The organism is Spirosoma sp. KCTC 42546 (genome assembly GCF_006965485.1).
Lineage (GTDB): Bacteria > Bacteroidota > Bacteroidia > Cytophagales > Spirosomataceae > Spirosoma.
Map to the genome: position 1 here is coordinate 402,988 of NZ_CP041360.1, position 230,686 is coordinate 633,673.

The 230,686-nt window shown below is 47.4% G+C and carries 195 protein-coding genes, 1 tRNA gene, 1 pseudogene and 1 riboswitch (2 of these 198 running past the window's edge); of the genes and pseudogenes, 90 read left to right on the top strand and 107 right to left on the bottom strand.

Annotated elements, in window-relative coordinates:
* The 8 genes from rpsC to tnpA all read right to left on the bottom strand — a co-directional run.
* A protein-coding gene (gene rpsC / locus EXU85_RS01780) for a 30S ribosomal protein S3 (RefSeq protein ID WP_142770427.1) crosses the window boundary here: on the bottom strand, positions 1 to 811 show its 5' portion. The gene continues 95 nt to the left of window position 1, outside the view; the window shows 811 of its 906 coding nt (coding positions 1–811); its start codon is at positions 809 to 811; its stop codon lies off the left edge, out of view.
* A 7-nt stretch (positions 812 to 818) separates the two neighbouring features.
* Positions 819 to 1,205 carry a 50S ribosomal protein L22 gene (rplV, locus tag EXU85_RS01785; RefSeq protein WP_142770428.1) on the bottom strand — a complete coding sequence of 129 codons (387 nt, stop codon included), beginning with the start codon at positions 1,203 to 1,205 and terminating at the stop codon, positions 819 to 821.
* A gap of 81 nt (positions 1,206 to 1,286) precedes the next feature.
* On the bottom strand, positions 1,287 to 1,565 hold the full coding sequence (gene rpsS, locus EXU85_RS01790) for a 30S ribosomal protein S19 (protein WP_018618700.1): 279 nt from the start codon (positions 1,563 to 1,565) through the stop codon (positions 1,287 to 1,289).
* Positions 1,566 to 1,574: 9 nt separating this feature from the next.
* Positions 1,575 to 2,399: a 50S ribosomal protein L2 gene (rplB, locus tag EXU85_RS01795; RefSeq protein ID WP_142770429.1), complete on the bottom strand. Its 825-nt coding sequence runs from the start codon at positions 2,397 to 2,399 to the stop codon at positions 1,575 to 1,577.
* A gap of 30 nt (positions 2,400 to 2,429) precedes the next feature.
* On the bottom strand, positions 2,430 to 2,717 hold the full coding sequence (gene rplW / locus EXU85_RS01800) for a 50S ribosomal protein L23 (protein ID WP_012930240.1): 288 nt from the start codon (positions 2,715 to 2,717) through the stop codon (positions 2,430 to 2,432).
* A 2-nt stretch (positions 2,718 to 2,719) separates the two neighbouring features.
* Positions 2,720 to 3,349, bottom strand: a complete 630-nt coding sequence (gene rplD / locus EXU85_RS01805; RefSeq protein ID WP_142770430.1) for a 50S ribosomal protein L4 — start codon at positions 3,347 to 3,349, stop codon at positions 2,720 to 2,722.
* 3 nt (positions 3,350 to 3,352) lie between these two features.
* The gene (gene rplC, locus EXU85_RS01810) at positions 3,353 to 3,973 is read right to left on the bottom strand and encodes a 50S ribosomal protein L3 (RefSeq protein WP_142770431.1); all 621 of its coding nucleotides are present in this window, start codon (positions 3,971 to 3,973) and stop codon (positions 3,353 to 3,355) included.
* A 578-nt stretch (positions 3,974 to 4,551) separates the two neighbouring features.
* Positions 4,552 to 5,013: an IS200/IS605 family transposase gene (gene tnpA, locus EXU85_RS01815; RefSeq protein ID WP_142770432.1), complete on the bottom strand. Its 462-nt coding sequence runs from the start codon at positions 5,011 to 5,013 to the stop codon at positions 4,552 to 4,554.
* 211 nt (positions 5,014 to 5,224) lie between these two features.
* Here tnpA and EXU85_RS01820 point away from each other — a divergent pair, with 211 nt between their 5' ends.
* Positions 5,225 to 6,169: a sugar phosphate isomerase/epimerase gene (locus EXU85_RS01820; protein ID WP_142770433.1), complete on the top strand. Its 945-nt coding sequence runs from the start codon at positions 5,225 to 5,227 to the stop codon at positions 6,167 to 6,169.
* Here EXU85_RS01820 and EXU85_RS01825 read toward each other — a convergent pair.
* From EXU85_RS01825 to EXU85_RS01835, 3 genes are read right to left on the bottom strand one after another with little or no spacing between them, the layout of a single operon-like run.
* Complete coding sequence (locus EXU85_RS01825; RefSeq protein WP_142770434.1) at positions 6,166 to 6,939, bottom strand: SDR family oxidoreductase; 774 nt, start codon at positions 6,937 to 6,939, stop codon at positions 6,166 to 6,168. The two genes, EXU85_RS01820 and EXU85_RS01825, sit on opposite strands and share 4 nt — an antisense overlap.
* Positions 6,940 to 6,985: 46 nt before the next feature.
* A complete protein-coding gene (locus tag EXU85_RS01830) occupies positions 6,986 to 7,534 on the bottom strand; it encodes a hypothetical protein (protein ID WP_142770435.1) in 549 nt (182 codons plus the stop codon).
* A 17-nt stretch (positions 7,535 to 7,551) separates the two neighbouring features.
* Positions 7,552 to 7,905: a PadR family transcriptional regulator gene (locus tag EXU85_RS01835; RefSeq protein ID WP_142770436.1), complete on the bottom strand. Its 354-nt coding sequence runs from the start codon at positions 7,903 to 7,905 to the stop codon at positions 7,552 to 7,554.
* A gap of 216 nt (positions 7,906 to 8,121) precedes the next feature.
* On the opposite strand from EXU85_RS01835, the gene EXU85_RS01840 reads away from it, so the two are divergent.
* The 7 genes from EXU85_RS01840 (at position 8,122) to EXU85_RS01870 (ending at position 17,656) form a co-directional block, all read left to right on the top strand.
* Complete coding sequence (locus EXU85_RS01840; RefSeq protein ID WP_142770437.1) at positions 8,122 to 9,465, top strand: pitrilysin family protein; 1,344 nt, start codon at positions 8,122 to 8,124, stop codon at positions 9,463 to 9,465.
* Positions 9,466 to 9,537: 72 nt separating this feature from the next.
* The gene (locus EXU85_RS01845; RefSeq protein ID WP_142770438.1) at positions 9,538 to 10,914 is read left to right on the top strand and encodes a pitrilysin family protein; all 1,377 of its coding nucleotides are present in this window, start codon (positions 9,538 to 9,540) and stop codon (positions 10,912 to 10,914) included.
* A 93-nt stretch (positions 10,915 to 11,007) separates the two neighbouring features.
* Positions 11,008 to 11,293, top strand: a riboswitch (cobalamin riboswitch).
* 206 nt (positions 11,294 to 11,499) lie between these two features.
* Positions 11,500 to 13,311, top strand: a complete 1,812-nt coding sequence (locus EXU85_RS01850; RefSeq protein ID WP_246859399.1) for a TonB-dependent siderophore receptor — start codon at positions 11,500 to 11,502, stop codon at positions 13,309 to 13,311.
* A gap of 3 nt (positions 13,312 to 13,314) precedes the next feature.
* The gene (locus EXU85_RS01855; protein WP_142770440.1) at positions 13,315 to 14,370 is read left to right on the top strand and encodes a YncE family protein; all 1,056 of its coding nucleotides are present in this window, start codon (positions 13,315 to 13,317) and stop codon (positions 14,368 to 14,370) included.
* Positions 14,367 to 15,098, top strand: coding sequence for a diphthine--ammonia ligase (locus EXU85_RS01860; protein WP_142770441.1), 732 nt, complete (start codon positions 14,367 to 14,369; stop codon positions 15,096 to 15,098). The genes EXU85_RS01855 and EXU85_RS01860 overlap by 4 nt, the downstream gene beginning before the upstream one ends.
* Positions 15,099 to 15,314: 216 nt before the next feature.
* Positions 15,315 to 15,845, top strand: coding sequence for a gluconate 2-dehydrogenase subunit 3 family protein (locus EXU85_RS01865; RefSeq protein WP_142770442.1), 531 nt, complete (start codon positions 15,315 to 15,317; stop codon positions 15,843 to 15,845).
* A 98-nt stretch (positions 15,846 to 15,943) separates the two neighbouring features.
* Entirely contained in the window at positions 15,944 to 17,656 is a 1,713-nt protein-coding gene (locus EXU85_RS01870) for a GMC oxidoreductase (protein WP_142770443.1), read from the top strand.
* Positions 17,657 to 17,825: 169 nt separating this feature from the next.
* On the opposite strand, the gene EXU85_RS01875 is transcribed toward EXU85_RS01870, so the two are convergent.
* The 3 genes from EXU85_RS01875 to EXU85_RS01885 form a co-directional block, all read right to left on the bottom strand.
* Complete coding sequence (locus tag EXU85_RS01875; protein WP_142770444.1) at positions 17,826 to 18,377, bottom strand: RNA polymerase sigma factor; 552 nt, start codon at positions 18,375 to 18,377, stop codon at positions 17,826 to 17,828.
* 188 nt (positions 18,378 to 18,565) lie between these two features.
* On the bottom strand, positions 18,566 to 18,838 hold the full coding sequence (locus EXU85_RS01880) for a hypothetical protein (RefSeq protein ID WP_142770445.1): 273 nt from the start codon (positions 18,836 to 18,838) through the stop codon (positions 18,566 to 18,568).
* A 956-nt stretch (positions 18,839 to 19,794) separates the two neighbouring features.
* Entirely contained in the window at positions 19,795 to 20,028 is a 234-nt protein-coding gene (locus tag EXU85_RS01885) for a hypothetical protein (RefSeq protein ID WP_142770446.1), read from the bottom strand.
* Between the two features lie 291 nt (positions 20,029 to 20,319).
* Here EXU85_RS01885 and EXU85_RS01890 point away from each other — a divergent pair, with 291 nt between their 5' ends.
* On the top strand, positions 20,320 to 20,880 hold the full coding sequence (locus EXU85_RS01890; RefSeq protein ID WP_142770447.1) for an RNA polymerase sigma factor: 561 nt from the start codon (positions 20,320 to 20,322) through the stop codon (positions 20,878 to 20,880).
* 42 nt (positions 20,881 to 20,922) lie between these two features.
* On the opposite strand, the gene EXU85_RS01895 is transcribed toward EXU85_RS01890, so the two are convergent.
* The 3 genes from EXU85_RS01895 to EXU85_RS01905 form a co-directional block, all read right to left on the bottom strand.
* On the bottom strand, positions 20,923 to 22,401 hold the full coding sequence (locus tag EXU85_RS01895) for a TonB-dependent receptor (protein ID WP_142770448.1): 1,479 nt from the start codon (positions 22,399 to 22,401) through the stop codon (positions 20,923 to 20,925).
* 87 nt (positions 22,402 to 22,488) lie between these two features.
* On the bottom strand, positions 22,489 to 23,934 hold the full coding sequence (locus tag EXU85_RS01900) for a S41 family peptidase (protein ID WP_142770449.1): 1,446 nt from the start codon (positions 23,932 to 23,934) through the stop codon (positions 22,489 to 22,491).
* Between the two features lie 106 nt (positions 23,935 to 24,040).
* The gene (locus EXU85_RS01905; protein ID WP_142770450.1) at positions 24,041 to 24,394 is read right to left on the bottom strand and encodes a YraN family protein; all 354 of its coding nucleotides are present in this window, start codon (positions 24,392 to 24,394) and stop codon (positions 24,041 to 24,043) included.
* A 95-nt stretch (positions 24,395 to 24,489) separates the two neighbouring features.
* Between EXU85_RS01905 and lipB the strand changes: the two genes are divergently transcribed.
* The 5 genes from lipB (at position 24,490) to EXU85_RS01930 (ending at position 29,244) form a co-directional block, all read left to right on the top strand.
* The gene (gene lipB / locus EXU85_RS01910; protein ID WP_142770451.1) at positions 24,490 to 25,251 is read left to right on the top strand and encodes a lipoyl(octanoyl) transferase LipB; all 762 of its coding nucleotides are present in this window, start codon (positions 24,490 to 24,492) and stop codon (positions 25,249 to 25,251) included.
* Between the two features lie 28 nt (positions 25,252 to 25,279).
* The gene (locus EXU85_RS01915; protein ID WP_142770452.1) at positions 25,280 to 25,684 is read left to right on the top strand and encodes a hypothetical protein; all 405 of its coding nucleotides are present in this window, start codon (positions 25,280 to 25,282) and stop codon (positions 25,682 to 25,684) included.
* A gap of 20 nt (positions 25,685 to 25,704) precedes the next feature.
* Positions 25,705 to 26,442 (top strand): 3'-5' exonuclease, encoded by a 738-nt coding sequence (locus tag EXU85_RS01920; protein WP_142770453.1) that lies wholly within the window; start codon positions 25,705 to 25,707, stop codon positions 26,440 to 26,442.
* A 168-nt stretch (positions 26,443 to 26,610) separates the two neighbouring features.
* Positions 26,611 to 29,091: a ribonuclease R gene (gene rnr, locus EXU85_RS01925; RefSeq protein ID WP_142770454.1), complete on the top strand. Its 2,481-nt coding sequence runs from the start codon at positions 26,611 to 26,613 to the stop codon at positions 29,089 to 29,091.
* 81 nt (positions 29,092 to 29,172) lie between these two features.
* A tRNA-Arg gene (locus EXU85_RS01930) sits at positions 29,173 to 29,244 on the top strand.
* Between the two features lie 467 nt (positions 29,245 to 29,711).
* On the opposite strand, the gene EXU85_RS01935 is transcribed toward EXU85_RS01930, so the two are convergent.
* Positions 29,712 to 45,848: a T9SS type A sorting domain-containing protein gene (locus tag EXU85_RS01935; RefSeq protein WP_142770455.1), complete on the bottom strand. Its 16,137-nt coding sequence runs from the start codon at positions 45,846 to 45,848 to the stop codon at positions 29,712 to 29,714.
* 489 nt (positions 45,849 to 46,337) lie between these two features.
* Here EXU85_RS01935 and EXU85_RS01940 point away from each other — a divergent pair, with 489 nt between their 5' ends.
* Both EXU85_RS01940 and EXU85_RS01950 read left to right on the top strand, forming a co-directional pair.
* On the top strand, positions 46,338 to 46,913 hold the full coding sequence (locus tag EXU85_RS01940) for a DapH/DapD/GlmU-related protein (RefSeq protein WP_142770456.1): 576 nt from the start codon (positions 46,338 to 46,340) through the stop codon (positions 46,911 to 46,913).
* 340 nt (positions 46,914 to 47,253) lie between these two features.
* The gene (locus tag EXU85_RS01950; RefSeq protein WP_210422429.1) at positions 47,254 to 48,318 is read left to right on the top strand and encodes a carboxymuconolactone decarboxylase family protein; all 1,065 of its coding nucleotides are present in this window, start codon (positions 47,254 to 47,256) and stop codon (positions 48,316 to 48,318) included.
* 88 nt (positions 48,319 to 48,406) lie between these two features.
* Here the strand turns inward: EXU85_RS01950 and EXU85_RS01955 are convergent, their stop codons facing one another.
* The 20 genes from EXU85_RS01955 to EXU85_RS02050 form a co-directional block, all read right to left on the bottom strand.
* On the bottom strand, positions 48,407 to 49,327 hold the full coding sequence (locus tag EXU85_RS01955; RefSeq protein ID WP_142770457.1) for an AraC family transcriptional regulator: 921 nt from the start codon (positions 49,325 to 49,327) through the stop codon (positions 48,407 to 48,409).
* 18 nt (positions 49,328 to 49,345) lie between these two features.
* Entirely contained in the window at positions 49,346 to 50,233 is an 888-nt protein-coding gene (locus EXU85_RS01960) for an SDR family oxidoreductase (RefSeq protein ID WP_142770458.1), read from the bottom strand.
* A 418-nt stretch (positions 50,234 to 50,651) separates the two neighbouring features.
* Positions 50,652 to 51,989, bottom strand: coding sequence for a serine hydrolase (locus tag EXU85_RS01965; RefSeq protein ID WP_142770459.1), 1,338 nt, complete (start codon positions 51,987 to 51,989; stop codon positions 50,652 to 50,654).
* A 120-nt stretch (positions 51,990 to 52,109) separates the two neighbouring features.
* Positions 52,110 to 53,354, bottom strand: coding sequence for a hypothetical protein (locus EXU85_RS01970; protein ID WP_142770460.1), 1,245 nt, complete (start codon positions 53,352 to 53,354; stop codon positions 52,110 to 52,112).
* A 53-nt stretch (positions 53,355 to 53,407) separates the two neighbouring features.
* Positions 53,408 to 53,746: a potassium transporter KefB gene (locus EXU85_RS01975; RefSeq protein ID WP_142770461.1), complete on the bottom strand. Its 339-nt coding sequence runs from the start codon at positions 53,744 to 53,746 to the stop codon at positions 53,408 to 53,410.
* A 100-nt stretch (positions 53,747 to 53,846) separates the two neighbouring features.
* Positions 53,847 to 54,149 (bottom strand): transcriptional regulator, encoded by a 303-nt coding sequence (locus tag EXU85_RS01980; RefSeq protein ID WP_142770462.1) that lies wholly within the window; start codon positions 54,147 to 54,149, stop codon positions 53,847 to 53,849.
* Positions 54,146 to 54,772 (bottom strand): hypothetical protein, encoded by a 627-nt coding sequence (locus EXU85_RS01985; protein WP_142770463.1) that lies wholly within the window; start codon positions 54,770 to 54,772, stop codon positions 54,146 to 54,148. Before EXU85_RS01985 ends, EXU85_RS01980 begins: the two co-directional genes overlap by 4 nt.
* 307 nt (positions 54,773 to 55,079) lie before the next feature.
* Entirely contained in the window at positions 55,080 to 56,375 is a 1,296-nt protein-coding gene (locus EXU85_RS01990) for an MFS transporter (RefSeq protein ID WP_142770464.1), read from the bottom strand.
* A 70-nt stretch (positions 56,376 to 56,445) separates the two neighbouring features.
* On the bottom strand, positions 56,446 to 57,099 hold the full coding sequence (locus tag EXU85_RS01995) for a bifunctional 4-hydroxy-2-oxoglutarate aldolase/2-dehydro-3-deoxy-phosphogluconate aldolase (protein ID WP_142770465.1): 654 nt from the start codon (positions 57,097 to 57,099) through the stop codon (positions 56,446 to 56,448).
* Between the two features lie 5 nt (positions 57,100 to 57,104).
* The gene (locus EXU85_RS02000; RefSeq protein ID WP_142770466.1) at positions 57,105 to 58,112 is read right to left on the bottom strand and encodes a 2-dehydro-3-deoxygalactonokinase; all 1,008 of its coding nucleotides are present in this window, start codon (positions 58,110 to 58,112) and stop codon (positions 57,105 to 57,107) included.
* A 25-nt stretch (positions 58,113 to 58,137) separates the two neighbouring features.
* On the bottom strand, positions 58,138 to 60,390 hold the full coding sequence (locus EXU85_RS02005) for a PQQ-binding-like beta-propeller repeat protein (RefSeq protein WP_142770467.1): 2,253 nt from the start codon (positions 60,388 to 60,390) through the stop codon (positions 58,138 to 58,140).
* Between the two features lie 66 nt (positions 60,391 to 60,456).
* Positions 60,457 to 61,371 (bottom strand): hypothetical protein, encoded by a 915-nt coding sequence (locus EXU85_RS02010; RefSeq protein ID WP_246859401.1) that lies wholly within the window; start codon positions 61,369 to 61,371, stop codon positions 60,457 to 60,459.
* A 205-nt stretch (positions 61,372 to 61,576) separates the two neighbouring features.
* Positions 61,577 to 63,049 carry a RagB/SusD family nutrient uptake outer membrane protein gene (locus EXU85_RS02015; RefSeq protein ID WP_142770468.1) on the bottom strand — a complete coding sequence of 491 codons (1,473 nt, stop codon included), beginning with the start codon at positions 63,047 to 63,049 and terminating at the stop codon, positions 61,577 to 61,579.
* Between the two features lie 101 nt (positions 63,050 to 63,150).
* The gene (locus tag EXU85_RS02020) at positions 63,151 to 66,141 is read right to left on the bottom strand and encodes a TonB-dependent receptor (RefSeq protein ID WP_142770469.1); all 2,991 of its coding nucleotides are present in this window, start codon (positions 66,139 to 66,141) and stop codon (positions 63,151 to 63,153) included.
* Between the two features lie 57 nt (positions 66,142 to 66,198).
* Complete coding sequence (dgoD, locus tag EXU85_RS02025; RefSeq protein WP_142770470.1) at positions 66,199 to 67,446, bottom strand: galactonate dehydratase; 1,248 nt, start codon at positions 67,444 to 67,446, stop codon at positions 66,199 to 66,201.
* Between the two features lie 168 nt (positions 67,447 to 67,614).
* Positions 67,615 to 68,970: an enolase C-terminal domain-like protein gene (locus EXU85_RS02030; protein ID WP_142770471.1), complete on the bottom strand. Its 1,356-nt coding sequence runs from the start codon at positions 68,968 to 68,970 to the stop codon at positions 67,615 to 67,617.
* 134 nt (positions 68,971 to 69,104) lie between these two features.
* Complete coding sequence (locus tag EXU85_RS02035) at positions 69,105 to 70,640, bottom strand: SusD/RagB family nutrient-binding outer membrane lipoprotein (RefSeq protein ID WP_142770472.1); 1,536 nt, start codon at positions 70,638 to 70,640, stop codon at positions 69,105 to 69,107.
* 116 nt (positions 70,641 to 70,756) lie between these two features.
* Positions 70,757 to 73,891, bottom strand: a complete 3,135-nt coding sequence (locus tag EXU85_RS02040; protein ID WP_142770473.1) for a SusC/RagA family TonB-linked outer membrane protein — start codon at positions 73,889 to 73,891, stop codon at positions 70,757 to 70,759.
* A 102-nt stretch (positions 73,892 to 73,993) separates the two neighbouring features.
* Positions 73,994 to 75,238: a mandelate racemase/muconate lactonizing enzyme family protein gene (locus tag EXU85_RS02045; protein ID WP_142770474.1), complete on the bottom strand. Its 1,245-nt coding sequence runs from the start codon at positions 75,236 to 75,238 to the stop codon at positions 73,994 to 73,996.
* Positions 75,239 to 75,292: 54 nt separating this feature from the next.
* Complete coding sequence (locus EXU85_RS02050; protein ID WP_142770475.1) at positions 75,293 to 76,327, bottom strand: LacI family DNA-binding transcriptional regulator; 1,035 nt, start codon at positions 76,325 to 76,327, stop codon at positions 75,293 to 75,295.
* A 936-nt stretch (positions 76,328 to 77,263) separates the two neighbouring features.
* Here EXU85_RS02050 and EXU85_RS02055 point away from each other — a divergent pair.
* Positions 77,264 to 78,967, top strand: a complete 1,704-nt coding sequence (locus tag EXU85_RS02055; RefSeq protein ID WP_142770476.1) for an AMP-binding protein — start codon at positions 77,264 to 77,266, stop codon at positions 78,965 to 78,967.
* Between the two features lie 99 nt (positions 78,968 to 79,066).
* On the opposite strand, the gene EXU85_RS02060 is transcribed toward EXU85_RS02055, so the two are convergent.
* Positions 79,067 to 79,519: a LytTR family DNA-binding domain-containing protein gene (locus EXU85_RS02060; RefSeq protein WP_142770477.1), complete on the bottom strand. Its 453-nt coding sequence runs from the start codon at positions 79,517 to 79,519 to the stop codon at positions 79,067 to 79,069.
* 278 nt (positions 79,520 to 79,797) lie between these two features.
* Here EXU85_RS02060 and cysM point away from each other — a divergent pair, with 278 nt between their 5' ends.
* From cysM to EXU85_RS02080, 4 genes are all read left to right on the top strand, one after another.
* A complete protein-coding gene (gene cysM, locus EXU85_RS02065; RefSeq protein WP_142770478.1) occupies positions 79,798 to 80,670 on the top strand; it encodes a cysteine synthase CysM in 873 nt (290 codons plus the stop codon).
* A gap of 52 nt (positions 80,671 to 80,722) precedes the next feature.
* Positions 80,723 to 81,781 carry a quinone-dependent dihydroorotate dehydrogenase gene (locus EXU85_RS02070; RefSeq protein ID WP_142770479.1) on the top strand — a complete coding sequence of 353 codons (1,059 nt, stop codon included), beginning with the start codon at positions 80,723 to 80,725 and terminating at the stop codon, positions 81,779 to 81,781.
* Positions 81,782 to 81,919: 138 nt separating this feature from the next.
* Entirely contained in the window at positions 81,920 to 84,493 is a 2,574-nt protein-coding gene (locus EXU85_RS02075; RefSeq protein WP_142770480.1) for a DNA translocase FtsK, read from the top strand.
* A gap of 95 nt (positions 84,494 to 84,588) precedes the next feature.
* Entirely contained in the window at positions 84,589 to 85,230 is a 642-nt protein-coding gene (locus EXU85_RS02080) for an outer membrane lipoprotein carrier protein LolA (RefSeq protein ID WP_142770481.1), read from the top strand.
* Between the two features lie 80 nt (positions 85,231 to 85,310).
* Here the strand turns inward: EXU85_RS02080 and upp are convergent, their stop codons facing one another.
* A complete protein-coding gene (gene upp, locus EXU85_RS02085; RefSeq protein ID WP_142770482.1) occupies positions 85,311 to 85,958 on the bottom strand; it encodes a uracil phosphoribosyltransferase in 648 nt (215 codons plus the stop codon).
* Between the two features lie 134 nt (positions 85,959 to 86,092).
* Here upp and EXU85_RS02090 point away from each other — a divergent pair, with 134 nt between their 5' ends.
* Both EXU85_RS02090 and lpcA read left to right on the top strand, forming a co-directional pair.
* A complete protein-coding gene (locus EXU85_RS02090; RefSeq protein ID WP_142770483.1) occupies positions 86,093 to 87,886 on the top strand; it encodes a hypothetical protein in 1,794 nt (597 codons plus the stop codon).
* Positions 87,887 to 87,905: 19 nt separating this feature from the next.
* Positions 87,906 to 88,478, top strand: coding sequence for a D-sedoheptulose 7-phosphate isomerase (gene lpcA / locus EXU85_RS02095; protein ID WP_142770484.1), 573 nt, complete (start codon positions 87,906 to 87,908; stop codon positions 88,476 to 88,478).
* A gap of 128 nt (positions 88,479 to 88,606) precedes the next feature.
* Here the strand turns inward: lpcA and EXU85_RS02100 are convergent, their stop codons facing one another.
* The 4 genes and pseudogenes from EXU85_RS02100 to EXU85_RS02115 all read right to left on the bottom strand — a co-directional run bounded on the left by EXU85_RS02100 (position 88,607) and on the right by EXU85_RS02115 (position 92,994).
* Positions 88,607 to 90,949, bottom strand: a complete 2,343-nt coding sequence (locus EXU85_RS02100) for a carbohydrate binding family 9 domain-containing protein (RefSeq protein ID WP_142770485.1) — start codon at positions 90,947 to 90,949, stop codon at positions 88,607 to 88,609.
* A 116-nt stretch (positions 90,950 to 91,065) separates the two neighbouring features.
* Positions 91,066 to 91,901, bottom strand: a pseudogene (locus tag EXU85_RS02105) (YgcG family protein).
* Between the two features lie 7 nt (positions 91,902 to 91,908).
* Positions 91,909 to 92,337, bottom strand: a complete 429-nt coding sequence (locus tag EXU85_RS02110; protein ID WP_142770487.1) for a TPM domain-containing protein — start codon at positions 92,335 to 92,337, stop codon at positions 91,909 to 91,911.
* Between the two features lie 75 nt (positions 92,338 to 92,412).
* Complete coding sequence (locus EXU85_RS02115; protein ID WP_142770488.1) at positions 92,413 to 92,994, bottom strand: LemA family protein; 582 nt, start codon at positions 92,992 to 92,994, stop codon at positions 92,413 to 92,415.
* 226 nt (positions 92,995 to 93,220) lie between these two features.
* Between EXU85_RS02115 and EXU85_RS02120 the strand changes: the two genes are divergently transcribed.
* Complete coding sequence (locus tag EXU85_RS02120; protein ID WP_142770489.1) at positions 93,221 to 94,009, top strand: SDR family oxidoreductase; 789 nt, start codon at positions 93,221 to 93,223, stop codon at positions 94,007 to 94,009.
* A gap of 59 nt (positions 94,010 to 94,068) precedes the next feature.
* Here EXU85_RS02120 and EXU85_RS02125 read toward each other — a convergent pair whose 3' ends face one another.
* The 6 genes from EXU85_RS02125 to galE form a co-directional block, all read right to left on the bottom strand.
* Entirely contained in the window at positions 94,069 to 94,728 is a 660-nt protein-coding gene (locus tag EXU85_RS02125) for a response regulator transcription factor (RefSeq protein WP_142770490.1), read from the bottom strand.
* A gap of 63 nt (positions 94,729 to 94,791) precedes the next feature.
* Complete coding sequence (locus tag EXU85_RS02130; protein ID WP_142770491.1) at positions 94,792 to 95,598, bottom strand: sensor histidine kinase; 807 nt, start codon at positions 95,596 to 95,598, stop codon at positions 94,792 to 94,794.
* An 848-nt stretch (positions 95,599 to 96,446) separates the two neighbouring features.
* Positions 96,447 to 96,863 (bottom strand): hypothetical protein, encoded by a 417-nt coding sequence (locus tag EXU85_RS02140; protein WP_142770493.1) that lies wholly within the window; start codon positions 96,861 to 96,863, stop codon positions 96,447 to 96,449.
* Between the two features lie 398 nt (positions 96,864 to 97,261).
* Positions 97,262 to 98,122 carry a glucose-1-phosphate thymidylyltransferase RfbA gene (rfbA, locus tag EXU85_RS02145; protein ID WP_142770494.1) on the bottom strand — a complete coding sequence of 287 codons (861 nt, stop codon included), beginning with the start codon at positions 98,120 to 98,122 and terminating at the stop codon, positions 97,262 to 97,264.
* Between the two features lie 78 nt (positions 98,123 to 98,200).
* Complete coding sequence (gene rfbB / locus EXU85_RS02150) at positions 98,201 to 99,262, bottom strand: dTDP-glucose 4,6-dehydratase (RefSeq protein ID WP_142770495.1); 1,062 nt, start codon at positions 99,260 to 99,262, stop codon at positions 98,201 to 98,203.
* 99 nt (positions 99,263 to 99,361) lie between these two features.
* A complete protein-coding gene (gene galE / locus EXU85_RS02155) occupies positions 99,362 to 100,396 on the bottom strand; it encodes a UDP-glucose 4-epimerase GalE (RefSeq protein ID WP_142770496.1) in 1,035 nt (344 codons plus the stop codon).
* Positions 100,397 to 100,526: 130 nt separating this feature from the next.
* Between galE and EXU85_RS02160 the strand changes: the two genes are divergently transcribed.
* Entirely contained in the window at positions 100,527 to 101,402 is an 876-nt protein-coding gene (locus EXU85_RS02160; RefSeq protein ID WP_142770497.1) for a transglutaminase-like domain-containing protein, read from the top strand.
* 94 nt (positions 101,403 to 101,496) lie between these two features.
* Here EXU85_RS02160 and EXU85_RS02165 read toward each other — a convergent pair whose 3' ends face one another.
* On the bottom strand, positions 101,497 to 102,054 hold the full coding sequence (locus EXU85_RS02165; RefSeq protein ID WP_142770498.1) for a 4'-phosphopantetheinyl transferase superfamily protein: 558 nt from the start codon (positions 102,052 to 102,054) through the stop codon (positions 101,497 to 101,499).
* 184 nt (positions 102,055 to 102,238) lie between these two features.
* Here EXU85_RS02165 and EXU85_RS02170 point away from each other — a divergent pair, with 184 nt between their 5' ends.
* From EXU85_RS02170 to folB, 3 genes are all read left to right on the top strand, one after another.
* Positions 102,239 to 103,162 carry a WD40 repeat domain-containing protein gene (locus tag EXU85_RS02170; RefSeq protein WP_246859403.1) on the top strand — a complete coding sequence of 308 codons (924 nt, stop codon included), beginning with the start codon at positions 102,239 to 102,241 and terminating at the stop codon, positions 103,160 to 103,162.
* Between the two features lie 117 nt (positions 103,163 to 103,279).
* Positions 103,280 to 104,194 carry a DivIVA domain-containing protein gene (locus EXU85_RS02175; RefSeq protein WP_142770499.1) on the top strand — a complete coding sequence of 305 codons (915 nt, stop codon included), beginning with the start codon at positions 103,280 to 103,282 and terminating at the stop codon, positions 104,192 to 104,194.
* A 25-nt stretch (positions 104,195 to 104,219) separates the two neighbouring features.
* The gene (gene folB / locus EXU85_RS02180; RefSeq protein ID WP_142770500.1) at positions 104,220 to 104,570 is read left to right on the top strand and encodes a dihydroneopterin aldolase; all 351 of its coding nucleotides are present in this window, start codon (positions 104,220 to 104,222) and stop codon (positions 104,568 to 104,570) included.
* A 98-nt stretch (positions 104,571 to 104,668) separates the two neighbouring features.
* Here folB and ytxJ read toward each other — a convergent pair whose 3' ends face one another.
* Together ytxJ and EXU85_RS02190 are read right to left on the bottom strand one after the other, a co-directional pair.
* Positions 104,669 to 104,998: a bacillithiol system redox-active protein YtxJ gene (ytxJ, locus tag EXU85_RS02185; RefSeq protein ID WP_142770501.1), complete on the bottom strand. Its 330-nt coding sequence runs from the start codon at positions 104,996 to 104,998 to the stop codon at positions 104,669 to 104,671.
* Positions 104,999 to 105,052: 54 nt separating this feature from the next.
* A complete protein-coding gene (locus EXU85_RS02190) occupies positions 105,053 to 105,361 on the bottom strand; it encodes a phosphoribosylpyrophosphate synthetase (RefSeq protein ID WP_142770502.1) in 309 nt (102 codons plus the stop codon).
* A 58-nt stretch (positions 105,362 to 105,419) separates the two neighbouring features.
* On the opposite strand from EXU85_RS02190, the gene EXU85_RS02195 reads away from it, so the two are divergent.
* Positions 105,420 to 106,691, top strand: coding sequence for a 3-deoxy-D-manno-octulosonic acid transferase (locus EXU85_RS02195; protein ID WP_142770503.1), 1,272 nt, complete (start codon positions 105,420 to 105,422; stop codon positions 106,689 to 106,691).
* A gap of 56 nt (positions 106,692 to 106,747) precedes the next feature.
* Positions 106,748 to 107,674, top strand: coding sequence for a ribosome small subunit-dependent GTPase A (gene rsgA / locus EXU85_RS02200; protein ID WP_210422430.1), 927 nt, complete (start codon positions 106,748 to 106,750; stop codon positions 107,672 to 107,674).
* A gap of 68 nt (positions 107,675 to 107,742) precedes the next feature.
* Here rsgA and EXU85_RS02205 read toward each other — a convergent pair whose 3' ends face one another.
* Positions 107,743 to 109,134 carry a cystathionine beta-synthase gene (locus EXU85_RS02205; protein WP_142770505.1) on the bottom strand — a complete coding sequence of 464 codons (1,392 nt, stop codon included), beginning with the start codon at positions 109,132 to 109,134 and terminating at the stop codon, positions 107,743 to 107,745.
* Positions 109,135 to 109,382: 248 nt separating this feature from the next.
* On the opposite strand from EXU85_RS02205, the gene EXU85_RS02210 reads away from it, so the two are divergent.
* A complete protein-coding gene (locus EXU85_RS02210) occupies positions 109,383 to 109,790 on the top strand; it encodes a hypothetical protein (RefSeq protein ID WP_142770506.1) in 408 nt (135 codons plus the stop codon).
* Positions 109,791 to 110,042: 252 nt separating this feature from the next.
* On the opposite strand, the gene EXU85_RS02215 is transcribed toward EXU85_RS02210, so the two are convergent.
* The 4 genes from EXU85_RS02215 to mce all read right to left on the bottom strand — a co-directional run bounded on the left by EXU85_RS02215 (position 110,043) and on the right by mce (position 114,090).
* Positions 110,043 to 110,660, bottom strand: coding sequence for a hypothetical protein (locus EXU85_RS02215; protein ID WP_142770507.1), 618 nt, complete (start codon positions 110,658 to 110,660; stop codon positions 110,043 to 110,045).
* Positions 110,657 to 111,844 carry an AAA family ATPase gene (locus EXU85_RS02220; RefSeq protein ID WP_246859405.1) on the bottom strand — a complete coding sequence of 396 codons (1,188 nt, stop codon included), beginning with the start codon at positions 111,842 to 111,844 and terminating at the stop codon, positions 110,657 to 110,659. Before EXU85_RS02220 ends, EXU85_RS02215 begins: the two co-directional genes overlap by 4 nt.
* A 72-nt stretch (positions 111,845 to 111,916) precedes the next feature.
* Positions 111,917 to 113,584 (bottom strand): M1 family metallopeptidase, encoded by a 1,668-nt coding sequence (locus EXU85_RS02225; RefSeq protein WP_142770509.1) that lies wholly within the window; start codon positions 113,582 to 113,584, stop codon positions 111,917 to 111,919.
* A gap of 98 nt (positions 113,585 to 113,682) precedes the next feature.
* Positions 113,683 to 114,090 (bottom strand): methylmalonyl-CoA epimerase, encoded by a 408-nt coding sequence (gene mce, locus EXU85_RS02230; protein WP_142770510.1) that lies wholly within the window; start codon positions 114,088 to 114,090, stop codon positions 113,683 to 113,685.
* Positions 114,091 to 114,170: 80 nt separating this feature from the next.
* On the opposite strand from mce, the gene EXU85_RS02235 reads away from it, so the two are divergent.
* Together EXU85_RS02235 and EXU85_RS02240 are read left to right on the top strand one after the other, a co-directional pair.
* Positions 114,171 to 114,497 (top strand): iron-sulfur cluster assembly accessory protein, encoded by a 327-nt coding sequence (locus EXU85_RS02235; protein WP_142770511.1) that lies wholly within the window; start codon positions 114,171 to 114,173, stop codon positions 114,495 to 114,497.
* A 172-nt stretch (positions 114,498 to 114,669) separates the two neighbouring features.
* A complete protein-coding gene (locus EXU85_RS02240; protein WP_142770512.1) occupies positions 114,670 to 115,233 on the top strand; it encodes an acyl-CoA thioesterase in 564 nt (187 codons plus the stop codon).
* Between the two features lie 119 nt (positions 115,234 to 115,352).
* On the opposite strand, the gene EXU85_RS02245 is transcribed toward EXU85_RS02240, so the two are convergent.
* From EXU85_RS02245 to EXU85_RS02265, 5 genes are all read right to left on the bottom strand, one after another.
* Positions 115,353 to 116,381 (bottom strand): methionine synthase, encoded by a 1,029-nt coding sequence (locus EXU85_RS02245; RefSeq protein WP_142770513.1) that lies wholly within the window; start codon positions 116,379 to 116,381, stop codon positions 115,353 to 115,355.
* 136 nt (positions 116,382 to 116,517) lie between these two features.
* A complete protein-coding gene (locus tag EXU85_RS02250) occupies positions 116,518 to 117,942 on the bottom strand; it encodes a Gfo/Idh/MocA family protein (protein ID WP_142770514.1) in 1,425 nt (474 codons plus the stop codon).
* 73 nt (positions 117,943 to 118,015) lie between these two features.
* On the bottom strand, positions 118,016 to 118,522 hold the full coding sequence (locus tag EXU85_RS02255) for a GNAT family N-acetyltransferase (RefSeq protein WP_142770515.1): 507 nt from the start codon (positions 118,520 to 118,522) through the stop codon (positions 118,016 to 118,018).
* Between the two features lie 12 nt (positions 118,523 to 118,534).
* The gene (locus EXU85_RS02260) at positions 118,535 to 119,317 is read right to left on the bottom strand and encodes an SDR family NAD(P)-dependent oxidoreductase (protein WP_142770516.1); all 783 of its coding nucleotides are present in this window, start codon (positions 119,315 to 119,317) and stop codon (positions 118,535 to 118,537) included.
* A 165-nt stretch (positions 119,318 to 119,482) separates the two neighbouring features.
* Complete coding sequence (locus EXU85_RS02265; RefSeq protein WP_142770517.1) at positions 119,483 to 120,676, bottom strand: Gfo/Idh/MocA family protein; 1,194 nt, start codon at positions 120,674 to 120,676, stop codon at positions 119,483 to 119,485.
* 74 nt (positions 120,677 to 120,750) lie between these two features.
* Here EXU85_RS02265 and pnuC point away from each other — a divergent pair, with 74 nt between their 5' ends.
* The 4 genes from pnuC to EXU85_RS02285 all read left to right on the top strand — a co-directional run bounded on the left by pnuC (position 120,751) and on the right by EXU85_RS02285 (position 123,367).
* Positions 120,751 to 121,425 (top strand): nicotinamide riboside transporter PnuC, encoded by a 675-nt coding sequence (gene pnuC, locus EXU85_RS02270; RefSeq protein ID WP_142770518.1) that lies wholly within the window; start codon positions 120,751 to 120,753, stop codon positions 121,423 to 121,425.
* Positions 121,426 to 121,518: 93 nt separating this feature from the next.
* On the top strand, positions 121,519 to 121,926 hold the full coding sequence (locus EXU85_RS02275) for a lipocalin family protein (protein ID WP_142770519.1): 408 nt from the start codon (positions 121,519 to 121,521) through the stop codon (positions 121,924 to 121,926).
* A gap of 1 nt (position 121,927) precedes the next feature.
* A complete protein-coding gene (locus EXU85_RS02280) occupies positions 121,928 to 122,899 on the top strand; it encodes an AAA family ATPase (protein WP_142770520.1) in 972 nt (323 codons plus the stop codon).
* Between the two features lie 159 nt (positions 122,900 to 123,058).
* Complete coding sequence (locus tag EXU85_RS02285; RefSeq protein ID WP_111344898.1) at positions 123,059 to 123,367, top strand: isoamylase early set domain-containing protein; 309 nt, start codon at positions 123,059 to 123,061, stop codon at positions 123,365 to 123,367.
* Between the two features lie 115 nt (positions 123,368 to 123,482).
* Here EXU85_RS02285 and EXU85_RS02290 read toward each other — a convergent pair whose 3' ends face one another.
* Both EXU85_RS02290 and EXU85_RS02295 read right to left on the bottom strand, forming a co-directional pair.
* Complete coding sequence (locus EXU85_RS02290; protein ID WP_142770521.1) at positions 123,483 to 124,433, bottom strand: hydroxypyruvate isomerase family protein; 951 nt, start codon at positions 124,431 to 124,433, stop codon at positions 123,483 to 123,485.
* A 117-nt stretch (positions 124,434 to 124,550) separates the two neighbouring features.
* Positions 124,551 to 127,658, bottom strand: a complete 3,108-nt coding sequence (locus EXU85_RS02295; RefSeq protein WP_142770522.1) for a PVC-type heme-binding CxxCH protein — start codon at positions 127,656 to 127,658, stop codon at positions 124,551 to 124,553.
* Positions 127,659 to 127,851: 193 nt separating this feature from the next.
* Between EXU85_RS02295 and EXU85_RS02300 the strand changes: the two genes are divergently transcribed.
* Entirely contained in the window at positions 127,852 to 128,088 is a 237-nt protein-coding gene (locus tag EXU85_RS02300; protein WP_142770523.1) for a GlsB/YeaQ/YmgE family stress response membrane protein, read from the top strand.
* 84 nt (positions 128,089 to 128,172) lie between these two features.
* Here EXU85_RS02300 and EXU85_RS02305 read toward each other — a convergent pair whose 3' ends face one another.
* Positions 128,173 to 128,493 carry a thioredoxin family protein gene (locus EXU85_RS02305; protein WP_142770524.1) on the bottom strand — a complete coding sequence of 107 codons (321 nt, stop codon included), beginning with the start codon at positions 128,491 to 128,493 and terminating at the stop codon, positions 128,173 to 128,175.
* 280 nt (positions 128,494 to 128,773) lie between these two features.
* Between EXU85_RS02305 and EXU85_RS02310 the strand changes: the two genes are divergently transcribed.
* Entirely contained in the window at positions 128,774 to 130,393 is a 1,620-nt protein-coding gene (locus EXU85_RS02310) for a PAS domain-containing sensor histidine kinase (protein ID WP_142770525.1), read from the top strand.
* A gap of 23 nt (positions 130,394 to 130,416) precedes the next feature.
* Here EXU85_RS02310 and glgP read toward each other — a convergent pair whose 3' ends face one another.
* Together glgP and EXU85_RS02320 are read right to left on the bottom strand one after the other, a co-directional pair.
* The gene (gene glgP / locus EXU85_RS02315; RefSeq protein ID WP_142770526.1) at positions 130,417 to 132,084 is read right to left on the bottom strand and encodes an alpha-glucan family phosphorylase; all 1,668 of its coding nucleotides are present in this window, start codon (positions 132,082 to 132,084) and stop codon (positions 130,417 to 130,419) included.
* 100 nt (positions 132,085 to 132,184) lie between these two features.
* A complete protein-coding gene (locus EXU85_RS02320) occupies positions 132,185 to 133,312 on the bottom strand; it encodes a L,D-transpeptidase family protein (protein WP_142770527.1) in 1,128 nt (375 codons plus the stop codon).
* A 201-nt stretch (positions 133,313 to 133,513) separates the two neighbouring features.
* Between EXU85_RS02320 and EXU85_RS02325 the strand changes: the two genes are divergently transcribed.
* Positions 133,514 to 133,759, top strand: a complete 246-nt coding sequence (locus tag EXU85_RS02325; protein WP_142770528.1) for a hypothetical protein — start codon at positions 133,514 to 133,516, stop codon at positions 133,757 to 133,759.
* Between the two features lie 53 nt (positions 133,760 to 133,812).
* Entirely contained in the window at positions 133,813 to 136,452 is a 2,640-nt protein-coding gene (locus tag EXU85_RS02330; protein ID WP_142770529.1) for a hypothetical protein, read from the top strand.
* A gap of 218 nt (positions 136,453 to 136,670) precedes the next feature.
* Here EXU85_RS02330 and EXU85_RS02335 read toward each other — a convergent pair whose 3' ends face one another.
* Positions 136,671 to 137,498 (bottom strand): universal stress protein, encoded by an 828-nt coding sequence (locus EXU85_RS02335; RefSeq protein WP_142770530.1) that lies wholly within the window; start codon positions 137,496 to 137,498, stop codon positions 136,671 to 136,673.
* A gap of 172 nt (positions 137,499 to 137,670) precedes the next feature.
* On the opposite strand from EXU85_RS02335, the gene ppsA reads away from it, so the two are divergent.
* The 5 genes from ppsA (at position 137,671) to EXU85_RS02360 (ending at position 143,560) form a co-directional block, all read left to right on the top strand.
* Positions 137,671 to 140,067 (top strand): phosphoenolpyruvate synthase, encoded by a 2,397-nt coding sequence (gene ppsA, locus EXU85_RS02340; protein WP_142770531.1) that lies wholly within the window; start codon positions 137,671 to 137,673, stop codon positions 140,065 to 140,067.
* Between the two features lie 12 nt (positions 140,068 to 140,079).
* The gene (locus EXU85_RS02345; protein ID WP_142770532.1) at positions 140,080 to 140,769 is read left to right on the top strand and encodes a hypothetical protein; all 690 of its coding nucleotides are present in this window, start codon (positions 140,080 to 140,082) and stop codon (positions 140,767 to 140,769) included.
* 129 nt (positions 140,770 to 140,898) lie between these two features.
* The gene (locus tag EXU85_RS02350; protein ID WP_142770533.1) at positions 140,899 to 141,891 is read left to right on the top strand and encodes a 2-hydroxyacid dehydrogenase; all 993 of its coding nucleotides are present in this window, start codon (positions 140,899 to 140,901) and stop codon (positions 141,889 to 141,891) included.
* A gap of 21 nt (positions 141,892 to 141,912) precedes the next feature.
* Positions 141,913 to 143,034, top strand: a complete 1,122-nt coding sequence (locus EXU85_RS02355) for a DUF6544 family protein (RefSeq protein WP_142770534.1) — start codon at positions 141,913 to 141,915, stop codon at positions 143,032 to 143,034.
* A 79-nt stretch (positions 143,035 to 143,113) separates the two neighbouring features.
* The gene (locus tag EXU85_RS02360) at positions 143,114 to 143,560 is read left to right on the top strand and encodes a 5-fold beta-flower protein (protein ID WP_142770535.1); all 447 of its coding nucleotides are present in this window, start codon (positions 143,114 to 143,116) and stop codon (positions 143,558 to 143,560) included.
* 153 nt (positions 143,561 to 143,713) lie between these two features.
* On the opposite strand, the gene EXU85_RS02365 is transcribed toward EXU85_RS02360, so the two are convergent.
* Positions 143,714 to 144,547, bottom strand: coding sequence for a universal stress protein (locus tag EXU85_RS02365; protein ID WP_142770536.1), 834 nt, complete (start codon positions 144,545 to 144,547; stop codon positions 143,714 to 143,716).
* A gap of 185 nt (positions 144,548 to 144,732) precedes the next feature.
* Here EXU85_RS02365 and EXU85_RS02370 point away from each other — a divergent pair, with 185 nt between their 5' ends.
* The 7 genes from EXU85_RS02370 (at position 144,733) to EXU85_RS02400 (ending at position 149,978) form a co-directional block, all read left to right on the top strand.
* Positions 144,733 to 145,167 carry a pyridoxamine 5'-phosphate oxidase family protein gene (locus EXU85_RS02370; protein WP_142770537.1) on the top strand — a complete coding sequence of 145 codons (435 nt, stop codon included), beginning with the start codon at positions 144,733 to 144,735 and terminating at the stop codon, positions 145,165 to 145,167.
* A 26-nt stretch (positions 145,168 to 145,193) separates the two neighbouring features.
* Positions 145,194 to 145,694: a hypothetical protein gene (locus EXU85_RS02375; protein ID WP_142770538.1), complete on the top strand. Its 501-nt coding sequence runs from the start codon at positions 145,194 to 145,196 to the stop codon at positions 145,692 to 145,694.
* Positions 145,695 to 146,008: 314 nt separating this feature from the next.
* Entirely contained in the window at positions 146,009 to 146,782 is a 774-nt protein-coding gene (locus tag EXU85_RS02380) for a TIGR00730 family Rossman fold protein (protein ID WP_142770539.1), read from the top strand.
* Between the two features lie 176 nt (positions 146,783 to 146,958).
* Entirely contained in the window at positions 146,959 to 147,828 is an 870-nt protein-coding gene (locus EXU85_RS02385) for a universal stress protein (RefSeq protein ID WP_142770540.1), read from the top strand.
* Positions 147,829 to 147,842: 14 nt separating this feature from the next.
* A complete protein-coding gene (locus tag EXU85_RS02390; protein WP_142770541.1) occupies positions 147,843 to 148,727 on the top strand; it encodes a universal stress protein in 885 nt (294 codons plus the stop codon).
* Positions 148,728 to 148,740: 13 nt separating this feature from the next.
* Positions 148,741 to 149,136 carry a hypothetical protein gene (locus EXU85_RS02395; protein WP_142770542.1) on the top strand — a complete coding sequence of 132 codons (396 nt, stop codon included), beginning with the start codon at positions 148,741 to 148,743 and terminating at the stop codon, positions 149,134 to 149,136.
* A gap of 437 nt (positions 149,137 to 149,573) precedes the next feature.
* On the top strand, positions 149,574 to 149,978 hold the full coding sequence (locus EXU85_RS02400) for a LytTR family DNA-binding domain-containing protein (protein ID WP_168207723.1): 405 nt from the start codon (positions 149,574 to 149,576) through the stop codon (positions 149,976 to 149,978).
* A gap of 36 nt (positions 149,979 to 150,014) precedes the next feature.
* Here EXU85_RS02400 and EXU85_RS02405 read toward each other — a convergent pair whose 3' ends face one another.
* From EXU85_RS02405 to EXU85_RS02415, 3 genes are all read right to left on the bottom strand, one after another.
* A complete protein-coding gene (locus EXU85_RS02405; protein WP_142770543.1) occupies positions 150,015 to 151,040 on the bottom strand; it encodes a sensor histidine kinase in 1,026 nt (341 codons plus the stop codon).
* Positions 151,041 to 151,150: 110 nt separating this feature from the next.
* Complete coding sequence (locus tag EXU85_RS02410; RefSeq protein WP_142770544.1) at positions 151,151 to 151,702, bottom strand: RNA polymerase sigma factor; 552 nt, start codon at positions 151,700 to 151,702, stop codon at positions 151,151 to 151,153.
* 325 nt (positions 151,703 to 152,027) lie between these two features.
* A complete protein-coding gene (locus EXU85_RS02415) occupies positions 152,028 to 152,621 on the bottom strand; it encodes a hypothetical protein (protein WP_142770545.1) in 594 nt (197 codons plus the stop codon).
* Positions 152,622 to 152,696: 75 nt separating this feature from the next.
* Here EXU85_RS02415 and EXU85_RS02420 point away from each other — a divergent pair, with 75 nt between their 5' ends.
* The 3 genes from EXU85_RS02420 to EXU85_RS02430 all read left to right on the top strand — a co-directional run bounded on the left by EXU85_RS02420 (position 152,697) and on the right by EXU85_RS02430 (position 156,090).
* Entirely contained in the window at positions 152,697 to 152,966 is a 270-nt protein-coding gene (locus EXU85_RS02420) for a helix-turn-helix transcriptional regulator (protein ID WP_142770546.1), read from the top strand.
* A 104-nt stretch (positions 152,967 to 153,070) separates the two neighbouring features.
* Complete coding sequence (locus tag EXU85_RS02425; RefSeq protein ID WP_142770547.1) at positions 153,071 to 154,180, top strand: alkene reductase; 1,110 nt, start codon at positions 153,071 to 153,073, stop codon at positions 154,178 to 154,180.
* Positions 154,181 to 155,775: 1,595 nt separating this feature from the next.
* Positions 155,776 to 156,090 carry a hypothetical protein gene (locus tag EXU85_RS02430; protein WP_142770548.1) on the top strand — a complete coding sequence of 105 codons (315 nt, stop codon included), beginning with the start codon at positions 155,776 to 155,778 and terminating at the stop codon, positions 156,088 to 156,090.
* A 277-nt stretch (positions 156,091 to 156,367) separates the two neighbouring features.
* Here the strand turns inward: EXU85_RS02430 and yiaA are convergent, their stop codons facing one another.
* Complete coding sequence (yiaA, locus tag EXU85_RS02435; protein WP_142770549.1) at positions 156,368 to 156,766, bottom strand: inner membrane protein YiaA; 399 nt, start codon at positions 156,764 to 156,766, stop codon at positions 156,368 to 156,370.
* Between the two features lie 360 nt (positions 156,767 to 157,126).
* Here yiaA and EXU85_RS02440 point away from each other — a divergent pair, with 360 nt between their 5' ends.
* The 3 genes from EXU85_RS02440 (at position 157,127) to EXU85_RS02450 (ending at position 158,950) form a co-directional block, all read left to right on the top strand.
* On the top strand, positions 157,127 to 157,468 hold the full coding sequence (locus EXU85_RS02440) for a LytTR family DNA-binding domain-containing protein (RefSeq protein WP_142770550.1): 342 nt from the start codon (positions 157,127 to 157,129) through the stop codon (positions 157,466 to 157,468).
* Positions 157,469 to 157,866: 398 nt separating this feature from the next.
* Complete coding sequence (locus EXU85_RS02445) at positions 157,867 to 158,379, top strand: RNA polymerase sigma factor (RefSeq protein ID WP_142770551.1); 513 nt, start codon at positions 157,867 to 157,869, stop codon at positions 158,377 to 158,379.
* Positions 158,369 to 158,950, top strand: coding sequence for a hypothetical protein (locus EXU85_RS02450; protein WP_142770552.1), 582 nt, complete (start codon positions 158,369 to 158,371; stop codon positions 158,948 to 158,950). The genes EXU85_RS02445 and EXU85_RS02450 overlap by 11 nt, the downstream gene beginning before the upstream one ends.
* Positions 158,951 to 159,205: 255 nt before the next feature.
* Here EXU85_RS02450 and EXU85_RS02455 read toward each other — a convergent pair whose 3' ends face one another.
* The 3 genes from EXU85_RS02455 to EXU85_RS02465 form a co-directional block, all read right to left on the bottom strand.
* Complete coding sequence (locus tag EXU85_RS02455) at positions 159,206 to 161,923, bottom strand: ABC transporter permease (RefSeq protein ID WP_246859406.1); 2,718 nt, start codon at positions 161,921 to 161,923, stop codon at positions 159,206 to 159,208.
* A complete protein-coding gene (locus EXU85_RS02460; RefSeq protein ID WP_142770553.1) occupies positions 161,911 to 162,249 on the bottom strand; it encodes a PadR family transcriptional regulator in 339 nt (112 codons plus the stop codon). Before EXU85_RS02460 ends, EXU85_RS02455 begins: the two co-directional genes overlap by 13 nt.
* A gap of 295 nt (positions 162,250 to 162,544) precedes the next feature.
* Positions 162,545 to 163,552 carry a methylenetetrahydrofolate reductase gene (locus EXU85_RS02465; protein WP_142770554.1) on the bottom strand — a complete coding sequence of 336 codons (1,008 nt, stop codon included), beginning with the start codon at positions 163,550 to 163,552 and terminating at the stop codon, positions 162,545 to 162,547.
* 225 nt (positions 163,553 to 163,777) lie between these two features.
* On the opposite strand from EXU85_RS02465, the gene EXU85_RS02470 reads away from it, so the two are divergent.
* The 5 genes from EXU85_RS02470 to EXU85_RS02490 all read left to right on the top strand — a co-directional run bounded on the left by EXU85_RS02470 (position 163,778) and on the right by EXU85_RS02490 (position 168,730).
* The gene (locus tag EXU85_RS02470; protein ID WP_142770555.1) at positions 163,778 to 164,977 is read left to right on the top strand and encodes a sensor histidine kinase; all 1,200 of its coding nucleotides are present in this window, start codon (positions 163,778 to 163,780) and stop codon (positions 164,975 to 164,977) included.
* On the top strand, positions 164,977 to 165,681 hold the full coding sequence (locus EXU85_RS02475) for a LytTR family DNA-binding domain-containing protein (protein WP_142776591.1): 705 nt from the start codon (positions 164,977 to 164,979) through the stop codon (positions 165,679 to 165,681). The genes EXU85_RS02470 and EXU85_RS02475 overlap by 1 nt, the downstream gene beginning before the upstream one ends.
* A gap of 435 nt (positions 165,682 to 166,116) precedes the next feature.
* Positions 166,117 to 167,244 carry a DUF3500 domain-containing protein gene (locus tag EXU85_RS02480; protein ID WP_142770556.1) on the top strand — a complete coding sequence of 376 codons (1,128 nt, stop codon included), beginning with the start codon at positions 166,117 to 166,119 and terminating at the stop codon, positions 167,242 to 167,244.
* Between the two features lie 3 nt (positions 167,245 to 167,247).
* Positions 167,248 to 167,388 (top strand): DUF3500 domain-containing protein, encoded by a 141-nt coding sequence (locus EXU85_RS02485; RefSeq protein WP_142770557.1) that lies wholly within the window; start codon positions 167,248 to 167,250, stop codon positions 167,386 to 167,388.
* 115 nt (positions 167,389 to 167,503) lie between these two features.
* Positions 167,504 to 168,730 (top strand): HupE/UreJ family protein, encoded by a 1,227-nt coding sequence (locus EXU85_RS02490; protein ID WP_142770558.1) that lies wholly within the window; start codon positions 167,504 to 167,506, stop codon positions 168,728 to 168,730.
* Positions 168,731 to 169,139: 409 nt separating this feature from the next.
* Here EXU85_RS02490 and EXU85_RS02495 read toward each other — a convergent pair whose 3' ends face one another.
* Together EXU85_RS02495 and EXU85_RS02500 are read right to left on the bottom strand one after the other, a co-directional pair.
* Entirely contained in the window at positions 169,140 to 170,363 is a 1,224-nt protein-coding gene (locus EXU85_RS02495; protein ID WP_142770559.1) for an ATP-binding protein, read from the bottom strand.
* Positions 170,360 to 171,184 carry an alpha/beta fold hydrolase gene (locus tag EXU85_RS02500; protein ID WP_142770560.1) on the bottom strand — a complete coding sequence of 275 codons (825 nt, stop codon included), beginning with the start codon at positions 171,182 to 171,184 and terminating at the stop codon, positions 170,360 to 170,362. Before EXU85_RS02500 ends, EXU85_RS02495 begins: the two co-directional genes overlap by 4 nt.
* 837 nt (positions 171,185 to 172,021) lie before the next feature.
* Here EXU85_RS02500 and EXU85_RS02505 point away from each other — a divergent pair.
* Positions 172,022 to 172,252: a hypothetical protein gene (locus EXU85_RS02505; protein WP_142770561.1), complete on the top strand. Its 231-nt coding sequence runs from the start codon at positions 172,022 to 172,024 to the stop codon at positions 172,250 to 172,252.
* A gap of 369 nt (positions 172,253 to 172,621) precedes the next feature.
* Here EXU85_RS02505 and EXU85_RS02510 read toward each other — a convergent pair whose 3' ends face one another.
* The 6 genes from EXU85_RS02510 to EXU85_RS02535 all read right to left on the bottom strand — a co-directional run bounded on the left by EXU85_RS02510 (position 172,622) and on the right by EXU85_RS02535 (position 178,748).
* The gene (locus tag EXU85_RS02510; RefSeq protein ID WP_142770562.1) at positions 172,622 to 173,365 is read right to left on the bottom strand and encodes an IS982 family transposase; all 744 of its coding nucleotides are present in this window, start codon (positions 173,363 to 173,365) and stop codon (positions 172,622 to 172,624) included.
* A gap of 445 nt (positions 173,366 to 173,810) precedes the next feature.
* Positions 173,811 to 174,593, bottom strand: a complete 783-nt coding sequence (locus EXU85_RS02515; RefSeq protein WP_142770563.1) for an alpha/beta fold hydrolase — start codon at positions 174,591 to 174,593, stop codon at positions 173,811 to 173,813.
* 53 nt (positions 174,594 to 174,646) lie between these two features.
* Positions 174,647 to 175,402 carry an SDR family oxidoreductase gene (locus EXU85_RS02520; RefSeq protein ID WP_142770564.1) on the bottom strand — a complete coding sequence of 252 codons (756 nt, stop codon included), beginning with the start codon at positions 175,400 to 175,402 and terminating at the stop codon, positions 174,647 to 174,649.
* 48 nt (positions 175,403 to 175,450) lie between these two features.
* Positions 175,451 to 176,953: an aldehyde dehydrogenase family protein gene (locus tag EXU85_RS02525; protein ID WP_142770565.1), complete on the bottom strand. Its 1,503-nt coding sequence runs from the start codon at positions 176,951 to 176,953 to the stop codon at positions 175,451 to 175,453.
* 101 nt (positions 176,954 to 177,054) lie between these two features.
* Positions 177,055 to 177,879, bottom strand: coding sequence for an alpha/beta fold hydrolase (locus tag EXU85_RS02530; RefSeq protein ID WP_142770566.1), 825 nt, complete (start codon positions 177,877 to 177,879; stop codon positions 177,055 to 177,057).
* Positions 177,880 to 177,917: 38 nt separating this feature from the next.
* Positions 177,918 to 178,748, bottom strand: coding sequence for an alpha/beta hydrolase (locus tag EXU85_RS02535; RefSeq protein WP_142770567.1), 831 nt, complete (start codon positions 178,746 to 178,748; stop codon positions 177,918 to 177,920).
* Between the two features lie 563 nt (positions 178,749 to 179,311).
* On the opposite strand from EXU85_RS02535, the gene EXU85_RS02540 reads away from it, so the two are divergent.
* Complete coding sequence (locus EXU85_RS02540; protein ID WP_142770568.1) at positions 179,312 to 181,585, top strand: sensor histidine kinase; 2,274 nt, start codon at positions 179,312 to 179,314, stop codon at positions 181,583 to 181,585.
* The gene (locus EXU85_RS02545) at positions 181,569 to 183,620 is read left to right on the top strand and encodes a sigma 54-interacting transcriptional regulator (RefSeq protein ID WP_142770569.1); all 2,052 of its coding nucleotides are present in this window, start codon (positions 181,569 to 181,571) and stop codon (positions 183,618 to 183,620) included. Before EXU85_RS02540 ends, EXU85_RS02545 begins: the two co-directional genes overlap by 17 nt.
* A gap of 396 nt (positions 183,621 to 184,016) precedes the next feature.
* Here EXU85_RS02545 and EXU85_RS02550 read toward each other — a convergent pair whose 3' ends face one another.
* The 6 genes from EXU85_RS02550 to EXU85_RS35720 all read right to left on the bottom strand — a co-directional run bounded on the left by EXU85_RS02550 (position 184,017) and on the right by EXU85_RS35720 (position 188,393).
* Positions 184,017 to 184,418 carry a hypothetical protein gene (locus tag EXU85_RS02550; protein WP_142770570.1) on the bottom strand — a complete coding sequence of 134 codons (402 nt, stop codon included), beginning with the start codon at positions 184,416 to 184,418 and terminating at the stop codon, positions 184,017 to 184,019.
* Positions 184,419 to 184,534: 116 nt separating this feature from the next.
* On the bottom strand, positions 184,535 to 185,038 hold the full coding sequence (locus EXU85_RS02555) for a mechanosensitive ion channel family protein (RefSeq protein WP_142770571.1): 504 nt from the start codon (positions 185,036 to 185,038) through the stop codon (positions 184,535 to 184,537).
* Between the two features lie 36 nt (positions 185,039 to 185,074).
* Positions 185,075 to 185,635 (bottom strand): hypothetical protein, encoded by a 561-nt coding sequence (locus EXU85_RS02560; protein ID WP_142770572.1) that lies wholly within the window; start codon positions 185,633 to 185,635, stop codon positions 185,075 to 185,077.
* Positions 185,636 to 185,793: 158 nt separating this feature from the next.
* Positions 185,794 to 187,125 carry a DUF2254 domain-containing protein gene (locus tag EXU85_RS02565; protein ID WP_142770573.1) on the bottom strand — a complete coding sequence of 444 codons (1,332 nt, stop codon included), beginning with the start codon at positions 187,123 to 187,125 and terminating at the stop codon, positions 185,794 to 185,796.
* Between the two features lie 38 nt (positions 187,126 to 187,163).
* A complete protein-coding gene (locus EXU85_RS02570) occupies positions 187,164 to 187,694 on the bottom strand; it encodes a fasciclin domain-containing protein (protein ID WP_142770574.1) in 531 nt (176 codons plus the stop codon).
* A 393-nt stretch (positions 187,695 to 188,087) separates the two neighbouring features.
* On the bottom strand, positions 188,088 to 188,393 hold the full coding sequence (locus EXU85_RS35720) for a response regulator (RefSeq protein ID WP_371731980.1): 306 nt from the start codon (positions 188,391 to 188,393) through the stop codon (positions 188,088 to 188,090).
* Positions 188,394 to 188,978: 585 nt separating this feature from the next.
* Between EXU85_RS35720 and treS the strand changes: the two genes are divergently transcribed.
* Both treS and treF read left to right on the top strand, forming a co-directional pair.
* Complete coding sequence (gene treS / locus EXU85_RS02580) at positions 188,979 to 192,329, top strand: maltose alpha-D-glucosyltransferase (protein ID WP_142770575.1); 3,351 nt, start codon at positions 188,979 to 188,981, stop codon at positions 192,327 to 192,329.
* Between the two features lie 255 nt (positions 192,330 to 192,584).
* On the top strand, positions 192,585 to 194,195 hold the full coding sequence (treF, locus tag EXU85_RS02585) for an alpha,alpha-trehalase TreF (protein WP_142770576.1): 1,611 nt from the start codon (positions 192,585 to 192,587) through the stop codon (positions 194,193 to 194,195).
* A 183-nt stretch (positions 194,196 to 194,378) separates the two neighbouring features.
* On the opposite strand, the gene EXU85_RS02590 is transcribed toward treF, so the two are convergent.
* From EXU85_RS02590 to EXU85_RS35930, 3 genes are all read right to left on the bottom strand, one after another.
* Positions 194,379 to 194,726, bottom strand: a complete 348-nt coding sequence (locus EXU85_RS02590; RefSeq protein WP_142770577.1) for a hypothetical protein — start codon at positions 194,724 to 194,726, stop codon at positions 194,379 to 194,381.
* Between the two features lie 93 nt (positions 194,727 to 194,819).
* Positions 194,820 to 196,577: an alpha-amylase family glycosyl hydrolase gene (locus EXU85_RS02595; RefSeq protein WP_168207725.1), complete on the bottom strand. Its 1,758-nt coding sequence runs from the start codon at positions 196,575 to 196,577 to the stop codon at positions 194,820 to 194,822.
* A gap of 13 nt (positions 196,578 to 196,590) precedes the next feature.
* Positions 196,591 to 196,722, bottom strand: a complete 132-nt coding sequence (locus EXU85_RS35930; RefSeq protein WP_256366025.1) for a hypothetical protein — start codon at positions 196,720 to 196,722, stop codon at positions 196,591 to 196,593.
* A 245-nt stretch (positions 196,723 to 196,967) separates the two neighbouring features.
* Between EXU85_RS35930 and EXU85_RS36095 the strand changes: the two genes are divergently transcribed.
* Together EXU85_RS36095 and nhaD are read left to right on the top strand one after the other, a co-directional pair.
* The gene (locus tag EXU85_RS36095; protein ID WP_371731982.1) at positions 196,968 to 197,120 is read left to right on the top strand and encodes a hypothetical protein; all 153 of its coding nucleotides are present in this window, start codon (positions 196,968 to 196,970) and stop codon (positions 197,118 to 197,120) included.
* A 60-nt stretch (positions 197,121 to 197,180) separates the two neighbouring features.
* Positions 197,181 to 198,248 (top strand): sodium:proton antiporter NhaD, encoded by a 1,068-nt coding sequence (gene nhaD / locus EXU85_RS02600; protein ID WP_371731983.1) that lies wholly within the window; start codon positions 197,181 to 197,183, stop codon positions 198,246 to 198,248.
* Positions 198,249 to 198,297: 49 nt separating this feature from the next.
* Here the strand turns inward: nhaD and EXU85_RS02605 are convergent, their stop codons facing one another.
* The 11 genes from EXU85_RS02605 to EXU85_RS02655 form a co-directional block, all read right to left on the bottom strand.
* Positions 198,298 to 198,561, bottom strand: coding sequence for a hypothetical protein (locus EXU85_RS02605; protein ID WP_142770579.1), 264 nt, complete (start codon positions 198,559 to 198,561; stop codon positions 198,298 to 198,300).
* A 45-nt stretch (positions 198,562 to 198,606) separates the two neighbouring features.
* On the bottom strand, positions 198,607 to 199,551 hold the full coding sequence (locus EXU85_RS02610) for a sterol desaturase family protein (RefSeq protein ID WP_142770580.1): 945 nt from the start codon (positions 199,549 to 199,551) through the stop codon (positions 198,607 to 198,609).
* 100 nt (positions 199,552 to 199,651) lie between these two features.
* A complete protein-coding gene (locus tag EXU85_RS02615; protein ID WP_142770581.1) occupies positions 199,652 to 199,915 on the bottom strand; it encodes a hypothetical protein in 264 nt (87 codons plus the stop codon).
* A 115-nt stretch (positions 199,916 to 200,030) separates the two neighbouring features.
* Positions 200,031 to 200,498 (bottom strand): hypothetical protein, encoded by a 468-nt coding sequence (locus EXU85_RS02620; protein WP_142770582.1) that lies wholly within the window; start codon positions 200,496 to 200,498, stop codon positions 200,031 to 200,033.
* Between the two features lie 270 nt (positions 200,499 to 200,768).
* Positions 200,769 to 201,263, bottom strand: a complete 495-nt coding sequence (locus EXU85_RS02625; RefSeq protein ID WP_210422431.1) for a GNAT family N-acetyltransferase — start codon at positions 201,261 to 201,263, stop codon at positions 200,769 to 200,771.
* Positions 201,264 to 201,540: 277 nt separating this feature from the next.
* Positions 201,541 to 201,993 carry a YHS domain-containing (seleno)protein gene (locus EXU85_RS02630; RefSeq protein WP_142770583.1) on the bottom strand — a complete coding sequence of 151 codons (453 nt, stop codon included), beginning with the start codon at positions 201,991 to 201,993 and terminating at the stop codon, positions 201,541 to 201,543.
* Positions 201,990 to 202,907 carry an alpha/beta fold hydrolase gene (locus EXU85_RS02635; protein ID WP_142770584.1) on the bottom strand — a complete coding sequence of 306 codons (918 nt, stop codon included), beginning with the start codon at positions 202,905 to 202,907 and terminating at the stop codon, positions 201,990 to 201,992. Before EXU85_RS02635 ends, EXU85_RS02630 begins: the two co-directional genes overlap by 4 nt.
* A gap of 37 nt (positions 202,908 to 202,944) precedes the next feature.
* Positions 202,945 to 203,580: a LysE family translocator gene (locus EXU85_RS02640; protein ID WP_142770585.1), complete on the bottom strand. Its 636-nt coding sequence runs from the start codon at positions 203,578 to 203,580 to the stop codon at positions 202,945 to 202,947.
* Between the two features lie 438 nt (positions 203,581 to 204,018).
* Positions 204,019 to 204,519, bottom strand: coding sequence for a DinB family protein (locus tag EXU85_RS02645; RefSeq protein WP_142770586.1), 501 nt, complete (start codon positions 204,517 to 204,519; stop codon positions 204,019 to 204,021).
* A 51-nt stretch (positions 204,520 to 204,570) separates the two neighbouring features.
* Positions 204,571 to 205,005 (bottom strand): DoxX family protein, encoded by a 435-nt coding sequence (locus tag EXU85_RS02650; RefSeq protein WP_142770587.1) that lies wholly within the window; start codon positions 205,003 to 205,005, stop codon positions 204,571 to 204,573.
* Between the two features lie 36 nt (positions 205,006 to 205,041).
* Entirely contained in the window at positions 205,042 to 205,515 is a 474-nt protein-coding gene (locus tag EXU85_RS02655) for a YHS domain-containing (seleno)protein (protein ID WP_142770588.1), read from the bottom strand.
* A gap of 378 nt (positions 205,516 to 205,893) precedes the next feature.
* Here EXU85_RS02655 and EXU85_RS02660 point away from each other — a divergent pair, with 378 nt between their 5' ends.
* The 11 genes from EXU85_RS02660 to EXU85_RS02710 all read left to right on the top strand — a co-directional run bounded on the left by EXU85_RS02660 (position 205,894) and on the right by EXU85_RS02710 (position 216,685).
* Positions 205,894 to 208,266, top strand: coding sequence for an ATP-binding protein (locus EXU85_RS02660; RefSeq protein WP_246859407.1), 2,373 nt, complete (start codon positions 205,894 to 205,896; stop codon positions 208,264 to 208,266).
* Positions 208,263 to 209,777 (top strand): sigma-54 dependent transcriptional regulator, encoded by a 1,515-nt coding sequence (locus tag EXU85_RS02665; RefSeq protein WP_142770589.1) that lies wholly within the window; start codon positions 208,263 to 208,265, stop codon positions 209,775 to 209,777. The genes EXU85_RS02660 and EXU85_RS02665 overlap by 4 nt, the downstream gene beginning before the upstream one ends.
* Before the next feature lie 226 nt (positions 209,778 to 210,003).
* Positions 210,004 to 210,789 carry a hypothetical protein gene (locus tag EXU85_RS02670; RefSeq protein ID WP_142770590.1) on the top strand — a complete coding sequence of 262 codons (786 nt, stop codon included), beginning with the start codon at positions 210,004 to 210,006 and terminating at the stop codon, positions 210,787 to 210,789.
* Positions 210,776 to 211,891: a hypothetical protein gene (locus tag EXU85_RS02675; protein ID WP_142770591.1), complete on the top strand. Its 1,116-nt coding sequence runs from the start codon at positions 210,776 to 210,778 to the stop codon at positions 211,889 to 211,891. The genes EXU85_RS02670 and EXU85_RS02675 overlap by 14 nt, the downstream gene beginning before the upstream one ends.
* A gap of 64 nt (positions 211,892 to 211,955) precedes the next feature.
* The gene (locus tag EXU85_RS02680; protein WP_142770592.1) at positions 211,956 to 212,651 is read left to right on the top strand and encodes a phosphopantothenoylcysteine decarboxylase; all 696 of its coding nucleotides are present in this window, start codon (positions 211,956 to 211,958) and stop codon (positions 212,649 to 212,651) included.
* 26 nt (positions 212,652 to 212,677) lie between these two features.
* Entirely contained in the window at positions 212,678 to 213,199 is a 522-nt protein-coding gene (msrB, locus tag EXU85_RS02685) for a peptide-methionine (R)-S-oxide reductase MsrB (protein ID WP_142770593.1), read from the top strand.
* 16 nt (positions 213,200 to 213,215) lie between these two features.
* The gene (gene msrA, locus EXU85_RS02690; protein WP_142770594.1) at positions 213,216 to 213,860 is read left to right on the top strand and encodes a peptide-methionine (S)-S-oxide reductase MsrA; all 645 of its coding nucleotides are present in this window, start codon (positions 213,216 to 213,218) and stop codon (positions 213,858 to 213,860) included.
* 82 nt (positions 213,861 to 213,942) lie between these two features.
* The gene (locus EXU85_RS02695; RefSeq protein WP_142770595.1) at positions 213,943 to 214,737 is read left to right on the top strand and encodes a hypothetical protein; all 795 of its coding nucleotides are present in this window, start codon (positions 213,943 to 213,945) and stop codon (positions 214,735 to 214,737) included.
* A gap of 4 nt (positions 214,738 to 214,741) precedes the next feature.
* Complete coding sequence (locus EXU85_RS02700; protein ID WP_142770596.1) at positions 214,742 to 215,191, top strand: DM13 domain-containing protein; 450 nt, start codon at positions 214,742 to 214,744, stop codon at positions 215,189 to 215,191.
* 135 nt (positions 215,192 to 215,326) lie between these two features.
* A complete protein-coding gene (locus EXU85_RS02705; protein WP_142770597.1) occupies positions 215,327 to 216,250 on the top strand; it encodes a hypothetical protein in 924 nt (307 codons plus the stop codon).
* Between the two features lie 27 nt (positions 216,251 to 216,277).
* Positions 216,278 to 216,685: a hypothetical protein gene (locus tag EXU85_RS02710; protein WP_142770598.1), complete on the top strand. Its 408-nt coding sequence runs from the start codon at positions 216,278 to 216,280 to the stop codon at positions 216,683 to 216,685.
* A 105-nt stretch (positions 216,686 to 216,790) separates the two neighbouring features.
* Here EXU85_RS02710 and EXU85_RS35240 read toward each other — a convergent pair whose 3' ends face one another.
* Both EXU85_RS35240 and EXU85_RS02715 read right to left on the bottom strand, forming a co-directional pair.
* Positions 216,791 to 216,967 carry a hypothetical protein gene (locus EXU85_RS35240; RefSeq protein WP_168207726.1) on the bottom strand — a complete coding sequence of 59 codons (177 nt, stop codon included), beginning with the start codon at positions 216,965 to 216,967 and terminating at the stop codon, positions 216,791 to 216,793.
* A 214-nt stretch (positions 216,968 to 217,181) separates the two neighbouring features.
* A complete protein-coding gene (locus tag EXU85_RS02715) occupies positions 217,182 to 218,042 on the bottom strand; it encodes an AraC family transcriptional regulator (RefSeq protein ID WP_142770599.1) in 861 nt (286 codons plus the stop codon).
* 390 nt (positions 218,043 to 218,432) lie between these two features.
* Here EXU85_RS02715 and EXU85_RS02720 point away from each other — a divergent pair, with 390 nt between their 5' ends.
* From EXU85_RS02720 to EXU85_RS02755, 8 genes are all read left to right on the top strand, one after another.
* On the top strand, positions 218,433 to 219,794 hold the full coding sequence (locus EXU85_RS02720) for a fucose isomerase (protein WP_246859408.1): 1,362 nt from the start codon (positions 218,433 to 218,435) through the stop codon (positions 219,792 to 219,794).
* Between the two features lie 4 nt (positions 219,795 to 219,798).
* A complete protein-coding gene (locus EXU85_RS02725) occupies positions 219,799 to 221,421 on the top strand; it encodes a ribulokinase (protein WP_142770600.1) in 1,623 nt (540 codons plus the stop codon).
* Positions 221,414 to 222,964 carry a sodium:solute symporter gene (locus EXU85_RS02730; RefSeq protein ID WP_142770601.1) on the top strand — a complete coding sequence of 517 codons (1,551 nt, stop codon included), beginning with the start codon at positions 221,414 to 221,416 and terminating at the stop codon, positions 222,962 to 222,964. Before EXU85_RS02725 ends, EXU85_RS02730 begins: the two co-directional genes overlap by 8 nt.
* Positions 222,965 to 222,969: 5 nt before the next feature.
* Complete coding sequence (locus tag EXU85_RS02735) at positions 222,970 to 223,896, top strand: dihydrodipicolinate synthase family protein (protein ID WP_142770602.1); 927 nt, start codon at positions 222,970 to 222,972, stop codon at positions 223,894 to 223,896.
* A gap of 71 nt (positions 223,897 to 223,967) precedes the next feature.
* Positions 223,968 to 227,018 carry a TonB-dependent receptor gene (locus EXU85_RS02740; protein WP_142770603.1) on the top strand — a complete coding sequence of 1,017 codons (3,051 nt, stop codon included), beginning with the start codon at positions 223,968 to 223,970 and terminating at the stop codon, positions 227,016 to 227,018.
* 5 nt (positions 227,019 to 227,023) lie between these two features.
* Complete coding sequence (locus tag EXU85_RS02745; protein WP_142770604.1) at positions 227,024 to 228,499, top strand: RagB/SusD family nutrient uptake outer membrane protein; 1,476 nt, start codon at positions 227,024 to 227,026, stop codon at positions 228,497 to 228,499.
* A gap of 5 nt (positions 228,500 to 228,504) precedes the next feature.
* Positions 228,505 to 229,689 (top strand): sialidase family protein, encoded by a 1,185-nt coding sequence (locus EXU85_RS02750; RefSeq protein WP_142770605.1) that lies wholly within the window; start codon positions 228,505 to 228,507, stop codon positions 229,687 to 229,689.
* Between the two features lie 95 nt (positions 229,690 to 229,784).
* Positions 229,785 to 230,686: the 5' portion of a DUF3748 domain-containing protein gene (locus tag EXU85_RS02755; protein ID WP_246859409.1), read on the top strand. The gene runs 424 nt beyond the window's last position; 902 of the gene's 1,326 nt are visible here — the first part of the coding sequence; it begins with the start codon at positions 229,785 to 229,787; the stop codon falls past the right edge of the window.

The following is a 230,686-nucleotide window of genomic DNA, read 5'->3' on the forward strand; positions in this document are numbered from 1 at the left end:
CGCCACCGCGATTGCCACCCTGACCTCCCCGATCGTTACCACCGCGGTCTCCACGACCACGACCACCACGGTCGTTGCCATCACGGTCGCCACGAGGGCCCCGACGATCGCCACGGTCGTTAGCAGATGCTGTACGTTCTCCGGCTTGTGCCTGGCTCATCATAGCTGATGGCGATAGATCGCGCTTGCCATAAACTTCACCTTTGAAAATCCACACTTTGATGCCGATTTTGCCGTAAACGGTTTGGGCTTCAGAGATAGCATAGTCGATGTCGGCACGGAGTGTATGAAGAGGCACGCGACCTTCTTTGTACTGCTCTGAGCGGGCAATTTCAGCACCACCTAAACGACCCGATACTTTTACTTTGATACCTTGTGCACCAACCCGGAGAGCGGACTGGATAGCCTGCTTCATAGCACGACGGAACGAAATACGAGCCTGTAACTGCTGAGCGATAGCTTCGCCAACCAATTTAGCATCGATTTCTGGCCGTTTGATTTCGAAGATATTGATCTGAACATCTTTGCCCGTGATCTTTTTCAGCTCTTCTTTGATCTTGTCGACCTCGCCACCGCCTTTACCGATTACAATACCCGGACGGGCTGTGTGAATCGTAAGGGTTACCCGCTTCAGGGTACGCTCGATAACTACCCGAGCAATGGCTCCTTTCGGAATACGGGCTGCTACGTATTTGCGGATTTTCTCGTCTTCAACAAGTTTATCTGCAAACTCTTTGCCGCCGTACCAGCTCGATTCCCAGCCCCGAACAATACCAAGTCGCAGGCCAATTGGATTTATTTTTTGTCCCATTTCCTAATTATTGTTCGTTTTCAGGGGTTTCTGCTGATTCCAGTACAGATTGCGCTGCGCTGTCAACTACAATAGTAATGTGGTTGGACCGTTTCCGAATCCGGTGACCACGACCTTGTGGAGCTGGACGCAGACGCTTCAGCATCGGACCTCCGTCAACAAAAATCGTTTTTACATACAGATCAGCGTCTTCTATGCGCTCATCTACATTTTTCTGTTGCCAGTTGGCAACGGCCGATAAAAGCACTTTCTGCAATACATCGGCACCAGCCTGTGGCTGATATTTTAATAGACCCAACGCCCGGCTAACGCGCTGACCACGAATCAGGTCGGCGATTAACCGCATCTTACGGGGCGACGTGGGCACATCTTTAAGTCTCGCTACTGCTTCCATTTTTTTTATGGCTCGGTGCTCGGTGCTCAGCGCTCGGTTTTTTACAATACCATGCTCCTTGCTCTCTGCCCCATGCTGGATTTATCGTTTGCCCTTGTCTTTCTTTGCGGTGTGTCCCCGGAAGTTACGCGTTGGTGAAAATTCACCGAGCTTGTGACCTACCATGTTCTCCGTTACATAAACCGGGATAAACTTGTTGCCGTTGTGAACAGCGAAGGTATGGCCTACGAAATCCGGCGAAATCATCGAACGACGCGACCAGGTTTTGATGACCGATTTCTTGCCCGAATCATTCTGGGTCTGAACCTTATTGTCCAGACGGAAATCAATATATGGGCCTTTTTTGAGTGAACGTGCCATTGTTATCTGTTACTTTTTGCGTCGGCTAATAATCATGCTTTCAGATGCCTTGTTCTTGTTGCGGGTCTTCTGACCTTTGGCGAACTGGCCATTGCGTGAACGTGGGTGACCACCGGATGCCCGGCCTTCACCACCACCCATTGGGTGATCGACAGGGTTCATGACAACGGCACGAACACGTGGGCGACGGCCTAACCAACGGCTACGGCCTGCTTTCCCTACGACAACGTTCATATGGTCGGGGTTTGATACCGAACCAACCGTTGCCATACCAGCACTTAATACCCGGCGGGTTTCGCCCGAAGGAAGACGCAGGATAGCGTACTTATCTTCACGACCAACCAATTGTGCGTAGGTACCAGCTGAGCGAGCCATTGCGCCACCTTTACCAGGTGTCAACTCGATATTGTGAACGATTGTACCGATTGGCATCAGAGCCAGTGGTAATGCGTTACCAACATCTGGTGTCGACCCTTCGCCTGACTGAATCGTCTGACCGACAACAATGCCTTGAGGGGCGATGATGTAGCGTTTCTCACCGTCAACGTATTGCACCAGAGCGATGCGTGCCGTGCGGTTTGGATCGTATTCTACAGTCAAAACTTCGGCAGGTTGGCCGACTTTGTCGCGCTTGAAATCAATAATACGGTATTTCCGCTTATGACCTCCTCCAATGTAGCGCATAGTGCGGTGACCTTCGTTATTGCGGCCGCCGGTTCTCTTGATGGGCTCCAGCAGACTTTTCTCTGGCTTGGAGGCTGTTATTTCCGCAAAGTCGGGTGCCACGCGAAAACGTGTACTCGGCGTTATTGGTCTTAGTTTTTTAACTCCCATGACTGATTAATTGGTAGAGCAAGGCTCGGTTTACAGGTCAGCGTAGATATCAATTACTTCGCCTTCTGCCACCGTAACAATTGCTTTCTTAGTGGTTGGGGTCTTGCCCGATACAACACGTCCGTTGATGTTCTTGCTGCGTTTTTTTCCGTAAACCCGGAAAGTATTGACAGCCTCAACGTTTACGCCGTACATTTTCTCGATGGCTTTGCCGATCTCGAGTTTGTTGGCTTTTAGTTCAACCTCAAAAGCATACTTCCCTTGCTTGTTAAGGCCCGTCATTTTTTCAGTGACGATTGGTCGTTTCAGTACGCTCATGATTATTTTTCGAACAACGTTTGGATGGTTGACAGCGCTTCTTCGCTGATGAGCAGTTGATCGGCATTCATCAGATCGTAGGTATTCACCTGCGAAGCTGTGGTCACCTTCGCTTTCTGCACGTTCCGGCTCGACAATACAACATTTGTATTTACGTCGGGCAGAATGAGCAGCGTTTTACGACCCGTTAGGTTCAGATCATTCAGGAATTGAATGTAATCTTTGGTGCGGGGAGCTTCCAGCGTGATGCTGTCGATAACTGAAATCTTCTCAGCTTTTGCTTTTACAGCGTAAGCCGACTGGCGAGCCAGTGATTTCACTTTTTTGTTCAGTTTGAAGCTATAATCCCGGGGGCGAGGTCCGAAAATTGTACCACCACCCACGAATACGGGTGATTTGGCACTACCAGCGCGAGCACCGCCCGTACCTTTTTGCTTCTTCAGTTTGCGAGTCGAGTGTGCATTTTCAGCGCGCTCTTTCACTTTGTGCGTTCCCTGACGTTGATTAGCCAGGTATTGTTTCACGTCGAGGTAAATCGCGTGTTGGTTCGGTTCAATTCCGAAAACCTCCTCCGGAAGGGTGACCTTTTTGCCTGTGTCTACGCCCTTGCTGTTATATACGATTACTTCCATGGCCTATTTCTCAATAATAACGTATGAATTTTTGGCTCCGGGAATCGAACCGCTAACAACGAGCAGGTTTTGCTCAGGCAGAACACGCAATACGCGCAGGTTTTGCACCTTTACGCGGTTACCGCCCATCCGGCCAGCCATACGAAGACCTTTGAACACGCGCGATGGGAACGAACAGGCACCGATCGAACCTGGGTGACGACCCCGGTTATGCTGACCGTGCGTTTGACCGCCAACCCCAGCGAATCCATGACGTTTCACAACGCCCTGGAAACCACGACCTTTTGCTGTTCCAACTACGTCAACGAAGTCAGCTTCTGCAAATACGTCGGCTACCGTGAGGGTTTCACCTAAATTCAGCTCTTTCTCGAATTCTTTGAATTCAACCAGTTTGCGCTTAGGTGTGGTGCCAGCTTTTTTGAAGTGGCCCAACTCAGGCTTGTTACTGTGCTTTTCTTTTTTGTCGCCATAACCCAGCTGCACAGCTGTGTAGCCATCTTTCTCGACGCTACGAACTTGGGTTACAACACAGGGACCCGTCTCAATCACTGTACATGCCAGAGCCTGCCCGTCCGCATTGTACACGCTGGTCATCCCGATTTTCTTGCCAATTAAACCAGACATTTGTGTTTGTTTAAAGTAAGCAGGTAAAAAATAGGTACTCATTTTCCGTATCGGACCTTCCGAATCGGGCCGCAAAATTAGACAAATATTTGAATGAATCCTATATCTGCTTAACAATCAGCCAAAAAACAACATAAAAAAAGGTCGGGTGCGCTGCACCTGACCTTCAGAGGCATACAAAGCCATGCAATGCAAGGATTGTTTGCCAAAAAGTCAGATGTGGTTTCCTTGCGGACCTTCACCCTCGTATGTCGTTAGACTCGATGTTCCGAGTTTGGGACTGCAAAAGTAGAGAATAATTAGCAGAAATGGAAAATTTATTTTAAAGAAAGTTTTGTGGAGATGTTGATGTGTGTTTCGGAAAGCCTTGGGCAATAAATTGTTTGGTCGCTTTGGGACTAAACAATTATGATATGTTTATGATTTTCCACAAACATGCCGTCGCTAACGCGACTAAGCTAGCTCATTTCTATAGCCTGAATAATGAGCGACGTTGCTCGTTCGGTCGCGTAGCGACCTAATGTTTGTAGCAAAATCATCACCGCGCACTTCTAGTCGCGTAGCGACGGAATGATGACTTATTCTATCTGATTGAATATGTATCGCTCGTCATAAGGCACATTGAATTTGTTTAAAAACGCCGTATATCCTTCTAGGAACGTTCGCTTTCTATGATGTTCTTTCTGGTTGCTAATGTATTGGACGACTTCATCAATTTGAGAGTGGCTATAAGAGAAAGCTCCATAGCCCGTTTGCCATTCGAAATGCCCTTTTACTAATCGCTTGTCATTAATCCATTTCGATGAATCACCTTTTAAATCCTGCATCAAGTCAGAAATGGATTGTTTGGGATTAATGCCAATAAAAGCGTGGATATGATCGGGCATTCCGTTAATGGAAAGGAGCTTATGCCCTTGATTCTGAATAATGCCAGTCATGTAGCGGTATAAATCTTCTTTCCAGGCTGATTGAATAAGTCCGTAGCGGTGTTTGACCGCAAAAACGGTGTGTAAGTAGATTTGGGTGTAGGTGTTTGGCATACGGATTAGACGGTGATTTATTGGTTTGGTCGCTATGCGACCAGAAAAAAGGGTAGCCGATTCATGTGCTACAAACATTTAGTCGCTATGCGACTTTGGGACGAATTAACGCTTGAAATGAAGGATTTTTAAAATTGCCCTATACAGTAGGTTTACCCATTTTCTTCATTTAACTAGTATTATCGCAAAACGCTCGAATTCTTTACCGTTCATGTCTCAATCTGTAACTCGTCGTCAAACGCTGGCAGCCCTGACTGCCTCTGTAGGCGCAACCCTCTCGACTAATTCGCTGCAAGCCATGCCTGCGCCAACCGCTCAGTCTCCTTTTACGATTTGCCTGAACATGAGTACGATTCGAGGGCATAAGCTTGGATTTGTTAAGGAACTGGAAGCTGCTTCCAAGGCGGGATTTCGGTCCGTCGAAATATGGATTGAGACACTACAGACCTATCTTAAAAACGGTGGAACGACGGCTGAAGCCCGAAAGGTCCTGGCAGATAACGGTATAAAAGTTGAAAATGCGATTGGTTTTGCGCCCTGGATCATTGACGATGAAGCGGCTCGCGCCAAAGGGCTCGCTCAATTGAAGAGTGAGATGGAAATGCTGGCCGAAGTAGGATGCAAACGAGTGGCAACTCCGCCAATTGGGGCGCAGTCGCCAGGTAGTCCTAAAGTTGATTTATATAAAGCGGCCGAACGATATCGTGCGATTCTGGAAATAGGCGATAAAACGGGTGTTGTTCCTCAATTGGAGCTATGGGGTTTTTCGCCTAATCTAAGCCGGTTGAGTGAGGTTATGTTCGTGGCAATTGAGAGTGGTCACCCCTCTGCCAGGGTGTTGCTGGATATTTATCACCTCTACAAAGGTGGTTCAGGTAATACGATGCTTCCGCTGGTGGGAAAATCGGCTATTGAAGTATTCCACGTGAATGACTATACGGCCAATTTCACCCGTGAAAAAATAGTTGATGCGGATCGTGTATTTCCGGGTGATGGTGTTGCGCCTATTCGGGAGACATTGAAACTCATTAAACGAACTGATCAACCTATCGTTGTCTCGCTGGAGGTTTTCAATAAAGACTATTATGCACAGGATGCGCTGACTGTCACAAAAACGGCAATGGCGAAGATGAAAGCTATGGTGGCTGGGCTTTAATAAGCCCAGGCCATTAGGCCACCATCTGCCGCAATAGTTTGTCCACTGACATAGCCAGAGGCAGGCATACATAAAAACGACACTACAGAAGCTACTTCTTCCGGCTCGCCGACGCGGTTCATGGGTGTGCGTTTCAGAATGCCAGCTAGTTTTTCTGGATTAGTGAGTACAGGTGTTGCCAGGGGTGTTTTTATGTACCAGGGTGCAACCGCATTTACCCGAATGCCATCAGGGGCCCACTCAACAGCCAGATTGCGGGTTAGCTGGAGCATGGCCGCTTTAGTCATACCATATAATGATCCGCTACTGGTATGGGCTAAACCCGATACGGATGAGACCATCACAAGTTTGCCGCCCTTGCTGGATGCCTTAAGCAATAGATAGGCCGCCTGACTCATTTCGTAGGCCGACCGCAAGTTGGTATTCAGTATGTAGTCGTACTCGGCAGGGCTATACTCAGCTGTAGGCTTACGGATATTCGTTCCGGCGTTGTTGATCAGAATATCCAAATGCCCCCACTTTTTCTGGACAATCTCCATAATTTGAACTGCGGTGCCCGGCTGGCTCACATCGGCGGCTAGGCCATCAACTGTGTGGCCTTGTTGCTGGTAATCAGTCAACTGTTGTTGAAGCAACTCATTATCTCGTGCGATAATAAAAACAGATGCGCCGAGGTCCAGAAATTGCCGAACAATGGCTTCGCCAATTCCTTTGGTTCCGCCCGTTACAAGAGCACGTTGGCCACTGAGCGACCAGAGTGATGGGGTCATATAGATTTGTAGTTCTAGGTTGGGCTATAAAACTACAAATCATGCGTTATAAACCATAACGTTCACTCGCCTTGCGGTTGGGCACGGGCTCCCATCGTTCCTGTTGTAGGAAATACATGACTACGGCTATTGTGACGGCTCCAACACCAACTATCCAGACCATTCCCCACGGACTCCAATAGGACCAGGTTCGCTGGCTGATCAAATGCAGTAAGGCCACCATCATAAGGCCAAGCCCTAAGGCTCCGAAAAGTGCATATACTAACGTTTTCTGATAGGATTGTCGCAATGAATAGGCTCCGTATGATTTATTGCGAAACTGAAATAGAATATCATCTAAACTGGCTTCTGCAAGCTGGGCATCTGAAAAGGCTAACTCTCGCTGATAGAGTTTACGAAGTTTTTGAACCGAGTCGGCATTGGCATCCATCAGGGTTTTTTCGAGGGCTGACTCAAACGGGAGGCCGATCCACAGATAGTGTTCAATTTCGCACACAAGATGGTCGAGAAGTTCAGTAAGCAGTTCGTCAGAGAGACCACTTTGGAGCAGGTACTTGTGGATATGGTCTATTTGTTGGGGAGTTAGCTTTTCCATAAACGTACAGGATTAAGTTAATTGCCAAAAGCCAGATTCGGAGGTGTTTGAAATAACTGCTGCATGTAGTCGACAAATCGCTCAAATTCAGAGATCTTCTGAATGGCCATTTGTGTGCCGCTGTCTGTTAAGGAGTAATATTTACGTAGGCGGCCGTCCACCTCAATGGACTCGTTTATCAATAAGCCTTCCTGCTCCAGCTTATGAAGAACTGGATAGAGCGCCCCGAAGGTCAGCGTCAGCTCACCATGAGTACGCTCTTTAACGGCCTGTGTAATCTGGTAACCGTACATTTTATCTTGTTCGGAGAGCAGTTTTAATACAATTGTCTTCAACGTTCCCCGTAAAAACTCACTACTGACTGGTTCCATAAATGCCAAAGGCTTATCGCCCAATTTTGTAGTACGAATATATGTAAGAAAATTAAATATGCAAGCAACTCGAATTTTATTTTTTTAATCCGTTTCATCGAGTAGAAAGCAACACAGAGAGTTTATGACGTGTCTGTTAACCAACTACCATTGCATCATTTTTGGCAATACCCTATTTCGCCAGTAATTTTAGATTTCCCATTTAAAACTCTACTCATGAACAAACGAATCGGGCTGCTGGTCGGGTTAACGTTTGCGGCTGGCATTGGGCTGGCGCAGAATAAACCCAAGCCGGAAGACGTGCAGACGTTTACGCTCAAAAATGGCATGAAATTCATGGTCCTCGAAGACCATTCGATCCCTAATGCCAATTTCTACTCATTCTGGAAAGTCGGTTCGCGTAATGAAGTCCACGGTATCACGGGACTCTCTCATTTCTTTGAGCACATGATGTTCAATGGCGCAAAAAAATACGGGCCTAAGCAGTTTGACCGTGTTATGGAAGCCAACGGGGGGTCGAACAATGCCTACACCACCGAAAATACAACAGTGTACACAGACTGGTTTCAGAGCGGAGCCCTCGAAACAATTTTTGACCTCGAAGGCGATCGTATCCGGGATTTGGCCATTGATCCCAAAATGGTTGAAAGCGAACGAGGGGTTGTCTTATCGGAGCGGAGTACTGGTCTGGAAAACAGTAATTATCGGGTTATTAACGAATTGGTGCAATCCGTAGCTTTTGTGGAGCATCCATACATGTTCCCGGTGATTGGCTTTGAATCGGATATCAAAAAATGGACGCAGGCAGATCTGGAAAAATATTTCAAGACCTATTATTCGCCCAATAATGCGGTAGCCGTTGTGGTTGGCGACGTAACAGCAGCTCAGGTGAAGAAACTAGCCGAACAGTACCTCGAATCGATTCCAGCCCAGAAACTACCGGATAGCTTACGCACAGTCGAGCCTCCCCAAAACGGAGAACGGCGTGCAACGACCTATAAAGATGTGGCGACACCCAATATTCTGCTGGCTTATCATACCCCCGCCACGCGCCACCCCGATTACTATGCCCTCGATCTGCTTAGTGGCGTATTGAGTTCGGGAAATTCGTCGCGTTTAGTGAAGTCATTGGTGCTGGACTCGACTGTTGCATCGCGGGTGTTCACTAATATGGATCAGTCGTTCGATCCAAGTTTGTTTTCGATCTATGCCATTGCCGCCAGTAGTATTTCGGCGGAGCAGTTAGAACGGTCGGTACTTCATCAGATTGATAAGGTAATTAATGAGGGAATTACGGATGTAGAACTGCAAAAGCTGAAGAATCAGAAATTGATGGAGTTTTATCGTACCATGGAAACCATCAATGGGAAGGCAAATTCGCTGGGCACATATGAACTGTTTTTCGGCGACTATAAAAAACTATACGAAGCGCCCGCCCTGTATGAAAAAGTAACTAAAGAAGACGTACAGCGGGTAGCTAAAACGTATCTGACAGCCCGCAATCGAACTGTTGGGTATCTACTGCCAGAGCCTAAGAACAACCCTGCTAAAAACAATTAATTATAAACAGCTAACCCAAACCTATAAGCTGGGCCGCCGTTGCGGTTGTTTAAGCCTTATAGGTTTCGCTATATGAAATCTATACTTACCCTTATCACCGCTCTACTTATCGTGAGCGCGTCGTTGGCACAAACCTTCAAGGTGCCGCCCTATCAGAAATTTAAGCTTAAGAATGGCCTGACGGTTTATTTGATGGAGCAGCATGAAGTGCCGCTGATCAATATTTCGGCGGTATTCGATGCAGGTGCTGTGCAGGATGGAACCCGCTATGGCGTAGCCAATATGACGGCTGAAGCTCTCTTATTTGGGAGCTCGAAATACACGAAAGCCCAATTGGAAGAAAAGACTGAATATGTTGGGGCCAGCGTCGATACTTATGCAGGAAAAGAAGTTGCTAAACTAACGGCCTCTTTTGCCGTAAAAGATCAGGATTTACTGTTCGATATTATCCAGGATGTTATTACCAAGCCAACCTTCGATCAGGCTGAATTCGATAAATATAAACAACGGCAACTGCTTCAGTTAACGCAACAGAAAGAAAGCCCGCGTGGAGTGATTAACTCCTATTTCAATCGGTTTGTGTACGAGGGGCACCCCTATGCCAATCCACTCACAGGTACACCAAGCTCAGTGTCGGCCGTATCGGCATCCGATGCCCGGCAGTTCTACCAGAAAAACTACACCACCGACCGGGCTGCGATCGCTATCGTGGGCGATTTTACGACGGCGGAAATGAAAAAACGGATCACCGACTTGTTTGGAAACTGGAAAACGGCAGCCGCAACATCACCTGCCCTGACAGAGCCAACGTTCTCATTCGATAAGAATCGGGTTTTATTAGTGAACAAGGATGATGCCCGTGAAACAACCTTTTTGATTGGGGGTAAAGGCATCACGCAGAGTAATCCAGATTTTATTCCAGTAACCGTTGTTAATACAATTTTGGGTGGACGATTTACCTCCTGGCTGAACGATGCTTTGCGCGTAAATTCAGGTCTGACCTATGGTGCAGGCAGCCGTTTCGGTACGTATCGTAAGAGCGGTACTTTTGCCATTTCGACATTTACTAAAGTCAGTACCACCACGCAGGCCATTGATATGGCGTTGCAGGTGCTTGATAGCCTGCATAAAACGGGCATCGACGAAAAGACGCTCGCATCGGCTAAAAACTACGTTAAAGCAGACTTTCCACCGAAATACGAATCCGCTAGTGAGCTATCAAATCTGCTGACGGATATGTTCAGCCTGGGCTTTGATGAATCGTTTATCAATAACTTTCAGAAGAATGTTGATGGGTTAACCGTGGCTAAAACGCGCCAGATCATTGATCAATATTTCCCGAAAAATAACCTCCAATTCGTGTTGGTCGGTAAGGCTGAAACTATTCGGGATAAAGTGAAAAAATACGGAACCGTTACCGAGAAAGAAATAAAAGCCGACGGGTTTTAAACGTACTTGAACACAGAGGAGCGGAGTACACTGAGAGGGTTTGCCTGACAGATTTCTTTTTGTACTCTGTGTCTCTGTGTTTAAATTCCCCTACCTTTGCCCTGAGTTTTTGGTGCCTTATGTCGCTTCATAGCGACTTTCAAGGCTTAAAAGGGAAGTTGGTGCAACGCCAACACTGTCCCCGCAACTGTAAGTCTTATTGAATGTATAATTTATAATGTAGAGTGAATAATGGTGTTACAGCCATTTTACATTGATCATTATTCATTGTCCATTAAAAATCGGTTCATTCTTCGTAGCCACTGTGCTGATTATCAGTATGGGAAGGCCAGAGCCGACGAGACGAGTCAGGAGACCTGCCAAAGACCATCCGTTGTTCTGGTGTTCGGAGGAAACGCCCCAACCGCGTGCTGTTGACGCACAATTTGTTCAGAAGTTATAGTGGTAAAACAAGCCCTTCATTGGTGGGTACTGATTCTGGTTACTGGCCTGTTAATAGGTCATACCGGTTTCGCACAAACGGATTCCTCTAGGGTCACGTCTAGGAATCAGTTGGGAACAGTTGTGTCGCTATCGGCAGTAACTGTGCGTGCTATTGCACCCGAACGGTTCCTGGCGGGCCAGAAACTTCAGCGTATTGATTCAATAACGCTAGTTCAATTTCGATTTGGCTCCTTAACCGATCTATTAGCGCTTAATACACCTTTGGCCTTTAAAAACTATGGGCCCGGACAATTGGCTACGGTTGCCTTTCGCGGTACATCGGCCAATCATACCGCCGTACTTTGGAATGGTATCAATATCAACCAGCCTAATCTTGGCCAGACGGATTTCTCTACCCTACCCGTTGCCGGTTTCGATCGGTTAGCCGTTCAATATGGTTCCTCGGCCAGCACAGTTGGTTCCGATGCGGTAGGAGGGAGTATTCTCCTCGGCAGTACTCCCGGCTGGCAATCAGGCGTACGAGCAACGACTGGTCAACAGTTTGCTAGTTTTCGGAATAATAAGATGCAGCTAGGTATTCGCTATGCATCGGCATTGGGGCAGAGTTGGAAACTGTCGGGTAAGACGTTTGCGTATCTAAACCAGTTCAGTAACGACTATCCGTACACCGAACGGCAGCATTATTTTCTGGAACCCTCGACAACGGCGCAACGTGGATTCATACAGGATCTTTATTTTCTCCATAAAAGTGGTCGGCAAATTTCAGTCAATGCCTGGTTGACCGACAATGACCTGATTATTACTCCCCAGGATACCATAGCCCGGGAACGTACCCGAACGAAATCGGCGCGACTGCTGGCTACTTATGAAGCGAATCGTATGACTTTCCGGGTAGGCTGGATTCGCGATGTGCTGGACTATGCGAAAGGCAACTTCGATACGCCAAGCCATACCGAAACGGAGCGGCTTATTAGTCGGGCCGAGCGTGAGTTTTCGCTCGTATCAACGAATACCAAACAACTGAACCTACGGATTGGGGGCGAGTGGTCGCATTACCGTACCCGAACGGATGGCTATGGTGGACAACTAATTCAGGAAGATCGGGGGGATATATATGCGCTACTACGTTTTCAAACAACACGTTGGTTAGTGTCAGCTAATATTCGGCAAGCGTTTGTAATGCGGTTTAATCCACCGCTTACGCCTTCGCTTGGGGCTGAATACCAACTTGTTCAGCATAGTCGATTTAAGCTCACTGCCAAGGGTTCGATAAGTCGAAATTACCGCGTACCAACTTTGAATGAACGCTACTGGATTGAGTTAGGCAACCCAAATCTGTTGCCTGAAAGTGGGCTGAATTTCGAAGCTGGCTTGGCCGCAAATGCATCCTTGTCTGATCGGGTTAACCTAACTGCAGAGTTAACAGGCTACCATAACCGGGTTGATAACTGGACATATTGGAATCCGACTACCAATTACCATGTCGAAAATCTGCAATTAGTCGTTGCGCGAGGGTTCGAATTTAACACCAGTTTGACCTATGCACAGAATATCTGGCGAATGGGACTGCGGCTCGGTTACGCCCTAACGCGTTCCTCACAGGAGCGAGCCTATAACGCCTATTCTCAGGATGTTATCGGGAAGCAGTTGGTCTATGTGCCCATTCACACTGGTACGCTCAATACATATTTACAATATGGACAAACACGCCTTAGTGTACAAATGCAGGCCAATTCGCGCCGGTACATAACCTTTGACAATAGCCAGTTTTTTAAAGGGGTAATGCTAACCAATGTGCTTTTAGAGCATACCGCTAAACTAGGGCCAGCGCCGATTCGCATTCAGGGACAAGTCAATAATGTATTCGATGCACTGATACTGGGAGTGAGTCGAAACGCGTTTCCGGGCCGAAACTGGGCAATAAATCTCATTATCAATTTTCCTTCTTTATAATTCATGAAAAATCAATTGACGAAATCAATTGCAATTGGGCTGGTGGCCTTAAGTGTCTGGAACTGTAAAACCTCCGATCCAGAACTAATGCCCTATGAATCAGGTGTATTTATTTTGAATTCAGGTAATTTCTCCAGTAATAATGGAACGGTTTCGTTTTTGTCGCGTAACAGTAACACGGTTGCTACTAATATTTTTCAAACGGCCAATCCTTCCTTAGCCTTAAGCGGAGGAGTACAGGGTTATACAGAAGTAAACGGTAAAGGGCTGATTCTGGTGGACAACAGCACAACCGGGCAGGATAAAGTTGAGATTGTTGAGGCTGGCACATTTGTATCTCGCGCAACGCTAAAAACACCAGATATCGAAAACCCCCGTCAGGTAATTCAGGCCGGTCCGAACAAAGCCTACATCAGTTGCTGGGATGTCTCGGGCGATTTCTCTAATGGAACCTTCTATAAAGACCCAGGCTATATCGCTGTAGTCGATTTGAACACCGGCACCGTTTCCAAAAAGATACCAGCAGTAAAAGGTGTCGAGCGGATGGTTTTGGTTGGAACCGAAGTATTTGTGGGTAGTACGGGGTATAGTGGCGACAAAACCCTGATGATTATCGATGCCAATACGGATGCAGTAAAAGAGAAAATAGATTTCGGTACTACACCCGAGCCGATTGCTCTTGATGGAGATAGCAGACTGTGGATTCTTGCCGGTAAGGATATGGTTCGGATTAATCCACAAAGTCGTTTGGTCGAGAAACGCCTGACCTTCTCAGCTGTGCCTGGCTCGGTAACGCTTGGTGCAGATAAGCGGACGTTTTATTACATATTGAGTGGCAAAACATACCGGTTCACTGTGGATGCAAATACATCGGCGGGCAGCGTGTTTGTTAATCGTTCGTTTAGCGCACTGGGGGTCGATCCACAAACCAAGCGAGTCTATGGCAGCGTAATTCCGTCCTATGCCCAGGCTGGCTATGTGTTGCGTTACGAAGATGGTGGTTCACTGGTTGATTCCGTTAAGGCTGAAATTGCTCCTTCTGGATTTTATTTCCGATGAGCCATCAACGGGCAATCATGAACTGGAGCGGAGGAAAGGACTCCGCGCTGGCGTTGTATCATAGCCTTCGGTCGGAGCGGTGGGCTATACAAAGCCTACTGACATCGGTGAATGATCAACATGAACGGGTGAGTATGCATGGCGTTCGTGTCGATCTACTGGAAGCTCAGGCTAATCGTTTAGGATTGCCCTTGCAGCTCTTACGGTTACCCGGCAATGTTTCGATGGAAGCCTACGATACTCGCATGCATCAGGCGTTACAACTAGTTCGGCAGCAGGAAGTGACTCACTCTATTTTTGGCGATATTTTCCTGGAAGATCTGCGGCAGTATCGCGAAACCCAGTTGAGTCGGGTAAATCTAATCGGCGAATTCCCGCTCTGGCAGCGAAACACGACTGAGTTGATTCATGAATTTGTTGACCTGGGTTTCCGGGCGGTACTTGTCTGCGTGAATGAAAAGCAACTGAATGCCGAATTTGTAGGCCGTGAGCTGGATCTGGATTTATTGAAAGACCTGCCTAAATCTGTTGATCCTTGTGGCGAAAATGGGGAGTACCATTCGTTTGTGTACGATGGACCTATCTTTTCGAATCCTGTTGGGTTTTCCAGGGGCGAAATTGTCCGGCGAACCTACACCCTGTCGGGCGGAACAGATTGCCATACCGATGATGCTGACCGTAGTTGGGACACGGGCTTCTGGTATCAGGATCTGATCTTTCAGGAATGAGATAAGTTGTTTAGATTTTAGCGGGAATATGTGTGGCAAAAAGGCGTAAAGCAGGGCCGAAATTTAAATTTCGGCCCTGCTTTACGCCTTTTTGCCACACATATTATTTATCTGAAAAGTAACTCGTATTTTAGCCTTCTGACGTTTAATGTCCATCGCATAAGGATATTTTATTCCTCTACCCCTTTTACATTTAAACATAATACTCACATACCTATGAAACGTAGAGAAGCCTTGCAACAAGCGGCTCTGATGATGGGCGGCATCTTGTCGGCGCCCACACTGGCAGGCGCTATGGGGCGTATTACCAACACCGGGCCAAGCATGGCTGTTTCGGCTGAACAGGAGACCCTACTTGCTGAAGTGGCTGATGTGATTATCCCAACCACCAGCACTCCGGGAGCAAAGTCCGCTGGTGCCGAGAAGTTCATTGTGCGTGTCATGCGCGATTGCTACCCGAAAGCCGATCAGGAGAAATTTTATGCCGGATTGGCCAAACTGGATGCTGATAGTAAAACCAAATTCGGCAAAGGGTTTGTGGAATTAGATACGGCGCAGAAAAACGAAATGGTAAAGCAGACCATGACCGATGATAAGCCTTTCTTCCTCCGTATGAAAGAGCTGACTACAACGGGCTATTTTACATCGGAAATTGGAGCCACAAAAGCGCTTGAATACTTACCTGTACCGGGCCAGTTCAATGGCTGCATGACCCTTAAACCCGGCCAGAAAACGTGGGCGCTCTAATGTATAATGAATAATGCACAATGAATAATTGAATTGAGATGTGTGCTATTGCATAGCCATTATCAATTTTCCATTATTCATTATCCATTCAAAAGATCATGAACCTTAACATAGATTCCATAAAAGAACAAACCTACGATGCCATTGTCATCGGATCGGGTATATCGGGTGGCTGGGCTTCCAAAGAGCTGACCGAAAAAGGATTACGGGTACTGATGCTGGAAAAAGGCCATCAGCTCGAACACGTAACGGGCTACGAAAACGCCATGAAAGATCCCTGGCAGACCAAATACAATGGTCGGCTGACGATGGCGCAAAAGGAATCGCACCCGAAGCTGGCCCGCGATTACCCGTACAATGAAATGACCGAAACCTATTGGATGAAAGACGCCGACTCGCTGTATAAAGAAGACAAGCGATTCGACTGGTATCGTCCTAATATTGTTGGCGGTAAATCTATTATGTGGGGGCGACAGTCGTACCGACTGAGCGACATCGACTTTGAGGCCAATTTGAAAGATGGCATCGCAATTGACTGGCCAATTCGATATAAAGACGTTGCGCCCTGGTACTCGTATGTGGAGAAATTTGTCGGGATTTCAGGCGAGAAACTGAACCTGCCCCAATTGCCAGACAGTGAATTTTTGCCACCAATGGAAATGTATTGTGTGGAAAAAGAAGTTCGGAAGCGAATTGAAAAGAATTTTCCGGGCCGGGTTATGACAATAGGTCGCGTTGCCAACCTCTCGAAAGCGGGGGAGGCTCAACTAGGCGTTGGCCGTGCTCCTTGCCAATACCGTAATAAATGCTCACTCGGATGTCCCTATGGCGCCTACTTCAGTACCCAATCGTGTACATTACCTCCGGCTGCTAAAACAGGTCGGTTAACGCTTCGGCCCGATTCGGTTGTAACGGAGATCCTATACGACGAGAATAAAAAACGGGCAACGGGCGTCCGTATTGTTGATGCAGTTACACTCCAGAGTAAGGAGTATTATGCTAAAGTAGTTTTCGTATGTGGCAGTACGCTGGGCTCAACATCCGTTCTGCTCAATTCAAAATCGAACCGTTTTCCAAATGGTTTTGGTAATGACTCAGGCGAACTAGGTCATAACTTAATGGATCACCACTTCCGTACTGGTGCATCGGGACTTTGGGAGGGCGATCTGGATAAATATTACATCGGCCGACGGGCTAATGGGATTTATGTGCCGCGCTACCGGAATATAGGAACCGACAAACGTGATTATATACGTGGGTTTGGATATCAGGGCGGAGGCAGCCGAACTGGCTGGCAGCGTAATATTGCCGAAATGAGTTTTGGTGCCGACTATAAAGAAGAGCTGACTAAACCCGGTCCCTGGACGATGGGCCTGGGTGGGTTTGGCGAAACGTTGCCTTACCACGAAAACCGCATGTATCTCGACAAAAACGAAAAAGATAAGTGGGGCATGCCGCTTGTGGTGTTCGATGCTGAACTGAAAGAGAACGAGAAGAAAATGCGCGTGGATATGATGAACGACGCCAAAGAAATGCTAGAGGCATCGGGCTTGAAAAATGTTAAGTCTTATGATAATGGCTCCTACTTAGGAATGGCGATTCATGAGATGGGAACTGCCCGGATGGGCCGTGACCCTAAAACATCAATCCTGAATGCAAATAATCAGGTTCATGGCGTTAAAAACGTGTTTGTAACAGACGGTGCCTGCATGGTTTCAGCTTCGTGCGTAAACCCCTCGCTGACCTACATGGCCCTGACCGCCAGAGCTGCGGACTTTGCTGTAAAAGAAATGAAGAGACAGAATATATAAAGTCGATTGACTGATAAGTAGAAGCCCCGATGTGCCGAGAGAATCGAGCACATCGGGGCTTCTGTCAGAAAAGCTAACAAGTAACCACAGAGGTACTGAGAAACGAAAAAGAATTGGTTAGCTAAGTTAAAACCTACAACTCTTTCTCAGTCTCTGTGCTAATAATATATTAGATCGAATATTGTTGTAAGCAAAAATGGTGTACTTTTTCTCGCCCACGCTTAAGACGCATTTTTACTGCACTAGTCTTTAGGCTGTACAATTGAGCAATTTCGTCAATACTTTTCCCTTCTTCATATTTGAGCTTCAGTATTGTTCGCTCATTGGCAGACAGAATACTGAGCGCTTGTTTGACTAATTGAAGCGTCTCTTCATGTAAATAGGCTTCTTTCGACTCTGATATAGATTGCTCAAGGGTTGAGTTAATAGCAATCGTGTTGAATCGTTTAGATAACCGAAGTTGATCTGAACAGTAGTTGAAAGCAATTGAATACAGCCAGGTAGAGAAGCTGGATCGCTCCTGAAAGGCATTCAACTTATCGAACATTTTTAGGAAAATATCATGCGTAAAGTCTTCTGCTTTGTCAGAATCTTTCGTCATTGACAAACATTGACGATAAATCTTGTTTACGTATCGATTATAAAGAGTCTCGAAACATTGATTTGGTTCACTAAATAGATACTGTCGGATTGTTTCTTCGTCGGTTAAGGTAGTGTTCATGGTGAAGGTAGTGAATTAAAGTACTGAATTGTGTACTAAAATAAGGGTATTGTTGTTTTTTGTTGTCGATACATGCAATGTAGTAAATTATCACATCAAAAATATATTTAACGGTATTTTATGTTGGTAAATAGAGGTTTACGCTATTAAGGATTGTTTCTTCTACGCATTGTTAGTAAAAAAGTTACCTATTTTGTTGAGTCGAGGTTCATGTATTTGGCAATCATCTGCAATGACCGAGCCTGTTTATCAGGAGTTCTGGCATCAAAGGCTAACTTTTCAATGGCTGGAAGTGGAAATATCCAGCTTTGCTTTTGAATGTCCCACTCAGTGGAGCAATGGATAATTTCTTCAAATTCAGGTTCGGTCCACTTATCAAGTGCATTCAATTCGCTGAGCCGCTTTCTTTGCCGATGCAAAATCAGGGAAACCTCTTTTGGTATTGACTGTTTCGTTCTCATGAGGTTTGCCTAGCTTGTTTCAAGTAAATGCTAGCAAAACCAGAGCCAAACTGTTTCTGATTAATTCGCCTAATTATCAACTGCTTAGTCCTTCGTTTTAGCGTATATCGTAGACAGCAAAAGCCCGAGCAGTGAGCCTTAATGAATGGGTTAGACTGGAGATCTGGAAAAAGTAACAGGTATATTTTTGGCTGGGAGCAGCTTATTCAACCTTACCAGTTTTATTAGTATTACCTCCGTTTTTAAAGTCAGACCTGCCTGCTATATAGTCTCTATTATTAGCGCTTGGGGACTCTATTAATTTTGAATTGCTATTGAAGCACAAGGCCTTGTGTAGTAGTAGCCCTTCTGTACCTCATAAGTTTGCACTTATTTATTTAAAACAATTTCTAGTTTAATCGTATGATCGCTTCTAAGGAGAGATACGGAATAGGAGTGCCTCTATTAGCTGATTGCTTGCCTACGAAAACAGCTACTGGCTGATTGTGGATAGGTAAAGTCTATGAACAACAACTGGCAATTTTTGAACAAAGAGAGCTAATTAGTTATGGTAAATAAAATCTATATACGCTTGTTATACCCTCAATCCTGCTAAGTATTCATTTAGGATGGCTTTTTGAGGACTGAAAAGGCAATTTAGTAGCGTAAACACATGATTAATTTTGAACAATGGTATTGGAACGACTACATCGACTCTGTATTTCTTTACTCGTTATAGCCGGTTTCTTACTTGGCTTTACATGTTATTGCGCAGCTCTTGTTCACTGGGTGAAAACGATTTCGAGCAGTACGTTACGCAATCACCCTATGCAAATCATTTTAGAGACTGTTATACTTTTACTTTATACATACCTGGGCATTCGCTTTTGTCGTAAAAAGATTAATTTCTTTTAGGCATTGCCTGTCAAGTCAAGATGTTGCCAATTGCTTGCTTCTAGTAATGGCTTGATGGCTTCCTATACGCCGTTAGTAGAGCTGCCAAACTGCTCTTCAATATCTTGTACCGTCTTTATTGCATCCACCACGGAAACTCCCTGATTCTGAGCAACCCATAACACGGTGTCAACAATTGAGTAAGCATCTGGATACGCGCGGTATATTTCCCAAATAGTATAAGCATCCGCATAGGGATGTCCCGTTTGGCTGGCGATCTGAACTAGTAATTCAATATTGGCAACTGGTTGATTCATATCTGCTAGGCAATGAGTATAAGCCTGCTTTTTAGATATAACTGCTTATTTATACTAGTCAGTGAGTTACAGGCGCAACATAAGATACCAGTTTAAGTTGCTACCAGTTCCAGTCAATTGTTTTTTCGAATCAGTACAGATAGATACTATTAGTGGTTAACCACCAATCTGAAATACCACTTAATATATTTTTAGTATCTTATTGGGGGGGTGTCCGTCCTAGGCTCATTACTAACCTGAATTACGTTCAGCTTGACCGGATTTGCAGGCAAGACAAGCTGATTTTTACTTATGGATGCTTCATTAACTGACGAAGAAATGATTCGGCAATACCTGACCAGCCGACCCAACCAATGCTTTGAGACACTTTATAACCGATATGTAAATAAGGTCTATCGGCGCTGCTTATCCATGACGAAAGACAGCGATAAAGCAGAGGACTTTACGCATGATATCTTCCTGAAAGTGTTTGATAAGTTAGACGGTTTTCAGGAGCGGTCCAGCTTTTCGACCTGGCTATATTCGATTGCTTTTAACTACTGTTCGGACCAGCTTCGGAAGGTGAAGCGATTTCATTTCGCTCCTATTGAAGAAGGCCTCAGGCAGGATATTCCCGATACTGAAGATTCCCAATATCATGAAGAAACGCTCTTGTTGGTCAAACAGGCCATGGCTTCTCTATCCGAAAGTGAACAGACGTTACTTCAGCTAAAGTATGAACAGGAACTAAGTATCGATGAAATCGCTAAGGTGTATAAAATTAATCCTGGCACCGTTAAAATGCGCCTAAAACGAAGCCGTGACAAAATCCATCGATTATACCTAAAACAGTATACTGCCGGACACCAATAATGAACCTAATACACTATAAATGATTAGGATACTGACTGTGATTTAGCGTGAAGTGGTTTGCTCTTCTACCTGCTCCTGTTGTTGACGGACTTGCTGACCAATAGGAACATACTCAACTTCGCAGGGGTAACCAAACAGACAATTTGCTTTGATCTGTTCGGCCACACGAGCTGGTACCATATTCTCCCAGCCATCTTCACCCAGTTGAATCATCTCCAGCACGTGGTCGGTTGATATGTGCAGATTCTGTTCGTTGTAATCGGTAATATCCTCAATTTTGTCGTTTCGCACCAGATACTGGAACAGGGGCTCCAGGGTGGCGGGTAATTTGAATTCATTACAGGTATAAATAGCCCCTTCTTTCAGCGTTGGGTACACAAATAGCTTAACCTTCCGGCTGAATAAGGTGGCGAACGATTCCAGAATCCCACCCGGTAAAAACTCGTAGTGACCTTCTTCAAAGATGTATTCCAGGTTCGGAATGCCCACAATCAGGCCAATCTTGAGTCGCGTTAGACGAGCCAGATAAGCTACCAGTTTATAGTATTCCAGGTAGTTGGAGATCATCACCGTCTGACCCATAGAGCACAGAATATCTACCCGATCCAGAAAATCTTTCTCGTCAATACCCTGCTCATTGGCTTTCAGATTATGGAGTGTTAGCTCCGCCATCGAAATTACCCGACTCGAATCTACATCGGGTTCGTCCTTAAACTGCTTCAGGCCATTTTCAATCATATCCATCTGGACATTCGTAACGGGTCGTAATCGCCCGCGCATGACCAGAATATGTTTTTTGTAGAGGGCTTCGGAAGGTTGTAGCACCTGCCCATCAGCACCGAAAAGGGCGGCATCTGTAAAGCCATTCTTAACCAGATGCAGGCTCATGAGCCGGTTATCTACATCCGAGAAGTCAGGTCCGTTAAACCGGATCATGTCAATCTGGATACGCTCGGGAGCCAGATCGTCCATGAGCGACAATACTAGTGTTTCGGGCGATTTAGCGTAATAGTAACAACCATAAATCAGGTTAACGCCAATAATGCCAAGTGCCTGTTGCTGAAGGATATTCTCGTTATCGATCATTCGGACGTGGATAATCACGTCATTGTAGCCAGATTGTGGGTTTAGCTGAAACCGGCAACCCAACCAGCCATGCGCTTCGTTGGTTTTCTGGTAATTGAGAGCAACCACTGTATTGGCAAACGCAAAAAACGTGGTGTCTGGGCCACGTTTTTCAGCTAATCGTTTCTCTAACAGGCTATATTCCTTACTCAGCATTTTTACGAGACGAGACTCGACCACATATCGGCCGCTTTCTTCAACGCCGTAAATAGAATCACTGAATGTCATGTCATACGCAGACATTGTTTTGGCAATTGTACCAGATGAGCCACCTGCTTTAAAAAACATGGCAGCTGTTTCCTGACCTGCACCAATTTCTGCAAAGGAGCCATAAATACGTCGGTCCAGATTAATACGTAATGCTTTTTGCTTCGTACCAATATTCTTTTCGTACATAGTGATGGGAGCTTGTTACTGCTAAGTTACAATATAAAACACCAAAAGCAGCCTTTAGAGCCGCCTTTGTGTCAAAATAATGCAATCTTAATGTTGTACATTAGAAAGTTTATCCGTGAAGAACATGTTGCCTCCACCGGCCTTGCCGTCGAGAGATGAGCCAAGGATCGGCTGCGTAACATCTGTAGATGCCGCACGGCGTACCGTTCGTGTCCCTGAAATCTGGAAAATAGCCTCGCTTAACATGGGTTCGGTTACGTCGCCAAACGCTTTCATGGCATAGCTGGGCTCTTTCACTTCTACGGACGGCGTAAATCCACCTGCATAATCGGTAAAACCCTGCGCATTTGCCGATTTGAACGTGATGGGTTGTATACCCCATTTAATACGACCTGTTTCATCCGAAATCGTAATTGAGCCAACATTCTTGCCAACGGTGGTTGTGCCGATGGTAGTCACAGTCATGAAAGGGCGTAAGCCATTAATAACCAGCTCACTGGCCGAAGCCGTACTGCCTGTTGTCAGGACAAATACACGACTTAAATTAGCCCCAATATTCGCGGCTTTCACCAGAAAATTCTGAGTATTCCAGCCCACACCGCGCTGCTTGTCATTTTGCGCCGTTACAATACTATTCCACTTCTGCGTATAGTACACCTTGGAGGCATCGATATTTTTACCAATTAAACTGGCAAGGTTAGTGGACGAACTCACATAGCCACCCCGGTTATACCGTAAATCAAGAACCAGTTCGTTAACACCCTTCTGTTTGAACTTGACAAAAATATTATCCAGCTTCAAATCATAGGTATTATCTAACGATGAGCTCCCTGCTTTATACAGGCCGGGAATGAACTGATTGTAGATCACGTAGCCTATTGTTTTTCCGCCGATGGTATAGGTTGTATCCAACAGAACAGGGTCTTCCTGAAAAACGACTGCCGTAACCTGTTTGGTTTGAGCATTGTCTGTTAGTGCGCCATTGCTGACTGTAGCAAACCCATATGTATATGTATCGCTACTACCAGCCAGCATAGTCTGATAATTAGTGCCCGTTAATGCCTCTCCGTTGACTTTTGAGATGATATCTCCCCGCTTAATGCCCGCTTTAGCCGCTGGGGATCCAGGTAGTACGTAAATAATTGACGCAACGACATTCGTCCTTGTCTGATCTCGATAGTATAGATTATACTCGATACCCGTTGTCTTCGATTGGCCACTTAGCGAAGCCTTAAGCTCGTCGGCACTGGCCTGAATCCAGGAGAAACGATCACGGTCTGCATTTGCCGTGTTAGCACGGTCGTAAAGCAATGACAGAAAGAATTGATCGGGCGTTAGGGAAGTATCTGGCTTAGCTGGTAGTTTGTCGTTCCAGAAGTAATAGTTCTTCATATTCTCCAGAACCCAATTATTCACTTCTCCATTACTGGTAGGCCCCGAGGGTGCCACGTCTTCCTTTTTGCAGGAAGTCATTAGGAAAGAGCTGGAAATTACCAGAGAAAGTGCCGTTCGCCAGGCAAAAGATGTGTTCATTCGTGTTTGTTGATGTGAAGTTTTTATCCGTATTAACAACGTACTAATCACCTAAATAATTTACTGAAAGCCGAAAATGCAGGCTGTTTTAGCGAGCCCAATCAGTTTAGCAAAAGGCATCCTCAATGTGTTTCACCCGGAGTTCGTTGCCTGCAATAGTTACGGCAATAATGTCAAACCGGATGTCGTGCAGCCAGTCGTTAGCGAAAATATACTGTTCGGCAGCCTTCATGACCAATTTCGCTTTCGTATAGGAGACAAACTCCTCGGGGTTACCGTAACTGAGGTTCGTTCGCGTTTTCACCTCCACAAATACTAGTAGTTTTCCTTTTTTGGCGATGAGGTCAATCTCAGCGTGTTGGTATCGAAAGTTTCGGAACATGATTTCGTATCCTTGCTCGCGGAGATAGCGGGATGCTTCGGCTTCGCCCTGCTTACCTGTTTCGTTATGTTGTGCCATTTGTTTGCAATAAAGTCACAAATAACGACAATCGAACGAAACTTACCGACCTCATTGTTAGTAAACTAGCGGAAGACTTTTCCGTCCAGGATGAAATGAATAGTCGCATTAATAAACAAGTTGAAGTTCGGGCATTAGGGCTAATGGATTATCAGGCTGCCTGGGATGAGCAGGAACGCCTGTTTTCCACGATTGTTAGTCAGAAACTACTAAATCGAACCTGCCCTGCCGACGAGCAACAACTGACCCCAAATTATTTGCTGTTCTGCGAACATCCGCCTGTATATACGCTTGGTACCAGTGGGCATGCCGAAAACTTGCTGGTTGATGAAACCCGGTTAGCCACTGAGCTTGGTGCGACGTTCTTTAAAATCCGCCGGGGTGGCGATATTACGTTCCATGGTCCTGGTCAGCTGGTGGGTTATCCAATTCTGGATCTGGATAACTTCTTCACCGATATACATCGGTACATGCGTCTGCTCGAAGAGAGTATCATTCTGACGCTTGCCGAGTATGGGCTGGATGCCGGACGAATTGACGGGTTAACAGGTGTTTGGCTTGATTATGGTATGGGTGCTAATCCGCGGCCCCGAAAAATTTGTGCAATGGGCGTAAAAGCCAGCCGTTGGGTAACGATGCACGGATTTGCGCTGAATGTGAATACAGATTTAGGTTATTTTAACCATATTGTCCCCTGCGGCATTACTGATAAGGCAGTTACGTCACTGGCGGCTGAGTTAGGGCATGATGTATCACTGGATGAAGTGGCCAATCATGTTCAACGCCACCTGGCCGCTTTGTTTGAGATGGAATTAATAGAGGGCCGGGCTGGCGTACCCGTAGATGCCCGTAGTTGAATGGCGGTGGAAATCCGTGCTATATTGAATGAAAAAAGACATTAATTTTTTGCCGGTTGAGGGCGTACAGATCGTTATCGCCCGGAAAGAGAATATCGTTAGTGGTTACGATTGGCAGGTATTTTTGATCAACCAGAACGATGTGCCCATCAAAACTGTGTTTGTTACGTCGAAAGGGTACGGATTGAAAAATGACGAAGAGCAGAAAACATCCGTATTGCGGCATTTCTTTGTCGAGGTTCAGCCGGGTGCCTACGAGGTTGTTGAAAGTATCATGCCCGATGTATTTCACCTGAACAATGAGTATTGGGTAAGTTACTTCATCGGCGACCAGATTTTCGATAAGAAGTTTATCTTCGTGCCAGACAGCATCGTAGAAGAAAATCTGGTACCTGTACCTGCATTAGGGCTAGAGGGAATTTTACACGCATGATTTCTTGACCCCTAAATCGTATGGCCCAGCCCACTTCCTGGAAACGTCGGCTTAAAAACCTTCTGTTTATTGACCTTAAAACGGTGGCGGGCGAGCCGTCGCTGCTGTCCGTTGAGCCGAGGTTGCAGCGGCAATGGGAAGAGAAAAGTCGGTATTTCAAAAACGATGATGAGATGTCGGCGGCTGGCTGGTATGACCGACGAGCCTCGTATTTCGCTGAATTTGGTAAGATTATCTGTATCGGCGTGGGCGGTTTGTTTTTCGATGACGACGACAAGCCGCATCTGAAGGTCAAGCTAATCAGCAATGATGATGAGTTAGCTCTCTTGCAGGAGTTTCTGGTTATTGTGAACCGCTATCCGCCCGGAGAGCTAACCTTATGCGCACACAACGGCAAGGAGTTTGACTTCCCCTATCTGTGTCGCCGATTAATGGTAAATGGCCTGCCACTTCCGCCTGCTTTACAGATTTCAGGCAAGAAACCCTGGGAAATTCCGCATCGGGATACGCTCGAACACTGGCAGTTTGGCGACAAACGGCATTTTGTGCCGCTCGATCTGCTGGCCGCTGTCTTAAATATTCCAACCCGCCCACTCGAATGGACCGGCGACCGTACCAGTGAAGTGTATTACCGCGAACACGACTGGCCCCGAATTGAGCAGTACGCCCGCGATTCGATGGTGATGCTTGTACAGGTCTATTTGAAAATGGTGGGTGCCCCGCTCGTGGCCGACGAGCATATTGTATTAAGTGATTGAGGTTTTAGAAATGAATAATATTTAATGAGTAATGTAAAATGAATAATGGACAATGCGTTAAGCTACCTATGCACATTATCCATTATTCATTTTACATTACTCATTAAACAACCTCTATCCACACTGTATTTAAACATTTTAGCCTGACGAATGAGTTAGGCAAACAACATGAGAGGAAAACCAAAACAAGATAAATATTCTAAGCCCTCATCTGGTAAACCCAGTACGGGGCAGTCGCCAACGACTCGCCCGCGTGAGAAAGGCTTTGAGAAATCAACGAAGGTAAGGCCTATTCAACAGGCCGACTCCTTTTTAGATGAAATGAAAAACGACCTGCTGGCGTTTTTTCAGATTAACGATGAACAATCCTTTACGCAGGAGCAGGTACTCGACCATTTCGGTACGGGCGACCGACGCATGAAACTCATCATGCACGGTCTGATCGGTGAATTGACCGAAGAAGGCGCTTTAGTGCGACAATCCGACGGTAGCTACCGGGCAGATGCCAATTCAAACCTGATTGACGGGGTTGTTGATCACGTAAATTCACGCTTTGCATTCGTTATCCCCACTACGGCCAGTGGTATTCGGGGAGATCGGGATAATGATATCTGGGTTTCGACCGATGACCTTGCCGGAGCGGTTGATGGCGACCGGGTTCAGGTAGTTCGCTTTTCGGATTCCCGTAATCGCGCCCGCCGGGTTGAAGGGAAAGTGGCCCGTGTCGTTGAGCGGGGGCGTGCTGAGTTAGTCGGCCGTATTGAAGTCTGGCCAACTTATGGCTTTGTTGTTCCTGACAGCAAGAAGATTTACGACGACATTTTCATTCCTAAAGAGAAACTTGGCGGGGCTGCCGATGGCGAAAAGGTTATTGTTCGGCTTACGAAATTCCCTGATCCCGACAGCCACAAACAACGTTTTGAGGGCGAAGTGATTACGGTGTTGGGAATGGCCGGGCAGAACAATACCGAGATGCACGCCATTCTGGCGGAATTCGGGCTGCCTATTGTATTCCCGCAGGATGTGGAACAGGAGGCCGAGACGATCCCAACCCAAATTCTGGATAAGGATATTGCCAATCGCCGTGACATGCGTGAGGTAACCACCTTTACCATTGACCCCGTTGACGCCAAGGATTTCGATGATGCCTTGTCTGTACAAGTGCTTGAGAACGGCAACTATGAAATTGGCGTACACATCGCCGATGTAACGCATTACGTGTTGCCTGGTTCGAAGCTGGAAGCAGAAGCCTACAAACGGGCCACCTCCGTTTATTTGGTAGATCGGGTTGTACCGATGCTTCCCGAAAAACTGTCGAACGGTCTTTGCTCGCTCCGGCCTAACGAAGATAAACTGACGTTCTCGTCTGTATTTGAGCTGACACCGAATGCCCAGATCGTGAAGGAGTGGTTTGGGCGCACTATTATTCATTCAAATCGGCGGTTTGCCTACGAGGAGGCCCAGGACATTCTGAATAATAGTAGTGGCGATTACCTGGAAGAACTCCGATTACTGAATGAACTAGCCTACAAACTCCGCGACGAACGGTTTAAAAACGGAGCTATTAACTTCGAAACGGTTGAAGTGCGGTTCCGATTAGATGAAAACGGAGTTCCGTTGGCTGTATACCCTAAAATCCGGCAGGACACGAACAAGCTGATCGAAGAGTTTATGCTGCTGGCCAACAAGCGAGTAGCTGAATTTGTGCATTCGCTGTCAAAGCGCAACAAGAATGGCGAAGAGAATACGATGGTGTATCGCGTTCATGAAGGCCCAGCCGAAGACAAGCTCCGCAGCTTTTCAGATTTCGCTCGTAAACTAGGGTACAAACTTAATGTAGACGACGAGCATTTATCCAGTTCGATGAACCGCTTTATGGCGAGTATTGAGGGCAAACCGGAAGCGGGTATGCTCCAGCAACTGGCCGTTAGAACGATGTCGAAAGCTCGGTATAGTACGGAAGATTTAGGCCACTTTGGTCTGGCATTTAAGCGCTACTCGCACTTTACCTCGCCCATTCGTCGATACCCCGATATGATGGCGCACCGGTTGCTTCAACATTACCTGGATAAGGGCAAACCGGTTGATCGCGAAGAGTATGAAGACAAGTGTCGCCATTCATCGGAGCGGGAACGCATGGCTGCCGAAGCCGAGCGGGCCAGCATCAAATACAAACAGGTTGAGTTCATGAGCCGAATGGCTCCCGATCAGGTATTTGAGGGCGTTATTTCGGGCGTTACGGAGTTCGGTATTTTTGTTGAGATCACGGAGAATAGTTGCGAGGGTCTGGTTCGAATGCAGGACCTTAGTGACGATTACTACGAGTTCGATAAAGACAATTATCGGATAATTGGTCAGCGCCATAAGAAAATGTACACCTTTGGCGACCCCGTTGTTGTCAAAGTAAAAGATACCAATCTGGCGCGCCGGAGCATGGACTTTGCCCTAGTGAGCGACAAAGCAGGTCGTGCAACGGATGCAGACACGCGGGGGTTGGGCTCAGACAAAGGCAAGGACAGTCGCAGCTCACGTTCCGGTAGTTCCAAAGGAACATCTGCGTCGTCTTCCCGTCGGTCTGGCAGTGCAAGCTCCAAACAAGGTGTTGCGGCAAAAGGTGAAAACCGGCGTGGTGGACGCGGGAGACGGTAAAAAGTAAAGACTTGTTTAGTAACGGGCTTGCGTTTTAGTGTAGCAATCTGCTATATTTGCACTCCCAAACGGGAAACGTCTGCTTCCGTAGTTCAATGGATAGAATTTCGGTTTCCGGTACCGACGATAGGGGTTCGAATCCCTTCGGGAGCACAGATAATTCAATAAAAATCCCTGCAATTCTCAGATTTGCAGGGATTTTTTTGTTTATAGTCAATTAGTTAGGTGTGACAGCGTTAGTATGTTAAAGCCCGTGTTAATCCTAGCTTATTCGACTTTACACCTTTTGATAAAGAAGATTATGTGATTCCACAAATGTTTGTTTGTGTCGTATTTAGAATCATAGTGCTGTAAAAGCAACCAAAGTAAACTATGAAGCTGTTTAAACTTTTCAAATTAACCGCAAAGAACGCTAAGGCAAAGCGCAAAGACCGCAAAGAAATTCAGTCAGCAAACTCAGCGTTCTTTGCTACTTTGTCTCAGCGCTCTCTGCGGTTAAACTAAAGCGCATTGGAGATATAAAAAATAAAGTTTAAACAGGTTCTATAAGCCGGAGTATCTAACAAAATAGTGACAATAAAAGTAGCCCCTGTTTTGTTAGATACTCCGGCCCTCACTCATTACTGCTTTTGTATTCGTTTGACGAGTTTCTCTCTATCTCCTCTGACCTCCAGCAGATAAATGCCTGCCGGTAGGCTACCTAACTCGAGAGTTGTCTCTCCCTGACCATTCTCAAGTCCAATGACCCAATCCCCCAGCTTATTGGTCAGTACATCATACAACTGGAGCTGTACAGTGGGTTGTTCACCACCACCCCTCACTCGAACTATTACTTTGTCTGAGGTTGGGTTGGGATAAGTCGATACGGTAAAGGCCAATGGATTGACTGGTTCCCCTGCGCCTAATCGGCTCTGCGGGCTACTTATCGTTAGCCGAGCGTTCAATGACATCACACTTCCACACAAACCACTCACTCGGCACGTATACAATCCCGCATTGGCTGGTGTGACTCCAGCTATAGTTAGTGTAGCTGAAGTTTGGTCATTAAGTGGTGTGTTACCTCCATAATACCATTGGTACCTTAAACTGCTTCCACTAGCCTCCACACTGGTAGTGAATGATTGACCAACTGCGACAGTCGCACTAGCAGGTTGCGTGATAAGCTGAGTGGCCGGGTTGATTGTCAGAGTAAATAAGTTGGAACTGACCGAGCCACAATCCGAAGAGACGACTACATAATATGAACCCTCATTAGCGACAGTAACCGACGGTAATGTCAGCGTACGAGAAGTAGATAAGACAGTAGTACTTCCACTTTTCATCCATGCATAGGTCAGGTTGCGACCCACAGCCAACACGCTGGCAACTACATTAGTACCCATACACACAGCTGAACCTGAAACAGGTTGTTGCGTTAGTTTAGCTGACGGATTGATGGTAAGCACGAAACTAGCTTTGTTAGAGACACAACCATTGGCCCCGATGGCCGTCACTGAGTAAGTACGGGTGGTGGTAGTAGTCAGGCTCAAACCGCTGGTAGAGATTGGCAACGTGCTTGCCTGGGTACCCGGTACGCTCCAAACATACGTGTAAGGGGCTGTACCACCGGTAGTGGTAGCCAGTAAATCATAGCTTGCTCCTTCGCAAACGCTGGCACTCGCTATTACCGATGCGATTGGTGCTATCTTCTCCACCTCAATGAGCTGAGTTGTTACAGCGGTACACCCGTTGGCTCCTCTAGCCGTCACCGAGTAGGTGGTTGTTGTGGTTGGACGCACCGTGATCGATGAGGTGGTAGCCCCTGTGCTCCATCTGTAGCTACTACCTCCACTGACTGTCAAACTGGCGGTTGGGCTAGTACAGTCGACCCGAGTGCGATTAGCTGCAATAACCGGCGTAGGGGGCGTCTGATCCACCGTGATGCTACGAGTGGCCACCGTAGTACATCCGGTTGCCCCTGTGACGGTGACCGAGTAGGTGGTGGTCGTGGTGGGGGTAACACTGATGAGATCCGTGGTTTCTCCCGTGCTCCACAGGTAACTACCTTCTGCAACAACCTTTATTCGCACCACCGGATTAGTACAGTTAGCGACTGTACCCCCTACCAGTGTAACGGATGGGCTCGTTCGGTTAACGCTAATACTGCGTTTGAGTTGAAGGCTACACCCATTGGCTCCTGTCACCGTCACCGAGTAGGTGGTGGTGTTCAGTGGGCTCACATCCACCGTTTCCGTCGTGTCCCCCGTGCTCCATCGGTAGCTAACGCCCCCCGAAGCACTCAGGGAGACGGTTGGACTAGCACAGGTAAGAGCGGTTTGACTGGCTACCAGCGATGCGACGGGAGCTGTTTTATCCACCTCAATGAGCTGAGTTGTTACAGCGGTACACCCGTTGGCTCCCCTAGCCGTCACCGAGTAGGTGGTGGTCGTGGCTGGACTTACCGTGATCGATGAGGTGGTAGCCCCTGTGCTCCATCTGTAGCTACTACCTCCACTGACTGTCAAACTGGCGGTTGGGCTAGTACAGTCGACCCGAGTGCGATTAGCTGCAATAACCGGCGTAGGGGGCGTCTGATCCACCGTGATGCTACGAGTGGCCACCGTAGTACATCCGGTTGCCCCTGTGACGGTGACCGAGTAGGTGGTGGTCGTGGTGGGGGTAACACTGATGAGATCCGTGGTTTCTCCCGTGCTCCACAGGTAACTACCTTCTGCAACAACCTTTATTCGCACCACCGGATTAGTACAGTTAGCGACTGTACCCCCTACCAGTGTAACGGATGGGCTCGTTCGGTTAACGCTAATACTGCGTTTGAGTTGAAGGCTACACCCATTGGCTCCTGTCACCGTCACCGAGTAGGTGGTGGTGTTCAGTGGGCTCACATCCACCGTTTCCGTCGTGTCCCCCGTGCTCCATCGGTAGCTAACGCCCCCCGAAGCACTCAGGGAGACGGTTGGACTAGCACAGGTAAGAGCGGTTTGACTGGCTACCAGCGATGCGACGGGAGCTGTTTTATCCACCTCAATGAGCTGAGTTGTTACAGCGGTACACCCGTTGGCTCCCCTAGCCGTCACCGAGTAGGTGGTGGTCGTGGCTGGACTTACCGTGATCGATGAGGTGGTAGCCCCTGTGCTCCATCTGTAGCTACTACCTCCACTGACTGTCAAACTGGCGGTTGGGCTAGTACAGTCGACCCGAGTGCGATTAGCTGCAATAACCGGCGTAGGGGGCGTCTGATCCACGGAGATGCTACGAGTGGCAACAGCCAGGCAACCAGTAGCCCCTGTGACGGTGACTGAATAGGTGGTAGCGGTGGTAGGCGTGACACTAATGGTTGCCGTAGTCTCCCCGGTACTCCAGCGGTAGCTTACTCCGCCGGAAGCAACCAGGGAGGCTGATGCATTAGTACAGTTGAGAACTGTTTGACTGGCCGTTATGGTTGCTACCGGTGGCGTCTGGTTAACGCTGATGGTGCGAGTTGCCACAGCAGTACAACCGTTAGCCCCTGTGACAGTGACGGAATAAGTAGTTGTAGTAGTGGGACTCACATTCACTGTTTCACTAGTTTCCCCGGTACTCCACCAGTAGCTGACGCCACCCGAAGCGGTCAGCGAGCTTGATGGGATAGTACAGTTGAGGGTTGACTGGCTCGCTATCAATGAAGCTGGAGGAGGAGTCTTGTCTACAGCAATGAGTTGACTGGCTACGCTCGTACAACCGTTAGGGCTCGTGACAGTCACGGAGTAGGTAGTGGTTACTGTGGGGCTTACCGTGATCACGGCTGTGGTGGCACCTGTGCTCCACTTGTACGTACCTCCACCGGAAGCAGTTAAACTAGTGATGGGGCTGGCACAGGTTAACGTGGTTGAGCCCGGCAGGATGCTGGCAATAACCAGGTCACTACCTCCGCCGATTACCGTGCTGGCCGTGGCTGTACAACCGTTAATTCCCGTTAGGGTGAGCGAGTAGGTGCCTGCCGTGCTAACAGAAATAGAGGGAGTCGTTTGCCCGGTCGACCACACTACACTACCGGTACCAATGGCTGAAACACTCACCGCTGGACTACTACAGGTTAGCGTAGCATCAGTTGGACTGAGACTAAGTGCTGGTGTAGTTTGATCACTTAGTACAGTCGTGCTCACCATGTTCGTACAGCCGTTGGCGCTTGTCAGAGTAACCGAGTAAGTACCGGTGGCGCTGACCGAAATTGATGAAGTCGTCTGCCCGGTCGCCCATACTAAACTACCACTGCCAACAGCCGATAGAGTTACCGTTGGATTGGCACAGGTCAACGTGGTTGATCCTGGATTAATCACCAACTCAGGTAGTGCATAGACCGTTGTCGTTTGAGAAACAGGCTGCCCATCTTTAGTATAGGTTATCGTATGGGTACCTGCCCCTGCCACAGCCGGATCAAAACTATTTCCTGTAATACCAGGTCCACTAAATACACCACCCGAAGGCGCACCGACTAGTGTTTGGGAGGCTGCATTGCTGCAATAGCTACTGGCCAGGCCGGTAAAGCTTATAGTAGAAGACCGGCTGACGACCCAGGAGATCTGCTGAGTACCTACCCCTGCATTTCCGGTACTGTCAATAACACTGCCAAGATTTACTGAAAATATATAGTTGCCTTCTGGATAAGTAAGTAGCCCGAAATTCCCCGCCGTCCAGTTCTTTGCATCACGATAAATTAGCTGAGTACTGGTAATGGGAACTAGCTGGCCATTTCTTAACAATTGAAACGCAGACGTATTGAGGCCAACCACACCTTCATCGAACTTAATATTGACGAATGGAATGTGTTGCGAATCAAGGGCGCCCTCTGTTGACTTTTCAAGAAGCAGTACCACTGGCCCGGCATTGTCGACGGTGAGCGTGACAGACTGTGTTTGCAAGCCCGGAATACGATCCTCCGACTTTATATTGGGAAGATCTACCCTTAGTTCATAGGCACCGTTTTGGGTTAATATAGTTTGCAAGCCAGACAATTTGAACAGTTTATGGTCTGCGCTTACCGAATCAATAGTTAGCGAACCCGCCTGCAGAACACCATTCTTATAGATCGCAAACCTGGGTGGAGTTACAGTCGTAACATCAATTGGCAAATTGAACAGGAGCTTAACCGTGCTGTAAGCAGAGGCCATGTGGTTTGCAGGAATGCCCTGGAAAGCCTCGACAATAGGGACGCCCAGGAATTGTGACCAACTGACATTTTTGCCAACAGTTCCGGAAATTCCATAGATATCTTCAATAGCAGCGGCTTGTACGGTAAAGATGTAGTTCCCGTTCCCGGTAGTAATCGCAGACAGATCTACATTGAAGGTGGTTGGATCAATCTGGGTAATTATGACAGATGAATTGGCAATATTCGGACCGCCCTGAAACGAGAGGCTCAGATCTTCATACGTAAACGTAGCCGGATTAATTGGCTTGCTGAAGTAAACCTTGAGGTTATTGACCGGGGTCGATACTGACTGAACAGGAGCGCCAGTTATACTGTCAACTTTTGGCACATTGGCATTGACAGGTTTCCACACTACGGTATACGTAGCTGGTCCTGCGGAGGTAAAGCGATCTACGATGTGAAACTTGTTTTCATAAATCGGCGATCTGGCCACTGGTAAGGTAACAAAAGTAAGCCAGGCATTATCCAGCGGAATGACCTGTCCATCGCTACGGGTTACGCTAACAAGCTCGTAAAGCCTGTTACCCGGATCGTCGAGTTTGATATAATTGAATCCCGTGTCCGATGGGGTTACCGTCAGTGTATTGGTAAAGGACGGTGCCGATACAAGTGAGCTAAAGTTTCCGCCTGAAGCTGTAGTTACTTTGGCTGTTCTATTGCCTTGAGAGAAGTAAATTATATCGGGCTGATCATTGACATCAAAAATGTCATTCACCAGAAAGTCATTGATACCATCTTCATGCTCTCCATACAGGTGGATACTTTTTGTCAGTTCGTGCAGTTGCACGCCCTGGATCAGGCTCAATTTGGAGTTTCCATAGCTGTTGTCATGAACAACGTTAGACGTATAGCTTACAAATTTTCCAAGTAACGTACTAGTAAAATACCATTCTCCAACCCGTGTTTCTAAAGCAGGAATAGTACCAAACGGAATGTCAGTAAGACTTAAAGATTGAGACTGACCGTTGAACTTAGTACCAACCAGATTGAAATCAATTGCCAGTCCTTGCACATTGTCTACGACTTTGGGTTTGGCCGATGAAATCGTCACATTGGTTGCCTGACCGTACCCTTTATTTTCAATCATCACCGCTAATTCGGCCGGAATCGATGGCTCTACATCAGGAGAAGTAAGTGCATCGTCCCCCAATATATTTCGTTGCATAAAATAATGGAGCATCAGGCTTGGGCTCGGATTGACCGTGATGGGAACAGGTATTAACGGCATCGTCACCATTGCATTCGCATACGGGTCAAAATAGGTTACCGATCCACCGAATTTATAGACCTTTGGCGTTTGTGGCGCGGCACCAGATTCGGGGATAAAAAGATACCTGACCGATCCTTTTTGCTGGGCGCTGATCTGTCCAGTACCCGTTACGTCGCTAAGGTTGGTAAAGCCCTGGGTCTGAATCTCAAAAAGACCGTTGCTTGGCGTTCCGTTGGCGTCGGTAATCTGTAGGTTCACTGCGATCATCTTCATCGCATCAGTCGGGTGCCCGTTAAAAATTTCCAGTGTTCCCAAGAAGGCTTCCCGCGTCATGGTCACTTTCTGGCTGAATTGAACGGATACCGATGCACAAACGTCCGTTTTCTGGCCATCAATGATTGTATTGAGCGACTTGATCGACTCTTTGTGCATATCATCAATGGTTTTAAAATTTCTGCTAACTGCGTGATTATGCGCTTCGATCAACGTTGCCACATAGCCATCGACCAGATTCCAATTGATGATATTGGGATACGTACTGTTAGGCGCAAAGACGTTTTGCGCTTTGGCCTCCAGTGACGTATTCCAGCGGGTAAAAAATGCGGTGAGGGCAGATGACTGAATGTCGTAGCCTGCCATTGCAGCAATAATATTGCTTTGGGCCATTGCAGGAATAGGCGTTTGATCATTTAGGTAGGTGCTGACCAGCGGAAACAGAGCCGTCCAGCCTTCTTTTGTGATCAAGTCGCCAAAATACTGGATCATCCAGTTATTCAGCGCAGTATAGCCATTCACGACCATCTGTAGATTACCCGAGATTTCATTGAAAACCGCATAGGGCAGATTGCCTTCGGCATTCTTACACGTCTCGATGGCACTTATCACGCCGGTTACACAAAGCACCTGTCCAGTACCAGGCACCTTACCCGAGAGCAAGGCAACTGCTTCATTACCCGCACATTTTAGCAAGCCTCTGCCCTTATCGTGAGTGGCTCCATCAAGGGATACACTTGTATAACAGGGCAGTATGCTAGTTGTATTACCAGCTGGTGTACAGGCCGTTATGGCGTTGCTTATATCGGCGATACACGCCACGCAGCTGGTTTTCTGTTGCTCGATTACAGGAGTTGACCCTGCCGTTCCTTCTGATGATCCGGTTGATCCACAATTAACGCAGGGAGCATCACCCCCACTTGCCTCAATACTGGCAATTCCAGACGACCAGGCGTCGTAGAGTGCGCTATATTGCGCAGGGGTTACAGTCCCTTCAACCACGACAGGAGCCGGTCCTGGCTCGCAATTGCGGCCTTCATAAATAAAGGAAGCCCCGGTTTTATCCCCTAAGCTGGTTGTTGCATTTAACTTATACGAATACGACACACCAACGAAGTCCACACATGGCGCTTCATTGGGGCCTGGGCTGGCGGCTCCGCTTCGCCTGCGCATGATTACCGGAATCTGAATGCTTTGATTGGCAAGCAAATCGGCCGGAGTGTAATTAGTTATGAATTCATACTCAGGATCCGTGGTGGGCAGCTTTAAGGTTACTTGCTGGGCGGCAATGAGCCCATGGTTTGTCAGAACGATGTTAAATAGATAGTCCTGCCCCGTAGCCAGGTGAGGCATCGTTTTCGGCATTTCCATAGTCACTACCGGTGCCGGTACGTTCGTCTCGAATTTGGCCTCCAGCACTACGGTATATTGATCCTGCACAGCCGTGGGTACCACCGTCCAGCTAAAGGTTATGGCCTGGTAATTCAGAAATACAGTGGATTCTACCGTACTGCCAGGATTGATCTCCAGCACATTGCTGTAGGAGGTATGCTTCTCTTTTTCTACCGTAATACGGTGTTTTCCTTCAGGAACATTCGTGGCTAAAAACACGCCCGTTGCATCACTGTAGCCTTGGGCATATACCTCACCCGTAAAATAGTTGGTTATTTTAACCAGCGCGCCTTCTACTTTTGGTCCTCCTTCGGTGTAATAGGTAAATTGGTCTGTTACCGTAATTCGCGCTGTGCCTGCCGATTCGGAAACCCTTTGGAAGGTAAAAGGAATGGAGAAAGTGTTGCCGTTTGTCGAATTGATGCCAATGCTTCCGCCTATAGGATAGTTAAAAGGAACCTCATCCAGTGCAAGGAATTTCAGGATTACACTCGTCGAATCGCCAGGTGCCAGAGAGGGTAAGTTTTTGGCTGTAACACTACTCAGCCAGTTTGCCTGAGGAAGGCTGATTGTAATATTACCCGTTACGCCCTTCCCTTTATTGACCAGTTTGATTTCGACCCGGCGTTCGCCCGAACTTTGCGAAACACTGGCCTGAATAGCCGATACATTGGCAACCAGATAGCCATTGGCGGCCTGGCAGTAGTAATAAATGTTCGTGTTTTGAATAACCCCCTCATCAGATTTTGCCTGGAAGCGCGCTGTTTCAAAGCTGTTTCCGCTGGTTAAGACCGATCCCGTAACGGTATAGCCAATATTTGTCGATGCGTTGCCCGCTAAGGTCGGTAGCGTCGCAAACTGGATAGACGCCCCGTTTGGCAGTGTTACGGGGGCCAGTGTAAAATTAGTCAGGCTTTTGTCGCTCAGGTTTTCCAGTGATAGTGACCCCGTCAGTGGCTCGTTCAGGGTAACTTTAAACTGTGCGGTAGTTCCCCCATTGATGCGAACGCCAAGAACATCAAACGCATCCTGTTCGGTGGTTTGATTTAGACCCGGCGAGCTTGCACCAACTACATAATGTCCCGACTCGCTGGAAAGGGGGGCGAACTGTACTGAATAATTACCCGAGGCATCAGTTAGCGTTAATACTTTTCGTCTAATGCCTTTGGTAATCACGTATACCTCAACCGGTGAATTAGCCACGGTTGAGCCATTGCTTCTTGTCGCCGTTCCCGTAATCGAGACGCTATTGCCCTGCAAAAAATAAGTTGGGCCTACCAGGGCCGATGCGGTGTAGGCTGGCTCAACCGTTAGGCTGGCTGGTTCCGATACGTTATTGGTAAAGAGCAGTTCTGTTAGTGTCGCTGTCGGGTTTACCCAGAACAGCAATTTGTATACGCCTGGTGCATCTGGCGCTTTAAACGAGTTGGCAAGTACCTTAGTCTGGCCTGCTGGAATGGCTTCGCCGAATAAGTTGTCGTAAACCAGCACGTCTGATCCATCGATCGTATTATCGACTGACAAATACCCACGAATCAGTGTTCCGCCTGGCGCAGTGGCAGAGCCCGTATTCTTTATCGAAACCTGATAATTGACGGTAGCGGATGCGGGGACCGTGTTGCTGGCTACCTGGACCGTTGGAATCTGCAAATCGGGTTTATTCAGATCGGTAACGATCACCCAGGTTGAACCTGGTGAGAAACCAGGGGCAGTTGCCGTGAAATAGACTTGCTGGTTGCCGTCGGTAGTACTATCATCCAGTGTCGTTATAATAACGTCAACGAATGACTGGCCAGCGGGTATCTCAACGGTGGCTGGAACGGTGGCCTCGGTTAAATCGGAGGAAGTCAGCGTTACGGAAAGTGCATCGGTCGTGGCTGTGTTTCGGGTGATGCGTAATGAACCTGCATTGGCCAGGCCTTCTGGCAGGGTTTGCTGAGAGGCTGTCAATACGAGTGATGGGCCGTCGTCGTCATTCACAGTAAGCGTAGCCGAAACCGAACCAGAAGAGGTTGGCGGTGCGTTACAGCCGCAGGAGGACACAAATAAGGACGCGTTGATGGTAACAAGGCGCGCGCCATCAACTGCCGTGTTATCAACGACACCGATGGTAAACGTCTTCTCATTTTCGCCTGCCGCCAGCGAAATAGCCCCCGGCAGTATAAGCGTATTGGGCAAGCTGGCCGATAAATTGGCGGTGAAGGCAAGCGAATTGCTTGATGCCGTTCGCCGGAGGGTAGCCTGGGTAGCATTCAACCCGCCAGATTCAGAAATCGTATTTGTTTGCAGGACTAGCTCCAGATGAGGAAAATCATCATCGGTTATTACGATCGTTTTGCTGTCTGGACTGTGGTTTGCTGCGCCCGCAGCAAGCGTAACGTCAAGATCCAACTCCGGAATCTCATCTTGCTCCAGTATGACCGGCACATCAACGTAAAGAGCACCCGCGGCAATCGTGACAGACGCAGGGGCAGGGAAACGAGTTGGGCTACTGGATTGAAGGAAAACCGTTAAAGGACTGGTTGGGGCCAGATTGGTCGCTAGTCTAAATTTGACTGTATCTCCTTCCACACTACTGGCTGGCAGATTGGTTATGGACAATGACGGTAAGTCATTATCAATAATTAGCAGCCCAGCCTGAGCCCCCTGATAACCGGATGCCGAAACCTGCACCTGATCTGTTATTGGCCCTTCGACTGTGGTGTTATCTGGGGCCGAAATCGTGAATGATATGCTGGAATAGCCCGCCGGAATAACTACGGAAGTGGGATAGGAAAGTCTGGCCGAGTTCGTAAGGCTAACCGTTACGGTAAGTTCAGCTGAAACGGAACCGGTCCTGCTTACAGTTGCCGAAATTCCACTGCTATTACCTTCGGTTATTTCGCTCGCAGATAGCGAAAGGAGAAGTCCTTTTTGAATTGTCCAGGCAGTTGGCTGAACAGCAATATTATTGGCCTGTGTGCCTGGCATTTCCTGAACGGTGGGGCCAGGAATTACTTCGACAACAAAAACAGCCTCGTCGCCAACAAGTAAATGGGACGGAATGCTAACGGTGCTGCTTCTGGTAATACGTTGACCAATAGCGAGTGAACTACTGGTCGCATACGTAACCTCTTTAATCAGCGTGCGGTTGCTGCCAGATGGAGACTGTACATAAATCCGCTCTGTCCAATTGATCGGAGAAGCGGCAATTCCATCATTAGCAATATCCCAGGAAACCGTAATGGTATCACCTAAACCAACAACGGTCTTATCGGAACTAACATTTTTTACGGCCAGATCCGGGAGTCGTTCATACACAACAAAGCTCTGTTGTATTGAGTTAGCTGGATCGTATACGTTATTTCCGACTTGTCTTGCTTCCACCAGGACAGTACCTGCCGCTGTCAGCGTAAGTGTATCCCCGTTTACTGTTGCGGGACCCGAAACAACACTGAACGTGACAGGCAAGCCCGACGTTGCCGTAGCCGTTAGGCTGAAAGGCGCATCCCCGAATGTTTTTGGAGAGACTGTAGTAAAGAAAATACTCTGACTACGCTTTGAAACAGAAAACGTTCGCTGTGCTTCGGCAGGTTTAAAATATTCGTTCCCAGCCTGGGAGGCTACCACCGTTACCTGGCCAACTGTTCCCTGAAACGTAATGGTATCTCCGCTAAGTGTTGCCACGCCGGAGGCAGGCGTCGTAGTGATTGTAAAGCTTACTGGCAAACCGGACGTTGCCGTAGCATTGAGCACCACGGGTTCATCTACATATTTGTCCGCAATGGCAGGTAAATTGACCGACTGCTCCACCTGAATTAACTGTTCTATCCACGGTACAAATAGCACTTTATCCGATACCCGGTTTCCCGTACCAGTTGGATTTAATGTTGGATGAAGAGGTCCTGTTGGTGTGCCCCAATACGTACTTCGAGCATCGAGTGTATCACTACCAGCGTTAATTATTCCATAATTTGAATTGCTGTAAATTTTGTTGCTCTGAAGAATAGGCTTTCCGGCTATATTGGCGATACCCGTTGCATTTCCATATATAGTCGATGAAGTAATCGTCGGTGAGGCCGCGTTATTGTAAATTCCATTTTCCTCGCTATTACGGATGGTCGATTTAGAAATACGAATCGAAGAGGTGTTGTTAATGAGGGCAGCACCAGGACTACTAAAGGAAGCTTCTCCCCATCGATCCATAATTACATACTCTAGTTCCGAGTTTGTGCTATTATTGTCAAAGTAGAGCTTCCCTCCATGAGTGGCAGAGGAGCCCATGCCAGGGTTAGCAAAACCCAGAAAACGAATTGAATCTGTAGCTGTCCCCTTGGAGATTAGAGTTCCAAAGACAAAGATTTGATCATAGTAATATTTAGAGCGGATCTCTACCCCAGGCTGAATAGTAGCGACTGCATTAGCCGAGATAGCAAATCCCCCATTGAGCATATAATAGGAGCCTGGCCCTGACTTGGGAATGGTACAATTGGTCCCAATGTCATTGTTCCGCAACTGAATATCGGCATTGGTTAGGTTGCTGAATCCCCCCACACTGGAGGGTGGTGCATCAATGGCTCTACCATTGGCCGCAAACGTAACGCCAGAAATCACCGGACTAACTGAGGCTGACTCAATGCGAATACCAGCTCCTTCACTATTGAGAACGGAGGAGTTAAGTACACTTAGAGAGGACGTATTGCTAACCAAAGCTGCATTATTCGCATTAAAGGAGGATTCCCCCCATCGATCCATACTCACGTATTCCAGTACTGAGTTAGTACTGTTGTTATCAAAGGAAAGCTGGCCTCCGTGAGTGGCAGCGGAACTTACGGCTGGATTGGCAAAACCTACAAATCGAATGGAATCCGTGGCTGTGCCTCTGGCAATCAGCGTACCACTTACAGCGATATTATCGTAGTAATAGCGGGAGCGAATCTCTGTTCCAGCCTGGATAGTGGTGACTGTATTGGCCGAGATAGCAAATCCCCCATTGAGCATATAATAGGAGCCTGGTCCTGGCTTGGGAATGGCACAGGAGATATCTGTACTAGTGGGCCGTAATTGAATATCGGCATTGGTTAGGTTGCTGAATCCCCCCACACTGGAGGGTGGTGCATCAATGGCTCTACCATTGGCCGCAAACGTAACGCCAGAAATCACCGGACTAACTGAGGCTGACTCAATGCGAATACCAGCTCCTTCACTATTGAGAACGGAGGAGTTAAGTACACTTAGAGAGGACGTATTGCTAACCAAAGCTGCATTATTCGCATTAAAGGAGGATTCCCCCCATCGATCCATACTCACGTATTCCAGTACTGAGTTAGTACTGTTGTTATCAAAGGAAAGCTGGCCTCCGTGAGTGGCAGCGGAACTTACGGCTGGATTGGCAAAACCTACAAATCGAATGGAATCCGTGGCTGTGCCTCTGGCAATCAGCGTACCACTTACAGCGATATTATCGTAGTAATAGCGGGAGCGAATCTCTGTTCCAGCCTGGATAGTGGTGACTGTATTGGCCGAGATAGCAAATCCCCCATTGAGCATATAATAGGAGCCTGGTCCTGGCTTGGGAATGGTACAGGAGATATCTGTACTAGTGGGCCGTAATTGAATATCGGCATTGGTTAGGTTGCTGAATCCCCCCACACTGGAGGGTGGTGCATCAATGGCTCTACCATTGGCCGCAAACGTAACGCCAGAAATCACCGGACTAACTGAGGCTGACTCAATGCGAATACCAGCTCCTTCACTATTGAGAACGGAGGAGTTAAGTACACTTAGAGAGGACGTATTGCTAACCAAAGCTGCATTATTCGCATTAAAGGAGGATTCCCCCCATCGATCCATACTCACGTATTCCAGTACTGAGTTAGTACTGTTGTTATCAAAGGAAAGCTGGCCTCCGTGAGTGGCAGCGGAACTTACGGCTGGATTGGCAAAACCTACAAATCGAATGGAATCCGTGGCTGTGCCTCTGGCAATCAGCGTACCACTTACAGCGATATTATCGTAGTAATAGCGGGAGCGAATCTCTGTTCCAGCTTGGATAGTGGTGACTGTATTGGCCGAGATAGCAAATCCCCCATTGAGCATATAATAGGAGCCTGGTCCTGGCTTGGGAATGGCACAGGAGATATCTGTACTAGTGGGCCGTAATTGAATATCGGCATTGGTCAGGTTGCTAAGCCCCCCTACACTAGAAACTGAAGCCTCAATGGCCTTTTCATTGCCCATAAAGACTACCGAGGAGATCACCGGACTGATCGAGGCTGCATCGATGCGAATACCGGTGTTACCACTGTTGGTCACCGATGAATTGGTGACCTGCACGCCCGATGAACTGATGGATATTCCCAACCCTTCGCTGCCATGAATCGAGGAGTTGTTGATGGTCAGTGAGCTAACCCCTGCATTGATATTAATGGCACCTGTAGTCGAAGAATAGTCCCGATCTCCCCATCGGCTCATGGCCACATAGTCCAGCACCGAGTTGGCACTTCCGCTAGAAAATGAAAGCCGTCCTCCATGAGTGGAAATCGATGTATAATTAGGATTAGCAATACCCACAAAGCGGATCGAGTCGGTAGCAGTGCCTTTGGCAATCAGCGTACCATCGATAGAGACCTGATCATAGTAATATTTAGAGCGGATTTCGGTCCCAGGCTGGATAGTAGTGACTGTATTGGCCGAGATGGTAAAGCCCCCATTACCAAAACTATAATAGGAGCCCGGTCCTGGCTTGGGAATGGTACAGGATGTGCCAGTGGCATCAGCCCGTAATTGAATATCGGCATTGGTCAAATTGCTGAAACCGCTTACACTGGAGGCTGGAGCCTCAATGGCCTTTTCATTGCCCATAAAGACTACCGAGGAGATCACCGGACTGATCGAGGCTGCATCGATGCGAATACCGGTGTTGCCACTGTTGGTCACCGATGAATTGGTGACCTGCACGCCCGATGAACTGATGGATATTCCCAACCCTTCGCTGCCATGAATCGAGGAGTTGTTGATGGTCAGTGAGCTAACCCCTGCATTGATATTAATGGCACCTGTAGTCGAAGAATAGTCCCGATCTCCCCATCGGCTCATGGCCACATAGTCCAGCACCGAGTTGGCACTTCCGCTAGAAAATGAAAGCCGTCCTCCATGAGTGGAAATCGATGTATAATTAGGATTAGCAATACCCACAAAGCGGATCGAGTCGGTAGCAGTGCCTTTGGCAATCAGCGTACCATCGATAGAGACCTGATCATAGTAATATTTAGAGCGGATTTCGGTCCCAGGCTGGATAGTAGTGACTGTATTGGCCGAGATGGTAAAGCCCCCATTACCAAAACTATAATAGGAGCCCGGTCCTGGCTTGGGAATGGTACAGGATGTGCCAGTGGCATCAGCCCGTAATTGAATATCGGCATTGGTCAAATTGCTGAAACCGCTTACACTGGAGGCTGGAGCCTCAATGGCCTTTTCATTGCCCATAAAGACTACCGAGGAGATCACCGGACTGATCGAGGCTGCATCGATGCGAATACCGGTGTTGCCACTGTTGATCACCGATGAATTGGTGACCTGCACGCCCGATGAACTGATGGACATCCCCAACCCTTCGCTGCCATGAATCGAGGAGTTGTTGATGGTCAGTGAGCTAACCCCTGCATTGATATTAATGGCACCTGTAGTCGAATAAAAGTCCCGATCGCCCCATCGGCTCATGGCCACATAGTCCAGCACCGAGTTGGCACTTCCACTGGCAAAGACAAGTTGCCCTCCATGAGTAGAAACGGGCGTATAATTGGGATTGGCAATACCTACAAAGCGGATCGAATCGGTGGCTGTACCTCTGGCGATCAGCGTGCCATTGATTGTGATGTTATCGTAATAATAATGAGATCGGATCTCCACCCCCGGATCAATGGTGGTGATTGTATTCGCTCCGGTAGAAAAGCCTCCATTGAGCATATAGTATGAGCCCGGCCCTGGCTTGGGAATGGTACAGGAGGTTGTTGTGGGATCCGTTCGTAATTGAATATCAGCATTGGTCAGGTTGCTGATCCCTCCTACACTGGAGGCTGGGGTATCAATGGCTTTGTTATTGCCCGCAAATACTACCGAGGAGATCACTGGATTAATTGAAACGGCATCAATACGGATACCGGTGTTGCCGCTGTTGGTTACTAAGGAATTGGAGACCTGTACAGCCGAGGAACTGATATTAATCCCCAGCCCTTCGCTGCCATGAATCGAGGAGTTGTTAATGGTCAGTGAGCTAACCCCTGCATTGATATTAATGGCACCTGTAGTCGAATAAAAGTCCCGATCGCCCCATCGGCTCATGGCCACATAGTCCAGCACCGAGTTGGCACTTCCACTGGCAAAGACAAGTTGCCCTCCATGAGTAGAAACGGGCGTATAATTGGGATTGGCAATACCTACAAAGCGGATCGAATCGGTGGCTGTACCTCTGGCGATCAGCGTGCCATTAACGGTGAAGTTATCGTAGTAATACTGAGAGCGGATTTCCACCCCTGGCTCTATAATAAGCGTTTGCCCAGTGGGTATATTTACTGAACTGTTAATAACGTAGGGACTGTTCGCTTTTGTTAAGGTACCAGCTACGGAGCCGCTTAACGGAGTTTGGGCAAAACTGTTGTAGAAAGAAGAAAGTACGACAAGAAAGGGAAAGAGAAAGGTATACTTTGTTAACATAGTTGTTACATTAAGGTGTAGATATTTTCCAATGCAAACAACTATATATTTGTTGACAATCAAATACTTGAGGTTATTACGTATATTAGTTAATTGTGGAATTTATTAAACGGCGATGGGCGAAGGAGCTTATTATTTCTTGAGATAGTCATATTTTTCCGAAAAATAAATATAGGTTACACTGAAGCGGTACAGCCCAGTTTTGTAACGGTATTTCCAGCTACCAACAACGTACTTTATTTTGAAGCAATGTGGTTTCAATAAGGCTATTTTTGAGTAAAAAGGCTCCAGCACCGGGCATGCCTTTTTGATCTGATCATTGCAAAATTCGATAGTAAAAACCTTCGACTGCGTTAGTCTTATAAATCACCCTGGAAATGGTGGTCGGGTATTCAAACAAGTGGGAACCTACTTAATGGCATGCTTTGACAATGTAACGGTCAGCGTTGGATTAGAGTAAAATAGCAACTGGCAAGATCAGGTAACGATATGAGTAATCACCCAGAAGAAACAGACATTTTTGAGCGAATGCGGGCTGGCGAACCTCTTCGCAAGGAGGATCCTGAGTACGGTAAATTTAGCGAAATCGTAGCGCGCTCGATCCGGTTGTGCGTCGAGATGAACGCAACCGCAACTGATGTAGACCAGGTAAGAAACCGACTGAGCAATATAATTGGAACGGAGATTGATGCGTCTACCACCATCTTTCCCCCGTTTTATACCAACTTTGGCCGGTTTATTCGGCTTGGGAAAAACATCTTCATCAACCATGCATGTTCGTTCCTGGATATTGGCGGTATAACAATTGAAGATGATGTGCAGATTGGCCCCAGAGTCAATATTACCTCCGAAAATCACCCGATAAACCCCGGCGATCGCAAAACAGTTATTCTCCAACCCATTCTGATTAAACGGAATGTCTGGATTGGTGCAGGAGCCACTATCTTACCCGGCGTTACGATTGGCGAGAACGCCATTGTGGCCGCCGGAGCTGTTGTGAGTCGGAATGTCCCCCCAAATACCGTGGTCGCTGGCATTCCGGCGAAGGTGGTAAAAACAGTTTAGAAATGACACCAGATAGAAACACGCCCCTTTTTCTAAAAAGTGAAAAACGAACGAACGGTTATTTTATCGGAGATACCTTTCTGACTCCCCTTTTAGCGAGAGATAAGAATAATGATTTTGCACTGGGTAATGTAACGTTTTAACCCGGCGCCAGAACCAGCTGGCATACCCACCCGAAAGGATAAGTAGTACTGGTGGCATAGCGTATTGGCTACTTATAAACTGATTCATATCGCCATTACCAATTACCAGGGAGAGACCAGCGTAGTTTGGGATAAATCTGTTTCGGATGAAGAATACACAGAAGCCAGTACATCCTACTAAATAATAACGATCAACAATGAGCAAAAACAAATTACTGTCAGGAATACTTCTTTTTGTTCTCATAGCATCGACAACGGCCATGAATGCACAGCAGACAACAGCCATTAATCAGGAACTAAACGCGCAGCAGCAACGCATTGTGGCTATATCTGCTCTTGCTGCCACCGGCGATCTGGATGGATTGAAAGCACAATTGGGCGCAGGACTTGATGCCGGTCTTACGATCAATGAAATCAAGGAATTACTGGTGCAACTATATGCCTATTGTGGTTTCCCGAGAAGTTTGAATGGCATCAGTACATTTATGAAGGTGTTGGAAGAACGAAAAGCAAACGGCATTCAGGACCCGATCGGAAAGGAAATCCTATTGACCAACGACCTTTCTGACAACTATGAACGAGGCAGAAAGCTGTTGGAAGTATTGACTAAAAAACCGCAGCCAAAGCCCGCACCTGGCTTTGGGGAATTCGCTCCGCGGATAGATGCTTTTTTGAAGGAGCATCTTTTTGCCGACGTATTCGACAGTGATGTGCTTAGCTATCAGCAACGGGAATTGATAACTATAGCTGCCTTAGCCGCCATGCCGGGCGTCGCATCCCAATTACAGGCTCACCTGAAAATGGGGATGAATACAGGCCTTACCGAAAGCCAATTGGTTCAGGTGGCGGGGGTAATTGAAACGTTCATTAGCCGGACACAGGCAAACTCACTCAGGGAAATACTGGCAAAGCCAATCGTCTCTGTCATCGAAACGGATATGATGATACGCATCGCTGAACTTGAGATCGTGCTGGACTATCTGGGCGAATATAAAGCTATCCTGAAAGAAGAAGCGGCTAGATCTGTGCAACTTGAGCCGGGGGTAATTGCCATCTTTCCGATGTATGAGAAAGAAAAACCAACCCAAATCAGGTTAATAGAAGTATATGCTAACCAAGCGGCTTATCAATCGCATTTAAAAACACCCCATTTTCAGCATTATAAAACATCTACTCTGAAAATGGTGAAGTCATTAAAGCTGATTAATATGGCTGGCCTTGACCCTGAAACAATGTTGAACGTATTTAAAAAGTTAAAATGAGTCTTGACTGGCGCTTTGGAAAGTAGAGTCGGCTAACTTAATGAGACGATCCAGTGAGCGTACCGTGCGTTGCAATCCGTTTGCCTGTTCAATTAAACGACTGCCTGAATTCCAGGGGCGAAACATCGGTTTTTGTCTTGAATAATTTGCTGAACGACTGCGGATGCTCAAAGCCTAACTGATAGGCAATTTCACTGACGGACAGCCCCGTAGTCGATAACTTCTCTTTTGCTTTTTCAATCAATTTTTGGTGGATGTGCTGCTGGGTGTTCAAGCCAGTCAGGGCTTTAAGCAACCCACTTAAATAGTCCGATGATACATTTAGGGTTTCAGCAATGGAACTAACAGTGGGTAAGCCTTTCTGGCTAATAGCCTCACTATCAAAATAGACGGCCAGTAAGTCCTCCAGCCGATCCAGAATCTGATGATTGGCTACACGCCGGGTAATAAACTGACGATGATAAAACCGGTCCGTATACTTGAGCAACAACTCCAATTGTGCAATCATAACATCCTGGCTGAATTTGTCCAGGTTGGCGTGGTATTCCTGCTCCATATGCTGCGCAATGTCGGTAATCATGGTTTCTTCCTTATCGGAAAGGTGCAGGGCTTCATGGACCGAATAGCTGAAATAATCATAGTGACGGATGGTTTTTGCCAACGGCGTGTTCCACAAAAAATCGGGATGGAATAGTACCATCCATCCCGAAGGTTCATGGGTTGCGTCTTTGTTAAACTCGATACTTAAAACCTGACCGGGCGCCATGCAAAACAACACGCCTTCATCAAAATCATGGGACTGCTGACCATATTTCATCTTGAGCTTAAAATTCTTCTTCATCGAGACAGAATAAAAATCAAAGATCAAACTGATCGGCCCATCAATAGACGGACGTTGAAAGGATTCCAAATTGATCACACTGATTAAGGGATGTTCCGGCTTGGGAAGCTCCAGCATCCGGTGATAGTCAGTGATCGATTTAAGCCGGTAAGGTTGCATACTTGTCATAGCTCAATATACTGATACTTAGTTGAAATAGATTCCTTGTTCCATATCAGCAAGAAGAGTTGACTGCGCAGGATGCCAATTCAGGCGCTCCTGAGTTAGTTTGCTCGATGCCGGGCAGTCCAACCCTGCGAAACCCGTAAACCACCCAAAATTCGCTGCTGCTGTTTCAGGTGCTATGGATACCACCGGAATGTTGAGGTGTTTGCCGATAGTCTCAGCAATAGTTTTGAATGCAATTGACTCTTCGGCAACCGCATGAAACCTCGCTCCCGTTGCCGCATTCTCTAAAGCCAGCCTGTATAGATGCACAGCGTCCAGCCTGTGCACAGCATTCCAGCGGTTGAGCCCATCGCCTATGTATCCCGAAACTCCCTGTTCACGGGCAATGTTAATCAGCATCGGCACAAAGCCATGATGATCACCTTCTCCGTGTACGGAGGGCGAAAGACGGATCACCGAAACGCGTACACCCCGCGCGGCCACAGCATCCGCTGCCTCTTCCGATAACCTGGGGTGTACGCCAGGAGTAGGTATTATATCTTCCGTGCCTAAACGCCCCGGACTAACAAGCGCAGTGCCGGAAGTCACGATAAAAGGACGATCCGATCCAACGAGTGCCTCACCGATGGCTTCAATAGCCAGCCTGTCTAGTTCACATACTTCTTTAAACCGGGTAAAATCGTGGATAAAGCCGGCGTGAATGACGCCATCTGATTCGGTAGCTCCACTTCGCAAACTATCCAGATCCTCCAAATCACCCCGATGAACGTCAGCGCCCACTGCGGTAAGCGCTTTTGCCGCGGATTCTGAGCGGGCAAGGCCTACCACCTGGTGGCCAGCACCCATTAATTCCTGAACAAGGGCAGAACCAACGAAACCGGTGGCTCCTGTAACAAATACTTTCATAACCTGACGTGTCTGTAAATTGAAATTTGTTTTTTTATTGGTGCTGTTTACCTGTTTTTATTGATCCAGTGCCACGGCAGCCTGCTGCTATTCCCTAATGAACCGGTGACTACAATCTTCATGTTGCTGCTTGGTTTTGATGGTACAAATATTCAGCGCAGTTAACCTTTAGATGTAGTCAAATCCGGGGTCGTTGTAGTCAAAATAGGAGTGGTTCTGATCAGGTTGTACAATATGACCTGATTGGGCTAATGCTGATGCATGTTGATCTTTTCGTACAGCTTATAAGCAGGCTGATTCCAGTACAGTCCCTTCCAGTCAGTTTGCCATCCTCATTTAATCTGCATCTCCTCACTATTGTCACCTTCCTTTGGATATGTTACGATTTCGCACTTCCATAATGCCTTTGCATAGCTGGTTAATTTTCTTTTGTCAAAACACGCTCCCCACCATTCCTTTTTATGGTCATCTGGTTTTTCGTCGTATCGAACTCGATGGCTATAGCTACACCTTCTATTCTAAATTTGTCCTGGGCTGTCGCTTCGAGTGGAACCGCAGATTGACCGGGCGGCTGTGCGTACAGTGTAGCGCCTTCTCTGCTGATCATAAATTTGGCAGGAGCGCCCGGGAATGAATAAGCACCTACGTATTTGTCCAGAATTTCTGGGCTGATAGTGAGGGATTCGAAGGTGGGAATTTGAAAGGGTTTATTGTAGTAAATGTCAATGATGCCATTCATGATATTGACCACCGGGTAAACCTTCGCATTCGTTGTATAGGCGACTGCCAGCTTTTCTTCCGGCAGATAAGCCAGCCATGCTCCGTAGTTGTCGCCCCCGCCCGTGTGCCCATAGAAGGTCTTGCCCGCGAACGTGAAGGGTTCCATGCCCAATCCGTCGCCATCCCGTATCGTTTTCATTTGATTGAGACTCTCCTGAGAAATCAGTTTTCGGTCGAATAGTGCCTGGATGAACTTGATCAGGTCGTTCGGTGTCGAAATAATCGACCCCCCACCAAAAAGGATGCTTGGATGGGTTTCGGGCACCTGTTTCCACTCTCCGAGGTGCCTATAGGTAAGCGCTTCGTTTTTGTTCACATCGATGTTTCCGGTCGCTATGTATGTATCCTTGAGCCCGATTCTTGAGGTGATTCGTTCCTTGAGTGCTTCCTCGTAGGGTTTGCCGGTTAACTTTTCAAGGATAAGGCCCAAAATGGCATAGCCAGAATTGCTGTAGGAATGCTTTGTGTCTGGCTCAAAATCAGGTGTGCCTTTGGCGATGAGGGAGAGCAGTTCATCCTTCGTCAGTAGGTTCGTCTTCGACGAGGGGCGTAAATTTCTGTCTAGTAGGGAGTCATGGATACCACTGCGATGCGCGAGTATATGCGCAATGGTAATCTTACTGGCATTTGGGATTTGTGGGAAGAATTTGTCGAGCGTATCGGTCAGCTTTAGCTTTCCTTCCTCAACGAGCTGAAGGATCATTGCAGCGGTGAACATTTTTGTGATCGACCCTATCCGGTAGCGGGTTGTCATGGTCAACGGGTTCTTTCCGGTTCCGTTAATCTGGCTGTAACCGATTGAGCGGCTGTAAAGAACGTTGCCTTCCCTGGCAATGACCAGACTGCCCATTGCCTTATTCTTTTCGGCGAGCTGGTCAAAAAACTGGTCAAGTTTAGCGTTGTCCAGCGTCTGTGCGTAGCTGGCAGTAACTAAAAAAAGGGCCAGTGCGGTTGCGACTAGTAAGTTAGATTTCATGGCGTCTGAAAGGACTTTGAATTTCAAAGTTTGTAGGTAAAAAAATAGGGTAAATGGGGCTGGCGCTGGTCAGCGTTGATTCATCCGAAAAAAGCAAGGGTTGCTGTATAACAGGATTCGTTATCTAAACCCAAATAGGAACGGAAATAGAAACGTGACAATAATTGCCCATAAGACGTAAACAGGCAGATAGAATGCCATGATTTTTCCAACCCCAACTGGGCTAACCTTCTTTGAAACTACCTTGTAGAGCTGGGCAGTTACCAGCAAAAGATTGATAAGGATGAGCACATTGCTACCCAGAATTACAGTCCTATTGGGCGTAAATCCCCATTCTGAGATCCTGAACAGGATAGCAGACAGTGCAATACCATTAACAAGTATCGTTACAATAGATAGCAGAAAAAGCACCCAGATTTCTGCCTGGCTTTTCGATGTCTTCGATGTTTCGGCAACAGAAAAGAAAATGATGGCCATCACGCCAATTAATAGCGCATTGAAAATCAGTAAAAACTCCCGGTCGTTGTACGGATCCTTATCTGAATAAACCATGGCTACGAGATAAATTACCAGCATTACTAGTACCAGCGGACTGAATATCCTGGCAATTACCGGGGAAACTTTACCAACTAATTGCTGATTGGTTTGGGTGAGGTAGGTGCCTACAATAGGTGCAGCGGAAAGCCCAAAAATTCCAACATAATCGAAATAGTACTTCTCAATTTTAAAACCGATTAATCCGAAAAGATTAATGGTTATGCCGGTCATGAGTGCGCCTGCTATCAGGATGAGGGTTGTCATAACGACCAGGTCGCCATTATACCTTAAATAGCTAAGCCGTTTTTCATCATTAGTTCTCGTTTCGCCAACAAAAGAAAAACCTACTATCGCCCATAGAAATAAGACTAAATGGATGCACGATAAAATTAAGGTATCGCTTTTTTTTGCGTCAGGAAGTGAATTAATAAAAATTGACCCAACGAGCATTGCGCCAGCTATAAACGTGATTTTACCTATTGATAATTGATTCTTCCAGGCGAAGTACGTTGCCAACGCGGGGAAAACGATAAAGCCGATGTTTCTGGGATAGAAAAATTCCTGGCTTATCGATAAAATTACCGGCAGCTTTGCAATGAAACCTGCCACCAGCGAAGCGATTAGTACAAATACTAATTCCCCGCCTGTACCCCAGTTAAGCTCATCGGGTTCATAATTGAGTCGTTCATGCCAGCAATCAGCAAGGGCATTGCCTTTAAGCTCTGGATAGAGTGTACTGAACGCTCGCCTAAACGGCACTTTGTTCGCTCGGTACATCTTTTCAAGTTGTCCGGGGTTGTTCAGATAATGGAGTATTTGCTCTTTCATGAGTGTATAGATGGTTACTTTTTAGTCAAAATTCTCAAGCAGTTAGCGCCGTTTTAATGCCACAGCGTGCCAGCTAATCCCAAAACAATTCCAAGCCATAAGCCGATACTACCTACCAGTACACTGACGATCACAGCAATTGACTTATTTACCCCGATCTGGTTGTGAAAATGAAGAATGACGTAATTGCATAAGCCTCCTACGGCTCCGGCTAAGGGAACGATAAGCAGGGGTCTAATCATCCAAAGCGTTCCCCAAGCTGGATTAGGCTCACGAACGCCAAGCAGAAAAATTGAGATCAGTACTAAACCAATGCCTGCACCTACTACCATTCGTTTACCTACTGAAACTGGATGAATTGGCGGTGTAGTTAACTTGTTGCTCTGTGTCATAATCAGTTAGTTTTAAGCGTTATAACTAGTTTTTAGGTAATCCATTTAGGTACTTTGAATTTCAAAGTGTACATATAAAAAAATAGCCGTTGTCACCTGACTATTCAGCAACCCCTTTAATTAGTTTTTCCAAAGCGTTAAGATGGTCGCTAAATGCTTTCCGGCCAAGCTCGGTAGCGGCATAACTGGTGTTCGATTTTTTGTCAACAAATGATTTTTCCACCCGAATAAACTCGTCTTTCTCCAGGGCTTTCAGATGGCTTGCCAGATTACCATCCGTCACATCTAGAAATTCCTTCAGCGAATTGAAATCAAGCGTCTGATTAACAGCCAGGGCCGCCATAATGCCAAGCTTGATCCTGCTTTCAAATGCTTTATCTAAACCATTGATCGATATTTTCACCTTTCGTACCGGTAATGCATATAAATGCCATACATAATATGGGCTACGCCAAACCCTAACGCCCAACACACTAACCCGTATTCAATGAAGTAGGCACTCAGTAAGCCTAGCCCTATCTGGATAAGTCCTAAACTTTTCACTTCTTCATAAGTGAACTGGCTGGCATTATATAAGGCCAGTCCATAAAATACTAGCGTAAACGGGGCTAGTAAGCCAATCAATCCTTTAGTGATCAAAACAAGGATTAGAAGGCCACCCACAAGTAACGGAACTGCCATATTGATCAGTAATCGCTTTACAATGGCATTCCAGAGTTTTTCTCCCCGTTTAGTCGCCTTGTTGTAGGAAAGAAGAATAGCCGTACCCATAGCCAGTACCAAAATGGCGCTAGCTAAAGCAATGACTTGTACTAGACTAAAAGATGATCCGCTTGAATTAGTGCTACTATACACCAGTTCATCAGGATTAAAGCCAAGAACTTCATAGGCAATGTAAGCCCCTGCCAATGCATACAGACCTGCCATGATGCCTGCCCAACCGGCCAGCGACAGAAACTTGGAAGAACGCTCCATGATGGCGCGTATCTGGGCTATATCCCGAATATAATCCTGCTCTTCGTTCATTTAAAAGCACTTTGAATTTCAAAGTAACAGCAGGAATCACAGTTATGCAAGCGTTTTTAGATTTTTTATAATTGTTCAGGTAAATACGGCGCATACATCCATTGAGCCATCCTATAAATCCCTACCAGGAAAAAGCTTATTTCCTCAACGATTGCTCAATGAGTAGTGAGAGGTGTACGCTTCGGACGCTCTGCTTACTAACTACTGGAAGGCGGGTCAAACCCGTAGGGTAGTCTCGTATGTTTAGGTTGGTCAGAAGCAACCTGAGTTTACTGGTAGCCATGGCTCGTCCAATACGTATGGCTCCTTACGTCAACTGGTTTATGTGAACGACTTTGGGGTTTCGGGTTAGCAAATGGATAATTCCATACGCAATTAGGTAGGTACATCCACAAACAGTGAACAGTACGTTATAGCCACCAGCTAAATTCCCGGCTGCTTTATAGGTATCCAACAAACTGCCAACCAGAATAGGAAACAGGATGCCACCTACAGCCCCCGCCATACCGGCAATCCCCGCAGCCGAGCTGACCGCCTGTTTGGGAAACAGATCAGAGGCCAGGGTAAATACGTTGGTGGCCCAGGCCTGGTGCACAGCAACGGCCAGACTTATCAGCCCGACGGCGACCCAAACACTGGTGGCAAACTGCGTTAAAATAATGGATAACTCTAAAAAGGCAAAGACTAACAGCACTAGTTTTCGGGCTTTCAAAGTAGGCCAGCCGCGTTTGATAAGCCACGAGGATAAGGCTCCGCCACCAATGCTGCCAACGGTTGTGGCCGTGTATATTAACATGAGCTCCAGGCTCGGTTTCTTGAGGTCTAATTGAAACGACGAGGAGAAATAGGAAGGTAGCCAGAACAGAAAAAACCAGTAAATAGGGTCAATCAGGCCTTTGCCGGTAATGAGTGCCCACGTTTGTGGCAGGGTGAATAACCTGGCCCATTTTATGGCTACTTTCCCCTCGGTTTCTGTTTCCTGTCCGCTGATGATGTAGGCGTATTCGTCGGCAGATAATCGTTTTTGTCGGGCTGGTATATCGTAGAAAATAAGCCAGAAAAATAGCCACACAAAGCCTAACGCCCCCGTAATCCAGAAGACTTCCTGCCAGCCGTAGTGCGTTAAAATCCAGGGCACAATGAGTAACGCTGCCACGACACCAATACTGGTTCCGGCATTGAATAGGCCAGTTGCTAAAGCCCGCTCTTTCTGCGGAAACCATTCCGCCACCGTTTTTACAGCTGCGGGGTAATTACCGGCTTCGCCCAGGCCTAACCCAACGCGGGCCACGCCAAACCCAAAAGCCGAGCGGGCCAGCGCGTGAAGCATCCCGGCCACACTCCACCAGATAATCGTAACAGAGTACCCTAGTTTTGTTCCTACTTTATCAACAAACCAGCCAACCAGCAGTAGACCAATGGCATAAGCTGCTGTAAAGGCGATTACGATACGGGCGAAATCGGTTTCAGTCCAGCTAAATTCTTTCTCCAGAATGGGCTTTAATAAACCAATTATCTGCCGATCAAGATAATTGATCGTTGTGGCGGCAAACAATAAAAAAACAATGAACCAGCGATAATTCCTTAGTTTAAAATTGAGCATTTTATCATGAATGATGAATGATGAATGATGAATGATGAATGATGAATGATTTACCTTTTTAGCGCATTCATCACCGCGCGGGTGACCCCGTCATCATTTCGTTGACGAAGTGCTGAAAGTGTTCTTTCAAGCCTGACCAGTTTTGCTGTTGGATGAGCGTCTTGTCGAATAAGTGGCTACCAATGCCTACGCCATCAGCTCCGGCTTTAAAGTAGGCTGCCATGTTGTGGAGGCTAATGCCGCCGGTTGGAATTAGTTTCAACTGATTCATGGGTGCTTTTATGTCTTTAATGTAGTCGGGGCCCAGAGACGTAGCGGGGTAAACTTTTACCATTGAAGCCCCTAATGACCAGGCCTTATAAATCTCAGTGGGGGTGAATGCGCCGGGAAAAATGGGCACGTTACGTTTTACACAGGCTTTAATCACTTTTTTGTTGACAATTGGGGTGACTATAAACTGTGCCCCGGCTTCTAGTGCCCGATCAAGATCCTCCAGCGTACAAACGGTACCTGCGCCAATATTGAGCCCATTAGTAGTTGTTTCAATTGCCTGTTGAATCATCGTTTCTACCCCCACTGTATTCATGGTTATCTCGATGGTTGTCAGACCAGCTTCCTGGTAAATAGGGAGAATCTGGCTTACGACCTCAGCCGGGAGTCCTCTGATAATTCCGACGAGCGGTGCTTTTAAATACAATTCCCAGGAGAATGCGTGTTGTGCCATATGGTTTATTTGCTTAGAAGTACGAGCTGGTTCTGCGCTACTTTAACCTGGCCAGCAATGGTGGCTTTATCAAGTAAATCGACAGAAATGGTCATGGTTCGTTCCGATAAATTCAGTTCATCCATGGCCAGTTTGTACAGTTCGTATAAATTGTTTCCACTGCACAGAATCAATTGCCAGGTAGGTTGGTGACTAAGTGACTGAAGCTCGTTGCCAATTAATAATCCACTTAAATAAAGTGCATTCTGGCGTTTGGTTAATTGATTGAATAATTGATTGGTTCTAACCCGGAATAAGCTATTCAGAATGGATGACTGATCCGATTGGTTGACCCCACGTTTAAAGGCGTCTACTTCGCTTTCGTCAAAAACGGTCAGGCCAGTGGGTTCTACAGAATCTTTCAAAATGCTGTAGTTCGACATGAGGTTAAAGACCTCGCCTGTCATAAAGGTTTGGAAGTCGGTTACCAGCTGATTCCGGATGTAGATATGTTTCGAATGCGTTCCTGGGAATATCAAAATCGACTCGTCACTATTATAATGCAGCATATCCAATAACGAGAGCAGACCAATTAACTGAGTTTCTTCACCCCGCATAACATCGTGCTGCGTTTTAATGCCCGATATAAGGATAATGTCGTGCGGAAAATCAGCCTGTGAGCCAAGCCGTTTGATATTGGCCAGACTTCCATCAATTGGAAACGGTAACGTAGCGTACGGAACTTCGTCCATGCCAATAGAGGAGGAGGCCATCCCTGAAACAACGATCGGTATATCATCCAGATTAATAGCGAGTTGCTTTGCCAGTAGATTAATCTGACGCTTTAGTTGTACCCGAAAAAACTGCTCTCTGGAAATTCCATTCATTTCGCCATTTTCCTTCCAGGAAGTAAACATAGTTGCTACGCCTTCCTGTGAGGTAACTTCGCCAATAAGCTGGCTATCAATACTGTTGATGAGTCGTAGCCGAAAAGAGGATGTCCCCCAATCGCAACCTAACAGATAATTTTTCATTCGTTCTATCAGTTTCAAGTACTACTTACGGTAACGCAAAGGCAACATAAGACCCCCCTGACTTTAAGCCATATCGGGTGCCACCCGCAGCAATGACAATATATTGCTTTCCGTTGGCCATATAGGTTATCGGCGTCGCAAAGCCTCCGGCGGGTAACTTGTACTCCCATACCACTTTACCGTTTTTTTTGTCAAAAGCTCGAAGTTTTTCGTCATAGGTAGCCGCAATAAACAGTAAGCCCCCAGCTGTTACAATTGGACCACCGTGATTTTCGGTGCCGGTGGGTGGCAGTCCTTTTTTGGTCAGGTCGGGGTATTCGCCGAGTGGCACTTGCCAGAGGTACTCGCCCGTGTTCAGATTAATGGCGTTCAGCGTTCCCCAGGGCGGTTTAATGGCCGGGTAATTGTCCTGATCCCGAAATTGGGTGTTACCATTATTCAGATATGGCGGCATGTACGGGAAGTCGGCATCCCTGACCACGGGCGACGTAACCACCGAGCTATGCATATCGGGCACAGCCTCAGACTTGGTTTCGCTCTTGAGCAAAAAGTTGACGAGGGCGTCGCGATCTTCTTTAGACAAGTGACCAAAGGACGGCATACGTCCCCGGCCGGTTGTCAATAAGGTGTTGATCTGCTCACGATCCAGTCGTTTTCCTACGTCGGTCAGGTCGGGGTAGGCTTGGGATGCACTTGCTGAAGCCGCACTACTACCTGTCCGATTCAAGTTGTGACAGGCCGAACAATTCTGGTTAAACAAGGACGAGCCGCGTGTTTGGACTACGTTCGTTCCCTGCATCCGGCTATCGCGCATTTTCAGCCACCACAGCATAGTATTGGCATTCTGATACAAAATACCGTCGGGGTCGGCAGCATTACCACCCCACTCGGCACCCCCACCAAAGCCAAAATACAAGCTCCCTTCTTCGCTGGGGGGCATATACTTGCTACCTACCCGACTGTTTTTATACTGGTTCAACACATAGGCGTGGGCTTCGGGGGTACGGGTCGTGATTTCCTTTTCCGTTAACTCCTGCCGGACAAAAGGCGCAGGCTTGCTTGGAACGGGTTGGGTAGGCCAGGGCTTCTCGCCGGGTAATGCCGGTGAGGTAGGAACGGGTACCTCCTTCACGGGGAATAAGGGTTTGCCCGTATCCCGGTCAAACACAAACACATAGCCGTCTTTGGTTGCCTGTGCCACAGCATCAACCAGCCGGGGCCGACCGTCGGGGCCATTGTGTTTAACGGTTACCAGGTTGGGTGGGCAGGGCAGATCACGATCCCAGAGGTCATGATGGATGGTTTGGAAATGCCACACCCGCTTACCCGTTTCTGCATTCAGGGCAATTACGCAGTTGGCAAACAGATTCTGTCCCGGGCGGGCACCCCCGTAGAAATCAACAGAGGGCGATCCTGTTCCCGCGTAGACAATACCCCGCTTTTCGTCGATGACCATACCGGCCCAGCAGTTCGCTCCGCCCAGTTTTTTGTAGGAGTCTTTGGCCCAGGTTTCGTACCCAAATTCACCCGGCAGCGGGATGGTGTGGAATACCCAGGCCAGCTTGCCCGTACGCACATTAAACGCCCGAATGTAACCCGGAGGAGCATCTCCCCCTTCGTTCACGGCTGAGCCCGTAATCAGTAAGTCTTTGTAAATAACACCGGGGGTGGTAACACGGATTGAAAAGTTGTTGACGTCGTAGCCAAGTGTTTCTTTGTCGCCAAGGCCCTCATGCAAATCAACTTCGCCATGCCGGCCAAAGCTGTCAATTAGCTTACCCGTCGAGGCATTGATGGCGTACAGAAACGAGCCAACAGAATATAATATACGTTTGTCCGGTTCGCCGTTGCGAGCACCATCTTCCCAATACACAACCCCACGGATGGGGTGAAACCGGGGCTTTTTTTCGGGATTGGCGAAGGGATCAAATTGCCAGTGCTGCTTACCCGTAGCTGCATCGACGGCAAAGAGCTTCATGCGGGGCGACGTGCCGTACAGCACCCCGTTTACAACAATCGGCTGACATTGAATGTCCATCCCACGTTGGCCCGCTCCCGTATTGTCGCCCGTGTCGTAGGTCCAGGCAAGCGTCAGGTCTTTGACAGTCTGGGTGTTGATCTGGTTCAGTCGCGAGTATCGATTTCCCGCATTGTTTCCACCATACGTAGGCCAGTCATCGGCGGGTAACTGCGGCTTGATTACACTCGTCTCCTGATTTGCCGACAGGAAACAGCCCAGAATCAGAATTCCAAAAGAAGATTTAAGTAAGAAATTCATTGACAAGTTGAGTTAGGAGTAGGTTAAGAGGGGTTAATAGAATCTAAAGAATCAAGCCTTAGCTGCTCACTTCATTTTTTCATAAAACTCATAGGCTATTTTCCATTTTACTTCCTGTCCGGGTGCTGCTTTCAGTTGTATGTATGGCTCGGGGCAGGAGGTTGTTGCGCAGGCCCAGTATACTAACTTTTGTAGCGGCTGATCGCTCGTGATGTGTACCCCCGCACCTGTTTTCTGGTTTTCGATACGGATATCGTAACTCGCTGGAGTGGTGCCAAATCCTTGCAAACCAGCACTATACACCTGCTCCTTTTTCTCTAATTCGCGGGAATAAAGCAGCCGTTTTCCCTGTGCCAGAATTGTGGTGCCAAAGCCTTTTCCCTCTCCCTGCACATCAAATGGGAACTCGATGTTCACGGTTGGGCCCGTGGGTTGTTTGTCGATGATGAAGAAGTTATGATCGTAGGCGCTCGTCTCGATGGGCAAGGTGCCAGTATTTTTCAGGCTGTGTTCCAGCACAAGTTCAGGCTTGCCTTTTGTGAGCTTTACCGTTTTGCGATACACGTAGGCATAGCCTGTTGGGCTGGTAAGGGTATGGGTAAAGTCAATATGGTCTTTGTACCTGTTTACGTTCCAGGTTCCCTGATCCATGATGTCGTAATACTTCCCGAAGGCATAGGTTTTATCATCGGGCTTCCGAAGCATACCCACGCCTATTTTCATAAACGTATCGCCCGGTTTGGCTTCCGTATAGCCCAGTGGAGTAAACTCTTCTACCGGTCCACTGATGGCATCGTGCAGTTTGGGGTCGTAGTTCTCAAACCAGGGTTCAATAAAGCTGTGCCCTTTATACGTCAGATCGTTAAACGCCCCCGACCAATCGAACCGAGTACCCTGATAATAGCCCTTGCCTGCATCGGGCAAGTACAAGCTCGTTTGAATGAGGTCGTTGGATAACTCAGCCTGTGGCCAGTCGGCCATTGGCATAGTGGTGCTACACAAACCGCATACAACAAAAGTGGAGATGAGTGCCTTTTTCAACTAAATATGATTTGTAATGGCAGTGGACAACAACAGAGATGAAAAGATGGAACGCAGATTTTTATGATCATTACGATTATTTAAGATTCTGATAATTAGATAGTAATCATAATCATCATAAAAATCTGCGTTCTATCTTTTTATGCTACAAATTCGGATTAATCGACGTGTCGGTGTACGGCAGAGGAAACCAGTAATTTGCTTTGGTGATCGGCTTGATCGGTTGCAGATCGTCCGGGCTTTTAGCTGCATTAGCTTCCTCAACTTTTTCGAGACGAATCAGATCAAACCAGCGGGTGCGTTCGCAGGCAAATTCCCAGGCACGTTCCTGCACCACCGCGTCAGCAAACTGGGCGGCTGTTAGTCCGTCGCCGGGCGAGAGTGCTTTTGCGCCCGATGGCAAGCCCCGTAATCGGACAGCATTGAGGGCGTCATATGCTGCCTGATCCGGGCCACCCGTTCCACGCGCTTTCGCTTCAGCATAAATGGTCAATACGTGCGGATAGCGCATCATGACGGAGGGCAGCGAAATGCTGGAAGTTACAATATTCCCCTTGATGTACCATTTCTTGTAATAGGGGTGTTTGGTCAGGCTGTTCTGCCAGGGGATTGTGGTAGCACCTAACCCAAACTGAGTGCGAAAAGTGGCATCTTTGCGCGGCCCTTCGGGGAAGTTTTTGAAGAAATTAAGCTCCGCAAACATATCGTCCCAGCCGCCCTCTTCGCCGGGCATTGTGGTGTTGCCATAGGTAGCGTTGGCCGTACCACTACCCCCCGTAAATCCATTGATCTGAAACACCGATTCAGGAATAATAGCCACCGCCGGATCATTGTCGAAAACGGCGGCAAAGGTTGGCATCAGCGAGAACCCATAGGTAGCGCGGTTGTCAATCACTTCTTTGGCTTTGGCCGCAGCCAGATCATATTTGTCGGTTTGTTTCAGTGGCCAGCCAGCCATCGTCAGGTACACATCCGCCAGAAATGCTTTGGCCGAACCCGCATTAGGCCGACCCGGATCGCGCCGGGTGTTGGGCAGCATGGTTTCAGCTTTCTTCAGGTCTTCGACGATTAGTGCATAGACTTCCGCGGGTGTCGATTTTTTGATTGTGAGCAGATCGGCTGAGTATTCACCCGCCAGCACCAGCGGAATATTGCCATAAAAGCGGGTTAACCAATAGTAGGAAAAGCCACGAATGAAAAAGGCTTCGCCCGCAATAATGTCAATTGTTGCTTTGGTACCAACCGTTTTTGTGTAATTATTGATCACGTTGTTGGCAGCCTGAATGGCTTTGTAACAGCCATTATACACGGCTCCTGAGCGTTGGTTGGTGGTCGACACGTTAAACTGATCGAATTCACGCCAGTCCGCTTTATTACTGGCTGGGTGTGTGGTCACGTCATCACTACCGATGGTAGCCGCATTGGCCGATGGGTGAAGGAACCCGTATGTCCACTGATTACCCAACCCCCGGTAGGCTCCGGTCAGAGCTGACTCTAACCCATCCTGGGTCGCGAGAACGTTACCGCCATACAATAGCCCGGTTGTATCTTCTTCGAGATAACCTTTGCAGCCTGCGGTGAGCATAGCCGCCAGTCCAATTATTAGTAACTTTTTCATGATTCATCAAATGAGGTTTATGGTATTCGGTTTACGGGTTACGGTTGGGCGGATACGTTCATGCGTCAGCCACCGAAAACAAAAAACTGAAAACCGTTTTTTTAGAAGCCCAGGTTGATGCCGAGCGTATATTGTTTTGCATTAGGATAGGAACCGTAGTCAATACCGATGGCGGTGTCGGTGTTCGAACCAACCCGAGCCGACTCCGGATCTGGCCCTTTGTATTTGGTGATTGTAAGCAGGTTCGTTGCACTCGCAAATACCCGGATGCTGGCTTTATTATGAATGAAGCCGGTGGGTACCGTGTACGAGAGACTTACGTTTTTCAGGCGAACGAAGCTACCATCTTCCAGGAACCGGCTCGACTGGGTGAAGGGCTGATAGGTTTTCGTAAAGGCCGGAACGTTAGAGGTTTCATTGCCTGGCCGGTAGTAATCCCGGATTTCGGCCAGGATGAATTGCCGCGCATCGCCCGAACCCGACAGCGCAGCCGCCCGCGTGTAATTGAGCTTATCGACACCAAAGACGCCATTGAAGAATACGTTCAGGGTCAGTCCTTTATACGTAAAGGTGTTGTTCCAGCCTCCCGTTGCTTTCGGGAAGGCCCGGCCAATGATCTGAAAATCATCCGTTGTGATCGAATTGTCGCCGTTCAAATCCTGGTAATGTGGATCACCGGGTACACGCCCCTGTTTGGCTGCCTGATCGGCTTCGTTTGGTTTCCAGGTGCCCAGGTAATTCAGGCCCCAGTAAGACCCCAGCGGCTCACCCGGCATTAGCATAAACTCATTGGTTGTCGACATGCCGGCACCAACACCCGTACCCTGCCCCAGCCGTGGCAAACCGCCCAGACTGATTACGCGGTTCTGTAAGGTGGAAAAATTCAGGTTCGTTTCCCAGCGGAAGCCACCCAATACCAGGGGCGTACCAACAATCGAGAATTCGACCCCTTTATTTTCAATTTCGCCCACGTTTCGGGCTTGTGTACCGCCCCCCGCATAGCTGGGAATGGCTACGTTCAGGAGCAGATCTGAAGTGTTTTTCTTGAAGTAGTCAGCTTCGATACGTAAACGACCATTCAGGAATTCCATTTCCAGACCCACATCGACCTGCTTGGTTGTCTCCCATTTGAGATCGGGATTGCCGGGATTACCTAAAATCACACCAGATGTAGCCGCCGTGTTATTAAAGGCAACCTGGGCTGAACTATAGGCCGATATGGTCGAGTAGGGGCCGAGTGCCTGGCTACCCGTCATACCCCAGCTTCCCCGCAGTTTCAGGTTGTTGAATACGTTGAGTTTCTTGATGAACTCTTCCTCTGATAAACGCCATCCAAGCGCCACAGATGGAAAAACACTGTACTTGTTACCCGCTGCAAACTTGGACGATCCATCGCGACGAACGGCCGCTGATACCAGGTATTTGTCTTTGTATCCATAGTTTATACGTCCCAGCAATGACAATAGCGTCCATTTCTGATAGCTCGATGCCACGGTAGCGGCTGTATTGCCACCAATGTTGTCGTATCCCAATTGCGGAAACCGAAGCCCCGACGCACTGGCCGTAAAGTCTCTATTGGTGAATTGCTGGGTCTCCAGTACGGCAACCGCGGTAATGGAGTGATTACCTAGTTTGACATCGTAATTCAGATTATTCGTGTTTTGCAGGGTTACCTGTTCCGCCGAATATCGGCTTGCCGTTGGTACGTTGTTGGAAAGTCGCTTGCCGTTTAAATTCAGGTTTTGTGCATTCAGGTAATTGACGGCGTACTGCAAGTCGATGGACAACCCTTTGATCGGAAGCTTATAGTTTATCCCCCCATTGATGTTGATACCGCTCTTATTCGCATCCACCGACTGATCATACAGATAATCCAGCGGATTGCGGTAAACGGAACCAATCGGGTCTGTAAACGTCGGTTGACCATCGGCACCGTAAGCAGGCGTAGTGGGTGCCCAAGCCAGTGCCTGTACAATGGCGCCCCCATCGAGGGTATTGTGGTTTTGTGACCGCGTACCCCACAGATTCAACCGAAACGAAAGCTTATCGTTGATCTGCGTGTTTATGTTGGTACGCAGGTTATACCGCTTAAACCCACTGTTATTGACGATGCCGTTCTGGTTTAAATAGTTTCCTGACACCAGAAAGGTCGTTTTGTCATTACCGCCCGACAGGGTAATCTGGTGCTGCTGACCCGTTCCGTTTCGGAAGACCAGACTCTGCCAGTCGGTACCGCCGTTTTGTTTGAACTGCGCAATCTGATCTGTGGTGAACGGTAACCCGGAACCGACAGCCGTAGCGCGGGCATTAACGATTTCGGCGAATTCCCCGGCCTGCAATACGTCGTATCGTTTGATAACCTCCGAGGTGCTGAACTGGCCTTCGTAGTTGACTTTGAGGCCTTTCGCTCCTTTTTTAGTCGTAATGATCACCACGCCATTCGCTCCACGACTACCGTAGATGGAGGTTGACGCGGCATCCTTCAAAATCTGGATGGTCTCAATATCGCTGGGGTTTACAAAGTTGAAATCCGCCCCAACAAACCCATCGACAACATACAAGGGGTTGTTATTGCCCAATACAGAGTTGGCCCCTCTGACCCTTATCCGGGCGTCGCCACCCGGCGCCCCGTTTGTCTGGCTTACCTGTACACCCGCAGCACGTCCCTGAAGCACCTGATCCAGACGTGTAACGGGTTGCTGGGCAAACTCCTTGGTTGAAATGGCCGTCAGAGCGCCCGTTACGTCGGTTTTACGCTGTGTACCGTATCCAACCACAACCACTTCATTCAGCGTTTTCTGATCTTCGGCCAACTGAACATTAACCACCGAACGTCCATTGACAGGCACTGTCTGACCAACGTAACCGATGTTTGAAAAGACCAGCGACGCATTGCCGGCCGCATTTAGCGAAAAGTTTCCTGAGGCATCGCTGGAGGTACCCGTTGTGGTACCACTTACCTGAACGTTGACACCAGGTAATCCCTGATTGTCTGGACCGGTCACTTTACCGGTAACCCTGGCCGTCTGGGCGAAGGCGTAGCTATGCCCCAGTAGCAACAGGATAACGAAGAGTTTTACAGTTTTTTTCATGTTTAGAGGTTTATTTGGGGGAGTTAAATTTGCTTAACGTAACGCGGACGGTCGGCCTTACCAATCCACTACCGAGCCATCCAGCGCATTATAGGATTCTGGGTTTTTCCAGTCGTGGCCAATTTTGTCCTTCATAAGTGCGTCATCTAGTTCAACGCCCAGCCCTGGCCCTTTGGGAATCATCACCGTACCATCGCTTTGCAGCTTGAACGGATTTTTTACATAGCCTTCACCCAGGGAGACCTGCTCCTGGACCAGAAAATTGGGTATGCTGGCTGCCAGATGCAGCCCCGCTGCCAGGGAGATTGGCCCCATTGGGTTATGAGGGGCAACGGGAACGTAATAGGCTTCGGCCATACCCGCAATCAGGCGGCCTTCAGTGATGCCTCCGGCGTGGCAGAGGTCGGGCTGGACAATGCTAACGGCTTTCTTTTCCAGCAGTTCGCGGAAGCCCCATTTGGTGAAAATACGTTCGCCAGCGGCAATGGGCAGATGAGTGCCCCGCGCAATGTCGGCCAGGATATCCACGTTTTGCGCCTGACAGGGTTCTTCGACGAACATGGGTTGAAAGGGCTCCAATTGTTTGATGAGCACCTTGGCCGTTTGGGGCGAAATATTTCCGTGAAAGTCGATGGCAATGTCCATGTTCGGGCCACCCGCTTCCCGCAATGAGGCAAAATTCTCGACCGCGTAGTTGATGAATTGTGGGTTCTCGACAATGTTGGCCGGGTTCTTATGCGCAACCCCCGTTTTGATAACGGTGTAGCCTTCGGCCTTGCGCTTCTTTATGTCCTCCGCATTGCTGGCCCGTCCATAAATCCGAACCCGATCGCGCGTAGGACCGCCCAGCAATTCATAAACCGGTACGTTTAGCAGCTTGCCTTTAATGTCCCACAGGGCATGATCGATGCCGCTCAATGCACTGGTCAAGATGGGGCCGCCCCGGTAAAACGCATGGCGGTAAATAGCCTGCCAATGGTGGACAACATGGCGCGGATCTTTACCAATCAGGTACGGTTCCACTTCTTTAATAGCGGTCTGGATCGTTAGTGCTCTGCCTTCGAGCAGGGGTTCCCCTAAGCCATGAACGCCTACATCGGTATGGATTTTCAGGAAAACCCAGCGGGGCTTCACCAGAAAGGTTTCGAGTTTTGTAATCTTCACCTTGCTGTAATCGGCAAAGTGCCCGGGACTGGCTGCGTAAGACGTTTGTGGCAATACCATCGTGCCCATGCCGGCCACACCCAATACAGATTGTATGGCAGAACGGCGCGATATGCCGGATTTTTTAGCTGGATGTTTCATTCGGGTTTGGTTAAATCGTGATGGTTAATCGTTTAAGCAAGTCTGAAAAAAAAGGAATTAGCTGGTTTTTGATGTACAGTTTATGGTTTTCGGTGCCGACCGCACCCGCCTGTCTTACGCTGGCCTGCCAATGCGATATCCACCGAAAACCATAAGCCAACTATCGGCCTACGGCCGAATAATCGTCCCGTCTATTTTACGAACCTGCCAGTTGGACTTGGTCGTGATCGGATACTTGGCCGCTTCCTTTTCATCAATATCGACGCCCAGCCCGGGTACTTCATTGACCGACATATACCCTTTGTTCATGGTGGGGCAGCCACTGAATACTGCCTGCGTCTTATCCGAAAACTGCACCGCTTCCTGAATCCCGAAGTTCCAGACGGCCAGATCAATGTGGGCGTGGGCCGCGTGACCAACCGGCGAGACATCGCCCGGACCATGCCAGGCGGTGCGGATGTTGAACCACTCGCCTAATCGGGCTACTTTCATAGCGGGGGTGATGCCCCCAATTTGCGAGACGTGAATCCGGATGAAATCGAACCATTGGTTGACCATCGGCTCCTTGAACTCGTTGATGTTGTTGAACAACTCGCCCATGGCAATGGGTACGGAGGTTGCCTGCCGGAGATTGGCGAACCACTTCATGTTCTCGGGCGAGAAGGGATCTTCAATGAAAAACGGGCGGTACTCTTCCACTTGCTTGATCATGTTGATGGCGTCGATGGGCTGTACCCGCTCGTGAATGTCGTGAAGTAGCTCGATTTCTTCTCCGCACTCTTTCCGAACGACTTCAAACATTTTGGGTACCGATTTCAGGTAGAGCCGCTCGTTCATGTAGTTGTCGGTTTCACCCCCAAAGCCAGCTACTTTGAAATCAGGTTTGTCGGCGGTGGCGCCCACGGCTCCATAGCCGCCCTGCTGAATGCGGATATACTTGAACCCCTTTTCCATGAAGCTCTTCACACTATCGGCAGCGGCTTCGGGAGTGTTTCCGCCCGCGTGGGTGTAACAGGGGATAGCAAATCGTACTTTTCCGCCCAGCAGTTGGTATACCGGCATTTTTGCCCGTTTGCCTTTGATGTCCCAAAGTGCCTGATCTAGTCCGGAGAGGGCATTGTTAAGCACGGGCCCATTTCGCCAGTAGGAGCTGACATAAGCCGCCTGCCACATGTCTTCGATGTTGTCCACGTCTTTGCCTACACAGAACTCGTTCAGATAGGTGTTGATGGCTACAATCACGGTAGCAGCCCGTTGGGTGAACGTAGCGCAGCCTAACCCATAGAGACCGGGTTCGGTGGTTTCCACTTTCACGACAATCAGGTTGGAACCTTGTGGAGCCGTAGCAATGGCCTTTACACTTTTGATCTTGACGGGAGGCATCCCGACGGCATACTGAGGCTTACCCTGTTGCTCGCGGGCTTCGGCGGTGGAGATGCCGCCAAACAGCCCTAACACACCGGCGGATGAGCCAAAGCCTAGCATTTTTAACGTATCGCGACGACTTTGATCGGTTTTATTCATGGGAGAATTGGTAGAGGGTTGAGCGATTTTACTTGACTGTTAATGAGTTCTTTTCTGACAGGATTTACAGGATAAACAGGATTATTTTTCATCTACACAATTCTGTTTATTCTGTAAATCCTGTCAGAAAAACATTACTTCTTATCCCACCAAACGCGGGTATCCAGCGTGTTGGGGCCCTGTCGGGTGATTGCTTCGTTCAAACTTCCTGAGTTAACGACAATCTCGCTATCGGGATAAGGCATGCGCCGGATGAAATCGCCTTTCACTTCAGAGCCGGGGTACGGATTTTTCTTCAGGGCGGGATAGCCACTGCGTCGGAAGTTGGCAAATGCCTCGGTGCCATCCAGGAAACTGGCCACCCAGTACTGCGTGTTGATCTGATCCAGGGCTTTACTGGCATCCAGCGGGTGGGCATCCAGATAGGCTTTGATTGCTGTTTCTGGAATGGCTGTTCCATACGACGCCATTTGTTCGAGGTTGGCCCGGATACCCTTGGCAAAATAATCGGCAGCTGTTCCGGCTACCCATCCCCGTACAGCCGCTTCGGCCAGATTGAACTGAACCTGCGCGTAGGTGATGTGGTATTCGGGCGCATCTAACTTGAGTACCGTGTTCAGGTTAACCTGCGAAAAATCCCACAGACTGACCACGTTGTTTTGCGCAAGTACTGTGGTAATCGATACGTCATTATAACCCATTGGCATACCAATCTGTACGGCTGGATCAGACGAAGCGCGCGCGGCTACCTGTTCCTGACCACCTTTGGCACCTACATAGCGCACGGCAAAAATGGGTAAGCGGGGGTCGTTGTTCTCTTTCAGGTAATTCACAAACGGTGCCGCGAGGTAGAAGTTGGTTTTTTCGCGGGCGGCCAGGTGATTCGCAATGTAGTTGTTGTATATGGCGGTATGACGGAGAATCGAATTGTCGGCGTTGGATTGAAATACGCCCCCGGTTACAGCCTTTTTTACATACGTCTCGGCCATCGTGGGATCGACTTTGGTCAAACGCATACCGGCTCGCAGCATGAGTGAATAGCCCAGTTTTTTCCACTTGGCAACATCGCCCCCGTACAGGATATCGGTAACCACGGGTGTTTGGGCGGTGGTCAAAGCGGCTGAGGCTTCGTCGAGTTCCTTCAGAATATCCTTATAAATATCCTGCTGCGCATCGTATTTAGGCGTGATAATCTCCGTAGTGTAGCCCTGGCCTGCCTGAGAATAGGGAATATCCCCATAGGTATCGGTTAGGATCATGAATACATAGGCTTTCCAGATGCGGGCTGCGTTGTAAGTGTTGGATTGAAGCGGATCGCTCTTGGTTTGATCCAGCGTAGCTACCAGTTGCTTCAGCACGTTGCGGTAGAAGTTAGTCCAGACTAAGGGCGTGTTACTACCATTGATCTGGTCGTAATTGGCACCGGATAGCGAACTTCCATAGGGTGTAATGATCTGTTGAACAATCCCGAAATTGTAGGTCAGCATGCCCAGTGTACCAAAGCCATCGAGGTAATTGGTGCTGATGATTGCCTTGTTGAGAACCATTGATGGAGACAGCGAGGTTGGGTCCACCTTATTGGTATTGACCTCGTCGAAGCCCTGATCGCAGCCTGATAGCAGGCTCAATGAGAGGAGTAGAGTAAGGGTATATTTTAGATTTGTTTTCATGATTTCTTTTTAGGTTTAACGAGTCATTGATTGTCATTCGCTGTCAGATAGTGCCATTGATCGCGCATGCGAAGAATGACGGCTATTGCCTATTCATGACGAGCAATGACCATGAATTAGAACCGAACGTTCAGGTTGAATCCGATGCTACGAGTAGGTGGCAACCCTGGCCAGAAATCCAGCCCTACACCATTGTCGGACGAGACCAGTGCTTCTTCTGGGTCCATGTTTTCGGTCCATTTCTTAATGACCAGCACGTTGTTGGCTACCGCATTCAGTTTCAGGCCTTTGATGAACAGACCGGCTGGAAGTAGCTTGCCGAAATCATAGCCTAACGAAAGCTGCCGTAGTTTCCAGAAGCCCGCATTGAAAACAAAATCTTCGTTGATACCCAATGGGTTAATAGATTCATAGAAGGGTTGGACAGCGGCCTTGGTCTTGTTGATTTCTCCGTTCGGATTAACGCCGTTGCCAATTACATAGCCCACATCCCGGCCCGGTAGCGTCCGTTTCGACAGGCCGTGGCGCATGTAGTTTATGTTCCGGCCCGCAATCATTTTGTGGCCCAGTTTGAAATCAATCAGTACCGAAAGCGACAGGCCCCGGTAGGTGAACGTATTGGTGATACCTCCGAAGTAAGTGGGTAGGGCGTTGCCCACGTTCTTCAGCGTATTATTACGAAGTGGCATTCCGCTATTTTGGTCGAATACCTGACGTCCCTGGGCATCGCGCAGGTAGGTGAACGTATACAACTGCCCAATGGGCTTACCAACCACCTGATTCAGCGTCCGGCCGCCACCGCTGCTTACGGTAATGACGGTATCATTGGGCGATAACCCTAAGCGCAGAACCTTGGAAGTATTATACGATGCGTTGGCGCTAACATCCCAGCGGAATGCTGGTGTAACAACAGGCGAAAATGTCAGTAACATCTCCAGCCCCTGGTTCATACTCCGGCCTACGTTGATCAGTTTGCTGGTGTAGGACGAGGCATCGGAAATTTGAGCCGCCAGAATCTGGTCGTCGGTTGTTTTATGGTAATAGGTAAAATCAAAGCCGACTTTATTATTAAACAGCTTTAACTCCAGACCCACCTCGGCTTCCTGAATGCGGAGTGGACGTAGGTTTTTGTTTGGAACTACGGTTGCGTTGATACCACCCACGGGTACAAGTTGTCCCGACGGGTTAGGAAATGAATTATTATCAACCGCGTAGTAGAGTGCGTTGGAGTAGGGGTCAACATTGTCTGAGCCCACCTGTGCATAGGCCGCTCGTAATTTGCCGAAGGTAATCCACTCGGGTAGATTCTTGTAGGCCTGCGAGAATACGAAACTACCTGTTACGGATGGGTACAAAATACTTCGGTTAGACGGTGCCAGGGTTGAAAACCAGTCGTTCCGGGCCGTTACATTCAGGAAGAGGTAATCCTTGTAAGAGATCGTAGCGGCTCCAAACAGGGAGTTGATATTCTTTTCGGCGAGGGCGTAAATCGGGTTTTTGATCCGGCCGTTGGCTACCGTATACAGACCCGGCGTTACGAAATCCTGCACCGTTACGCTGTTGTAATCATTGCGGGCATACCGGGCGTTTCCACCCAAGGTTATATCGACACCAATCTTCCCAAACGTTTTATTGGCACCCAGAATAAAGTCAAGATTCCGTTCGGTATTCTGGCGAACATCCTGGGTATAGGAGCCATTTACGTAGCCAACCGGGGCTTTGGCAATGGGGGCATAGCCATTAGGTATGTTATAATCCTGATTGCGGATGTAATAATCCTGAGCGATCCTTGCCTGTAAATAAAGCCAGTCAGTAAACTGATATTTAAGGGCAATATTGCCGAAAAGCCGGTCGCGCCGGATATTCTCAAAATGATGGCTCATGGAATAGTACGGGTTGTTCCGGACCAGAAAGCGCGAGAACACGAACTCATCGCCGTTGGCCTCGGTCTGATTATCCCGTAGGGCTTGAAACGGCATAGAGTTGGCGAGCGTGAAAACCACCGTCGAGACGGAGAAATCCTGGGTGTTCAGTTGGGGTGGGTTAATGTTGTTCTCTTTGGAGTAGTTGATATTTCCAGAAGCGGTCAGCTTGCTGGTGATATTCTGGCTAAAGCCCAGGTTAATCACTTTCCGATTGAAGGTATTGTTCTCCATAATCCCCCGGTTGTCAGTATTGCCAAAGGATAGGCTGAAGCCGCCGTTCTGGCCATTATTGGCTACGGTTACCGTATTGGTAAAGTTGGTGCCTACGCGGTAGAACTGTTTCACCCGATTATAAACAGGCTCATACGGGTAGGTCTTGTTGTCGAACAAGACCTGCGTCATGCCCGGCTGAAATTTCTCACCGAAACTCCATACTCCAGATGTTGGCCGGGTGGTGGTGGGCCGTATGCCGCCTTCTCCCTGCCCGTATTCATACTGAAAGTCGGTGAAGTCCAGTGGTGTATCGGTGGTGAGGTTTGTATTATAGGTAACGCCAAACCCTTTACCTGCGCCCCGGCTTTTGGTGGTAATCATCACCACACCATCTTTAGCCCGTGAGCCATAAAGGGCTGCTGCTGTGGCTCCTTTCAGTACGGTCATGGTTTCAATATCGTCGGGATTGATACTGCTTAGCCCATCGCCCCCGTCTGAACTGTTGGCAGCACGAGAGCCAAAATCGCCCCCGAGGGAATAGTTGGAGTTATCGATGGGCACGCCATTCACTACAATCAGTGGGTTATTCTGTCCGCTAAACGACGACTGCCCGCGAATACGAATCTTGGCCGTTCCGGCGGGCCCCGTTCCCATCGTGGTAATATTGACACCCGCCATTTTTCCCTGAAGACCGCTCACAAAGTTGGGGGTACGGTTCACGGAAATCTGTTCGGCGTTGACGGTGGCTGTTGCATAGCCCAGCGTTTTGGCTTCGCGTTTGATGCCAAGTGCCGTAACAATCACTTCGTCGATGGCTTTAGCATCTTCTGCTAATTGTACATTGATGATAGAGCGATTGTTAACGGGAACCGTTTGACTTATGTAGCTGATATAGGAGAAAATCAGCGACGCAGTGGCAGGCGCATTGATCGTATAGTTACCTGAGGCATCTGTAGTTGTACCCACCGATGTACCCCCTACCACTACGTTGACACCAGGCAGCCCCTGGTTATCCGGGCCGGTCACTTTACCGGTTACGCTATTGGTTTGTGCAAAGCCACAGCTACTGTAAAGCAGCAGCCATAGCAGAAACAGGTTTACAGGTTTTTTCATGATTAAGGAAAGTTTAAGAAAGGACACTCAAAAGGGCAGGAACAAATGTGATTCTGGAGATGCTTTGGATTCTCAGACACGCCCGAGAATCCAAAGCATCAATTACCAGTTATGAATTGACCCATCAGGGGCCTTCAACACCGGGTGCGGGAACTTCGTATTGGCTGTAATTTCCATCAGGAATGTGGCCTTCTTCGGGTCGAACTTTACACCTAAACCCGGTTCAGGATTTAGATATAATTTGCCATTTTTGAAGTTGACCAGGTCTTCGTTGAAATAAGCAGGACGCTCGGGTTCACCGCCACCCAATTCCATCAGGCAGCGCATGGGGCTGCTGGAACCCAGCACATGAACCAGTGTAGCGGTGGCCAGTGGCCCAGTGAAGTGCGGAATCATACCCACATAATGAGTCTCACACATAGAAGCCAGCTTCTTGAATTCGGAAATGCCACCCGTATTGGGGAGGGTGAAGCGGGTGTAATCGATCAGGTGCTGCTCAATGAATGTATTGCTATCCCAGCGGTCGCCAAACTGCTCCCCAACGGCAATGGGTACGTTGGTCATGGCTCGTACCGTTTTGTATACGTCCGGGTTTTCTGAGCGTACAATGTCTTCTACGAAATACGGTTCCAGGTTTTCGAGAGCTTTGCAGATTTTGATCCCCTCGGTCGTATCAAATCGGGTATGCAGGTCAATAGCCCATTTGCCACCACCGCCTACAGCTGCGTCGATTCGTTTACACAACTCAATCGTTTTCTTGGCGTTGTCATAAAAATCAAAGGGTTGTTCACCATTGCCACCCGTTGGGCCAATCCGATAGGCTCGTAAACCGGCTTCAATACAATCGCGAGCCCGTTCCTCTTCAGTTTTGGCCTTCGATGCCCGAAATCCGGTGGCATAACATTCGACATACTCACGCGTGGCCCCGCCCAGCAGTTCATACACAGGAACACCCAGTGCCTTGCCTTTTAGATCCCATAGAGCCATGTCTAAGGCCCCTTGTGCATGGAGTTTTTCGCGGCCCGGTGGATAAAACATACCTCGGTAAAGGTTCTGCCAGATGTGTTCGATGCGGAAGGGGTTTTCGCCAATCATCATCTGAGCGCACTGCTCGATCATGTCTTTGGAACCTCCTTCGCCAATGCCGATGATGCCCCCATCGGTTTCGATTTCGACGATACCACGTGCCTGATTGAAGAGGGGCTTGTTGTAGCCCGGTGCCGCGTAATACCGGATTTTGGTAATCTTTAATTTAGGGGGTGCTGCTAAAGCTTGGCTTAGGGGTAAGCCAGCCCATACGGATGCTGAACTGACAAGGGCTGATTTGAGAAAATGTCTTCGTTGCATAGATAAGGGATAAATAGGTTGCTTAATCGTTTAAGCAAATAGGTAAATAAACTATCAATTCTTGTTTTTTTGTTTTGAAGAGGCTCTGCTTACCAATTCTGCTGTCATAAGTACCTGCGTGGGTTCATTGAGATGATCTTTCATTTTTTTAACTAATAACGTAACCGCCGTTTTCCCTAGAAGCCCTATCGGTTGTTTGAGATAGGTAATTGGGCAATAGTAAAGGTCAAATGCTTCGGCCTGTCCAAAACTAACAATGGCCAGATCATCGGGTACTTTCAGGCTTAATTCATTGAGGTACTTTAAGCCGTTGATCGCCAGCCCATAAGTAGCAAAAAGCAGGGCATCAACGGGTTGAGTAACGGTGGTTAGCTCGTTGATGGCAACTCTTACTTCCTGCTCAATGTGATTAATGCGAATTTTTTTCAGCCACTCGTTTATAAATGGTAGTTCATTGTCTTGCAAGGCATCCCGATACCCACGTATGCGTTCCTGCATGTGATACATATCGGATTCGTAGGCAATCATCCCAATCCGTTTATAGCCATTGGAAATCAAGTGATCTGTTCCATCATAGGCGGCTTTATAGTGATCGGTGGAAACAAAATCCGATTGAATGTCGGGGAAGTACCGGTCCAGCAACACAAACGGAATATGCTTCTCTTTCAACATCAATACCTGCTCCGAGGAGCCTTCGGCAGAAACAACAATGAAGCCGTCTACCTGTCGTGTTATCAGTACATCCAGTAAGTCCCGGGATTTATCGGCGTTCTCGTCCGAACTGCCAATAATAACGGTGTATCCATTTTGCTTTGCTTCGTCTTCTACAATCCGGGCAATGTTGGCAAAGAAAGGGTTCGATATATCCGCGATAATCAGGCCAATTGTTTGGGTTTTGCCGCTTCGCAAACTCTTGGCCAGATAATTAGGCTGATAATTTAATTCAGCCGCGATCTGCCTGATTTTACCCGCGATCTCCTCACCAACCCGACTTTCTTTCTCCTTCCCATTCAGCACGTAGGAGACTAACGCTGTCGAAACCTGTGCTTTCTGAGCAATATCTTTTAACGAAACTTTCTTTTTACTCACCTGGAGTTGCAGCGTTTATTTTTTAGATTGTACACTACGATTAATTGCTTTTTAATACGCCAAATATAAGCTTAAACGATTAAGTATTGTACGATAAGTGATTTTTTTTGTTTTTTTTTATGAATGAGTACTAGAGCATTTCATGCAAGCTTCTTCTAATTCAGGATAACCGCTCGCCTGAGTTTCTCCAATTCACCTTCGATTGGCGCTGATTGTCTGATCATTCGTGTTTAGGGAATCTTAAGACGCATAGGATCTGCAAAACGAGCACTTTAACCCAATAGATAGTTGTATCTCACTGGTGACATAATTAGCTCTGCCGCTGTTTCTTAATAAAATAGTAGTTATATTGCACACAGGGTTCCAGAGAACAAAAAACGCCGGACTCATCACAGTTCCGGCGTTTGTGCATTCTTTTCTTAACTTAAACGCTTACGAGCGTCAACTTAATGACGCATTCATTACACCAATGTTGCACTCAATAACCACTGTTATTTAAGTGGTCAAATAGGTGTACAAGTGGTCAATAAAAAAAGCCGGGACTTATGGTTCCGGCTTTTTTGTGTCAATGGCAAAAAGGTTAGAGAGGTTCTGAACAGAATTGAACAATTTCCTTAGTTTTGTTGTACGCATCAAGGATTGTTGGCAATAACTTAATTGCCAGACCAGTTAGCGTTATAAGCGAATGGATAATGTAAAATGAATAATGACCGATGAAAATTAGCTTGGTAATCAGAGTAGATGCTAGCTGCATTAACCATTATTCATTTTACATTGTCCATTTACTTAATACCAAGGTGCGGGTAAATCGTAGTCTGCTGTTGGAGATTATCAACCCAATGTAGCCGATAGTGGTAGTAAAATAACCACGTACAAATTGCCAGTCTACCTAACCACAAAAGCGAAGTACATTTGCTTTCAAACCAGCATTTCTACATGAATACGAAATCAACCCTAAGCCTATATCCCTGGAGACGCTTTTATCCCAAAGGAGTCCCGGAAGAAATTAATCCGGATGCTTACCCATCATTGGCTGCCCTTTTAGAAGAGGGTTGTCGTCGATTTACGGATCGCCCTGCTTATGCATGCATGGGTAAACAGATCACATTTGGTGAATTAGAGATGCTATCCGCTCAGTTTGCATCGTTTTTGCAAAATGATCTGGGCCTCCAGAAAGGGGATAGACTGGCTATCCAGATGCCCAATACGCTACAATATCCAGTAGCTATGTTTGGTGCTTTGCGGGCAGGTTTGGCCGTAGTCAATACGAACCCGCTTTATACCCCCCGAGAAATGCAGCACCAGTTCAAAGACTCGGGCGCAAAAGCCATTGTGATACTGTCCAATTTTGCCAGTAATCTGGAAAAAATCATAGACCGTACAGACATTCAGCATGTTGTAATCACACAGTTGGGCGATTTGCTGGGCTTTCCCAAAAAGCAGATCGTCAATGCCGTGGTTAAGTATGTCAAAAAACTGGTGCCTGCTTATAAGCTGCCTGAAGCTATATCGTTCAATGATGCCTTGAGCCGGGGACGTACGCAGCCCTTTAAGCCAGTAGCCATTCAGAATACGGATCTGGCGTTTGTTCAGTATACGGGTGGCACAACAGGCGTTTCGAAAGGGGCTATGCTGACCCATCGGAACATCATATCCAACGTAGAAGGGCAGCACTACTGGATGAAGCCAGGTGGTGTACCCGAAGGTGAAGGCATCATTGTGGCTGCATTGCCTCTTTATCATGTATACGCCTTGACAACGAACGCATTAGCGGCTTTGAAAAGCGGGGATATGAACCTGCTCATTACCAATCCCCGCGATATGAATACATTCATTGACGATCTGAAAAAATATAAAATTACGGCCTTTACGGGGGTCAATACCCTTTATAATGGCCTACTTAACAACCCACGCATTGGTGAAGTCGATTTTAGCCATCTGAAAGTTACCTCGGCTGGAGGTATGGCCCTGCAAACATCGGTGGCCGAACGTTGGGCTAAACTTACGGGGAATACGCCCTGCGAGGGCTATGGACTTACTGAAACGTCGCCGGTACTGTGCTCAAACCCTATTGATGGTACCGTGCGTGTTGGAACGATTGGTATTCCCTGGCCCAGTACGGAGATGAAAATTATTCGCGAAGATGGTACTGATGCGCCCATCGGTGAAGCCGGTGAGATTGTGGCTAGAGGCCCGCAGGTATTTAAGGGATATTATAATCGCCCTGAGGAAACGGCCCAGTCTATGATGGGTGATTGGTTTAAAACCGGCGATGTTGGTGTGATGAACGAAGACGGGTTCTTTAAGATCGTTGACCGAAAAAAGGATATGATCTTGGTATCGGGCTTCAATGTGTACCCGAACGAAATTGAGGATGTTGTAGCCCAGTGTCCAGGTGTGCTGGAAGTAGCCTGTATAGGTGTTCCCGACGAAAAATCGACAGAAGTAGTCAAAATTTTTGTCGTAAAGAAAGATCTAAATCTCACTACTGAGGCTATCAAAGAATTCTGCCGCGAGAATCTAACTCCCTACAAAGTGCCCCGCGTTATTGAGTTCCGGACGGAGTTGCCTAAGTCGAACGTAGGTAAAATCCTGCGTAAACCCCTTCGTGACGAAGAACTGGCGAAGTTGAAGAAATAAATGTTTTTGGTGAAGTAAGTGGAGTGGGTGTAATAGGTCAAGTGAGGAAGACTACTTTCACCTATTACGCCCACTCCACTTACTTCACCAAAAACCAAATTAAGCTGCTAACAGGGATTGGGCGGGTTTAGCTTCGAGTATGAGTAGCTCTTGTTGAAATCCTTTTACCTGTTTGATAAACCGGCTGGCTTTCCGGCGCGATACTTCTATTAAGTCTCCATTGACCAGGCTTACGCTGAGTTGTTGGTGCTCTGGATGGAGAGCTTCTATATACAGCAGATTGATAATGTTTTTTTTGTGAGGTCGCACAAATACTTTTGGTGACAGGCGGCTCTCCATTTTCTTTAACGTGAGCGATACCATTAACTGGCTGCCATCGGCAAAGTGAAATAAGGTATAGTTTCCTTCCCCCTCTAACCGCACAATACGATGCATAGGCATTTTCTTACGACATCCCCAGAAGGGGAGGGTTAAATCAGGCAGCGCAAATTGTGGGGCAATTTGCTCAACATACACATTCGTAAGTGGTTTGGCCAATAAAGGTGTTTTCATACTAGATTGGTGGTGTGAATAAACGAGCCGTAAATAACTTAATCAAGAAAGATCAGTTAGTATGCTTCTGCTCTAGCAAGTTTACACAAAATTCAGTATCAAGCAATTAGGAAGATTAAAATTTATTTTTGTACAAAAACATTGTTCCTGAAACTCGTATCGGTGGCTTAAAGCAATAGGTGAAATCTAGGCTTGATTAACGCATAATAACGGGTCTAACGAACTTATTAAGTCACTTTCGCCTTCACAATTGCAGAACCAGTCTCATAAGAATCAGCATGGCAACCCTGCTTGATTTAGTCGGTAATACCCCATTGGTTGAGTTGAACCGCCTGAATCCAAATCCTAAGGTTAAATTATACGGTAAACTTGAAGGTAATAATCCTGGCGGTAGTGTGAAGGACCGGGCTGCGGTCAGCATGATTCAGGGTGCTCTAACCAGAGGAGATCTCAAACCGGGAATGAAGTTGATTGAAGCAACCAGCGGCAATACCGGCATTGCTTTAGCCATGATTGCGCGGTTGTATGACATCGAAATCGAGTTAGTGATGCCTGCGAACTCAACGCGTGAGCGGGTCTTGACGATGGAAGCCTTTGGTGCAACAGTCACCCTGACAGAGACGATTGAAAATGCCCGCGACTATGCTGAAGAACAGGTAGGGAAAGGGGGCTTTCTGATGCTCAATCAGTTTGGTAATCCTGACAACTATTTGGCTCATTATCGCACCACAGGCCCCGAAATCTGGCGCGATACCGATGGAGAAATCACCCATTTCGTTTCATCAATGGGTACTACGGGCACAATTATGGGTACTTCACGCTATCTGAAAGAACAAAATCCCGCCGTACAGATTGTAGGATGCCAGCCTACGGATGGCTCCTCAATTCCGGGAATCCGGAAATGGCCAGAAGCCTATTTGCCCAAAATTTTTGAACCCCAGCGTGTCGATCGGGTCATGGAAGTATCCGCAGATGAAGCCACCTTGATGACGCGCAAATTAGCCAGCGTTGAAGGCGTTTTTGCGGGTATGAGCAGCGGAGGTGCCGTTCATGCAGCTAGTCAACTGGCGCAGGAACTAGAGTCGGGCCTAATCGTTTGCATCATCTGTGACCGGGGAGATCGGTATTTATCATCGGACTTATTTGGGTAAACCTAACCAATTTTTGAAAGCCGTTTAGGTTTATAGGCGTATTTTTGCGGGTATGTACAAGCGCATTATCCTACCGATCTTGTTTCGTTTCGACGCCGAAACCATTCACCATACCGTTACGACTTTACTCAAACTAGCACTGGCGATTCCAGGAATATCGGCTATTTGCCGAAAACTATACGTTCTGGAGGACAAACGTTTAAACCGAACCGTTTTTGGCCTGACATTTCCGAACCCAATAGGCATGGCGGCTGGCTTCGATAAAAATGCCGACTTAGTGAGTGAGTTAAGTGATCTCGGATTTGGGTTTGTGGAGATTGGAACGGTAACTCCGCGCCCCCAGCCGGGTAACGACCGCCCCCGTTTGTTTCGTTTGAAAGCTGATGGCGGGTTAATAAACCGAATGGGATTTAACAATAAAGGAGTTGGTCCGGCGGCTGAACGACTTCGGCACTTTTCCCGAAATCGGGGAAATAGGCAAGTGATTGTTGGGGGTAATATTGGCAAAAATAAAGATACGCCCAATGAAAGTGCATTGACGGATTACCTGCTTAGTTTCCGGGAGTTATTCGATACTGTCGATTATTTCGTAGTGAACGTTAGTTCGCCAAATACCCCTGGCTTACGTGATTTGCAGGAACGCGAACCGCTCACAAAATTGCTAACCGCTCTTCAGCAGGAAAATCATCAACGTACCGCACCTAAACCAATTCTGCTAAAAATAGCACCTGATCTGACGAATGGGCAGTTAGATGATATTATCTCCATTGTAGCAGAAACAGGCATTGCAGGCGTCATTGCGACTAATACAACCATCAGCCGCGCTGGTTTGAGAACAAGTCCGGCGGATGTTGAGCAGATTGGTGCGGGTGGAGTGAGTGGGCAACCCTTGCGTGAGCGATCTACTGAGGTGATTCGGTATTTGCATCAGCAATCGGGGGGTACATTCCCTATTATTGGTGTTGGTGGTATTGCTTCGGCCGAGGATGCTCAGGAGAAACTACAGGCCGGTGCCAGCTTGGTGCAGGTTTATACCAGTTTTATTTACGAAGGCCCAGGTTTGGCTAAGCGTATCAATAAAGCACTAATAGGGAGTAGTTTGCAAAAGTAAACATTACATACTATCCGCTGGGCCCTCCCTTTATAAGTCTCCCATTCAATAAGGAATCGCAATATTTTGCGACACTACACGCTTTTTCGTTAAAAAGTGGGAAATTTACCCTACTGCGATAGCTTTAACCCAACGCAAATGGCACAGCCAACGACATCTCCACGCCAGAATACGCTCCGACGAACCACCGACAAGAATGAACCTCGTCCGCGCATACCGAATGGTAAACCGGCTGGCCGTTCTCAGGGGCCTTCATTTAACTGGGGAGCTGCGCTCGACCGGTGGTTTACGGACCAGCGTTCGACCCTGACACTCGGCGTTTTAATGATGGTTATTGCAATTGGCTTGATGGTCGCTTTTATATCCTACTTGCTCAATGGTCCTGCCGACCAGAGCGTGGTGGGGGCTGCTTTCTCGGAGCCATTGGCCGAATCGGCTACCGAAACCCGAAATTGGGTTGGGTTAGTTGGCGCTTATATCGCTCACGCGTTTGTGTTCCGTTGGTTTGGGGTAGGGGCGCTTGCCTTGCCGATCATTGTATTCCTGGCGGGTTACAAACTGACGTTTAAAATTGAGTTGCTGCCTTTAAGTCGAACAACTACAGCTTTGTTATTCGCTGCTGTCTGGTGTAGTCTTATTCTAGGCTATATCGTATTGGTAACAGACTCAGCCGAAACGGCCAGTATCTGGTGTGGAGGTATTGGCTACGAACTGAACGCTGCACTTTATAGCCTGTTTGGCTGGGGAAATTTGGCCTTCATCAGCTTTCTATTGTTCTTGTTTGTTGTCTATTTCTTCGATATCCAGCATATAAAAATGCCGAGTTTTTCGAGGCCGGTTCGCCCTCAAACTCGGAGACGCTCTGATAACCCATTGCAAACCTATGAGGAGAGTGAGTTTGAGCAGAATGAAGATAACGAGTTCGAAGATCAGGAAATGGCAGAAGAGTCCATACCGAATGCGACAATCGAACCAGTTAATTCGTTCGTAAACAACCATGAGGTCGATGCGGATACGATCCCGCAAACACCAGTTGCCGAGAATACGCCAAAAACAACCGGTGTTACACTGACCATCAAAAATCGGGATGTCATACCAGACGATCAAGTTGATGATGAAGAACTCAGTGCTACACCAGCTCCCACGTTTGAACCAGACCCTTTTGACGATGATGACTTAGTTGCCGTGCATGGTCTGTATGATCCTACTCTTGACCTGCCGCAATACCAGTACCCAACCAACGACCTGCTGACCGAGTATCAGAATAGCCGAAAAGCACAGGTTTCGGATGACGAACTGACGGCTAACAAAGAGAAAATCGAAAATACGCTGCGGAATTTCGGTATTGAAATCGACTCCATTCAGGCGTCTATTGGACCTACGGTCACGCTGTATGAGATTATACCGGCCAAAGGCGTTCGGATTTCCAAGATTAAGAGTCTGGAAGACGATATTGCCTTAAGCTTATCGGCTTTGGGTATTCGTATTATTGCCCCGATGCCCGGCATGGGAACCATTGGTATTGAGGTACCGAATAAGAACCGCGAGATGGTATCAATGCGGTCGATGATTTCGAGTGAGGCTTTCAGTAGCAGTAAATTCGACCTGCCAATCGTGCTGGGTAAAACCATATCGAATGAGATTTATGTGGCCGATCTTGCCAAAATGCCCCACTTGCTTATGGCTGGGGCAACTGGGCAGGGTAAGTCCGTTGGGTTGAATGTGCTCCTTACTTCACTGATCTATAAGAAGCACCCCTCGCAGTTGAAACTCGTTCTGGTTGACCCTAAAAAGGTTGAACTAACGCTCTTTAACAAGCTGGAGCGGCATTTCCTGGCAAAACTGCCCGATGCCGAGGAGCCTATTATTACCGATACCAAGAAGGTTGTCAACACGCTGAATTCGCTTTGTATTGAAATGGATAACCGTTATAATCTGCTGAAAGATGCGGGTTGCCGGAATCTGAAAGAATACAACGCCAAGTTTGTAAAACGTCGGCTCAATCCCGAAAAAGGCCACCGCTTTCTGCCATACATCGTCCTGATCGTTGATGAGTTAGCCGACTTGATGATGACGGCAGGTAAAGAAGTTGAACAGCCCATTGCCCGCTTGGCTCAGTTAGCACGGGCTATTGGTATTCACCTGGTTGTAGCTACGCAACGGCCATCGGTAAACGTGATTACGGGGCTAATCAAGGCCAACTTCCCCGCTCGTTTGTCGTTTAAAGTAACGTCAAAAATAGACTCACGCACTATTTTAGATACGGGTGGAGCGGAACAGTTAGTAGGTATGGGCGACATGCTGCTCTCATCGAACTCGGAAATTATCCGGCTACAGTGCCCTTTTGTTGATACGAACGAGATTGAAGATCTCTGCGAATATGTAGGCAACCAGCGTGGTTATGATGATGCTTACGCACTTCCTGAGTTTGTTGGCGATGAGGGCGGACAGAACGACGAAAAAGATGTGGATCTCGATAATCGGGACCCAATGTTCGATGAGGCTGCCCGGTTGATTGTTATTCACCAGCAAGGCAGCACGTCCCTGATTCAACGTAAGCTCAAACTCGGCTATAATCGCGCTGGACGCCTGATTGACCAATTGGAGGCTGCTAAAATTGTGGGCGCATTTGAGGGTAGTAAAGCCCGGGACGTACTTGTTCAGGATTTACAAACGTTAGAAGAAATCTTAAAAAGACTTAAAGGAGACTAGTTGTGAACTAGATCGCGTAACTATTAAACTTTTCGCTTAAAATTCCCGTCTAAGTACTATACAATAACCTGAAGAGAGGAGTAACACCTATAAAAATGAAAAAAATAGCATTGATGCTGAGTCTGGCTTTCTTAGTAGTCCTACCAGCCTTAGCTCAGAAAGACAAACGCGCACAGGGTATTCTGGATGCGATGAGCAAACAATACAAATCGTTAAAATCCTATCAGGCAGCGTTTACTTACACAAGTGCCGGAGCAGGAGCAAAAGAATCCTACAAGGGTGATTTAACGGTTAAGAACGAAAAGTTTAGACTAGTGTTGGGTGGTCAGGAGGTATTTACGGATGGCAAAGTGATGTCAACCTACATCAAAGAATCCAACGAAGTAAATGTACAGGACTATGATGCCAGTGGTAATGGCGAATTGAACCCGACCCAGATCTATACGATTTATAAACGTGGTTTCGATTACAAGTTCTTAAAAGAACAAAAACAGGGTGGTCGCACACTGGAAGTGATTGAACTAACACCCAATCGGCCCAAGAGCCCTATTGCAACGATACAAATTTCGGTTGACAAAGTAGATAAATCAGTTCGTAATTGGCTGATCATTAACAAGGATGGTAAAAAGACTTCGTATACAATCACGAAGTTCACCCCTAATGTGAATACCCCCGATTCATATTTCGTTTTTGATAAATCGAAGTACCCGGGCGTTGAAGTTGTAGACTTAAGGTAATCTGAGTATAGTAAGTGAAATAGGTGGAGTGAGTGTAGTAGGTTTTCAACTTATTACACTCACTCCACCTATTTCACTTACTAAACTTTTGCTCCAAACGATAAATCGCCCGAATCGCCCAGACCCGGAACGATATAAAAATGTTCGTTAAGGTGATCGTCAACGGCTCCCAGCCAAAGATGGCACTGGGGTAATTGTTGCTGCACATAACGAACGCCTTCTGGGCTGGCAATGACGGCCGCAATATGCGTTTGAGCCGGAATTCCATAACGCAACAGAGCGTGGTACACTTTTTCGAGCGAACGGCCCGTAGCCAGCATAGGATCGCACAGAATCAGGACTTTTCCACTTAGATCGGGGCTGACGATGTAGTCCATCGCAATTTCAAATTCTTCATTCTCGGATGACGAACTGCCTCGATACGCTCCCGCAAACGCGTTCTCTGCCTGGTCAAAGTAATTTGCAAATCCCTGATGAAACGGGAGTCCAGCACGGAGGATAGTAGCCAGAACTGGTTGTTGTCGAAGGACTTGCGTACTGGAAATGCCAAGTGGAGTCTGCACATCAATATTCTGGTAGTGCAGCTTTTTTGAGATTTCATACGCCATCAATTCACCGAGTCGTTCCAGATTTCGGCGAAACCGCAAGCGATCCTGTTGAATGGAAACATCTCTGAGTTCGGCGATGAACTGATTGGCTAACGAGGGCTGCTGGGCAAAAACAAACATAGTTTGTGGGCTTCTTTCGGCGTAAATTAGCCCCAAGGTTGGCGTATATCCAAACCAATTGTCTAATTTAAGCGGCTCATTGGGTCCAATCGGTTATATAATCAGCCTATCAGGGCCAACAGCCAGTAAGTTACATGCGCAGCAACGTTTACGTTTTCTGTTTTCTTTTCCTTTCGTTAAGTGTTCGGGCTCAAAGCCCATTTGTGCCACTCAATACAGATTATTATCACCTGATTGATCGGCTGGAAATTCGCCAAAACAGTTGGGCGGAGGGGTTTCATAGTTCTGTAAAGCCGTATAACCGCCAGAGTATCATTCAGTTAACCGACAGCATAATTGATCACCCTGGCCGCGGCTTATCAGATACCGACTACTTTACAATCGACTATCTACGTAATGACAGTTGGGAATGGGTATCCCCCAATGATACAGCTCGGAGAGACCCTTTTACCCGGCATTTGAGGGCACCCATGTCTGTTGGTGATAGCCGTAAACCTTTCCTGAAATACTTTTACCAGAAAAAAGCAGATTTCTATAGTTTGCAGACACCCGATATTGATTTGCATGTAAATCCGGTGTTTTACGTTGGTGCAGGTGCAGATATTACATCCAGCTCAACAGACATTCGGACGAACAACAAGCAGACTTTATTTGTCAATACACGAGGCCTGGAAGTGCGAGGAACTATTGGGAAGAAGTTAGGCTTTTATACGTTCTTTTCCGATAATCAGGCTATTTATCCCGAGTACATTCAGCGATATGGACAGACGTATGGCCAGACCTATAGCGCTGTGGGCGATACATCGTTTACGGCACCAGGTGAAGGATTTGTGAAACAATTTCGCTCGAATGGTGTCGATTTCCTGTCTGCTCGTGGGTACATTACACTAAATGCACTCAAAGTCATTAATATCCAGTTTGGCCATGACCGAAATTTCTTTGGTAATGGTTTTCGGTCGCTGTTACTGTCCGACAACAGTCCACCGTATTTATTTCTGAAACTGACAACACGCTTAGGGAGTAAAATTCAGTACACAAATCTGTTTACGTCCTTGCAAAATACGCAGGCGCCAAGGCCTCAGGATGATAAGTTAATTCCGCCCAAGTTTGCGGCTATGCACCATCTGAGCATTAACATTAGCGATCACGTTAATGTTGGGGTATTTGAGTCTGAAGTATTTAGCCGGGATCGACTGGATCTTAGCTACTTAAATCCAATTATTCTCTATCGTTATGTCGAGTCGAGCCTGGGTAGCAGCGACAACGCATTTATTGGTCTTGACTTTAAAGCAAACTTCTTGTCTCATTTTTTGGTCTATAGCCAGTTTATGCTGGATGAGTTTCGGCTTAAGCCCTTACTGGCAGGCAAAGGAGACTGGACCAATAAGTTTGCCTTACAAGTAGGGGCCAAATATATTGATGCGTTCAACGTACCGAATCTGGATTTACAAGCTGAATTTAATTTAGCCCGCCCATTTACCTATTCCCACGAATCATCGGCTACCGTGAGTGCGGGTCAAACCAATTATGCACATTATAGCCAGCCACTGGCACATCCGCTGGGCGGCAATTTTATGGAAGGTCTGGGTATTGTCCGGTATCAGCAGAAGCGATTGTCTATTAACGGCATTGCAGGGATAATGATGTACGGTGCCGATCCTACGCCTGATATTAACTATGGTGGCAACATACTGAAAGACTATACATTCCGGATTCGTAATGAGGGAAATTTTATTGGCCAGGGCCGTAAAACAATAATTACTTATGCTGATGTGCGGGCATCTTATATGATTCGGCACAACGTATTTTTAGAAGGTCGTTTGCTTTACCGATTCCAGGATAGCCAATACCGCCCCGATAGTTATACCGAACAAGTGGGTAGCTTTGCCCTTCGCTGGAATTTACCGTACCGCAACTGGGTTTTTTAAACCGTCATAAACTTATTCCATGTTGGATCTTATTCGCCAGGAACTGACCGAAGCTCAGTCAGTCCTGGACACCTTTCTGAGTAGCCCCGAACAACTTTCAGCCATTGAACAGGCGGCTAAAGTTATGGCCGATGCTCTTAAGAACGGCCGTAAAATTATTTCCTGCGGCAATGGGGGCTCCCACTGCGACGCTATGCACTTTGCAGAAGAGCTCTCGGGCCGTTATCGCGATAATCGCCGGTCACTGGCAGCCATTGCTATTTCGGATGTGAGCCATCTTTCCTGTGTGAGCAACGATTTTGGTTACGATTTTGTGTTTTCGCGCTTTATCGAAGGCTTAGGAAATCAAGGTGATGTGCTATTAGGCCTCAGTACAAGCGGTAATTCGGGGAATATTATTCGCGCCGTTGAGGCTGCTCGTGAAAAGGGTATGAAGGTGATTTTGCTAACGGGAAAAGACGGCGGTAAACTCGCCGGGAAAGCCGACGTCGAAATTCGGGTGCCGCACTTCGGCTACGCCGACCGTATTCAGGAGATTCATATTAAGGTCATTCACCTGTTTATTCTGCTCATTGAAAAACAGGTTATCTGAACCGGGATTTTTATGATTTTACTGACTGACTATGATTTTTATTATGTATTTGCTTTCAAAGAAAGCCTAAACAGAAATCATAGTCAGTCAGTAAAATCATAAAAATCCCGCGGGGCCGCCCGTGCGGTTTAGAATTGCTTCAGATACGATAACTTTCCGATGGTGTGTTGCTCCTGCTGGCGGTCTGTAGCTCGGATAGAACCCGCATAGGTTCCATTGTTATAAACGATGTAAAGGAACGAAAGCGGCTGGAATTCCCAGGCCAACCGGATATTCCAGATGTTTTTATCGGTGAACGTGTTGCGCTGGAAAAAGCTGATCAGTTGTAGACGTGGATTCACGGCCATACGGCTCTCAACGCTGTACAGACCAATTGTGCCTGTATACTGGCCTACATTCCTGAAATCATTTAACTCGCCACTCACCGTAAATGCCATGTGTGGAATAGGAGCGAGGACCATGGAGCCTCGGGCGTAATTTAGGGTTCCATCGTAATACCGTCCGGTTTCGCCATTTAACTGGAATGACACCTTTTTCGATGGGTCGCTACTGAACATAAGCTGGTAACGCGTATAGCGATACTTGCCGGATGCAATGGGTAGTCCCAACGGGCGATAATCACCATCATCCAACCGCTGGAATGTTGGATTCACAAACAGGCCTAGGCTACCACCGTTTTGAAACGTCAGCCAAATGGGATTGAAGTTATAATTAGCTTCCTGCAAATAACCCGTGGAGGCTTTGTGATAGAGTTCCAGAAAGGCACCTGGCTCAAAATTACGTACCCATTTGGGCAACCATTTGCTCCGGTTAACCAGATAGACGCCTGGCGTGGTAGCAATCACATCAGTGCGGGCAACAAAACCCATAGCTGGGTTGAAATTCCGGGTTACTACAGATTGCGTCCACCAGGCTACGATTTGATTTGTCCGGTAGAAGAGCTGACTGTAAGCCGACGCCCCCTGGTCACTACCTTTTGAGTCGAATGTACCCATGACCATAGCACTGTAGGCCAATGTCTGATTCAGACGAAAAAAGCCATCGAGCGCGATCGTGCCATTTTGCCGACTACCGAGACTATCAATAGCGTGTACGTTTTTCAGGGTGACTAAACCACCAATACGGTTCTGGCGACCAACGTTTTCACTATATCGCCCGACGAAAAAATCGGTTGTTGGGCTACCAGGAATGCCCCGTTGCCGAACCAGCATACCCCCGTAATTTCGGTTAAGTGAGCGGTAAACCAATCGTGCCCCAGCGTCGATAGGCACTGGTGTACTGGTGCCATCGGGGAGGGTTGCCAGGCCAATCGTTCGGCTAAAAAAAGGCTGAATCACCATGCTCCCTCCTTCGCCTGTGTCTTTATTGCCGGGTAAACCAACACCAAATAGACTGGCATTTTCCAGAAAGAAAGCGCGTCGTTCGGGAAACAGTACCGAAAAGCGGGTAAGGTTATTCACCTGACGATCCACATCCGCCTGCGCGAAATCGGTATTCAGGGTTAGATCGAGAACCGTATTTGGGTTGATTGCCCATTTTGCATCGCCACCCAGTTTAAGCGTTGCCTTTTGTCCATAACCCACTTCGGTACCATTATACCGATCGTCACTAACTAATACAAAAGGCTGGATGCGAATGTTAGGCGAAGGCGGAGGTGGTTTTAAGCCTGTAATCAAGCCTGCATAAGCCACACGACTCGATGTAAACGCTCTCGGGTAGGGTGACCAGGCTGATAATTCATTAGAATAGCGTCGTCTGCGAAAGAAATTAATTCCCCACGACTGCGTAGAATCTGCCGAGCGAACATAACGGAGCGTTTGCCAGGGAATCTGCATTTCGGCAATCCAGCCTGAATCTGTGCGGCTGGTACGAACCTTCCAGAAGCCGTCCCAATCTATATCGTTCAGTAAATCGTCAAAGGAAAGTAGGTCGCGCTGGGTGCCATACGGATTGGTGGCAAACGTCATCGCATTCCGCTGATCGTTGAAACCGTCTATGACTACCCCAAACTGATCGTGCGCCATTGCCGAAAAATCCCGCTTAAAATTTGGCGTTCGGATTCCTTTTCGCCCTAATGAGTCGTAATTAGTAGCTGCGATATAGAGGAAATGGCGATTGAATAGTACCCGAATATCTGTATCGAAATTGGCGGCCATACCCTGTTTGGGATCAACCTGCACAAACCGACTTATCGGTTTAGCCCGTTGCCAATCTAGCTCGTCCAGCCGACCGTCAATTTTGAGCTTATCACTTATTTCAACAGCCTGAATAACTCTACGCTTTTTGGATGGCGTGAAAATGACAGACTGACTTGTAATGATCTGCTCCTGTAGAACTGGGTCTTCGCGCGTTGTATCTGGCCGAACAACATCTGATTGTGCCGTATTTGGTACTGTCAGGTTGGTTTGTGCGAATGAATAAAAAGGGAGAACTGCTAGAAGTAGGCAATAACGAACTAGAAGGGGCAACATAAATGGAGTAGCTTACTAATCCAAAATAAGTAGGATTGGATTAGAGCAACGTCATTTTTTCGTTGAACGGCCTATTCAGCGCGTTTATCGGCGAGTAAGCGAAAGACAAACCGGATTTAATAATCTCCTCCAGCACCCCCCCCCCGAAACTGCCACCGCCAAAGCCGCCGAAACCACCGCCACTACTACCTCCACCGCTACTCCAGCCGCCACCGCCTGAACTACCCCAGCCCGAAGTTGGGAAGAATACGGGACCTCCCCAGCCGCCCCCCCGATTGCGATTGCTACCACCGCCCCGGTTCCGGCGTGATATAATGAAGATGATAATAATAAAGATGATGAGTGCAATGAAAATGCCACTACCACCATCGCCTTCGCCACTAGTCGAGTCTGGTTCACCCTTGTACTCTCCTTTGGCCCGTTGAATAATCTCGGTTGTAGCGTCGTCTAACCCTTTGAAATACTGTTCCTGTTTAAACGCAGGAACAATCGTGTTTGTGATGATTCGCTTGGCAATAGCATCGGGTATAGCACCTTCTAGGCCATAGCCTGGAGCAATGAATAGTTTGCGCGTTTGGGTAGCCCAGGCAAGCACTAATCCATTGTTTTTATCCTTTTGGCCAACGCCCCATTTCCGGCCTACCTGAAAGGCGAAATCGCCAATAGGGTAGGGTTCCGTTGTTTTAACAATAATAATAGTAATCTGGGTTGACGTTGAGTCATTGTAAGCGCGAAGCTTCTGTTCTAACTGCGAGCGCTCCGTACTGCTCAAAATACCCACAAAATCATTCACCAATCGGGGTGGATTAGGCTTATCAGGAATGGCCGTGTTGGCCCCACTATCGGTTGCGGTATCCTGAGCCTGTAAATTGACAGACGTGCTTAACAGAAATACGATTAATCCAAGACGGAAAATTCGGGAAAGTGTAGTAACGAAAGAGAGTACGTTCACGGCAGTATCAGTCAAACGAAATATCGTCAGCAAGTTCGTTAGTGTCGTCGCTGGCGTAGGGGAAATACTGTTTTAACTGTTGCCCGGCCCGTTCAATTCCCCGGCTCAGCCCTTCGGCATAGGCTCCATTCGCAAAATAACTACGAAGAAGGTCTTTGGTGCTTTCCCAAAAGTCGGCAGGCACTTTGGCATCAATGCCTGTATCACCTAATACAGCAAATTTTCGGTCAGTATAAGCGAGGTAAAAGAGCACTCCGTTCTGATCCTTAGTCTGATGCATCCCCAATTGGGCAAACACCTCAATAGCCCGTTGTACAGGGTCAGGGTTCGCACAATGTGCTTCAACGTGCACCCGAATTTCGCCCGATGTCGCTTTTTCGGCTTGTCGGATCGCTTCGATAATGCGCTGCTGCTCGTCAGGGGTGAAGGGGTTCATGAACTAAGTAATGTATAACGAATAATGTATAATGGAAATGACTGCCATTATACATTATTCATTGTTCATTTTACATTAAAACTGTACCGTTGGCGCGCTCTGGGCAGCTTGTGAAGCCTCGAAGAAGCCTTTCACTGGGAATCCAAAAATCCCGGCAAATATATTGTTCGGGAACGAGCGTACGGATTGGTTGTAAACTCTCACCGCCCCGTTAAAATCATTCCGGGCTACTGAAATACGGTTTTCTGTACCTTCCAGTTGTGCCTGTAACTCCGAAAAATTCTGCGTTGCTTTTAGCTGCGGGTAATTTTCGGCTACCGCCAGTAATCGAGATAGCGAACCACTTAATTGATCTTGAGCTGCCTGGAATTTCTTAATGTTTTCAGGAGTCAACTGGTCAGCATTCAGGTTAATTCCCGTTGCATTAGCCCGTGCCTGAATAACAGCTGTTAAGGTGCTTTTCTCAAAATTAGCCGCGCCCTGAACCGTCCGAACAAGGTTTGGGATCAGATCAGATCGACGTTGATATTGGGTCTGAACCTGTGCCCATTTTTCTTGTACAACGGTGTCATTCTGAACCAGGCCGTTATATGAGCTACAGCCATACATGCCCAAAATAAGGGCAAGAACCACCACGATAATTAACGATTTTGACATGGTATGTTGAAATGCAAAGGTTATTGTTGGACTCAAAGTTGGTCAAAACTACTAATTTGTTTATGTAAAACTACGTTAGCGGTGTTTTTCACATCTTTGCTCCTCGTTTGTATGGATGACTGGTAGCTTTAAAATGACGTTGGTCTAAGCTATTGTCGCCATTTAGGCGTTTTTACCAGAGTAGCCCCAGAGAAACATACATTGAATTACGAAATTTGTTTGTCCTATGAATCTTGACCTAACTGATAAAACTGCCCTTGTTTGTGGGAGCACGCAGGGAATTGGCCGTGCTACTGCTATAGAACTGGCTCTCCTGGGTGCTACTGTTGTCTTAGTAGCTCGTAATGAGGAAACATTAAAGAAAACCCTGACCGAGTTAAATACCGGGAAGGGCCAGGTGCATCGGTATATTGTAGCCGATTTTAGCCAACCGGGTGCCGTGGCAAAAGCTATTGCCGAGTATTTGGCCGTATTTCCCGAGATGCATATTCTCATTAATAATACAGGAGGACCGGCTGGTGGGCCACTAATTGATGCTAAAGCTGACGAGTTTGTGCAAACGTTTCATAATCATCTGCTCAACAACCAGACGTTGGTTCAGGCTGTTGTTCCTGCCATGAAACAAGCAGGCTATGGGCGTATCGTCAATATTATCTCCACTTCGGTTAAGCAGCCAATTGTCGGATTAGGCGTCTCGAATACCATCCGCGGAGCCGTAGCTCAATGGGCGAAAACCTTATCGTTGGAAATAGCCCGCTTTGGTATTACCGTTAATAACGTATTGCCTGGTTATACACAAACAGGGCGTTTAGAGGCCGTTCTGGCAATGAGGTCCAAAACATCTGGTAAATCAAAGGCAGAAGTGGCTATTCAGATGGAAAGTGAAATTCCGACCGGGCGGTTTGTTACCCCTGAAGAAGTAGCGGCCGCTGTTGCTTTTCTGTGCACACCCGCTGCTGCATCAATCAATGGCATCAATGTTCCGGTAGATGGCGGAAAAACGGGAAGTCTATAGGAGTCGATAGCCGTCAGTCAGTAGTATTTTGATACACGAATGACTGCGACTATCGACATTTAAACTAAGTTATTCTTGAACGCGTAAGCAACCATACCAGCCGTATTTTTTGTGCCGGTTTTTTCTAGAATCCGTAGGCGATGCCCTTCAACGGTACGGGGACTGAGGAATATTTTCTCGCTGATTTCATTGGTCGAAAGACCTTCACAAATCAGCATTAGCACCTCTTTCTCGCGTTCTGAAAGTAAAATTTTACTGTTGTAAAAGGCATTGACCGGTTTCGTCGCATTAGGTTTGTTTGTCATTTTACGAAGCATCGCTTTCGAGACAAACTCATTCAGGTAAACGCCCTCATCGATCACTTTTCGAATGGCTTTTTCAACCTCTCCTGCTTCCGCATCTTTAAGCAGATAGCCGCTAACCCCTTTTTCTAAGAGGTGTAATACCATCCTATCTTCATCGTGCATGGTTAACACCACTATTTTAATGAGTGGATAATTTTCACGTAGGAAGTCGGCCGTAGCGGTGCCATCCATAACCGGCATTTGCAGGTCAAGGAGCACTACATCAGGCATTTTTCGGGGAATTTTCTCGATGAGTTCCTGTCCATTGCCTGCTTCCAGAATCAATTCGAAATCATGAATCTGGCCAAGAATGGTGGCCATTCCGACACGAAATAAAGTATGGTCGTCGCAGAGGGCCAGTTTAATTTTTCGCATAGAGGAGAAGAGTTAGCACCTGTTGCCGTATGAGTCGTATAAATTGACCATTCGGCAAACAAATTAACTCATTAAATCAACAGGCTGTGCATCATGCAGATGAACCTGCACATGAATCTGTGAACCACGACCGGGCGCTACATCGAACGTCACGTGTCCGTTCACGACATTCAGTCGGCTCTCAATATTGCGAAGCCCCAATCCTCCCTGTTTGTTTTCCATGACAGCATCGAAGTCAAAGCCCACCCCATCATCCATTACCGATAACCGAATCTCTTTTTCGAAGGTAAAGACCTGAACAACAATATGCCTGGCGCGAGCATGCCGGATTGCATTATTGATCAATTCCTGAGCAATCCGGTACAGCATTAGGTCAAGCGTGGGCGGGAAGTGTAGATCAGATTCGGGATAAATTAATTGAACTTCCGTTTCGCTATCTGTAGCCCGGTCAGTTAATTCTTCGAGGGCCGCCAGCAGGCCAAATCGCTCGAGCGTTGTTGGCACCAGATTACGGCTAATGCGCCGGACATTGGTCATGGTTTCGTCGATCATGGAGCGGGTTTTCTGAAACTGAAACCCAACCTTTACCTCGCCACCCAACTGCTGTTCTAACTGATTCAGGCTCATTTTGGTGATTGACAACATGGTACCAATCCCATCGTGCATATCTTCGGCAAGCCGTTTGCGCTCTTCTTCCTGCCCTCGGAACGTGGCTGCCATCAAATCCCGTCGATGCTGGGCCTGTAATTCTTTAAAAGCCAACTGCTGTTTAGCCTGCTTTTGCTGGTAATAGGCCACGAAAATGATGATGAACACCGCCATCATCAATAGTACGGCCGTACCTACAGCAATTACAAAACCAGCGTCCATTGGAAATTTGTTTACGCGCAATCAGAATGAAGCAAAATTGATTAATTTAGGTCTGAATGTCAATGGGTTATATGTGCGATTTAGTTATCGGTACCGTTTAAGGGCGTATTTCAGGAAAGTAGGTTATTAACTATTTTTATCACCTTTAAGCGTTGCTAAATCAGGTTCTCCTGATCGTATTTACTAACCCAAAGCCCATACGCGGATAGTACACTGAAGAAAATAAATAGTAACTGGTTTGCATTCCAATATCTATCAAATACTTCAGCAGAAACTTTATTTTCATCTTTATACCAATATTCACTAAACAGCATAATAAAAAAGGTACCTGCTGAATAGATAAGTAAGCCTGTCGTAAACCAGAATAGCGTATGAAGTAATATGTTTTTTACCCTAACATCAGTCAAAATTTTATTGAAGTATGACAAGCAAAAAAATAATGCATATAACCGAAAAATAGATAAACTTACTGAGGAGACTGCATTACTCTGGTAAGTTACAAGGCTGATGAGTAGACAAAAAACTGCTAAAATAGATGAAATCTGTTTCCAGCGAATAGATTGAAAACATGAAAGCCCGAAGGCTAGTAATATTACTATATTTACCGCTATTTCAATATTTTGTAAGTATAAATTATTCTTTTTTAAAATGGATAGCCAAGTGCCAAATGCTTCAATAGTAAAATAACATAGAAAGAATATAATAATAAGTTTTGACGTTAATGAGAGGTATTTATAACGAAATAATCCAAAAATAATGGGTAGGCCACTACTTAAATATGCGATAAAATCTAAAGGATATTTTTCGCATAATAGTAGTAGCCTCTCAAACATAATAGTATAAATAAGTTAATTACTTCCTCCACAGTGTTGTGGGCACGGGAACCCGTCTCCTACGGTTCCTAATTCGCTGCCATCACCGCCGTCATCTTTGAGTCCACCATGACCTGTATAAGCTGGTAAATCACGACCCCGGCCATCTACACCTGTTAGCAGAACACGTGGATTAAGTTTGCCTTTCCCTGGCTCGGTAGGTTTGCCATTTTCATCTTCCCATCGATTACCATAATGAATCCGAATACCTACACAGCCTGGCTGCTTGAGTAGCTGATTCACTCGGTTAATCCCGAAAAATTCTGAGCGTGTGTACTCATCTTTTTTATGACCACAAGCTAATTTACTGCTGTGGTAAGCGTCTTTCATTGACTGGGTTTCTTCCGCTTTGAGAAAGCGCCCAGCATTTTCATGGAAAACAGAGTCATTCATTAGAAAAAGGGGTAAAAGTGGGTAATAGAGGTTGTTTCTGGATGGACATAATCGGAAAGCAATGGCTAATTTACGATAAGTCCAAGGGGATAGCAACAGATGCAAAAATCTATTGCGTTGATATAATATGCTGATATACAGTGAATTGATCCACCTGGCTTACTTGTTAATGCGTAGTTCTACGTACTAAAGTGCGGACTTTTGCCTGTTCAATTTAAGCTATCGAAAACCGGTGTTTCTTCGCTCAAATCGATACTGGCCTGGGGGCTACCTTTGTGCTGTAGCTGATGATGTATGCTGATAAGCAGTCATTGCAACAACATTTCTCATAGGTTAGGTCAACAAAAAACGCCGAAGCAACTGCCTCGGCGTTTTTTTATAGCTCTACATGAACGAACCTATTTGAGTAAATTCAACAGGTAAGCACCGTAACCGCTTTTTACCAATGGCTGGGCGATGGTGGCCAGCTGGTCAGCGGTAATAAATTTCATCCGGTAAGCAATCTCTTCTGGGCAGCCAATTTTTAAGCCCTGCCGTTCTTCAATGACATGAACAAACTGGCCAGCCTGCATCAACGATTCAAACGTACCCGTGTCGAGCCAGGCCGTTCCCCGATCCAGAACACCAACTTTTAGTTTGCCCTGCTCCAGATACACTCGGTTTATATCTGTAATTTCCAGCTCACCCCGGGGCGATGGTTTAATATTCCTGGCAATGTTAACAACGTCATTATCATAAAAATATAGACCCGGCACTGCATAGTTCGACTTGGGTTTATCCGGCTTCTCTTCAATAGATAATACATTGAAATCCGCATCAAATTCCACAACACCATAGCGCTCTGGATCATGCACTTGGTAGGCATATACCACGCCACCGTCAGGATCATTGTTGGCCTGGAGTAATTTTGATAAGCCTGACCCATAGAAAATATTGTCGCCGAGAACGAGGGCTACTTTGTCATTGCCGATAAATTCTTCGCCAATGATAAACGCCTGCGCTAATCCATCGGGGCTAGGCTGAACAGCGTAGCTGAACTTACAGCCAAGTCGCGTTCCATCGCCCAGAAGCTTCTCGAAATGGGGCAGGTCGTGGGGCGTGGAAATAATAAGAATATCGTTGATCCCCGCTAACATCAAAATCGAGAGCGGGTAATAAATCATCGGCTTGTCATAGACCGGCATCAACTGTTTCGACACAGCGAGTGTAAGCGGATGAAGACGTGTGCCAGACCCCCCGGCAAGAATAATTCCTTTCATAGTTTAGCATGGTGCAAGGAGCGTGGGGCAAGGAGCGAAAGGCGTATTCCCTGCTCATTGCTCCGCGCTCTATGCCCTTTAACGATTTGCGTACATTCCCTGATAATAGCTTTGATAATTGCCCGATGTGACGTTGTCTAACCAATCCTGATTAGCCAGGAACCAGTCAACCGTTTTTTCCAGGCCTTCTTCAAACTGAAGCGAGGGTTGCCAGCCCAGCTCATTCATAATTTTATGAGCATCAATGGCGTAGCGCAGGTCGTGTCCGGCACGGTCTGTTACGTAGGTAATAAGTTGAGCCGACGTTCCTTCGGGTCTTCCTAATTTGCGATCCATAATCTGGCATAGCAGATGAACCAGATCGATGTTTTTCCACTCGTTGAAGCCACCGATGTTATACGTTTCGCCCAGTTTACCGGTATGGAAAACGGCGTCAATAGCGCGGGCGTGATCCACCACAAACAACCAGTCGCGAACGTTTTCTCCTTTGCCGTATACTGGCAATGGCTTGTTTGTCTGGATGTTGTGAATCATCAGCGGAATCAGCTTTTCCGGAAAGTGATTCGGTCCGTAGTTATTGGAACAGTTCGACAGCACGACAGGCAGCTTGTACGTATTGCCATAAGCCCGTACAAAGTGATCAGAAGCGGCTTTCGAGGCCGAATAGGGTGATTGTGGATCGTAGGCGGTTTCTTCAGTAAAGAAATCTTCCGGATTGTGCAATGATCCGTATACTTCGTCGGTTGAGACGTGGTAGAAACGTTTGCCTTCAAAGCCTGATGCGCTGTCCTTCCAGCTATTTTTAGCAGCATTGAGCAGGTTTACCGTTCCAACAACGTTAGTCATCACAAAGGACATAGGGTCTGTTATGGACCGGTCAACGTGCGATTCGGCCGCCAGGTGAATGACTCCATCGAATTCCATTTCGGCGAACATATCCTCCAGAAATTTCGCATCGGTAATGTCGCCCTTAATAAACGTGTAATTCGGTGAATGCTCAATATCTGACAGATTCGCCAGGTTTCCGGCGTAGGTCAGCGCATCAAGATTATAAATCTGATATTCAGGGTATTTTGTAACGAATAGGCGAACAACATGCGATCCGATGAAGCCGGCACCACCAGTAATAAGAAGTTTCATTGTATGTAAGGTTGACGTTTGATGTCTGTAGTTTTCGTTTGAAGTTGGTAGAAAACAGATGAATATACTGGTGAACAACACTAAACTTCGAAGGACAAACTACAAACTTAATTTCTGCTGCCACCGCCAGGCATCGCGTAACGATTCGGCTAACGAACGACGGGCTGTCCAGCCTAATACGGTATTGGCTTTTGAGACATCGGCATACACTTGCTCAACATCACCCGGTCGACGAGGTCCAATTACGTAATTTAGATCGACGCCCGTTTCCTGTTCAAACGTTTTAATGACATTCAGTACAGTCTCCCCCCGGCCTGTGCCAATATTAATGACATCATAGCTAGCTTCGGCCGTATCCTCGTTCAGTTTTCGTAGCGCTTGTACGTGCGCATCAGCCAAGTCCATCACATCAATATAATCACGAATGCAAGTGCCGTCTGGCGTATGGTAATCGTTGCCATAAACTGTCAAACTAGAACGAATGCCAGCGGCTGTTTGCGTGATAAAAGGCACCAGGTTAGCTGGCACACCCAGTGGTAATTCGCCGATTTGTGCCGATGGATGTGCGCCAATAGGGTTGAAATACCGAAGAGCCATCGCCTTAACAGGTACGTTTGCACGCACAGCGTCGCGAAGTATGTCTTCGCCAATTGCCTTTGTATTGCCGTAAGGCGACTGCGCTGGTAGCCGGGGGGTCTCTTCCGTTACCGGCAACTGCTCAGGTTGCCCATAAACCGTGCAGGACGACGAAAATACAAGATTTTTCACGTTGTGCTTCGGCATCAATTCCAGAAGTAATAACAACGAATCGAGATTGTTGCGGTAGTATTTCAGGGGTTTAGCCACCGATTCGCCAACCGCTTTGTATGCCGCAAAATGAATAACGCCAAGAGGTGATTCTTTTTGAAAGATATCATCCATGGCAACAGCGTCATTGCAGTCGACAGGGTAACACGTTACATCCCGGCCCAGAATGGCACGCAATCCATCGAGGGCCGAGCGTTCAGAGTTGGAAAAGTCATCGACAATAACCGGCTCAAAACCGGCTTCAACCAACGAAACAACTGTATGGGAGCCAATGAAACCGGCTCCGCCAGTAACCAGAATTTTGGGGGAAGTGCCTGTAGGTGTCAAACCGTTTTATATAAAAATTTTGTTATTACTTTAGCATAGCAACTCGTACAACCCGACAAAAGTAGTATATTCAGGAGGTTTACGAAAGCAGTATTTATTCTGGGGTTATCCTGCAAATCGGTACAAACGCATGAACGACAACGAATTGAAGGCCCTTATTTCGCTCTTAGACGACGAAGATCAGGAGGTTGTAGAGCATGTTGAACAGCGAATTCGGCAAATGGGTGGGCAAATGATCCCACTTTTAGAAACCGAATGGGAGGGAAGTTTCAATTCCACGCTACAAAAACGAATCGAAGAAATTATTCACGATCTTCAGTACGAGTCTGTATTGGATCGGATGCGCGACTGGAAAAATGGTGGCGCCATGGACTTGTTGGAAGGGCTCTGGATCGTAGCTACCTATCAGTACCCTGACTTATCGCTTAACAAACTCAGGCAGGATGTAGAGCAATTGTTCTACGATGTTTGGGTGGATTTTAAAGCCGATATGCATCCCGACGAGCAGATTAAGGCGATGAATACTGCCTTTTTCTCCAAACTGAAGTTTGCGCCAAACACAAAGCATTTTCATTCGCCAGCTAACTCAATGATCAATCAGGTACTCGAATCGCGTCGGGGAAATCCAATTACGCTTTGTGTACTGTATATGCTCATTGCCAAACGATTGAATCTGCCTGTATATGGCGTAAATCTGCCGAACCTGTTTGTGCTTACCTATAAAAACAACAGTGGTGTTCAGTTCTATATCAATGTCTTTAACCGGGGCCTGGTGTTCACGACAAAGGATATCGATCAGTATATTGATCAGTTGAATATCAAGCGTTTAGAGACCTTCTATCAGCCTTGTACCAATGCAGATATTGTTCGGCGGGTATTGCGCAACCTAACGTTGGCGTTTGAGAAGAATGGCGATACCGAACGAGTTCAGGAGGTAGAACAGATTCTTAATGCTGTCCGGGATGATGGCGATGGATTGCCGCTATCGGATTATACGCAACGGTGAGAATAATGTTAAATGTATAATGGTTAATGTACAATGAATAATGAAAGACGTAACCGCCATTATTCATTGTACATTAACCATTATACATTTAAAACTAAAACGCCACTGCCAACAGGCCTGGTCCCGCTTGAAAACATCGGATTGTCAGTTGTTCTTCATGATCAGGTAAGCGCACATGGCCAATGAGTTCTTCGGCACCATCGGTAAAGGGCTCAACATGCAGATGCTCGCGGAAGGTTAGCTGGCGTTTTCCATAAAGTTTATATAGCGCTTCTTTAGCGCACCAATAAACAGCCAGACGATTAGGGTCATTTGCGGCATGCGTATTTTCTTCTGCTGATAAAACGCGTGGCACTACCCGCTTAAACTGCTCCCGAATAGGCTCAATATCGATACCCACAGGCCGGGACCGATGCAGTACCGCAGCCGCCCAGCCGATCGTGTGCGAGAGTGAAATATGCCACGGTGTTCCAATCAGCGAAGGCTTGCCGAACTCATCCTTTTGTAATCCCCGATATAGTAAACCCTGTGCTTCGGTCAACTGCCGGATGGCTACCCGACACGCCAGCCATTCAATTCGTTGGGAAGGATGGGTAATACGGGCCAGCTCTTCCCGCTCCACGATGGTTAATGGCAAACCTAGCCGGAGCATTGGTTCGTCTTCTGTAATGGCACGGAGTACCAAAACACAGTCATCGTTTATGTTTATTTGTAAACTCACAAGCCAAAAGTCGGAAGTCGTTCGACAAAAAGAAAGGTTTAGCGACCTTTGGCTGTCAACTTTGATAACTTAGGGTCAGAAATCTGGTCCATGAAGTTAGTATACATAGCGAATTATGCCCGCTAGACTTATCAATAAAGTGATTGTAGAGAAAATAGATACATTTGGAGGACATCGGGAGCCCGTTTACACACTTGAACGTGACTTCTCGGCCAACCAGTTTTTTTCAACCGGCGGGGATGGGCAAGTTGTACGATGGCGATTAGACCGCCCTGATTTAGGAGAGTTGATCGCTACCGTACCCGCATCGGTTTATGCACTTGCTCTGTATTCAAACAATGGATTATTATGGGTTGGCCAGAATTATGAAGGTATTCATGTAATTGACCCTGTACTTAAGCAGGAAGTTGCCTCGCTGAAATTAACATCTGCTGCCATTTTTGATATAAAATTCTATAAAAATGATGCCTTTGCCGCGCTGTCAGATGGCGTAATTGCGATAGTAGATGCTGACAAGTTGGTGCTAAAAAAACATTTGAAAGCATCGGATCAATCGGCACGATGTATAGCCGTAAATCCGGTAGAGCGCGAACTGGCCGTAGGGTATAGTGATAATGCGGTACGTATTTTTGATTTAATGACCTATACGCTTAAGCGCATTATTCCAGCGCATACGAATTCTGTCTTCACACTTACCTATTCTCCTGACTTCCGCTATCTATTAACGGCCGGGCGTGATGCCCATTTGAAAGTATGGGATGTAGAGAAAAATTATGCGTTACATAATGATATTGTGGCGCATATGTTTGCAATAAATCACCTGACATTCAGCCCAGATGGCCGCTTACTGGCAACGGCAAGTATGGATAAATCCATTAAAATCTGGGATACCGAAACGTATCGGTTGTTAAAAGTAGTGGATCGAGCCCGGCATGCCGGACATGGTACATCCATTAATAAACTCCTGTGGACTGATACACAACAGCTCCTTTCGGCCAGCGATGATCGTACAATTTCGGTATGGAAATTGAACGCATAGTCTGGTACAGGCTAGGAATAGCCTATTTTTCGGCCTATTTTTTGTAAAATCCGTAGAATGGCTGTTATTTCACCTTTATCTGACAATCAGTAACTCATTAAAACACGAAGCGCACCAATGAAAATTACGCCCATTGAAATCCGGCAACACACATTTGAAAAAGGGTTGCGCGGTTATAGAACCGAAGATGTTGATGCCTTTCTGGTTTCACTCTCTCAGGAATGGGAGCGTGTAACCGGCGAATATAAAATGTTAAAAATGCAGCTTGAACTGGCCGAAAAAGAGCTGGGCAAGTTGAAAGAAATTGAAATGACCCTGTTCCGTACCCTTAAATCGGCCGAAGATAACAGCGCGCAGATTACGGAACAGGCTAATACGGCCGGTGAAAAATACATTAATGAAGCCAAGCAGAAAGCTGACGATATTCTGGCCGATGCCCGAAAGCGTACGGCTCTGATGGTTCAGGATGCTGAAAATCAGGCGCGCTATTTGAAAGATAATATCCTGAATGACCTGAAATCGTTAGAACACGATTTTAAGGCACTGGAGGGCTATAAAGATAACTTGGCGGCTCAAATTCGTACCCTTGCCAGTAATGCGGTGGATAGTGTGGAGCGCTTCGAGAAAAAATTCAGCAAGCAAAATCTGAAGGGAAAAATCGACGAGGTGTCTTCGCAAATTCAGGATGAATTGAAGCAGAACGACGATACTGCGAAGAACGAAACACCCGTTGAAGCTCCTGCCGAACCCGTTGGCAGCGATGCGGCTGATTTGCCCCCGCTTATTGAACGGGACAAGTTTATTCCAGAAGCTATTCCGGAAGATAATGAGCTGTCTGAAAAAGTAGACGAGGCCATTCAGGGTACTCAGTCAGAAGCTGGTCAGGCTGTTGAGGATGTAGACTCTGCTATCGAGCATACACCTGAGTCTGTATTGGCCGAAGTAAATACAGCGGAACCAGAGTCGGCAATAAACGAAACGACAGAGGAACCAGAGCCTAAAAAAACCGGCTCATTTTTCGACCAGATTTAATGCTGGTAGAATTGCGTCTTAACTTATGGGAACAATCGCTTTAGAAGGGCTTGAGTTTTTCTCCTACCACGGTTTTTACGATGAGGAGCAGAAAATTGGCAACAAGTATTCGGTTGATATAATTGTAACCGCCGATTTCTCGGAGGCCGCCCGGCGCGATAGACTGAGTGCTACAGTGAACTATGAAGATTTGTATCGGATTACGTTCGCTGTTATGCAGCAACCGGCACGGTTACTCGAACATATAGCCCATCAAATCATTCAGGAAATACGCGCAAAATACGCCGATCTAGAGGCTGTTGAAGTGAGTGTATCCAAATTTAATCCGCCCATTGGTGGCGTTTGCCACCGGGCAAAGATTACGTTGAAAGAATAAAGTACTAGGAGCGAGGAGGTGGAAGTGAGGAGGGCTGACGCGAAAACACAGACGCGTCAGCCCTCCTCACTTCTACCTCCTCGCTCCTAGTACTTGTATTAAACTGCCTGCTGTAAACCAGCAAATGAAATAGCCATGTGTGAGGCATCGTAAATGCACTCGCCGTTACGAATCAGCAACACCTGGGGCGACTCATGCTCAACCCCAAATACACTTTCGATTTGTCGGGATATTGGCTTATTAGCCAGTAAGTCCAGGTAGTACGGCTTAACACCAAGCTGGTCGTTCCAATTACGCTCCATACGACTGAGCGCCATATGGCTTATCGAACAACTTGTGCTATGCTTAAAAATCAGAATTGGGTGCTTTGCCGACTCTGCTTTAATGGTATCAAGTTGAGCTTCGCTCGTTAGTTTGTTCCAGTTCATTGTATCAACATACATTCTGTTGGCGTAAAAGCATTTTTGATGCTAAAAAGTTCGTTAATTCTCAGGTGTATAACGGAGCTTCTCCGCCATTTCGGGCGAGACAGCTTCTGAATAAACACCATACGCATCAACTAATGTTCCTTTGTTCCCATTCTTTGCTTCAATCGCATATAATACGGTCTCATCACCGGGGTCAGTCATGCCCTCAAAGCGGTAGACATCAACGATATCGAAGTCGGCGGGCCGTAGTTCAATATCGTCGGGCTGGCAATGTAAGTGATCGTGTTTTAGGTTATAATCCTGAGTAAAACCCTCCTGGCGGAGTCCGTCGAGTGCTTCGGTAAGTGTGTCGTAGGTTTTCATGAATCGGCGGTTTGATTGAGAGTGTGTAGCTTTGTTAGTAAACTAACCGCATAATAGCTTGTTTTCGGGATTCTATAATACAGGTATTTTTGTTTTTCAGCAATTTGTACGCCTGGCCGCTTCGGTTAGCCCAAAAGCGCGGAAATGGGTTGACGGTCGGCGTGACTGGACGACTAAATTACATCAGCAATTCGACGGTAACAAACAGTCTATTGCCTGGTTTCATGCGGCCTCGCTGGGTGAGTTTGAGCAGGGGCGACCCGTTATCGAAGCATTTCGGACGCAATATCCAGACTATAAAATTCTGCTTACCTTCTTTTCTCCGTCTGGTTATGAAGTACGTAAAAACTATGAAGGCGCTGATTACATCATCTATTTACCTGCCGATACGCCCGGCAACGCCCGTCAATTTGTTGCGATCGTAAAGCCTTCTATTGCGTTTTTTATTAAGTATGAATTCTGGTACAATTACCTCCGTGAGTTGAAACAGGCTAATGTTGCAGTCATTTCATTCTCGGCCATTTTTCGTCCTGATCAACTCTTTTTCAAACCTTGGGGTAGTTTTTATAGAAACTTACTCAGGTATTTCGATCATATCCTGGTTCAAAACCAGGAGTCGGTTGATCTGTTAAAAAGCATTGATATTACCCAGGTCACACGTGCAGGCGATACGCGCTTTGACCGGGTAGCACAGGTGGCGGCTGCAAAGAAAGAAATCCCCGTAGCCGCTGCATTCAAAAATAGTAAACCGTTGCTTGTTGTGGGCAGCGCCTGGCCGGAGGACATGGATGTGTTGATTCCATTTTTGAACGCGTTCGACAAACCTCTGAAGGTAATTATTGCGCCCCACGAGATTCATGACGCCGAAATCGAACGCTGGCGGGCACAACTCATAAAGCCTTCGGTGCGGTTTTCGCAAACCGATGAAGCCAGCGTTACGCAGGCCGATATTCTTTTCATTGACAATGTTGGAATGCTAACGTCACTCTATCAATACGGCGAGTTTGCCTACATTGGCGGGGCCTTCAAACAAGGATTGCACAACAGCCTGGAAGCCGCCACCTTTGGGGTACCAGTGTTTTTTGGCCCTGACTACGCTAAGTATCAGGAAGCTGTTGATCTAGTGAATGAAGGCGCAGCCTTTCCAATCAGCAGCACAACGGAGTTATCTATTGCTTTCTCCAGACAGTATACCGATTCATCAGAAGCAGCCCAGATAAGCCGCAATTATGTGCTAAGGAACATTGGCGCGACAGGGAAGGTTATGGATGTGGTAAAATTCTTTCTAAACACGGGGAACACAGCGAAATTCACGGAGCGCACAACGTAATTAGTTCTCCGTTTTCTCTGCACACTTTTCTCTGTGCCCTCTGTGTTTAAACTATTATGCAAAAAGGCTTAGTCATACGTTCCACCGGCTCCTGGTACGAAATTCGTAACACAGACGGGCATATTTTTCAGGGTCGGCTGAAAGGTAAATTCAAATTAAAAGGCCTGAAGGTTACTAACCCCATTGCCGTAGGTGATTGGGTCGTATTTGAGGTTGAAGATGAAGCCGAAAATACGGCGGTCATTTCGGACATTTCGCCCCGAAAAAACTATATCATTCGCCAATCTGTCCATAAAACGGCGCACGGGCATATTCTGGCTGCCAATCTCGACCAGGCTATCATGTTGGCAACGCTGGCTATGCCCCGTACATCGCTGGGTTTCATTGATCGGTTTCTGGTATCGGCAGAATCATTTCGAATTCCAATTACCATTGTATTCAATAAGGTTGATATCCTGAATGACGAAGGGCTGGAATACCAGCAGGAAATCATGGATTTGTACGAGCGAATTGGCTATAAATGCATAGCTACTTCGGCCACTGAAGGAGAAGGCGTCGAAACATTTCGGCAGCTATTGGACCAAAAAGTTACGCTCTTGTCAGGACATTCGGGGGTGGGCAAATCCTCGCTTGTGAATGCTATTGCGCCCGAGTTAAATCTTCGGACCAATGAAGTGTCTTCGTTTGCCAATAAAGGCGTGCACACAACGACCTTCGCCGAGATGTTTGAACTGGCTCCCAATACATACATTATCGACACGCCGGGGATAAAAGAACTGGGCCTGATGGATACCTCGAAGGAAGAGGTCAGCCATTATTTCCCCGAAATGCGTGACCGCCTGAATCAGTGCCGCTTTCACAATTGCCTGCATTTCAACGAACCCGGTTGCGCCATTAAAGAGGCCGTCGCCGAGGGCGAAATCGCCGAAAGCCGCTACATGAGCTACCTGAGCATGATTGAGGGCGGAGATAACCGGCGGTAATTGTCATGGTTAATGGTTAATGTATAATGGGTTTGCAGGTAGCTCCATTAACCATTATTCATTTTACATTAATTCGTCATGGCCGCCAGCAAATCAGCTTGTGTAATGATGTGTACCTGCTCTTTTTCGTCGCGGACGAGCAGCGCTTTGTTATCACGATCAATCAGCGACGAGAGAGCATCTATGGTGTTATCCAGACCCACGAACTTAAACGGCTTGTCCATAACTTCACTGACTGGATGATCTTTTACTGTTGGGTCTTCGATCAGCCGATTTAACACGGTTGAATCGGTCAGGCTACCAACGATGTGCCCGTTCTCGTCTGTGACCGGAATTTGCGATATGCTATGCCGATTCAATACCTGAATGGCCTGACTCACGGATACGGCCGTACCGATGGTTGTTAACTGCGACTGGCGATTTGTTGTACTGCCGTTTTTGTGGTGAATGATGTCGCGGGCGGTTTTGAAGGCACGATCTTCCAGAAAACCGTGATCCTTCATCCAGGTATCGTTGTAAATCTTGGCGAGATAGCGCGTACCGTGGTCGGGTAGCAGAATAACCAGGACATCATCGTCGGTGATGTTTTCCTTAGCCCATTCCAGCGCACCATGGACAGCCGTACCGCACGACCAACCCACAAATAAACCCTCTTCTCGGGATAGCCGACGGGCCATAATGGCTGCATCTTTATCGGTAACTTTTACGAAGTGATCAATGACGCTGAAATCGACGTTTTGCGGCAAAATGTCCTCACCGATACCTTCGGTCAGGTAGGGGTAAATTTCGCCTTCGTCGAAAATGCCCGTTTCCTTGTATTTCTTGAAGACGGAGCCGTAGGTGTCCAGCCCAATGGATACTACATTGGGGTTCTGTTCTTTCAGGAATTTCGATGTACCGCAAATGGTGCCGCCGGTTCCCACGCCAGCCGCGAAGTGGGTGATTTTTCCGTCGGTATCACGCCAGATTTCGGGCCCGGTGGTTTCGTAATGCGCAGCCGTATTGGCGGGGTTATCATATTGGTTAGGATAGAGCGAGTTGGGTATATCCCGATTGAGTTTCTTGGCAACGGAGTAATACGAACGTGGATCGTCGGGCGCTACGTTTGTGGGGCAAACAACGACTTCTGCGCCAACAGCCCGCAGAATATCGATCTTCTCCTGCGATTGTTTGTCGGCCATCGTAAAAATGCATTTGTAGCCTTTTCCAATAGCCGCCAATGCCAGTCCCATACCCGTATTGCCGCTGGTGCCTTCGATGATGGTTCCGCCCGGTTTTAGCACGCCACGCGCTTCGGCATCTTCTATCATGCGTATGGCAATCCGGTCTTTCACTGAATTGCCGGGATTGAAATACTCGACTTTTGCCAGAATGGTGCCCCGAATGCCTTTCGTGACTTTGTTGAGTTTCACCAGAGGGGTATTGCCAATAGTGTCGATGATGGAGTTATAGTAGTTCATGTTGATGGGCTGGCATTGAAGCCAGGATATAGGGTTCAGTTCTGTGGTTTATACCGATAACGCCAGAAGGAGGAAGTTCGTTTGAGGAATTCCCTTGTCAGCAATCTCAACCTATCCAACGATTCGTCAGCAATTTATACCTGTTCAGCTAGCATTTTCGCTTGCTCATGCATACGTCTGTTTATGAGCGTTTTACCACGGTATACCTTTGTTCTGTTCCTTTTATAAACAACAACTACTAAAACATCATGAAAACGTTTGTTCAATCTTTACTGGCTGCCTTGCTCCTGAGCACGGCCACATTCGCATCACCTGCGGCTACAACACCAACCAAATCGGCGATGGCACCCGTTACGACAAATTCGTACAAAGTGGCCGTTTTCCCATCATCAAAACCATCCCGACTGAATGTTTTCGTGGAGCGGACGCCAGGTCAACCAATGATCATTTCGCTAAAATCGACTGATGGTACCTTGCTGGGAAAGCAGTTGGTTGGCAAAAAGCAGGGTAATGTCCGATTTCAGTTCGACTTATCGGAACTGACTGATGGCGATTACAAAGTTGAGATTACGTCTGGCACCGATGCAACGGTTTATCCGGTTAAGCTATCTACACAACCTACTCAGCAAGTAGTCCGCACCATTACGCTCAACTAATTGAGACGTAAGTTTATGAACCAGCCACGGTCGTGAGGCCGTGGCTGGTTTTTGGTGTTTCCAGATCCCGTAGGGATCGAATGTTTATAGAAACGGGACGCCCATTGATTAATTGGCATGCCGTAGGTATGCAATATTCGGAATGGGTTTCATACCTACGGCATGCTTGATCACATAGGAGGCCCATTTCTATAAACATACCATACCTACGGCATGGAACGGGCGGACTAATTTAACGGGTTTAGTTCTTTTCTATTTGTTGTACAGAGCCAGAAAGGCGGTTACCTGATTATGAAAATGGGCGAAGCTGCGGGATTGTTTGGCTAGCTCGTTGAAGTCTGCAGATGTTGCTATTTTTTCGGCTACACGGTCCATATTAGGGCCATTGTCTTTGGGGCCATACAGCAACTTTTTCAATTCACTTTGATGCTTACTTTCCTGGCTGTTCTCGAGAAATTTTTCGGCTAAACCAATTTTATAAGCCTGGTAGGCCAACCATTGTTCGATAGCCTGAACTGTGACAAAATGGACAATTCGGTTTCCATAATTTTTATGGGTTTTACCTAATGCCTTTAGTACCAGATCACACTCGGCCGTGTGTTTAGGCTGCTCTTGTTCATAGTCTACGGCATCTAGGTCAATACCTATTACAATTAGTTGGTGACTTTGTAAAATTGCAGTTGTGGATATTGGCTCTGCCTCTTTCAGTACTTTTGATTTACCTGCATTTTGCCCTTTAAAGCCCAGTTTACTCCGCACTGCCTGAATTTTATATTGTTCGGCTATTAATCGTAAGTAAGTCGGTATGAATGCGTATTCTGCGTATCCTTCGGCAATAAGTGTATAATCGAGCCGCTTATTTGTCTTCATATCTCATCTGATGGAACACCACCTATTAAACCATAAAGCCAGTTCTCCCCCAAATTAGATGTAAGGTCGATTTTATCTAAACCCAATTCTTCACTCTTTCTGTCTGTTACATCAATAATGTCTTTTTGGAGATTTCGCACGTAAGTAGCTCCATCGTCGTCTTTGTCGAAGACAAATACGGATTCTGGAATTGTCGAGAACGTATTAACAATGTGCTCGTTATGAGTTGTTAAAATTACTTGAATGTCTTTCTCCTCTGCTAATTGGAAAATAAGCTTCATGACTTCCCAGATACGGCGTGGATGAATGCCTTTTTCTGGTTCTTCGAGAAGAAGAAGTTTAGGGGGATTGGGTTGGTTTATGATGCATAGGAGGGCGAGGAAGTATAAAACACCTTCTGATACTTCGTCAGCCCGGTAACTATTTTCGTCTTTGTCAAAAAAACGTAATCCCAGCATACTTTCATTTCCAACTTTTACGGGTGGTAAAGTGAAATAGGCAATTTCAGGAATACATTTAGTTAGATCATCTTGGATTTTTTTTGCATTCCGTTTGAAATTGCTATCGACATAAAAATAGAATGAAATTAAGTTTGAGCAGTCTGCCGATAATTCTACTTGATCTGCTGAAAATTTTACTTGCTGAACAAGTTTTGACGGGTCTGGTCTATAAATCTTAGTATTAATAAATTCAAAAAACTCTCTTCTAGAAACATTAGGATTTAAATTTTCTATTTTTTCATTGAACTCATCATCTATAAACCAATCATCAAATATGTTTTCAATCCTTTGCTGCCCAGGTTCAATTTGAATAACTGACTTTTGAATACAGTGATATAAACTCACGTTCTTTGCGCTATTACTTCTCATCATATACCCATTAGATTCAGGTATATAATCAAATTCATAAGTAATATCTACTCTTTTGTGTTTATGACTTATTGCTTCTAAAACGTCTATATTTTGAGATCTTAAACCGTCAAAAGAAAACGACTCCAGCGCCTTCAAAAAATTCGTCTTCCCCGAGTTATTCGGGCCGATTAACAAATTGACTTTTTGAAGATCGAGCGTGACGTCTTTTAGGCTCTTGAAGTTCTGGATGAAAACGCGCTTGAGCATGGTTGGTAGGAATAAGTGGCGGTAAGCGGATTTTCTAAAGGCTGTTCGATGGGTTTGATATGCCATATCTCCAAGATATGGCATATCAAACCCATCGAACAGCCTTTAGAAGGTAGTCTCGGTATGCAAGATAACTATTTACTTGCCCATTTCGGTGGCACGCATCAACACGGTGTTATCGGGGTCGATGGCGACGGAGCCGGGTTTGGTTGCCAGCGGAATCGTGAATGTCTGGGTTTGCTCGGTCATGGTTAGGCGGGCAGTTCGGGTGAGTTCGCGGCCGTTGCTATCGCGGATGCTGAATGTGAGCGGTACGACGAAAAACGCGCCCGTTCGCTGTGCCTGCCGGACATCAATCACCAGAGCCTTTTTAGTGGCGTCGTAGCTTGAACCCCACACAAGTTCAGGATAGCCGGGTTGGTAGAGCCATTGTTGGAAAAATTGCCCTAATTTCTTGCCCGAGGCCGTTTCCATCACAGCCTGCAAATCGCTGGATTGGGCGTTGCGGTTGCGGTAGGTCGCGTAATAGGCCCGGATGCCTTTCCAAAAGGCCTCATCACCGATTTCATTCCGGAGCATGTGCAGCACCCAGCCGCCTTTCTGATAGGAGTTCGGGTTCAGTAAATCCATCAGGTTCGTCGTGGTCGAATCAACAACGGTGCCTTTGGGTTTTAGGGCTGAGAACCGGAAAATCTGGCCTTTGTTCTGATTCAGTACCGCGTTGAGGGTGTCTTTTCCGTAAGCATGTTCGAGGTAAAGGGCTGAAAAATACGTGGCAAAACCCTCGCTTAACCAAAGCTGTGACCAGTCGGATTCGGTAGCTGAGTTGCCAAACCACTGGTGGGCGATTTCATGCGCCAGTAGGGCTTCCACATCCGAATCTTTATGCCCCACAATCACTTTCTCGTTGTAGAAAATGCAACTGGCGTTCTCCATCCCCCCAAAGATCGTGGTTGATTCCACGTTGGCCAGTTTCTCGTAGGAATAGGGACCAATCTTGTCAATAAAGTATTGCAGAATTTCCTTGGCCGGACGATAGTCGATAAAGCCTTTCTGACTATCGTTAGGATACAGCCAGCTTTGTACCGGCACTCCACTTACCGAGCCAACTTCCTCGACGGCAAATCGGGCGGCACCAATGACCATTACTTTGGTTGGAATGGGCGTACTCTCCTGCCAGCGCGTTAGCTTTCTGCCATTTGGTAGGCTGCTTTCGTTTACGAATTTGCCATTGGCAATGACCCGATACGTAGCGGGAGCATTGACTGAAAATGAACAGGTTGCTTTGTCGGAGGGGTGATCCACAACGGGAAGGTAGTTCCGGGCGTTGTTCGGCCAGTTGTCGCCAAAAAATGTGCGCTCGCCAAACTTGTTTTGACTAATGATCAGACCTTTTGCTGGAGTGCCTTCGTAACGAATAACCAGCTCCGTTGGTTGATTGGGAGCGGCAGGCAGGTTGATAAATACCCGGTCATTGCGCTGGCTGAATGGTGCCGCTTTTCCATCAGCAAGACTCACCGAACGCACTTTCATGCCCGCTGATCCGTCGGACCGTTGCGCTGAATCCGATTTAGGACTAATCAAGTCGAACCAGACGGTTTGCCGGTCATCGGCGCGGGTGAAGCGAATGGTAGTTTCGCCCTTAATCTGGTTGGTCGAATCGCTCAGCGTGAGCGAGAATGCATAATTTTGAACATCAACGCCGGGCTGTGTGTACCGGGCTAAGTTGCCCGGTTGCTGGCACTGAACGGCCGACGTAATTAAAACGAACAGGGCAACCAGTATTGCTTTCTCTTTTTTCTTCATGCTGCTATTTTTAGATTCTGTGGATTCTGGTGATTCTATTGTATTTATGCCAAGCGGGCGGCCCCGAGAATCCACAGGATCGATAGAATCCAAGTTACTTACTCCTTAATTTCCTGGCACAGTTCAATCAACACCCCATTCGTGCCCTTGGGATGCAGAAAACACACTAATTTATTGTCGGCCCCACGTTTTGGAGCTTCGTTCAAGACCGTAAATCCTTCCGTTTTTAGCCGAGTCATCTCAGCCTCAATGTCCTCTACTTCAAAGGCTATGTGGTGGATTCCTTCCCCTTTTTTCTCCAGAAATTTTGCAATCGGACTATCGGGGCTCGTGGCTTCGAGGAGTTCAATTTTGGTCTGATTTACTTGAAAGAAGGAAGTCGTTACCCCTTCGGCCAGAACTGCTTCGGATTTGTAGGGGACAACATTCAATAACTTCGTAAATAAGTCATTCGACGCGGCAATGTCGCGAACGGCGATGCCGATGTGTTCGACGTTAGTAAGCATGTGTTCTAAAGAACTTTTCCGTTTGGCCGAAAGTTATAGAGAAAGCATTGATATGCGTCAACATTGACTCGATTACGACTATGGTTACGGTTTCAGAAATTGCCAAAAACAAAATTGTTGAACTACGTCAGAAGGATGGCCTGGCCGAAAATTACGCCATTCGTGTAGGCGTACAGGGTGGCGGGTGCTCGGGCCTGATGTATGATCTTCAATTCGATGCTACGCAGCAACCAACCGACCACGTTGTTGAAGATAAAGGCGTTAAGATTCTAATAGATCGCAAAAGCCTGCTTTATCTGGCCGGTACCGAACTTGATTTTTCGGACGGTCTGAACGGCAAAGGTTTCCAGTTCAAAAACCCGAACGCCAGCCGTACTTGCGGTTGCGGTGAAAGTTTCGCCGTCTGAGACCGCATCGGCGGCCCGGCGGGATTTAGCTGATTTTTAGATTTGCATGATTTTGTGGAAGCCGCTTCTTAGGGAGCGGCTTCTGTGTTTTTATACTTTGCCATATTACTGCATATTTGTTCATTCCTATTGACAAAATCCAGAAAATCTTCCAATCAGCTAAATCCCGGTTATGAACGCCAAGCCCGTTAGCCATTCCCGCACGACACTTACCGAACTGATGATTCCATCTTATGCCAATTTTGGCGGCCGTGTGCATGGGGGTATACTCCTGTCCCTGATGGACAAAGTGGCTTATGCCTGTGCAGCTAAACACGCAGGTCAGTATTGCGTAACGGTTTCCGTCGACGGGGTCAATTTCCGGCAACCGGTTGAGGTAGGGGAACTGGTTTCGCTGATGGCATCAGTTAACTATGTCGGCCGAACGTCGCTTGTCGTGGGCATTAAAGTTATATCTGAGAATGTGAGACTAGGCAGTGTAAAGCACACTAATACCAGCTATTTCACAATGGTGGCGAAAGATGATCAAGAAAAACCGACCGAGGTGCCACCGCTCCTTCTCGAAACATCTGATGACATTCGCCGTTTTCTGGAAGCGATGAAACGCAAAGAGCTTCGGATCATGAACGCCGAGTATTTTCACAATGCCAAGACGCAGATGCTGATTGATGAAAGCGTTGATAAATTAGTGAATGAGCGTTGTGAACTGGCGGACGGTCTAAGCTTGAATTTATAGTAATTTTTGTCATTCCGACCTTAGCGGGGCGGCCCGTGCCGAGGAATCTCAATTTTCATAATGGTCAAGCTTGAGATTCCTCGGCACGGGCCGCCCCGCTAAGGTCGGAATGACAAAAATTATAGCTCCCCCCGCACAATTTTGGCCCCGGCCACCATGTTCGTCAGTTTTTGTTTGGCGGCCCAGCGAGCGGTTTGACTCAACCCACAGTCGGGGGCAACAGCTAGTTTTTCGGCGGGAACATAGGGAAGGCATTTGCGAATGCGCTCAGCTACGTCTTCGGGGGTTTCGATGTAGTAGCTTTTCACGTCGATAACCCCTACGGCTACGTCGAACTTCTCGGCGAAGCGCTCTAGTAAATTCACTTCCGAGAAGTTCAGGATGGTCATTTCAGAATGAAGCTCATCGACCGTCATATCCAGAAAATCAGGGAGCATGGGGGCGATGGTTTTTTTGCCCACCGACCGGCCTTTGTAGTTGCCAAAGCACAGGTGCATGGAAAGCCGTGTTTTACCGACGCCCGGTGCTACGGTTCGGTTGAAAATATCCACAAACCGTTTGGTATCCTCCCGATACGCATAGCATGACATCGAGGGCTCGTCCACGCAAATCTCGGGCACACCCAGCTCAACCAGTGTGGCAATCTCCTTGCTGACCAGGGGTAACAAGGCTTCCGTTACTTCCCATCGGTCTTTATACAGACTACCTGGCAATAATCGCCCACTGAGCGTGTATGGGCCTGGAATGGACACTTTAATGCCCTGCCCTGCGGGGGCCAGCCGTTTTAGACGCAGGTATTCTTCAACAACGCCCAAGCCGTTAGGGGCAGTCAGTGGTTCAACGATGTTATGCTTCCCTCGCTGGTCGTGTGCGGGCGGTCCAAACCGACGCAATTCAGTCTCGTTGTTCTGAATACCATTGATATAGCCATAGAACGACAGATTGAAGTCGAAGCGGGTTTGCTCGCCATCGGTGATGACGTCTAAACCCGCAGCTACCTGGTCGTGAACGGATGCAACAACAGCATCTTCAATCATTTCATTGATGTCGGCGGGGCCAAACTGCCCGAGATGCTGGCTGGAAAATTCGAGCCAGCCCGGAAAGGGCATCGATCCGACAACAGTGGTTTTTATGGGTACGGGCTGCATGATGGTAAAGGAGTTTAGGAGGTTAAGCTAAGTAATGAATAATGGATAATGAATAATGATGAGTAGGTAACGCCCTACTAAACAGAAACCTTTTACATTATCCATTATTCATTATCCATTATTCATTTATTTATAGTTAAACGGCTTTTGATAGTTTCATAGCTACAGGGTCCCAGTTAATTACCTTTCGCTGGGCGGCACTGAGGTTGGCGGCTAAGGATGGGGCCGCGGCCCGCAAGCCAAATTCGGCATCTTCTTTCACCAACGCCGGGTTATTTTCCCGGATAGCATTGAAGAACACAATCATGTGATCGAGCCGATCGTCGTAGCCGTCGGGTGCGTTGAAGGTAACAGCGGGTTCATTCTGCACTTGACGGGTAAATTGCCCGGCGGGGTATTTCTGGTCGTATTGCCGAATAAACTCCTCCTGCATAGCCTGCGGATAGGTAAACAAGGCGTCGTAGCCCTTGCTATACATGGGGGCATTGGGTCGCTTGAGCCGGTTCAGAACGAAGGAGTTCCAGCCAATATCAATTACGCCTTCGGTACCAACCAGGCGGGTATGAATATCTCCCCCAGCACCCGTTGCCAGATTGACACGCATTGCCAGGGAGAATGATGCGTTTTTATCAGTTTTGGGATAGTTTATCAGGGCAGTAACGAGGTCATACGCATCGCGCCCATCTTTCCAGTAATTCAGATCGCCAAGTGCGTAGATGCTGGTTGGGCCCAGGCTGCCCGTTACGGTATGCAATCCAGTCAGCAAGTGCACAAACAAATCACCTGCTACCCCCGTGCCATAGTCGTTGTAGTTGCGCCACCGAAAGAAGCGCTCAGCCTGAAACGGTCGTTTGGGCGCATCGCCCAGATACGTAGCCCAGTCCACGTCTTTGGGGTTAAGATTTGGTGGTATGGTGTACTGCCAGGCACCAAGCGCATCGGTTCGATCTAAAAATGCTTCGACCGATGTCAACTCACCAATGTCGCCCGCTTCGTAGCGTTTTTTTGCTTCGAGGATGGCCGACGCACTAGCTCGCTGGCTACCCACCTGAAATACCTTGCCAGACTTTTTATGTGCAGCAATAACGGCATGGCCTTCCTCGATATGGTGAACCATGGGCTTCTCACAATAAACATGCTTGCCTGCATTCAGAGCCGCAATGGAGATATGGTCGTGCCAATGGTCGGGAACGCAAATCAGAACAGCATCTACGTCTTTTCTCGCCAGGATCTCGCGATAATCACGGGTCGTGAAAAGATCATTTCCCCACATTTCTTTAGCCCGAACTAATCGGGGAGCGTATAAATCAGCCACTGCCACCACTTTCGTGCCGGGTACTTTCAGGGCACAATCGAGATCATAATGACCAATGATACCTGCACCAATAAGGGCAATGTTGATCGTATCAGCTGCCGATCGAGGTTTAATAATTTCGATCAGGCTCTCGCGAAAATTTCGATCTGTAGGAGAAAGGTTTTCGGCACCGGCCAGGGTTGCTCCTCCTGCCAGTAGAGCTGACGTGCTACCAAGCTGGCGGAGGAATTTTCGACGTGAATGCATAGGGTAAGGAGTAGGTCAGGTCGCCTAGGTGGGCAATCCTGAAAGGCAAAAGCACTTTCTTCCGGGCTTTTAACTAGTCAACGGTATATTCCCACCACAGCATGTCTTCAATCTGGTCGAATAACCGGAAACCATTCTTTTCCAGTACTTTCTGCGAGGCTACATTATCGGCCGTTGTATCGGCTACTACGCGCAACACGCCGGGTTGCTGGTTTGCCCACGTCACCAACCCGCTCACCATTTCGGTCATGTACCCCTTTCGATGAAAGGCTGGATAGGTTCCATAGCCAATCTCAATTGTTCCGGTCTCATCGGGCTCGCCCTTAAACTTCGCTTCGGCTACAAACTGCTGATTCTGGCGATCAATAGCCAGCCATAGGGTATGATAGAGTGGATTAAAGGTAGGGTCCTGTAAGCGGGGTATGGTAAAATACTTGATGATGCTTAACACCGGTTCCACGGCTTCTCGGTGGCCTTTCTTTAAGCCTAGCGTAGCTTCCAGTTGGTGGTTATCCGCAATATGGAGCCGAATTTGATGAAGATTCAGCGGAATTAACGTCAAACGGGGTGTTTCGATCATGGCAGATGACTTTCATACTTGGCCTTCACTAACACTCCAGCCCCCATCAACGGTGAGCACCTGGCCAGTTGTAAAGGCTGAATAATCAGACATGAAATAAACGGCTGCTCCATCCAGATCGTCGGGATGGCCGATACGTCCACCATCAAGAGGTTGCTTGGTTTTGGTAAAGGCCAGGATTGTATCGTCATTGGTGGCTCGTTGGGCCATTGGGGTCTCGACCAGTGCTGGCGCTAGTACATTAACGCGAATGTTATCATTGGCATAATAGGCCGCTACTGACTTCGTGAAGCCAATCACAGCCGATTTCATGGCTGCGTAGGCATGAGTCGCAAAATAGGTGGGTGAGGGCCGGGACCCTAATACAGAACCCATATTCAGAATAACACCGCCACTACTCTGTGCCCGAAACGCCCGGACAGCCGCCTGATTCGATAGCATCAATGACGTCAGGTTAAGGTTAACCGTGTAATTCCAGCCATCAAGCGTAATATCATGAAGAGGACCATCACCGAACCGTCGGCCACTGCCACCGGCTACGTGGTATAAGCCGTCGAAACCACCAAAAATCTGCTGACACAGGGCTATAGCTTTTGGCGCTGTTTGTGGATCGGAGGCATCCCCCGACATGGCCAGTCCATTGCCATCGAGCTGTTTTTCGGCTTCTGTGCAGCTTTCTGAATTACGCCCAACGACAACCACCTGTGCTCCCTCCCGCACGAACGCCAACGCAGCCGACAGGCCCATACCTGTTGTACCCCCGATGACGACAATCTTTTTATTTTCTAACCACATGGCGATATTGGATAATCGAATTGGAATTTAATCATGCAAGAAACGAAATAGGTTGGCTATCGGCAACCCGTCTGTAGTTTTATATAGCTTATGGTGATATTCAAGTAAATGAACAATAAGTATAGGGGCAAGCAGTGCTAAACCACTTGCCCCTATTTATATGGCTTACACAATATCCCGTTCAATAATCTTTCCGCTGGCTTTCTCTTTCAGAATCACCTTGTTCCGGCCGTCGTGGGTCATTTCCTGTTTGATCAGGTAATGATCCGCATCGTACTCAACTAGCGTCGATTCGGGTTTGAGGCCTTCCTGACCACGCCAGACGGGTAGGTGTACTTTTTCCCACTGCTTGGTTTCGGCCGATTTGTAGGCTGCGTCCAATACGGCGTTTACTACATAGCCATCGTAGAAGGTTTCGGCGGGGTCACGACCTTCTTCCTGCGATTTGAACATGTCGGTAAACATGTGATTATAGCCAAGGTCATTTACTTCATCGCCAACTGGAAAGAGCCAGCCCGAATTGGATTCTGCTTTTTCGGCTATATAATCACCCCCTTTGCCGGTTGTAAACATCTCAAAGCCCGTCCGCAGGAAGTTATTGATCCAGATCGTGCCTTCGGTTCCCATCACTTCGTCGCGCAGGTCCATACCACCCCGGAAAGTCCAGCTTACTTCAAACTGGCCGATGGCCCCGTTTTCGTATTTCACTAAAGCAATAGCGTGATCTTCGGCGTCGATGGGTTTTACCTGCGTAGCGGCCCAACACATGACTTCAACGGGTTTTACATCTTTCCCGATAAAATTCCGGGCTATTTCAACGCAGTGGCAACCTAAATCGAGCATGCAACCGCCACCGGCCTGCTCTTTGTCCCAGAACCAGTCGGAGTGAGGGCCGGGGTGGGTTTCGCGGGATTTTGCCCAGAGAATTCGGCCCAGAGCGCCATTTTTAACGCTCTCCAGCGATTTCAGGAACTTAGGTGTGTAGCAGAGATCTTCCAGATAACCGGCAAAAATTCCCGCTTCTTCAACGGTTTTCATCATACGCAGGGCTTCTTCGCCCGTGCGGCCTAATGGTTTTGTACAAACCACTGATTTCTTGTGTTTCGCGCACAAATTGACCGCTGTTTCATGAATGTTGTTGGGCAGAGCGATACAAACCATATCCACATCAGGATTGGCAATGATTTCTTCCATATCGGTCGACGCAAACTCACAGCCGTAGTCGGCTTTAAATTTATCGGCAGTTTCCTGACGACGGGCATAAATGGCTACCACTTTGTCGCGGCTGCGCTGACCGTGGATGGATTCGGCATAGAAGCGGCCAATGAAGCCGCCCCCAAGCATGGCAATACGTTGCATAAAGGTTCAGGTAAAAGGTTAATCCGTACTTTCGTAACACTAAATAGCTACAATCTCGACTGATAACGCCATTCATGCCCAACTTTTTTGACATCCATACCATTTTCTTTACGTTATGGGATTACCCCATGAGTTATCTGGAGTTCTTCGGTGTGGTCAGTGGATCGGCGGCTACCTGGCTGGCGGCCAAAGCGCATGTCTGGAGTTGGCCCATTGGAGCCGCCAGTGTACTGCTTTTTTTCTTTCTGTTCTATCAGATCCAACTGTATCCAGATATGTTTTTGCAGGTGTTTTTCTTCGTAACCAACCTACAGGGCTGGTGGCGCTGGACACACCCAACCGTTGATGAAGCCGATCAACGGAATGAACTTCGCATTACCCGGTTAGTAGGACGCCCGTTGGTACTGGTCTTGCTTGGTGGTGTGGTGGCTACCGGAATCATGGGCACGTTTGCGCAGAATCTGCATGTCTGGTTTCCGGTCATGTTTAGCAAACCCAGCGCTTTTCCGTATCTGGATTCGTTCACGACGGTTATGAGCATTATTGGTACGTTTATGATGATCCATAAAAAACTGGAATGCTGGTGGGTATGGCTGGTCATTGATATCATCAGCACGTATATGTACTTTAATAAGGGCGTGAAGTTGGTGGGCGTGGAGTATGCTATTTTCTGTCTGATTGCCTTTCAGGGTGCCTGGCACTGGACACGGGAGTACCGAAGCTATCCGGTACAAACCGCTTTAAAGTAGCCTCTCTGGCTAGTCAAGCTTTAGGCGATGTGTCGCGACAACCTTTCGTTGGGTTCTGGGGTCTAGCTGAATGAACACAATCGATCGTTACCAATGAAACACATTGTATTTATCCTGTCTGTATGGACCGTTCTGGCTTGTTCTAAATCAGATACATTAACGCCAATGGATAATCTCGTAGGCACCTGGCGATTAACTTCTTATTGCAAGCCTACCAGTGGGTCAACCTGTACGGCTGTCACGGTACCTACTACCCAGAGTGTGTATGTCTCATTCGGCAAGAATGGAACCTTTACGGAATCGTATGAAAATACGAAACCGGGGGAGTATAGTTTTCTGGGTTGTGGTAGTGGTAAATACGTTATCGAGGGAGATAATGTACGAATTACGGCTTTATGTATGTCGTCTCTAGGAGGGAAGCTAATGCCCGTGGTTTCAATTACTGCGAAGCAACTTGTATTGAATCCATTTGGTACGGGTGAGTATATTTTTGTCAGGTAGCATGACAACGGGCCTGGTTTTTGGGAAGTTTATGCCGGTCCATACGGGGCATTTGGCGCTGATTGAATTCGCCCGAAAGCAATGCGATCAACTCATCGTGTCGATGACCATTTCGCCCGATGACATAATTTCTCCTGATATCCGATTTCAATGGCTGACGGAATTACTAGCTCCTTATTCTACCATAGAGGTTGTTGCGGAAACGAATGAGTTTCACGATCCAACCTTGCCGTTGTGGGAGGTTACCAAATTGTGGGCCGCTTTTATTAAACGACGTTTTCCGGAAGTGAGCGTGTTTTTTTCGTCGGAGGACTATGCGATTCCCTTAGCGCATCATTCGGGGTTACGGCACGTTTCCTTTGATCCTCCTCGTCAGCAGGTTCCTGTTTCGGCTACACTGATTCGGCAACAGCCAGCCCGGTACTGGGAGTTTATTCCAGCTATAGTACGTCCTTATTTCGTTAAAAAAATATGTTTGTACGGCCCCGAGAGCGTTGGTAAAACCACGATGGCCCGCCAGTTAGCTGCCGACTACCATACGATTTTTGTTCCCGAAATGGCTCGTGATCTAATTACCTCCAACGAGTTTACACTAGACGATTTTGTGCGAATAGGCTACGCACAAACGGAAGCCGTATGGCAAGCGGAGAAACTGGCGAACCGGGTTCTATTTTGCGATACGGACGTTATTACAACGCAGATCTATTCGGACGTTTATCTGCATGACGTGCCGCCTGTATTGTATGAATTGGAGCTTCAGGTACACTATGATGCCTATATTATGTTAGCTATTGATGTTCCCTGGGTTGCCGATGAGCTACGCGATCAGGGACATCGCCGATCTGAAATGCAGGCTCGCTTTCGGGAGGAGCTTGACCGCCGAAACTTACCTTACTATTTTGTAAGTGGCTCATATTCAGAACGCATGGATACAGTAAGTAGAATTACGCAAAAGCTGCTCTATGGCGCTTAATCCAGTCAATAAAATAGGACGTTTTTTAGATTGTCAAGTATAAAGCAAAAATTATTAATTATGATTATTTAAAGAATTTTAGCCTATAACCCATTGATAATTATGATATTACTAATATTGTACTATAATTTTGCAGTAGAAACCAAACAGTAAACCTCTATGGCAGTTGCCAAACAATTTCTAAAAAGCAAACCGCTTGCAAAAGTAACGTTTGAATTGTCGGCTGAGGCCGTCAACGGCGCAAAAACGGTCGCTCTGGCCGGTGAATTTAATAGCTGGGACCCTAGTGCCCAGGTTCTGAAGAAGCAGAAAGATGGTTCGTACAAAACGACCGTTGAACTGCCAGTGGGTGGCGAGTATCAATACCGCTACATTTTAGATGGTACGACCTGGACGAACGATTGGGCTGCTGATAAATACGTAGCCAGTGGCGTTTCTAGCGATGAGAACTCTGTTGTTGTTCTCTAAACAAGACATTTACTGAACACGATAAATGGGTAACCAGGCTGGTCAGTAGACCACTGATTACCCATTTATCATATTCAGTCTATTAGTCCTTCACAACCGACCGAGACGGTCGGCGCTACACGGTAAAGCTGTCAGACTCGACGTAGGCTTTGATCAGAGCCACTTCGCCCTCTTTTCCCTGTTGGGATTTGCCGTGTTCCATACCAAAAATGAACTCCTTATTCTCGGCTTTCTGTTTCTGGTAAATGTGTTTGAATACGTTTTTATAATTGATTTCACCCGTGGTTGGCTCATTCCGGCCCGGATTGTCGCCAATTTGAAAATAGCCAATTTCACTCCAGCACCAATCGATGTGCGGAATAATGTGCCCTTCGTTTTTTTGCATGTGGTAGATATCGAATAGAATCTTACATGAAGGACTATTGACCGCCCGACAGATTTCATACGTCTGGTCGGAGGTGCGCAGAAACAGGTTTGGCGTATCGCTCAGTGGTTCCAGTACCATGGTTAGGTTACCCGCTGCCAGAATGTCGGCTCCCCGGCGAAGGGCGTCAATTACGTTACCGGTCTGAATACCAATGGGCAGTTTTCGCTCGAAATCGCCGGGTACAACCGTGGTGAGCTTCGTGTTGCAGCGCTTGGCTGTTTCAACGGCTTTTTTGCAGCCATTCAGGAAAATGTCGATGTACTCCTGCTTCCCGGCAGCGAGGGTATTTTGCCCGTTACCGCCTTTATCGAGTACGAACACGCCCATGGTTATTCCCAGGCGGGCCATCTCTTCACCCAGTTTGGTTTGTAAGGCAGGGTCGCGGCCCATCATGCCGTTGTCTTCCATTGCTGTAAAACCCATGTCGGCCATGAACTTTAACTGGTCGATGAGGTCTTTGCCCGCGCTGTTTTCAAACATGCCAAAGTGCGGGGCATATTTGAGCTTGAAGTTATTCTTAGCCAGAAAATTAGGCTGAGAATGCCAGTTCTCGGCTAGTGATTCGCCCGAAACGGCGGCACCGGTCAGGCCTAAGCCAGCTGCGCCAAAAGTTGATTTTACGAAGTTGCGTCGTTGCATAGTAAGGGGAACCGGGATTTAGCTGATTTTACTGACCGACTTTGATTTTACAAATAGATTTTCGCTGAAAATAAAAATCAAAGTCAGTCAGTAAAATCAGCTAAATCCCGGTTCAGGTTATTTTTTCTTGAGACTGGCTAAATATTCAACTAAATCGACTAATTCCTGGGTACTCATGGCCTCCTGTAAGCCTGATGGCATCATGGAGGAATCTATTTGTTTCATGGAGACAACGTCAGACATTTTGTAGTTCTGAGTTACACCACCGGGGAACTTCATTTGCAGATCGGTTTCGGTTTTGCTGGACACAATACCGGTCATGGAACTGCCGTCTTTAAACTTAACGTCCCATCCTTCAAAGCCAAAACTGATACCCGCGTCGGGGTGTAAAATAGCTAGATATTGGCCTTCTTTGGGCAGTTTAGAGCCAATTTCGGATAGTTTTGGGCCAAAGTCCATGCCGTCGCCATTCACCTGATGGCAGGTAGAGCAGTTGTTTTTAAAGGTAACTATACCCTTTGTTGCGTCACCAGTTAAGGCAAGCAATTCATTCAGGCCGGGTAGTTTTTTGCCTTCAGCGCTCTTGCCGCCATCTAAAAAACTGGCCGCCTGCTGACGAACATTTTTTCGCCAGTCGTTACTAACACCCTGCACCGCAGCCTTTTTGTAATCGCCTTTAATGTCGCCGGATTTTAGGAGAGATACGACCAGATCCGCACCTTCCATACTACCCCCCAGCGACCGAGTGGCTTCCCGACGTAATGAAGCCGGGCGTTTATCGTCTAATGCAACTGTTTTCAGGATACCAATGGATTCTTTGTTTCCGATACGGCGTAAGGCTACGAGCATGCTGGTAGCGGCTTCGGTATCTTTATCATCTATAACTTCCCAAACCAGTGGACTTCCTCCCTGCTTCAACAATTGCCGGGCGGCATCGCGTCCCATACCATCCATCGCCTTCTTCACAGCTAATTGTTGGAGATTAGCATTTTCGGAAACCGGTTCGTAACGCGTTACAAGTTCAATGTATTCGGGCGTTCCGTATACGTCTTTCATCAATTTGGTAAGCGCTGTGGTAGCCACCGGCGAACTTTTTACGAAAGCAGGGTCGAGGTGGCGTAATGCCAGTTTGGTAACGTCAGTTGAGTTGCTGTTGACTTGTAAAATACTCAGCAGGGCAGTTGATTTTTCGGTGGCACCGGGGTTAAAGTCGAATGCCCGGAAGTAGCGCAGCCGCTGGCTCAGGTCAACCGAAGGATCACCGGCGAGTTTAGCCAACAGCGGAACAGATTCTTTTGTACGAGCCCGCCAGACTATGTCACGGCCACTGGCATTGGCGAGCGGGTCACTTTTCATCTGCTTTATCCAGGCCGTGTAGTAGCTATCCCAATTGCCTTCGGCTCCGATGCCTAAGGCTTCCAGATACCATCGGTCTTTACCATCGTACTGACTAGCCAGTTGTGCCCATAGCGCGGGAGCATCAGGAGATGCACTTCGACGAAGAGCAATAATGCACTCTCTGCGTACTTGTGCGTCCGGGTCGTTGACCAACTGCTTTAGGTATGGAATTACATCAAGTTTTAGTTCACGAGCGGCCCGGAGTGCGGTAATCCGTAAATCGGGATTGGTGCTTTTTAGTGCCGTTTCAATGTATTTTGGGCCTTTGTCCAGCTTGCTCAACAGCCACAATGCGCGGGCTTGCATCCGTGGATTATCTGACGATTTATACAGATTGGCTAATGGTTTTTCCGCTTTTTTGTCGAGTTCACGCAGTTTCTGCCAACCCGCATAGCGGATAGACATATTTGGGCTTTGTAAGGCATCGATAGCACCAGCCGTAGTTGTAAGATCCACCTTAGGCATGGTGTAAGGCGAGTTCGGTGGAGCTACGCGATACACGCGCCCCCGGTTCTGATCGCCCGCCTGGTGGCCTCCTACGCCTGGATCGTACCAGTCGGCAATGATGAGCGAACCATCGGGTGCTACGCATACGTCCGCAGGTCGGAACCACTGGTCACGGGCGCCTTCGAGTACATTCACAATTTCGGCTTTATAACCCGCTCCATCTTTCTGCACCGGATACGACCGTACCACATTGGGGCCCGCATCGCAGTGAATCATTTGATTCCGGAAAACTTCGGGCAGGAGTTTACCTTCGTATACAATCATTCCCGTTGGCGAACCGGCCCCGGTCTGGAGGAGGTTGGGTACCACGCCAGGGTCGTTTAAGTGCCAGTGTCGACGGGGGATTTCGGGCTCTATATTTTCGCGATTGGCTTGCCAGCCTGCGCCCGTCATTTCGTCGGTATAGCCGTAGTTACCCCCTTCCATGACGTAGTTGATCCGAACGCCCTTGTTGCCATCATCGTCGTTATCCGACTGCCAGAGCGTTCCGTACGAATCAACGGCGACCTCATAGTTATTCCGAAAATTCTGGGCCAGCATTTCCACGTTTTTTCCGTCGGGGTCGCAGCGGAATACCATGCCCATTTTGAAATTCTGCTTATTGATGGTTTTACCGGTAACCATATCCGTAACGGCATTACCGTCTTTATCGAGAAGCTGGCCACCTTCGTTTCCGAAGTTAAAATACCATTTACCATCGGGCCCGAACACAAACGTGTGCATGCCGTGGTCGTGCTGTTCTCCCCCTATACCAGTGAAAAGCAACTCTTTTTTGTCGGCTCTATCGTCGCCGTTTTCGTCGGTGAGAACCCACACATTGGGGCTGTCGGAAACGATAACTTTATTGCCCTGCACCCAAATACCCAACGGTGATTCGATACTCGGGTCCTGGTAGAATACTTTCGAAACGTCGGCTTTACCGTCGCCGTTGGTATCTTCCAGAATCACAATGCGGTCGCCTTCTTTGTGAGTCGGGTTACCGTTGATAGCCGGGCGGTAATTATAGGCTTCACACACCCACACCCGACCTCGTGAATCTACATCGATGTCGGTTGGGTTCGTTAGCATCGGCTCCGAAGCAAAAAGAGTCGCTTCCAGGCCGGGGGCTACGTTCAGGCTCCCAACGGCATATTTAGGGTCGTGTTTATCGTCGTCGTTCAGTTTGGCAAACAGCCTGGTTAGGTAATTTCCTGATGCTGCGTTCAGGTTCCGGTTCTGATAAGCGCCGATAAAAACTCCGCCAATTAAAAAACCAGCTGCGGAAAGGGCAACGGCCCGGCGTATAAAAGCAGAGCGTTTAGATGCGAAAAATGAGATCATATGCGTGAGCAACTAGGCGAGGTTAGCTCGTTAACGAGTAGTAGGCTATCTATTGAGTAAAAATAACAGTAGCGCCAGTTTATACCCATTGCCTCTCTATTTTTGGGTTAATTTATTCCTGCGATAAATCAATATTGTTCTCTTTTATGTACCATTGTATTGCCACATGGCATTCACCTAAACACGTATAGCAATGGGTTTTCTGTATTCTATTCTAATCGGGGGCGTTGCTGGTTACATTGCAAGCCGGATCATGGACAGCCACAATCCCTGGTATATCAATGTTATTCTGGGTATTGTAGGCGGCTTTTTAGGTGGGTTTGTTGCCCGTAAGCTTGGCAATGATCCCGACAATGACGGTCTGGTTATGAACTTGCTTATTGCCGTAGGCGGTGCTGTACTACTTATTTTTCTGGGGCGACTTTTTTGATTGAACGTAGATTACTTTAATTTTAAAAAGGGACGATACAGCTATACGCCTGTACCGTCCCTTTTTAGTTAACAACGCAGTTGTTCAGGCTGTTAACAGGCGCTTAGATAGATTAGCTAGTACTGCTTCATCCGGCATACCTACCTGTCGCCATAGTTCGATGCCCTGACGAACCAATACAAAAGTGGGCATATACGTAACATCAAAGCTCTGAACCACATCGGGGTAAGTGGCCTTATCTATCTTCAGTACACGTGCTAAGTCGCCGAGATGCTTTTGCAACCCGTTTGCCAGTGTAAGTAAGGCAGCCCGTTGTTGGTAGTTTGCCTGCTCGGATGGCATGAAAATCAATAAAACCGTCGATTTCCCGGGTATTAGTATTGGAGGTGAATCGTCAAGTTTCATAACAGCGTAGCCTTAACACCAGAATAATCATTTTTTATCGATGTAAAAGTGGGGCTTTGGTTCAGTAAATGAATTGATGAGCGTCAGTTGTACCCCTGATTGTTATACTCGTTATGGTGTATAAATAGTAATTCTACAAGTAGTCAACTATTGATAAAATGGTTTCTTGTAGAAGTGGTTTATTAGTTTTACTATAGTAGTAGTTAGTGTTTGGAGAAATACAGTGTAATTTGACTTCATAATACTATCGGGATCTGCCGATAGACATAGCTGGCTCCCTATGCTAACCGATTTGTATTCTTCCTCTTTGACCGACCTGCTTTTCGAGAAAAGCGATGAATTTATTGGTATCTATGACCTAACGGAAGAGCGGTTCGTTCGGGTTAATCGGGCGGGGGTGCGGTTGCTTGGATTCTCATCGGAAGAGGCCTTATTAACCGACCCCATTCGGTCACGCTCGTTGCGCGTCCAACCGCTGGAAGATCAACACCGGATCAGCTTAGTTGAGCGACTTATTCAATCGGGAACTCACGAAGAGACCACCCAGATTGGTCGGCAGGATGGTAGGACATTTTGGGGACAACTTGTTATAAGTGCCTTTACAGCCCAAAATCGGCCGTATGCGCTCATACGACTTATTGACCAGGATCGCCTGCATAATACGGAGCGAGAGTTAGAGCATAGTGTTCACCGCTACGAGGCTATTTTTTCCTACGCAACCATCGGCATTATTGTTAGCGATCAACAGGGTTGTATTGTCTCGGCTAACCAACTGGCTAATCAGTTGTTCGGTTATGCTTCCGGAGAATTGGTGTCTAAAACAATTGAGCAACTCGTGCCTATGGGCGTGAGTCGCTATCACGAAAAACTCCGCCAGTCCTTCAATGCCGATCCGCATGTACGGGCCATGGGGCATAATCGGGATTTACATGCGCAGCGCAAAGACGGATCTGTATTTCCCGTTGAGGTAAGTTTGAGCTACTTTCGGCTGGAAGAGGAACTCTATGTGGTAGCCTACATTATTGACATTACATTAAAAAAAGAAGCAGAACAGCAACTGCTGGCGCATCGTGATCATATTGAGCACCTTAATGCCGATCTGGAGCAGAAAGTAGCGGATCGTACGCAGGCACTTCTGAATACACTTGATCAGTTGGAACAGTCGAAGGATGAACTGGCTAAAGCACTGGTTGCTGAGCGGGAGTTAGGGGAGCTAAAATCTCGCTTTGTGTCGATGGCTTCGCATGAGTTCCGTACGCCACTAACGGCTGTGCTAACCTCCACCACATTAATTGAGAAGTATCCTGGGGGTGATCAACAGGACAAGCGCCTGAAGCACCTGAACCGTATCCGGGCGTCTGTTACCCACCTCAACGATATCCTCGAAGAGTTTTTATCGGTTGGTAAACTAGAGGAAGGTAAGATTGAAGCTCATCCATCGGAGGTAGATCTGGCAGAGCTGGTTGGCGAAACCGTTGCCGATATGCAGGGTATGTTGAAAACGGATCAGCGAGTGCAAACCCACTTGTCATGTCTGGCCCCGATCTGGATAGATCCCTCAATGTTTCGGAAAATTCTGGTCAACCTATTGTCTAATGCCATAAAGTACTCCGGGGTGGGCTCGATGGTTACGATAGGATGCAGGTGTCTGGATGGGTATTTAACCCTATCGGTAGAAGATCAGGGTGTAGGTGTCTCAAAGGAAGACCAGGAGCATATGTTTGAACGGTTTTTTCGAGCTCATAATGTGACTAACATCGCAGGCACAGGGCTAGGACTACACATTGTAGGGCGTTATGTAGAATTGATGGGTGGTCAGGTATCGCTGCAAAGTGAGTTGAATAAGGGGACCATAATCACTGTAATTCTTCCGTTCGAAAGGCCTGATGGAAGCAAGTAGTAGGCTGGTAGGTAGGAGCTTAGTTATTCCGCAAGCAGTATAGCCTCCTGAGGCAGCGAGTAGAGTTGTTCATAATACTCGGTTGCCATTCGATCGGAGTCGAAATAAGGGACAACATCCTGCATACTGGCTTTAATCATACCAATCCACTTGTCGGACTGCTCGTAATACATCGGCAAAATAACCGTTTCCAGGAGAGTGAAGAGATTGTCTGCATCAAACGCGTCCTGTTCATGGGTGGGCCAGCTAAGATCCGCTTCAGGAAGGATGAAACTGTTGATGCCAGGCCGGGCAAATTCGGGTATCCAGCCATCGTTTGTCGAACAATTAAGGGCTCCATTCATGGCGGCTGTCATACCGCTGGTTCCTGATGCTTCACGTGTTAGTCGGGGGGTGTTTAGCCACAAATCGGCCCCTTGTTTCAGCAGCCTCGACAAATGAATTTCGTAGCCGACCAGAACAGAACAATTGACGAACTGTTTGGATACATGAGCCAGTCGATCGAACGTACCGATACTAGCGTAATCGAACGGATAGGGTTTTCCTGCCCAGATGAGTTGTATAGGATACCGGGGGTTGGTCATCAGGCGCTCAAACCGGGCAGGGTCAGAAAGCAGGAGGTCGGCACGTTTGTAACCCGCAAACCGGCGCGCCCAGACCATTGTAAATACGTTGGGATCGTAAAGGTCGCCCGTCTGATCGGCCACTTCATCAAATAAACGTTGTTTCCTCGTTTTCTTACGGGCCATCAGCCGAATATCATCATTAGTGGCTGCGGCTGTATCCAGGATTGGATCGCCCCAAAATCGGTTATTCTGTGCATTGGTGATGGACAGAATCGGAGCCAGGTTATCGTAACCCTGCCACATAGCCTGGCTAACCTGTTGGTGTTTTTTCGAAACGGCATTTGCACGACCAGCTAGCCTAAGAGCTCCCAGCGCCCAGTTGAACTGGTCATCGGTGATTCCGGTAATACGACGAACCTCATCCAGGTCCAGATAATTGAAAAAACCCATCCGATCCAGTAAGCGGATGTCAGTTCGTGGATTACCTGCTTCTTCGGGCGTATGGGTCGTGAAAACCAAACGGTCTTTAACAGGCTCACGGCTCCCCCATTGGCTGTACAAATAAAAGGCCAACGGTAGCGGGTGACTCTCATTCATATGGTATACGTCTGGCGTGATGGCTAGCTTTTCCAGTAATTTAGCGCCACCAATGCCCAGAAGAATGCTGGATGCGATCCGGGTTTCGGGATTGGGGTCGTACAGTTTATGACAGATTGTTTGCGCCAGATAGTCGTTCTCGGGCAGATCGGTTGAGAGGAAGTAGGTTGGCGCTGTGCCAAAGACTGTAGGAGGCAGGTAGTAAGCCGTAACCCAGACGGGTGCATGATTGACCTGAATCTGAAACGTTATATGGGTTGGCTGAAGAAAGCTATACTGCTTTTCCAGGAACAGAACATCCATTGTCTGGTCGCCCTTGCGCACCTGATCGTAGTAGCCGTATTTCCAGAGAATACCAATGGCCACCACGGGCTGTTTCAGGCTATAAGCGCTTCGCATGTGTGACCCCGCCAAAAAGCCCAGGCCTCCCGAATAGGTTTTGAGTGCCTGACTGAAGGCGAATTCCATGGAAAAATAAGCAACCTGGCGGGTTGGTGCAGGTGAGCTCTCGTTGTTTATAACGTTCATGTTATCAGGTTTGTAATGAACCACCCAGGGCAGCCATTATAGTCAACAGCTGTCTGATTTTATTGTTATCGGTTTATACGCACGATTCAATTATACATAACTATAAGTCAATCTGACTCCAGTTATATACGTCCCGATTAACCACAATGGCACCTGTTTCGTCGATATCGAGCAGGTTGTAGGTAATAATAACGGGAATGGGGTGCGGCAGGTGAATGGTTTTCGGACTGTTCTGTTTTTGACAGGTGGTTAGGAAAGAAGGATTGAAGCGCGATGATCCCAGGGCAAGATTGGCTAGCTCAATGGGCTTTTCAACCCGGATACAACCGTGACTGAGTGCTCGTTTCTCGTGGGCAAACAAAGACCGCTGATTGGTATCGTGCAGGTAAATGTCGAAGGGGCTGTTGATCGTAAATTTCAGTACACCCAGGGCGTTATCGCAGCCAGTCGATTGCCGAAGCCGATAAGGAAAGGTTTTTGCCAGATTTCCTGACCAGTTTACCGAATCTGGATGGACGATTCTTCCCTTCGAGTCAATGATCTGTAGATTCATTTCGGCCAGTACGGTAGCTGGGTTCTTCCGAATTTGCGGCAGCAGTTCTTTGATCGCAATTGAGCGGGGCACATTCCAATAGGGGTACGTTACGATGTCGGTGAGCTGTGCCGTAAAACAGGGAGTCGGTGTGCTGGCTTTGCCAACAATTACCCGACTGTTCAGCAGCGTAGACCCTTGCCGGTCAATGACCCGCATGGAGGCCGAGGGAATGTTGATAACGACCCGTTTTTCGGCGGGAAAGCGGTTTAGCCAGCGGTAAGTGTTGAGTGTCGTTTTGACTTGTTCAATAGTTAGCGAATCGGCCATGTAGTCGTCAACCAGGCAGCGCATACAGTATTCCTTTAGCTGCCGGTAGTTGCGGTCATGTGATTCCAGTGAATCTAGCAGTGGGCACCAATCAGTTCCAGCCAGAAACTGCTGAGTAAGTTGGTTTATTCGTACCGTATCAAGTTGCTCATGCAGGCCCTGATAGCTGATTCGCCGGGGGGGCTTCCCGTAAACAATTTGTGTAAAATAAGTTGTCAGGCAAGCCACATCGGGCGACGGACAAAGACTATCTACACCGATCTCGTTCCCATATTGACGCAGGCGGGTCCAGTCGTCGCTGGTTTGGGCTGTAGACAATAGAGGAAGTAGCAAAAAGAGGACAATCAGGTTGCGTAGAACAGACATAAAGCAGCTCGGAAGGAGATGCTCAAAACTAGACGATAGCTGCCCGTTTTTTATTGATGATTGTCAGTGGGTTACCTGAAATCTGTCAATTCAGTGTCTGACGCGTATCATAGGCCTGTTGGGCTACGTACAACCACATTTGTATCGTTAAATCTCTTTTCAGGGCTCATTCCGGGCCTACTTGCCTACTCATCTAAAACCATGACATTCGAACCCGCTTCTCAGTTACTGGCCTTTGTGTTACCAATGTCGTTTCGTAAAGGCGATTTAACCTTTAGTCCAACGAACAACGTACGTGATGAAATCCATATACCAGTAACGCCGGATACGAAACCGCGTCATGTTGTATCAACGGCCCAACTTGCCAAAGGGATCTGGCGGGTTGTCCTCAACTGGTCTGACGGTAGATTACAATACCATGATGAAAAAGAAATTAGTGTTGTTTGAGTCGCTGAAGATTGCTGATTAACCTATTCGTTCACCCATATGATTTATAATTTATGAAAACTCGACTACCTATAGTAGTTCTATCCGTGCCTAAACTGCCCAGCGCAACGGTTAGCGCGTTGGTTCTGGCTTTTATCTTGTGCCTGGGCGTTGTGACTATATCCACCGCTCAAACCATTAACTGGCAAAAGGCGCTTGGTGGATCGAAAAATGATTCTGTTACCGCCATCCTGGCGACTGCAGATGGCGGTTATGTGGTAGCGGGTTCAACGACCTCCAATGATGGAGAGATAAGTGATTATCGCGGAGGAGCCCACGACGCCTGGATCGTGAAACTCAATAGTGCGGGTACAATTATCTGGAAAAAGACGATTGGTGGCATGGGCGACGATCAGGCCAGCGCCCTAACTGCGAGCCCCGATGGCGGCTATGTGGTAACAGGCTTAACTACGTCGCGGGATGGCGATATGAGTGGTTTCAATCCGTTTATCCCGATCTATATATGGGTATTTAAGATTAATAGTGCGGGGGAGATCGTTTGGAAACAGTACCGGGATGAAGCAAGAGGTTTATATGCCACTTCAGTTACTACGGCATCCGATGGGGGTTATCTGGTAGCTGGCCATACGTTTAATCGGGGCTTAAAACCAGGAGGAGCGCATCTCTTTGCTGTAATAAAGTTCAGCGGGGTTGGCGATTTCATGTGGGATCATTATTTCGGTGGTATAGATGGCAGTGATGAACTGTATGCTGTAACTGCAACTTCCGATGGCGGTTGTGTGGTAGCGGGTAGGACTTCTTCATACCAACTGTCTTGGTCGTATGGAACAGGTTATCCATCCCAGCCTATTTCGGTAGGAACTGATCATAATAAAAACAATACTGGGCATCATTATGATAATACGAACGATGTTTTTGTTGGTAAACTGAACCGCGAGGGCACTATAGGCTGGTATAAATTTTTTGGTGGAAGCGGCCATGACATTGCCAATGCCGTTAAGGAAACAGCGGATGGTGGTTTCCTTGTTGGTGGCTATACCGAGTCGAACGATGGTGATGTAAGTGGTAATCATGGGGGCGGGGATGCCTGGCTTCTTAAACTTACCAGTACAGGATCTCTAACCTGGCAAAAAACAATAGGAGGGAGCGGAAAGGATAACATGTATGCCCCCACGACAATGCCAGACGGCGCCTATATGCTGGCGGGAACTACCACATCCAACGATGGTGATGTGAGTGGAAACCACGGGGGCAGTGATGCATGGCTTGTTAAACTCAATAGTGCTGGGGACATAATTAGCCAAAAGACCTATGGTGGAACAGGTTTCGATGCCGCTCTGGCCATTACAGCCACAGTTGATGGTAGCTATGTGTTAGCCGGATCAACAACGTCCAATGATGGTGATGTGACTGGTAATCATGGTGATCAGGATGCCTGGGTAGTTAAGTTGGGGTCCGATAGTCCACCACAGAAAGACGCGCTCACCTTTTTGTCACCTACCTATCAGTGTGAAACGGGCTGGCTGGTGCTCAATACGACCGGTGGAGATGGGGCCCCTATTGACTATAAAGTGCCCGGTCTGCGTGATTGGGGTTCCTCGCCCGAATTCTTTGTGCCGACCTATCAACGGAGCGGAATGGTATTCACCCTTTATGCCCGCCAGAGTGGGAAAGAATATACCACACAATACACAAATTCCTGCGCTACCCAGTTAACGCTCATTCCGCCGACCTATCAATGCGAATCAGGCCGACTGGTACTCAATATCACTGGCGGTAATGGAACTTCGATTGAGTATAAGGTGCCCGGCTTACGGGATTGGGGGCTTTCTCCTGAATTTTTCGTTCCCACTTACCAGCGGAACGGGATGGTGTTCACAATCTACGCCCGCCAGAGTGGGCAGGAATATACGGCTCAATACACAAGTGCCTGTGCTAACCAGTTGACATTGATCCCCCCAACGTATCAGTGCGAAACCGGTAAGTTAGTGCTCAACAGCACGGGCGGGGATGGGTCGGCCATTGAGTATAAGGCGCCTGGTCTGCGGGATTGGGGACTTTCTCCGGAATTCTTTGTGCCAACCTACCAGCGGAACGGAATGGTGTTCACCCTCTATGCCCGCCAGAGTGGGAAAGAGTATACCACTCAGTACACAAGTGCCTGTGCTAGCCAATTGACGCTCATTCCACCAACCTATCAATGCGAAACAGGTAAGTTAGTGCTCGGCAGTACAGGTGGCGACGGATCGGCCATTGAGTACAAGGTGCCCGGCCTGCGCGATTGGGGACTTTCTGCGGAATTCTTTGTACCGACTTATCAGCGTAATGGAATGGTGTTCACCCTCTATGCCCGCCAGCGCGGTCAGGAGTATACCACTCAATACACCACAACCTGTAACCTGGTTAGCGCCCGACTGGCCAGTAGTCTCGAAGTTGGTACTGGTTTACAGGTCAAATTACTGGGCAACCCTGTTAATCAGGAAGTGGTTGCAGAAGTTACCGGCGTACAGGGGCAAGCCTTGCAAGTGAAACTAACAGATATCAGAGGGAGAGTAGTTGGTCAACAACAGATCGAACAAGCGCAAGTCGCTGAGCGACTGGTGTTGAGCCTACCGATAGAGGACTCTAGCTTGCTACTGTTAGAAGTAGCGACGTCCACTGAGCGTAAAACGCTACGGGTACTTTCAAAGTAAACGAATTGGTTCATGCCCGCGTGACTCCTGGTAAATCAAAAAAACGCCCCTAACAGTTGGGGGCGTTTTTCGTAGGAGCTATTGTCGTATTTAAGTGTAGGTTATTGATGAGTTTATAATTGGCCAATACAACAAAAACCAATAACTTAATAACCAGGCATAAGTGCTTGACGATGAGACTGGTTTGTCCATTGCCTAACGGCTTACTAACCGACTGTTTAGGCTCGCAAGATCAGTACAGGCTGATTGGCATGATTCAGGACGTCTTCGGCAACACTGCCCTCAATCCAGTGCCGAAGGCCTTTGTACCCATGCGTGTAGAGCACGATCATATCCGCGTTTACGTCCTCGGCATACTTGATAATGCCAGCCGGTACAGTTTTATCATGCCAGATGTCGAGGGTATACGGGCTGATTCCTTTTGCCAGAGCGTAGTCGGCTACCCATTGCCGAATGCCCTCGGGTTGTCGGCTATCACTGGGTGTCAACACGTACACAAAGTGGCGGAGACCTTGGTCTGTTAGCAGGAAGGGCTCCGAATGGCTTTCTTTTAGCTTTTCATCTATGTCGATTGCACAGACGATATGGTTAGGCTGGAAGTGGGAAATAGGTTGCTTTACAACCAGGACCGGGCAGTTAGCATGCCGAACAATAAGTTCAGCGTGGGAGCCTTCCAGCCATTCCATTAGTCCCGATGCCCCTTTTGAGGCTAGTACAATCAGATCGGCGGGTTGCTCATTGATGCAGCGAATCAGCCCATCGAAATTACTACCCAGTTTGGGTTTTATCGTTACGCCAGCATATCGGGGATTCGCAATGAGTTTCCGGAGAGCTGCCTCTGCTTCTTTACGGGCATCCTGGTAGTTTTCTGCCATGGCGACTGAAAGCTCTGGAGAATATTCCGCAGCCGCCTGGGGGATCAACTCATAAAGCACCGTGTGGAGTAAAATTAGTTCGGCCTGATAGGTGCGTGCCAGACTGACGGCCACATCGAGCGCATACTGAGTGCTTAGACTTAGGTCAGTTGGAACCAGAATCGTCTTCATGGTGAGTACAAGTTTGTTTTATGTCCCAAAGCAACTCTTTGTTTTGTTGATTTTAGCTGATTAATGGTAGAGGGTAACTTGATTATAATCAATGTCTTGCCTAAGCGGAGTCATCTATGGACGATTATACCCTATTTAGCTTGCGGCCGTATCTTACTAACCGCGTACAGCTATGAACACTTGGGTACTTCGATTCAGTCAGATCAACAACGGCATGATTGCTCAGGTTGGTGGTAAAAATGCATCGCTGGGCGAGCTATTTAATGGGCTCCGGTTCTACGGCGTTCGCATTCCCGATGGGTTTGCCCTTACCACTGAGGCTTATCTTGAATTTATCCGGTATAACCAATTAAAAGAGCCAATTCAGCAACTGATCAATGAGCTGGATATACAGGGATTTACAAATCTAGCCACTATTGGTAGCCAGATTCGGGTATTGATTCAACAGGCAACGCTGCCACCCAACATTGCCGAGGCTGTAAAAAAGGCATTCGATGGGTTAAAACGGCATTATCAGGAGACTATTCAGGTAGCGGTCCGTAGTAGTGCTACTGCCGAGGACCTGGTTAATGCCAGTTTTGCCGGTCAGCACGAATCCTTCCTGAATATTAAAACCGAAGAGCAACTATTAACAGCCTGTCAGGCCTGTTACGCGTCCCTGTTTACCGATCGGGCTATCAAATACCGTCAGGATAACGGATTCGATCATCTGAAAGTAGCGCTGTCGGTAGGGGTACAGAAAATGGTTCGCTCCGATCAGGCATCTTCCGGGGTGTGTTTTACGGTCGATCCCGATACCGGGCACGCCAATCTGATGCTGATTACCGGTAGTTGGGGACTGGGCGAAAATGTAGTGCTGGGTAATGTCAATCCCGATGAATTTTACGTCTTTAAACCGTCGATCAATCGGATACCCAATGCCATTGTTAATCAGAAACTAGGAGACAAGTCGGTCACGATGGTCTACGCTGACTCAACGGAAGCAACGAAGCAAACGGTAAATATCGAGACGCCACAGGAACGACGGGAACAGCCAGTACTGACGCATAGCGAGGTGAACCAACTGGCTAGTTGGGCCTTACTGATTGAGCAGCACTATGGCAAACCCATGGATATCGAATGGGCTAAAGATTATATTGATCAACAACTCTACATTGTGCAGGCCCGGCCCATTACCAGCATTGGTGCAGCAGCTCCCCAACTCACAGAATACCACCTACAGGCACCGGCTAAGGCATTAACGCAGGGCCAGGGTATTGGTCAGCGCATTGTAACGGGAACCGCCCGGGTAGTGGCCTCGCCCAAAGATGTACCTGCGTCAATCTGCTCGACCGACATCCTGGTCACCGATATCACTACGCCCGACTGGGACCCGATACTCAAGAAGGTATCAGCCATAATCACCAACCGGGGAGGCCGAACCAGTCACGCGGCTATTGTAGCCAGGGAAGTAGGGGCACTGGCGGTTGTGGGGACCAATAACGGCAGCGAGGTTATTCCAGATGGGGCTACCATTACAGTTTCATGCCTCGATGCGCAGGAGGGGTTTGTTTATGAAGGGGCTATTCCATTTACCCAGGAGATTATTAACCTAATAGACCTGCCCAAACCCCGAACAAAATGTATGCTGATTCTGGGCGACCCCTCGCAGGCACTTCGGCTGGCGCAACTACCCAGCGATGGGGTGGGCCTCATGCGCCTGGAGTTTATCATCGCGAATGCCATTGGCATTCACCCGATGGCCCTGGCTCGCTTCGATCAGGTAACCGATGACGCCGTCAAAAATGAGATTAATCGACTAACGCGGCACTATCAGGATAAGAAGGAGTTTTTTGTGGACAAACTGGCTCAGTCGGTGGCCTTGGTCGCGGCTAGTTTTTACCCCCGGCCAGTTATTGTTCGGATGAGTGATTTCAAAACCAACGAATATGCCAATCTGCTGGGAGGGTGCGACTTCGAGCCTCTGGAAGAAAATCCAATGCTGGGCTGGCGTGGTGCCAGTCGCTATTATGACCCACGGTACATGGATGGCTTTCGACTGGAATGTGAGGCCATGCGACGGGTGCGCGACAAGATGGGTTTTGTGAATGTGAAACTGATGATTCCCTTCTGCCGGACTGTAGAAGAAGGCAAACGGGTGCTTGCCGTCATGGATACATTCGGCCTTACTCGGCAGGAGAATGGGCTGGAAGTTTACGTTATGGCTGAGATTCCCAGTAATATTATGCAGGCCGAAGCCTTTGCGGAGCTGTTCGATGGCTTTTCCATCGGCTCTAACGACCTGACCCAACTGGCGCTGGGCGTTGACCGGGACTCCTCTACAGTACAGGGGCTTTTCAACGAAAACGACCCAACCGTACGTGATCTGATTGCGATGCTGATCAAAAAAGCGCGCCATGCTAACCGCCCCGTGGGGATCTGTGGACAGGGGCCCAGCGACAATCCGGATTTTGCGCAGTTTCTGACCGAAGAAGGAATCAATAGCCTATCGCTGACACCCGATGCCTTCCTCCGTGGACTGACAACGATCCACGACGCAGAAACGAGGTTGATTCTAAATTCAGTCTAGGTCGCTACTCCAATGAATAGAGCGAAAAAGGAAGGGTTTTATAGTCTACTCCTTGTATTTCTGTTGCCAATGCTAAGCATGGGGCAGCCTGTACGGGGTGGGGCTGGGTTTTTCTACGGGGGGCTGGGTGTATGGCCAGGGGCGGCCAATGCGGTTCAGCGGGTGAGTAACACTGCAGATCCACTTGGCAACGACCTGTATCGTATGCTGGGGGCCGAGATTTATGGTCGTCGAAATCGGTGGTTAGTGGGAGCCGGTGTCTCCGCGTTCATCAACCAGCGCGTTCAGGATGTAAGCGCCCAAACAGCCATCGAATCATCGGCATCCAATGCGCATATCTGGGTAGGCTGGATTATGTGGCATACGAAACGAACGAAACTGTACCCCATTGTAGCGCCAGGAATTAACTCGTTTAATGTCAACTCGACTCCGACAGGTGGCCTCATTACAACCCACACCCTCGATGGTTTTGCTACCGACGTGGGCATAACCATCGACTGGCTTGTTTTGAAAACGGGTTCCGATCCAACCCTGTATGCCGGGCCTATGCTACATATTCGGGCGGGGTATCGACTGGCATCGGCTTCAAATGAGTGGCATGGTGATCGAAGCGGCTCCACCATACTATTGCCGGTTACCTATTCACCCCACGGTTTTTTTCTTACACTGGGCATTGGCGGAGGGGGATTTCGGCATCCATAAACTGCAGAAGAATTCCTGAAGGAGTTTTAGACTCGCCTGTGTAAAGTCAGGTTGAGTCCTGAGCCATATCATAGGCTACTATCGGTAGAAAAGCCAATTTTGGTATGTCAAGATCTAGACGTGATTTCTATGAATATTGCCTTTTTTAGTGCACTGCCTTTCGAGAGAACTTGGTTTGATCAGTACTGCGCTCATCATCAGATCACGTACATTCCCGAAATGCTAACGCTGGAAACCGTTCATATGGCAGAAGGCCACCGGGCCGTATGTGTTTTTGTGAATGATGACCTTAGTCGTCCTGTTCTCAAAACATTGAAAGAGCTGGGAATCAGCCTTGTTGGTATGCGGTGTGTTGGCTTGGATAATGTGGACCAGTTGGCTATTAGTGATCTGGGTATGAACCTGATAAATGTACCTGGCTATTCACCTTATTCCGTGGCCGAACATACCGTTGCTCTGTTAATGGGCCTGATACGGCACCTGCCTGAAGCGAACCAGCGGGTACAGTCCGGTAACTTTGCCATCGACGGACTGATCGGTATGGACTTACACGGAAAAACCGTTGGTATTGTTGGTACGGGGCATATTGGCAGGGCATTCACCCGTATCATGCAGGGGTTTGGCTGTAAGTTGCTGGCCTACGATATCAATCCTGATCGCCGACTCCTGGAAACGGGCGTGACCTATGTTTCATTGGGAGAGCTTCTTCACCAATCGGATGTAATTGCGCTCCATTGCCCGCTTACGCCCCTGACCGAAGACCTCATCAACGACCATACGTTGTCTCTTATAAAACCTACGGCTATTCTGGTCAATACAGGCCGGGGGCGTTTGGTTGATACGGTTGCCGTGCTTGATGCGCTGGATGCCGGGCAACTAGGTGGTTATGCTGCTGACGTGTATGAGAAGGAGCGACTCTATTTTCACTACGATTTTTCGGACAGACCGATCGCTGATGACGTACTGAACCGACTACGCAAACATCCTAAGGTCTTGTTGACTGCTCATCAGGGCTTTTTAACCGAAGATGCTCAGCGACAAATTGCCCGGAGCTTACTGAACCAGTTCAGCTTCTACGAAAACCAGCAGATGTCGCTGGTTACGAAAGCGTCCATGTGTTAATCATCCCTATGGTGTACTCCTATGCTTCGTACGTTAGTTGCTATGTTGCTGATGGCCCACGGCCTTCTTCATGTCCTGGGATTCCTGAAACAGTGGCAGTTAGCCACCGTAAGCCAGCTTAGTGGTAAATCATGGATACATGTATCCGACGAAACGTCTAAACTGTTGGGACTCCTATGGCTTCTTGTCTGTTTGGGTTTTTTGCTGGCCATGGTGACTTGTCTGCTCCAACGTGACTGGTGGTTGCTTGTTGCAGGAGTTAGTGTCGTACTCTCGCAGGTACTCATTATCATTTACTGGCCGGATGCACACGCTGGTACACTGGTAAATGTGGGTATCGCTCTGGTACTGGTATTAGCTTATTCGCACGATCGTTTTGAGATGCAGGCCGACCGGGAAGTTCGTCAATTGCTTAGACAGCCTGCTGATGATCAGCGTGTGGTTACACCGAAAATGCTCAACGGCTTGCCCACTCCTGTGCAACAATGGTTACAGGCAAGCGGAATAGTTGGGAAAGAGCGCGTCCATACCGTGCGGCTGCGGCAGACTGGTCTGATGCGTACGAGTCCAGAAGGCCGATGGATGCCAACAAAAGCAGTGCAGTATTTTGGTGTCGATAAGCCGGGGTTTGTTTGGGAGGCTGACGTACGCATGCTACCGTTTTTGCCCTTATCGGGTCGGGATAAATACGCCGATGGGAAGGGAAATATGCTGATTAAGGCGCTGTCATTAGTGCCTGTGGTCAATGCGTCGGATGCGAAAACCGATCAGGGAACCTTACTACGATATCTGGGCGAAATGTGCTGGTTTCCTTCGGCAGCGCTTAGTCCATTCATACAGTGGCGGGCTATAGATGCAACACATGCCCAGGCAACAATGAGCTATAAGGGCGTATCGGCTACCGCCGTGTTTGCTTTTGATGAACAGCATCGACTTACCAGCGTATCGGCCAATCGGTACATGGGCGGTGGTAAAGATGGGAAATTAGAAAAATGGTATATCCCCGTTCGTGACTGGAAAGAAATGGATGGCGTGGTTATTCCTGTAAAAGGTGATGTTATCTGGCGGCTACCCACTGGGGATTTTGACTATTACCAATGGGAGATTACGGATATCGACTACAATTACCCCGTATTGTATTAACCTGAATATTGGCTAGTGTAGGAGCCAGAAAGCAATCCTACGTTCGTGAATCAAGTTTATTTTTAACCAAATCAGTACTATGAAAAACGCACAAAAATGGGTTCTATTGGTGGCTATCGCGCTGCTGCCATCCTGGCTTTTGGGCCAATCGCCCAATTACAAACAGCCAATGAGCATCAACGCCCAGGGGCAGATTAAAGACAGTAAAGGCACATCAATTGGACTGGTAAGCAAAGACAAGATTATTAAGGATGCCAATGGGCAGAAAATAGCCTTTGTGGATGGGCAAGGCGATTTAGTCGATGCGAAAACGGGTAAAAAAATGGGCCGAATCGGGAAGGACGGGAAAACTTACTATGATATCAATGGGGAGCTTGTATTCACGGTCAAGGACAACGCCGACGAAACCTGCGACATTGTTGATGCAAAAGGTAAGAAAATCGGAAACGTCCACGATAGCTATAAATCCCTTGCGTGTGCCCTCCATTGCTTTCAAAATCAACATACCCATATGAGTCGTAAATAAAGACCAGGTGGTTTTGTGCCAGGAACCACTTAACAAATAAAGCCGCCTGATGAGTTAATATCACAGGCGGCTTTACTGTTGCAGATTGTGGCTTTAGCGCGTGTGCTAATCTATACACGGGCTAAAGCCACATCTACGAACAACAGCTAAGCGCTAGGCGCGCATAATGAGCACAGGTAGGCTGGCATGATTCAGAACGTCTTCCGCCACACTGCCCGACAGGAGGTGCTGTAAGCCTTTGTGGCCGTGTGTGAACAGAACAATCAGGTCTGCTTTTGTTTCCTCAGCATACTGAATAATACCATCGGGTACATTGTGGGCGTGGCGGGTCACAAACTCAAATTCGGTGATTCCCTTGGTTGAGGCAAACTCATTTACCCAATCACGTACACCATCTGGGTCTCGGTTATCGGTTGGGGTAATGATGTAGAGAAATTGATGTAAACCCTGTTCGCCCATCTGAAATGGGTAAAGGTGTTTAGATTTCAAGCGGTCGTCTACATCGACTGCACAAACGATGTTTTCGGGTTGGAAATGAGTAATGGGATGTTTGATAACCAGTACCGGGCAATGGGCATACCGAACAACGGCTTCTGCATTCGAGCCAATCAATAACTCTTCCAGGCCAGATGCGCCCTTCGAGGCCATCACGATCAGATCGGCCGGTTGGTCGGTGATGGCACCTACCAGTCCCTGCCCATTGGTAAGTAAGGTTGGGGTGATTGTAACGCCAGCATAGGCTGGGTTATTGGCCAATGCCTGCAAGCTTTGGTAGGCATCCTGCTCAATTTTTTCGTAAGCAGCCAAGGTACTTTCTGTGACAATAGGTAGTGCTTCTGCGTACGTAGGCGTAAGCATCATCATCGGGTAGGTTACCGAGTGCAGTAAACTAACTTCGGACCCGTAGGTTCGGGCCAGGCTAACAGCTACCGATAAGGCTGAGTCGGTGAGAGGACTAAGGTCGGTAGGAACAAGGATGGTTTTCATACGTAGGATTTGTTTGGATGACCAGGCAAAGCAACCTGTTTACATCTCAGAATTGACTGATAAATGATGGCTAACTAGCTGATTTTCATCAGATGAGTAAAGTCATTTAGCTGCCTGACGTAACTCTGTATGTACACACATAAGGGGGCGTAATTTTGGTCTGCTACCTAAATCTGATATTCGCCATGTTACGTGACCTATCGCCCGAAGTGACAGACTATTTGCTGAGTACTCAGTTTTTTGGTCGCCTTGGCTGTGCTGCCGATGGGCAGGTTCTGGTTATACCCGTCACTTATCTCTATGATGGACATGCGATCTATGGCCAAACGCATGAGGGAACTAAAATCAACATGCTTCGGAAGAATCCGGCCGTCTGCTTTGAAGTCGACGATGTGTACAGCCCTTCCTGCTGGCGTAGCGTAGTGGTGCAGGGCATATATGAAGAATTGCATGGCGATGAACGGCAATACGCCGAACAGCGGCTTGGTCCGGGGCGGGTTGCACCCGTCAAACAATCCCAGGATGGGCAACCTAAATCAGAAGCGGTAACCCCACCTCCTACAGTGGTTTATCGTATTCGTATTCTCAGCAAAACGGGCCGAAGCGAAATCAAGGAATAACCACCTGTTATCTTCTTCTATCAATCATGGAAACGCTCGATTCATTTATTACGATTGCGTACGTTGTTACCAATGTAGTTTCTGTGGGGCAGGCCGTTGCCAGTTACCGATGGCCTACTGTTGCCCGAATTGTGTTTGGGCTCTTATTTGCCAGTGCGGCCTTCGTTAATACCCGCACGGTTCTCGATACGCCCTGGGTATATCAAAGCTATGCGGACTATGCCATTCCGCTTTATAGCCGGTTTATTCTCGGACCCTTCGATACGATCATTCAGCCAATGGTGCTTAGTATTGCCATTGGGCAGGCTCTCATTGCTGGCTCAATGGCTATGAAAGGGCGTTGGTTTCGAGGGGGGTGCCTGGGTGGAATTGTTTTTTGTCTGGCCATTGCTCCGCTTGGCCTAGGATCGGCTTTCCCAGCCACATTACTTATGGCAGTGGCCTTTTACCGACTTTATTCCCGCGGAATTAATCAGCATATCAACGAGGTAGTCAAGAAAAATCAGGTTTTTCTGCCCGTTGACTGAAGTCGATATCTAAAACGGTTCTATAGATTCTGCCGTACTGAAAAAAGAATCGGTTCATGGCTATCGAATCCTACAGCTTAGTGAGGCAGGGGTCATGGCTTACTGAATTAAATCTATTTTAACTACAAATTGATCAAAATCAGCGGCAGTACTGATCTGGAGCAGAGTCCGGCAGAGGCAAGGGCTGTACGTTTACATCACTTTAGTAGATCGAGGGATTACTAAAAAAGGACACTAGTTTTAAAGAGGGAACGGGAGACCCAAACCCCGCGACGATTTCGTTACGGGGTTTTTTGTTGATAAAACGACCGATTATGACTAAGCCAGTACAGCCCCCGGCGAGTCCGAATACCCGCCCCCCAATCCATCCCCTGCTGGATGACACACTCCGCCAATCGCTCGAGGGGCCTAAAGACCGACGTTCTGAGCTACGGTTTATATTTCAGGTTGGCTGGCAGTTTCTTAAGGGGCTGCGCACCTTGCATTTTGTTGGCCCCTGTGTAACGGTGTTTGGCTCGGCCCGTTTCCGGGAAGGGCATCCGTATTACGATCTGACTCGCCAGATGGGGCGTGCTATCCAGGAACTGGGTTTTACGGTGATGACGGGCGGTGGGCCGGGGCTGATGGAAGCCGCTAATCGGGGGGCGTTTGAAACCGGCGGGCGATCGGTCGGCTGTAACGTTCGTCTGCCATTCGAACAACAGCCAAACCCCTATCTGCATACCCGTGTAACAATCAATTTCTTCTTCGTGCGGAAAGTGCTGCTGCTAAAGTACTCCTACGCCTTTGTGGTGATGCCAGGTGGTTGGGGAACAATGGATGAACTGTTTGAGACCCTGACACTGGTGCAAACGGGCGTGATTCATCACTTTCCTGTGGTACTAATGGGCCGCGACTATTACCAGCCTCTGCTGGAATATATGCAGGAAATGATTCGGGTAGGAACCATCAGCGAGAAAGACCTGAAGCTGGTTTGCCTTACAGATGATGTTGCCGAAGCTCAGCAGCACATTCAGACGTATGTGCAGGAAAATTACAAAATAATTCCCCGCCGGAAACCACTCTGGTGGTTACTGGAGCGGGTCTGATGATAGCCTTGGTCGGATCAATTTACCCGCAAAATAGCTGAGCTAATCAGTCGCTTTTACAGTCTGCTGCGGGCCTGAATTCTATCAGTAATTCACCTGATGGACATCATACATTGGGTGGGGTTCGTCGGCCACCTTTGTGAGGTCATTTTCTGCTTTTAACCGCTTAGCAACGCATGAAAAAGATTCTTCTGCTGACCGATTTTTCGGAAGCCTCTCACAAAGCACTTGAATTTGCCCGTTCTTTTTTTAGCGATACCGTCGTCGATTTTCATCTGCTCTGTGTCTATCCTGTAGAAGCTGATGGTTTTTATAGCCCCAGGCACGTCGCCGAAACGGTGCATACTGCCTTTATCAGCCAGTTACGGGATATGGTTACCGAGTTACGCAAACAACCCGCTATCGACTGGCATACGTTCCGCTCATCGGCAATGCCAGGTAAGCTGATTGATGTAGTCCGGCAAAATCTTGACGCAGAGGCCTATGATTTAGTGGTCATTGGAGCGAAGAAAGATGGTACCAATGAGTTATTTGGCAATAGCGCTACAACATTGATTCGTCAATTAAATGCAAACATATTAGTGGTGCCATTCGATGCGGTTAGTAAACCCATACGTCGGATTGTACTCGCTATTGACTTTGCTAATCTGAAGAGCTGTAAACTGCTCTGTCCTGTAAAAGAGCTTGCATCGCTTAAAGGAGCAACCCTCACGTTACTGACGATTGATACACCAGGTAAAAAGGCCATCCGTCTTGAACGGGAAATTAGTATCCGGCAGTTTCTGGCCCCTCTTGAGCCAACCGTGGCTCGTTTGCAGTCTTCCGATGCCAGAAAGGGTATCGACGATTATCTGGCCGGGCATTCCGTAGATCTGTTAGTGACGATTCCAAAACACAAAGGGTTGAACGATATTCTGACAGGCAAAAGCATTACCCGCTCATTGGCTTACATGCCTCCTGTACCTATGCTTACTCTTTACGATGATGGGAGCAGTGATCAGCCCCGGCTTATTGAAGACCTTTCAAATTTAGATTACGCTTTATAAACACGCACACGACCATGTATAAGATTTTAGTACTAACCGACTTCTCTGCTGCCTCAAAGCATGCTATTGCCTTTACACAAGCCCTTTTTGCCGATACCGCAACTGATTTCTGTTTACTGCATACGTTTCCTCTCCAGCCAGAGGTAGGGTATAGCGGTGTGTTCCTCCTGGCCGAACAACGGGAGTCGGCCGAGAAGTCGCTACAGGCTCTTCAACATACTATTAGGGAGCAGCCTGTGCCGGATTACCACACCTACCGGACGCTGGTCATCCCCGGTAGTCCGGAACGAGCCGTTGAGGAACTACTTACCCAAGAGCATTTTGATCTGGTTGTAACAGGAGCAACTGGTTTTGGGCGAAGTGAACTGGTTGGTAGTGTGGCTACGGGTATGATTCGGTCGGCCAAAACAAATGTGCTGGTTATACCCGCAACGGCTCCTATCCGGCCACTTGAACATGTGGTGCTGGCCACCGACTATCGTTCCGTCAATGACACGGAATCGTTTGATATCCTGAACGATCTGGCTAGTCGAAAGGGAGCGCAGCTTACGCTATTGACCATCGAAAACCCTCAGCAGCACACACCTCCGGTTTCGGATCTGAGCCGCCAGTACGTGGTAAGTGCTTTCGAGAATCTTCAAACGGATACCTATACGATTCACGACGAGAATGTACTACAGGGTATTAATTCCTATCTAGACATTCATACGGTAGATATGCTGGTGATGCTACCCCATCACAAAAGTTTCTTTGATGTACTGCGAAATAAAAGTGTAGCTCGCTCAGTAGCCTACCATCCACGCGTACCTCTACTGGCACTTTATGATTCCGTTACGGCTACCCCAGTTGATAAACCCACGTCAGAACTGGAAACGACTCCATTTGCCTCTTACCTCTAACTGACCAATTCTTATGAGAACAGAAAAATATCGACAGCTCAATCAGGTTCATTTGCTACACCGAATCTGGCGCAATGAATTATCGCTAGCCATTCAGGAGGTTAACTTTTGGGAGGATATGCTGGGCTCTTTAGGTGAGGGCATGAGCCCAGCTGTTACGGATGATGAGACCTGGAAAGCTGAAATTAGTCAGCTACACCATTTTCGGAGGCTCATCAACCGGTTACTGGAAGAGATGCAGACCATTGATTCTGAAGTGGCTGCCGGTGTACGGTTTGACCATGTTCTGGATACAGGAACCCGCCAGGATCATCAATTCCTCCGTGGGGAAATGGATAGCTTTCACGCCGATTTTCGGACGTTTAAAGCCGAAATTCGAAACTATATTGTTGCTCAGCCAACATTCTGATGTATAGGTATTGATTTGCCACAATCCCGGTAGCTCCAAATGAGCTACCGGGATTTTTTTTGCTAAAAAACGACCGTCTAATAACTATCGGAGGAAAAAATACATCCCAACAATCCCTCCAGTATGAGGGCACGTACATACGGCATCGTTTAGGAGGTAACTGGTTAGTAGTTAACGGATTGCCTATGTGCCAATCCCCGGCTTAATCAGGCCTAATTGATACCTGAGTAAACATTCGTCTTGACTAGTGTATCTTAACAAAGCGTGTATATAGCTGTTTTTGTAATCAAGTGTAATTGAGCCCATAGATTTTGTAGTTCTCGTCTGGACTGGCATTGGTTTTGTATTATCATGTACTGGAAATGTACTGGATGCATAGAAGCTCTGTGTACGTTTTCCATCGCTCTTTTTGTGCAACTGATAAATTACTCAGCATTATGGCATTTTATGTAGATCGCGGGCAGTGGATTACGTCTGAATTACTTAACTGGCCACCATTGCGTGTCTATGACAATTGTAGTGGGGCACAATGGTTGTCTGTAGCTGACCTGGTGTATCTGGAAGGCGAATTAAATTACACCTGGCTTCAATTTGCGAACGGTCGGCGAATACTGGTTCCGTACACGCTAAAGCGATTTGAAGATAAACTACCGGCTAGCTGGTTTATCCGATTGCATCGCCACCACATGGTTAATCGCAAGTTTATTGAACGCGTAGAATGCGACGCAAGTGGACCTGTGTTCTATCTGGTTACGGGTGTAATTCTGCCCGTATCACGTCGTCGGTGGTTTATCCTTCGTCGTCAGCTTGACTTTCATCGACCCACCAACTCTGTAAAGTAAACGATTTGGATTTACAAGTGCTGCCTGCACCGTTGGTTATACTAGTTGTAGTGTAACCCGAAATTCCAGTCCATCATCTTCGACCACCGGAGCAGGTTGCCCTAACATCTGATATTTGGCCAGGATGTTATTCAAACCGATACCGTTCGAGAACGTACGGCTGGGCTTGCGCTGTAAATTATTGCTAACAACCAACTGGTGCTCAGTGGTTTTTAAAGAAATAGTCAGCGGTTGGTCGGGTAGGATAATATTATGTTTTACGGCGTTCTCAATTAACAGTTGCAGCGTTAGGGGAGGGAGTTGACGGGTTTCAGTACCAGCATGAATACAGATATCCAGAATCAGTGCTTCGCCATGACGGGTTTTAAGCAGGTGATAATAGGACTGGATAAACTCAAGCTCACTAGCTAAAGAGGTTAACCCCGACTCGTTACTACGAAGCAAGTACCGATAGACGGAGCTAAGTTCTTCGGCAAAGAGTTCCGCCTGGCGAGGGTCTTCGCCGATCAGTGAAATGAGCGAGTTAAGACTGTTAAATAGAAAGTGTGGATTTACCTGCTGCCGCAACGTATCGAGTTGAGCCTGTAACTGGGCTTTGCTAAGCGTATCGACTTCGCGACGCGACTGTTGCCAGTGACCGAAATTATGGATGCTTTCGTACGTAATGACAACAATACCGACCAGGATTATGGTAAAGAGCCAGGCCAGCCCCAGTTGATTTATAGAAAAGCCAACATAAGGTAGTTTAATGGTGTAGTAAATGCCGTAAATAAGCGTAACGTGCACGCATGAACTGCTTGCACAGGCTACAAACATCCTGATTGTCCGACGCATATATTCGCTGGGGTCAGGATACAGGCTCAGTACTTTCAGGGAAATGATATTATTGACGTACCAGTTGCTGAATGAAAGAATCAGGGTGATGCCTGTGGCTAATCCAAATGTTATCCAGTTTTGCCAATAAGCAGGGCCGATCAATAGCCAGTTTAAAACACTAACATATATAGGCAGCACAATGACTTGCAGGAGCGAGTCATAATTTGAATATGCTGGTAGCTTCATGATAGAGGAGCAGCCAATGTCGGCTACTCAAAATTACGTATTTCTATCAAGAGGCCAACGTGGCAAAAATCCTTACGATAAGCCTGGTAAAGGCGGAGTTTAGTGGTCGCCTAATGGCCATATTGTTGGGCACAGAACTGTTGTACCTTTTCCCGGCTCCGTTTCAGACGCATTTTAACTGCACTAGGTTTGAGATTATAGAGCTCAGCTAGTTCATTAATACTCATACTGTCCTCGTATTTTAAGCGGAGCAGGGTGCGCTCGTTAACAGAAAGGGTTGCTATTGCCTCCTTCACAACCAAAACCGTTTCTTCATGCAATTGAGCCTCCTGTAAATCGGGCAGTGCCTGGTTTATACCTTCTTCCATAGGAGCGAAGCTAAATCGCTTGGCTAGTCGTAGCTGATCTGAGCAGTAATTAAAAGCGATTGAGTAAAGCCAGGTTGAAAAACTTGATCGTTCCTGAAATGCATCCAGCTTGCTGAATACTTTCAAAAAGATGTCGTGGGTAAAATCCTCGGCTTTTTCGGCGTCCTTAGTCATTGATAGACACCGGCGATAGACTTTATTGACATAACGAGAATATAGCGTCTCGAAACATTGATTAGGTTGACTCGGTAACAATTGACGAATCGTTTCTTCGTCTGTTAAAGAAGTGTGCATAATTTACGGGTGGTGTATTCGTCAAAATGGGAGTAATTACTATGGAATAGATATACATACGTATATAGTATGTTTTGAGATGCCTCATACTAGGGAAAAATATAACAAATCTATTAAGTGGCGGGTCTTTATTAAATTTGAATGATAAACCTGAAGTGTTGTTTTGGATTTGAATAAGGGCTGTTTACCAATAGGTTTAAGTAAAAGTACGTGCTATTTATCAGTAGATTGTACTAATTGAGAATTTGTAATTTTTCAATATAGGCTATGCCGAAAACACTACGTTTCAGCGTTAAAATTTGACGGTATTGGCTGGTATTGGTAGCTAGGGATTCCTCAGCATTTTCTCAAATTCGTCAACGGAAGGGTCCATATTTTTTAATTCGCAGTCAGATGCCAGGGCCGAAAGCCGCTGACTAGCTATTATCAGTTTACTGGTTTCCTGCATCGCACAATCAGCGTTATAGCCTTTGCTACGAACAACAAAGGCTACCTGATCATCAGCCTGCCATACATTTCCCCAAATCAACATAGGCTTATGGTTACCGCAAAATGAAAACCTGCCTGCTGGCTTAGCGGTGCCTTTGCCATGGCTTTCGCTAAACATTTTCTGTAGCTGGTCGCTGTAGTCGCAGGAAATCCTAAATAGTCTATTGTCATAAAAGGCCAGCGAAAGGGTTGACACTGCAATGCCGGAAACTGTAACCGTTAATGCGGTAAATGTCCGAATATGAGTACAGGGTAGGGCTATTGTCCCTTTAACATACGATTGCTCATCTTCCTTAAACTCATTTCCCCGAAGAGAATCAGGTGTAGTTACGCCAATCTGGTAGTTGCCTAGTCTATACACTTCCAACTGGGCATTACTCAGGTTGGGAAATAGGATGGCCAGGAGTATCAGGGAATAGAGTTGTTTCATCGATACGTTGAGGCTGTGCACTATCACCCGGCAAAATTTGTTAGTTTTACAATAACCGTACTCGTCAAGGCTATCATGGACTGTAAATTTATTGAAAAAGCGACTGGGGCTATGGCCGATAGATCACGTTTGTCAATTCTGATTGAATTGACCAAGAAAAAAACGCTGACTAATGCTGAGGTGATTGAGTTGGTAGGTCTGTCGCAGCCTTGCGTTTCTCATCATATCAAACAACTGATTGATAGTGGTTTAGTAAATGCGTCTAAGGAGGGCCGCACGGTGCATTTGCAGCTAAATAAAGAAGCCATTCAGCAGTTAACGTCTTTTTTAGATACCCTGGGCTAATTAGTTTCTTCTATTCATCCAAACTTTTAAATATATGGATTTGTTAGCACGGAGAATTACTGCAAAGCCTTTGCTTTGTTCACCCCTAAAAACAACTACATAGAATGGCTCAGAAACTGTTTTCAGAAGCTAAGCTTGGTGCTTTAACGCTTGCCAACCACATTGTAATGGCCCCAATGACCCGGAGCCGCGCCCTGGGTAATATCCCGAATGACATGATTGCTGAGTATTATGCGCAACGAGCCTCGGCAGGTCTGATCATTACGGAGGGAACTTCACCTTCTCCGAATGGTCTGGGTTATGCCCGTATACCCGGCATTTACAATGCTGAGCAGATTGATGGCTGGAAAAAAGTAACTTCAGCAATACACGGAAAAGGCAGCAAGATTTTTATCCAGTTAATGCATACAGGTCGGATTTCGCACAGCGCCAATATGCCCAATGGAGCCGAAATTCTGGCCCCATCCTCCGTAGCTGCGGCTGGCGATATGTGGACGGATTCAGAAGGTATGCAGCCTAACGCCACCCCCCGGGAGATGACCCAAGCCGACGTTAAAGCGGCTATTCAAGAATACATTCAAGCCGCAAAGAACGCTATTGCAGCTGGTTTTGATGGAATTGAGCTGCATGGTGCAAATGGTTATTTGATCGAGCAGTTTCTGAGCGCCCGTAGCAATCAACGTACCGATGAGTATGGCGGCTCCATTGAAAATCGGGCGCGATTCTTACTCGATATAGCGGCTGGATCAATTGCTGCTATCGGCGCCGATAAGGTGGGATTGCGGTTGTCTCCTTTCGGAGCAGCGGGGGATCTACTTCCTCATGCCGATGATAACCATGACCTATATGTTTATCTGGCTGAGGAACTAAATAAGCTTGGCTTAGTGTATCTGCACCTGGTTGATCATTCAGGTATGGGTGCTCCTGCTGTACCGGCGGCTACGGTAGCGGCAATTCGGGATGGGTTTAAAGGAACGATCATTTTATGCGGTAGCTACAACGCTGAACGGGCAGAAGAAGACCTCGAAAGTGGCAAGGCTGACCTGATTGCATTTGGGCGTCCATTCATTGCGAACCCTGATCTGGTCGATCGTTTGGAAACGGGGGCTGAATTGGCACAACTTGACCCAGCTACGCTGTATGCACCAGGCCCTAATGGTTTTGAGCAAGGTTATATCGACTACCCCACGCTGGTTGAAGCGCAGCAAGTGTAAGCATGTAATACAAATTCGCTGGATTATAAGAGCGTTTTTTGATACAGCGCGCCAGTTGAATTGTATATAGATAGAAACAAAGCATAAGGAGGCTGAGTACCGTACGGTATCCAGCCTCCTTATGCTTTGTTTCTGGTAAAAACATCCGGACTTCTTACCGTATAGGGTATTACGTTTGTGCAGCTATTGAACATACCAGTCTTAGTCTGTGTAAGGATTTTTGATTTTTATCCACGAAATACAGTGGATAAGTGTGGATAACTTAACTTACAAATAAGCTGACCTGCAATCCGCCCTGATTTAATGTTCCTATAGCCTCTACTCCACAGCATAAATTCCTGTTCTGTTTACTTCGTAGAAAAACAGGATGCATATGTGGCTCATGACAAAACTTCTTCTTAGCCGCTCTGGCCGTCCATGATTTAATTCTTCCAGTAATGTTTCAGGAAAGGCTCAGTTGATGTATTTATAAGGTAATTATACTATGAGTATATTACTTAATGTGACTTTTTGCTTTTTTTTCATCTAATAGATCAAACCGCTCCAAGCGGCAGATTACCTACCGTACTTTTATGAATAAGAAATCGCTTCCTATCCCCGGTCCCTGGACTGTTGTTTCTCTCATCTCGGGCTCATTTTTCTATTTGACAATCAAGTCAGTTTATCATCTGCTTGTCGGTGGACTTATTAATTAGCGCGTTTAATTACATCCTTTTTCAAGCAAGCCGGGTCATTACCTGAAAGCTGTATCTGGCGCATTTTTTATACGTGCTCAACCCAATCTGGCTTCTACTATTTAAAATGGGTTAAACTATAGTTAGGCTCCAGTACTATTAAATCTTTTTTGTTGTCGGGCGGTTTATGAAGATAAGTCTTACACTGAAAATTATGGAAACCAAGACGAGGTCACTGCTCTTTGTTATTCCTAATCGTTACTGCTGCACAGTTCCTGTCAGCGTGACGGGTTCTCTCTGGTCTGGATATGGAGGCTGGCGTTATTGCGCCTGCTCATTCTCATTGGTAAAGTTGGATGCTCATCTCAGGCCTAGGCCAATTCATTCCGCCTGCCGATTCATTCATCCTGGGATAGACTATGATGCCCTTACCTACCCATCTGCACAATTACATTCTCGATCCCGTTTGTGGATGTGGACCAGAATTGACGAAACGCTGGTGATTCCAATACGCCGGAGCGCTTCACAAAAACGGGCGGCCTAGTTATTCTACTGACATTACCAATTGGCTATCAGGCGTTGGCTGTAACAGGCTTGTGCGGTTGTAACTGTTAACTTTCCTAAAAGAGCCCGTTTCTAAAGCGAACAAATTTCGACCGTATAGGTTATATATGTTCATTAAGCTCTTATAGCCTATGCCCTGACTTTTGCCTGACTATCCGCTTACTGTCATGGAAATCAAGAAGAAAGCGCTGCTTATTCCCGGCCCCTGGACGCTGGTATTTGCTATTTCGGCATGGTTATTCTGGCTGGCTTTGGAAGGTATATGGCAATTAATTACTTAAGCTATAGCTATACACTTAATGAGCGTGTCTGAAAAATTGGCTAACGCGCTATGATTGAAATTGGTAGATTGCAGCCATGAACCGAATTCAGGAGCAACAAAACCAACTTCCTCGCCACGGCATCGAATTCCTGTCCGAAACGGATTGTGACCGTATTCTTGCAGAATATGCAGCACTTTGTGATACGTACGTTGCCAGCCCCTATAAACCCGAAGTACTGCTTACACAGGCACGAGGTCGGGCAGGGCAGACTAATATTCATATTGTTGGTGTTGGTGCTGTGTTCTATGGCGAAACAGCATTTGAAGCAAAACTAAAGGCTATTGTTGGATTTCTGGATCGCGGGTATTTTAAGCTGGACGGCAATTTGCGGCTTATTCGACTCCTGTAAGCATATACATGATTCCTGTTGTAGGTAGCCGAAGAGAAGTAACTGGCTAAGCATACACCCCGGGCTTTATCCTACTAGATAGAGCCTGGGGTGAATAGAATGAGCTAATACAGGCCAGTGTAGAGGCAACATGACTTTATTAGTGCTTCCCTAAATGGATTCTATTGGATTGATAATCAGAATAATATGATTTAAGGGTGCTGGATGCGCATTCGTTGACTGGCCGGTACTGCTCCGCGAAACTAAATTGAAGAGTGCCTGATAAGCAGGAAGTAAGTCATTCTTTCTTTGAGAAATCTTGATTATCTCTGGTATTTTTCTGAACCGCGATTGCTCCAAACAAGCCTAGCAAAAACGCAAATGCATAAAATCCTTTTTCACTGGGCAAGAGTGTTGCGTTCCATAGACCAATTGTTAATAGGGTAATGGACAATATGGTTGAAAACCAACAGATCCCATAATAGATATCAGTGACTGGGAGCCCCTCTAGTCTATCTCTGACACTTTTTTGTACAGATACCACCGAGAAAATACCAAACATTAAAACGGTGAAATAGAAGCCCTTTTCATTTAGAAGCATATCGGATCGCCAAAGCCCGATTAAATAACCGAGCATACCTGCTCCCAGAGCAACCCATGAAGCGCCTACAAAGGCGGCTGATGTTTTTTGATTCATACGAGATGTTTTCTGTTTAATGTGTGCAAAAAAGAAGTACTCACTGGTCCTGATTTGAAAATCTGTATAAGGCGCAACTTGACTAAAAGGCAACTCCTGAAGGTGCTTCCAGGACTACCTGTTAATTGCTATCACAAAATTAAATGAGTGAGAAGCTGCCAGTTAGTGAAAACTTTTAACGAGGTCCTTTCAGGCAACAATAGGATGGTTTAAAGCTACAATTGGCACATATCGTACGCCGATAAAACCTGAAGTTTCTTATAAAGGGTAGGCTATAGTGTAAACAAAAATGCTCAGATGCGAAATCGAATGTAATTCCGATTTCGTACATATGGTAACTAATATTATACTTCTCCCTCTATGCGAAAACAACTACTGGATACTGATCAGATTATGTATGCGCTCGGTGATGGAAACTACAGCAATTTGTATTTTTCAAACGGTACCGTTGAGCTCACCAGCCACACGCTAAAGTGGTATGAGGAAGGCTATCCTACTTTCTTGCGGATTAGCAAGAGTGCCATGATTAACCCGAAGTATATAAAGGATTGTGTCAGTGTCTCTCCTGGTATAGCTTATATTACAATGGATACGGGTGTCCAGATTGCTATTTCCCGTCGCAGGATTCAGCGAGTCGCTTTTAAATTGCGACGCATGGGTGAATCTGTAAGTAAAGAAGTTGGCAAGCCTGGAAGAAACTGATACAAGCCTGGGTTTCAAGGGCGATTATTTCCCTGTAAGGCGATACAAAACAAAAATTAACTCTAAGTGTGAGTCTTTACACGAAATATATTGTAGAAATTGGCTGTCTTCTGATCATCTTCAAACTAACCCCCAGGTACCAGGGCCCAGCTTTTTACTAGCTGGGCCTTTTCTATATCCGGCCTCTATAAAGGATCATGCTCTGAAGTAGCCATAACAGGCTGAGAAAAGCACCTAAAGTAGTCTGAAATGACCTGTTCCTAAGCCAATTTGAGTAAAAAAGAGAAGTAATTCAGCGCTAATAGAGTGCCGTTGCTTGTGACGAAAAATCGTAATTTTTTCTTCCCTTGTAAGAATTCATACCATGATAAGTACTAATGAGGTAAATACGTGGTGTCATGAGTGAACTAGAACAGAACCATATTTTTGAGATGTGGCTAAGCCAGCATAAGGCCTTACTTTTTAAAGTAGTACGGGCTTATGCGTTTACAGCTATGGATCAGGATGATCTGTTCCAGGAGATCATTATTCAAGTATGGCATTCCATTCCAACTTTCAAACAGCAGTCGTCCAATACTACCTGGATGTACCGTATCGCGCTAAATACGGCTATTAAATGGCTTAGTAAAGAACGAAAACATACCCAATCTCAAGAAACACTTGATCACATCCAGGCTATTTTGCAAGAGAGTACCATTGAGATGGATGAGCGCCTGACCTGGCTCTATGAGGAAATTTATAAGCTCGATGAAATTGATCGTTCTATTTCCTTACTCCTGCTAGATGGGTTTAGCTATAAAGAGATGGCTGGCATACTGGGAATCTCGGAATCAAATGTTGGGGTAAAAATTAATCGAATTAAAAAACAGCTTATCACTAAATCTAAACAACAGGATTGTCATGGAATTTGACGAATTACAAAAAATCTGGGATTCCCAGACCAGAGAGCCACTGTGGGTTATCAATGAAAACGCATTACACAAGCGTATTCTGGCAAAAAAGAACCAGGCTCACCATATCACGACTATCAGTGAATTGCTCTTGCTTTTCGTGAATAGCATTGCCGGGGGTTTGATACTTGGAATTAATTTTTTCAAGCATTCAGAGAGCCTTTTTCTCTATATCATGGCTGCCTGGATGTTTCTTACTGCCTTGTATGTTCTGATGAGTCGGTTTCGCAGGCTAAAAGGTGAAAATGAGTTTGATCGCTCTATGCTTGGGGAACTGAATCATGCAGTCTCGATGGCAACTTACCAGGTACATCTTTCCCAACTGATGCGTTGGAATACGCTGCCTATTGGAATCCTTAGCCTGTTAAGTATTTGGGAAGGTGGTAAATCGGTTTGGCTAGCACTGGGTGTTCTGGCGTTTTTTGCCCTAACCTATTTTGCCAGTGGATGGGAACATCGGGTTTATACCAACAAAAAGCGAGAGCTGGAATCGCTACAAAAAAAATTGGAGAAAGAAGAGATTACTGGTTGAGTTTAGGCATACCAGGGCGGTCACGTTTCAGCTAGTTAAGCCAGATTGACAGGTTTACCAATACGGGCATGCTAAACCAGTAGCTCAACTAAAAGTACAAATTGTGAGTCGATGTTTTGAACTGGGGGGAGTGGTTTTTTTTCTTTTCAGAATGGACTTGCCATCGTTTATTGAACCCTACATTTAGCGGCCTTTCCGTAGTAACCAGTAAAAATAGCGCCCGTCCAGACAAGTATTTTGGACGGACGCTATTTTTTACTCGGATCGCAGACTTTTTACCGGATTCATCAGGGATGCTTTGAGGGCCTGGAAACTCACCGTTAGCAGGGCAACGATTCCTGTTGCCAACAATGCCAGCAGAAATATGAGTGGACTGAGCGAAATCTTATACGCAAAATTGTTCAGCCAGCCGTTCATTACCCACCATGCCACGGGAGCGGCCAGAACGAAAGCAATACCAATTAGCCGCACAAACTCCCGACTGAACAGCCACAAAATACTACCGGTACTGGCCCCTAATACTTTGCGCACGCCAACTTCTTTCGTTCGCTGCACGACCATGAACAATACGAGCCCGTACAAACCCATACAGCCAATGAGCAAGGCAATCCCGGCAAAAAAGTTGATCAGCCTGCCCATCGTCTGCTCCTGTAGATAGGTCTTCTGGAGCTGATCTTCCACAAACGATGGTTCGAAAAAACTGTCGGTATACACCTGATTGTACACTTGCTCTAACTGAGCCAACGCCCGACTGTAGTTCGCAGCGTTTAGTTGAATATTGGCCGAATAGTAGCCACTGGCGAGCGTGGTCAGAAATAGCGGATTGATCCGCTGCTTAAGGTCCGACTGATTATAATCAGTCAACACGCCCACAATTTCCAGGGGTGCAAAACCCTCTTTATGTAAGAACTTGCCCAATACGTCCTTCGGATGGCTGAAGCCCAGCTGGTGCATAAATGTTTGGTTAATGAGCGCTTCGCGGGCTGTGTCAGAAGGCTGTATATTGCGCCCGGCCACTAACTTGAGGTCATACACGCCCACATAATTGGCATCGATCCAGGCCTGCTGGGGTCCGTAAGGCTCTTCTTTGGGACGAGTGTCGAAACGAACCCTAGTCTGACTGGTCCAGCCAGACTGGGGAGGTCCACCCATCGAATAACTGAACTGGCCAACATCGGGTAGAGCGGTCGCCAGGTTACGGAACGTACTGAGTTTACTCAGGTCCTGCGTTGGTGTGTTGGGCAAACTCACGGTCAGAATGGCATCTTTACGAAAGCCCAGGTCCTTAGCCCGAACGTAGCTAAGCTGATTGGCCACCACGATCAACCCAATGATCAGCATCTGTGAAATAGCGAACTGGGTTGTCACCAGGCCCCGTCTGAGCGAAAACCCGCCCACTTGCTGCGTGGTGAGCCGACCCGCCAGCGCTACCACGGGTCGGAAACCCGCCACAACCAGCGCCGGATACAGGCCCGACAGCAGAATAACGGTTGACACCAGCAGGGCTAACCACCCGATTACGGCGGGTGAAAAGTAAAATGTAAACCGGAATGGGCCGTGCAGGTAGGTGTGGGCCAGCGTTTGCCCATACCAAAATAAGGCTCCCGCCAACACGAAGGCTATACCGACAATAAGGGTTGTTTCGCCCATGAATTGCCAGAATAGCTGCGTTTTGGTACTTCCCAATACCTTCCGAACGCCCACCTCCCGGGCCCGGTTAAGCGCCTGTGCCGTAGCGAGATTCACAAAGTTGATACTCGCCGTACCCACCAGCAACAGGCCAATCAATGCCAGCGATAGTAGCAATCCCCGGCTTACCCCGCCGTATTCGGGCGATAAGTGCATGGTGCTGAATGGGATAGCTGGATAGGAGGTTCCTTTAAGTTGCTTCGGATTATATTTCTTGATGAACGATAGCAGATTCCGGTTCCAATCCGAGACGGTGAAGCGGTCGTTGAACAGGGCGAAACAGTGGGTACTGCCATTGGTGTTGTCAAAAGGTTCATCTTCAGGACGCATGCCGAGCTGCTCCTTAAGTGATCCCCAGGAGGCCATGATCGAGTATGCCAGATCGGTATCGTCCCGATAGTCGGCGAACACACCGACTACGCGAGCCGGAATACGGGCGTCGAGCCGGACGGTTCGGCCAACAACGCTGGTTGTTGTACCGAAGCATTTGGTAGCCATCTCGGCGCTCATCACGACCGTGCCGGGTTGGCGAAGGTCATCAGGCCCACCCGCCAGCCAGGTGTAGTCGAAAATCTTGAAGTAGGCTGGTTCAACAAAGGCACCCTTGTAGTCGTTATCCTTGATTTTCTTATCGACCCCATTCGCAACGGGTACCGCTACCAGGGGCGAGTACCACTCTTCCAGCATCGCCACCCGTTCAATACCGGGATAATCGCTGCGGACCGCCTGTCCGAGCGGATAGGGGATGCCCTGAATGTTGAGTTCATTCGTAGATGATGTAAATCGGGAGGTAAATTGGTAGATCCGGTCGAAGTTCCGATGATGGTGATCGGTTTGGAAGTGGTAGCGCACCAGGGCAAAAATCAGCAGTGCACAACCCATGCCGAGGGCCAGCCCTGTTACATTGATGAACGCGTAAGCGCGGTTCTTGCGCAGATTACGCCAGGCGATGAGAAAATAATTTTGAATCATAGCGGGTTGTAGGATAAATGTGTTCTGGTACGCTGGCGGCAAGCTGGTGGGCCGGAGCGATTTCGGGTTTGAATTAGCGTAAGCCTCGGTAGTTCTGCGTCGGGCCAATGGGCGAATCATGCGTAGTACCGCCAGTATATAGTGCCAACGGGCTCTCGATTCGCCTATCGTCTTCACCCAGTAGGCGTACATTTCCAGTAAATCGCCCTGTAGTTCGTCTTCCAGGCCAGGCGGGCTGAATCGATTCAGCAGCCAGGCGGCCCAGCGTGGCGGCCCGGAATGGTGTTCGTTGCCGTTGGTCAAGCGCCCCATAGCTGTACAACTTGCGTTGGAATTTGATCCCATAATTGGCTACGCATCTGCCGACACTCGATCAGCGCTCGTTGCCCAGCCGTGGTTACCGTGAACAGACGTTTTTGACGACCTCCCCGCTCGGCGGTAGCTCCGCCCATCTCGGAAGAGACGAATCCCTTTTCTTCCAGCCGTTGCAGGGTGGTGTGGACAGTAGGAAAGCTGATGCTACGGGCCATTTGCTGGTCAATGGTTTGCGTAATGGAGGCACAGTAAGCCGACTCCTGTAGAGCGGCTACCGTCAGTAAAACGACTTCTTCCAGCTCTCCTAAAAAGGCTCGTTTCATTGTGAAAAGCGGTTGAAATAAATTGCGTTCAATATTAGTATAGACTTTGTCGTACAAATACCAGACCAACTATCAATCCGTGGCCTGCCTACTCAAAAAGGGCTATTTTAGGGTAGAACCGGATGGGAATCTGTCCATTTTTGGACACGTATCGTACAAAAATGGACAGAGGGTAGGCCTCGCCAGCTAGTTGCTGATATGGGTAGCCAGGCTTACTTCGATACGTAGCAATCGAATCGCTGAAAAATTTTAAAACGTACGCCTGGAGTTCGAACTACAGGTGAATGTAGTTCTTCTAGATATCTTTGATAACCCACGTATCGGGTGTGTTTTGCTTGCCGCTCGTGAGTTCCAGACCTTTCCCTTCTGACGGATTTCGTACCCCTTTATCCGTCAGCATCTGACCTATTTGATTAGCTAAATAAATGGACGCTTCGATTTCTGCTTTGCGAATGGCAACGCTTTCAATATTGAAGCCGAAAGGGATTGAGCGTTCCATGCAGAATGTGGTCAGTTCGGTGGCAATGTCGAGACATATCTGCACCGATTTTTCAAGGATATCGTCCGATTTTTTCAGGTCTTCTTTCAATTCATCCGGTACGTGAATACCCAACCATTCCATAAAATGGAGTGTTTTAGTCGATCCACAAGCGGTAATGGTGAAAATGATCGTCGGGGCTTTTACCTGTTGCGTGTTACAACGGATAGTCAGGTCTTCGATAACCTGCTTGGCGTAGTCAAGATTGAACACACACTGTGAAATAAAGTACGATACACCGCAGTTCATCTTATCCAGCATTCGGACATCTTCATCGTTCAGTACGTTGTGCCGTTCGGGGATGGTTACCGCGCCGATAACGGATGTGTTCTGGTGTTTGCTCCAGAGCCTGTATGCTTCCGGCAGACTGGTTTTTACCGGGTAATCCGGTGCTGGCACACCTACAAAAACAGGATAGAAATTGTGGTCGTGCAGTTCTTCCAGCCAATCAGAGAGCTCTACGTTAGAAAACTTGCCGGCAGGGCGGTATATGATTTTCGGAATGGTTAATGTACCCAGATAACCAGCCGCAAAAACAAGCGGGTCAAGCGCATTTATAAAGGGAAAGGGCCTTTCTTCTGTTGTCCGGGCCGACTCATCCTGAACATCATACACCACGAGGGCATCGATATCCAGAGCAGTCAGTCGCTCAATGGTTTTTTGGGCAATCTCGGCAACGCGTTCAGGGGCCGTACCGGCTTTGGGTGGCGTGATGCCGTACAGTAGCACGCCAGATTCTCCGGATTTGATCTTTTCTAAAAACATGATTGTACTTGAACCAGGGCTTAAGGCTTCTTCATTTGGTTTTAAAGATAGTACCTATATAATGAATTTTCAGCCATCATCGCTTATGGCTTCTATAGGTACTTATTTTCCGCCTGTCTCATTTCGCCGGTAGCCACTCATTTACCCCAACATTGGGGTCATCAACCACATTTATTCTCGTCAACACTAGGGTTAGCTTAATTTTGTAACTCATCACATCCAGAAATGGTGGCCTGGTTCAGAATTCACGGTAAACAATTATTAATTGGTATCGCTTTGGCGGCACTACCGCTTGTCTATTTTATGTATCAGGGTGTGAGCTGGCAACCACTTAACCCACATGAACATATTATTCAAAATGGACTGGCTTATATCTTGTTGCTGCTTTTCTCCTACTATAACCACACCGTATTTGTTCCGCGCTGGTTTCTGGCCAAACAGTATGCACGGTACACCCTTGTTGCGGCCTGTTGCGTATTAACAGTTGCCTTTCTTCCGTATCGGATCGAGCAGTGGGCCTACTTTAAACCACCTAAGGAGAACACCCTACTGGCTTGGGGCCGACAAATCTTTGTGGAGGAAATGATGCTGGAACCCCATTCCACTCCCCCTGATCAGTCACATCCAAACGAGCTTGATCCTTTTTTTTATCCCCACACCAAACAGAGGCCTTCCCGGCCACCGAATGGCTCTTGGCCAGACAGAAGACGGCCAGGTGATCACCACGGCCCTCCGTTTACGCTCTTACTGCCCGTCAAGCTGGCTCTCTTTTTTTTATTGGGAAGTGTAAGTACCCTGTTATCGATCTCGGTGCTAACGGCTAATCGGCTCCGGCAGGTTGAGACCGATCAGTTGAAGGCTGAATTACAGCAGCTGAAAGCGCAGATTCATCCCCATTTCCTGTTTAATACGCTCAACAGCATTTATTCTCTGGCGATTCGGAACGATGAACAGACGGCGGATACGATTGTCAAGCTCGCTGAGTTTATGCGCTATATTATTCGTGATGCCCACCGGGATAAGGTGCCCTTGTTAACCGAGGTTAACTATATAGCTAACTATATTGATTTACAAAAGGCACGCTTGCGGGATGCGGTTCAGATTGATTACCAATTGGAAGGAAACGGGGATGGGCTACAAATAGCACCGCTACTGCTATTCTCCTTCATTGAAAATGCGTTCAAGTATGGCGTTAGTCCAGAAGAAGACTCGCTGATTATCATTCATTTATCTATCAAAGATGAGCAGCTACGGTTATATGTTGCTAACAACAAGGTTGACGTTAATCAACTGGAAAAATCAACGATGGTTGGACTGAAAAATGCCCGGGAACGGCTAAGGCTCCTTTATCCAGCTGAACATGAACTAGTCGTTGAGGATACCCCATCGCATTACCACGTCACCTTAACTCTTACCTTATCATGATGAAAGCAATAGCGTTGGATGATGAACGTCCTGCGTTGGATGTAATCGAAGCCTTCTGTAGTCGAATTGATTTTGTAGATCTGGTCAAAACCTTCACCCGAACAGGCGAAGCTCGTATCTATCTCGAAAGCAATCCCGTCGATTTAATCTTTCTGGATATTAATATGCCGAAGGAGTCGGGATTAGCCTTTTTTAAATCCATCACGCAACAAACCCTCGTTATTTTCACGACGGCCTATAGTGAGTATGCGTTGGAGAGCTACGACGTAGAAGCCGCAGATTATCTTCTTAAACCTTACACCTTCGAGCGGTTCAACAAAGCCATGCAGCGCGCCCAGGCCCGGTGGCGTACACTCCAGCAGATAAACAGCCAAAACCTTTCAGAGTCAGAACCGACGCAGCTCTTCTTTCGGGCTGATTACGGTCTGGTAAAGGTGACTGTTGCTGATATTTTCTTTATTGAGGGGCTGGATAACTACCTCAAGATTCATGTGCGGGAAGGACAACCCGTGGTTTTACGGCTTACCTTAAAAGCCATACTGGACAAGTTACCTGCCACTAAATTCATTCGCGTTCATCGGTCCTTCATTGTCGCCATCGATAAAATTCAATCGATCCGTGGTCGTATGATTCTAATAGGCGAAGAAGAAATTCCGATTGGAAGTAGCTATGAAAAAGATTTTTTTAGCCTGTTTATGAAATAAAAGCTCCTAAGTAAGCGGCTTTTCGTATCCTGATTAATTGATTTTGAACGTGCAGCAGTCGCCAGGTTCGGTGGCTGCTGCACGATTCGTTTAAACACGTGTTGATGAGCATTTTCGGCTTAGTCGGCAGACTGGTTTAACCCCAGAATTTTCCTTATTCGCCACAAATCCAGCCTAATTACCCCTAAACTAATAGGGTTGACCACTCTTTTTTTTACCCCCTTTTTTTATAGGCGACCTTTGTCTCGTCAGCATAACCCGCCGGTGGAGAAAGTGCCGGATTATCCATGCTGATCAATCAATAAACAGCTCATTCGCCACAACATTTTGGCTCTTTACCCCACCAAGGCATTGGCTGTGCAACAGTGATTACCGGTTTTAAGTACTAGAGTACAAAAGCAAACAGGCGTTACGTAGAATTACGAAGCATACATCATGAAACGAATTAACCTAGCTATCTCCCTGCTAATCCTACTGGGGTTCTCTAACCTCTTCGAATCCTGTAAATCAACGGAGGTCGACTCCACCAGTTCCAGTTCAACAGGTTCGACAACAAGTAGCTCCAGCTCAATTACAACGGCTCTGTCCGCTACGGCTACAACTACAACCTGTACCTCAACCGGTGTTGCTCAGATCGTCTGCCTGACCGAAGCCTTTAAAGCGACCTTATCCAGTACGCAACTGGCCACCACTCAACTCACCTATTCCAAATCAAACGCCCAAAAATGGTCGAACCTGCCCGCGGGTCTATCCGCCCGAATAGGGATCAGCCTGGGCTCACTCAGCGACACCCAACTAGCCGCCTTCCGCAACCTGATGGTAGCTGTGCTGGCGCTAAACACAACGAACGAAGGTTATGATGAGATGATCGGCAATCTGGTAGCCGATGATTACCTCAACACCATTGGCGGAGGTTCAGATTACGGGGCTGGTAATTATTATATCTCGATTCTGGGTACGCCTAGTACGTCGAGCTTGTGGGCGATTCTGTTCACCGGCCACCATTACACCCAGCCTTTCACCTTTAACGGCGGAGCGAATACGGGTGTTACCCCCGCTTTTCGGGGCACCGAGCCTCAGGCGGCTGTGACCACAGCCAGTCGTACATACCAGGCCTTTGAGCAGGAGCGAGTAGCTTTTGCCGCCATGCTAACGGGGCTGAGTACCGCCGAGCAAACGACGGCAAAATTATCCGGCACTTACAATGATCTGGTACTGGGGCCCGGGCAGGATGGTAAATTTCCGGCTACCAAGTCCGGTCTGCTGGTGAGCAATCTGAGCAGCGACAAGCAGGCGCTGGTTTTAAGTGCCATTAAGTTGTATGTCAACGATCTGGATGCGAGCCTGGCGGCTTCCGTACTAACCAAGTATACCTCGGAGTTAGCCAATACCTACATCGCTTATTCAGGAACAACCGCGATGAGTTCGCAAGGCGATTATGTGCGTATTGATGGGCCGAGTGTCTGGATCGAGTTTTCCTATCAGGGCGGGGTTATCATTAAGAATACACCCCATTCCCACTCGGTCTGGCGGGATCATACCACAGACTATGGTGGTAACTAACGGATGAAGCGATACATTCTGGTAAGTGATAGTCCTAATGTCTGGATCGAATTTCCGTATCAAGGCGGGGTTATCATTAAAAATACACCGCACCCGCACTCGGTCTGGCGGGATCATACCACATACTATGGTGGTACAAAGTAATTTTTCGCTCGTGAAACACCTATTTTTTATCATCAGCCGTCCAGTCGGACGGCTGATGGTTTACTTAATTGGCTTCTTGGTAGCTTGGCTACCAACCCTATCCACAGCTCACCCCATGCCTAATTCGGTGGTGTTGCTGAACGTGCACGCCAACCGCATTGATGCCGAACTTCAGATTCCACTGGTCGAATTGCAATCGGCCTGGGGCCATGCGGTCAACGATTCATCGGCTGGGCTGGTGGAGCGGCTGGGCCCTCAACTGCGGGCGTATATGAAAATGCACATTCATCCGCAAAGTCCCGACGGGCGTTTCTGGACGGTATCGGTTGGGAAACTGACTGTCCATGAAAGCCAAAACCCGATCAACGGCGTGTATCGCGAGCTAACCGCTCAGGTGCAGATGATGCCTCCGTCGGGCGAAGACGTGCGGCAGTTTACCTTTCACTACGACGTCGTGTTACATCAGGTGAGGACCCATAAAATTCTGGTGTCGGTTCGTCAGGATTGGGAAAGCGGGCAACTGGTCGAAGCGGAACCTGTGCAGGTGGGTACAATCAGTTTAGACATCGTCAACGATCGTATTCTGCCCTTGCCGATTAACCTGGCATCGGGTAGCCCCTGGACAGGCTTGACCGCGATGATAAAGTTAGGTACGCAACACATTGCGGAAGGAACCGACCATTTACTGTTTTTACTCGTGTTACTATTGCCCGCTCCGCTACTCGTGGTTGGGAAGCGTTGGAGCCGGTTTGGTGGAGTTCACTATAGTCTTCGGCATATCTTGCTGATCGTTACTGCCTTCACTATCGGCCATTCACTGACCCTATTGCTGGGGGCAATGGGTTGGGTGCGGTTACCCGCCCAACCCGTCGAAATTTTGATTGCGGTGTCGATTCTAGTGTCGGCGGCTCATGCCGTTAGACCTTTGTTTCCGGGTCGGGAAGCCTGGATAGCTGCTGGCTTCGGTCTGGTTCACGGGCTGGCGTTTGCCAGTACGTTAGCCAATCTGCAACTGGATATGGGGCCAATGGCGCTGAGTATTCTGGGCTTTAATCTGGGTATTGAATTGATGCAGCTCCTGATTATTGGCCTGGCCATTCCCTGGTTGATGCTGCTCAGTCGTACACCAACTTACCGGATTGTCCGGTTGACCGGAGCTTTCCTGGCTGCTATTGCGGCCCTGGCTTGGGTGGTTGAGCGCATCACGGGCCAACCTAATTTCTTAACTAAAGGGGTAGAGCAGGTGGCTAGTTATGCTCCATATGGGCTGGGCGTATTAGCTCTTATGGCCCTATTGCTCTCCTGGCGAATGAAGCGAGCGAATCAACTTCCTGTACTATAGTTGCTTACGAAGCTATATTCCCCTCTGAGATGCTATCCATTATCGACCAACGATTTGTTGGACGCCTGTTTCTGGTGCTTGCCTTAACCAGTTTTAGCGCCTACAACGAAGTAGCCCAACACGCCAATCGATCAAGCTGGCAAGCCCAAGTTGAAGTTGGTGGGTGGGCTGATATCGGACAGGCTCAGCCATTCTGGTTACGAGCGAATCAACACGGGGCCATTCCACTGATCTGGGGGTCAAATTTGTACTGCGCAGGGAGTCTGGCTATTTTGTCACCAGCACATCTACGAAGATTTTTCTGGTTTAGCCTGAGAGAATGCACCCGAGGTTATTTAAGAGATAGGTCGTCACATCATAGATGAGTGTTTGCCAACCAAGGTCGACGGGCTTGGTCTTTAACCTGTACTTAGTTGGTTATCAAGTTGTGGTGCCGAACCGGCAACAAGATAACAAACTCAGCTCCTGATCCACTGTTCGGAGTCACTGAAATCATACCCCCGTGATTATCGATAATCTTTTTGCAGATGGCCAGCCCAAACCCTAACTTCAACAAACCAGCACTAGTATTCTTGTGAATGAGAAATAACTGGTCACCCAGTCCTATCTTGAGACCCGGACCATTATCCGAATAGGTAATCCGAATAAATTCCTCGTAGCGATACTTGCCCGGTAGTGAACGGAAACTATTTTGCTCGATGAGCTGGCCAGTAATGGTAATTTCCAGCGGGGGATGAGCCGGTTGATGACTAATTAAAACGGAATTAGTCATCAGTTCAATGAACAAGTTGACTAACTGCCCCCTGTCTCCCTCAATCTGAGGCAGGTCGTGCGTCACTAAGCGGATATTTGTTACATGCTGCTGACTGACTCGTTCGCTGGCGTTTACTACAACCTGCTGCAAGTCAATCAGGCCGATCTGTTCTGGATCGACTTCCAGGGAGAGATAGTCCCCCAGCCTTCGGATTAAGGCCCGCATGCTCTGACTGGCTGCCATAATCCGATCCAGTAATTTCCCCTCATCCAGCACCAGGCCCTGACCTTCTTCCTGCCGTAAAGCATCTGCCAACAGCGTTATTTTGCGCAACGGCTCTTGGAGATCGTGGGTAATCAACTTACTAAACTGCCAGAGTTGCTGATTCTTTTGGGCTAACTCGGTTAGCTGTTGATCCAGCAAGTGCTGATGCTGCTCTAACGTTTGTTTGGCTTCGAGCAGCTCCTTGTTTTCGCGCAGGGCCTGTTGGGCCTCGCGTTTGGACTGTAGAATTTCTTCTTCGTACTTTTGACGTTGGCGTACCGGCAGGCAGACACACTGGTAGACTCGGGAATCGTCCCGCTTCAGGCTAGCTGCATTCAGCAAGACAGGAAGAGCCTGCCCATTTTTCATCCGCAGAGACAGGAAAATTTCGTCGGCTTTGCCTTGTAGTTTCAGCAGTGGATAAAAATGGGTCTGGTAAAAAATCCGACTGGCGATGGTGAGCAGCGCTTCCACGGGCTTGCCAGCCATGTCCGGGGCGTCATACCCTAGCTGATCAAGTAGGGTCTGATTAATTCCCAGTAAGATGCCCTCCTCGGTGAAGTAGAAATAGCCACCTGGCATCTGGTTGAGTAACTCATCCGACAAACCGTTCATCGTCCGTTTAAGCCCTGGCTTGGCTGTAAGTACGCGTTTATGGCCTGTATCGTCTCCTGGGGTGCACTTAGGTGGGGGCAGTGCCCTGTTGCATTCAGCAGGATCAGTTGGCTATCCCGCAGATGTTGATGTACGTACATGCCCACCTCAAGGGGAGCAATTAAATCCTGAGTGCATTGCAGGACCAGGCCCGGAACTGTCGACTTGGCGATATCCAGGCGATTATCGGATAAAAACGTTACCTGAGCAAACTGGCGGGCGATGAGGGGGTCCGTTGAGCAGAAGCTTTCACTTAGTTCTTGGGTCAGCTCAGGTTGCGCTGGATCATTGATCACCACAGGCGCCAAAAAATTAGCCCAACCGATATAATTCTTCTCCATGGTCAGTAACAACTCCTCAATATCGGTGCGGTTAAATCCGCCCACATACTCCGCCCCGTCATTGATGTAGCAGGGTGAAGGACCAATCAAAATCAGGCGACTGAACCGTTCAGGCGCTTTTAGTGAAGCCAGCAAGCCAATCATACAACTAACTGAATGGCCCACAAAAATGATGTCGGTCAAATCCAGCGCTGTACAGATGTCAAGCACATCCTGGGCGTAGCCATTAAGGTTATTGTAACGGTCGGGGTTATAGGCGCTGAGCTGGGACGAACCGGAGCCGACATAGTCAAATAAAATAAGTCGGTAGTCTGTCTCGAAGGCTGAGGTAATGAATCGCCACATCTGCTGACTGCACCCAAATCCGTGGGCAAACAGCATGGGTTGATGCCCGGAGCCCCGAATAGTGACATGATTACGAATTAGAATGGATGTTTCCAATATAGCAATAAGGAGAGGCTTCCAATAAAGGTAGGAAAAACAAGTGGTAAACTTAGAGTATACACTTAAATAGGAGGTTTAAGCAGGGTATATGTACCTGTCTGCTTAGATAACACTTGGCCGGAAGGAACTAGCTGACTCTCCTATTGAGGGCTTTTTGAACGAACAGGTTAACCGGCACTTGTTACAAATACTTGGATTGTAACTAAATCAAGGTCTTTCTGCTTGGTCAAACGTAATAAGTCGCCATAAAGTCCAGATCGGGTTGACAAGGCCATGCTTCACTTTTTGAAAATACAAATGATAGGTGAAGCATTTGTATGCTATCATTTTATCAACCCAAAAATGAGCTTAAACTCTTAAAATTAGGGCTTTCGCCCTATTCTTCTTAAAGTGCAAAACGGCATTATGACGAAATTATACTATAAATGCTCGTTTGCACTTGATAAAATGAATGCTCTTTTAGGCATAACATTTAACGGTTATTGCTTGTAACAGGCAGCTACAAGCAATAACCGGTGCTCACGAACAGGCTACCTCTATCTGGAACAGTCCTGCCTAAAGGCTTCCCTGCCTCTTTAAATAGATGCCGCTGCGTTGGTAGTATTATTCGTTTTACTACAGAAGAATGTTTACGGGATTAAAGTTGGGATAATAACCCTAATTGATAGGGCTATATGAATATAATAAAACAAAAAGTTATAACAAGGTGTACTCCCGCTGTAGGTAACTTTTCTGGACTCGCTGTTGCCAGATTCTACACTACGCTACGCCTGATTAGGGCAGTAATATCATACTATAGTGAGAGCAACTGGGAGTAGTTTTGAGGGCCGCCTAATGCAAAAAATACAAAATGCCCTGCCGACGGTAACCCCCTATATTGAGACAAATAACCCCCATTTCCTGGGGCGTATTGTTTCAATTTGGATTAAGGAGATTGAGACAACGATTGAACTTAGGCTTCCTGATATTGAAGTAGAGGAATGGAGCTTAAACGAACCTGTATATATTTCACTGATTGTTAAACATCTCAAGCAGGTTTATCAGGAACTTGAAAAAGCACCTTAAACTATGCTTTTTCAAGTCTAAAGTAGACATATGGTTAGCAAACTAATGAAGTAGGCCTATACCTAAGTTAGGTCATCCCCCAGGAATGCTGCTGCTTTCAGTTTTGACTGAACATACGGATCGATCTGTTGGCTGGTAGACGGTGCGTGTCAAAGTATCCAAAAAGGAGCCAGAGTCCAGGAAACGTAATTCGTAGATACTTTACGGAGTACCCATTCGCTTGGGTACAAGAAAGCGTCCCCTCCAGTATTGCCCCCGGAACCGTAAATAGCGTTTGTCGGCTGTAATCAGGATAATTTCAACTGCTATTACCGGAGATAGCTATACACGTATACATGCCTCTGAGAATATATAACCCAAGTTGTGTGGTTAAAAGAAAAACAAGAGGTGGTGGGACAATATAAAGCCTACTACTTTAAGTAAAAAGCCATTAGCCGTTACCGCATGAATGCGCCGAGGCCAGCGATCCACTAACTGACTAATATCGGTTTCCACGTGCCGTCGCGCCTGCTGGCGCAGCCAGTTGGTGCAGTAATCATTGTCAGCCTGATGGGAATTACTGCGCCGAATGGGCTCAAAGGCTATCCCAGCCGCTTGGGCTAACAAGTCCTCCTGGATGTAGTGGTTATAGGCTTTATCACCGTAAACGGTGCTACAGACCGGTAAGTCAAAACCCAACAACTCGAAGGCAATTTGATCATGGTTACTGCCTGGTGTGAAGTCAAACTCTACGATCCGCCCATCAGCGGCCGTGACCAAATGCACTTTATAACCGTAGAAATATTCCCGTTTACTGGCGTTATAGCCTCGAAAAGCCGCTCCTTGCACCAGTCGGCAACGACTAATGCGAATGTTTTTACAGACCGGCAGGGGACAAGAATCAATGGCAAAGTGGGTATTCTCGGCCTTGGCCCAGCTACTTAGCAACGCAACGAGTTCAGCTAGCCGGTCTTGCAGCCTGTAGAGTCGCCGGTTAAATTGAGAGCGGCTGAGTTTGTGGGTGATGTTGCGAGCACGCTTCATCGAGCGCATGGCCTGCTGGCAGTTGCCGCCAAAGTCCAGACAAGCGATGACAAACACAAACAAGACCGCACCGGCGGCCCGGCTCGGCATCGATCAGTTTAGGTGGTTGCCCACTGGCAGAAGCGCCCGTGGAGCGACAGTGGTTGCAAGTCTTAAGATAGTCGTCTATCATTGCGTACACGAACACATCGCGTAAGTCGTCGGTGTCGAAGTGGAGCATGGTCAATAGTTTAGGTTTGGCGACTCAAAACTATTCAAACCATGCTTTTTTATTTAATGCAGCTTATTACCACACAACTTGGGTTATATACTATATTAATGGGATAGCTGCGTCTAGCTACTCGTACATGGGAGCAGGCCGATGCTCTTTTTAACTACATGCTGAACCAACGCATTTTCAAACTCTGGTAAAATCTGGGTTGGGAAGATAGTTGGGACAAAAGGCACCTACGTCAGCTAGTACTAGCCCTTCTGAAAGTCTCTCGTCAAGGCTTGCCCTAATTTAGGGGCAGGCCTTGACGAGAGACTTTCTAATTTAGTGCCCGTTTACATGACTGGCTGCTTCGATAATAAAAGCGGCTACCTTCTCCGGTTGTGAGACCATAGGAACATGGCTGGACGTGAGTGTAAGGGTGGTTGCCTTGATCTTCTTCGCTAAGGTTTGCTGAAGTTCTGGATTGATCATGCGATCTCCGCTGGCAACAATGTACCAGGAAGGCTTTGTTTTCCAGGCAGCTTTGGAAATTTTATCGTCGATTGCTTTGGCCGACCAGGGGCCCTGCGTAGTAAACATAAGCTTAGTCTCCGCTTCGGACAGATCCTGGGCAAAATCTTCTTTAATGCCTTTGGCTGTTAGGGAAAGAAAGCCGGAAGCGTCGGGTCTGACTTCACCAAAACCCGGAGCAGGAGGGGCGGTCTGGCCCATCTCACCAAACGACTGTCCTTCGTTGGGCGCACCAGCCGCCACATATACCAGCCCGGCTACCTTGGGGTCGTTACCCGCTTCGGTGATCACCGCGCCACCCCAGGAGTGACCCACTAACAGCACCGGGCCGTTCTGTAAGGCGATAGCCCGTTTAGCAGCTGCTACGTCGTCGGCCAGTGAGGTTAGTGGATTTTGTACAGAAATTACAGTAAGGCCTTTGGCTTCCAATAAAGGAATAACCTTGGACCAGCTTGACCCATCGGCGAATGCACCGTGAACAAGTACTACGTTGGTTACTCCTGTTTTTGTCGATTGAGCGGCTACTCCGCCGATTGTTGAAACTGCCATAATAATGCTGGTTAGAACGCCCAAAGAGCGGTTAAGTGTGTACATGATTGTTTTGGTTAAACTTGGGAGCTACCGTTAAGTAACTTCCTATAGTTGTTTTAGCCCATTGACATGCCGCCATCCACGATCAGCTCGGCCCCCACCACAAATGAGGAATCGTCCGATGCGAAGAATAGGGCAACCTTGGCAATTTCTTCTGGCCTGCCGAAGCGCCCCAGCGGAATAGCCTCAATAATTCCCTGATTCATTTGGATCAATTGCTGATCCGAAATGCCGAGTTTGGTTGCACTATGCAAAGACGTATCGACCGGCCCTGGACTAATGGCGTTTACCCGTATCTGGTGAGCAATTAGCTCGGTAGATAAATTTTTGGCCATCGTCAGCAAGGCTCCTTTCGTGGCTGCGTATACACTAGCACCGGGTGCGCCAACGTGGGCATTGATAGACGTGTTTAAAATGATAGAGCCGCCATTTTTAAAAAAAGGAACAAGCGCCTGAATGGTGAAATAAGCCCCTCTAACATTGGTGTTTATACTTTCGTCAAAAATGGCTTCCGTCATTTTCTCAAAAGGGGCAAATTTGGCCACCCCTGCATTGATGAACAGAATGTCGATACTGGAGAAGTTGGCCTGCACGAAGGATGACAAATGGTCTGCATTGTCTGGAATGCTGGCATCCCAGACAATGCCATGTGCTTTTTCTCCCAGTTCAGCGGTGATTTGAGTCAGTGATTCCTCACTACGTCCGGTAATCAGAACAGTGGCTCCCTGAGCGATAAATTCTTTGGCAGTGGCCAGGCCGATACCACTGCTTCCGCCTGTAATAATGGCTACTTTATTTTGAAGTCGATTCATGGTTGTGTGTTGAAGTAAGGTTAATGCCTGCTGACACGCAACACCGAGTTAAAACGGATACTGCCGTGCCACTTTCTGAACACTCACCCATTGAACGGTCGTCAGTTCTTCCAGAATAAAATCACCACCAAAGCGACCGGTTCCCGATGATTTTTCACCCCCGAATGGGGTATGCACTTCGTCGTTAGCCGACTGGTCGTTGATGTGCATCATACCTGTTTCCACGCGCCGGGCCAGTTGCATGCCCCGGTAAATATCTCGGGTATACAAAGCACCACTCAGACCGAAGTCGGTTGCATTGGCCAACTCGATGGCTTCCTCGTCGTTGGCAAAGGAAACCAGGCCTACGGCTGGGCCAAAGATTTCCTCTTTGAACACACGCATGTGTTTAGTGACACCTGATAGAACGGTGGGATGCAGGACATTCCCTTCGGCTCTGTTTCCGGTTTCGACAACAGCACCATCCGCTACGGCACTTTGCAAAATGCCCAGAATACGCTGAACCGATTTATGATCGATCAGGGGGCCAACCACTGTGCTTTTATCCGCCGGATCCCCATAGGGAAGTTGATTTACCCGGGCCACAAACTTGGTTTTAAACTCTTCGTACAAACTTTCGTGAATGATAATGCGATTGGTAGCCATGCAAACCTGACCCTGATGCAGGAATCGCCCAAACACGGCCCCGTCAACGGCTTTATCCACATCGGCATCATCCAGAACCATGAATACATTGTTGCCTCCCAACTCCAGCGCCGACTTTTTGAGCCCTTCCCCAGCAATTCGTCCTATCCCTTTTCCCACTGGCGTAGACCCCGTAAACGAAACCATTCTCGAATAGGGATGAGCCGTGAAGTAATCCCCCATGATGTCCGACCGGCCAACCACTACATTAAACACACCGGCAGGAATGCCCGCTTCTTCCAACAGTTTGGCAATGATTGTTCCGCCCGTAACCAGGGATTGTGAGGCCGGTTTGACAACCATCGTATTGCCAACCGCCAGGGCAGGAGCGATTGTCCGCATAGAGAGGTATAGAGGAAAATTCCAGGGGCTGATCAGGCTTACAACACCTAACGGTTTCCGGTATACGTATGTCTCTTTTCCATCAATTGTTGAGGTGGTGGTACGTCCATGCATGCGGGTAGGAAACGAGGACGCTTCTACCAGAATATCGTGTGATTGCTGCACTTCAAGCAAGCCCTTTAAATAAGTGCTTCCGGTTTCGCGGGTGAGCCAGTCAATAAACTCCTCCTGACGTTCCAGCAGAATTGCAGCTGCTTTCAGTAATATATCCCGACGAACGAGCGGATTTGTGGCGGCCCAGGTAGGAAATGCCTGTTTAGCAGCCTCAAAGGCAACATCCACATCAGTCGTTCCTGCCGAATGAAGCGTATGAATAACTTCATTCGTAAATGGATTCAGGTTGTCAATGGGAGCATCTTCCTGTCCATCAACCCATTGCCCATGAATAAACTGCTTATTTAACGCTGTGTAATTGACCGGTGCCTGTTGGTCATCGAGATCAATGGCTGCTTCTAGGGTTAGCATAATAGGAAAGGATTAAGACTGTTTGATTCGTCTCTCGTCTGAGTCAGTAGAAGGAGGGGCCGACGTTTCGGTTGGGACAGCCGCAGCCGTGAGGTGAGTTTTTATTGGGCTGGAACTTGTTTTGCAATATCCTGAAGTAGCACTGTCACTTCAGTTGGCATCGACAGGAACGGGCAATGACTATTATTGAGTGTGTATGTACTTTTAATTCCGGCTGCGGCTACCATACGTTTTTGCAGATTTAGGCCCACCGCATGATCCTGCGCCGTATACACGTAATATTTGGGTACTTTTCCAAAATTGGTTGCCGTCAGCGTAACCGGATTGGTGAAGGGAATGGACGGTTCAGCCCGGTAGTTATCGACAACCTGCTTTTTCACGGCATCTGACCCATCCTGAATGAAGAGGGGGGCTAAATTTTCAGGTTTGATACCCAACGTAAGCTGGTCCGCAGAGGGTATTAAAGCGGGACCCAGTTGCGAGGTGCTATCTGTGGAAGCCAGCGCCAGCAGGGATTGGCCATTGGCCGGTAAAAATGCCCCGATATAAACCAGTTTGTCGATTCGGCCGGGGATTTTTTCCGCAACGGTCGATACAACCATCCCACCCATACTATGACCAACCAAAATCACATTTTCGGGGAGAGCGTTTATCGCAGCCACGACCTTATCCCGGTATACATCCATGGATAAGGTAGCAAGTGAGGTATTGTCCGCTCCATGACCAGGCAGTTCGACTACCACTACATGTTGACCTTGCTGTACCAACTGATCTTTAACGGCCTGCCAGACATAGGATGCCTGCCAGGCTCCGTGTACCAGCACAAACGTTTTGGACGCAGACGTAACCGCGTCATCTTTTGAACATGACGATAGGGTAACAATGCCCGTTACCAGGAGTAATACGGATAGGAGGATGGTTTTCATGGGAATTGATTGGTTGATACGTGGACGAAAGAGGCACATTATTCGTGATTAATTTTCATGAACCGAGGGGGCATTTCAGTTTGAGGTAAGGTCTTGTTAAGCCAGGATAGAATGTAGTCGGCATCTTCTTTCCAGGTAGGTTGCCCCAGCACAAAGTGATTGCGCCCTTTGAACTCTTTATAGTCCGTTACCGAATCAGCATGCTGGTATTTGAGGTAGTTGTCGTAGTTGAGCGAGGCCGGGATCGTGTGATCTGTACTACCAGCTGTGAGCAATAGGGGCGCATGAGGCTTACTAAAATCGACGTGTGCTGCTGAGGTAATGGTATCCCGAACAATGAGTTTGGATTCAGGAATGGCGAACTGGTGGTAAGCCGTTTTTTGCTGTTCCACTGGCATGCCATTGGTAAAGGCATATTGCCAATCTTTGAACGACATCAGATACGATTCCTTAGTGGAGGTGAAAAAACCGAGCGCCTTCCAACCTGCTTTGAGAAACGACAGTTTGAAGGTGAATATCCCCTGCGGAGGAACCGAATGAATGGCGATTCCTGCTGCTCCAAGACCCCGCTGCAATAAGAGCTGAACCATCAGACCACCAATGGAATGACCAATTAAAATGGGTTTTTCAGGTAACTGTTCGACAATCTGGGCGTAATAATTCGTCAGTTCTGCCAGCCGATTGGAGGCAATCTGGGCATCCGGCTGGCGGTTACGTAATACGTCGGCCGGGGCACCTTTGTGGGGCCAGGCCGGAGCGAGGGTCGTGTATCCCTTCTGCTGAAAATAAGCTTGCCACTCCTGCCAGCAATCATTGCTAACAAAGGCACCGGTAATAAAAACGATGGTTTTGGGACGAACAGGTTTCATGATTTCAGTTGTTTGGTTAAAACCGTATCAGGATTCGATCACGTTTAAGCGGCCACTGCTTGTCTGGATACCAAGTGTCATACCAAACCTGTAAGGCCGATCCGGAAAGAGCTTACGAACCTCATGAAATAGGGCCTGGCAGTTTATAAAAGGGATTTTGATGTAAAAATGAACTCCTCTGATTACCAGTATTAATCAGTTAGCCAGCCAAAAAATCTTGGTGGAATCTGGGTGAAACTGGAGATTTCTGGAGATTCTGGGAGAATACACGAGGAACCTTTTTGCTGTTTAGGCCATAGCTTACTGCTGGACCACATTACATTGATTGGCATTTAAATTGGTTGATGGCCCTTAACAACGAGGGTAACTCGGCCACGACTGATGTTCTGAATGGAAGTGATGACGGCCAAAAACAAGCTGTTGGTCAATGGCTTGTTGGCTATTCTGTACTATCTTGAATCAGTTTTTAAGCCTCAACAGGCAGCAGCTTCACCCTATGAAAAATGAACTCTTTGGTTTAGCTGCAAACGCTTTAACAGAAGAACTTACTCCATGCAAAACGGATGAATATCCTCAGAAAGCTTTCCTTACTAACTGGAATAGCCCTGTTCTCCCTCGAAGCAGTCTATGCGCAGCTGGCATTAAATAAACCATTAGATCAGATACTGACACAATATCAAGGTGCTGAATCAGGCGACAAGCAAGTGGAGTTTGCGCTTCAAATGGCCGATTATTACATGTTTAAAAGTGAAGCTACCCGAATTGATATAGACAGTGCTTTTGTATTTATTAAACGAGCCGAAAAAAAGAATAATGAGCTTCATTCGCTGAAATGGCGGGAAGAAATACTCTATTTTTTAAGCGAGTATTATTATAAAGTAGGAGATATAAATAAGGGAAAACAATATAGCATATACCTATCAAACACTATTGGTAAGCTGAAATCGATTGAAAATCAGATACAGATATGGCATAGGATTGCCTTTATCCTGCCGAAAAGAGATACGATTGGGCTGACAAAATTAAATTGTTTTGAGCGAATAACGGCTTTATATCAGCGATTAAATAATACGGTGAAAGTGTTAGAAACACAAATGTATATTGCCGATGTACACTTAATGCAAGATAAATTCGACCTGGCTGAAAAGGAATTTTTTCAACTACTAGCTAACTATAAAGCGATCCATTTTCCAAACCTGCACTATGTATATAACTATCTGTCTGTTATTAATAATCGTAGAGGAGATTATAAAAAATGCCTGCACTATTCCCTACTATGCGTGGAAAGCATGGAAAAAACGAACGACAAAGCTGGCGCAGTCAATCTGTATAGCCGATTAGCTAATATATATCATGAACTGGGGCAGACAGAGAATTGCATACGCTACTACAGGAAAGTGTTCAACTGCCCTATTTCGAATCCCGTTGACTTTTACACAGTCCGGGAAGCTGGCCTATTTGTTCGGGAGTTAATTGCGCTAAATAGACATAAAGAAGCATTCAGTTTCATTAAAACCTTTTCAAATGAACATCCGCCTGCCGATTATTATGGCAAAGCCAGTTTAGCCAGAACATTCGCTTATTATTACAATAATATTCATAATCAGCCAGTAGCGGAGAAGTATAATGAGCAAATGATCGAGTTTGCCAATTTTTTAGGAAAATATAATGAAATTACAGGTGATGTTGAATATGATATTGGTTGTTACTATTACGAAAAAAAACAGTTTGCCAATGCGATTATTCATTTTAAAAAAGCATTATTTGAAGCTAGCCATGTGCATGCATTTACAACAATACGTGATATTCAGAAAATGCTTTTTAAAGCCGATTCCTCAGGAGGTGACTATTTGTCGGCTATTAATCATTTAAATCAGGCTCAATTAATAAACAATACCATTTTTAATGAAGCCAAAAACAAGCAAATTCAGGAAGTGCAGGTTAAATATGAAACAGCTAAAAAAGATTTAGACATTCGGTTTTTGACTGAACAGGGGTTACTACAAAAAACGCAGTTGCAGCAGGCAAATAATTTGAAGAATGTCACCCTGGTCAGTATTGTTCTATTATTATTAATCGTAGCGCTACTCTATAACCGGTACATGATTAAACTACGAAATAGTCGACGATTGGAGCGGCACCAAAAAGAAATCAACGACAAAAATGAGTCGCTTCAGGCTTTGGTCAGTGAAAAAGAATGGCTATTAAAAGAGCTTCATCACCGGGTAAAAAATAACCTGCAACTGACAATCAGCCTGCTGCACACCCAGAGTAAATACCTCTCCGATCAAGGTGCCATTCGGGCTATTGAGCAGAGCCAGCACCGGGTGCGTGCCATGGCGCTTATACACCAGAAACTGTACCGCTCCGACAGCCTGTCGCACGTCGATATGTCAACTTATATCCGCGAGGTAGTCGACCAACTGGAAGAATCATTTAATCATGAGGAACAGATCACCTTCCACTACCAGTTAGCTCCGCTGGAACTGGATGTCTCACAGGCAATTCCGCTAGGTCTAATCATTACCGAAGCCATTACCAATGCCCTAAAGTACGCCTTTCCTGCGGGGTACCAGTCTGATGAGCAAGGTGGTACGATAAACTTGTCATTGACTCAAGTGGACGACGAAAACTACCAACTGGTGGTTGAGGATGACGGCGTGGGTTTACCTGAAGACGTTGATCTTCGTCGTCAGGGATCCATGGGGGCGAATATTATGCGTCGCCTAACGAAGCAATTGGGCGGTATATTCCAGGTTGAAACTAAAGGAGGAGTCAGAATATCCGTTTCATTTCCGGTAATCAAACTTCAGCCGCATCATGCCCACCTCAGCTAATCTCGCCGTTGCTGGAAAAACGGTTAATCCGGGTGCTCGGGTGCTGATTGTGGAGGACGAACTGCTGATTGCCGACAACCTGGAAGATATACTCCTGGACGCTGGCTATACAGTCGTTGGGATTGCCGTCAGCGTGCAGGAAGCTCAGGACCTTCTTGCTGACCATCAACCAGATTTGGTGCTGCTGGACATTTACCTGAAGGGGGGCGAAACGAGCTTAGACTTTGCCCGAACGTTGCGGGCCCAGCACATTCCGTTTATCTACATTTCGGCTAATGCGAATGATGGTGTTCTGCACGAAATAAAAGCAACGCAGCCCTACGGGTATATTGTAAAACCGTTTCGTTCGAAAGATATTCTTTACACGCTGGAAATTGCCTTTTATCGCCACGCCCATAGTTTGGAGCAGAAACTTCGGGAGGAAAAAATGCTTCAGATTTCGTTGACGAATGCGCTGTCGGAAGTCAATGATTGGGTGCAAAAACTGCTAAACGTAGCAACCTGTCTGCAGCCCTTTATTCCGTTCGATTTAATTACGCTCAGCCTTGACGAAGGAAAGACCACCCGATCCTGTAGTTTCTTCAGAATCGGACTAAACGAGTACCAGACCATTCATTCAGTTGATTTTCTACGAATGACTGGGTTAACGGCGCAGAAATACGATCAGTTACGGGCCGAACTCCCCCCTCTGGACGGCATTAGCCTGCTTACCGGAAACGAGTATGCGGAGTCTTGCCAACGCTTCCGTTTAACACAGATCATTGCGAAAACCTTTTCATTACAAGCTAACCTACTAGCAACTCTATCCACTACGCAGGGAAGCCTCTTTACGGTTTCCTTTTATAGCCGCCAACCGGATGCCTATCTACCTGACCATGTATCGCTACTGGAGCGGTTGCAGCAATCGGTTAGACTCACCCTGGAGCGTTTGCTGGCTTTTGATGAGATTGCCCGTCTGAATGAGCAATTAGGCAGAGAAAATAAGTATTTACAGGAAGAAGTAAAGACAACGGCCAGCTTTAATGAGATTGTAGGTACAAGCCCCAAACTCCATCATGTGTTCAAACAGGTCGAGAAGGTTGCCCCTACCGACGCTACTGTGCTCCTAATGGGTGAAAGCGGTACGGGAAAAGAGTTGTTTGCCCGCGCTATTCATACGTTATCGTCCCGGAAAGATAAGTTGCTGGTGAAAGTAAATTGCGCTACCCTACCCATGAACTTGATTGAATCTGAGTTATTTGGGCACGAAAAAGGGGCATTTACCGGAGCAGCCGAACGGCGGATAGGGAAGTTTGAACTGGCGCATCAGGGCACCATTTTTCTGGATGAAATCGGTGAAATGCCCCTGGACTTGCAGGCGAAGCTCCTGCGTGTGTTACAGGAAAAAGAATTTGAACGCCTGGGAGGAAAAGGAACCATTCAAACCGATGTACGGGTGATTGCCGCTACAAACCGGCATTTAGAAAAGGAAGTGGCCGAGGGCCGTTTCCGCCTGGACTTGTATTATCGATTGAGTGTGTTTCCAATCCTGTTACCGGCCCTTCGGGAAAGGCCAGAGGATATTCCTTTATTGGCTCATTTCTTTGCGCAGAAGTATAGCCAGAAAATGGGGAAATCAAGTCCAGGAATTAGTTCAACAACTTTAGCAGAACTCCTTAGCTACGCCTGGCCAGGCAATATTCGAGAATTGGAGAATATTATTGAGCAGGCAGTCATCATCAGCGATGGCCTGGGACCGCTCACACTCGGCCGATCATTGGCTAACAACTGGATTATAAATAATCCCAGTTCCAGCCACCCCTCAATCAACGATCCTGTTAATAAGTCAAATCAGGTGCCAACACCTATAACAGAACCAAAGACATTATCGGATGTAAAGTCAAGGCATGAGCAAACTGAACGCGATTATATTCTATCGGTACTTATACAAACGAATGGCAAAATTCGGGGTAAAGGTGGGGCTGCTGAACTACTGGGTTTGAAACCGACTACTTTAGAATACCGTATGGAGAAATTAGGTATTAAAAGTAAATAAATCTTGTCCTGCCTTTATTCGGAGGTTTTTGTGAACGACTCTTAATTGCTTGAAAATCAATTTGTAAATTTTACTAATAGGTGATTAAGTGTTCAGGGAATGGCAATTAGTGCGTATTTATTGGATGATTATGGTTACTCGTTAAGCACCAAAAGCAATATTAAATCCTCCTCTTCAAGGTTCGTAAAACTAGCTAGCTGGCCCGAACTCCAATAAGATAGCTGACAGCATCAGCAATTCGTCGAATTGTCAACCATCCATACTCGTGTGCTTTTTCATGTTGTTTTGAGTTGTTGTTGTTGAGGAAATTAACTTATTAACGTTTCCCTATTCAGGATGGTCATTGGCTGCTAATAATTTCGTAAAAAGTAAGCCAGTTGGAAATGATGTAACTGATTATCGTCTAGTTGTTAAAACGACTTGCCCTGCCGGATACTGTGCCTCAGCATTATCTTCAGCCGTAATGAATACTGCTTTTGGTTCATTAATAACACTTGTCGTTAGGGATGCTTTTAGTGATTTACCACTGGGCATTATTTGCCCTAATTTTTTGGCTGAATTCTCAGTTGATTCCGCCCAGACCAGATAGGTGTTTTTAGATGGGTTAAGGTTGTTGGGCTCTGCCAGATTCTGTACGTTTAGGTTGATGACATAATTCTTATTCTTGTCCTTTTTTACGTTTACCTCTCCGGTTGCTGCCGGAACAATTGCCGAGGTAACAAACGTCATTTTAGGGGTACATGAATTGAGCGCTGTGATTATAAACAGCATTGTACTAATTGCATTGATCGTTTTCATTTTCTTGCGTTTTATCGATCAGCTATTTAGCTGATTTCGTATGGAAGTTTATTTAAAGAAAAAAGGTGGTCACGGGATGGCCTTAAACGAATACTGCCCTTGCAGTTGTCTATTTTTTAACAGTTGATGTCTTCGACAGTACCTTCGAAACTATTGATCCTAATCTGATCACCAACCTTAAACGGCCGACGCCACAGGATAAACAGACCGGCAAAGAAGTTCTGAAGAATATCTTTGAACGCAAACCCAATAGCGACCGAGGTGATCCCTAATCCAGCGATAATATCACCGGGCTTAAACGATGGAAAAAAGATGACGCAGGCGACCAGAAAACCCAGGATGGTAACCAGCGTACTCACAATGCGACTCACTAAGTCGGCAAGCATATCGTCTATAGCATGCGTTTGGACGGCTACCTTGTTTATGACTTTCCGCAGGAGCTTACCCAGCAGCCAGAACAGGATGAAGACAAAAACGCCCACCAGCAGATAAGGAAGCCGTTCGGCTGTGCCTTTTAGGAAATCACAAACAGTATGCCAGAATAAGATCAGCCCATCGTTAAGCGTAAATGGTGGTTCATTCACGCGCGGGGGTTGTAAAAAGATCAATAAGAAAATCATAACGATGCTGTTTGATCAATCGGAAAAACCTGATAATTAATTGTCGGTTGATGTAACAGGGAGAATAGGGATGGGTTTGTAGAACATTATCAGCGTGCCAAGTCGCTTATTGGTGGACATGACCGGGGCAGAGAGTTCGTACGGGTTTTTATTGTTGAAATAAATAGTCTGCTGTTGGAGCAGATAACCTGGGAAGCGATTTGCGAATAAGATGCCCTGATTTTTCTTGTTCGTAGAGAGTGTAATCATCCCTTTGGCGTCTACCAATAGCATTTCCTGTACGCCTTTGTCTTTGACCAGCGTGTTAAAATACTCGTTTATTTCCCCTGCTTTGTTTTGTAATAGGGCGTTTCGGACAGCCCAGGCAAAGGTTTTCATGCTAAACGTAAGCTGTTGCTGGTTTACAAGTAGCTGGTTGTTTTTTGCTGTTACGCGCATTGTGTTACGCTCATGCCGAAACTGGTTGGTTAATTGCCAATTCCGGAAAAGAAGATAACTAATGCCAAGCCCCAGCAAAATAATGATACCATAAAACACATGCTTTGGGTTAACCTTGGAGGTACTTGTTTTCTGTTTCGCAGGATGTTCAGCCGTCATTGTCGTAGAGGATTCGTTGAAATTTCAGTAGGGCCTTAAGCGGCCCATATAGCCATTTCATTGTAGGCTATTACGTTAATAAACAGCGAACTACTTAGGCAGACCTTAACGAGACCTTAGAATTTGATTAGAAGCAGCTTTGGCTAAGTCCCCGATGTTTATGCCCAGAGCGTTACTAACTTCCTGTACAGGATTTGTATATTTTTCTTCTCGTAGTCGGTAGCGAGCGTTTGATTGGCGTAGGTTTTCAGTAGCTCTGCCTGTTGGCGGAGGATGGGCTTCCGATCATCGGAGCAGGTTGCCGCATAGACCAGGGCCAGCGCCCGCAGCAACCGCCGAAATACAGCGTGATTGCCTTTTGCATTAATGCGGGGCAGGTCAAATGCTAGCCGGATGTAATCCTCAAAATCCGTACTACGTACCAGTACGCGCAGGTGTTTCCCATCCGAGCGCAACCGGGCTGGGAACTCACGTCGGGCCAGTCGTTCACCAACAGCTCCGAGGTAATCGATGGCCATAATGGCAGTTGTGGTATCGTTAATACCGGGCGATAAAGCTTTCAGGGTAATATCAACTAGCTGCTGAATACCGAATGCAACGTCCTGTTCAACGTTTCGATGTCGCCCGATGCTCACATACTCCATCAGATCATCGGGCCAGTCGGCTTCTTCAGGTTCAGATCGTTCCATACCACTCCGTACACTAAAGAGTACAGAACCTTCGCCGATAAAGGCACCCATCTCTTTCTCAATTCGTAATACGACTCGGTGCCGGGTGGCCCAGCTCAGCAAACCATCTGTATTGATTTGCTGAAGATAACCCGTCTTCCTGGCTATAACCGGTCGCCAGCCCGTCTGCTCGTCGGCGTAGTCCAGAGCAGCTTTCGCCTTTTCTGGATCATCAATGGGTTCGCCAAACTGGTCGGGAAACAGCTCATTGATGGCGTTGTTTGTTTCGTGAAAAATGTGCTGGACAATTGTACCCGTCTGTAACGATTCGGCAATATGATGAATAAAGAAAATCAGGGCGGCTACACCACCCAAAGCCAGTAATAAACCCGCCAAAACCGCCGTTGATGGTACAAACTTCACCTCATCGGTACCCCGAATAGTACCCAGCACAATCAGGCAATAGGAGAATACCCCGACGAAATAACCCATAACGACCTGATTGACCCGGTCGCGCATGAAGTTACGCAGCACTCTGGGCGAATACTGGCTGCTTACCTGCGAAATGGTAGCGAGTGTCAGCGAAAAGGCCAGGGCGGCTACGGTCAGCATGGAGCCAGCAATGGCCGATAACATGCCTCTGGCACCGTCGGCTCCCGACGCAAAGAGGAGCGGGAATTGTTTTTCGCCATGCCAACTGGTATGCGCATCAAACCCGACCAGGCCATAGGCTAGTCCAAACGAAGCCAGAACCAGCAGACCCGGTACAAACCAGAGGGATTCCTGTAATTGTTGCCAATACTGGCGAAGGCGGGTAGGCATATAGGCGTGTGATGCGACAAAATTGACCTGAGCACTGGTTATCGGACAATGGGCCCTTTAGGCGAGTCGCGCTGGAGCACCTTGTTAATCGAATACACTACGCCATTGGTTGCTCTTACATCGGCCTGAATCACGTCGGCTACGGTACCCCGCCCATCTTCTACGGTGATGTCATTCCCCTGTTTATGGATGGTTAATATCTGACCCGTCAGGTTGGTCAGTGTCTGGCCATCTTTCAATTGATCTGACGTTATGCGGCCCTTTACTACGTGATAAGCCAGCAGCTTGATAAGCCGGTTTTTGCTCGAGGGCAGTAATAGTTCGGACAAGGAGGGTTCTGACAGCGCCGAAAATGCCCCATTGTTCGGCGCAAATACTGTATAAGGACCTTTGCCTGAAGCCTGCTCAGTTAAGCCCGATGCTTTCAGTAACTGAAGCAAGGTCGTATGGTCGGGCGACTGGGTCGCACTTTGCGCCAGGCTGGTGCCGGTCTTTACGCCACTTGCCTTCAGCGTGGGATCGGACATTGTAGCGGAAGGGGACGTTTGGGCCAGCAGAGAATGTGACATGGATAATAATAGTCCTCCAGTGAGGCAAAAAAGCAGCGAATAGGGCAGTTTCATAATCAACCGTTTTTAGTAAATAAGAAATGGGCAAACCAAACGGTCGGCTATCGATTTAACCTTGTGTAGTAATGTTTGTTTTTTAACGCCAGGCGACAACCGCCCTATTCCCAACCACTTCGTGATAATTCTATGCTAGAACACTAGTCGCCTTATTAACTCCGACGTACCACTGCCTTTTAGAGACGTGAGCGCTTTCGATTCACTCCCATTTTTATTTTGCCGAAAATCAGGGATGCCGAGGGGTAAGAACCGTTTTTACCCAGTATTCGTAGGTTACTTTAAACAACTGATCTAACTGGGCAAACGTACTTGGTTGACTAATAAAAGAATTTGCACCTAACTGATAAACGGCACGAATAGTCTGTTTTCCTCGCTACCGCTCAAAACAAGGACTGGAGTAGAACGAAAAGCGGACGTTGCTCGTAATTGTTGGAGTACTTCATATCCATTGATTCGGGGCATATCCAGATCCAAAAGAACCAGAATTGGTAAATTCTCTTTTGGGCTAGATAAAAGCTTAGCTAGTAATTTTTCACCGTCTTCAAAGAAGGTCACCTCACAATCTGAATAGGCTTTTAACGCTTCTTCGATAAGAATTCTGTCATCATCATCTGCGTAAATACAGAACGGTCTATTAGTCACATTAATAAGAGATCAGTTGAACATTAACTCAGAAATCCCATTAATACTATTGGCTGTAACTATTTGTTTTTATTTGGTTATATGAAGCTATTAACCTTGATTTCTTACCATGTTGATCTCCTAAACGTTCATCTAAATTAAAACTGCCTGGCTTTTCTTATTCCGGTACTGACGGACAATTTTAGCCACCAAAGCATTTATTTTGACCTGGTTGTTTCGGTACATGCATTCAAATTCACCAGATTAAACAAAAGAATAAAAACACTCGGACTCATCCGAGTGAAGTGCCAATGGTATCGCCACAACGGACTGAGACGTTGGTAGCCGTAACCTAATTCCCCTTTTCAATGAGGAATTATTTCAGTTTTCTACAGGATTACAGCTCGATAGCCCTATTATAATCGCCCATACGTAATTCCTCTAAGCAGTTTCTAAGCAGATTATAAGCGCATTCTTAGTCTAACGAATCAACTTGCTGCACTTTAGTTCTGCTCAACGTTTTAGCCAGAAATGCCAGTCCATGCTGCCGGGTAAAGTTGCATAGCCTATTGGTAAGCGGCTAATAACCCTTAATTATATCTCCTTATGTCAAAAACTAATCTGGACCTATCCGATAATCTCCTGTGGTATAAAGACGCCATCATTTACGAATTACACATCAAAGCCTTCCGCGACGGTAACGGCGACGGAATTGGTGATTTTCAGGGCCTGCTCGAAAAGTTAGATTACTTACAGGAGTTAGGCGTGACGGCCATTTGGCTGCTGCCGTTCTATCCATCACCCCTGCGCGACGATGGCTATGATATTGCCGATTATTACACCATCAATAAGTCCTATGGAGATATCGAACAGTTTAAAATCCTGCTCGATGAGGCTCACCGGCGCAATCTGAAAGTCATTACGGAACTGGTCATTAATCACTCCTCCGATCAGCATCCCTGGTTTCAACGCGCCCGAAAAGCTCCCAAAGGATCACCAGAGCGGGATTACTACGTCTGGACCGACGACCCAACCCAATACAAAGATGTTCGGATTATTTTTCAGGATTTCGAGAAGTCGAACTGGACCTGGGATAACGAGGCTCAGCAATATTACTGGCACCGCTTTTTCCATCACCAGCCCGACCTGAACTACGACAACCCGCTGGTTCAGGATGAAGTGTTTAGGATGATCGATTACTGGTGCGAACTGGGTGTGGATGGGTTTCGGCTGGATGCCGTTCCGTATCTGTTTGAACGCGAAGGGACGAACGGCGAAAACCTGTCCGAAACGCATGCCTTTCTTAAAAAGCTTCGAAAACATGTAGACGATCATTTTCCCGGCGTGGTCTTTCTGGCCGAAGCCAATATGTGGCCCGAAGATTCGGCTTCATACTTTGGGGATGGCGACGAATGCCATATGAACTACCATTTCCCGGTCATGCCCCGCCTGTTTATGTCGCTTCAGATGGAAGACCGGTATCCAATTACCGATATTTTCGACCAGACACCCGCCATTCCCGACAATTGCCAGTGGGCTATTTTCCTGCGTAACCACGACGAACTGACCCTCGAAATGGTGACCGACGAGGAGCGGGATTACATGTATAAGACCTACGCGAAAGACCCGAAAGCTAAAATCAATTTGGGTATTCGGCACCGGCTGGCCCCATTACTGGGAAACAACCGGAAGAAAATAGAGCTGATGAACAGCCTGCTGTTTTCGTTGCCGGGCACACCCGTTATTTACTATGGCGACGAAATCGGGATGGGCGACAATGTCTACCTGGGCGACCGCGACGGCGTGCGAACCCCCATGCAATGGTCGCCGGATCGGAATGCGGGGTTCTCAACGGCGAATCCTCATAAACTATACCTGCCCACCATTCTCGACCCGGAGTATCATTATGAATCCGTCAATGTAGAAACCCAGCAACAGAATACATCGTCATTGTTCTGGTTCATGAAGCGGATGATCACACTGCGCAAAAAACACAAAGCTTTTGGCCGGGGGGACCTGAACTTTCTGACTGTCGAAAATCCCAAAGTGCTCGCCTTTACGCGAACCTATGCCGACGAAACCCTCCTGTTCGTCATTAACCTCTCGAAGTTTTCGCAGCCCGCCCAGATTGAGTTAACGGGGTTTAGTGGATACGTACCGGTTGAAGCATTCAGTCAAAATTCGTTTCCCATTGTTTCTGAAAATGAAACGTATTTTTTTACACTGGCACCACATGATTATCAATGGTTCGTGCTGGAAAAAACCCATACGGACGTAATCCCTGCTTTCCAGTTACCGACAATTAATGTGGCGCTATGGGGGCAGATTTTGAGCAATGGCACCCGCGAGCGACTGGAAACAAAGGTTTTACCGGATTATTTACTTCGAACAGACTGGTTTAGCGAGAAAAAGCAGACCATGCGGAGCATCTCTATTCTGAATCATGCACCACTTCTGCTCCCGGTTGGGTCGGCCTACATACTGCTGCTAGAAGTAACGTATGAGCGGGGTTTGCCCGAAATCTTCCAGTTGATCATCGCATTTGCCAGTGCATCGCAGGCGGCCAAACTTACCCACGATTGCCCACAGGCTATACTGGCGAATCTGGAGCTTGGCCATGAGTCGGGTATTCTTTGCGATGGGTTGTATCTGCCTGAAGTTCAGCAGGCGCTTCTTTACAAAATGACTGAAAATGCCAGGCATAAAGAAGGAAATCTGGCCTTTCAGTGTACACCGTTGCTGGCCGGTTATGTTCGGGAACACAGCGCCATAAAATCAAAATTGGCTACGTCCAGTCATCATTACGCAGCTATCATCTACGACCATTGTTTTCTGCTGAAATTCTACCGGAAGGTAGATATGGCCATCAATCCCGATACGGAATTGACTCGTTTCCTGTCCGAAAACGCTGGTTTCTCCTATGTTCCAAAATTTGCCGGAGCCGTAGACATGTTTTCGGGCGGTGAGCCGATCCTGTTGGGGGTAATGCAGGAAGGGGGTGCCCGGCACGGAGACGGAAAAACCTACGTACTGGAACGGATCAACAACTTTATCGAGCGCGTTCTGGCCCGCAATCAGATCCAGTTAGCGACAGCTGTTGATGTTCCCCGCGGTACCCTGAGTCAGTCCCTCGCACTCAATGACTTACCCGTCGAAACGCAGGAGTTGATCGGCCCACGGGGCGCAGAACAGGCCCGGCTTCTAGGCACACGTATCGGGCAGATGCACCGGGCACTGGCTTCTGACAGTACGCATCCGGATTTTGCCCCGGAAGAATTCTCCCTGCATTACCAGCGGTCACTGTTTTCGGGTTTACAGTCGTTGGTTCGCGAAAGCTATCAGAGCCAGCAACGGAATCTACAACGCCTTCCCGACGATGTACGAGCAGAGGTTGAGCAGATGCTGGGTCGAAAAGACGACGTACTGAACCTGCTGAAGCGGATTTACAGCAAAAAGCTGGACACCAGTAAAATTCGAATCCACGGCGATTTGCAGCTAGAGAAGATTCTTCTCACGGGTAAAGATATTGCCATTCAGGATTTCGGTGGCGATCCGACCCGCAGTTATAGTGAACGACGGCTGAAACGCTCACCCCTGCGCGACGTTGCGGCCATGATTCGCTCCTTTTATTACGTAGGATACGAAGGTTTTTTGCGGACCAATCAGGTGACGGACAATGATCTGGTTCGTATTTTACCCTATGCCGAGTTCTGGGCGCACTACATGAGTGGTTTCTTTATGCACGCGTATCTGGAAGCGGTTCGGGGTAGTTCGTTTATCCCAGCCGAACCGGACGATCTGCAAATGATGCTGGAAACGTACCTGCTCGAAAAAGCCATTACCGATTTGAATCAGGAACTCAATCACCGTCCCGATTGGGTGCGCGTTCCCTTGCAGCTTATCAAATCCATTGTCGTAGCACCCGTCCCGGTTGTTTCTGAACCGGAACTGGTGTAAGTATGAATGGAGAGGCAGGCCATATCCCCTGGGTATGGCCTGCCTGATAACCACCGTAAATATGGAACCTGTTTAAACTTTATTTTTTATATCTCCAATGCGCTTTAGTTTAACCGCAGAGAGCGCTGAGACAAAGCCGCAAAGAACGCTGAGTTTGCTGACTGAATTTCTTTGCGGTCTTTGCGCTTTGCCTTAGCGTTCTTTGCGGTTAATTTGAAAAGTTTAAACAGCTTAATGATTATTGAAAACATTTGCATGAGGCAACCAATAAAACCTTTTTTAACGCTTACTTTCATCATTTTTAGCCTGGCTTCTGTTCAGAGTCAGCAGGTTCTCGAAAAAAAAGCATACGCCGTTACCCGGAATCTGGCTGGCCCCGACGAACAGTTTGGAGCCTTATTCGAGGCCGTTCAGATGAAAGCCGTTTTTCCGGACTCCAAAACCTTTGCCGATTGTACGCCTAAATTTCCACCAGAAACGATTCTGTCCAATTACGAAATTGCCCGTCAGCGTAGGGATTTCAATCTGAAAGCGTTTGTTCTACAGAACTTTACGGTACCGATAAAGCCAGCGTCTGGCTATACCAGTAAAGCCGGGCAATCAGCTCAACAGCACATTACAGATTTATGGCCTGTGCTTACCCGGCCCGCTTCTCTTACATCTAAGGCAGCTCAACAGGCCGGGTCGCTGATTTCCTTACCAAAGCCCTACGTTGTGCCGGGCGGACGTTTTGGCGAAATTTATTACTGGGACAGCTATTTCACGATGCTGGGTTTGAGGGCATCGGGCCAGACTAGCCAGATTCGGAACATGGTCGACAATTTTGCCTACCTGATCAAAACGGTTGGCTTTATTCCCAACGGCAATCGAACCTACTTTCTGGGACGATCGCAACCACCGTTTTTTTCGTTTATGGTGAGCCTATTGAGCGAAATGCAGGGACGCCGGGTGCTGATCAATTATCTGCCCCAGTTGCAACAGGAATATGATTTCTGGATGGATGGGAAAGACCAACTGACCGCACAGCACCCCGCTCACCGGCGGGTCGTTCGGCTGGCCGAAGACGTTTACCTGAACCGCTATTACGATGATAAACAAACACCCCGTCCGGAGTCGTACCGGGAGGATGTTCAACTGGCCCGACGCACCAAAGATCCGAAAATGCTGTATCAACATCTTCGGGCAGCAGCCGAATCAGGCTGGGATTTTAGCAGCCGCTGGTTTCGCGACGGAAAAAACCTTCAAACGATCCACACAACGGATTTTATTCCGGTTGATTTGAACGCCCTGCTTGTTCATCTGGAACAAACCCTGGCCGAAGCGTATCGGATGAAGGGTGATGAGACTCAATCGAAAACGTACCTGCACCTGGCTCAACAACGGCGAGAGGCTATTCAACGTTACTGCTGGAATGCGAAAAGTCAGTTTTATTTTGACTATGATTTTGTAGCCAGAAAACCATCTACGGTTTATTCACTGGCGGCTGTCTATCCGCTTTTTGTACGAATCGCTACGGCCAGTCAGGCTATGGCTGTTGCCCGCAAACTGGAACAATCCTTCCTGAAACCCGGCGGGCTGACTACCACGCTCGTCCGCACGGGCGAGCAGTGGGATGCGCCAAACGGCTGGGCTCCCTTGCAGTGGCTGGCTATTCGGGGTTTACGGAATTATAGACAGCTACCACTGGCTGCTAAAATTAAAGCCAACTGGGTAAACGAGAACTTACGGGTATATAAAGCCAGCGGTAAGATGGTCGAAAAATACGATGTGGTCAGTACGGCAGCGGCCAAGGGCGGGGAATATCCTAACCAGGACGGTTTCGGTTGGACAAACGGCGTATTGCTGAAGCTTTTGAGTGAAAAGTGAGCCTTATATAATCAACCGCACTCCACCCAATTTCTCAACGCGATATTGAAACCGCTGACCGGAATCTGCCATTTAGTAGATAGCTCTTGGATCAATTCGGGACCGAAATAGCCATTTATCCGTTTGTACGTAACATCAATACTATAAAGCGCTGTTTTTAAATCATCGGTCTTCGTCAACAATTTATCCGTTTGCTTTAGAAACCTGTACCCTTCCCTTCTGTTCCTTCAGCTTCACTTCCTGAGCTTCCTCAAACCAGCCCCACTCTTCTAGCCGGGCTAAAAAGACATTAACCAGTAACCGTTTCCTGCCTGGGCTTGCTCTGTCCAGTAAAGGTTTAATCAGGACTGGATTAGCCAACACATAAACCTGATAGGGGGCACCGATTGGTCCGAACTCCTCCGGTTCTAATCGGTAGGGTAGGCCGTATATAAACTTGGGGGGCTTCTTGGTCCAGTAGTCTGAGCCTAATTGACGGACGTTTTGGCGGGATGGGTCGTCGTACAGGTAAAATCGAATAAGATAGTTCATCGTGCTTAAATCCAAGTTCCACTGCAATGCTTAATACTCAATTAGAATTTGATAGAAATAGGCAGTGGAGCGCTTGAAAGGCATGACGAACTACTACACTGCTTTATAAACCACGATCGATTCGGGCTCTAGAATAAGCGTATCCTCATCCGAGAGAAAATCTAGGGAAGCCCCAGGACCGTCCCAAATCGGGTCTGCCGAATCGAGTAACTTCTGCCAGTTTTTTCCCAGAGACGGTAACGTAATCGGCTGATCTTCCCTCGAAAAGTTCATCAGACACAGTACGTGATTATCTCGACACCATCGGTGAAGTATCATCGTCTGCTGGTCTTTCCGGTGATTGATTTCTACCTGCTTCGGGTTCAGATGGTACAGTGCTGGTTGTGATCGGCGTAAGGCGGTTAGCGCCTGGTAATACTGGTAAAGTGTTTTATTCGGAACCTGATCCAGTAATTCCCAGGCCAGCGGCTTATCATGGGTTAACAAAGCTGCTTTGTCTGTTACATGAACAGCCGGAACGGGACTGGTTTGCAGTGATTCCGCAAAGGGATTCGTTGCGCCCCATTCTTCGCCCATAAACAGGGTAGGAATATAGGGACTCATCATAATGGAACCGGCCGTCAGCTTTAACAATTCGAGGCTAATAACCTGTTCATCTTCTTCAGATACTGCATAATTACCAGTCTGCTTGTAGTTCTGCGAAACCACCAGCAGGGGGGCATCAGGTACAGTTTTTGTCTGCCGATCAAACAGTTCCTGCAGAATTGATGAAAATTGAGCATTATATACATAATCCTCCCGGTAGGTTTTCGTCTGGTGACCACCGTTCTTATCGGTAAGGTAGTAGCTTTTGCAATCATCGTCAGTCATTGCTGACGGAACAGCACCAACTTCCAGGCCAGTTGGGCTATACATGGGAATTTCGGTCAGATCCTGCTCAACAAGCAGATAATACTGCCGACCGGTTCGGGTAGTCAATTGATTGGTGTGTTCCCGGATTTCCTGCAATAAATTCCCAAAGTCGCTTCGTGATGGGTCGGCGTTCAGACGAATTCCGTCGGCATGAAAATCACGGAACCACATCAGGGCATTTTCAATCAGGTAACGCCGATACGCTTCCCGCTGACGCTCATTTTGTTGTAACGTCTTGGTTGGATTGGCGGCTTGTTTACGGGGTAGATACGTGTCAAAACCCCGATTGCTGGTTGTTGGCTGATCAATTGAATTTGGGGCAATATCCAGAATGACCGCTATGCCCTCATAATGGCAGGCATTGATCAGGTATTGTAACTGGGTGGCCCCCCCGTAACACGATTGAACAGCATAGATAAAGGATTCCTTATAGTGCTGTTCTTTTGAATCAGGAAATGGGGCAACAGGCCTGATGACGAGGGCGTTGATGCCTAATTTTTTCAAATGGCCGAGTTTGCTACTAATAGCCTGTAGCGTGCCTTCGGGCGTAAAGGTGTGGATGTCGAGTTCATAGATAATGTACTCATCGAGGGGCGGGTTAATCCAACAGGAGTCTTCCCAGTAGAATTTGCCTGTATCTACTGCCTGAGAAGGGCCATATACACCCTCAGGCTGTGCCAGGGATGCCGGATCGGCACATTCCTTCTCATCGTCGAGCACAAACGTATACGTATCTCCAGGTTTGATCAGGTCGGTTTCCAGATTCCAGTAGCCTGAATTATCGTTTGTTAATGGAAGGTGTACAGGCTGATCATGGATAGCTAGCGCTACCTGTTTGGCCTGAGGGGCCCAGAGAACCACGTTCGCTTGTTGTTCAGTGGGAAAGGTAATGCCAAGGGTTCGTCTGGTTATATCGGGGTGATTTATCATAGGTTTCATAAGTAGGTTAGGGCTAAGGAGCCAGAAATTCCCGAACATTAATTCGTTTTTGAATCATGTGGGCTAGCTTCCAGACTTGATAACCAGATAGCAAAAAGGCTATGGCTGAGAGGGCAATGAGCGATCCTGTAAGACGAGTTATCATGTTATTTCTGTTGCGTAGTTTATGGTTGATGGTAACCAAAGTACGCCGGGCCGACTTAGAATAGGCTTAAGCAGATCTTAGAAAATCCTTAGAACAGTAGGTTTCGGCTAACAAATTGGTCCCCTGTGCGTATGTTAGCGGTCGTGAACCTGGCCTAACGTGTAGCAATAGATCAAGCTGTGCGTCCAGTGACCGCAGCATTTTAAGTGGCGGCTTTGTTCTTCCTCGTTTTCGTCCATAGACTCATGACATCAATTATTCTGGTCTTTATTGTTGGGTATGTCTTAATTACCCTTGAACACCCCATTCATTTTAGCAAAACGGCCACGGCGCTGATTACCGGCGTTCTTTGCTGGACAATCTATATTCTTTCTGTTGAGCAACCAGAGCCCGTTTGAGATCAATTAGGGCACCATCTTAGCGACATTGCCCAAATCCTTTTTTTCTTACTGGGGGTGATGACCATTGTGGAGCTTATCGACATTCACGATGGATTCACCCTTATCACCGACCGCGTTGCCACGCGAAGTCCTAAAGTGCTGTTGTGGCTCATCGGAATACTGACCTTTGTTTTATCGGCTTTGCTGGACAATCTGGCCTGCGCGATTGTGATGGTGTCTGTCACCCGAAAATTAGTACGTAACCCAGAACAGCGTCGGTTGATGGCGGGAATGATTATTATTGCCGCTAACGCCGGTGGTGCCTGGTCACCCATTGGCGATGTTACGACGACGATGCTCTGGATTGGCGGGAGGATTACTACCGAGCGCATAATTGGGCAGTTGTTTTTTCCCAGCCTGGTCTCGTTACTCATTCCTCTGATTGGATTAACGTTTTGGATTCAACCTCCAGCTGAAGCTGAAGACCTAACCGGTAAACGGGGTGTGAGCCGTCCTTATGTAACACCCCAGCACCGGCGTGACCGGCGAATTATGTTTGCCGCGGGCTTGAGTGCTATTTTGATGGTACCCATCATGAAGACGATCACGCATTTACCACCCTATATGGCCATGATGCTGGCTTTGGGCGTCGTGTGGGGAATATCGGAAATTATACATGCCGACAAAGACGAGCAGGACCGTAAGCGCTACACGGCGGCCTATGCCCTGAGCAAGGTTGACATTCCCAGTATCTTATTTTTTTTAGGTATTCTCCTGGCGGTAAGCGCTCTGGAAGCAACGGAAACGTTGACGATAGTTGCCCGTTGGCTGAATCAAACTATTGGTACTATTGATGTGATTATCCTCATTATTGGGGTGGCTTCTGCCATTGTCGATAATGTGCCCATTGTGGCAGCTGTTATGGGCATGTATGATCTAAGCCTGTATCCACCTGATGCCAGGTTATGGGAATTATTAGCCTATTGTGCAGGAACAGGCGGCAGTTTGCTGGTCATTGGCTCAGCAGCTGGTGTGGCCGTGATGGGCATGGAACGATTAGAATTTGGCTGGTACCTCCGGCGAATAAGTGGCCTGGCCGTTCTGGGCTATATTGCTGGTGCAATGACCTATCTAGCGATGTATTGACTTACCTTACAGGGTAGTGCGTTTTAATGTGAACTGGGTTGTTTTCAGGCTAATCGTAAGCGGGTTTATCAATGCTCGGCTTGTTGTTTGGATTGCGATTCGGATTCATAACCCGCACGTTTTCTCCTGGCTCATCGGGGCCGTCCATGTACTTATCCGTCAGTTCCTGGTTGGGAAGTTTCTCGTCGGGTAAATCGCTGACAGGTTGTTCGGCACTTACCCCACTGTGCCTTTCCGCCGATTGGTTTTCCAGCCCATTGGGTGAAATGGCCTGTTTGGCCTGGATGATAGCTTCTCTGTCTTTGCTTTCCATATCGTGATCGAATCGTTTACATGTGTATTGATCGTAATCTGTAAGTTATACCGCCCGTTCAACTAATTCATTCGCCGAAACGGTCTCCACGTTGGCACGCTGCTGCTTTTGCCGGGCTACTTCAATGGGGCTACCAAATAGGTAGAACCATTTACGACGGAATCCCTTCGCCCGTTTCACATCGTGGATAATGTCCTTCAACTCATGGAAGTTGATATGGAATGGATTGGCCTTCTGATCTATATTCGTCGTAATTCCATAGATGGGGCGCTCTTCTTCGGGCTGGTAGGTTCCAAACAGGCGATCCCAGAAAATAAAAGTTGCCCCGAAGTTTTTATCGATGTATTTCTCCTGCGATCCATGATGAACGCGGTGATTAGAGGGGGTAGCAAATACAAACTCGACCCAGCGCGGCATTTTTTTGATGTATTCGGTATGAACCCAGAATTGAAATAATACCGCTAGTTGATTGGTCGTAAAGAAAATAATCGGATGAAAGCCAATGAGGGCCACCGGCAGGAAAAAAATGGTTTTGAGGTATTGAATCCAGCTCAGCCGGAACGAAACGCTCAGATTATAGTGCTCACCTGAATGATGAACAACGTGGGTTGCCCACCAGAATCGTTGTTCATGTGAAATTCGGTGCGCCCAGTAACTAAAGAAATCGAAGATGATGTAGCAGGGGATCAACGTCCACCACTGCAACGCCATACGCCAGGGCAACTGATTATACAGCCATACAAGCCCATAAAGCAGTCCTAGTTTGATCGCAAGACCAATTACCACCGATCCTAGCCCAACCAGTACAGAGCCCACAGTCTCCCATTTTTCGTAGAACGGATTTTCCTGAACATACGTAACGACCATTTCAATGGCGGTCAGTAGAAACATAATGGGAGCAGCCCATAAGATGAGATTAGGGGCTCCTTGTTCAATCATCCAGATATGGTCGATTGAAATTGGGGGAGCACCAACTAGCGATTCACCCATGATAAAGAAAGTTTATTTTTCGTTGAGTAGTATATAGAACCGGTTAAGCCGTTTCTGATCGATCAGATCACCCTGCTCTTTTGGGGATTCCTGTCGATAGTTAAGTTAGTTGCTCTTGCCTAATCGGCTCAAAATGGTGCGGGTTTATAAATACTAGTGTATGATCTGCCAGTCGGACCTGTTGCCAGGCTGGGCCACTCCCAAAAAGTTCATCCTGGAACCAGACCGTTTCTCCTTTTGGGATCTGGCCTCTGTACGACTGGGTTGGGTCGGCGGGATCGCTAATCCAGTCCGTATTCTGGATAGCCCGGCTAGGATGATTAAATCCGCTAATGGCCATTGAAGAATGACATTTTGGCTGCATAACTTGTTGGAGTTTTACGATTTAAATTGCCCAAATGGTTTTAAAGAGAGTTATCTGGAAATCGTAAATTGTCGAATGAGAAAACCATTGAATTGCCGCTGAATCTGGGCTTGTTTTACTGGTTTTTTAATTGCTCTCCTGCATCTTCGAAGGAATTGCCCAGGGTACGCCCCGCCTTCTTAAAGCCTGCTTTTATTTCCTGCCAGGCATCTTCTGTTGCGTTTTTGGCAATGTCAATGTCTTTTGCCAGATCCCGATGTTCATTATCTAAATCGGCCAATTGCCGTTTAAGCGCGGCACTGGTTTTAGCGCTCTGTCCCTTTATTTTAGCTTTTAGTTGCTCGATTTCCTGATCAAGTTCTTCCTGCTGGTGCTCCAGGTCGGCAACGACTTCATCGCGCTCCTGTTGAAAATCAGCCGCTGCCTGTTGGGCATCTGTTTCAACAGAATCGCCTGTTTGTTCCAGGGCATTTTCCGTTTCGGATTGATCGGAGTGGCTGTTGCAGGCTTGAAAGGAAACAAGGATGAGTGCCATCAGTACGTTGGCAACCCACAGTTTGGTTGATTTTTGGCTTAGTTTCATACTGTCGGGATGTTTACTATAATCACGACTCAAAACACCCATTTTTAACTTAGAATGGTCTTAAGCTAATCTTAGAATCTCCTTAGAAGGATTGGTTTTAGCTGGCAAATCGCTCGCCGGTTCGTACGTGAGTGGCCCTAATTCGGGCTTTACGAATGGGAATAGACTAGTCTTACAGACCTCCTGGCATTCTTCATAGACGTATGACATTCATTCTCCTGGTTTTTATTGTCGGTTATGGCTTAATTACCCTGGAGCATCCCATACTATTTACTTTACTAAGTCCATTGAAAGCATAACCATATCTTTAAGTTGGTTTCCATTTTCATATATTGGTTCGGCATAATTATCTATGAAAAAGTTTTTTCGAATAGTACTAATTTTGAATCCATTTTTTTGGTAAAAATCTATCTCCTTTACGCATTGGTCGCAGGTACCAACCAACAATGTTTTAACGCCCCTGGTTTGAGCTGTCTTTACTATGAATTTAATTAAAATCACTCCTATTCCTTTTCCTTGCAGCTCTTCTAGTACAGCAATATTTTTAATTTCGATCGTGTCTTTCTCTACTACTTTTAGTATAAATGCCGCTATAAGCCTATTGGTATGTACGCCAACAAATAGTTCTCCGTCATGAAGATTTTTATTTATCGCATCTTTTGTATCATCAGATAGTAATAATAGGTCATAGGGAATTTGTTCTGCCTCGTCAAGCACCCTTATCTGTAGGTTCGATACGCTTACCGATAACTCATTCTGAACCATAATTTTTTCGTTAAAGCCATTCCAAAATCTTCATAACCGCAGTTCCTATTACCGTTTTAGGGCAGCTTGATTTTTTATGAGTGGATAAAGTCGAATCTCGTCTATGTAATTTTGACTGGTAAATAAGTAATCAAGCAAATTTAGATTCTCGGGCGATCCCGAGAATCTAATTCAATTTAATTCTGCGTACTTACATATTATCACTGAAAGCGCAATGCATGCTCCTATTTTCAGCCTAAGAAATGCCAGGTAGATTATCGAAAAATACGGATCTAAGCTAATGGCCGTCTTTATCTTTTATAACTGGCCAGTTCGTATCCGCTTTCTGAATATGGCCAGACCGATCTTTATTCCAAAGTGTCTGTACCTTCTTGTTGTAATTGAAGTAAAGTTTTCCATTTTCTATCGTCCAGGCATCGGCTTCGGTGGGTGCTTTGTGGCCTTGTGATGTTCCATAGGCGCAGTATCCGCCGTACTGAGGTGTGTACTTCTCCGGATCAGCTTTAAACGTCTCCCGGTTCTGGGCATTGGCGAAGTACCAGTTGGCTCCCTGATACGTATAAGAAAGGCTGGAATCTCCTGGAACAGGTTTACTTTCGACAAAATAAGCAACGGGATCGTAGCCTCTGATGGCTTTGCCGGCTGGGGCAAACACTGCCGATTGTTGGGCAAAAGCCGTTGTGATTGAAAAAAGAGCGATAATAAGTAGATGCAAACGGGTCATTTTCATGGTTTTTGGTTGTTAATTGATTGATTTATTGTTAGTTGATGGAGGATAGCATCATGAATTAAATCCGGGCGACGCCAGGGAATAAAGTGATTCATGTTCGGAATCATCTGAATCGTTACCGGGGCGTTCGTCAGCTTTCGTTTGGCGAAGGCCGCATTCCCTGGGGGTACGAGTGGGTCGTCTTTGCCCTGAATGACAAGTACAGGCACCCGAATACTGGCCCATAACGGCATCATGTGCTGCAATTCGCCTTTGAGCGCCATAATCTCCTGATTACTCACATCCAGTTCGGTAGGTAACCATTGCCGAAATGGGAATACGTTTCCGATGGGGCGATACCATTCTTTCTTTTCCAGATCAGGATCAATAGAAGGAGCCACTAGAATCAGTCCGCCAACCTGATCCGGATAATCCATAGCCAATCGGGCGGCAACAGGTCCACCCATCGAATGGCCTACTAGGATTGGTTTGCGACTAGAATGGCTTAGGCGGAGCAACGGAGCAATGGCGGTAGCCTGGGCTGATAGGGATCGCTCGGGTTCGCCCAGACCCGATTTACCAAAACCTGGCCTGTCTACGGCTATTAACTGCGCCCGGTTGTAAAGCGATGAGTCGGCAAAAAATCCGATAAAGGCGTCCCAGGCACCGGGCGATCCGTGAATGAATAGTACCGTTGGTAAGGTATCGGCCCCGGAGTGGGTGCTCCCGATGCAGGCGTAATGAATTAAACGGCCATGAACATCGATAGTACCAAATGTTGGTTTGACCGGGCGGCTGGCAAAGTAGTCGGCAATCTTTCGATCCGACATCCGAACCGAAATGCATTGTGGAAGCAGGGCAATGAGCAGTATCAGAAGGAGTAATAAGGTACGCCAGCGAAAAATTAGTGTCCACCACGAGGTTAGCAACTGCATAGAGCGAGCAGACGAACCGCCTGCATTTAATCGTTAATCAGGCGGTTAAAACTTGAATAGTCTGCCAGAGAGCCATTCCTATGAACAATCCGCCTGTCAGGCGATTGATCCACGGGCCGTTCAGGTACTGAACAATACGTTGCCGTTGATAGTCAGTCAACCAAACCACGACGACCAGCAGGCCAAACGCACCCGTTGCCGTACCCAGCGCAAACACCCACTGACTAGCCGACTGACCTGTGGGTATTACCAGTCGGCTACCTATCGTGGCCCGGCTCAGATAAAGCCATACCGCCGACCAGAAGGGCAATAGCTGCGGATTGGTACCACCCAGTGCAACCCCTTTCCAGAATGGCAATGATCTCGTATGCGCTACAGACTCATTAAGGACAACGGGCTTCTGCCGGAAAGCAGCAAAACCTGCTCCGAGTAAGACCGGAATAGGGGCATAAGCCAATACCGTCATCCAGCTCGAATTCGTTGGAATAAGCATCAATCCACCGGCTGCCAGACTGCTATAGGCAATCTCGGGCAGGCTTCCGCCTAAAGCCAGCCATAAACCGGCTCGTTTGCTTTGGCTAAGGGTCGTTTGTACTACCGCCAAATTAACCGTGCCAGGGTGTATGGAGCCTGCGAAACTGATGCTGCTGACAAGAAGAAATAAGAGAAGCATGGTTCTTGGATTTGTTTTTACGCAGTACGAGCGTGCTCGATCACTTTCATCGGGTTTATTGATTTGCATTAAATAACCGCCTAAATGAAACTTGTCCTTTTTGGGCTTTCAAAAGCCCCAATCCCCTGAGAGGCAGGGCTATTAAGTTCTGAGCCTCAACGCCGAAGGCGTGTTATTACTATAGTAAAACGTAAATTCAATTTCATTCAGAACCCTGAAAGGGTGACATTATCTCACCCTTTCAGGGTTCTGAATGGATCATTTTCCATTCTCTATAATCCTTTCATCCCTTCGGGATTAGAACTTAACAGTCCTGCCCTGAAGGGGGCTTTTTTCCCCAGTGAACTAAGCCCCCTTCAGGGGGTTGGGGGCTGTGAAGACTAGCAAAACGGCGGTTAATTTCTTCAAGTCAATTAACCCGGTGTCTGTCGTATTTTATTACTGCGATTGGTGCTGTACCGTTGAGTAGGCAACACCAAAATGCTGGGGTAGCTCAATCGTTGGGAACGCATTCTGTACGGCAACCTGCACCAAAGCCATATGGTGAATGGCGTGCTCGATATTATACAACAACTCACGAGCAAACGATGATGGAATCTGGATTGTCGCTGCACCACTGACCGATAAATCGGCTTCTAAGGCAAGTGGCTGGTTCAGGTCGAGCCGATGAATAGCCCGGTCAATGGCCCCCAACCGGCGTAAAGCCTCATGTGTGTTTACTTCGAGCTGTAGGTCACGTTGACGTCGGTCGTAGTTCAATTGACCCGTTTGCGCACTATGAACTAACAGTTCGTAGAATTCCAGAATATGCCGAACGTGCTTACCAATGGTGTTGCCCGAGAGTACAGTCAATGGCCGTGCATAATCAGGATCGGTGAGCTGGCCGACGACCTCGGCGAGTTGCATCAAAATATCAGTACTGGCAGATTTGAGCGACATGGTAGTGTTAATGAAGAATGGACAATGGATAATGAATAAGGGCAGTACCAATTAGGTGTTCGTATGGGCGATTTTTTTACCAAAAACCGACTGGATGGCCTGTGCCAGAACAGGTAACCACTGCTTTCGGGTCAGTAACAGAATGGTTGAGCAACTAACGGCTACGGCTATTGCCAGAAAGAACAGATAGCCCCCGTCTCCCTGCACAGAAATACCCAAAACTGTTAGATGAGACAGGATAGCTCCTGCCATTACGCCTAGCCCTAAGCCAGCCCCAATCCAGCTCGTTCGTGGCATCAGGATGAGTACCGACGCAATCAATTCAACAATGCCAGAGCCAATACGCCCCCAGGGTTCAATCCCTAGTGTTGAGAAGATATACACCGACTCGGGTTGCGCCAAAAACTTAAAATAAAGTGTCTGGAGCATGATAATGGCGGCTATCAGGCGAGCGGCCCACAGGATATAAGTTAAAGCCTTGTGCATGATTGATAATAGGGTTACGTGGTAAATGAATGAGTATTAGGACTGCGTAAATTTGCTCCAGTTAGCATCCGCTTTTTTGTGCAGATTGGCCTCGTCTTTGTTCCATTTGGTCAATGTATTGTTGATGAAGGAGTGGTAGAACAGGAATAACTTACCATCTTTGATCTTGAACGTTTCGGGGTCCACTTCTACTTTCTCGCCTGTTGCGCCCATGGCATATGCACACCAGCCGCCATACTGAGGCTCGTATTTCTCAGGATTTTCCTGAAATGCTTTTAGATTAGCCAGTGTCGCAAAACGGTAAGTAACGTTCTTGTAGGTAAAGGTGTTGGCTGCTGAGCCTTTCACTGCCTTGTTCTGGGCGAAGTAAGCAACGGCATCGTACCCCTGTAGGGCAAGGCCGTTTTCTAGATTGAATTGTTGTTTCCGAACAGCGATGTTCGATTGGGCCGACGCGGGTGTAAATGATATGAGCACGAAAGCGATAAACAGGAATGAAAGGGTTTTCATGGTACTGGCTTGTTTGGATGATTAAAAGCTGTTGCAAGCCATAGCGGCTGTCACCAACTTGTTTTCTATCTCCTAGTTGCCAAATACCATTCCAGTCGTGCCAGATTGGCTAAAAAGACACTTGAGAGCCAAAAAAAGGCAGAAAAAGCCCGTTTGAGCCAGATTCGCATCTACTGAAGAGCTACAGAAATTTCCGATATTTCGTAAGCTTCACGAAATAGCAGAGGAAAACGTACTGCACTCCGGGCGGCCAATGGCCTACATGCTGGTAAAATCCCCTAATCCGACTCGTAGAGGCATTCGGAGCGGAAGGCGGCTTTTCGGAATGGGAATTGTACAGTAAAGAAGTGTGAACCAATGTGGTAATTTTTTGAAATCATGATGATAAACGCATCGGCTGGCATTCCCTATAACGTACTTCGCCTGTCGCATTTCACCGTCGAAAATGCGTTGGAGCCAATCCTGCTCTTCGACCGGCAGGGCCGGATTAATCGGGCGAATGCGGTTGCCTGTCAGTATCTGGGTTATTCGCCTTCGCAAATGAATGGGTTACACTTCAGCGATATTCATCCAACGTATGCCCAGACTCAGTACCTGGAGCTATGGCAGAGTCTCAAGCAACACCATACGCTGACTGTTGATTTACCGCAGGTACGGCAGGACGGCATCATCCGCCAGGCCGAGATTGGGATGAACTTTGTCCGGCTCGATGAGCAGGAGTTTTTGTGCTGTTTCGTGCGCGACGTCACCGAGCGTTCTCAACTGGATGATACCCTCCGTCGAATTTCGGAAGGGACTGCCTCCGACATCGGCATTGATTTTTTTCAGTCACTGGTGCAGCAACTAACCACCACACTCAACGTACAGTATGCCATCGTGACCGAGTGTGCCAATGTGGAGAAAACCCGTGTCCGAACGCTGGCATTTAGTGTAAACAGCAACCTGCACGAAAACATTGAGTACGATCTGGCCGGTACGCCCTGCTCCATCGTCATGAAAGACCGCGACTTTTATTTCCCCACCGACGTAGCCGCCAATTTCAGCCAGGGGGCTGGGGTCGACTCTTACATCGGGGTGCCCATTCACGATAAATCCGGCGAAGTAATTGGCCATCTGGCGGTGAGTGATTCCAGACCGATGGCTAACCACCATAAGTACATTGGCATCCTGCGAGTATTGGCGGCCCGGTCCGGCGCTGAAATCGGGCGAAAAGTGGCCGAAGAACGGCTGCTGCAAATACAGCAACAGCTAGAAGATACGGTAACCGCCCGAACGCTCGAACTGGCAACTGCTAAAGAAGAGGCTGAGGCTGCCAACCGGGCTAAAAGCGATTTTCTGGCTACGATGAGCCATGAGCTACGTACGCCACTCAATGGCATTCTAGGCTATACCCAGCTGTTCAAACGCGATCCGCAACTGTCGGAAAGTCAGCAAAAAGGCATTAAGATCATGCACGACTGTGCCGAAAGTTTGCTGTCGCTGATTAACGACGTACTGGACTTGTCGAAAATTGAAGCCCGGAAAATGGACGTATTATCGGAGGTTTTTTACCTGCCTGAACTCCTGCATAATCTGGCACAACAGACGCAGGTTCGGGCAGAGCAGAAAGGCCTCTCATTCGAGACTCAGTTATCCGGCAATTTGCCCGAATGGGTGGTGGGCGATGAACGGAAACTTCGTCAGGTTCTGCTCAATCTGTTGGGGAACGCCGTGAAATTTACGTCATCGGGCACCATCACATTCCGGGCTGACTGGAGTGCTGGTGATCGATCAAGCCATGCCGACAAAAGGGCATCATTACCTACGATTCGGTTTATGATTGAAGATACGGGGGTGGGCATTGCCAATGAACAGTTGGCCAGTATTTTTTTGCCGTTTCAGCAAATTCGCGAATCGATTGATTTTGTGGAAGGTACCGGTTTAGGACTATCTATTACCGATCAGTTGGTTCGGCTAATGAATGGCGACTTGTACGTATCCAGTCAGGCCGGGCGAGGTACGCAATTTCGGCTCTCGCTGGCCCTGCCAGAAGCTCCTTTACTTCCCAGGACGAATCGTGTAACCCAACGGTCTGAATCGATTTTGGGGTATGAAGGTCCTCGTAAAACGATTCTTGTTGCCGATGACGGTTACTCAACCTGCTCCATTGTAACCAGCTTACTGAGGCCCCTGGGCTTTACCATTATTGAAGCCAGTAATGGCCAGGAAGCTGTTAAACAGGCGATTCGGCATCGACCTGATCTGATTTTACTGGATCTGGTGATGCCTCATTTAGACGGTTTTGGTGCGCTGACAAAAATTCGGGCTAACCCGTCCACTGGCCAAACCAAAGTTGTAGCGTTCTCGGCACGGGTGTTTGAACAGGACAGGCACCAGAGCCAGCAGGCCGGTTTTGATGACTTTGTTCCTAAACCGGTTGATCTGGATGCGCTGCTAACCAAAATTGGCCACCACCTGAACCTGGTCTGGCAAACCCGCCCTGCTGCCCATGAATCACTGGTTTCGACAGCCAGTCTTAGTAGTCAGGAAACGAATACTACCCCTGCCCAATTACCCGAGATCGCGCAACTCGAAGCCTTATATAAATTAGCCAGTATGGGTGATATTCAGGGGATTCTGGCACAACTCACCACAATAGAGCGTGACAACCCAGCTTACCAATCCTTTGTAGACAACCTTCGCCAGGCGGCTGGGGAGTTCGATATGCGGAAGATTAGAAAATACCTTCAAGCCTGCTTACAATCGTTATGAACACGTTTATTGATATAGATGCTGCCAATTCAAGTAGGGATTCTTCCGGGTCAGCCCGTACAATTCTGATTGTGGACGACATGCCCAATAATATCAGTGTATTGTTCGAGACATTAACCCGATTTAACTACAAAGTCCTGGTTGCCCGCGATGGAAAAAGCGCGATCGAGCAGGCCGGACTAGCGCAACCCGACCTGATTCTGCTGGATGTTATGATGCCCGGCATGGATGGGTTCGAAACCTGCCGTCGGCTGAAGCAGCTTGCATCAACGCAGACTATTCCGGTGATTTTCATGACGGCACTCTCCGAAACGATTGATAAAGTCAACGGCTTCAATATGGGAGCGGTAGATTACATTACCAAACCATTTCAGCTTCAGGAAGTCCTCGCCCGTATCCACACGCACCTGACCCTGCGCCAACTGCAACGGGAACTCGAAGAAGCCAATGCCTTGCTGGAAAAGCGCGTCGCTGAACGAACGGAATCGTTGTCGAAAGCACTGGCCGAAGTGGAGCAGCTAAAGAATCAGCTACAGGCCGAGAATGCGTACCTGCGCGACGAGATTAAACAAACCCACAACTTCGAGGAAATCGTTAGCCAGAGTAAAGCATTTGGGAAAGTGCTTCGGCAGGTGGAACAGGTGGCCAATACCAGTACGTCGGTGCTGATTCTTGGCGAATCGGGTACCGGGAAGGAACTGTTGGCCCGAGCCGTCCATAATCGAAGCGGTCGGAAGAATCGGCCTTTAGTGAAGGTTAACTGTGCTGTATTACCGGCCACACTCATTGAAAGCGAGTTATTTGGGCACGAAAAAGGGGCCTTTACGGGTGCAACAAATCAGAAAATCGGGCGATTTGAACTGGCCGACGGTGGGACAATTTTTCTGGATGAAATCGGCGAATTACCCATCGAGTTACAGGCCAAGTTGCTTAGGGTATTACAGGAAGGAGAGTTTGAGCGGGTGGGTAGCAATAAAACCATCAAGGTCAATGTCCGGTTGATTGCGGCTACGAATCGTGACCTCGAAAAAGAAGTGGGCCAAGGTCGTTTTCGGGAAGATTTGTATTACCGACTCAATGTCTTTCCTATCCAGAGTTTGCCCCTCCGCGAACGTAAAGACGACATTCCGCTGTTGGTACGGCATTTTTGCATAAAGCATGGCCCCAGCATTGGCCGCCAGATTGACGTGATTCCGCAGGATGTACTCGACATCCTGATGGCCTATCATTGGCCGGGTAATGTTCGGGAGCTGGAAAACGTAGTAGAGCGTTCACTGATTATTTCGTCGGGCCGGAAACTGGATCTCGGCGACTGGTCGGGCCGGAAAAGTATGGGACCCGCCAAAGCTGGATTATTGACGATGGAAGACTGCGAACGGAACCACATCATATCCGTGCTGGAGTATACCCGCTGGAAAGTGAGTGGAGAGAACGGAGCCGCAAAAATCCTCGACATGATTCCCACCACGCTCGACTCCCGAATGAAAAAGTTAGGTATTCAGCGCCCATAAGCAAGTAACAAGATTAATGCCGTACACTACCCGTTGCCCCTCTATTCCATTGGCATCACGGGTAGGCAGTATTATCACGATTTACCGGAACAGTTACGATATTTCGTAACTGCGTTTTCTGGCATATCGTTAAAAATCAAATTAATGCTCTCATTAACAGGTAATTATATTTTTCAAAAAACTGGTACAAGGCTTGACTATATATGAGTAATCAAGAAGACGACTCATGTGTACCGCAACTTACCTACCCTTTGGCCCGAATGGCTTTATCCTGACCCACAGCCGGGATGAAAAAGCTATTCGTCCGGCTGCTCACCCTCCAGGAACAGTTAACATAGGTGAAACGGAGGTGACCTTCCCGCAGGACCCACAGGGACAGGGAACCTGGATTGCCTCGGGCCATCGTACTGGGTCATTCGTACAAACAGCCGTCTGCCTACTCAACGGCGGCTTTGTTTCCCATTTGCCCCAACCACCCTATCGACACAGCCGGGGCTTAGTTCCCCTACATTTTTTCACTTACCCGTCAATTGACGCTTTTGTTACGACCTATGATTTTAGTGGGATCGAGCCATTTACGCTGCTCATCGTTGAAGCAGGTGGACAGATGGGTCGCCGGTTGGTTGAACTTCGCTGGAATGGAAATCGGCTATTTATGCGCGAAAAAGATCCGGAGCAACCGAACATCTGGTCATCGGTAACGCTCTACAGTCCTGATGTAATTTGGAAACGGGAAGGCTGGTTCTGGGAGTGGTGTTACCACAATCCAAATCCACACGTAGACGATATCCGCCACTTTCACCAGTCTGCCGGAAGTGGCGATACCGAAAACGGCCTACTCATGAACCGCCAGGATGCCCTGCTAACGGTTAGCCTGACCAGCATTGTTCATCAGGATGAAGATGTAGCTCGGAAGGCCGATTGTCGGGCCAACCTACCGATGATTTACGAAGATTTTAGTCAAAATCCATTCAGTCAACAAATCATCAGCCAGTCGTATGCAACCGCTTAGTGCACCCCGGCAACGTTCCGATATCCGTACTTCAGCTCGTTTCCGGGAAATGTTGCTGCAGTATTTGCCCCAAATTCGGCTCGATAGCCCATTTTTCATTCGTCTGCGGCACTGGGAGTACTGGCCGTTTGAAGTCGTTTACCTGCCCATATTTTTTTACTATATCTGGTTGTCGATTAAAGCGCGTTCGTTGTTTTTCTTCTCGGCTTCGAATCCATTCATTGAAACCGGTGGCTTGTTGGGTGAATCAAAAGCCGGTATCCTGGATAGCATCAGTGATGAATTCAAGCCGATAACCCTGTTCGTCCCCGCCTTAACACCGATCTATTCAGTAGTTGATCAGGTACATGAGCGTGGGTTGACATACCCACTCATTGCCAAGCCTAACGTGGGCGAACGCGGCTGGCGAGTGGAGAAAATTGAGAGCCAGGGAGACTTAATCAACTACCTCCAAAGTAACTCCGTTGATTTTCTCATTCAGGAATATGTTGACGAACCGCTCGAATTGGGGGTCTTTTATTATCGAATGCCGGGGCAGGAACAAGGCGTCGTATCCTCTATCGTGCAGAAAGAATTTCTGGCTATACGGGGCAATGGTCGCGATTGTATAGAAAATCTAATCAGCCAAAACGAGCGAGCTATCCTTCAACTTCCCGCCCTGACCGCCAAATACGGCAATCGTTTTCACGAAATACTGCCCCCAGGCGAAACGCTCACGCTGGTATCCATCGGCAATCATTGTAAAGGGACCAAATTCCTGAATGCCAACCACCTGATTACGCCTGAACTGACTCGTGTATTCGACCATATTAGCCAATCCATCGACGGTTTCTACTTTGGTCGTTATGACCTGCGCTGCCGGAGTGTGGCCGATTTGTACGCGGGTAAGCACATTCGGATTCTGGAGTTGAATGGGGCCGGGGCAGAGCCAGCGCACATCTACCAGCCGGGCTTTTCGCTTTGGGAAGCCTACCGGGTACTGTTTCATCACTGGCGGGTACTGTATGACATCAGCCGCGAAAACCACCGCCGGGGGGTAGCTTATATGACACTTGACGCAGCGGTTCAGATTTGGAATCGTACCAGAAAGAATAAAATGTAAGAGGTTATTCGTTGGAAATTAAGTAGTTGTGAATACCATAGCGCCAATAATCTTATAACCAGAAATGAATTCGCTGTTTTCACCTGTCAATACAGATTTAACCGGCCTAACCGTCCTTCTGACGGCTGGCCCCACGCAGGAAGCCATTGACCCAGTGCGGTATATTAGTAACCATTCGACCGGCAAAATGGGCTATGCGCTGGCCGAGGTACTGGCCGAACGCGGGGCGCGGGTTACTCTTGTGAGTGGGCCTACAAATCAGACTACGCAACATCCGGCCATTACAGTTGTGCATGTTCGATCGGCGGCTGAGATGTATGCCGCCTGCCTTCATCACTTCCCCAGGGTTAGGCTTACCGTATTGGCCGCAGCCGTTGCAGATTACACACCGAAGGTGGTTGCCAACCAAAAAATCAAGAAGAAGGAGGCCGAATTTCGCCTGGAACTCGTCAAGACGGTGGACATTGCGGCCAGCCTGGGTCAGCAAAAACGGGAGAACCAGTTTATGGTTGGTTTCGCCCTGGAAACCGATAATGAACTAGCGAATGCCCAGGCGAAACTGGTTAGCAAAAATTTAGACCTCATTGTGCTTAACTCGCTTAGAGATAAGGGAGCAGCCTTCGGTCATGATACGAACCAGATAACCCTTATCCATCGAAACGGTGCCATTCACCGATTCGGGTTGAAATCAAAGCGGGCCGTCGCTTGTGACATCGCCGATCAACTAAGCACGACATTACTAGTACCTGAATCCATATAGACAATTCATCAAAAACACAGATAACCATGAATCGACAATCAATTTTTCAGAGCATAGCTGGGTTACTACTCATCGGTTCCACTGCGCTTGCACTAGCCGCTTTCGGGCCAACAAGTCATCGTAATGTCATCGAAAAGCCATCGCTCCGGGCGAATCCACGCCGGGTAGAAAAAACGGAAGCAGAGTGGAAGAAAATACTAACCCCCGACCAGTTTGCTGTAACGCGAAAACAAGGTACCGAACGACCCTACAGCAGCCCCCTGGCCAGCAACCACGAACACGGTACCTATCGCTGCATTTGCTGCCACGAACCACTGTTTAGTTCGGATACCAAATTTGAGTCGGGAACGGGCTGGCCAAGTTTCTACACCCCACTCCATAAAAACGTCATAAAAGACCTTACCGACGCTAGTCACGGTATGGTTCGGACAGAAGTACAATGTGCGGTGTGTGATGCCCATTTGGGTCACGTTTTTGAGGATGGGCCTGCACCAACTGGCCTGCGTTACTGCATGAACGGGGTAGCCTTAGAATTTATCAAAAAATAGTAAACGAACAGAGATCATGCGATTTAGTCAAATTTTCATACTCGGATTCTGGCTGTTGACGAGCTGTACACAGGCCCAGGATTTAGACACGACACCTGCCCGCTTACCCAAACTAAAACCCGGTGAGGCTGTGGCTACGTTTGCTGGAGGTTGTTTTTGGGCGCAGGAAGAAGGTTTCAACCAGCTTAAGGGTGTTCGGGAGGTTGTTTCGGGTTATTCAGGAGGCAATGTTCCCAACCCGACCTATCAGGAGGTAGGTACTGATGTGACGGGGCATGCCGAATCTGTGCAGGTATATTATGACCCGACGGTGATTAGTTACCGCGATTTGCTTGATGCGTTCTTCGCCGGGCACGACCCAACGACACTCAACCGACAAGGCCCTGATGTAGGACGAGATTATCGTTCGGTAGCGTTTTATCGTACACCTGCCGAAAAACAGGAAATTCTTGCAGCTATCCAACGGGTTAATGCGTCAAAGCACTACGACAATCCGGTTGTAACGGAGGTAGTGCCGTTCAATGTGTTTTATCCTGCCGAAAAATACCATCAGCACTACTGCCAGTTGCACCCAAACCAGCCTTATATCCAGCACGTATCGCTACCCAAGGTAGAAAAGCTGCGCCATGCTATGAAGGGCAAATTGAAACGGGAAGGTTAGTGGGTTACTAATTGGCACCTGTGTTTTTGTCATTCCGAGAAACGAGGAATGACAAAAACACAGGTAACTAAACACCATTTCTATGAATGAATTAAATCAAGCTGATAAAACGCTGCACAGTCTGGCCCAATTGATTGCCCTGACGGGTATGCAGTGGCTGCCTATCCTTGCCGATGACAGCCAAACGAATATGGCCTGGAACAGCAAACTACACCGGCTGGAGGGCCGACCGTTTGTTTGTAAGGGTCAGCAAGTTCGATTGGTCATCAATACAACAACGTTTACATTCTACTTTGTAGATGACCTCGAACAGGTTTTGGCTTCATTTTTACCTGAAAACAGAACCCCCGTTGATGCGGCTGCCTGGTGGAAACATCAGATGCAGACATGGGGGATTTCTGAAATTCGGGCAGTAAACTACCAGTTGGATCAAGACCCTGTTGACCCTCAAACCGTCTACAAGCCAACGGGATTGACCGAATGGACTACGTGGCGAACGATAGCGAATACCGCCTTGCAGCAATTGAATGGGTGGAGTGGTCGAGCGAGCGAAGTCAGGATTTGGCCGCATCACTTCGATACAGGCATTTACTACTCACAAACGGATGCCAACGGCCAGGAGAAAGCCGCCATTTGGGCGGGCTATGCCATTGCCGATGCCCTGTGCAATGAGCCTTATTTTTACCTGTCGGGCTACAACAGTATGCAACCCATCGACTTCGCCAGTGCACCAGCTCTATCGGTAGGTGAGTGGCGAACTACGTCGGATTGGAACGGAGCACTGCTGCCAATCTCAGCCAGTAAGAATGCCGAATCCATTGCCGTATTCTTTCAGGAAAGTTATAGCTGGCTTGATAAGCAACTGTTAAACAGGTAAAACTATGAAACAAATACTGTCGCTCAGCTTTTTGCTGGCCTTGTTAGGTAGTGGATGCGTAAAAGACAAAGATCTGGTTCCATTAGGAAGCGCAGGAACACCCGTTAGCGTTGTTGATCCGGCCCAGACATTCGACAAAACCGGACAGCAATTGCATGCTTCGGGAACGTTTCAGAATGGTGTTCACACGGTGAGTGGAACGGTAAAGCTCTATGAACGTAACGGCAAACAAACGCTGGTATTTGAAGGATTTCGGAGTGACACCGGCCCCGACTTACGTATCTATTTAGCCACCGATACGCAAGCGAGTAGCTTTACAGAAGTCAGTATGCTAACCGCTACCGGCAACTTTTTTGTAGACGTCCCGGCGGGTGTTTCGCTCAGCCAACAGCGATTCGTGCTCATCTGGTGTAAACGATTTGCCGTGCATTTTGGGAATGCAGAGCTGAAGTGAACTACCTATATAGTAGAGATTAAACACAGAGAACACTGAGCCAAAACAGAGATGCACAGAGAACATAGAAAAACGCTAAGCACGCTGTATACCAACTTTTTTGATCCGTTGGAACTACCCTTTAAAAAACAACCGATGAAAAACCGTACTACGATTTATCTGGCTACAGCCCTGCTACTTTTGGTAAGCAAACTACCCGCTCTTGCGCAGGGCTGTAGCGATGCTGGCTTTTGCACCATTGGCAGCCTTAAACAGCATGGGCCAACGGACAACAAGGGACAAAAAATTACTCTGTTGCTGCCCGTTGGCCTTGGCGACGAAGCGGTTTTTGTATTTGCGCCCGGCATTCAATACGACAATCAACTGTCGGCCAAGTGGGCCATTCAGGCAAAGCTGACGGGTAATTATGCAAGTGGTAATTTAGGCAGTGCTACAGGCCCAGGGGATATTTTTCTGTCGAGTACCTACTCGATCCCCACCAAAGCCAAATGGGCAACCTCGTTGACCCTTGGTACGAAACTCCCCCTGGATCGGGGAAATCTGAAAGCCAATGGGCAGCCGCTGCCAATGCAATATCAGAGCAGTTTAGGGACCGTCGATTTGATAACGGGGCTTTCGGTAAGTAATAGCAAATGGCAATTTTCGGCAGGCTGGCAGCAACCACTCACCGGGGTCAATGACAATGCATTCTTACCCGGTTCGAGTCCAAAGCCTGAAGCGCCTGCTTACCCACCCTCCAACCAATTTAATCGTAAGGCCGACGTATTGGCACGAGTTGCTTACACCTGGGCGATTACTGATCAGTTGAGTCTGAATGGTGGATTGCTAGGCATTTATCACCTGGGCGAAGATGGGTATACAGATGCAGGCGGAAAACAACTATACATTGCTGGCTCACAGGGCCTTACCCTGAACGCAACGATTGCAGCCTGGTGGACGGTTAACCCAAAAATGCGGATTGGTTTTACGGCGGGTACTCCACTGGTAACCCGTGAAGTTCGGCCGGATGGTCTTACCCGAAGTATTGTTTTTGCCCCTGAAATTAGCTGGCTTTTCTAAGCAAGTTTATTCGTCTTCACGAAAAGAATGTCACTTCTTACCCGCCTAATAACCGCTACGCTGGTAAGCGGGTTGACCATTATTGCCCATGCGCAGCCAGATAGCCTAAGCCAACCGGGGCTCAAACGTAATGTGCCACTAAATGAGCAGCGTGATGTACTGGGTGTAGCTCGTAAGCTACTCCCATTTTTGCACCTGAAAAACGAGGCCGATGCGGTTACGTTGCCTGTCTGTCGTATGTTCGTCTGGGTATTACCCGAAGGAGGCTATTCCCTGCAAACCCGACTTTTGGTCGAAATTCAGGGCAACATCGCCTATCGACGTCCGGGGGCTAATGTGTCGACGATTATTCCGGCCGTAGCCTACTCGCAGAATCACCAGCTCTTTTTTGCTACCCGACTCAATAGCTGGACACGTAACAATCGTTTCAACTAGGTGGACGATGTTCGGCTGTAAAAATAGCCTCAGGCTACATTGACAGTATGAGAATTCGGGGCGAGGCTAGAGACAAGGCCGTTTTAGAGGTCGCAATTTTCTGTATCAGGAAGCCGAATACCGATTCCCTATTGCCCGAAACCGACTTCTGGGTGGGGTTTTATTTGTCAATAACCAGATAGCCGCTGAAGCACTCACCAATCGGCTCGGCCCAATCGCTCCTGGTGTGGGGGCGGGACTTCGCCTAACGACCAATAAATTCTCCCGCCTAAATCTGGCCATTGATTATGGCTTCGGATTAAATGGCTCGCAGGGCTTTTTCTTCAACTTCGGCGAGTTTTTCTGACTGTCTTGTCCTGGAATTTATTGGGACATTTTCGTGGACGATTTTTTATAACCCGCATTGAAACCAGCCGATTCTGCAAGCAACTATGAGCGGATTCAGGCTATGTCAACCACCAGTGTCATCTCATGTCTTCATAAATACAATGACAGTTTATCCTGTAAAAAATCGACTCTTGTATTCTTTGGGCGTAATTCCTTTAACATTCTTAAAATGCCTGTAAAAATTAGAGGGATTTTCAAATCCACTGTCCAAGGCTATATTCGCTATTGTAAAGTCCGTTTTAATAAGTAGTCGGCAGGCGTGGCTAAGGCGTACTTCCGTCAGAAAATCAAAGTATGATTTATTAGACATCATTTTAAAATAACGGCAAAACGAAGTAACGCTCAGGTTTGTCAGCTTTGCCACGTCGTCAATCAGAATTTTATTTCTGAAATTTTGTAAGGTGAAGGAAAGCACCTTTTCCATTCTATTGCCATCATGCTGATTGAATTTGGTGTATTGCACACTATTCGATAACATCTCATACTCGCTGCTTTCCAGTAAAATGACGTAGATTCTGAGCAAGTAAACCACTTTATTCAAGCCCGACTCCCGTATCATTCGCCACATCAGTCGTTTAATTTTCTCTTTCGAATTCCCTTTGATGAGCAGTCCATTTTTGGCTTGTTCAAAGAGTTTCGAAATTCCTTGTGTTTCGTACACGTTAAGAAATTCCTTCCCCAGACAATCAGGATGAAAGTGAAGCACTAACGCTTCCACATGATAATTCGAAGAACATGGATTGTTACACTTCCAAGTATGAGGCACATTGGAGCCCATAAGAATCATATCATCCTGCTGGAAGTTGCCAATACTATCGCCCACGAAACGAATACCTTCACCCTTTATCAGATAATGAAGCTCGATCTCAGGATGATAATGCCAGATAGAGCCAAACTGGGGCACTCTATCATGACGAATACTGAACGCATTGTCTAAAGGCTTGGGAACTATATGAAGTTTAGGCACCATGTTTATTGATGGCTGCGGTTATGTACGAAATTATAGATATTCTATTAAATTTTTAAGTAATATGATAATATGTTGGATAAGTTGGAAAAATTCAATGAATTCATTCCAATGTGAAGAGTTCAATCTTTGCACTGTACGAAGTAACAAGGAAAGATGGAACGTAACTATGCCTTACTGGTCTGTAGTGGAGATCTCAGGCCGTCAGCTAACCTTACGTGTTGGCCGATGCAGCAAAAGATGGAAGAAGACCTATCAGCAGCCTTCGGTAAACATGACTGGGAAATCAAAAGAGCTCACCCCTACAATGAGGAAAAAGGGCATGGCTTTATCGATTACCAGCACATCGGAATAAAGATCTTCAGAGGAATAGATAAAACGCGGCCGCTGATCGTGGCCGAGAGCGTATGGCAGTACAGTCATCACGTTTTGGCCGGACTTGTTTCACACGAAGGACCGATTTTGGTGGTGGCCAACTGGGACGGCACCTATCCTGGCCTTGTTGGCGCGCTTAATCTTACGGGTTCATTAACAAAAGCCGGGGTGAAGTACAGCTTCTTATGGAGCAAAGACTTTACCGATACGTTCTTCAAGGTAGGGCTAAAAGAATGGCTGGACACTGGTAGGGTTACCCATGATCTCTCTCATGTAAACCGATTTGATAGTACTCATGTAGAGGAGGATTATTTACTCATAGCTGAAAAACTAGCTGCACGCATTCAGGACGATAAAGTGATTATGGGCGTGTTTGACGAGGGCTGCATGGGAATGTTCAATGCCATCGTACCGGATGACTTGATGCATGCTCTTGGTATTTATAAGGAACGGTTAAGCCAATCCACTTTATACGCCAACATGCTGACCGTTTCGGATGCCGAAGCCAATGCCGTGCTGGATTGGATGCTGCAAAAAGGAATGAATTTTGTTTGGGGTACTGATCCAGCCAACGAACTGACCAAGGAGCAAACGCTGGAACAATGCAAAATGTACATTGCGGCTGTTCGGTTGGCTGCCGAATTTGGTTGCGATACGATCGGGATTCAGTACCAGCAAGGGCTGAAGGAACTTACAGCCGCGAGTGATCTGGCCGAAGGCCTGCTCAATAACACGGATCGCCCACCGGTTTTCGACACCAAAGGCAAAGAATTATATTCGACTGTAGCCCTGCCGCATTTTAATGAAGTAGATGAGTGTGCCGGTATTGACGGATACGTTACGTATCATCTATGGCGAGAACTTGGACTCGATGGCGATAATACCCTCCACGATTTACGCTACGGTGAAACCTTCACTATCGATGGCAAAGACGAGTTTGTATGGGTTTTTTTGATCTCGGGGGCCGCTCCCGCATCCCATTTTAAGGGGGGCTATGCCGGAGCAGACAGTATGCGTCAGCCACCAATGTTTTTCGGAAAGGGGGGCGGTACGCTGCGTGGTGTGAGCAGACCCGGAAAGATTGTATGGAGCCGGATCTATATTGACAATAACGAGCTTTGGTGTGATATAGGGACAGGTCGATGCGTGGCATTGCCCGAGACAGAAGTGGACCGTCTCTGGAAACTGACCGACCCACAATGGCCTGTTATGCATGGCGTTCTGGACGGCGTGAGCCGTGACCAGATGATGGCCAAACACAAGGCAAACCACATCCAGGTGGTTTATGTTGACGCAGACTTTGACGTGCGCAAAGCCGCAGAAATCAAGGCCGCTACGTTCGTGAATCTAGGAATCAGCGTGAATTTTTGCGGAATCTAAGCCTATGAAAAAGAAATTTGTCATAGGCCTGGACTTTGGTACGGATTCCGTTCGGGGATTGCTGCTCAACCCGGAAAATGGGGAAACGGTGGCAACCGGTATTTCATACTTTAACCGATGGAAAGCCGGGTTGTACTGCAATCCGAAAAAGGACCAATACCGTCAGCATCCGTTGGATTATATAGAGTCCATTGATGAGGTATTCAGCAAACTCTTTACCGTAGAAAGCGCGGCCAATGTGTTGGCTATTGGGACCAATACGACTGGCTCTACACCGGTAGCAGTCGATGTGAAATGTCGCCCTTTGGCCTTATCGGAGGAGTTTTCAGAAAACCCCAATGCCATGTTTGTCCTCTGGAAAGACCATAGTGCCAGTAGGGAAGCTGGGGAGATAAATGCGCTTTCAAAAAAATGGGCGGTGGATTACACTCAGTACAGCGGAGGAATATACTCGTCCGAATGGTTCTGGTCGAAAATTCTTCACATCAACCGAACGGACGAACGTGTATTCCAGAAAGCATATAGCTGGATGGAACAATCCGATTGGATTCCGGCCTATTTGTGTGGAACCGATGAACTAACTGCTGTAAAGAGAAACCGTTGTGCCGCTGGGCATAAGGCCATGTGGCATGAGGAGTTTGGAGGCTTGCCTTCTGCTGCGTTTCTGAACGCTTTAGACCCAACATTTGAAAAGCTGAGCAACCGGTTTTATACGGAAACCTATACATCCGATCAGGTCTTCGGCACGATTGCTCCCTATTTCACAGATAAGTTTGGGTTTAATCCGGACACAATCGTAACTGTTGGCGCTATTGACGCCCATCACGGAGCGGTAGGAGCAGGAATTACACCCTATACGCTGGTAAAAGTAATAGGAACGTCGACTTGCGACATGCTGGTGGTGCCAGCATCAGACCAGCTAGCGTTGGTTGAGGGTATTTGCGGCCAGGTAGATGGTTCCATTGATCCGGGGATGGTGGGTTTTGAAGCAGGACAGTCCGCCTTTGGCGATATCTTCAACTGGTTTAAAAAATTGTTACTGGAACCAACCCGCCTTATTATTGGCGATCAGTTGAGTACGGAACTGGCGACTAAACTCGATGATGACTTCTTTGACTTTGTAACTACTGAAGCCCGCCAACTACCGGTGACAGAGTCAGATCTGGTATTTACCGATTATCATAACGGAAGACGGACACCGGATGCTGATTTTGATCTTCACGCATCAGCGTACGGTTTTAGCCTCGCCACCCAGGCAGGTCACTTCTTCAAAGCGTTAGTGGAAGCCACAGCATTTGGGTCAAGAGCCATTTTGGAGCGTTTCAGGGCCTTCGGGGTTCCGATTGAGCAAGTAATAGCGACTGGTGGCATCCCCAATAAATCCCCCTATGTCGTGCAGGTTCTGGCTAATGTGATGGGCGTGAACATTCAGGTAGTCGATAGCGACCAGACCTGTGCGTTGGGCTCGACTATTTTTGCCGCTACTGCCTGTGGCATTTACCCCAGTTTTCAGGCGGCTAAAAAGACCATAGCGGCAACGATCGTAAAAACGTACAGCCCTGATCCTGAAAAGCAAAAAACGTATGAAATTCTGTATAGCCGATATAAAAAATTAGCCTATGACTAATTTACCCATATTGGATATTGCCATTATAATTGCCTATCTGATTGCAATGGTGTTGGTTGGCTTTTTCTTTTCCAGAAGAAACACTTCAGCCGATGAATTTACCCGGGCGGCCGGCCGGATTCCTGGCTGGGCAATCGGTATATCGATTTATGCTACCTTTCTGAGTTCAAACACCTTTCTCGGCGTTCCAGGTAAAGCGTTTGGTGGTAACTGGAATGCTTTTGTGTTTAGCCTTTCTATGCCGTTGGCAGCCTGGTTTGCCACGAAGTACTTTGTTCCATTTTACCGAAGTACCGGAGAAGTATCTGCCTACACCAATCTCGAAAAGCGATTCGGTACCTGGGCCAGAACCTATGTCGTGGTCTGTTTCTTATTCACTCAGTTAGCCCGGATCGGATCTATCTTTTTTGGCATTTCACTGACCTTACAGGCACTCACCGGGTATAGTATGGTGACAATCATGGTGATCACCGGCATCTGTATCGTCGTCTATACCGTCATGGGAGGTATTGAAGCCGTCATCTGGACCGAAGTCGTACAAGGTATATTGAAAACGCTGGGAGCAGTTATCATTATTTATCTGGTGGTAAATCAAGTGCCAGGGGGATTCAACGACATTCTTACCATGGGGTCGGCAACGAATAAATTCAGCCTTGGTACTACAGCGTTTGATTTTGTCCATTCGTCGTTCTGGGTGGTGCTGCTGTACGGTTTTTTTATCAATCTGAATAATTTCGGAATGGACCAGAACTATGTTCAGCGATACCACGCAGCCACCAGCGCAGCGGAAGCCAACAAGTCGGTATGGCTTTGTGTGTGGATTTATGTTCCGGTATCGCTCCTGTTTTTTAGCATAGGTACCTGTTTGTACACGTATTACATGCAAAACCCGGAGTTGCTCCGGAGCATTAAACTTCAGGCAGCTTCTGAGCAACTCAGTCTGGCAATAAACAAGCCGGAAGTAGTCCAATTGGCAGCCGCGATGAAGCCGTCAGATTATGCCGATAAAGTGATGCCGCACTTTATGGTGCATATGATTCCAACCGGTCTTTTAGGATTGATTGTCTCTGCCATTCTATCTGCGGCAATGAGTACGATAAGTTCCGGCATGAACGCTTCGGCTACCGTCTTCACCGAAGACATCTACAAGCGGTACGTTAACAGGAGTTCGACCGAAAAGAACAGTTTAAAAATTCTTTACATCGCCACGGTTGTAGTGGGGCTAATCGGTATGCTTTGCGGAATAGCGATGATAGGCGTTAAAAGCCTTTTAGATGTCTGGTGGACGCTTTCTGGAATATTTGCAGGAGGTATGTTAGGGCTCTTTTTGCTCGGTTTAATCAGCAAACAGGCTACGAATAAAGACGCGCTGACGGGTACACTAATCGGCATTCTGGTTATTGGCTGGATGAGCCTTTCTTACCTCATACCGGATCAATACGGTTTTTTACGATTTCCGCTGCACGCTAATATGATTATTGTAGTGGGTACTTTATCGATTTTCCTCACGGGTAGTATCTCGCAAAAATTAAGAAGATTATAAACGATATGACGACTAAAAAATTTGTACCGGTCATGCTCACCCCATTTGAGGATGGAAATGCGATTGACTACACCATTCTGGAGGACCTGATTGAGTTCTACCTCAAAGCAGGCGCGGGCGGTCTTTTTGCCAATTGCCTGTCGAGTGAAATGTATCATCTTTCCAGAGAAGAAATGTTGGCTTCCGTATCGTTCATCGTGCAGAAAGTCAATGGTAGAGTCCCCATAGTCGCTACAGGTACCTTCCCGGACACGCTGGATAACCAGGCTGCATTTGTAAAAGAAATGTACCATACAGGAGTCGACAGTGTGATTGTTATTACAAGCTTGCTGGCCGAAGAAACGGAATCTGAAGATGTGTTTGAAGCCCGTGTCAATCAATTGCTTGCATTAACGGACGATATTCCCCTTGGGTTTTATGAATGTCCTGTACCCTATAAACGGATCTTAAGGTCCGATTTTCTGGGGGAATTAGTCAGGACAGGACGTATCAACTATCACAAAGACACGTCTTTAAATATAAACAGCGTGCGGGCTAAGATTGCGGCAAGTAAAGACGCTGAGGACTTTGCCCTATACGATGCTTACATGGGGCATGCGGTCGATTCGATGAAAGCCGATGCGGCAGGTTTATCCTGTATTCAGGGAAATTATTTTCCTGAGCTAATTGTCTGGTTGTGCAATCATTACGGTGATGACTCCGAAGAAGTAGACAAAGTGCAGCAGTTTTTTGCTCAAAACATGAGTGTCATGCATGATACCTATCCCGCCAGCGCGAAATATATTCTCGAAAAACGAGGATTAGGCATCACCCAAATTTGCCGCAACGGGAGTGAGCTAAAGAACACAGCCGATTACGATAAGCTGGACACGCTGTACTGTCAATTCAATGCATTGGCACAGGAGATAAAGTTAAACATGGTAAGCCTATGAACAACAAAACGTGATTTAGCAAAAAACAGTAACCAATTCCTAAACAGAATCACCTTATCTAATGTAAAACCATGAATCGAAATCGGATCAAATTTCGGCTGGCAGGGTTAATGCTGTTGTTTTCAATAACGGCCTTAGCGCAAAATGTAATTACCGGAAAGGTAATTGATGCCAACACCAGAGAGCCTCTGCCCGGAGCCACGGTTATACTTAACGGTACTAACCTGGCAACCACCACGAATTCAGAAGGTGCGTATAGTCTTACCGTTCCCGATCTGAAAGGCAAAATTTATGTGAGCTATGTCGGTTTTTTAACCAAAGAGATTGAGCTTCTAAATCGAAAAAATATAGATATAGAGCTTGAGCCAAAGGCCTCGTTATTAGATGATGTCGTTGTCATCGGCTATGGAACTGCCAAAAAGAGTGATATAACCGGAGCCGTTGCGAGCGTAACCGAAAAAGATTTCAACAAAGGAGTCAATGTTTCGGCCGAACAGCTGATAGCGGGAAAAGTAGCGGGAGTTCAGATTGTTCAGAGTAGCGGAGAACCCGGCGGTGGAATTAACGTGAACATCAGGGGAATGGGATCGCTTAATGCCGGAAATTCACCACTGTACGTAGTGGATGGCTTTCCAATCGATAACTCATCAACGGTAAGCGGCACCGGAGCCAATTTTACCGGAATGCGTACCGCAAGAAACCCATTAAACTCGATTAACCCTGGCGATATTGCCTCCATAGAGGTCCTGAAAGATGCTTCAGCGACGGCCATTTACGGATCGAGAGGAGCAAACGGGGTGGTTTTGATTACGACCAAACGAGGTAAAGACGGCGGCCTAAAAGTCAGTTATGATGCCTACTATGGGATTCAGAACATCATGCATGATATTGACCTGTTGAGCCCTGGCGACTACAAGACCGTCATGAACAGTTTAATCGACGCAGGAGCTGGAAGCGCTACTTCAAAGATTGGCGATTTTTCGGGCGGAACTGATTGGTTAACGTTAATGTACCGCAAAAATGCACCGATTCAAAGTCACAACATTTCTTTTTCAGGCGGAAATAAATCCACTAAATATTACACATCACTGAATTACTTCAATCAGGATGGCGTCCTGATTAACTCAGGCAATAAACGATACAGTGCCAGAGTCAATCTTGAGCATACCAACAAGAATTTTACAGTGGGCACAAACATTACGTCGTCTTATGTTGCTGATTCCTACGTGGCTAACGGGATGGATCTGAACGAACGAGCGGGAATCATTTATGCAGCTATCGCCTATGAGCCTACACTTTCCGTTTTCGATCAGGACAACAACTATGTGCTGTCAAAGAACATGAACATTGATAACCCACTCGCCATAGCCAATGGAAAGACGTCGACGTCAAATCTTTACCGGACCTTAGGAACTGTGTATGGCGAAGTTAAATTCCTGACGGATTTTACCGCCCGCTTAAACCTGGGCGCTGACATAACCTCGCAACGTCGGGATACGTATGTAGATAGACAAACCATAGAAGGCAGAGCAAACGGCGGAATTGCCAGCGTTTTATCCGGAACAAACAGTAGCCTTTTGTCTGAATTGACACTGAACTACAGAAAACGGTTTGGCAACCAGGATATGAATATTCTTCTTGGGACTACTGGTCAACAATTTAACTTTAATGATCAGACATCTCAGGCAAGTGGTTTTCCTTCGGATGCAACCAAAACAGACAACCTTAGCCTGGGCGATCCGACTCGTTTCATTGCGACCAGCAGCCGGTCAAGAAACAGCTTGCTGTCTTATCTGGGTAGAGTAAACTACAATATCGCCGAGAAATATTTGCTGACGGCCTCCTTACGAGTGGACGGTTCGTCTCGCTTCGGTGAAAACAACAAGTATGGCGTATTTCCTTCCTTTGCTTTTGCCTGGCGGCTTGAAAATGAGGAGTTTATTAAAAATATTAACGCCATTACATCATTAAAATTAAGGTCCAGTTGGGGACAAACAGGCAACCAGGCTATAGGCAATTATCAGTCGATAACTACCTATACAACTGGGCAAAAAGCGGTTATCGGGAATCAGCAGGTCAGTACCACCACGCCGAATAGGGTACCAAACCCTGATCTGAAATGGGAAACGTCAGAGCAACTAAACTTCGGACTCGACTTTGGTTTCCGTGGTAATAGAATCACGGGTAGCCTTGACTGGTTTACCAAAACCACGCGCGATATGCTCCTGGACCTGCCTATCCCACGTACGACCGGGTTTACTACGATGATGACTAACGTCGGATCTGTCAGAAACAGTGGATTTGAAGTATTGGTCAACAGCGTCAACCTGACTGGCTCGCTGAAATGGGAAACCGCGCTCAACATGACCTGGCTTAACAACAAAGTAACCGACCTGGGTGGTATTACGAATATTTTTACCGGAAGTGCAGGTGGCACCAGTAACGTCGCTATTATTAAGGAAGGACTACCTATGTACTCCTTCTATGGCTATGTCGTAGACGGTATCTGGCAGCAAGGCGATGATTTAACCGCCACAAAAGACGTGGTGAAACCGGGCGATTTCAAGTACCGGGATTTAAACGGCGACAAGATTGTCAATGCCGATGACCGTCAGGTAATAGGCAATCCATTTCCTAGCTTTATGGCTTCACTGACGAATAATTTTAGCTACAAGGGTTTCAATCTTAACATTTTCGTGGATGGGGTATGGGGCTCAAAAATGCTGAACAATAACCTGGTCGATACGTATTTCCCGGCCAACCTGCTGAGAAACCGGTTAGCAGCCCCCTTGCTAAACCGCTGGACCCCGTCAAACCCGTCAACCGTTTACCCATCATTTATCAATCCGCTGGGACAGGGGAAGAAAGAGGTGAACACGTATACGGTTGAGAGTACCGATTTCCTCAGACTTAATACAGTAAAATTAGGCTATGATTTTGCCGTCAAAAAATCGGCGGTGAAAGGTTTGGGCGTTTTTGTTACTGGGCAAAATCTAGCTATGTGGACCAATTACAAAGGATATGACCCATCCATAAATCCTAACGGCGGAGGAGTCAGAATCGATTGGAATGCATTTCCAACGGCCAGAACTATCCTATTCGGCGTAAACCTAAATCTTTGAAAATCATGGAAAAGAACATAAGATATATTTTGCTGGGCGTATTCGTGTCAGCAACCCTATTCCTGACCGGCTGCAAGGAGTATTTGAAAGAAGAGGTTTTTTCTCAACTGGCTCCTGAAAACTATCTGAAAACAAAAGAAGGACTAACGTCGGTTCTGTATGAAACCTATGCCAAAGCTGCGAATATGAATAGCAACAATTCTATTTATGTGCTTGGTCCTCAAGAATTTATGACGGATATTTTATATCAGAGTGGCGATAATGTGGAGGCTACCATACGGAACTACCGAGAATTTACCTGGGACCCGAACATGGACTTTCTCATACAGAATTGGGATTCCTATTATCAGTGTATAAGAAATGCCAATATTTTGCTTGAAAACATTCCGAGTTCAAACCTGTCGACCGCTGAAAAGTCCCTCTACGAAGCCGAAGCCCGTTTTCTAAGAGCAGTAAGTTACTATAAACTGTATTTCTTTTTTGGTACGGTACCGTTACGAACCAGCACGTCGCAGGAACTGAGTTTACCAAGAGCTTCTGACGATGAGATCAAACAGTTTATAACGACAGAACTGAAGTTTGCCCTCGAAAACTTACCCACTCCGGGCGCGGAAGCTCAGAAATATAGAGCTCACAAAGCCGCAGCTTCTGGCTACCTAATGAAATTCTATCTCAATACCAAGAACTGGACCGACGCAAGTGCTATCTCTGCCCAGTTTTTGAGCTCATTTAAAAATTACTCTTTATATGCCCAGTATAAGGATTTGTTCAAAGTCGAAAGTGAAAACAATCCTGAATACATCTGGGTAAGGCCAGCCATCGCTTCTTCTGATCGGGTAACGGCCAATAGCTGGAGTAATGTTTCGTTTCCTGATAACTTCAAATCAGCGCCTGAAGTAGGACTTACGTTTAAATCCACGTGGCTCAACTGGCCAAATGAATTCCGGATTTACGACAAATTCTACAGTACGTTTGAAGCCGCTGATAAACGAAAAGAGTTGATGATTACTTATTATACGAATACCTCCGATCAGCGAGTTGAGCTGCGCGGCAGCGATAACATCCGCTCATTCAAATATTGGCCTGACCCAAACAATGTGGGGGCTGCCCATGGCAATGATATTCCCGAAATAAGGTTGGCCGACATCATCCTGTCGCGTGCCGAAGCACTCAATGAACTGAACGGACCTACTGAAGAAGCTCTTCAACTGGTTAACCAAGTCAGAGCCAGAGCTGGCCTCTCAGGACTGAAGCTGGAAAACGTTCTTACAAAAGAAGCCTTCCGGGAAATGATCCTGCTGGAAAGAGGGCACGAATTTTACAATGAAGGGCATAGACGAATGGATCTTATACGCACAGGAAAGTTCATTTCAGACGCCCAGGCCAGAGGCAAAAATGCTCAGCCATTTCATCTGTTGTTTCCTATCCCACAGGTTGTAATTGATTCAGATCCGGCAATTAAACAAAACCCGAATTATTGAAACGGATGAAAACTATAAAAAGTAAAGTAGTGCTCCTGTTTTGGCTGTTGGCCGGTTGGTTTGTAGGGCTGGCTCAAACAGTTCCGGGTACTATCGTTTGTTACGAACCTAGTTCATCTCAACGATATATTGGTTCTCCAAGTTTAGCGACACTGCCGAACGGGGACTATGTAGCTTCCCACGATTTTTTCGGACCAAAAAGTTCTGAATGGCAGCAGGCTGCCTCCCGCATATATACGTCTAATAACAAAGGAAAAACCTGGCGTTATTTAGCCGAAATCAGGGGGGCATTCTGGAGTTCATTGTTCGTTCATAAAGGCGAACTGTATCTTTTAGGGCCGGATAGGCACCATGGCACCGTTCTCATACGAAAGTCAGTTGACGGAGGAAAAACCTGGACTGAACCAACGAATAAAGAAAACGGGGTGCTCCTTACCGGCGAGTTCCACTGTGCGCCCATGCCTGTGGTAGTATACAATGGTCGACTCTGGAGACCGATGGAAACGGCACATGGACCTATATTGGAATGGGGCAAACGATACGGTGCAATGGTCATGTCAGCGCCTGTAGATGCGGACCTCATGAATTCAAAATCCTGGCAAACCAGTGCCCCTATTTTGTATGACAGCACATTTAATAAGGGTGATTTTGCCGGGTGGCTGGAAGGTAACTTTGTGGTTGATAAAGACCAGAAAATGTGGGATATGCTCAGAGTGGCCAACAAAAAGTCGCCTGATGAGAAAGCGGCCATGGTATCAATAGCCGCCGACGGTAAAACGCTTTCCTTTGATCCTAATTCCGGTTTCATACCGTTTGACGGCGGTAGTAAAAAGTTTGTGATAAAGTACGATACACTCAGTAAAAAATATTGGACCCTGGCCAATGCAATTCCCGATAAATACCGGAAGCAGTTTCCCGAGCGTAACCCATCTGGCTTCCGGAATGTCCTGATGCTGAAAAGCTCCACGGATTTAAAAAAATGGGAGGATGTAAAGGTTATCCTGGAACACGAAGATGTCATTAATCACGGATTCCAGTATGTAGACTGGTCATTTGAAGGGAATGATATTATTGTTCTTTCCCGAACTGCCTATTTCGATGGGAATTCCAATGCGAAGAACAATCATGATGCTAATTATTTGACATTCCATAGAATAGCAGACTTTAGAAAAATCAGAAGCAAAATTTAAAAGTTGACGCTGAGATAACTAGACGATTCCTACCTGTTGTACATGAGCGATGCAACAGGTAGGACTTTCAAACGTAGCTAATCAGGAAAGGAAAAATGCGTATTCTGTTGAAATGGCTTTGGCTTATCACTCTTGTTTTGTTAAATAGTTGTATGACATTAACTAGTAGTAGCCTGACAGTTTTGTCAGCAGGTCACACGTTGCACCACAATGGTGTGTTTTCGAAAGATGGACAATGGATTGTTTTTGATGGCAGGAATGATGATACTAAAATTGGAGAAAATTCAACCATAGGTATCGTAAACGTCAAAACCGGCGAAGAAAAGATCATTTACAAAACCTCCAACCAGACCATTTATGGACCGGGTGTAGGAGCAGTATCTTTTAGTCCGGTGGATAATAGAGTAATTTTTATTCATGGATTGTCTGATGCGAATGCTGGCAAACCATATGCCATGTCCCGAAGAACCGGTGTCGGCATTGATATTAACTCTCCGTACAGCCCGTTCTACTATGATGCCAGAGACATACATTTTCCTTATACGCCCGGCTCACTCCGGGGCGGAACGCATTCTCACTGCTGGAGCGGTGACGGAAAATTCATAAGTTTTACGTATAACGATGAATTAATAGAGCCAAACCTGCGAATGGTGGGAATCATGCTCCCATTCTCTCCAGGAGTTAAAGTAGATTCTGCCAAAGGAAACAATGATGGAATAATGTATTCATCGATTGTAACGACTGTATTGAGTAATCCTAAGCCTGGTTCTGACGAAATTAATAAGGCGTTTGACGAGTGTTGGATAGGGCAAAACGGATACACACGGCAATCAGGAGCGCATATGCCATATGCTATTGCTTTTCAGGGCAACGTTTTAAACAAAGAAGGCAAACAAATCACAGAGGTTTTCATTGTCGATATTGATCCGGAGAAGATTTTAATGGATTTTGCTGCCGTTGGAAAAGCTGGAGAAGGTCCTCGTGTACCAAAAGGTAT

Coding starts and splice junctions, on each gene's coding strand:
- rplV (WP_142770428.1), bottom strand. CDS start 1,205: ATGGAAGCAGTAGCGAGACTTAAAGATGTGCCCACGTCGCCCCGTAAG.
- rpsS (WP_018618700.1), bottom strand. CDS start 1,565: ATGGCACGTTCACTCAAAAAAGGCCCATATATTGATTTCCGTCTGGAC.
- rplB (WP_142770429.1), bottom strand. CDS start 2,399: ATGGGAGTTAAAAAACTAAGACCAATAACGCCGAGTACACGTTTTCGC.
- rplW (WP_012930240.1), bottom strand. CDS start 2,717: ATGAGCGTACTGAAACGACCAATCGTCACTGAAAAAATGACGGGCCTT.
- rplD (WP_142770430.1), bottom strand. CDS start 3,349: ATGGAAGTAATCGTATATAACAGCAAGGGCGTAGACACAGGCAAAAAG.
- rplC (WP_142770431.1), bottom strand. CDS start 3,973: ATGTCTGGTTTAATTGGCAAGAAAATCGGGATGACCAGCGTGTACAAT.
- tnpA (WP_142770432.1), bottom strand. CDS start 5,013: ATGCCAAACACCTACACCCAAATCTACTTACACACCGTTTTTGCGGTC.
- EXU85_RS01820 (WP_142770433.1), top strand. CDS start 5,225: ATGTCTCAATCTGTAACTCGTCGTCAAACGCTGGCAGCCCTGACTGCC.
- EXU85_RS01825 (WP_142770434.1), bottom strand. CDS start 6,939: ATGACCCCATCACTCTGGTCGCTCAGTGGCCAACGTGCTCTTGTAACG.
- EXU85_RS01830 (WP_142770435.1), bottom strand. CDS start 7,534: ATGGAAAAGCTAACTCCCCAACAAATAGACCATATCCACAAGTACCTG.
- EXU85_RS01835 (WP_142770436.1), bottom strand. CDS start 7,905: ATGGAACCAGTCAGTAGTGAGTTTTTACGGGGAACGTTGAAGACAATT.
- EXU85_RS01840 (WP_142770437.1), top strand. CDS start 8,122: ATGAACAAACGAATCGGGCTGCTGGTCGGGTTAACGTTTGCGGCTGGC.
- EXU85_RS01845 (WP_142770438.1), top strand. CDS start 9,538: ATGAAATCTATACTTACCCTTATCACCGCTCTACTTATCGTGAGCGCG.
- EXU85_RS01855 (WP_142770440.1), top strand. CDS start 13,315: ATGAAAAATCAATTGACGAAATCAATTGCAATTGGGCTGGTGGCCTTA.
- EXU85_RS01860 (WP_142770441.1), top strand. CDS start 14,367: ATGAGCCATCAACGGGCAATCATGAACTGGAGCGGAGGAAAGGACTCC.
- EXU85_RS01865 (WP_142770442.1), top strand. CDS start 15,315: ATGAAACGTAGAGAAGCCTTGCAACAAGCGGCTCTGATGATGGGCGGC.
- EXU85_RS01870 (WP_142770443.1), top strand. CDS start 15,944: ATGAACCTTAACATAGATTCCATAAAAGAACAAACCTACGATGCCATT.
- EXU85_RS01875 (WP_142770444.1), bottom strand. CDS start 18,377: ATGAACACTACCTTAACCGACGAAGAAACAATCCGACAGTATCTATTT.
- EXU85_RS01880 (WP_142770445.1), bottom strand. CDS start 18,838: ATGAGAACGAAACAGTCAATACCAAAAGAGGTTTCCCTGATTTTGCAT.
- EXU85_RS01885 (WP_142770446.1), bottom strand. CDS start 20,028: ATGAATCAACCAGTTGCCAATATTGAATTACTAGTTCAGATCGCCAGC.
- EXU85_RS01890 (WP_142770447.1), top strand. CDS start 20,320: ATGGATGCTTCATTAACTGACGAAGAAATGATTCGGCAATACCTGACC.
- EXU85_RS01895 (WP_142770448.1), bottom strand. CDS start 22,401: ATGTACGAAAAGAATATTGGTACGAAGCAAAAAGCATTACGTATTAAT.
- EXU85_RS01900 (WP_142770449.1), bottom strand. CDS start 23,934: ATGAACACATCTTTTGCCTGGCGAACGGCACTTTCTCTGGTAATTTCC.
- EXU85_RS01905 (WP_142770450.1), bottom strand. CDS start 24,394: ATGGCACAACATAACGAAACAGGTAAGCAGGGCGAAGCCGAAGCATCC.
- lipB (WP_142770451.1), top strand. CDS start 24,490: ATGAATAGTCGCATTAATAAACAAGTTGAAGTTCGGGCATTAGGGCTA.
- EXU85_RS01915 (WP_142770452.1), top strand. CDS start 25,280: ATGAAAAAAGACATTAATTTTTTGCCGGTTGAGGGCGTACAGATCGTT.
- EXU85_RS01920 (WP_142770453.1), top strand. CDS start 25,705: ATGGCCCAGCCCACTTCCTGGAAACGTCGGCTTAAAAACCTTCTGTTT.
- rnr (WP_142770454.1), top strand. CDS start 26,611: ATGAGAGGAAAACCAAAACAAGATAAATATTCTAAGCCCTCATCTGGT.
- EXU85_RS01935 (WP_142770455.1), bottom strand. CDS start 45,848: ATGTTAACAAAGTATACCTTTCTCTTTCCCTTTCTTGTCGTACTTTCT.
- EXU85_RS01940 (WP_142770456.1), top strand. CDS start 46,338: ATGAGTAATCACCCAGAAGAAACAGACATTTTTGAGCGAATGCGGGCT.
- EXU85_RS01950 (WP_210422429.1), top strand. CDS start 47,254: ATGAGCAAAAACAAATTACTGTCAGGAATACTTCTTTTTGTTCTCATA.
- EXU85_RS01955 (WP_142770457.1), bottom strand. CDS start 49,327: ATGACAAGTATGCAACCTTACCGGCTTAAATCGATCACTGACTATCAC.
- EXU85_RS01960 (WP_142770458.1), bottom strand. CDS start 50,233: ATGAAAGTATTTGTTACAGGAGCCACCGGTTTCGTTGGTTCTGCCCTT.
- EXU85_RS01965 (WP_142770459.1), bottom strand. CDS start 51,989: ATGAAATCTAACTTACTAGTCGCAACCGCACTGGCCCTTTTTTTAGTT.
- EXU85_RS01970 (WP_142770460.1), bottom strand. CDS start 53,354: ATGAAAGAGCAAATACTCCATTATCTGAACAACCCCGGACAACTTGAA.
- EXU85_RS01975 (WP_142770461.1), bottom strand. CDS start 53,746: ATGACACAGAGCAACAAGTTAACTACACCGCCAATTCATCCAGTTTCA.
- EXU85_RS01985 (WP_142770463.1), bottom strand. CDS start 54,772: ATGAACGAAGAGCAGGATTATATTCGGGATATAGCCCAGATACGCGCC.
- EXU85_RS01990 (WP_142770464.1), bottom strand. CDS start 56,375: ATGCTCAATTTTAAACTAAGGAATTATCGCTGGTTCATTGTTTTTTTA.
- EXU85_RS01995 (WP_142770465.1), bottom strand. CDS start 57,099: ATGGCACAACACGCATTCTCCTGGGAATTGTATTTAAAAGCACCGCTC.
- EXU85_RS02000 (WP_142770466.1), bottom strand. CDS start 58,112: ATGAAAAATTATCTGTTAGGTTGCGATTGGGGGACATCCTCTTTTCGG.
- EXU85_RS02005 (WP_142770467.1), bottom strand. CDS start 60,390: ATGAATTTCTTACTTAAATCTTCTTTTGGAATTCTGATTCTGGGCTGT.
- EXU85_RS02010 (WP_246859401.1), bottom strand. CDS start 61,371: ATGGCCGACTGGCCACAGGCTGAGTTATCCAACGACCTCATTCAAACG.
- EXU85_RS02015 (WP_142770468.1), bottom strand. CDS start 63,049: ATGAAAAAGTTACTAATAATTGGACTGGCGGCTATGCTCACCGCAGGC.
- EXU85_RS02020 (WP_142770469.1), bottom strand. CDS start 66,141: ATGAAAAAAACTGTAAAACTCTTCGTTATCCTGTTGCTACTGGGGCAT.
- dgoD (WP_142770470.1), bottom strand. CDS start 67,446: ATGAAACATCCAGCTAAAAAATCCGGCATATCGCGCCGTTCTGCCATA.
- EXU85_RS02030 (WP_142770471.1), bottom strand. CDS start 68,970: ATGAATAAAACCGATCAAAGTCGTCGCGATACGTTAAAAATGCTAGGC.
- EXU85_RS02035 (WP_142770472.1), bottom strand. CDS start 70,640: ATGAAAACAAATCTAAAATATACCCTTACTCTACTCCTCTCATTGAGC.
- EXU85_RS02040 (WP_142770473.1), bottom strand. CDS start 73,891: ATGAAAAAACCTGTAAACCTGTTTCTGCTATGGCTGCTGCTTTACAGT.
- EXU85_RS02045 (WP_142770474.1), bottom strand. CDS start 75,238: ATGCAACGAAGACATTTTCTCAAATCAGCCCTTGTCAGTTCAGCATCC.
- EXU85_RS02055 (WP_142770476.1), top strand. CDS start 77,264: ATGAATACGAAATCAACCCTAAGCCTATATCCCTGGAGACGCTTTTAT.
- EXU85_RS02060 (WP_142770477.1), bottom strand. CDS start 79,519: ATGAAAACACCTTTATTGGCCAAACCACTTACGAATGTGTATGTTGAG.
- cysM (WP_142770478.1), top strand. CDS start 79,798: ATGGCAACCCTGCTTGATTTAGTCGGTAATACCCCATTGGTTGAGTTG.
- EXU85_RS02070 (WP_142770479.1), top strand. CDS start 80,723: ATGTACAAGCGCATTATCCTACCGATCTTGTTTCGTTTCGACGCCGAA.
- EXU85_RS02075 (WP_142770480.1), top strand. CDS start 81,920: ATGGCACAGCCAACGACATCTCCACGCCAGAATACGCTCCGACGAACC.
- EXU85_RS02080 (WP_142770481.1), top strand. CDS start 84,589: ATGAAAAAAATAGCATTGATGCTGAGTCTGGCTTTCTTAGTAGTCCTA.
- upp (WP_142770482.1), bottom strand. CDS start 85,958: ATGTTTGTTTTTGCCCAGCAGCCCTCGTTAGCCAATCAGTTCATCGCC.
- EXU85_RS02090 (WP_142770483.1), top strand. CDS start 86,093: ATGCGCAGCAACGTTTACGTTTTCTGTTTTCTTTTCCTTTCGTTAAGT.
- lpcA (WP_142770484.1), top strand. CDS start 87,906: ATGTTGGATCTTATTCGCCAGGAACTGACCGAAGCTCAGTCAGTCCTG.
- EXU85_RS02100 (WP_142770485.1), bottom strand. CDS start 90,949: ATGTTGCCCCTTCTAGTTCGTTATTGCCTACTTCTAGCAGTTCTCCCT.
- EXU85_RS02110 (WP_142770487.1), bottom strand. CDS start 92,337: ATGAACCCCTTCACCCCTGACGAGCAGCAGCGCATTATCGAAGCGATC.
- EXU85_RS02115 (WP_142770488.1), bottom strand. CDS start 92,994: ATGTCAAAATCGTTAATTATCGTGGTGGTTCTTGCCCTTATTTTGGGC.
- EXU85_RS02120 (WP_142770489.1), top strand. CDS start 93,221: ATGAATCTTGACCTAACTGATAAAACTGCCCTTGTTTGTGGGAGCACG.
- EXU85_RS02125 (WP_142770490.1), bottom strand. CDS start 94,728: ATGCGAAAAATTAAACTGGCCCTCTGCGACGACCATACTTTATTTCGT.
- EXU85_RS02130 (WP_142770491.1), bottom strand. CDS start 95,598: ATGGACGCTGGTTTTGTAATTGCTGTAGGTACGGCCGTACTATTGATG.
- EXU85_RS02140 (WP_142770493.1), bottom strand. CDS start 96,863: ATGAATGACTCTGTTTTCCATGAAAATGCTGGGCGCTTTCTCAAAGCG.
- rfbA (WP_142770494.1), bottom strand. CDS start 98,122: ATGAAAGGAATTATTCTTGCCGGGGGGTCTGGCACACGTCTTCATCCG.
- rfbB (WP_142770495.1), bottom strand. CDS start 99,262: ATGAAACTTCTTATTACTGGTGGTGCCGGCTTCATCGGATCGCATGTT.
- EXU85_RS02160 (WP_142770497.1), top strand. CDS start 100,527: ATGAACGACAACGAATTGAAGGCCCTTATTTCGCTCTTAGACGACGAA.
- EXU85_RS02165 (WP_142770498.1), bottom strand. CDS start 102,054: ATGCTCCGGCTAGGTTTGCCATTAACCATCGTGGAGCGGGAAGAGCTG.
- EXU85_RS02170 (WP_246859403.1), top strand. CDS start 102,239: ATGCCCGCTAGACTTATCAATAAAGTGATTGTAGAGAAAATAGATACA.
- EXU85_RS02175 (WP_142770499.1), top strand. CDS start 103,280: ATGAAAATTACGCCCATTGAAATCCGGCAACACACATTTGAAAAAGGG.
- folB (WP_142770500.1), top strand. CDS start 104,220: ATGGGAACAATCGCTTTAGAAGGGCTTGAGTTTTTCTCCTACCACGGT.
- ytxJ (WP_142770501.1), bottom strand. CDS start 104,998: ATGAACTGGAACAAACTAACGAGCGAAGCTCAACTTGATACCATTAAA.
- EXU85_RS02190 (WP_142770502.1), bottom strand. CDS start 105,361: ATGAAAACCTACGACACACTTACCGAAGCACTCGACGGACTCCGCCAG.
- rsgA (WP_210422430.1), top strand. CDS start 106,748: ATGCAAAAAGGCTTAGTCATACGTTCCACCGGCTCCTGGTACGAAATT.
- EXU85_RS02205 (WP_142770505.1), bottom strand. CDS start 109,134: ATGAACTACTATAACTCCATCATCGACACTATTGGCAATACCCCTCTG.
- EXU85_RS02210 (WP_142770506.1), top strand. CDS start 109,383: ATGAAAACGTTTGTTCAATCTTTACTGGCTGCCTTGCTCCTGAGCACG.
- EXU85_RS02215 (WP_142770507.1), bottom strand. CDS start 110,660: ATGAAGACAAATAAGCGGCTCGATTATACACTTATTGCCGAAGGATAC.
- EXU85_RS02220 (WP_246859405.1), bottom strand. CDS start 111,844: ATGGCATATCAAACCCATCGAACAGCCTTTAGAAAATCCGCTTACCGC.
- EXU85_RS02225 (WP_142770509.1), bottom strand. CDS start 113,584: ATGAAGAAAAAAGAGAAAGCAATACTGGTTGCCCTGTTCGTTTTAATT.
- mce (WP_142770510.1), bottom strand. CDS start 114,090: ATGCTTACTAACGTCGAACACATCGGCATCGCCGTTCGCGACATTGCC.
- EXU85_RS02235 (WP_142770511.1), top strand. CDS start 114,171: ATGGTTACGGTTTCAGAAATTGCCAAAAACAAAATTGTTGAACTACGT.
- EXU85_RS02240 (WP_142770512.1), top strand. CDS start 114,670: ATGAACGCCAAGCCCGTTAGCCATTCCCGCACGACACTTACCGAACTG.
- EXU85_RS02245 (WP_142770513.1), bottom strand. CDS start 116,381: ATGCAGCCCGTACCCATAAAAACCACTGTTGTCGGATCGATGCCCTTT.
- EXU85_RS02250 (WP_142770514.1), bottom strand. CDS start 117,942: ATGCATTCACGTCGAAAATTCCTCCGCCAGCTTGGTAGCACGTCAGCT.
- EXU85_RS02255 (WP_142770515.1), bottom strand. CDS start 118,522: ATGATCGAAACACCCCGTTTGACGTTAATTCCGCTGAATCTTCATCAA.
- EXU85_RS02260 (WP_142770516.1), bottom strand. CDS start 119,317: ATGTGGTTAGAAAATAAAAAGATTGTCGTCATCGGGGGTACAACAGGT.
- EXU85_RS02265 (WP_142770517.1), bottom strand. CDS start 120,676: ATGCAACGTATTGCCATGCTTGGGGGCGGCTTCATTGGCCGCTTCTAT.
- pnuC (WP_142770518.1), top strand. CDS start 120,751: ATGCCCAACTTTTTTGACATCCATACCATTTTCTTTACGTTATGGGAT.
- EXU85_RS02275 (WP_142770519.1), top strand. CDS start 121,519: ATGAAACACATTGTATTTATCCTGTCTGTATGGACCGTTCTGGCTTGT.
- EXU85_RS02280 (WP_142770520.1), top strand. CDS start 121,928: ATGACAACGGGCCTGGTTTTTGGGAAGTTTATGCCGGTCCATACGGGG.
- EXU85_RS02285 (WP_111344898.1), top strand. CDS start 123,059: ATGGCAGTTGCCAAACAATTTCTAAAAAGCAAACCGCTTGCAAAAGTA.
- EXU85_RS02290 (WP_142770521.1), bottom strand. CDS start 124,433: ATGCAACGACGCAACTTCGTAAAATCAACTTTTGGCGCAGCTGGCTTA.
- EXU85_RS02295 (WP_142770522.1), bottom strand. CDS start 127,658: ATGATCTCATTTTTCGCATCTAAACGCTCTGCTTTTATACGCCGGGCC.
- EXU85_RS02300 (WP_142770523.1), top strand. CDS start 127,852: ATGGGTTTTCTGTATTCTATTCTAATCGGGGGCGTTGCTGGTTACATT.
- EXU85_RS02305 (WP_142770524.1), bottom strand. CDS start 128,493: ATGAAACTTGACGATTCACCTCCAATACTAATACCCGGGAAATCGACG.
- EXU85_RS02310 (WP_142770525.1), top strand. CDS start 128,774: ATGCTAACCGATTTGTATTCTTCCTCTTTGACCGACCTGCTTTTCGAG.
- glgP (WP_142770526.1), bottom strand. CDS start 132,084: ATGAACGTTATAAACAACGAGAGCTCACCTGCACCAACCCGCCAGGTT.
- EXU85_RS02320 (WP_142770527.1), bottom strand. CDS start 133,312: ATGTCTGTTCTACGCAACCTGATTGTCCTCTTTTTGCTACTTCCTCTA.
- EXU85_RS02325 (WP_142770528.1), top strand. CDS start 133,514: ATGACATTCGAACCCGCTTCTCAGTTACTGGCCTTTGTGTTACCAATG.
- EXU85_RS02330 (WP_142770529.1), top strand. CDS start 133,813: ATGAAAACTCGACTACCTATAGTAGTTCTATCCGTGCCTAAACTGCCC.
- EXU85_RS02335 (WP_142770530.1), bottom strand. CDS start 137,498: ATGAAGACGATTCTGGTTCCAACTGACCTAAGTCTAAGCACTCAGTAT.
- ppsA (WP_142770531.1), top strand. CDS start 137,671: ATGAACACTTGGGTACTTCGATTCAGTCAGATCAACAACGGCATGATT.
- EXU85_RS02345 (WP_142770532.1), top strand. CDS start 140,080: ATGAATAGAGCGAAAAAGGAAGGGTTTTATAGTCTACTCCTTGTATTT.
- EXU85_RS02350 (WP_142770533.1), top strand. CDS start 140,899: ATGAATATTGCCTTTTTTAGTGCACTGCCTTTCGAGAGAACTTGGTTT.
- EXU85_RS02355 (WP_142770534.1), top strand. CDS start 141,913: ATGCTTCGTACGTTAGTTGCTATGTTGCTGATGGCCCACGGCCTTCTT.
- EXU85_RS02360 (WP_142770535.1), top strand. CDS start 143,114: ATGAAAAACGCACAAAAATGGGTTCTATTGGTGGCTATCGCGCTGCTG.
- EXU85_RS02365 (WP_142770536.1), bottom strand. CDS start 144,547: ATGAAAACCATCCTTGTTCCTACCGACCTTAGTCCTCTCACCGACTCA.
- EXU85_RS02370 (WP_142770537.1), top strand. CDS start 144,733: ATGTTACGTGACCTATCGCCCGAAGTGACAGACTATTTGCTGAGTACT.
- EXU85_RS02375 (WP_142770538.1), top strand. CDS start 145,194: ATGGAAACGCTCGATTCATTTATTACGATTGCGTACGTTGTTACCAAT.
- EXU85_RS02380 (WP_142770539.1), top strand. CDS start 146,009: ATGACTAAGCCAGTACAGCCCCCGGCGAGTCCGAATACCCGCCCCCCA.
- EXU85_RS02385 (WP_142770540.1), top strand. CDS start 146,959: ATGAAAAAGATTCTTCTGCTGACCGATTTTTCGGAAGCCTCTCACAAA.
- EXU85_RS02390 (WP_142770541.1), top strand. CDS start 147,843: ATGTATAAGATTTTAGTACTAACCGACTTCTCTGCTGCCTCAAAGCAT.
- EXU85_RS02395 (WP_142770542.1), top strand. CDS start 148,741: ATGAGAACAGAAAAATATCGACAGCTCAATCAGGTTCATTTGCTACAC.
- EXU85_RS02400 (WP_168207723.1), top strand. CDS start 149,574: ATGGCATTTTATGTAGATCGCGGGCAGTGGATTACGTCTGAATTACTT.
- EXU85_RS02405 (WP_142770543.1), bottom strand. CDS start 151,040: ATGAAGCTACCAGCATATTCAAATTATGACTCGCTCCTGCAAGTCATT.
- EXU85_RS02410 (WP_142770544.1), bottom strand. CDS start 151,702: ATGCACACTTCTTTAACAGACGAAGAAACGATTCGTCAATTGTTACCG.
- EXU85_RS02415 (WP_142770545.1), bottom strand. CDS start 152,621: ATGAAACAACTCTATTCCCTGATACTCCTGGCCATCCTATTTCCCAAC.
- EXU85_RS02420 (WP_142770546.1), top strand. CDS start 152,697: ATGGACTGTAAATTTATTGAAAAAGCGACTGGGGCTATGGCCGATAGA.
- EXU85_RS02425 (WP_142770547.1), top strand. CDS start 153,071: ATGGCTCAGAAACTGTTTTCAGAAGCTAAGCTTGGTGCTTTAACGCTT.
- EXU85_RS02430 (WP_142770548.1), top strand. CDS start 155,776: ATGAACCGAATTCAGGAGCAACAAAACCAACTTCCTCGCCACGGCATC.
- yiaA (WP_142770549.1), bottom strand. CDS start 156,766: ATGAATCAAAAAACATCAGCCGCCTTTGTAGGCGCTTCATGGGTTGCT.
- EXU85_RS02440 (WP_142770550.1), top strand. CDS start 157,127: ATGCGAAAACAACTACTGGATACTGATCAGATTATGTATGCGCTCGGT.
- EXU85_RS02445 (WP_142770551.1), top strand. CDS start 157,867: ATGAGTGAACTAGAACAGAACCATATTTTTGAGATGTGGCTAAGCCAG.
- EXU85_RS02450 (WP_142770552.1), top strand. CDS start 158,369: ATGGAATTTGACGAATTACAAAAAATCTGGGATTCCCAGACCAGAGAG.
- EXU85_RS02455 (WP_246859406.1), bottom strand. CDS start 161,923: ATGGGGCGCTTGACCAACGGCAACGAACACCATTCCGGGCCGCCACGC.
- EXU85_RS02460 (WP_142770553.1), bottom strand. CDS start 162,249: ATGAAACGAGCCTTTTTAGGAGAGCTGGAAGAAGTCGTTTTACTGACG.
- EXU85_RS02465 (WP_142770554.1), bottom strand. CDS start 163,552: ATGTTTTTAGAAAAGATCAAATCCGGAGAATCTGGCGTGCTACTGTAC.
- EXU85_RS02470 (WP_142770555.1), top strand. CDS start 163,778: ATGGTGGCCTGGTTCAGAATTCACGGTAAACAATTATTAATTGGTATC.
- EXU85_RS02475 (WP_142776591.1), top strand. CDS start 164,977: ATGAAAGCAATAGCGTTGGATGATGAACGTCCTGCGTTGGATGTAATC.
- EXU85_RS02480 (WP_142770556.1), top strand. CDS start 166,117: ATGAAACGAATTAACCTAGCTATCTCCCTGCTAATCCTACTGGGGTTC.
- EXU85_RS02485 (WP_142770557.1), top strand. CDS start 167,248: ATGAAGCGATACATTCTGGTAAGTGATAGTCCTAATGTCTGGATCGAA.
- EXU85_RS02490 (WP_142770558.1), top strand. CDS start 167,504: ATGCCTAATTCGGTGGTGTTGCTGAACGTGCACGCCAACCGCATTGAT.
- EXU85_RS02495 (WP_142770559.1), bottom strand. CDS start 170,363: ATGAACGGTTTGTCGGATGAGTTACTCAACCAGATGCCAGGTGGCTAT.
- EXU85_RS02505 (WP_142770561.1), top strand. CDS start 172,022: ATGCAAAAAATACAAAATGCCCTGCCGACGGTAACCCCCTATATTGAG.
- EXU85_RS02510 (WP_142770562.1), bottom strand. CDS start 173,365: ATGCCGAGCCGGGCCGCCGGTGCGGTCTTGTTTGTGTTTGTCATCGCT.
- EXU85_RS02515 (WP_142770563.1), bottom strand. CDS start 174,593: ATGTACACACTTAACCGCTCTTTGGGCGTTCTAACCAGCATTATTATG.
- EXU85_RS02520 (WP_142770564.1), bottom strand. CDS start 175,402: ATGAATCGACTTCAAAATAAAGTAGCCATTATTACAGGCGGAAGCAGT.
- EXU85_RS02525 (WP_142770565.1), bottom strand. CDS start 176,953: ATGCTAACCCTAGAAGCAGCCATTGATCTCGATGACCAACAGGCACCG.
- EXU85_RS02530 (WP_142770566.1), bottom strand. CDS start 177,879: ATGAAAACCATCCTCCTATCCGTATTACTCCTGGTAACGGGCATTGTT.
- EXU85_RS02535 (WP_142770567.1), bottom strand. CDS start 178,748: ATGAAACCTGTTCGTCCCAAAACCATCGTTTTTATTACCGGTGCCTTT.
- EXU85_RS02540 (WP_142770568.1), top strand. CDS start 179,312: ATGAATATCCTCAGAAAGCTTTCCTTACTAACTGGAATAGCCCTGTTC.
- EXU85_RS02545 (WP_142770569.1), top strand. CDS start 181,569: ATGCCCACCTCAGCTAATCTCGCCGTTGCTGGAAAAACGGTTAATCCG.
- EXU85_RS02550 (WP_142770570.1), bottom strand. CDS start 184,418: ATGAAAACGATCAATGCAATTAGTACAATGCTGTTTATAATCACAGCG.
- EXU85_RS02555 (WP_142770571.1), bottom strand. CDS start 185,038: ATGATTTTCTTATTGATCTTTTTACAACCCCCGCGCGTGAATGAACCA.
- EXU85_RS02560 (WP_142770572.1), bottom strand. CDS start 185,635: ATGACGGCTGAACATCCTGCGAAACAGAAAACAAGTACCTCCAAGGTT.
- EXU85_RS02565 (WP_142770573.1), bottom strand. CDS start 187,125: ATGCCTACCCGCCTTCGCCAGTATTGGCAACAATTACAGGAATCCCTC.
- EXU85_RS02570 (WP_142770574.1), bottom strand. CDS start 187,694: ATGTCACATTCTCTGCTGGCCCAAACGTCCCCTTCCGCTACAATGTCC.
- treS (WP_142770575.1), top strand. CDS start 188,979: ATGTCAAAAACTAATCTGGACCTATCCGATAATCTCCTGTGGTATAAA.
- treF (WP_142770576.1), top strand. CDS start 192,585: ATGAGGCAACCAATAAAACCTTTTTTAACGCTTACTTTCATCATTTTT.
- EXU85_RS02590 (WP_142770577.1), bottom strand. CDS start 194,726: ATGAACTATCTTATTCGATTTTACCTGTACGACGACCCATCCCGCCAA.
- EXU85_RS02595 (WP_168207725.1), bottom strand. CDS start 196,577: ATGAAACCTATGATAAATCACCCCGATATAACCAGACGAACCCTTGGC.
- EXU85_RS35930 (WP_256366025.1), bottom strand. CDS start 196,722: ATGATAACTCGTCTTACAGGATCGCTCATTGCCCTCTCAGCCATAGCC.
- EXU85_RS36095 (WP_371731982.1), top strand. CDS start 196,968: ATGACATCAATTATTCTGGTCTTTATTGTTGGGTATGTCTTAATTACC.
- nhaD (WP_371731983.1), top strand. CDS start 197,181: ATGACCATTGTGGAGCTTATCGACATTCACGATGGATTCACCCTTATC.
- EXU85_RS02605 (WP_142770579.1), bottom strand. CDS start 198,561: ATGGAAAGCAAAGACAGAGAAGCTATCATCCAGGCCAAACAGGCCATT.
- EXU85_RS02610 (WP_142770580.1), bottom strand. CDS start 199,551: ATGGGTGAATCGCTAGTTGGTGCTCCCCCAATTTCAATCGACCATATC.
- EXU85_RS02615 (WP_142770581.1), bottom strand. CDS start 199,915: ATGCAGCCAAAATGTCATTCTTCAATGGCCATTAGCGGATTTAATCAT.
- EXU85_RS02620 (WP_142770582.1), bottom strand. CDS start 200,498: ATGAAACTAAGCCAAAAATCAACCAAACTGTGGGTTGCCAACGTACTG.
- EXU85_RS02625 (WP_210422431.1), bottom strand. CDS start 201,263: ATGGTTCAGAATGAGTTATCGGTAAGCGTATCGAACCTACAGATAAGG.
- EXU85_RS02630 (WP_142770583.1), bottom strand. CDS start 201,993: ATGAAAATGACCCGTTTGCATCTACTTATTATCGCTCTTTTTTCAATC.
- EXU85_RS02635 (WP_142770584.1), bottom strand. CDS start 202,907: ATGCAGTTGCTAACCTCGTGGTGGACACTAATTTTTCGCTGGCGTACC.
- EXU85_RS02640 (WP_142770585.1), bottom strand. CDS start 203,580: ATGCTTCTCTTATTTCTTCTTGTCAGCAGCATCAGTTTCGCAGGCTCC.
- EXU85_RS02645 (WP_142770586.1), bottom strand. CDS start 204,519: ATGTCGCTCAAATCTGCCAGTACTGATATTTTGATGCAACTCGCCGAG.
- EXU85_RS02650 (WP_142770587.1), bottom strand. CDS start 205,005: ATGCACAAGGCTTTAACTTATATCCTGTGGGCCGCTCGCCTGATAGCC.
- EXU85_RS02655 (WP_142770588.1), bottom strand. CDS start 205,515: ATGAAAACCCTTTCATTCCTGTTTATCGCTTTCGTGCTCATATCATTT.
- EXU85_RS02660 (WP_246859407.1), top strand. CDS start 205,894: ATGATGATAAACGCATCGGCTGGCATTCCCTATAACGTACTTCGCCTG.
- EXU85_RS02665 (WP_142770589.1), top strand. CDS start 208,263: ATGAACACGTTTATTGATATAGATGCTGCCAATTCAAGTAGGGATTCT.
- EXU85_RS02670 (WP_142770590.1), top strand. CDS start 210,004: ATGTGTACCGCAACTTACCTACCCTTTGGCCCGAATGGCTTTATCCTG.
- EXU85_RS02675 (WP_142770591.1), top strand. CDS start 210,776: ATGCAACCGCTTAGTGCACCCCGGCAACGTTCCGATATCCGTACTTCA.
- EXU85_RS02680 (WP_142770592.1), top strand. CDS start 211,956: ATGAATTCGCTGTTTTCACCTGTCAATACAGATTTAACCGGCCTAACC.
- msrB (WP_142770593.1), top strand. CDS start 212,678: ATGAATCGACAATCAATTTTTCAGAGCATAGCTGGGTTACTACTCATC.
- msrA (WP_142770594.1), top strand. CDS start 213,216: ATGCGATTTAGTCAAATTTTCATACTCGGATTCTGGCTGTTGACGAGC.
- EXU85_RS02695 (WP_142770595.1), top strand. CDS start 213,943: ATGAATGAATTAAATCAAGCTGATAAAACGCTGCACAGTCTGGCCCAA.
- EXU85_RS02700 (WP_142770596.1), top strand. CDS start 214,742: ATGAAACAAATACTGTCGCTCAGCTTTTTGCTGGCCTTGTTAGGTAGT.
- EXU85_RS02705 (WP_142770597.1), top strand. CDS start 215,327: ATGAAAAACCGTACTACGATTTATCTGGCTACAGCCCTGCTACTTTTG.
- EXU85_RS02710 (WP_142770598.1), top strand. CDS start 216,278: ATGTCACTTCTTACCCGCCTAATAACCGCTACGCTGGTAAGCGGGTTG.
- EXU85_RS35240 (WP_168207726.1), bottom strand. CDS start 216,967: ATGGCCAGATTTAGGCGGGAGAATTTATTGGTCGTTAGGCGAAGTCCC.
- EXU85_RS02715 (WP_142770599.1), bottom strand. CDS start 218,042: ATGGTGCCTAAACTTCATATAGTTCCCAAGCCTTTAGACAATGCGTTC.
- EXU85_RS02725 (WP_142770600.1), top strand. CDS start 219,799: ATGAAAAAGAAATTTGTCATAGGCCTGGACTTTGGTACGGATTCCGTT.
- EXU85_RS02730 (WP_142770601.1), top strand. CDS start 221,414: ATGACTAATTTACCCATATTGGATATTGCCATTATAATTGCCTATCTG.
- EXU85_RS02735 (WP_142770602.1), top strand. CDS start 222,970: ATGACGACTAAAAAATTTGTACCGGTCATGCTCACCCCATTTGAGGAT.
- EXU85_RS02740 (WP_142770603.1), top strand. CDS start 223,968: ATGAATCGAAATCGGATCAAATTTCGGCTGGCAGGGTTAATGCTGTTG.
- EXU85_RS02745 (WP_142770604.1), top strand. CDS start 227,024: ATGGAAAAGAACATAAGATATATTTTGCTGGGCGTATTCGTGTCAGCA.
- EXU85_RS02750 (WP_142770605.1), top strand. CDS start 228,505: ATGAAAACTATAAAAAGTAAAGTAGTGCTCCTGTTTTGGCTGTTGGCC.